Genomic DNA, 230,686 nt, shown 5'->3' with positions numbered 1-230,686 from the left:
GAACCGGACCAAGGGCATCATTGACCGTACCGGTTATTCTTTGTTGGGCCTGTATTTCTTGAAAGCCCAGCAATGTTAAGAAAAGCCCCATAAGAACACTTCCCTTTAAAAGGTTTAAAATTCGGTTTTTCATAATTGATTACATTTTAATTGTGTAGTTCTGAGTTAAATCTTTTAATGACAAAACAATAGGCTTCAAATTATCACCTTAGGAATATCACTATCCTTTTTTTGCTAAATCACAAAAAAACATAGGGTGAATGTATATAATATGCATAAGTTTTTTACACAATCGTTCCTAGACAAAAACTAGACAACATTAATTTTAAATGTTAAAATTCAAACATCAAAAAACTAAAAATCAGCTACTTAAAATATAAAACAAATACATATCAAATAATAGACAACTGACAATTGTGTAGCTCCAGTGCAAGAATATAAGAAAGTGAGTATCGACTTAGGCGAAAGTTATGTTTAGAGCGGTCTCTTGCATTTCAAGATGAAGAAAACCCATTTTATTAGCATATTTCATCTAAAAAATAGGCAAGCGCACATACGATTTGATTCTTATCCAAATGGATCTAAGAAACTCGTCCATGTAAAATTTTCGGGTCTTTATAAAAATGGATTTTTTCACTAAATAAACAAACCCCAATTTTTAATAAAATGCAGTCAGGAAGCAGTCAATTGCCTTTCCTTTTAAAATTAGACCTACCCGAACTACAAATAGGATCGCATGTAGCTATACAGAAAAACACACATGAATTATACTGTAAAATGACCGTTCCAAGCTGTTTCTTTCAAAACGATTAATATAGGTTTGGGCCATAAAAAAGGAGGTGAAATCCACCTCCTTTCCCTAGCTCGCCTATTTACCTACAATTAAACTACAAAGTCTCTTTATTTAATCCTTAGTAAGGTTACTACCCCACCAATTATCCTTAGGGTCAAAATCAGCGGATAAAAAGTCGCGTCTTTGTTTTTCAAGGGCGGGCATTTTTACTTCTTCAATTTTTTTGAGATAGGCCGCTTCTTTTTTAGGATCGTAGTCAGGATCCTTCTCGGGGTATCGGGCGCCTACATCATCTAAGTAAGCAAACAATTGCTCGCTCAACTGCTTTGTTAACTCTGGATTCTCCGAAGCCACATTCGATAATTCTTGAAGGTCGTTTTTGAGATTGTATAGTTCTTCCCGACCATCTTCATAATAATGGATCAATTTCCAATCGCCCTTTCGTATAACCGAGGAGGGCTCCCCTCCTTGGTTTCCGTAATGCGGATAGTGCCAAAACAATGCTCTTTCCTCCAAATGGCCTCCCTTTAAAATAGGTAAGAGACTTTTTCCGTCCAAATGTTGTTCCGGTTTCAGGTCGGCCCCCACCACATCGAGAATGGTCGGATATAAATCGGCACCGGTTACGGGCTCTGAAGTAGATGCCCCTCCCTTTACCAACCAAGGTGCTTTTATAAAATAAGGCTCACGTATACCTCCCTCAAACTGATAGCCCTTTCCTCCTCTCAATGGTAGGTTGGAAGTTGAAAACGAATCTCCCGCAGACACCCCTCCGTTATCGGAAGTAAACACGACCAAGGTGTTTTTGTCCAAACCAAGTGAATCTAAGGTATTCAACACCCTGCCTACGGCATCATCCATTGTCTCTACCAAACCGGCATAGACAGGATTGTCTTGCACCTGACGTATCGGAAGGAATTTCGCCATTTTATAGCCCGAGTCCGCCACCCCGTTCCTTACCGCTTTTTTTCTATATTTCGCCCACTTCTCCTTTGTTGTCTGTATCGGTCCGTGAACGGCGTAAAAGGAAAGATAGGCAAAGACGGGTTTTCCGGTTTTGTTCGGATCGTTCTCCTTTAAAAAGGTGACGGTCTCCTCGGCCAAACGCATGCTCAGGTTTTCGCCATCTTTTCGGTTTTCGAGATTTGGATTATTGTATGGTGAGAAATATCCCCCATTCGGACTCCCGGCATCCCATCCTCCTATGTTGATATCAAAACCGTGATCTTCAGGCCAGGAGCCTTTTTCTCCCAAATGCCATTTTCCCGCAAAAAACGTCTTGTATCCAGCCGCTTTCATGGCCTCTGGCAAAGTGATGGCCTCGGCCGGCAACTTATGCTCATAATCTGCCGGCAGCAATTTATTAAAGCGTCCGGTCTTGCGCCATTCCGTTCCTGCCTTCGCCCCTATCCAATCGGTTATTCCGTGTCGGGCCGTAAAGGTTCCCAGCATAATACTCGCCCTGGAAGGACTGCACACCCTACTTGCCGCGTATCCGTTGGTAAAGGACATACCCTCTTTGGCGATTCTATCAATATTTGGCGTTTCGTAAAATTTACTCCCCGTAATACTCAGGTCATGATAACCGTAATCATCGGCCAAAATAAAGAGTACATTGGGTTTAGCGACCTGCGTTCCTTGCTGTTTTTCAACTTTTTTTTCTTCGTTCTTACAACCGCTAAAAACCAATATACTTAAGGTTATAACGGAATAGAGCATGTGCTTCATACCTTTTGGAATTTTCAATTTGATGTATCCGAAAGGTAGTAAATAATAAGATAGACCGATTCCATCGGCGCGAAAGTCAATAAATGGAAATGGATTCGTTAAAAAACTAACAGAATCTTGAAAAAAACCGAAGACTGTCCTTGACGTGCTCACTCCAGTAAGTCCACTCATGTGCCCCTTTGAACTCTTCGTATAGATGTGGAATACGGTTTTCCTCTAGGTTTTGGTGAAGCTTCCTATTATAAGGGATAAGATCATCTTCGGTGCCACAATCGAACCGTAGGTTGGGCAACTGGGCCTTGTTTTTTTCTATGAGCCCCCAGACTGTATTTTCGGAATGGTCTTCCTGCACATAGCTATCGAGGGGTTCTTCTACAAAGAGTTCCATTTGCGCAATATCGGTAATGGACGAATGTGCCGAAATAGCCCTGAACCTGTCGTGATATTTCACTCCCAACCGCAAGGCCCCGAAGCCGCCCATGGAGAGTCCCGAAATAAACAATTCCGATTTTTTACTTACCGATGGAATATTCTCGATAACGGCATTGGGCACATCGTCAACGATCCAACTTTCAAAATCTTTTTGATGATGCGGCAGATACCCCGAACCATCTCCCCAAAGTCCGTCTGAAGGCATGGCGATTACCATGGGGGGAATCTCGCCCTTTTCCATCATTTGAAGTGCGGAAATGTGCACCCCGGCTTTTTGAGACCAGACCCAAGCACTGCCATAGACCCCATGTAACAAAATAACCAGCGGCAAATCTTCCAAGTCGGCCATTGGAGGTACAAATACACAAATATCCCCTCTCCCCCTTAGTTTTTCCGTTTTTACGGTAATAAAACGAAGATTGGCACTTTCGTAGGCGGCATCTGAAATTTCGGTGGTTCTAAACATGTTTTATTCTAATCAAAAACTACAACTCCTTTTGCATTTTTACCGGCCAACATATCGTCTAATGCCTGTTGCAAATCGTCTAGTTTGTATTCTTTGGTAATCATTTCATCCAATTTAAGGTCGCCCTTTTTGTACAATTGCATGAGTTTTGGAAAATCAATTTGAGGTCTACACTTTCCATAAAGGGGATTAATGTAGATTTTATCCCACTCAAAAAGGCGCATATCTATAGTGATATCTTCTTCAATACCACTTACCTGAACGGCCGTTCCGGCATTCCGCACCATAGCCAAGGGCGCCGCTCCCAAAGCAGGAATAGCGGTGCATTCAAAGGCATAATCAGCTCCTCTACCGCCAAGCACTTCCTTTACCTGTTCGGCAACATTTGCTAAACCTACATCCGTTTTATCGGCCAAAATAACATCTGTAGCCCCAAATTGTTTCGCCAATTCAAGTTTATTGGGATTGATATCCACGGCAATTATCCTACCCGCACCCGAGATCTCACAAGCATTGATTACGTTGAGTCCGACTCCACCACAACCCAATATTACAGCTGAGCTACCCGCTGCCAATTTTGCCGAGTTGACCACAGAACCATAACCTGTCATTACACCACAACTGATAATACTCGCTGCGGAAAAATTCAGGTTTTCCTCCTCTATTTTTACTACGGCAGATTCTTTGACCAGAGCGTACTCGCTTAAGGTGCCTAGGTTGAAAGATCGCTCTATAGGCTTTCCTTCCCATTGGCTTCCTTCTAAATGCGCATGCCCCGGAGTATGACCGTTTCCTCCGGCCACTACAGGTGAATTGTTCTCGCATATATGCTGATTGCCTTCCTGACACTGAAAACAGTGCATACAGGGCGTTGCCCAATTCAAGAGTACTTGGTCTCCTTTTTTTAGATCTTTGATATCGGAACCGACCTTTTCTACAACTCCGGCCCCTTCATGTCCCATAACAATAGGTTTTCCCCAGCTAAGGGAATCATAATCCGTATGACAAAGACCCGCTGCCTTTATTTTTACGAGTAGCTCGTCTGCCTTTGGCTCTGCAACGGTTACATGGGTAATGGTAAAACTACCATCTCCTTTAGCTACTGCACTCTTTGATTGAATAGACATTTCTTATTCTTTTTACGTAGTTCTAAGCTACTTTTATATTTTGTTATTGAGCCACGAGGTTGGCCGGTTTGAACTCGGCCGTCGGGCCGCCCAATTTAGATTTATCAATTTTCTCTCCTCCTTTAATGAACTTTGTTCCGTAGACATAGGCTTTGGCATTGTTTACCGCATCAACGGACAAAAGAGTGTCTCCCTTAAAATACCAGACCGAAAAACAATTGGGCTTATCGGCCTCCTCGCGCACAACTACTTCATCGTAACCATCGGACAGGCCTACCATTTGTAACTTCACATCGTATTGATCAGACCAAAACCAAGGTAGGGTATCGTAACAACATTTTTTACCCGCAATGGCAGCCGCCGCAATTTTCGCTTGATCAACGGCATTTTGTACCGATTCCAGCCTAATATAGCGGTCGTAATGTGGATTATAATGAAATGTACAATCACCTATAGCATAGATAGACGCATCGCTCGTCTGTGCCATTTCATTGACCCGAATACCATTTTCAATAGTCAAACCTGCCTTTTCGGCCAATTCTTTATTTACGTGTATACCTACCCCCACTATAACCATATCCGCTGGGTAACTACTTCCATCGGAGCAAACCACGATATTCCCGTTCGATGCCGGTTCTATGGAAGTTACGTTCTTTTCGGTAAGGACCGAAACGTGGTTATCACGATGTAATTTTTGAAAAAAAGCGGACATTTCCGGAGCCGTAACCCTAGCCAGTATGCGTGATTCGCGCTCCAAAACGGTAACGGATGCACCGAGTTTTTTTAGTGACGCAGCCGTTTCAAGTCCAATATACCCTCCACCGATAACAACAACTTGAAGCGATTCGTTTTCGGCCACCGTCTTTTTGATATTGGCCACGTCCGCGGCGGATCGAAGCGGAAAAAGATTCTTTGCCGTATCCAAACCTGGTATAGGTGGCATAATCGGCCGTGCCCCCGTAGCTAAAACAAGTTTGTCATAGGCTACCGTTGTACCGTCGGCCAGAATAATTGTTTTACTTTCTCGATCTATGGCATCGACCCAAACCCCTAACTTAAGCTCAATACGCTCCTTTACATAGCTTTCCTTTGACTTTAGAAGGTTTTTCTCGATACCGTCATCGCTAGTCAAATAGGCTTTAGACAATGGTGGACGATGGTAAGGCAAAACGGAATCGGCATCTATCAAGCATATCGATCCGTTCCAACCTTCCCGCCGTAAGGCAAAGGCAAAATTCACTCCGGCATGACTAGCACCGATCACTACACAGCTCGGTTCATTATTCGGTATATCTGACATTACCTCTTTATTTGGCAACTTTTAAAACCACACCATCTATGGCGTCACTGATCTCAATTTGACAACACAACCTGCTGTACTCGTCAGCATTGTCGTCTAGCTCAAGCATATCGGTCTCTATCTCACTGGCACTCCCTGTTTTCACCATGTCTTCTGGCGTCACGTGTACATGACAGGTAGCACACGAACAGACCCCGCCACAATCGCCATCTATTCCGGGTACGCCGTTCTCAACGGCCAAGGCCATTACCGAACCCGAAGTTCCTTCTAAAGTTATCGTTTCGTCGTCACTGGTGATAAAAGTGATTTTTGCCATAAATTTATTTTGTTAAAGGGTTGAATTTTATTTGAATGTTATGAAAACCTACTTTACGCTGAAAGTGGTCTAAATCCTCTATATTTTCCTTGTAGTCCAATATTTCGAACGAAGCTACTTTTTGTGCCAAGGTCTGAAGCAAGATTTTCAATATCTGCCTGGCGTGGGTCGCCCCTAAACAATTATGGTGGCTAAAACCGAAGCCTACATGTGGATTGACCTTCCGATCCAGAACGATTTCGTTCGGATTCTCAAAAACTGCGGCATCCCTGTTGGCCGAAGCCCAGCACAGTGAAATTCTACTATCGGCCTTTACCGCATGCTCACATACATGGGTATCTTCGGTTACCACGCGTCCCATTTGCGTAAGGGGCGAAAAATAACGGATCATTTCCTCCACCGCCCTACCGGTAATCTCAGGTTCTTTACGCAATCGCTCCAACGCTTCGGGATGTTCGGCCAAGTAAGCAATAGAATTGGTGACCGCATTGATAACGGTATCCCGTCCTCCTGCAAAAGTCAACACCATTACCCCCTTTACTTCTTCCTTGGTCAATTTCCGACCTTCGAACTCAGAATTTAAAAGTACGGAATACATATCATCTCCAGGATTTTCACTGGCTCGATCGATCTGTTCATCTATATAATGGTAAAGAATATTGGCTTTATCGCCGTCTAGCGCCTCTCCTTCACTTCGAAACACATGGGTTCCCCAAGAAATCCAGGTTTCCGATTCGGAAAACGTTGTATTTAAGAGTAAGGTCAAGGCCCTTGACTGCAAGCGAAGGGCAAAATCGGTTACGACCTCTACACTCCCTTTTAATAAAGTCTCTTCTACGATTTCTGAAATCTGGGCCGTTAACTTCTCTTGGTATTCCGCTTGTAAGGGTCTTTTGAACCAAGGCTCTACAATAGCCCTGTATACTCCATGAACCGGAGGATCTACTTCAAAAGGTATTTGGCGGGTGTCGCGTATGTCCACTTCTGAAGGAATTACGATTCGCCCCGGAACCGCACCAGATTGAAAGGTTTTATAATTATGCGCACTTTTACGAACGTCTTTATGTCGTAAAAGCATGGTCACGGAATCATCTTGATCGTTCATTTCCCCGTAACCTTTTGATTCCCTTGCTTTTTCAAACGGGTCTGGAAGCTCACTTTTTTTCATTCCAACAGTATTAGTTTTATAATGGACTTTCTGGATTGGTACAAAAATCAATATTCAAAACTCATAATCAGTTGCCTTTTTTAGCAAATAAGTACCTTATTTTGCTATTTATATTCAATTTTTACATATTTTAGGATAAAATAAATCACTTCATACGGCATCTTGCCCTTGTAAAAGTTCTTCGGATGCAACCCATATTAGAGCCCATACATTTAGATGAACAACGGACCATAACGAGTTTTTATCATTCTAAAAAGAATTTTGAGACTCCTTGGCATTTTCATCCACAACATGAGTTGACCTATATAGAGGAAAGTGTAGGGACAAAATTCGTGGGTGATTACGTAGGCCCCTATGAACCCGGAGAATTGGTGCTACTTCGTTCAAACCTTCCCCATTGCTGGAAAAACAATACCGAACAAACAGGGCTATCAAAATCGATAGTGGTCCAATGGAACCTTGGCGTTTTCCCTAAAGTCCCTGAATTGGAATCGCTCTTTCAATTATTGAGAACCGCCTCCAAGGGAATTTTATTCGATAAAGAGGCAACCGCCCCGCTTATATCCCAATTAAAAAAATGCCCCAAATTAGGAGGGCACGACCTATATATTCAATTGCTTACATTATTGGTAAAATTGGCCGATTGCGATTACACTCCCTTATCGAGCGCAAGCTTTATAGACGACCTACCTTCGGAATACGGTAACCGAATGGCAGATATCCACGATTTTGTAGGGATGCACTATAACCGAAAAATCTATTTAAAAGAATTGGCCGACCTGGTCAATATGTCGGAACAATCGTTTTCTAGGTTTTTCACCAAAATGATGGGACGGCCTTTCTTTACCTTTTTAAACGAATACCGCATCAATATTTCCGCACGGATGCTTCTTGATACCCATGACTCGGTTTCCCATATTGCTTTTGCCTGTGGTTATGAATCATTACCTTTCTTTCACAGGCAGTTTAAGAAGTTTATGGGCTGCTCTCCCCTTGCCTATCAACGAAAGTATACGAAAGTCTAGTAAAAAAACGTGTTTTTTTCGATCTGACAAAAAGACTACAAATCAACTAAATAACCATTTGTTATACTTATTTGACCAATTCGCACTATCATTTTTCCCATTATGTTGCAACTTAGCCACTCATTTATCGCATCAATTATTTATCGCGTAAACCAACCTTTTAAAGTATTCTAATGTATAGAATTTTTACACTTTTAATGACGGGCATCCTACTCACCTCATGTGGGTCGAAAGCCGAAAAGAAAAAAGAAGGGGACATTCCCCAAGAAACTGCGGTCAAATTTGAACCGAATTGGGAATCTATTAAAAAACATTATAAAGACCCCGAATGGTTCAACGACAGCAAATTTGGTATTTTCATTCACTGGGGGGCCTATTCGGTACCTGCCTATGGATCGGAATGGTACCCACGCCAGATGTATATGGATACCGCCACCTTCAGCGCCCAATTGAAATTGGGGCAAAAAGGGCCTAATGCAACATATTTACACCATAAAAAGACATACGGGGACCAAAAGGAATTTGGTTACAAAGATTTTATACCCATGTTCAAGGCCGAAAAGTTCGATGCCAAGGAATGGATCGATATTTTCAAGAAATCCGGAGCCAAATATGTGATTCCCGTGGCCGATCATCATGATGGTTTTGCCATGTACAAATCGAATACGACCCGATGGAATGCCGTTGATATGGGGCCTAAACGTGATGTTTTGGGCGAGCTTTTTAAGGAAGGCCGTGCCCAGGGTATGATTATGGGGGCTTCATCCCACTATGCCTTCAACTGGTCATTCTATAATAAAAAAGACAAGTTTGACACTACCGACCCGGAATACGCCGACCTCTATTCCCCTAAAGGAAAAGACCTGACCGAGCCCGTATCGGAAGAATTCAAGAAAATGTGGTGGGACAGAACGGTCGACCTTATCGACAACTATCAACCGGACATCCTTTGGTTCGATTTCTACCTTGATATACCCGACTATAAGGAATACCGTCCTAAAATTGCGGCATACTATTATAACAAAGGACTGGAATGGGGCAAAGAAGTGGTAATAAACGATAAGAACTTTGATCATGAAGCCTTTCCTGAAGGTACCGTAATCTACGATTTGGAACGTGGAAAGCTTCCCGGTATTCGAAAGCTCCCTTGGCAGACCGACACTTCTATCGGAAAGAATTCTTGGTGTTACGTAACCAACTGGGAATCACGCACGGCCAATAGCCTCGTCGACGACCTAGTCGATATCGTATCCAAGAACGGAAACCTTTTACTTAATGTAGGTCCGAAAGCAGATGGTACCATCCCGGAAGACCAAAAAGAAATATTGTTCCAAATCGGAGATTGGTTAAACGTAAACGGTGAAGCGATTTACGATACGGAATACTGGAGCACTTTCGGTGAAGGCCCCACAGAAGTCAAAAAAGGCCATCACAGCGAAGGACAAAACAAAGGATTCACAGGTCAGGATATTCGCTTTACAAAGAAGGGCGACAAACTGTATGCGATCATGATGGAATGGCCGGAAGGCAATAAGGTCAACATAGAATCATTGGGAAAATCCAGTGAACACGGTAAGGATTTGAATATCAAAAACGTAAGACTCTTAGGTAGCGACAGCAAAATAGAATTTGAAGTAAATGACGCTGGCCTCAGCATTTCGGACCTAGGGCCGAAGACGGGAGAATTTGCACACGTACTGGAAATATCGTTATAGCACTGTAATAAAGAAGTTAGTTGAGTTAGTTTTTTTAATTTTAGGAGCGCACCAGTCACGGTGCGCTCTTTTTCAGTAATACACCATAGTGAATAGGGTATTTCCCTTATTTAGGGATACTACTAAAAGGAAAGAGATTGTTTTAATATAAATGTGACCAAAAACAGATTAAACACATGAAGTACATTGTATGTGAAAAACCGGGCGAGTTCATTCTTAAAGAAAAAGAAGAACCGACAAGAAAATCCGGCGAAGCCATATTGAAAGTGAAAAAGGTAGGTATTTGTGGTACAGACCTACATGCTTATGCGGGCAACCAGGCATTTTTTACCTACCCGAGAATTCTAGGTCACGAATTGGCTACGCAAGTAGTTGAAATAGATGAGAATCCTCAAGGTATCAAAGCGGGCGACAATGTGGTCGTCATGCCCTATGTAAGTTGCGGCACCTGTATCGCCTGCAGAAACGGAAAGACCAACTGTTGCACGAATATCCAAGTTTTGGGAGTTCACACCGATGGAGGGATGCAAGAGAAAATTACCGTACCTACCAATCTACTTATCCCCGCACAACAGTTGACCGACGACCAAATGGCCGTTGTCGAACCTTTGGCGATCGGGGCACACGCCATTCGACGTGCCGGTATAAAACCTGGCGAAACCATAGTTGTAGTGGGTTGTGGACCTATCGGAATCGGCATCATGAAGCTCGCGCAAATTGCAGGGGCCAAAGTAATAGCCATAGATATGAACCAACAACGCTTAGATTACGCTAAAAACGATATCGGTGTCGATTATGTAGTTTTAGGAGGAAAAGATGCCGTAGACCAAGTTTCGGAAATCACCAAGGGCGATCTAGCCACAGCTGTTTTTGATGCCACGGGCCATAAAGGAGCCCTTGAAGCCGGCCCCGATTACATGTCACACGGAGGAAGGTACATATTGGTGGGACTCTCTAAAGGTGAATTGGTATTCACCCACCCTAAGATACACGCAAAGGAAACGACCATTATGTGCAGTAGAAATGCCACTTTGGAAGACTTCGAACATGTCATCTCCGTTTTGGAAAAAGGTGAGTTTCCCATCGATTCCTTTATTACGCACAATGTTCCTTACACCGAAATGATCGCCAATTTCGATGGCTGGCTAGACCCGGCGAACGGAGTGATCAAGGCTACCGTTGATTTCGAATAAACGAATCGCATTTAAGCACGGACAAAAGCAAAGAACAATGTCAAAGCAATTTTTGCAAATACACCCAGAAGATAACGTTCTGGCTGCACTTACGGACCTTCCCAAAGGTTCTGATATAGAACATAACAACGACCGTTTTCAATTGACCGACAAGGTCAAGGCCAAACATAAATTCACCATTTGCAGCCTCAAGCCCGGCGATAGCATTTTCATGTACGGTTCCTTGGTCGGCAAAGCCACCAAACCTATTGCAAAAGGCGAAACCATAACCACCGAAAATGTGGTCCATGCCTCTTCGGAATACGAAGTAGGCCAAGAGAAACTGAGCTGGAAGGCCCCGGATGTCAGCAAATGGAAAGATGCTACCTTCAACGGATATCACAGAGCCGACGGTAGTGTGGGTACGGCCAATCATTGGCTGGTCATCCCCTTGGTTTTTTGTGAAAACCGAAATGTCGATGTCATGAAATCCGCCCTTTTGAAATCACTCGGCTACCATACGGCTACCGATTTTGTGGTCGATACCGAAATTCTTGTCGACCAATATAAAAACGGGGCTTCCGAAAATGAACTCTTGGCTTCGGATATCATCAAGACTCCGGAGGAAATTAAGCAAAACCGAACCTTCCCGAATGTTGACGGCATCAAGTTTTTAAACCATGACGGTGGATGCGGCGGCATACGCCAAGATTCCGAAACGCTTTGCAACCTTTTGGCCGGTTACATCACCCACCCTAACACGGCGGGCGCGACCATTTTAAGCCTTGGTTGCCAGAATGCCCAATTCAAGTTGCTTGAAGAGGCCATCGCCAAACGCGATCCCAATTTCAAAAAACCGCTGTATGTGCTAGAACAGCAAAAAAGTGCGGGCGAGCGACAGTTTATAGAAGAGGCCGTAAAAAAGACCTTTTTAGGCCTGATCGAAGCCAATAAAACCGAAAGAAAACCAGCTCCCGTAAGCCAACTGGTCTTAGGCCTGGAATGTGGCGGATCCGATGGTTTTTCAGGTATCTCGGCAAACCCCTCTTTGGGCTACGCCTCCGACCTATTGGTCGGCTTAGGCGCGACTACGGTACTTTCTGAATTTCCTGAACTGAACGGGGTCGAACAAGAATTGATCAACCGCTGCCAAACCGAGGAAAATGCCGAAAAGTTCGCAAAATTAATGCGGGCCTATTCAGAAAAGGCCGTATCGGTTGGTTCTGGATTCGAAAACAATCCCTCGCCAGGAAATATTAAGGACGGCCTCATTACCGATGCCATGAAATCTGCCGGTGCCGCAAAAAAAGGAGGCACCAGCCCCGTAACCGATGTACTTGACTATACCGAGCCCGTAAAGAAAAAAGGACTCAACCTGTTATGTACACCGGGGAACGATGTGGAAAGCACCACGGGCCTTGCGGGATCGGGCTGTAATGTTATTTGCTTTACTACAGGCCTAGGCACCCCAACAGGAAACCCGATCGCCCCCGTCATCAAATTGTCGAGCAACAACGCCCTGAGCGAACGAATGAAAGACATTATCGATTTTAATACCGGAACGGTCATTACGGGCGAGGATACCATAGAAACCAAAGGCGAAGAACTGCTCGACTATATCATCAAGGTAGCGAGTGGGGAAATTGTTCCCGCCGCCGTACGATTGGGCCAAGAGGACTTTATTCCTTGGAAAAGAGGTATCTCACTGTGATCATCGCAACTAAAACCAATTTAACAAAAAGCTAATTAATGCACATTTTAAACCATACGACCACACCTAACAGAATTCAACGTCCTATCAAGGTCATGCAATTTGGGGGTGGCAATTTTTTGCGGGCCTTCGTTGATTGGATGGTACACGTACTCAACCAAGAAACCGATTTCAACGGTGACATAGCCATCATAAAACCTACCGCTGGAGGCGATTATTCAGAATTAAAGGATCAGGACGGCCTTTTTACGGTCGTTCTAGACGGCATAAAGAACGGAAAACTGGTGGCCGAAAAAACCCTGGTTACCGAGGTTCAAAGTGTAATCCATTCCTATAACGAATGGGCCGGCTATTTAAAACTAGCGGAAAACGAAGATTTGCGCTTTGTGGTTTCAAACACCACGGAAGCCGGAATCAAGTTCAATGCCGACGATAAGTTCGATGTCAACCCGCCGAGGGAATTTCCCGCCAAGTTGACCGTTTGGCTTTACCATCGGTTTAAACATTTTAAGGGCGAGATCGATAAAGGCTGTATTCTACTACCTTGCGAATTGATCGAAGACAACGGAACCGCACTAAAAAAGACCGTTCTACAATATGCCGACCATTGGAACCTAGATGATGATTTCAAAAATTGGGTCCTTACGGCCAACCATTTCTGCAGTACTTTGGTAGACCGCATCGTTTCGGGCTACCCTACCGACCGCGCCGATGAAATTGAAAAAGAACTAGGCTATAACGATGAACTTTTGGTAGCCGGGGAATATTACCACAGTTGGGTCATTCAGGCCGATGAAGCCGTACAAAAAGAACTTCCCTTTGCCGAAACCGACCTCAATGTAGAATTTGTAGAAGACCTCGCCCCCTATCGCGAGATGAAAGTACGCATCTTGAACGGTGCCCATACCTCGATGGTGCCAGTGGGCTATTTGGCCGGCATCCGTTTTGTAAAAGAGGCCATGGAAGACAAAGATGTAAGCCATTTTGTGGAAAGCCTTCTTTTAGAGGAAGCTGCCCAAACACTTAACTTTCCCAATGCGGTAAAAAACAAGTTTGTTGCCGACGTACTCGATCGTTTTAGAAACCCACTGTTGAAACACCAGCTCATCAGTATTTCCTTAAACAGTACGTCAAAGTTCGTTGCCCGCCTGTTACCCACCTTAAAGGACTATTACAATACCCAAGGCCAATTGCCAAAGCGTATCGTATTCGGACTTTCGGCTTTGCTCCGTTTTTACAAGGGGGAATTCAAGGGAGAAACTATCAAGCTTAACGACGATAAGGCGGTTCTTGCTTTCTTCGATTCGGAATGGAAAAAAGTGGATGACGGCACTTCCAACCTAATTGATTTTGTTGAGACCGTACTTAAAAACGAAACCATTTGGGGGGAAGACCTGACCCAAATAAAAGGTTTGGCAAACCGTATTGCCGGGAACATACAAAATATAGAAGCCGAGGGAATTGTTTCTTGCTTGAGAAAGCTATAACCTAAACCTTGTTTAAAAAAGTGAAAAATGACAATAGATAGTCACCAACATTTTTGGAATTACGAAGCGGTCAAACACTCCTGGATCGATGACGAAATGTCGTCCATTCGCAAAGATTTTCTTCCTGAAGACCTAAAAAAGGTATATCAGGAAAATGGAATTGATGGTTGTGTTGCCGTACAGGCCGACCAAACCCTTGAAGAAACCGATTTTTTACTGGAACTGGCCAAACAGAACGATTTTATCAAAGGGGTTGTCGGATGGGCAGACCTTCGGTCAGGGCATATCGATTCCGTCTTGGAAAAGTACAGTAGCGAGCAATTCTTGAAAGGATGGAGGCATGTGGTACAAGGTGAAGCTGATCATAATTTTTTACTCCGACCTAATTTCCTAAGGGGAATTTCATTGTTGGAAAAATACGGTTACACTTACGATATTCTGGTCTTCCCCCATCAATTAGGGGCTGTATTGGAGTTCGTCAGAAAGTTTCCGAACCAGAGATTTGTTATTGACCATATCGCGAAGCCTTACATCAAAGACGGATTTTACGATGGTTGGGCCTCATTGATGAAGGAAATAGGAAAACAAGAAAACGTATGCTGTAAGCTATCGGGCATGATTACGGAAGCCGATTATAACTCATGGACTCCCGAGCAACTGCACCCCTATATGCATTTGGTACTTGAAGCCTTCGGTAGCGAACGTGTTATGTTCGGGTCTGACTGGCCCGTATGCCTGGTCGCCGGTAATTACGGCCAAGTAAAGGGTGTCGTAACCGATTTTATTTCAACCCTTGGCGAAGAAGACCAACAAATGATCATGGGTGCCAACGCAGAGGCATTCTATAACTTATAAACCCCATTGTCCAAACAATACAAACGGGACACCTACTATTAAAGACCCGAAAAAATGTATTCACGGCAGTAATAAAAATAAAGAACAAATGGATTTAAATTTAAAAGGAAAGGTAGTGGTAATCAGTGGAGCTGCCGGAAAGGAAGGCAGTATAGGTGAGACCATATTACAACGTTTGGCCGAAGAAGGCGCCATCCCTGCGGTAATCGACCGTAATGCCAGAGGCTTTGGTTATATAGAAAAAATTCAGGCCAAAGGTATCGATGCCATTTTCTGCCAGACCGATGTTACCGATCCACAACAAATTGAAAATGCCGTAAATACTATCGCCAAAAAATATGGCCGTATCGATGCGGTCATCAATAATGTGGGAGTAAACGACGGTGTTGGCCTTGATGCCAGCTATGAAGAGTTTATGGATTCGCTTAAACTCAATATGGTAAGTTATTTTCTTATTGTCAAACATGCCTTGCCCCTATTGATAAAGTCGAAAGGGAACATTCTGAACATAGGTTCCAAGGTGGCCCTTACCGGTCAAGGAAGAACCTCTGGTTACGCAGCTTCCAAAGGCGGGGTACTCGGACTCACCCGTGAATGGGCCGTTGACCTGGTCAAACACGGAATTCGCTCAAATGCCATCATTATTGCCGAAAGCTGGACCCCTTCATACGATACTTGGATAAAAACCTTACCCAATGGTGAAGAAAAATTGCAGTCTATCGTCAAGAAAATCCCATTGGAAAACCGAATGACGAGTACCGATGAAATAGCCGATACTTGCTTGTTTACCATTTCCAGCAGGTCATCACATACCACAGGCCAATTTATTTTTGTCGATGGCGGCTATGTGCATTTAGACCGTTCCTTACTTACCGAAGATTAAACAACCCAACTTAAAAATAGAACCATGACAAAAAACACCAAGATACCTGTAGTTCCCAAGAACTTGCTAGTACCCTTTATTGCGGCAACCTCAATTTTTGCGCTTTGGGGTTTTGCCAATGATTTGACGAATCCAATGGTAGCCGCCTTTAAAAAGGTAATGATCTTATCTAACGAAGAGGCCTACAATGTACAATTTGCATTTTATTTTGGCTACGGTGTTATGGCTATTCCCGCCGCATTGTTCATTCGAAGGTTCAGTTATAAATCAGGCCTCCTCCTCGGTTTGGCCCTTTATGCCCTAGGTGCCATTCTATTCTATCCGGCAGCGGAAAACGGATCATATACTTACTTTCTGATCTCTCTATTCGTAATTACTTGTGGATTAGGATTTTTGGAAACCACATCCAACCCCTTGATACTCTCCATGGGCGATAAGGAAACGGCCACCCAAAGATTAAATTTGGCCCAATCGTTCAACCCTATCGGTTCGTTGACAGGAATGCTCATTGCCAAATTCGTGGTGCTCGACCGCATTCTCTCGGCCGATTATGCCGATAGTTCGGAAATCGTTGCCTTAGGGGCGGAAAAAGCCGCGGAAATCAAAGCTTTTGACTTAAATATCATTAGTGGGCCCTATATAGCCGTAGGGGTCTTTGTGGCCTTGGTCTTTTTTGTTATTTGGAAAACCAAAATTCCTGCCATGGTCATGGGCGACCATCTATCCGTTAAAGAATCGGTAAACCGTATTTTTAAAAGTAAGACCTTTTTATTGGGGGTAATAGCGCAAATGTTCTATGTAGGCGCCCAAATTATGTGTTGGACGGCTATTTTCCAATTGGTAGAATACCTGAACGAATCTCAAAATTTAGGTGTAGATGCCACTTGGTGGAATATTACCGCCATGGTTTCCTTTGTAACCACGCGTTTTATCGGAACGGCCTTGATGAAAAAAATAAACCCTGCCAAGATGTTGGCCTATTTTGGGGTTGCGGCTGCCTTGATGTGCGGAGGAATTATTATGACCACAGGCATCCTAAGCTTGGTCTTTTTGGTTTTGGTATCGGTATTCATGTCGATTATGTTCCCTACCATTTACGGTCTCGCACTTAAAGATATGGGAGAAGAAGCCAAATTGGCCTCATCAGGACTTATTATGGCGATTGTAGGAGGGGCTTTTTTACCAAAGCTTCAAGCCAGTATAATGGATTTTGGGGATACCGTAAATGGCCAAGAAGTTTTTGGCGATAAAATAGCCGGAAACATCACCGAAATTCATTTCTCCTTCCTATTGCCAATGATATGCCTACTTTTTGTTGCCTTCTACGGAATGTATGCCTTTAAAGTAACCCAATCAAAAATTGCCTAAAATGAAAACAAAACGTTATTGCTACTCTTGCGATCTTAAAGACGACCCTCAACTCATTGCCGAATACAAAGAATACCATGCCGAGGGCAATGCCCGACCGGCCATAACAAAAAGCATTAAAGATGCCGGTATTGTCGATATGCAGATTTTCTTGACCGGTAACCGTATGTTCATGATCATGGAGGTCGACGAAACCTTCGATGCCCAAAGGAAAGCCGAAATGGACGCCAACAACCCAGACGTACAAGAATGGGAACAATTGATGTGGAAGTACCAACAAAGCCTACCATGGGCCAAAAATGGAGAAAAGTGGATCGAACTAGAGCGTATCTTTAAACTCTAAGCGAAACCTTATAAAAATAAGCTGAGCGTAGTAGAAAACCTAAATAGGATTTTCCGCTACGCTCAGACTTTTTTAATCTAAACCCTAGTCTTAATCAATCGTTCCAGTGGGCATCGATAACTTTTTGAATATGTGGATATTTCTCGTCCGTTTCGTTCAAATCTTCACGAAGCCTCAACAGTTCTTTCTTTAAGTCTGCAATAACCTCTGCATAAGCAGGGTCTTTGTAGGCATTGTTCATCTCCTTGGGGTCTTTCTTCAAGTCGTAAAACTCCCATGCCGCAGGGGTATCCGTATCAAAATCGTTGCCCCAGTTCTCCCTATCCCATTCAGCATTCGGGTCACTCGTATCAACGTAGTATTTTCCATAGAAGAATATCAACTTGTACTCTTTGGTGCGCACCCCAAAGTGGGCCGGGTTCTGATGGCGGTGGGCCATATGCATCCAATACCGGTAATAGGTCGATTTTTGCCAATCTTCAGGCTCTTTCCCTGTTTCCAATATAGTTTTAAAGCTTTTTCCCTGCATATAGTCAGGTGTACTTCCCCCTGCCAATTCAATTAGGGTCGGTGCAAAATCGGTATTGTTGATAATGGCATCCGTTCGGCTTCCCGCTTTAATCTTCTCAGGGTATCTCACAAAGAAAGGCATACGCATAGATTCTTCGTACATCCATCTTTTATCAATAAAATCATGTTCCCCGAGCATAAAACCTTGATCGCCCGTATACACGATAATAGTATTGTCCATAAGTCCTTCGGCCTCCAAATAGTCCATTAAACGCTTTACGTTATCATCAACACCTTTTACACAGCGTAAATACTTCTTCACGTAATCTTGGTAAACCTTACTGGTATATTTTCGCTCTTCATCGTCCATCTCCCACTTTACGTACTCTTCAAGACGAATTTTATCGGCATCACGGTAAGCACGGTGAATAGAACTATCTACATAAATGTTCATCGCCTGATTACGGATCAAGTTCCTATGGGATACTGACGAACCTATTATTCGAGTTAAGGAATCGTTTTTACCACGAGTAGCAATGGAACCATTGTTACCCCTTTCATAAAGACTTTCCGGTTCAGGAATAAAAGTGTCTGCCAAATACGATTCATAGCGAGGGGCGTTCTCAAAATCGTCGTGGGGAGCCTTAAACTGATGCACCAAAAAGAAAGGTTTGTTCGGATCCCTCTTGGTCTTCAACCAATCTAAGGTAATATCGGTTACCATGTCGGAAGAGTGTCCTTTTGTTTTAACCGTGTTGTTGGGCCACGGCTTATCACCTCGAACCCTAAATTCAGGATCAAAATACTTTCCTTGCCCTGGCAACACTTGATAATAGTCAAAAGCTGCAGGCTCTTCCTTTAAATGCCACTTCCCTACGATTGCCGTTTGGTAGCCCAATTTCTTCATTTCAATAGGCAAAAATTGACGCGCAGGCTCAAGACGACCATCTAGATCGAGAACCCCGTTCATTTGGGAATTCTGACCGGTCATAATGGCGGCACGACTAGGGGTACATATCGAGTTGCTAACAAAGCAATTGTCAAAGATCATCCCTTCCTTGGCAATCTTATCCAAGGTGGGCGTAGGATTTAAACTGGCCAGTCGGCTACCGTAAATACCAAAACCTTGGGTAGTATGGTCATCGGCCATAATGTAGATAATATTCGGTTTTTTTTCGGTGATTACCGCCTTCTCCTCTTTACAGGAAGAAAACGCTATCAACAGTAACAGGGCGTACAGCACATTGTTTTTTTTGCAGCGCATTTAATTTTTTGGTTATGTTAATATGAGTTTGATCAAAGCCATAGACTTCAATCCGAAAATTACACATATTTAGCGGTGAAAAATGAAATAAATGATCAATTATCAACCACAAATGTTTTATGGCCTACCGAGAAAACCAAAGTAAAATGTTTGTTTAGACCCTTTCCAGTTTTATAGGTGGGGTCCTGTTGGCGTTCCATTGGCATACATATAAGTTTTTGTCTTCGTCGACAAAGACATCGTGGCCATGGTTGAACACAGCTTTTTCAGATTGGTACATTTGCTGTAGTTTGCCATTTTTATACTGGGGTGCATCACCTCCCGGGTTGGAAACCACTTTGTTTTCACCGTCCATAATGGTCACAAAACCAGAATTACTAAAGCGCTTACCCATCTTATTTTCCGACCAGCAAACCCCCGCATAAATATTATCATCGTCAAGCACTGGTCGACAAACGTAGGCCCCTGGCAATTCTACCGTTTTTATAAACTTGCCATCCAAGGTGAAAAATTTAAAACTTTTATCCGATCGGGAAGTAACCACCAATACGGGATTTTTCTTATTTCGGTAATCGACGGCCACGCCATGTGCGTTGTGAAGGTTATAATTTTTATCCTTATTATCATGGCCTCCCCACTTTCTGATAAATTCACCCTTATGGTTGAATTGAAGAATAAAATCGGAGCCATAACCGTCGGCCACATAGATATCCCCATTGGGTCCGACCGCTGTTTCCGTGGGCAGGTATTCTTGCTCTTGGGTATAGGCTCCTATAGTATGTGGGTCGGGCAAGGTAAACAAGAGCCTTCCATCTACCGTGGTCTTACTCACCGTACCGGCCTGTTTGCTCCATTTTCCAGAACGGTCTACAAACCATCCGCAATCTACAATATACAACATGTCCTCTCCTCCTTCGTCATGAAGGGTAAGACCGTGTCCACCGGGATAACGGGTACCCCAATAATCAAGAAGTTTTCCCGATTTGTCAAAGACCAAAATATTATTATCAGTATGGTCTCCCAACATGATCAACCTCCCCTTACTATCCATCTGCATTTCATGACAGTTCAATATAGGATTATGGGCAACGGACATTTGTGCCCAGTCTTTTACCACTTTATACTTAAAATCACCATGACCTATAATTTGATCTTCCAATACCGTTTTCTTTAAAATATTGAATCCGAAAGATGATGTGGTCGATAAGGCCGTAGCGCCCAAAGCGGTTTTTTTTAAGAAATTCCTTCTGTTGCTCATGTAAAATGCGTGGTTAAATAAGGTTGTTTATATATTGAAACTATAATAAATGTAATAAAATCTATGTCAATAAATCTTTGACGACATGACCGTGTACATCGGTCAAGCGATAGCGTCTACCCTGATGCTTGAAGGTCAGTCTTTCGTGGTCTATACCGAACAAGTGCATCAATGTAGCATGAAAATCGTGAACATGTACCGGATCTGCGGTTACGTTGTAACTAAAATCATCGGTAGCCCCATAAGTAAAACCTGGTTTCACCCCTGCTCCGGCCATCCACATCGTAAATGCCTTCGGGTGATGGTCACGTCCGTAGTTGGTACTTGTAAGCTGGCCTTGCGAGTAAACGGTTCGACCAAATTCACCTCCCCATACCACTAGGGTGTCTTCAAACATACCCCGTTGTTTCAAATCTTTGATTAAGGCAGCCGTGGCCTGGTCCGTTTTTTTAGACTGGCTTTTTACCCCACCTGGGCAGTAATTGTGCTGATCCCAACCTTGGTGGTACAATTGCACGAACCTTACTCCTTTTTCCAATAGTTTTCGCGCCATCAAACAGTTGGCCGCATAGGTACCTGGATCCCTACTGTCTTCACCGTACATATCAAAAATGTACTCGGGTTCTTTCGACAAGTCGGTCACCTCGGGAATGGACGTCTGCATTTTGAAGGCCATTTCATACTGTGTCATTCTCGATTGAATTTCGGGATCCCCATAAGCATCGCCCTGCAATTCGTTTAAATGTTTTAGGTAATCGAGCATATCTCTTCTATCGTTACCATCGTAATTTTCAGGATCGCTCAAATAGAGAACCGGATCTTTACCCGACCTAAACTGAACCCCTTGATGTTCCGTTGGCAAAAATCCATTGCCCCACAGACTGGCCTTCAATGGTTGTCCTTTTCCATTCTTGGAAACCAAGGCGATAAAGGTCGGCAGGTTTTCGTTATCGGAGCCCAAACCATAACTTAGCCAAGAACCAATGGCCGGTCTACCCGGTAATTGATTTCCGGTTTGCATAAAGGTAATGGCAGGTGTATGATTGATCTGATCGGTCTGCATACTTTTTATAAAACACAAATCATCGACCACTTCCGACAAGTACGGCATGGCATCACTGACCCACGCCCTTGACTCTCCGTATTGCTTGAACGTAAACGATGATGGTGCTATGGGCAGGGTACTCTGACTACCGCTCATTCCGGTAAGCCTCTGACCTCCAATAACCGATTTCGGGAGTTCTTTACCGAACATATCCACCAACTTGGGTTTATAATCGAAAAGGTCCATTTGGGAAGGCCCTCCACTTTGAAACAAATAAATTATCCTCTTTGCCTTGGGGGTATGGTGCGGAAGGCCTAATCGGTTCTTGTTGTATGCCTTAAGGACTTCTTCCGGCGAGCTATCCTTACCTAGGTTTCCGAACATTTTTTCAGTCCCCAACAAACTGCCCAAAGCCATTGCCCCGATTCCGAGGGATGTCTTTTTCAAGAAGTGCCGTCGATCTAACTGCCTTTCAATGGTCTTTAAATCTTCATTGGTAGAGGTCAATTTGCTATGTTGATGATTACTACACATACTCTTCTATATTAGGTGTTGTTAAATTATCTTTTGGTTATAGTGGCATCGGAATTCATAATGGTACTGGCTACCACGGCGTTGGCGGCTACCAAAGCTTGATCATCATCTTCCGATATCTTGAACGCCCCGGTTTGCAACCAACCTTTGGTCTTTTTGGGATTTTCACTGAATTTCCGGTATTCCGAACTCTGTAAGGAAGCGAGCAAGCCCAGCTCCTTATCCGTAACACTTCTACCTGTCAATTTTTTGAAGGCCAAGGCTATTCCTGCATTCACATCATCGGCTTCGGCCATTTGCTTCCCGAGAACACGCGATGCCTCTATATAGGTAGGGTCGTTCAGTATTACGAGGGCCTGTAATGGCGTATTCGTTTTCTGCCTTCTACTGGTACACAAATCACGGGTCGGGGCATCAAAGGTGGAGATGGTCGGGTTAGGCACCGTTCGTTTCCATATGGTATACATACTACGTCTGTACAGTCCTTCTTCCCCATCTTGCACATACGTACCGCCACTAACTTTCCAGAGGCCCTCGGGCTGGTAGGGTTTAACACTTTTTCCGCCAATGGTCTTGTTCAACAATCCGGAAGCGAAAAGCGCATTGTCCCTTAACATTTCACCCGACAGGCGTACTGATGGCCCCCTGGCCAACCATTGGTTTTCCATATCTACCTTTGCAAGTTCTTCGCTAATAGCCGAACTCTGTTGATAGGTAGCGGACAGCATTATCGTCTTATGAAGCGCTTTAACATCCCAATCAGACTCCATAAATTGAATGGCCAACCAATCCAATAGTTTAGGGTGACTGGGCAATTCCCCTTGGTTACCAAAATCTTCAGAAGTCTTTACCAAGCCCCTTCCGAACAGGTTTTGCCAGTACCTGTTAACGGCAACCCTTGCCGTCAAGGGATTGTTTTTATCGGTAATCCATTTGGCCAAGCCCAATCTATTTTTGGGCAGGCTATCGTTCATTGGGAATATTTTTTCCGGCATATTCGGAAATACCGAATCTGTAGGCGAATCGTAGTTGCCCCGATCCAAGATATAGGTCTGTCTAGGCGTCTTGCGCTCTTTCATGACCATTATCTGTTTTATCGGCTCAATACTATCTACCAAGGCCCCTCGGTCTTTCTTCAATTCTGCCAACACTTGATTGTAACTCGAGGAATGATTGAACAAATAATACGTTTTGAGCTGCTCTTTTTCCTTATCGCCGAGCTGGTCGTTCGACTTTGCCACCAAGTTTTTAAGCTTATCGCTAGAACTGATCTGCATGACTTCAATATCGCTTATCTCCCTATCAAAGACCATGATATCATCGACAACGGCATTACCTATACCTTTTCCACGCCATATCGCACCGATCCTAAGTCCGGGTTCTACGGTTTCCTTATAGATATAGTTTTTCATATTATTGAAAACGATGTCTTTATACAGGTTGTCAAAAGTGGTCTTGGTCTCCAGTTTTTCGCCATCCATATAAATACCGATTCCATTGGCCTTACTCGATCCATCGTAGGTTAGGGTAAGCTGTACCCATTGCTCTTTTGGAATTTCTTTCAACGATTCTACGACCATTGAATTATCGGGCCAGACATGGGCGAACAATGCTTCTAGCCTATTCTCTTTGATCTTTAGATGGTAGCCTCTAAAACTGTGCAGTTCGGGACCTTGCATCTTATGGAAGATTACACCTTCTTCGAGGTCTTGCGGCACAAAAACCTTAATGGAGACACTAAAAGGCTCATTACGCTTATATATTCCGATCTTATCAAGGTCCAACCAAGTATCGCCATCCATAAACAGCCCTTTGCCCGAAGCACCTTCTTTATACACGGGCTTTTCGTTATCGACGAATTGCTGGCGCATTCGAATTTTATTTTTTCCATTCCCCCCTATTTTGTTGACCAGCCGCTGATCATCAAAATCAAATGCCGCGATCAATCCCTTGGGGCGGTCCTGTACCGGAATCTTCTGAAAGGCATTGCTCGCCAGCCAATCTTTGAACTTATCGCTCTCGGTCTTGACGGTACTATCGACCTTCTCTTCCGATTCTTCTACAATTTTCTCCAAATAGGCCAGCACATCTTCCTGTTCTTTGGTAGGCAATAACATAGCCGGAACCGGAGTCGCCAAATCCCAAGGTATAAGTCCTGTTTCATCAACATTGTTGAAAAAACTGTACATTTCAAAATAGTCCTTTTGGGAAATAGGATCGTATTTGTGGTCATGGCATTTGGCACAGGCATAAGACAGTCCTAACACACCCTGACTGACCGTTGCCGTTCTATCTGCCACATATTCCGACCTAAATTCTTCATCAATGATACCTCCCTCCAGGTTTTGGGGATGCAATCTATTGAAGGTAGTCGCCAACCTTTGTTCTTTTGTTGCATTCGGAAAAAGGTCCCCGGCAATTTGCCAGGTCAAAAATTCATCATAGGGCATATTTGAATTGAAAGCCTTAATGACCCAATCCCTCCATGGGGAAGTATCCCTATATCTATCGTTACTGTACCCATGGGTATCGGCGTAACGGGCAACGTCCATCCAGTCCAAGGTCATTTTCTCACCGTAATGCGGGGAGGCCAACAAGCGGTCTATCTGTTTTTCAAAGGCATCAGGGGAGTTATCTTTTACAAAAGCCTCTATTTCTTCTATGGTAGGTGGCAACCCTGTCAGGTCTAGGGAAGCCCTTCTCAACAAAACCTCTTTATCGGCCCGTTTTGATGGAGAAATATTTTTTTCCTCTAAAGTAGCCAGAACGAAATTATCGATAGGATTACGGACAAAATCGGTTTTGGTCACTTTGGGGATTTCATTTACCTCGGGCTTAAGAAAGGCCCAATGATCTTTGTACTCGGCACCTTCATCTATCCACCTTATCAACATGGCCTTCTCATATGCGGTCAAGGACAAGTGCGATGACAGCTCTGGCATAATCAAATCGGGATCGTCGGTCAAAATACGCCTTACCACCTCACTTTTCCCCGGTTTACCCGGTACAATGGAAAAAAGACCCGGTGTATTCGTAGATTCCGCATAGGCCAACTCGGGATCGTGCAACTGCAAGCCTCCCTTGATCTTTCCCTTATCGGGACCATGACACAAAAAGCATTTATCCGAAAGGATCGGTTTCACATCTTGGTTGAAATCAATATTTTTCGGAAGCTTTTCAAGGGCAACTTCTACATCTTCAGGAAGATCAGGTCCTCCACAAGAAAATAGCATTATTGCTAAAGAAAAAACGATATAATTTGTTAATCTGAACATTATTTAGGACAAAATTTATGTTTTTGCCAAATTTATATCATTTGCTCTGCTGAATTCTTGTATAAATCAGGCTATGAATTGTACATTTCCGACTTTTCGACAGCGACCAAAAAAATAGCGAAAATATTTTATTCTCCCCTAAAACGCCTTAAAACCAGTGATTAAAAGCATTATTACTATCTTTATCACACTATAAATTGTATTTAATATCCGATAAAATGCATTTAGCCTATGAATAAAATCTTGCAGTCTTTAAAACTTACTTTTTTACATGGGGGATACGCCAAACTCGACACCTCATGGGATTACGACAATGTCATCAGTCCGTTTTCCCGACTGTATTACATTACCAAAGGTTCAGGAAAAATGTTCCATAGTTATGAGGAGTTCGACTTGAAGCCGGGCCACCTCTACTTGATTCCCAGCTTTACGTATAGTCGCTATAGATGTTACGACCATTTGGAGATGTACTACATTCATTTTCTAGAAGAGGTCGGCGATCGCCTGTCGATATACGACATAAAGGATTTCAGGTACGAAATTGAAGCCAGCGACCAAGATTTGGGTTATTATAAGACGCTCTTGACCCTACACCCTAAACGGTATTTGATAGAAGACGATCCTAAGATATATGACAACCGCAAATTTGTTTCCGACACGGAAAAACTTAACGACTTGTTGTCGGCAAAATCGTTTATTCAAACCCAGTCGCTTTTACAACTCTTGCTCTCTCCCTTCATACAGAATAGCAAAAGCTCTAAGTTGAATATCAAAAACGATTTTCATGAGGTACTGAACTACATTAAAGAGCATTTGCACGAACCCCTTACCGTTGCCCAAATAGCCAAACACAGCAATTTGAGTTCCGACCATTTTTCTAGGGTCTTTCAACAAAAGTTCGGGATTAGGCCCAGCAAGTATATCCAGACCATTCGTATAGAACGGTCGGAAACCTTGTTATTGACCACCAATAACACCTTGGCCGAGATAGCGGAAAAGACGGGAATGGGTACCGTTTCATATCTGTCCCGAATGTTCAAGGCCAAGAACGGGATTACCCCCGGGGCCTTTCGAAAAAGACGCCCCGGAAGTTAGTCCTTAGTACTTTCTATTCTTTCGACTTTTCATTTTATTCGCCTCCTTATCCCCTATGAATTTTTCCTTAGCAGGATCCCATTCAAGGGTTCGACCTAATTGATAGGCTATATTGCAGATATTGCCCACGGTTGCGGAGCGGTGGCCAATTTCTACATCGGCAATCAGTGGGGTTTCGTTTTTTATGGCATCTATCCAATTTTGATAGTGGTTTCCCCTTGATTTCATATCCTCCTTTTCACTCATTTGCGATTTTAGAATACTTGGTGGATCGGTTTCGAGGTAGCTTCTACTTATATCGAGACTGCCTTTGCTTCCTATAAAGCGTACGCCCCATCCCCTACCGAAGTCTTCATGTACCATTTCTATTCCATTTTCATAGAACATTCGCATTCCTCTTACCGCATTTTTATCGGCTGGGGGTACAAATTTTACCGGACCACTGCGGTCCATTCCCAATCCCCATTGCGCTATATCGAACATATGGGCGCCCCAATCGGTCAAAATTCCACCGCCGGTCTCATTAAACAGGCGCCAATCGGGAAAAAAGGCTTTACTTTCAGGAGGGGATAACCTTTGGTTGTAAGGCAATAAAGGTGCCGGTCCACACCATTGGTTCCAATCTACTTCAGCGGGTACAGGCTCTGATGGCATATTAAAAGGAACCGCAGGATCTCCTACGTTTACGAGTACTTTTTTAATATCGCCCAAGTGACCCTTTTGCACTATTTCGGTCGCTTTTTGAAAAGTGGCCCATGAGCGTTGCATGCTTCCGGTCTGCAAAACCTTTCCGGTCTTCTTTACGGTTTCCACCATATCGATACCCTCTTGGATCTTCAAGGTCAGTGGTTTTTCGCAATACACATGCTTACCGGATTTCATGGCCCCTATAGCTTGAATCGCATGCCAGTGGTCAGGGGTCGCGACAATAACGGCATCGATATCGTCCCTCCCTAAAATTTCAAGGTAATTGCCCGTGGTCGTTATGCCCTTGTAATTGCCTTGATTTCGTTTTTCGGCATATAACTTACTTACATGGGCCTTGAACCAATTGTTCTTGGTTGTCCATACATCAGCACCGGCAACGATCTGGGCTTGGTCGGTATGTACCATAAAGGCATTGGACAGGGTTATACTCTGCTTCCCTAAGCCTATATATCCTAAATTAACCTTATCGCTCGGAGGAACAAAGCCCCTTCCCAATACGTGCCTTGGCACTATGCTGATGGCACTGGCCACCAAGGCCGTCTTTGAAATAAAAGCTCTTCGAGATAATTGTACCTGAGGCTTTAAATTTGATTTACTGTTGGTTCGGTCTGGTTTCATAAAGTACTTTTTTTATTGATCTCAATATAATAAGCTGGCATTTTAGCCCCTTCTTCCGTAAAGAAATTGCTTTGTAGTCTATAGCTGCCCTTCTCTAGTTTTCCTTCCAACAAAACAAAAGGGGCTTCCATATTTACATCTGCCTTAACCTCAAAATCACCAAGCTGTACCGCGGCACTTTCAAAGTTCAAACTTCTCCCTGCAGGCAACTCATCCATCGAATAGGATTCCGATATCCGATCTGCCGCAGCGTTCAATGCCAAGTCCGATTCCGGTGCGTATCGGTAGAGTTTAAACTGGTAAAGTCCGTCTTCGACCACCTTTATACTATAATAACCATCGGGAGCGAACTCCCCTTGGCGAATTTGAACTTGGTTCCAAGGTATATTATCATCGGTATGCATATCGTGGACCGTAATCGTTACCGGATTGGCCTTCGGGTCACCTAAAGGGATCTCCGCATAACGCATTTCCGGTTCTATGCTCGACCACCATTGATCGTAATATGCCTTCATTTTCTTTACCACCTCGGGGTGCTCCTCGGCTATGTCGTTTTTTTGTCCGGGATCCTCAATAATATTATAGAGCTCGGTACCATCTATCAAACGCCATTCCGTGGTCATCACGCAACTATTTTTTCCCTTTATGGGCCACTGGCCCCGTTGGGTGTCTATGACCAACATTCGGTCATCTTCCTTTTTTCCTTCCAATAAAACAGGGGCCACGTTGGCACCATCCAAAGGTTTATCGACTTCAAAGGGAATACCGCTCAAATGTGCCAAAGTAGGCAATAAATCTACATTGGCTACCAACTCGTTGTTCACCGAGCCCTTTTTGATATCGCCGTCAGGCCAACTGATAAAAAACGGCACTTTATGGCCTCCGTCATAATGGCTGCCCTTGGTGCCCTTCAAACCTGCATTGTACCCTGTAACATTTCCGTCTTTATCGGTTTTGATTCCGGCCGCCGTACCATTGTCGGTGGTGTAAATAACAATAGTATTATCGAATAGTTTCCTATCCTTCAAAAACCTTACTAATTTACCAAAGTTCTCATCTATATTGGAAATCATTCCATAAAAACGTTTTTGGTAATCGGCCAAGGGTTCGTTTTCATACATTTTTGCGTAGGACTCGGGTACGTTAAAGGGAGAATGCGCAGCATTCAACGGAAGATAGAGAAAGAAAGGTTCATCTTCAGTCCGCTGTATATGTTTGATGGCTTCGTTAAACCAGACATCCGTACAATACCCTTCTAATTTCACGGGCTCGCCGTTTCTAAAATAGGTATCGTCAAAATAGGTGTTGTTCCAATAATCCGGGGTTTGCTGTACCCCTCCGCCACCATTGTACAAGGCGTGCTCAAACCCTCTATCATGGGGACGGAAAGGGTAATTATCGCCCAAATGCCACTTACCGAACATGGCGGTATTATACCCGCCTTCCTTAAAGACCTCTGCCATGGTTTTCTCGTCTTCCAGTAAAATGGAACACCCCGCTATGGTGTGCCAAGCGTTGTTTCTATTGCCATTTCTACCCGTCATAAGTCCCGCCCTACTTGGTGCACAGGTAGTACCCATGTGAAAATTGGTCAATTCAAGGGACTCTTTGGCAAAAGCATCGAGGTTTGGGGTTTTGATATACGGATTTCCGTGGGAGGCCAAATCGCCATAACCTTGGTCATCGGCAAAAACAATAATGACGTTCGGTTTTTCTTTAGGCCCCTCAATTTCCGGGGCAGAATCGGATTTCTTTTTCTGCCCGCAGGACAGTGTCAAGATCAAACAAACGAAACTCAAGAGCTGTGTAAACGATCTATAGGTCATACTAAAGTTTTTAAGAAGTGGTATTTTTTTTGTTTTTAAGTTGGGCAACATACTCACTAGGTATGACACCGAATTGTTTTTTAAAGCATTTTGAAAAATACGAGGCGGTATTGAAGCCGGTTTTATACATAATCTCCTTTACCGAAAGATCGCTTTGTTCAAATAGTTGAACCGCGCGTTTCAGGCGTATGTTACGAATGAATTCACTTGAAGACAAGCCCGTTATCTCTTTGAATTTCATGTAGAGGTTACTACGGCTGTAGCCCATTTCCTTTACCAGCATCTCTACGTTGAAATCTGTGTTCATCATATGTTTCTCTACAATTTCAATAGCCGTTTGCAAAAAAGATTCATCGACCGAAGTAACCGCAATTTCGGCCGGTTGTAAGGTTATATTACGGGTGAATTGCTTCCGAAGTTGCTCACGATGCTTAAGGATATTCCCCAGGGTAAGCTGAAGGAGCTCCATATCAAAAGGTTTTCTGATATAGCCTTCCACTCCTATCTTCAAGTTTTCTATTTCGCTTTCTTGCGATGCCTTTGCCGTTAACATTACCACGGGAATATGACTCGTTTCCTTATCGCTTTTTAGCGATTTACAAAACTCCGTACCGTCCATTATGGGCATTAAAATATCGGTCAAGATAATATTGGGCATAATATTCTTGGCTACTTTAAGCGCCTGTTTGCCGTTTTCCGCCTCATAGATAACATAGTCGCTCTCGAGCCCCTGTTTTACCAAGGTTCGTATGTCGGCGTTATCGTCTACCACCAATAGAATAGGCTGCTTAGGCCTTGACTTTGATACATCGGCATCTAGAATTTCATCGTTGATACCGATGGCGAAAGATTCGGTCTCGGAAGAGCGCACCAAAAAGTCGCTTTCAGAAACCTCTTTGATACTTACCTCCGGAATATTCATATAGACCGCTTTGTCAACGGGAAGCCTCACAATAAAATCCGTGCCCTTGTTGGGTTTGCTCTTAACGACAATTGAACCCTGGTGCAGTTCGATCAGGTTCTTGGTGAAGGATAAGCCTATACCTGCCCCCTGAAGGTTTCTTCTGTCTTTTTTATCTTGGGTATTAAAGCGTTCGAATATGGTGTTCACCCTATTTTCGGCAATACCATAACCCGAATCGCGTACTTTTATGATCACATTTTCACCTTGGTCATTCTTAACTTCGCCTTCCGTAGCTATTTCCACTGTGATCCGACCACCATCAGGGGTGTATTTAAACGCATTGGAAAGCAAGTTGTTCATTATTTTCTCTAAGGCATCGTGGTCGAACCAAGTCTGAAGCGATTCTTGGTCAGCCTGGATCGTAAACTCAATATTTTGCTTATGGGCGAGAAACTGAAATGGCTGGCCTACCTCTTGTATAAACTCTACAATATTGCTATTACGGACTACCAAATGCATTTTGCCTTGGTCTATCTTTCTAAAGTCTAATAGTTGATTGACCAGTTTTAATAAATAGTTGGTGTTTTTGTACATAATATTGTACTGCTCCTGCACCTTGGTCCGGCTTACCTTGTCCCCATCCTTTCGTAAATACTCCAGTGGGCCCTTGATCAAGGTGAGAGGGGTTCGGAACTCATGGGAAATATTGGTAAAAAACTCGAGTTTTACCCGCTGCATTTCTTCCGATTTCTCCTTTTCCAAATGATCGAGTTCCAATTGGTGCTTTTCACTCGTTCTGATAAAAGTGTACCTCCAAAACAACCATAGCATGCCCAATACCAATGCACCATAAAACAAATAGGCCGCTGAGGTTTGCCAAATGGGCGGGGTAATGGTAATCTGTATTTGCGAAGGTGTTTCATCCCAAAGACCGTCATTATTGGAAGCCTTGACCTTAAAGACGTAGTCACCCGGTTCTAGGTTGGTATATGTAGCGAAACGCTTGTTCGAAGTAGTCTGCACCCAGTTGGGATCAAAGCCCTCTAACATATAGGCAAATTTGTTTTTTGAAGGTGCCGCGTAGTGCAATGCGGCAAATTCAAAGGAAAAATTGTTCTGTCGGTAGCCCAGTTCTATATTCTTGATTTTATTGATGCTTTTATCGAGTATGACCTTACCGTCAAGTTCGGCCCCCACTTTTACGGATTCGTTCGAGACCAGCATATCGGTAATAACGGTTTCGGCCAAGTGTTCGTTATCCCCGATATCTTCGGGATAGAAGGCATTAAAGCCATTGATACCCCCAAATAGCATCTCACCATCGGCCCGTTTTACGCAAGCCAATTCTTGAAATTCATTATCTTGAAGGCCGTCGTTTTCATTATAGTTTTTAAAGGTTTCTTTTTCCGGATTGAATTTAGACAAGCCCATATTGGTTGAAAGCCATAGGTTAGTTTCACTGTCTTCCAGAATTCCCTTGATTACGTCGTTCGGAAGTCCATCTTGAACGGAATAGGAAATAAAACTATCCGTCTCACCATTTTCCCCGGGAACAAATTTATTTAGGCCTCCGCCAAAGGTTCCAATCCACAATTCACCCTCAGTGCTTTCGTACAACGAGAGAATATAGTTATGGCTAAGGGACTTAGGGTCTTCAGAATTGCTTTTATAGGTCTCGAACTTAGGATGTTTTTTATACCGTTCAATAGCCTTAACGACACTTAAGCCATCGCCCGTGGCAAACCAAATATTGCCGAACTTATCCTCTAAAATGTACCTGACAATGTTACTTGGCAACACATGGGCCTGTTTTGGGTAACTTTTGAAGGTAGTCTTGTCATAGCCTTTCCCATCTTCCTTTTTAATCCATCGTTGCACTCCGGAAGTATAGGTGCCTATCCATATATTTTCATCGGAATCGTTCAATAAGCTGAACACCCCGTGCATCAATCCTTGGGGACGTAGATCAGATTCTTTTATTTGGCTTGGGTCATCAATGTTCAGCAAATAGAGTCCGGGAGTACTTTCCGCCCCTATGAACAAGGTTTTCTTATTGTCGAGAACAGTTTCGGTGATAGCAAAGGTTCGTGAAATAGAGCTAAAGCGCCTAAACTTGTCGTAATTCCCATCATCATCCTGTTTTGTCAACATATTCAAGCCGCCGCCTTCCGTCCCGACCCATATGGTACCGTTACTATCTTCATACATGGCCCTGATCTTGTCATAACTCAAACTTTGGGGGTCAGGACTATTCCTGACGTGCAAAAATTGCTTTCTTCCTGGATCAAAAGTGTTTACTCCTCCCCCATTGGTTCCGACCCAAACGATGCCGGTCTTATCAAGGTACAAAGATTTAATGATGTTCTTGCTGATACTCCCCGAATCCCTGGAATCATAGGTAAACCGTTTAATGAATCGGGGCAATTTTTCAGGTGAGGCATTTTCGAAATAAAAAAGTCCTTCATTTGAACCTACCCAGAGGTGATTGTTATTATCGACCAAAATATTATTGACATTATTATCATGTATTTTTGCCAACTTCAGTCCATTTCCTTTGACTTGGCAAAACAAGCCTACGTCCGTCGCTATGATCAGCCGGCCCAGATTATCCTCTTTGATATCCCTCACAATACAATCGGGAAGCCCTAATGATTTATTGATATTTCCGAAGTATTCATTTCCGTTGGGGTCTTTTTTCAGCTTGAACAGACCTGTAGCCCCACCGACCAAAAGTTGCCCGTTCTTATCTTCATAAATTGAATAGATCGAACTACCGTCCCAACCAATAATAAAGGGATCTTGTTCAGAATTATAGTGTTGGAATTTAAGATGATCTATAGGAAGGGAAAGGTCTACCATATTAAGGCCGTCTTTCTCCCCGACCCACAAACGATTTTTGCTATCCCTATACAATGCAGTAACATAATTGCCAATGATACTTGATACATCTTCTTCGTTATAGGTAAAGGTCCTGAAATCGCCTGTAGAAGCATTATAGAAATTAAGTCCGCTTCCGGTCGTTCCCACCCAGAGGTTCCCTTCGTCATCTCCGCTTATTGCCGAAATCAAGTTGCTACTGATACAGTTCGGTTTAATAGGACTGGGATTATAGACCGTGAATTTATAACCGTCGTATTTATTGAGTCCATCATGCGTAGCGAACCACATAAAGCCCTGCTTATCTTGATAAACCGCATTAATATCGCTTTGGGAAAGACCGTCACTAGTAGTTATATGCTTAAAGCTTATGTGGTTTTGGGCGTTACCCAACAAAACCCAAAAAAACATTAAAAAGTAAAATAACTTATCCAAAGGTTTTGTTTTCATAAAATATTGACGCGGTCTTCTAATTCTATTTGAAATATAATATCCCACCTGTTTACCTATTAGTTAGCGTTAGATTTACTTTCCCGGTTTTTGGATTATTATTTCAATCTAGCAATTTAAGCGTAGTTCTAAAAATTAGGAATGTCAAAGTACAATATTTTAAGTCTTTATAAGTAAAACCGCCTACTTCAAAAATTCGAACAATTGAAGAGGACCGTCATTATTGGCCCCTACGAGAAACTCTTGCCCTCCTATATCCATTCTTTTGAGATTTTTCAAATCCCCATTAAGTTTTAAACCGGTCATCGTCAATGGTTTTAGCGAATATTTTCCCGAGTGCAAAACACCTTCCATAAAAAGACCCGATCCGGCATCGTTTCTCGGAGTCTCTACCTCTGCGGAAAATAAATTACCTGCAACGACCACATCTTTAACGCCATCTTCATTAAAATCCTTGACTACAATTGAATTTACCGATGACAGCTGGGCCATATTCGGCATTGGTTGAATCTCAAAAGAACCGTTGCCCTCGTTTATAAAAAATGATGAGGCAAAGGTTTTTGCTTTTTTGTGAAGCACATCTTCGGTATTCTCAATATTATACACTTCAAAAAAGTTTGCCTTTGCAAAAGCATCATACGATTTAAACTTTGCTTTTAAGGCAGGAACTTGTTCTGTGGAACATTGTTTCCCTCGAACAGGATACAATGTATTGTTTTCATAGTAGCCCAGTGCCAAATCATTTGACCCGTTATTGTCAAAATCGGCATAATATACTTCAAAGGGCGATTTTTCCGTTGCCTTATATTTGTAATTGAGCCCTAAATTTCCTGCCATATAATCATCATCGCCATCACCATCCAAATCAGAGGCTATTATACTGTACCACCAACCTTCGGTATTTTTTAAAGACTCTATATTTTTCTTTTCAAAACGTTCTCCAACGCGTTCAAACACGGTTATAGGCATCCATTCCCCTACCAAGATAAAGTCAATTTCCCCATCGCCATTATAATCTGTCCACACCATATCGGTGACAAGACCTACATTCTTTAATTGAGGCGCCACGGTAGCGGTTACATCTGTAAATGTGCCCTTTTCATTGTTTAAAATAAGACTGCCGGCCGATTTAGGATAGTCCCAAGGAGTTAGCCGACCTCCTACAAATAAATCAAGATCGCCATCACCATCATAGTCGTACGGTTCTATTGACATTCCACTTATACCGATTTTAGGAAGCGCATCCTCATTTTTATCAAAAGAGCCATTTCCGTCGTTTATATATAATCGATCCTGATAAAAAAGGGAATTTTCAGCTTGTTCGTTTCCTCCGCTAACCACATAAAGATCTAAGTCTCCGTCATCATCGGCATCAAAAAATACGGCCCCAGTGTCTTCGTGCAGCCTATCGTCTTCAAAAGCTTTGGACACCCTTCGTTCAAATCGTCCGTTTTTTACTTGAAAAAATAATTCTCCTTTTTGGTCCATTGCGCCGCCAACGTAAAGATCGTCCAATCCATCTCCATTTACATCACCTATGGCCAAGGAAGGGCCAAATTTAGATAACTGATGAGGTAAAAGCACCTGTTTATCAAAATCGTTGAATTGGTTTTCCTTATGTTCAAAATCCAGACCTAAACCATGTGTTTCCCTAAACAATATTTTTTTCTTAGGCAAAAATCGAATTTGCGACTGTGTAGCCTGTGCTTCTGAAGCTTCTATAAGTTGGTTTACCTTTAAATCCGTAAGAATCTGTTCTTTTCCACTGGCCCATTTAATTTGCAAGGTGTCGATTTTATCCATTTTTCCAAGGCCAAAATGAACTATAGGCTCAACGGAAGAAAGATAACCTCTACTGGGCATCATCTCTTGGTATTGGTTTTTACCACTGGCCGATAATCTAACCTTAGCGCCAATACCAAATGTATTGCCCTGCTCCCCTTTTAATCTGATACGCAGATAATTGTTGTCTTCGATTTTGTTTTCCACAATCATAGACATTCGATCCAGGTTGTTGATGACCATGTCTAGATCGCCATCTAAATCTAAATCGGCATAGGCCGCCCCATGCGTAAAGCCGTAATAAGACAAACCTTGTGGGTCTATGTCTTCGGAAAAAGTCAAATCACCATTATTGACAAAAACCTTGTTGCTAACCGGTTCTACCGGCATATTTTTAGTTAGAAGGTAACGTTCACTAGGGGCTATCTGACCTGATTCGATAGCTGCGGCTATTTTTAGTTCATAGTCTTTATTGTTGACGCTTCTCCTCATACCATTGGTTATGAAGATATCTTTCCAACCATCATTGTTCAAATCCGCAAAGAGGGCAGACCAGCTCCAGTCGGTATTAGAAACACCAGCCAATTCAGCGATATCACTAAACGAATCGTTGCCATTATTCATTTGAAGGCTGTTTCTCATATATTGATAATGAAGCCCCAATTCTACGGCTTCGTGGAAATACTCGGGTCGCATGGACGACATGTTCCGCTTTTTACCAAAATTTGATGAAGACATCATATCGGCCTGTAAAAGGTCTATCCAACCATCATTATTAAAATCGGCCGCATCTGATCCCATACCAAAATTGGAGGTGTGATTGGTAAATTTCTTAACCTGGTCTTTAAATGTTCCGTCTTTTTGGTTGATGTACAAAAAATCAGGTGAATTGAAATCGTTAGAAACGTAAATATCGAACCAACCATCATTATTAAAATCTGAAACACTAGCATTTAAGCTCAAACCAAAATTATAAATCCCCGACTCTTTAGTGACATTTTTGAATTTACCCCCACCTACATTCTCATATAATTGATCACTTTCTTCCATGGTGGCGGATGTCTGCTTCTCAACATAAAAAGCATTAGAGCTTTGAAATTCAGCGGGGGGGTACGACGCCAAAAACATATCTAGGTCCCCATCTTTGTCATAATCGAAGAAAGTAGCTTGATTGGAAAAACCGGCATCATCAAGCCCAAATTCTTTTGCGCTTTCGGTAAAGGTTGTGTCCCCATTGTTTATAAACAATAAATTTCTCTTATCAGGAGATGGCCCACTTACACATACATAAATATCCAAAAAACCATCGGCATTAACGTCTGCCATTGTTACCCCGCTAGACCATCTAGGCTTCTCTTTCCCCCCGATATGTGCTGCATTTGAAATATCGGAAAATTTAAAATTTCCCGTATTGAGATACAGTTTGTTTTCTACCCCATTTCCAACAAAGAAAACATCTGGCAACCCATCGTTGTTGATATCGCCCACGGCCACCCCAGCACCGGCATACATATAAGGAAAATTAAAATAATTCAGATTTTTAGATTCTTTTAATTCGTTGGCGAAAGTAACCTGTGTTTGCTCCTTTAGCTTCACTTCAAATTTCAATGATTTATCGACCTGAACCCTTTCTTGCTGCTTTTCTTCCTTGGCTTGCTTTTTTTCCGTAGTGCAGTTCCACATTAAAAACAGCGTCATTATTATAAAAACACCCTTGCCCCGAACTAAACTCAAATCTTGTCTCATAAATAATGCCTCTTAAAGATTACAATGTTGTTTTAAAGAGCCTTAAGATGTTATCGTTAGTGGTCACCAGTATTCCTTTTTTACCGTTGGCGATTTTCACTTGCTGTATATCCTTTACGTTATAGGGAATAAAAAAACCGCTTTGCGCAGGTTTAACCGCTTGAAAGCTCTTTGGCGAACTCCCCATAAATACAAAACCAGGTGATGCATCGGCCCGGGTAGTTTCAATCTCTACTTCAAATTTATTGCCGCCCAAAAGAATATCTTGAATACCATCATCATCAAAATCATCGCATACAATACCGTTCACTGTAGAAAACTGTGCTTCTACCGGTAGTTTGTGCATCTTAAAGCCTTGACCCGTATTCTCTAAGATAATAGAAGAAAAAATATGCGCCTCATAGCGAGTGGCGTCCATTATTTTATCGCCTAATATCGTAGGTAAATCAGCTTTTGCAAACCCTTCGTAGGTCTTGAATTTTTTACTCAAACTAGGAATTTGCTGACTTGAACATTCTTTCCCTCTAATAGGAACGAGGTTATTCTTTAACTTTTTCGCTAAAAAAATATCGTTGGTACCATTACTATCAAAATCATTGGCAAATACATAGAAGGGTTTTTCATCTGATGCCGTGAATTTGTAGTTCTCACCTAAATTGCCAAAAATCAAATCTTGATCACCATCTTTATCATAGTCCTTAGCAATGACCTTGTTCCACCAACCACTAGTTTTCCCTAAATTGAATTGCTCGGTAATGTTCTTTAATTTACCCTCAACGATTTTAAATATGGTAATAGGCATCCACTCACCCACTACGATCAATTCTTTAGTGCTATCATTATCTATATTAGCCCAGACCGCACTAGTAACCATACCAACCCCTAAAAGTTCGGGAGCATTCGATTCGGTGATATCGACAAGCACTCCGCCATCGTTTCTCAACCAGTGGCTATTAGCCGATAATGGATATTTACCCGGTGTTTGTCTACCTCCAACAAAAAGATCTAAATCACCATCGGAATCAAAGTCATACGTAACAACGCAAGACCCACTCTCCGTTATTTCAGGAAGATTCTCCGAGCGGACAAATTTTCCTTTTCCATTGTTTACATATAGGCGGTCTTGGTAATTCTTGGAGTTGATTTCATTCTCACTTCCCCCGCTTACCACATACAAGTCTACATCACCATCGTTATCCACATCAAAAAAAGTGGCTCCCATATCTTCATATTGTCTATCGGATACAAAAGTTTGATTTGGCAAAGCCTTGAATTTTCCTTTATTATCTTGAATATATACTGCTCCGGATTGCCCCATAGCTCCCCCTACGTAAAAGTCCTCCAATCCATCGCCATCGATATCCGCAACAGAGACAAATGGTCCGAGTCTAGACATTTGATGTGGTAACAAAATCTGGTTTTCATAATCGTCAAAAGTGTTTTCCTTATGACGAAAATTAGACCGAATATCCGCAGTAGTTTCCACAAAAAGGGTCTGTTCTATTTTCTTAGAAGGCTCTTCTGTCGCTGCCTCCCTGTAACGAACCTCTATTTCCTTATTACTCTCGACATTCGTCAGCGTATTTACTTTTTTATCGGGCCAAACCACCCTAATTTGGTCGATTATTGCAACTTCCCCCAGTCCAAAATGCACTACGGGCTCCACAGATGACAGATAGCCCCTAGTTACCTTGAAGTCATGATATTGTACTTGATCTCCGTACATCAACTCAACCTTTGCCCCTATACCCTGTGGATTTTTTTTCGGTCCGTTCAATTTGATTTTTAGATAGTTCTTATTTGTTTGCTCATCTAGTTTGTTTTCATAAACGAATGCAATATCCTCAAGGTTATTTATGACCAAATCTAAATCACCATCGTTGTCCAAATCTGCAGTAGCCGCCCCATTCGAAAAACTTTTTTGCTCTAGGCCCCAATCGACCATTTTCTTGTCAAAAGTTAGATCGGCGTTATTACTGAAAATATAATTTGAAAGTTTTGTAGTAGGATAAAGATCTAAGATATTCTTTAGGTTCTGCTCATCTGAGTTTTGCCTGACCGCATTACTGTTGATGTAGTTAAAAAACCTTTTGGTGGCATCTTTATCGGTAACATCCCTTCGGTAACCGTTGCTAATAAAAATATCACGATAGCCATCATTATCGAAATCGCTTCCAAGGCAAGACCAGCTCCAATCGGTCTTTGCAATACCTGCCAATTGGCCAATTTCACTATAGAAACCATTACCTTCGTTCAAATGCAACATGTTATGCATATATTGGCTGTGATACCCCCTATCAATAATCTCCCTATATTTTTCTAAATTCATCGACGCCATGGTCGTCTTACTCCGAACATAATTCTCAGAGACCATATCAAGCGCCAAAATATCTTCAAAGCCATCATTATTGAAGTCTACCACATCAATTCCCATTGAATAAAAGGAAGTGTGATTAGTGAATTTCTTGATGCTTTCCTTGAATTTATTATTTCCCTGATTGATGTACAAATAATCGGATTGTTCGTAATCGTTGGTTACGTAAATATCTGTTAGTCCGTCATTATTGGCATCAAGAGTGCTAACTCCCAATCCATAGCCATAGTTATTTACAATTCCTGCCTTTAGGCCTATCTCTCGAAATGTATTGTTTTTATTTAAAAAAAGTTTATCCCGATACAGGTCGTTGTTTTCCCGTTCCCCTTTATTCAACTCTTCAACCGTCTGAAAAAACAATTCTGGTCGGTTGGTAAGATACATATCAAGGTCGTTATCGTTATCCATATCAAAGAATACCGCTTGAACCGAAAATCCCTTATCGGCCAAACCATACTTTTCGGCTTGCTCAGAGAATTTCATATTACCATCATTGATATACAGTAAATTTTTTCTTTCCGTATCGGTATCCTCAAACCCTCCGCGACAGATGTAAATATCTAAAAAACCATCATGGTTTATATCGATCATATTGATTCCTGTATGCCAGCCCTCACCACCACCTACGCCAGCAGATTCGGTTATGTCCTCAAATTTGAAATTGCCCTTGTTGAGATATAATTTATTGGATTCTTCATTAGATGAAAAATAGATATCGGACAGTCCATCATTATTTATATCCCCAATAGCCACACCACCTCCGTTATAGACATAATTAAAATGAACCACATAGTTCTTCAGGTTCTCTTCAACGTGGTTCTTAAACTTGATCCCTGAACTATCAGGGTGAACCAGTTCAAAAAGTGTTTCTTTCTTTTCTATTTTGTTGGAAAGGGTAACCGTATCACCTCTTTTCTCTTTTTTACAACCGAAGAACAGGGCCACAAATAGGATAACTATACTCATCGATACATCAACAGACACTTTATGCTTCATAAACTAAAACTATGTATAAAAAAGAAATATAACCTATATACCCTTTGTATTTAACCTTTAAAAATAGTTAAACGGCCTACCCTTTTTCCTTAGGTAGACCGTTTATCTATTTCACTTTACAAAATTCAATTAAGCCTCCTACTAGTAACCAGGATTCTGCTCTAAAACACCACCATAGTTATCTATTTCTACTTGGGGTATAGGTACCTTTTCGTGTTTTCCGACTTCAAACCCTAAGGGGGTCAACAAATCGGTTCTTCCCCATCTCAAGAGATCTTGTTTACGAAGACCTTCGAGGTTAAGTTCTACACGCCGTTCATGACGGATAGCATCAATCAATGCTGGACCAGTTGTTCCTAGTGGCACATCGGGCAAAACAGATTCATTACCTTCCCTAGCCCTTTTCCTTACTTTATTGACATATTCAACAGCTGTTTCAGGAGCTGATTCTGCCACAGCTTCCGCATACATCAAGTAAATATCGGCCAACCTAAGAACACGCCAGTTTACACCTCCATCACCAGCTTGGGCCGGAATGGGATAATCTGAATACGGAGCATAAGCCACTTTTTTACCGAAATAAGAGTTTACTCCATCTAACGGAGCATAAGGTTGCCCTGGAACATTGTAAAAACTATGTTCGAATCTTGGATCACCATCTTCGAATTCATCCAATAGTTCTTGTTTGGCCATAGTAAAGCCCCATCCACCATAAGCTCCGTTTGATCTCGGACCAAAAGCGTGACCTGTAGCGTTACCTAATTGAACGGCACCACCACCTTCATTGGCCTCTTTGAACTGAACCTCAAAAATAGACCCAGGACCATTCTCTCCCTGGGGTTGAAAAACTTCACGATATGTTGGTGCCAATTCATACTCGTTCAATGCGAACAACTCCTCCGCATATTTTTTAACACCGGCCATATCTTTTTGAACCGCCTTCAACCGAACCAAAAAACCTAAGGCAGCTCCCTTTGTTGCCCTCCCCATGTCTTCATCCGCATATTCCGATTTTTTCGGTAATCGCGATACCGCCTCCAACATGTTCTCTTCTATGAAATCCCAGGTTTCTTGCTCTGTGCTTCTTCCTACAGTAAGGTATTCTTCGGCCAGTTCAAAATTTTCCCTGTAAATTGGAACACCGCCAAAATATCTTACTAAATCAAAATAATAAGCTCCTCTCAAAAAGTAGGCTTCACCTATAATTCTTGTTTTAAGAGCTTCATCCATTTCAATATTAGGCACATTGGCAATTACCTTATTGGCGTTTCTAATACCTTGGTAATCTTGTGGCCACCTATTAGCTATTTCACCTACCGTAGTGAGAATTTCATAATTCTCCAAGGCAGTCAATGGATCTTGATCCGCAGGGCTGGCGCCACCTTTCCAAGCATCGTCCGTACCAATATTTCCCCAGCCATAATCACCCTGAAAGTTATTGTACCATTGCCTTAAACCCCTATACGTAGCATTAATTGCCAATAGTGCATCCGATTCGTTCCTGAAGAATGTTTCGTCGCCCGCTAACCCATAGGGCGTAGGCTCGAGAAATTCATCCGATTTACATGCTGAAAGGCAAAAAACCAATACAGCAGTGATTGTATATATTATTTTTTTCATAGTCTTATAAAGTTAAATTGATTCCGAAAAGAAATGTTCTTGGTTGTGGATATCCACCTCTATCAAGGCCTATAATCAAAGAATTGTTTTCCCCGAATTCATTAGGTGCTTTCCCTATTTCCGGGTCAAAACCAATATCATATTTTGTGAAAGTATGCAAGTTTTGACCCGAGATATAAATTCTTAATTTTTCCAAGCCGATCTTGTCTATCAAATCTGACGAAAAGTTATACCCCAACTGTAAATTCTTAACCCTTAAATAAGATCCATCATAAACGTATCTATCTGAAATTTGAATGTTTCTGGCGTTACCCGCCAAGGTCAACCTAGGCAAAGTATTTGAAGTACCTTCCCCATGCCACCTACCTAAGGCGCTTTCCTGCAATCCTGACCCTAGTTCACTTTCAAAAAAGTATGGTAGTGAACTAAAAATCTCATTTCCTTGGGTTCCTTGCAAAAAGATTCCTAAATCCCAATTCTTGTAATTAAAGTCAAGGTTAAAGCTATAATTAAAATCAGGATGCGGACTCCCTATTTTGGTTCTATCATCCGCGTTGATTACGCCGTCTGCCTGATCTGGCACCCCATCATCATTGGTGTCTATAGTTAACTGATCGACAAACCTTAAATCTCCAGGTACAGCATTCTGTTCGGCTGCAGAGGCTACTTCGCTATCGTTCTGAAAAACACCATCGGTTTCGAATCCGTAGAAATAACTTACTTCATGTCCTGGCTCCGACCTAAGAAAACCATTTTGTCCAAAAGCTCCACCCACGGCTAAAAACGCATTGTTGGTATCCAAGGATGTTAATTCATTATCGATCATATCCATATTGGCCCCTAAGCTGAAACCAAAATCTTCGTATTGTTTGCCATAACTAAGAGCAAATTCCCAACCGGTGTTGCTCATCGTTCCTTTATTGAACAAAGTAGATTCCGTAAGACCCGAAGACTGTGTTTGTGGCGGAATCAACAAAATCATGTCCTTCGTCTTTCTATCAAAGTAATCCACTGAAAATGTCAATTGATTATTGAGAAAACCTAAATCGACCCCAACATTAGTGGTAGTAGTCGATTCCCATTGCAAAAGAGGGTTGGGAACACCTTTTGATGCCGCCCCAGAAGCCCTTTGATCTCCAAATACGACATCAACATTGGCACTTGGACCAACGGACAATTCAGAGAAAAACGCAAAGTCTCCAAACGAACGGTTTCCTATCTCTCCAATACCTGCCCGAATCTTGAATTGATCAAAAAAGCTATTTTCCATAAACTTCTCGTTATGAACATTCCAAGATAAGGCGGCGGCGGGAAAAGTACCGTATCTATTATCAGGACCGAATTTTGAGGAACCGTCACGACGTACGGTTGCCGTTAACAAGTAACGGTTATCATAGTTATATATCAACCTAGAGAACAAAGAAAATAAATTGGACTCCCATCGATTTCCTGCCCCAGTAGTAGAATTACCATCCTCAATCACAACGTTTTCGCCAAACAAATCACTTAAGTTCGTAGCAAACGCCCGTGTATTGATTCCAGTAAATTCTTGTTGCTCATGACCAACCATTGCCGTTACGTTATGCTTACCAAACTCCTTATTATAGGTAAGTACATTTGACCATGTATAGCTTCTTGTCTGGTCAGATCTTGATTCCAATTGATTTTGTGTACGTAAAATACCCCCTGTAACACCATACCCCACATTATCAGGGTCGATTACCGGATCAAAATCATATCTTTCCGATGTGGTAAATTGAGGTGCATAAGTGGTTCTGAAACTAAAGTTTTTAAGAAAGTTTATATTAAAATATGCATTCAAGCTAAACTCCCGATTGGTGTTTTCATCCGTTCTGTAACGAACCTCTGCATCTGGATGTATAGCACTTACGGAAGTAGGCGAAGAATACAAACCATCCGCAGTGTAAAATGGGATATTAGGCTCCCAACCATACCCTTGAATCGCAGTTTGACCCCAGAGCCAGACCCCATTTTCAGATCTTGTATTTTGATTTCTCACAGAATATGACAACCTATGACCTAAAGTTATGTTGTCATTTAATTTATACTCGTTATTAATTCGAATATTATGCCTGTTGAAAGCCGATGATTTTAAGATACCGGCCTGATCGGTATAACCGTATGAAACAAAATACGATGCGAACTCGTTTCCACCTGAAACGGAAAGCTGATTATTCTGGATAAAGCCCGTACGAAATATCAAATTCCCCCAGTCATAGGTATTCATACTAGCAATTTCCTCATCAGAAAACTTGGGTGCCAATCCATCATTAACATAACCTTCGTTAACCAAGCCCGCCCATTGTTGTGAATCAAGCATATTTAAGTCACGTGCTCTTTCTTGAGTTCCTATATAACTATCAAAATTGATGGTTACCTTGCCTGGTCTACCAGTCTTTGTAGTAACCAAAATTACACCATTGGCTCCGTTAGAACCATAAATGGCGGTCGCAGAAGCATCCTTTAAAACCTCAATACTTTTGATATCGGCAGAATTAAGGTTGTTCAAATTACCAGGAACCCCATCTATAATTACATAAGGATCTGAATTGTTAATGGTACCTACACCTCTAATCCTAATTGTGGAATTAGCCCCAGGTTGCCCTGTTGAAGCGGTAACTGTAACCCCCGGCGCCCGGCCTTGTAAGGCTTGACCCACCGTTACAACGGCAATCTCACTGATCTCCTCCGAACTAACAGAACTCACGGCCCCGGTCAAGTCGCTTTTTCTTTGAGTACCATAACCGATTACCACCACTTCGTCTAATTTACTGGCGTCTTCACCAAGGGTAACGTCGACCTCGGTTTGATTATTAACAGCTACTTCTTTTGTCGTAAAACCTATATAACTAAATATAAGTACCGAATTACCTTCTGCCACAATGGTATAATTACCATCAAAGTCCGACTGTGTACCAGTGGTGGTTCCTTTGACCAACACATTGGCACCCGCCAAGGGCAACCCTGCCTCATCGGCAACTGTTCCGCTAACCGTAATTTCCTGGGCATGGCCATAGGCAAAAGCCACTAACCAGAATAGCCCCGCAAGGAACTTTCTAGGGTGCCAATTTTTAAATATCCATCGTGTTACTTTCATAAATTAAGTGGTTTAATTGAGTTATTTAACAAATGTTTAAGTTTTACCAAAAGTGGTGTTTATTAAGCCGTTAGCACGCAACAAATGTTCAGATAACTATCACAAATGGTTCTGAAGACCTAAATAAGTGTAATTTTTACACAAAGTAGTCTCCCCTTCCTTTGTTCCCCTCTTAACTTTCCATTACCACAATGTACACCTTCCCCAAAAAGAAAGGCAAGGGAATTATAGCCCCCTAAGGAGTCTTTAATTCGTACAAATTCCCATCTTAATTAAACAACGAAAGGAGTCTTTCACGACAAATGAATGTTATTCGCAGTATTTTCCTTTAGATTGTTTTATCTTGGGCCTTCAATCATAAAAAATGAGTAAAATGTTCGGTATTGAGAATAAAGTAGCGGTTATTACCGGAGCGAGTGGAGCCTTGGCAGGCAGTATAGCCAATAGCCTAGCAGGGTCTGGTGCAACTTTGGCACTGTTGACGAGAAAAAAATCTTCAGTCCAATCTTTATTAGATGAAATTAAAAACGTGGGCGGACACGCTAAAGCTTACGAGGCAGATATCCTTAGCGAGGACAGTCTAAACAAGGTCAAAAATGAAATTCTATCGGATTTCGGAAAAATAGATATTCTTCTGAACATTGCCGGAGGCAATCTTCCCGGAGCTACCGTTGCCCCGGACCAGACCATCTTTGATATTTCCGTTGAGGATTTTAAAAAAGTGACCGAACTGAACTTAAACGGCACCCTTATTCCCTCTTTAATATTCGGAAAGGTCATGTCTGAACAAAAGCAGGGGGTTATCATAAATTATTCTTCCATGGCGGCAGATAGGGTCATTACCCGCGTTGCCGGTTACTCGGCCTCTAAGGCGGCTATGGAAAACTTTACCAAGTGGATGGCCGTTGAAATGGCTACCAAATTTGGCAACGGCCTCCGTGTCAATGCCATTGCCCCCGGATTTTTTATAGGCAAACAGAACAAGGCACTCCTCACCAATGAAGACGGATCTTTTACCCAACGTGGAAAAACCATAATCAACAACACGCCCATGGGTCGCTTCGGTGAAATAGACGAACTGAATGGCGCCATACACTTTTTATGTAGCGATGCCGCACGGTTCATTACAGGCATAGTTCTTCCCGTTGACGGTGGTTTTAGTGCTTTTAGCGGGGTTTAGGCCCAGCCTTTTGATTTTAATTATATAGTTCGTTACAGTTCAATTACAATAAATCAACTTCACATATATGGAACAAACATGGAGATGGTACGGGCCTAACGACCCTGTTAGCCTTCAAGACATAAAACAAGCCGGAGCTACGGGAATCGTAACCGCGCTTCATCACATTGCGAACGGCGAAATATGGTCGGTGGAAGAAATCCAAGAACGCAAGAACCTTATCGAAAAAAACGGTCTGGTATGGTCGGTAGTTGAATCGCTACCTATTCATGAAAGCATCAAGACCCAACAAGATGGCTTTGAACAACTGATCGAAAATTACAAACAAAGCCTAAAGAACCTCGCCCAGTGCAATATAAAGGTCGTATGCTACAATTTCATGCCTGTACTTGACTGGACCAGAACAAGTCTTGACTACGAAGTAAAAGATGGCTCCAAGGCCTTGTTGTTCGATGCTACGGCCCTTGCCGCTTTCGACCTTTTTATCCTAAAAAGACCTGGGGCGGAAAACAGCTTTTCCGAAACCCAAATCGAAGCCGCCAAAGCCTATTACAACGCAATGTCGGAGGATGACATCTATAAACTGGTAAAAACCATTATTGCGGGCTTACCCGGATCTTCCGAAAACTATCATATACCCAAAACAGGTTTTGACCTCAGTCCATTTCAGGCAACCTTAGACACCTATAAGGGGATGGGTGAAGATGATATGCGCAGCAATCTCGTTTATTTCTTGAACGCCATAATGTCGACCGCTGAAGAAAACGGAATATTAATGTGCATCCATCCCGATGACCCTCCATTTTCTATTTTAGGCTTGCCGCGTATCATGCGAACGGAAGAAGATTACGCCTATATCTTCGATAAGGTGGGTTCTATAAACAACGGCATTACTTTCTGTACGGGTTCACTTGGAGCGAGGGCCGACAACAACCTTCCTCAAATGTTCAAAAGGTTCGCCGACCGTGTCCATTTCCTTCATTTGAGAAGTACACAACGCGACGGCAAAGGTAACTTCTATGAAGCCAACCATTTAGAAGGTAACGTACCTATGTACGACTTGGTAAAGCTTATTCTTTCCGAGGAAAAGAGAAGAAAGGAAGCGGGACGAGAAGATTTTCTTATTCCCATGAGGCCCGATCACGGACACCAAATGCTTGATGACCTCCATAAAAAAACCAATCCCGGTTATTCGGCCATAGGTCGCTTGCGCGGATTGGCCGAATTACGGGGATTGGAATTTGGTATTCGAAAGGCGTTCTTCGAATAATATCTAACTTCTAAGCTTTTTGATCAAAGCCAAAGTTTCCCTTACACGATTTTCTAGGCCAGCAAAATCTTTGTTGGCCAGAATATCTTTACTGATCAATTGCGATCCCATACCCACACAAGTTACACCGGCATCGAACCAACCTTTTAAATTGGCCTCGTCGGTACTAACACCTCCTGTTGGCATAACGCTAGTCCATGGCTGTGGGCCTTTTATCGCTTTCACGTATCCTGGACCATAAGTCGAACCTGGGAAAAGTTTGATTATCTCACAACCCATTTCCTCCGCACGGTTTATCTCGGCCAAGGATCCACAACCCGGAGACCAAAGCACCTTTCTTCGGTTGCAGGCTATAGCTATATCTTCACGAAGTGAAGGGGTAACAATAAAGTTCGCCCCCATCTGCATAAACAGACTGGCCGCCGCCGCATCGGTAATCGATCCAACGCCCATAACCATGCCAGGTAGTTCCTTTATCGCATATTTATTTAGTTCTAAAAAGACTTCATAAGCAAAATCGCCACGAGCGGTGAATTCCATCAAACGTGAACCTCCGTCATAACATGCTTTTAAAACTTTTTTACCCAACTCTACATCGGGGTGATAAAACAAAGGCACCATTCCGTTTTCTTTCATTACGGATGCGACCTCTATTCTTGAATACTGAGCCATATTTATTGTTTGTAGTTAATGTTCTTATCTTGCAACTCGGCCGGAAGCATCTCCGCCCATCAATTTTTCCACCTCATCAACGGTTACCAAGTTGGCATCACCTTTGATCGTATGCTTTAAACAAGAAGCGGCAACGGCAAAATCCAATGCATTTTGGTCATCTTCCGGGTATTTCAACAATCCGTAGATCAATCCGCCCATAAAAGAATCTCCCCCACCTACTCTATCAACAATATCGGTAATTTGGTATTGACGGGTTTCGTACATTTTGGAACCATCCCATAATACACCTGCCCAAGTATTGTGCGATGCAGAAATAGAGCCCCTTAAGGTAGTAATAACCTTTTTGGCTTTTGGAAATTTTTTCATCATTTGCTTACAAACCGACAAGAAAGCCTCTGCCTTAACATCGGCACCATCTTTATGAACATCCAATCCTTCTGGGTGAATACCAAAATGCTTTTCCGCATCTTCTTCGTTCCCTAAGATGATATCACAGTACGATGTTAATTCGGTCATGATGGCCTCTCTATCACCACCATAATTCCAAAGCTTGGCCCTGTAATTTAAATCGGTCGATATAGTAATGCCCCTATCGCTTGCCGCTTTAACAGCTTCTAAGCACACATCGGCAGCGCCTTGTGATATGGCAGGCGTAATACCGGTCCAATGAAACCACTCTACACCTTCAAAAACGGAATTCCAATCGATCATTCCCTTTTCAATCTCGGCGATGGCCGAATGGGCACGGTCATAAACAACTTTACTTCCTCGGCTTACAGCTCCGGTCTCAAGAAAATATATCCCCAATCGGTCACCTCCATAAATTATCTTATCGGTACCAACACCGCGTTTGCGCATTTCCATAAGAGCACATTCACCGATATCGTTTTTTGGCAAACGTGTAACAAAATCTACGGGAACCCCATAATTGGCCAAAGAAACGGCAACATTACTCTCTCCTCCTCCGTAAACAACATCGAAGCTGTTTGCTTGTGAAAATCTTAAAAATCCTGGAGGGGCCAAACGCAACATGATTTCCCCGAAAGTGACTACTTTTTTCATTTTAACTAATTAGGTTATTTGATTCTTATTTTACGAAAATAGTTGTTATTTTTTTGACAGCCACAAAATTAAGGTTTCCTACAAAGTAACCGGCTGTAAATTCAGGTCAAATGTACCAACTACTTCGGGTTTAACAATATTTATCGGTTTTGAGATATAACTCTACATACCTCTATCTAAAAATTTTAGATATTTTAAAAAAATCGAAAAAAATGACCGTTCATCAAAAAAAGAAGCTCCCTTAACTTTTTATTTATTTATTTGCCACCTTGAAAAAACCTTAATAATTATGAAGAATCACCCTACAACCAGCACCCAAATGCTTAGTACGCTTACCGATGTAGAAAGGGCTTCTTTTTACCGAAAAACCTATATGCACCTTGCAGGCGCAGTACTTCTATTCGTTCTGGTCGAAACCGTATTCTTTCAAATACCACCTATATTGAATTTTGCCCTTTCACTAACCGGTGGCTATAGTTGGTTGATCATGTTAGCGGCGTTTATGTTCATAACCAACTATGCGGAACGTTTGGCCTTAAAAAGCGAGAACACCAACACACACTACCTAGGCTTGGTATTGTATGTAATCGCCGAGGCCTTTATATTCATACCATTGATCTTTATCGCCATTATGGTTGCGGAAGACGGCTCCATGGCCATTCTCAACCAGGCTGCGATTATGACGCTTTCATTGTTTACGGGCCTTTCCGCCATTGTGTTCCTGACCAAAAGGGATTTTTCGTTTCTCAGATCGATTTTGGCGGTCGGCTTCGCCATTGCCCTAGGTCTTATCATAGCCGGAACCTTGTTCGGTTTTAACCTTGGCCTTTGGTTTAGCGCGGCCATGGTAGTATTGGCCTCTGGCTCGATCCTGTACCAGACCTCGAACCTCGTTCATAACTATCGTTCAAACCAGCACGTAGCGGCATCACTGGCCCTGTTCGCCAGCCTAATGTTATTGTTCTGGTATATCTTAAGCATTCTTTCTAGGGATTAACCCATAGTGTTTATATTTTTAAGCAAAGGGCTCCGATATTTTGTCGGGGCTTTTTTTGTGCTATCTTTCCAACGAAAAACAATTACCGCTACGACCATGAAAAAACTCAAGCTATTTTTAGCCTTTGCCCTTACCCTTACTTTTAATGGCATTTACTCCCAAAACAAAGATATCGACACCATTAAGGATATCATGAAGCAACAGGAAGAAGCTTGGTCGGCCCATGACCTTGAAGGCTTTATGCAGGGCTATTGGAAATCGGAAGACCTTACCTATTTTAGTAGAGGAAAAATCACAAAAGGATGGCAAACCACCTTGGACAACTATAAAAAAGGCTATCCTACAAAAGCCCATACCGGGGAACTTCGGTTTAGAATCGCGCAGATTACCGAAATAAACGAGGGGGGATACTATGTCATGGGGGAATATTTCCTGACCCGGGAAGCTGGTGATGCCAATGGCACTTTTATGATCATTTTCAAAAAAATAAATGGGGAATGGAAAATAGTGGCGGATTCGTCTTGCTAGCCCCCCCTCTTTATCGATTTACCGAACCTCCATTTACCCTACTCGGGTAGCTTCGGCCGTTCGGCCGATTACTGATAATAAGTGATGCGTCTTGTCGTATAGACATTTTGAGGCGTTACGATTTCTTTGACCCAATTATTGGCCGTCGTACCATCAAACTGATAGATATAATTTTCGGTCGAGTCCCCAAAGCGCTTTTTGGTCTTTACCGTTGATAAAACACCATCTTCACCGTATTGATAATGCTTTTCGTCTTGTACGATCCAGGTTTCGGTAGAAGCGTCGTACAATGCTTCCTTATGCATTGTCAAACGACCATTGCTATTATAGATGTCGGTTGTTTTTGAAGTAGGGAGGCCTTCTATATAGTTTTGCTCTTCCACTTTTTTTAGCTCCTCCCCCTGTTCCAATATTTTAGATATGGTCTTGGTTTTTGAGGGTCTTCCGTTTACGCTTTGATTGACTATAGTCGTTTCGTTTTCTTGCAGATATTCAAAATCGGTCTCATCTATACCAAGGGTATTGGTACGGATGATCTTTACAAGCTGATTTCCCGCATTGTATACATAGACGTTCTTTTCCAGCAATTCCTTATCGTAAGACACGATTTTCTCCGTAAGTCTTCGATTTTCCAAGGTATCCACTTCATAGAAGCTAGCTATGGAGGTGGCCCTGTCAAACTTACCGTCCATATAGCTTTCAACCCTTCTCTCCTTTAGAAAATCGAGAACATACTTGTAGTAGGTCGTTTCATAATCGCTATCGTTATACCGCGTAATGGATTTGGTCAAACGGCCCTCCCTATCAAAATAATATTCCTCCTTGCCATAGTCGGTAATTACTTCGCACGATTTTACATTTCCCTTAAGATTAAAATCGGATACTTTAAAAGTCTCGATATCTTGGGCAAATCCATTCGTATAAATTACCAAGGTAAAAAACAAGGTCGCGATTTTCTGAATCATAATGCAAAACTACTTGATATTATGCCAACTAAAAACAAAACCCATACCAAATCGACAAAAAGTAAACTACCTCGGTACGACCCCTCGAGGCATTAAAAGAAATACACCTTGGTTTCGAGGCAAGTCTCGGAGCATTTAATCACGATTATCAAGCAAAAAGCCCGTTCGGCAGTATACCGAACGGGCTTAAAATTATTGACGCTTAGCGTCTTACTTATTTTACTTCTTCGAAGTCTACATCTTCTACGTTGTCGCCTTCTTTGGCTCCTTCTGCAGAAGCGGCATCACCTTCAGGAGCGGCTCCGTTTTGTTGTCCTTCGGCCTGAGCCTTGTACATTTCTTCGGAAGCTACTTTCCAGGCTTCGTTAATCTTATCCAAAGCAGGGGCAATTACGGCCAAATCTTTAGATTCGTAAGCGGCTTTCAACTCGGTCAAAGCATCTTCAATTGGTTTTTTCTTGTCATCTGACAACTTATCACCAAATTCTTTTAACTGCTTTTCTGTCTGAAAGATCATACCGTCGGCCTCATTGAGCTTATCGGCTATTTCTTTTGCCTTTTTATCGGCTTCGGCATTCGCTTCGGCTTCGGCTTTCATCTTTTTGATTTCTTCTTCGGTCAAACCTGAAGACGCTTCAATTCTGATATCTTGCGTTTTGTTCGTGGCTTTATCCGTTGCAGAAACTTTAATGATTCCGTTCGCATCAATGTCGAAAGTCACTTCAATTTGAGGTGTACCTCTTGGTGCGGGTGGAATACCGTCTAAGTGAAAACGTCCTATGGTCTTGTTATCGGCTGCCATTGGGCGTTCCCCTTGCAATACGTGAATTTCTACCGAAGGCTGGTTGTCCGCTGCGGTGGAAAACACTTGCGATTTCTTGGTCGGAATCGTAGTATTCGCCTCGATCAACTTGGTCATTACACTTCCCATGGTTTCGATACCCAAAGACAAAGGTGTAACGTCTAACAACAATACATCTTTAACGTCTCCGGTAAGTACCCCACCTTGGATGGCGGCACCTATAGCTACAACCTCATCGGGGTTCACACCTTTTGAAGGTTTTTTGCCAAAGAATTTCTCAACAGCTTCCTGTACGGCAGGTATTCTTGTAGAACCACCTACCAAGATAATCTCATCGATATCACTTTTAGAAAGTCCGGCCGATTTCAACGCACTCTCGCAAGGAGCAATGGTACGTTTTACCAAATCTTCTATCAATTGTTCGAACTTGGCCCTGGTCAAAGTACGCACCAAGTGTTTCGGACCTGTAGCGGTAGCCGTTACATATGGCAAGTTGATCTCAGTCTGAGCCGAAGACGACAATTCTATTTTAGCTTTTTCAGCAGCTTCACGCAATCTTTGCAATGCCATGGCATCTTTACGCAAATCGATGCTTTCTTCCTTATTGAATTCATCTGCCAACCAATCGATAATTTTTTGATCGACATCATCACCACCCAAGTGGGTATCACCATCGGTAGATAGTACTTCAAAAACACCATCTCCCAATTCTAGTATAGAAACATCATGTGTACCACCACCAAAGTCAAAAACAACGATTTTTTGGTCGGTATCCTTCTTGTCCATACCATACGCCAAAGAGGCTGCGGTAGGCTCGTTTATAATTCTTTCTACGGTAAGACCTGCAATCTCGCCAGCTTCTTTAGTAGCTTGACGCTGTGCATCGTTAAAATATGCAGGTACTGTAATTACCGCACGGCTAACGTCTTGTCCTAGGTAGTCTTCCGCTGTTTTCTTCATTTTCTGAAGAATCATGGCAGATAGTTCTTGTGGCGTATACATACGGCCATCAATATCGACACGTGGTGTATCGTTATCCCCTTTTACCACTTTATAAGGAACTCTTTCCGCTTCTTTGCTAGATTCGGAAAATTTGTTGCCCATAAAACGCTTAATGGAATATATCGTTTTGTTAGGGTTGGTTACCGCCTGTCGCTTTGCCGGATCCCCTACCTTGATTTCCCCACCATCTACAAACGCAATAACAGAAGGGGTTGTTCTCTTTCCTTCAGCATTGGGAATCACTACCGGTTCGCTACCTTCCATTACGGAAACACAGGAGTTGGTAGTACCCAAGTCAATACCTATAATTTTACTCATGCTATATGTTTTAAATATTAGTGCTAATTTTTATAATCGATTACAGATTGACAAACAATATGCCAAGCCACCGCAACATGACATGATGTCATTTTCGCTATTATGACATTCGCAAAATCCGCCACATAAGGACCATAATCGCCCAAAACAAGACAAATTGAGACATATTCTCTTTGTAAAAGCAAACCAAAGGCCGTCATTTTCCACAAAGCCTATCCCAAAAAAACTTATTCGGCACCAAAACGAAATAGACCGGTTTTTTGACTTCGCCTATAGCGGGCTTTCTCTATCTTTATACCATAAAATATGAATACGCCTTATGGAGTCTATCAGTATTTTCGACATGCTTAAGATCGGTGTTGGACCTTCTAGCTCGCACACCCTCGGTCCGTGGCGCGCGGCCGAACGATGGATCGCAGAACTCAAGGCTTCAAAACTTTTCGATGAGGTTATCGGCATTAAGGTACATATGTACGGCTCGCTCTCTTTGACAGGAAAGGGGCATGCCACCGACTTTGCCGTAATGTTAGGCCTTTCGGGTACCGATCCGGTAAAAATTCCCATAGAGGATATTCATTCGATCGTAGCCAATATACAGCAAACACATATACTGAACTTTGGAAACAGCAAACCGATCCGTTTCAACCCTGAAACCGACATCCTATTCCATAAAAAGTTTTTGCCGTTTCACGCGAACGGGTTGCAATTTGAAGCGCTATTGACATCGAACAAGTCCAAAAAAAACACCTATTACTCCATTGGCGGCGGTTTTGTAGTCGTAAAAGAGCGAAAGAACGCCAAACGCAATATAGCCACTTTCGGCACTTTTCCATTTCCCATCCAAAAAGGAACCGAGCTCCTCGACTATTGCAGAAGGGAGCACAAAAATATTTCTGCCATTGTACTGGAGAACGAACGCTCTATACGCAACGACGCTGAAATAGACAAAGCGCTAAAACATATTTGGGACACCATGCTGGAGTGTATGTATATAGGATGCCATACCCAAGGGAAGTTGCCGGGAGGGCTCAATGTAACCCGTCGGGCCTTTGATCTCAACAAAAACCTTCTCGGCGACACCAAAGACTACAATTCTCCGCAAACTTGGCTGACCACCATACGGAATACCGAAGTGAAATTCCGCCAGATTTTACAATGGGTCAGTTGTTTTGCCCTTGCCGTAAACGAAGTTAACGCCTCCCTTGGCCGTGTAGTGACGGCCCCCACCAATGGTAGTGCCGGGGTTATACCTGCCGTGCTTATGTATTATGTGGTTATCGAAAACCATGAAGCCGATTTTGAACACATTAAAAAATTTCTTTTCGTTGCCGGGGAAATCGGGAGTATCTTTAAAAAAGGAGCTACCATCTCAGCGGCCATGGGCGGATGCCAAGCCGAAATTGGAGTGTCGAGCGCCATGGCGGCAGGCGCACTTACCGAACTATTGGGCGGTACGCCCGAACAGGTGTTGATGGCCGCAGAAATTGCCATGGAACATCATTTGGGGCTCACCTGTGACCCCATAGGCGGACTCGTGCAAATACCATGTATTGAGCGCAATAGCATGGGCGCCATAAAAGCAATCAATGCCGCAGAACTGGCCTTGGGCTCCGACCCGAAAGACGCCAAAGTCCCCCTCGACAAAGTGGTAGAGACCATGTGGGCCACGGCAAAAGACATGAGCTCAAAATATAAAGAGACCTCCGAAGGTGGCCTGGCCATTGGGATCAACATGAGCGATTGTTAGAAGCAAGAAAAAACAATCCATTTTACAACAACTACCTACGAATGATAGAGTTCAACAAATAATTGCAGATGGAGATCGAAAGTATCATTGATAGCATAAGTAAACTTCCGGAAGCCTCGAGAACAAAGATCATTGAAAACACTGTACCCGTAACCTACCCGAAGGGACACATCCTTATTCATGCCGATACGCTTGAAACATCGGTCTACTTTATAAAAAAAGGAATCGTCCGCGCCTATGTCAATCATGAAGGTAACGATATTACCTTTTGGTTCGGAACTGCCGGCGAGACCATTATTTCAATGAAGAGCTACGTCGAAAACAAAAGAGGAATCGAAAGTATAGAACTCTTGGAAAACTGTGAATTGTACCGCCTGCAAACCACAAAACTACAGCAATTATACCTTCATGATATACACATCGCCAACTGGGGCAGAAAGTTTGCCGAACAAAACCTAAAGACCACCGAAGAGCGTTTGATTTCAAGCCAGTTCAAAACTGCCAAACAACGGTACCGCGAACTATTAAAGAACACGCCACATCTCATCCAAAGGGTGCAATTGGGCCATATTGCCTCCTACCTCGGCATAACCCAGGTAAGCCTTAGTAGAATACGTGCCGAAATAAAATGATGTCGTTTTTATCATTTGTAATAAATAAAACCGATTACCTTGCCCATATTTGCAGCGATAAAAACAAAAGAAATGAACTGGTTGATTTTAATTATTGCAGGATTGTTTGAAGTAGCCTTTGCCTTTTGCCTATCTAAGGCAAAAGAAACTACAGGAACCGATATGTACCTCTGGTACGGTGGTTTTCTTATTTGTTCCGCTATTAGCTTTCTCCTTTTAATAAAGGCCGTCCAGACCTTACCTCTTGGCACGGCCTACGCCGTATGGACAGGCATCGGGGCGGTCGGAACCGTGCTACTCGGAATCTTTGTTTTCAAAGACCCCGCCAATTTCTGGAGGATATTCTTCATTGTTACGCTTATTGGATCCATAATCGGCTTAAAATACGTCTCTCACTAGCATAGCCCAACGGTCCTTCCGTAAATATTTAACTACAGAACGACCATCTTTGAAAAAAATGTTATATAATACTACAGTTCGTATAGTATAATACACCTAAAACTGCTTATACTAAAGAACCGGATTATAAGCCTATTGTTAGTGACCCAAAAAAACTATGAAAGAGATTATAAAGATAGAAAACGAAATAGCGGACTTAAGAAATCAACTTCAAAACCACCCGCTTTACAAGAACTTAAACCAAATTGAAGATATTAGGGTTTTTACGGAAAATCACGTTTTTGCGGTTTGGGATTTTATGTCGCTCTTAAAATCCCTCCAGATTTCACTGACCAAGGTCAGCATTCCCTGGACACCCAGTAAAAACCCGGTTCTGGCACGGTTTATCAATGAAATCGTACATGGGGAAGAAAGTGATATCAACGAACTGAACGAAGCTAAAAGCCATTTCGAAATGTATCTCGAAGCCATGCGGCAACTCGAGGCCGACACCACCCGTATTGATAGCTTTATCGCGCTTTTAGAAAAAGGAGCTACCGTAGATTCGGCCTTGACGGCCATAGCTATCCCCCAAAAGGTTGCCGACTTTGTACGTTTTTCGTTCGACACCATAGCCAGCGGAAAGCCACATTTGGTAGCCGCCGCATTTACCTTTGGTCGTGAAGATGTTATCCCCGATATGTTCATGAAAGTCTTAAAAAGCGCCGATGCCGACAACAATCGGTACAACAAATTTGTCTACTATCTTGAAAGACACATTGAACTGGATGGCGACGAACACGGGCCGTTGTCACTTAAAATGGTGGCCGAACTTTGTGGGGACGACCATCAAAAATGGCAAGAAACCCATAGCATCGCAAGGGAAGCCTTAACGAAAAGAATTCAGCTATGGGATGCCATTACCGAAGAGATTACCAACAAAGCCGTTGGTGCAAACCAATAAAAAATAACCCTAACTTAAACCTATTGACAAGGACTTTGTTCTAGAAATTTTACATTTTTGAGACGCTTAACTTTTGTAACCCTATTTTCCTATGGCATTTGATACCAATTTTTTAAGTACAAACATACAAGTTCCGCGATTGAATCGGTTGAGCGATGCCTTTCAACTGAACGGTAGCGAAATCATCGACTACACCCACTTCTCCCTATCGCTAAGTAGTCGCACCCAATTCGCCATTTGGGTCGCATGGAATATCGACGGAAGCAACCTCAAACGTATCGCCCGAAAGGGAGCGGGATTTTTTGAAGATTCGAGAATTCCTTCAGAATCGCAGGCCGGCAACCGCCTGTACAAGAACAACCCTTTAGATCGAGGCCATATTGCCAGAAGGGTCGATTTGGTATGGGGTAACCATGAGGAAGCCAAAAAAGCCAATTCCGATTCGTTTGTCTTTACCAATATTGCTCCCCAGATGGATGACTTTAACCAAAGTGGAAAAGGAGGCGTTTGGGGCGAACTGGAAAACGCTTTATACGACCAAACGGAAATGGACCGATCACGTGTCAGTATTATCGGCGGTTGTATCTTTCATGAAGACGACCGAGAATATAGGGGCTACAAAATTCCAACCGAGTTTTACAAGACCATTCTTTATGAAGAAAACGGCCAACTAAAGACCAAATCGTTTATACTGACCCAAGATTTGACCCGCTTATCCTTTCTCGATCTAGAAGCATTTAAAACCTACGAAGTCGCTCCTTCGGAAATAGAGGCCAAATGCAACTTTACCTTCGACGAAGCCATTCACCAAGCCAGTGTATTCGACGTAAACTCCTTTGCCCAAACCGAGCGCCAACCTTTGTACCGCCCGTCCGATATTAATTGGTAATCCCACAAAAAAACGCCCGCTGTACACAACAGTGGGCGTTTGTAAAAATACATGATCAAGCTTACTTCTCTACCCTTGGAGTAACTTCAAATTTTCGAAACATAATTGGGCCATGATCCCCTTGAATCAAAAACGGACCGGGCTCGCCTTCATTACTATCTAAGGCCCCACCGGTAATACCTGGTATATTTTGATCGTTGATTATGGTTTTTCCATTGGCGACTATGGTTACACGACGCCCGATCAAGGTTATATCGTAGGTTTGCCATTCGCTCGCATCGTTGGCCGCCATTTCGTTCGGTGTTAAAAAGCCATAAATTCCCCCAAACAATACATTTGACGGATCAGAACCTTTATCATCGGTAATCTGAACTTCGTAACGACCTCTTAAATACACCCCACTATTGCTTCCGGGCGGAACCTTAAACTCCACATGCAGTTTAAAGTCCTTGAACTTTTCATTGGACACCAAGTTCGCTCCCGATTTCGGACTTCTCAGCACCCCATTTTCAACTACCCATTGGTTTTCTCCCATGGCCGTCCAACCGCTTAAATCCTTTCCATTGAAAAGGTCTTTTGATTTTCCCCATTTCGCTTTCTCAACATACTCCAATTTTGGGGCCCTGACCGCAGACCAACTATAAGGTTTTCCATCGGTATAAATCATCGTTCCTTTAAGTTCTTCTCCTTGCAGCCTTCCTGTGAACACCATATCGGTTCCTTCCGGCTCCCACTGTTTCGGTATGGTAAAATTGAAAATATCATTTTTGACCTTAACCTCGGCAATAGGCCTTGCACTACCGAAGGCATAGACAAAACTACCGACCAAGGTATTCGTACCCGAATGCCTTATCTCTAACCAAGAAGGCAATTGCTTACCGTCTTTTTCTATAACCATATCCCATTTGCCCTCTAACGATTTTGCCTCTTGGGCATTACCTATTGTAATCGCCGATAACAACAAGCCTAGCGTTGCCCCAAATAATTTCAATCCCATTTTCATATTATTAATTTTTTAAAGCGATAAATATAGAAAATACCTAACATTTAGTTCATGATTTATTTAGCGAATCATAATACTATATCGATACCAACTTTTAATTGCTGTCATTAAAATTTAATTAACTTTAGAGACCATTCACAAATTCAACTAAAAAGTAAAAACCAATGGCTCACAAAAAAAACAACCCACCAACCAACTCAAGAAGGTCTTTTCTAAAAAAGGGAGCCATAGCTTCTTCTATCTTTATTGTACCCAGACACGTTCTGGGCGGCCCGGGCTACCTAGCCCCCAGTGACCGCTTAAACCTAGCTGCCATTGGTGCGGGTGGCAAAGGCTCTAGTGATATCTTTAACGCTTCGGTAAATGGCCGGGAAAAAGTAACGGCCCTATGTGATGTAGATTTCGCGGGCTCTGCCAAAAAATCCGTAGAGAATTTTCCCAAGGCAAAATTGTATGCCGATTACCGTGAAATGCTAGATAAGGAAAAAGGCATCGATGCCGTTACCATTTCCACTCCCGACCACGTTCATGGCCCTGCCGCTGCCTATGCTATGGAAAGGGGCATACACGTCTATGTACAGAAACCCATGACACACAATATTCGTGAGGCACGTGTACTCACACAGATGGCCCGAGACCATAAAATTGTGAGCCAAATGGGAAACCAGGGCGGCTCCAACCCACTTTTGGGGATGGTTCAAAAATGGATCGATGACGACGCCATTGGCGCCGTTTCCAAAGTTCAGGTATGGACCAACCGCCCCGTATGGCCACAAGGAAGCGCCATGCAGGCCCCAGACCCCAATCTAAAGCCTGACAGCTTAGATTGGAACCTTTGGCTCGGACCCGCACCCGAAAGGCCCTATACCCCCAACTTACACCCATTTAGCTGGAGGGGCTGGTGGGATTACGGTACGGGAGCCCTTGGCGATGTAGGGTGTCACCTGATCGATATTCCTTTTCGTACCCTAGGCTTAAAATATCCCACAGATGCCGAATGCAGTGTAGGTTCGGTCTATTCACAAATGTGGGACGCGGATTACCACCCTGAAGGCTGCCCCGCCTCCTCATTTATAACCCTTCACTTTGGCGCCACCGAAAAAACAAAGAAACCGATTGAAATGACATGGAGCGATGGGGGCATTAGACCTTCGCATCCCGATATTATCCCGGCCAACAACGACATTGGAGGCCCCGGAAGCTATAATGGTGTACTCATCATTGGTGAAAAAGGAATTATTTCCACCAACATCAACGATAGTAGTCCCCTCACCCCGAAACTATACCTGAACGACGGCACGACCGAATTCGGTCCTGAAACCGAGCCAAACGAAGAACCTGAATACGGTCACCAACGAAAATGGGTCGATGCGTGTAAAGCAGGCTTCAACAGCGATGAACACAAGGCCCTGACCTCTTCGTTCGATTATGCGGGCCCAATGACGGAAACCGTTCTTATGGGCAATTTGGCCATTCGCAGTTATTTGTTGAGGAAAGAGGACAGTAAGGGTAATATGGATTTCTTCGCCCGAAAGAAGTTGCTATGGGACGGCGAGAACATGCGAATCACCAATTTGGAAGAAGCCAACCAATTTGTTGGTAGAACCTACCGTGACGGCTGGAAGGTTTAATCATAACCAATTCAAAAACGAAAAAAGACGGGTTTTGCAATCCGTCTTTTTTTTTAATTCTAGCTATTCACATCCCTCTTTTCGTCGGGTATCAATAACGTAAACGATTTGCCACCCCTTCTCGGCATCTTTCACCAACTGAAAGGAGTTTACCCCGCAATGGTGAAACACCCCATCTAAATTAAAGGTATAAGGTGTCCAGGCATGGGCCATCGGGCCATCTATCTGAATGGAATACGTGTTGATGACCTCTTCAAATTTTGTAGTTTCCGGAATCGCGACAATAGATTTCAAGAAATCGGAAGAAGCTTGTGTCTTTACTAAGGGATTCCCCATTTCATCCTTGGCAATGGTTTGCATGACCACATTACCGGCTATCGTCTTTTTTATTTGAACCGAATCTTGACGGTGAAACCCTTCAAAAAAAGCGTCAATCGTATTTTTAACGGCCATTTCTTCATTTTCCTGGGCATATCCCCCAAAGGTAAGGAGGCAAAAAAGCAGTATGAGTAGTTTTTTCATTGGTATCAATTTTACCAAATTTAATAAATATTCGCTTTAGCGCGAGTACTTTACCCCCGTTATGGATTGAACGACCGATAAGCAAAGGAGCCTACATATCTCGGAAACCCAACATTTTCCTTACATTTATCCCACCAAAACAAAATACATATGTCAACGGCAAAAAAAGAATACAAAAGAGTAACGGTCAAGTCTCTTGTAGACATGAAAAAACACAACGAAAAAATATCAATGCTTACCGCATATGATTATTCTATGGCCAAGATTGTAGATTCTGCCAATGTTGATGTTATTCTGGTAGGGGATTCCGCCAGTAATGTAATGGCCGGCCATGAAACCACCCTACCCATAACCCTTGACCAAATGATCTATCATGCCACCTCGGTTATACGTGCCGTGGAAAGGGCATTGGTCGTGGTAGACATTCCTTTCGGAAGCTATCAAAGTGACCCGAAGGAAGCCCTTCGTTCGGCCATCCGTATTATGAAGGAAAGCGGGGCACATGCCGTAAAACTCGAAGGAGGTATCGAAATCAAGGAATCGGTAAAAAAAATATTGAAAGCCGGTATCCCGGTAATGGGACACTTAGGACTCACCCCACAATCTATCTATAAATTCGGAACCTATACCGTTCGTGCCAAGGAAGAGGAAGAGGCCGAAAAATTGATGGAAGATGCCAAACTTCTTGAAAAACTTGGGTGTTTTTCCATCGTGCTCGAAAAGATTCCGGCCGCCTTGACCAAAAAAGTTTCGGAGAGTATTTCAATCCCCACTATCGGTATCGGTGGGGGAAAGCACGCTGATGGACAAGTTTTGGTCATTCATGACCTATTGGGAATGACCCATGAATTCAACCCTAGGTTCTTACGTCGATACATGAACCTTTATGAAGAAATGGGCAGTGCCATTTCTCAATACGTACAGGACGTAAAAAATAGGGATTTCCCGAACGACGAAGAGCAGTATTAATAACTATCCGACATCCGTCTCCATACCGGTTTGTCCTAATCTAATTTATAGCTCTAGTGGCCCGTAAACTCCTTTCCGACCCAAACAACCTCTTGGTATTGTTTGAAGACAACCATATCGTTGCCATCAACAAAAGACCGGGCGATATTGTTCAAGGCGATAAAACGGGAGACATGCCCTTAAGCGAGGTCGTTAAACTGTACATCAAGGAAAAATACGACAAACCCGGCAACGTCTATCTAGGCGTAGCCCACAGGCTCGACCGCCCGACATCCGGTATAGTGGTTTTTGCAAAAACTTCAAAGGCCCTGCCCCGCCTCAATAAACTTTTTGCCGAAAAAGCGGCGAAAAAGACCTATTGGGCCATCGTCAAAAATAAACCTAAAAAAAACGAGGACACCCTTACCCATTATCTCAAACGCAACAATAAACAGAATAAGTCGTACGCCCATATCAAAGAAGTTCCGGATAGCAAAAAAGCCATTTTAGACTATAGGGTGATAAAAAAGCTAGACCGCTACTACCTTCTTGAAATCGACTTACACACAGGCCGCCACCATCAAATCAGGGCGCAGTTGGCCGCCATTGGCTGCCCCATAAAAGGAGACCTAAAGTACGGCTTTGACCGAAGCAATCCCGACGCAAGCATACACCTGCACGCACGACGACTCTCCTTTATCCATCCGGTGAGAAAAGAACCTGTAGAAATCGTGGCCAAACCACCTGAAGACCCGATTTGGAACGCTTGTTGTTAGAAACAGTATATTTAACTGTATAAACACAAGACCATGATCAAAAGAACATTATTTATTTGCAGTCTTGTACTGCTCGCATCTTGCAGCACCTACAATTCAATCGACAGTTTTTACAACGCCCATAAAGAAGACGACCATGTTACCGCTGTGCGGGTACCCCGGTTTATGCTTTCGCTTATTGGTGGCATTTCTCCCGAAATGAAATCGCTTATAGGTACTACGAAAGATTTGCGCTATATGTCATTTCCCAGTACGACCGCGGCCAAAACAGAATTCTTGAACAAACAGATGAACGGTATTACCGACAATTCTTTTATCGAAGTCTATCGCAAAAACGATGAACTCAAACGAAACGTGGTGAGCATACGCGAGAAAAGAAATGCCGTAAAGGAAATATTGATTTATAACAACAATAACCAAAACGCATCCTTTCTCTATTTCAATGGGGATTTCGACCCTGTAAAAGTACGTCAAATGGCCCAAAACGAAGAGTTCCAAAAACTGGGGAACGGACTCATCAACCAATATCAAGAAGGTAATTTGCCTCAGGGAATCAACCAACAGGAAGAAAAGAAATAAAGACTCCGCTACCGATCTTTAAAAGAAAAAAGAGACAATGCCTCTAAGTACGTATGGCTTCCCCTCACAGGCAAAGGAAACGGAGAACCCCATACGTACCTAGTGGCAATCGTATAAGCTTAGAGACACATCATATATGCGGTAAGTGCCTTCTTCTCTTCCTTACTCAATTCTAGTTCTAGAACCAGATTAAAAAACTCTACCGTATCGTCCAAGGTCGGAAGACGGTCGTCGTGCAAATATGGGGGCGAATCCTTTATACCCCTTAAGGCAAATGTTTTGATCGGACCTTCAGGTCTTCCCTTGTAAAAACGTTCTACCTTTAAATCGTGTAAATAATCATCCACAAAGGCCGGACCACTATGGCAGCTTACACATTTAGCCTTTCCATGAAACAATTTTTCGCCCAAAAGTTCTTGTTTGGTCGCCTTTTCAGGAATCAACCGGTTCATGGCATCTAATTTTGGCGCAGGCGGAAAATCCAACAAGGCGTTGAAATCTCCCATCCGATTCGCTACCACTTTTTGGTGCGCACGCGGACCAATATGTTGCATCATTCCGGGATCGCCATCAAAATATTCCTCTACTTCCGCAAAATGGTCCATGCTTCGTATGGATCGTTTTGAGGCAAATTGCATCATATTGTAATTTCCACGCATGGAAGGCGTACCTACTCGAAGACGTGACAATTGTGGTCTGCTGTCGGGCGCCAATTCAAAAGCTCCATTGGTATGACCGTTTACATGGCACGAAAAACAGGCTACACCGGCACTCGGCTCGACGGTAACCCTGTGGGTCGTATGATTGAACCAACCTGTAGGAGTAGGCCTTAACAGCTCCTTTAAGCCCTCCATTTGTTCCGGGGTCAAGAGTCCGTTAAATATTTCGTAATAATTGGCAAAGGTAACCTCGCGTCCATTGGTTACATCTCCCAGTTCCTTATGGGTGGTCAAAAACATCGGCGCAGGAAATTCGGGCAAATAAGCATCAGGATAATCGTGATCTAAATCGATACGCACGTGTTCGGGGTGTACCTTGTTCCAAGCGTCTGGAAAAACCATGTGGGCCGTTGAAGCCAATGGGTGTGCCAAAGGTTTAAAGGGGAACAAGTCCCTTTCCTTAATTTCGTCCGGCGATAGTTGGGCGAGTTCTTCGAATGATCCGATGCCTTTTGGCAATCTTGACACGGGACCTTTCATAATGGGTTTTCTTCCCCCAGACATGAATTTCCCTTCGTATGATTCGTTCGTAAAATTATAGCGCGAATTCATATAATCCCTAATATCGGCCATCAATTCCGGCTTTTGCTTTTTATGAAATTCAAGCCATTCTTCCCATTCCATAGGCAAGTCGGGTTGCATAAAGGAAGTTTTGTCCTTCCCTCCGTAACGCCATAGGTCAAAGGGGGTTCTTTCCCCATCTTTCACCACTGGCAAGGGAAGTAAAGAATCGATATGCCCCGAGCCCAACTCGTAATCAGGCTCTACATAATCTTCGATTACCGCACCTGGCGACTGTAATAAATGGAGTTGGTTGTTGAGAACTTGAAAGCTTAATAGGAGTAAACTTCCTATTACAATAAAAAACAGGTATTCGTTTCTTCTTCATTGTTGGTTATATTAAGGTTATTCGATAACGGTTTTAGGTAGAGGGCATGACAAGTAATGCAGTAGAGAAACAAACTTTGTGAAACCGCTCCGTAGCCAGAGCCCTTAACTATATTTCAAATGGCAGTTTTGAATGTGTTGTTTCTTGGCAATTTTCGAAAAGACTGACCTTCAAAATTACCACAAAGGTTGAATTTTGCAATCGATACCCAAAAAAATTGACAATTTTTCAATCATGTAGGCCATTCAATTGTATTCTATACAACGGTTACGAAATATAACCAGACAAACGACCATTTTTAACGGTAAGAACGAACACTTTCAACAATTACCGAAGCCAATATCAAGCATCCGCCGGCAACCGTAGACCATACCGGAATCTCAGAAAGCACCAAGGCACCGATCAGAATACCATAGACCGGTTGAACGCTACTTAAAATACTTATTGTGGTAATGGAGAAATATTTAAAACAATTGATGAACATCGTATGTCCAAAAACGGTCGTAATCACCGCTAGGCCCAGCAATCCTTTCCATTGATCGGGCACCGCTTCCAAATCGTAGTAAAAAAATGCGGGAATCAGCATAAGACAGATAATGACCATCTGGTATACCATCAGCACAGAACCCTGGTACCTATCTACTTTTGTCTTTAGAATAAGATTGCGAACGGCATAGCAAAGTGCGGAAAACACCCCAAAACCGATAGCTATGGTATAACTGTTATCAAAACTGAAATCGGGCACCAAAAAATAAATTCCACAAAGGACCAAAAACCCCAGCACCAAATGCATTTTTTGAAATCGGGTCTTTAAGAACAAAGGCTCTAAAAAAGCCGTAATGACAGGATAAGTAAACAAAGACAACATCCCTATGGCAACGTTGGACATTTGCAAGGCCACAAAGTAAGCCAACCAATGGCCTCCCATAAGAATACCACTTATAATTATGGGGCTTCTGTCCTTACTGCTAAGACCGAATGAAATTCCCTTGAACCGACAGTACAGAAATAATAAAGCAAGCGTTATAAATGCACGAATACCAATGGTCACGGGAACCGGTAAGGCTATAAATTTACCAAAAGGCCCCGAGGTACTCAGAAGCAGCATCGCCAAGTTGATCTCTAAAAAATTCTTTATGCTAAAAGACGAGCTCGCTGCCAAATACTATCTTTTTACGGCCATGGCCTTTTCTCGAATAATATCTGCCACGGGCCTGTTCTCTAGATGACTCTCTAACCAAGAGATGATGTCTAAATACAGAAATGCCCTTTTTTCATAAGGGTGATCTTCGTATTTCTTAAGCTCGGTATGTAATTTTTGAAATTCGTTTCGCAGGTCGCTAGGGAAAATATTACCCAAGTTTCTCAAAAATTTGATCATTTCCTTTTGAACGGCGTGAAGGTCGTTCATCTTTAACAAAAACTTATAGGTACTCTTTAACTGCACCTCAAGGTGATAGTCCATGCCCGCTTCATAATGCGCCACCAGACTTAAAACCCTGGCAAAACACATGAGGTCTTCACGCATTTTCAGGTTTTTGTTATTGATAATTTTCTTGAGGTATTGAATACAGGTCTTATTGTCGCCTATTCCAAAGTACAGACACGCAATTTTGTAGTACAACACCATAATGTGGTGGGCATCTATACGGTCTTTGTGTTTGTTTATGCCGTATTCTATTATTTTCACTAGATACAGGCCCTTGCTAAAGGTACCCTCCAAGAAATGAAGGTTCAATTTGTTCGCATTGATATAAAGAAAGGACAAAGACGCTATATTGTCGTTTTTCGGGAAGCTTTTGCTCTCTACAACCGCTTCCAAACGCTCAAGAACTTCCTTAAAGTGCGAACTGTATTTCACATAAAAAATAGATTCCAACAAATAGTGGTTTCCTTTCAGGAAAAAAACGGGGTTCAACTTTATCTGTTCTTCATGTTCATAGAACAGGTCTACCCATTTACTTGCATACTTATAAGACGAAAGAAAATCTTGAATCAAGAAACTGTGCCATAGATGTGCCTTGTAGAGCCAGAGTTTTTCCCTAAAGCCAAGTTCTTTCAATTTATATTTCGGCAAATGGGTCTCAAAGTACTTGTTCACCTTCACATAATCTTCATCACTACGCACATATCCCACCTTTAGCATAATGCCGTACAATTGTAGCGAAAGGTTCGACAACTTGCTGGTCATTACATTTTGTGCCGATAATTCCTTGGCCTGCACGGCCAGCTCATCGGCGCGGTCGGGAATACTGCGGGTAATGTATTGGGTCTCGATTATTTTTTCAAGCTCCACTATTTCGTAGGCAATATTCTTCTCTTCGTTCTCTATGGCCGTAGATTTGGCCTTATCAAGAATTTTTAAGCTCTGCTTATAAAGTCCTTTTTGATACAAAATCGTAGCGAAGTCCAATTGCTCCCGAATTTGAACACGTATGTTCTGGTTCACCGGGTTAAGCCTTAGACTAACCAAAATCTGCTTATATAGATGCGCCTTTAAGTTTGATAATTGGGCTTTTTTAACGATACCACTCTCCAAAATGGTCTTCTCATCGTACTTCTTCATTTTATCCATGAGATTGAACAGTGCCAAAAATTTGGCATCGGTATTCACTCCCAAGCGACCCACATACAATTTAAACTGTCGCTTTTCTGATTTCGAAAGCGACTTTACCAGAACGAACAAGGCATCTCTGTGCGCATTTGTCATCGTAAAAAATATTATTTAATTTGCTCTATGTTAGCTTCTTACATACACTAAAAACCGACTTAACGTTGTACTATTTCTTATGGGTACTAGGCAGTCTGTACTATTGGTCATATATTCGTATTGCACTGAATAGCACTTTTCGTTTTACGACCTACCCAAAAGATTAAGGCTAAGGTTATCAAAAAATATTGAAATAACGGTACAAAATATGATATTTGTACATTGAACAAAGTTGCAAAAAGTTTCTAAGTTAGCTAAACTACACAAATATAATGAGTAAAGAGAAGGTACAGATTTTTGACACAACACTTCGTGATGGGGAACAAGTGCCCGGCTGCAAACTAGACGCCGAACAAAAGTTGGTCATCGCAGAACGATTGGACGATTTGGGAGTAGATATTATTGAGGCCGGTTTTCCTATATCGAGTCCTGGAGATTTTAAATCTGTTACCCAAATAGCCGAACTGGTAAAAAATGCCACGGTATGTGGATTGACCCGTGCGGTAAGAAAAGATATAGAAGTAGCGGCAGAAGCCTTGAAACCGGCAAAAAGAGCACGTATACATACGGGTATCGGTACGTCCGACTCACACATCAAGTTCAAGTTCAACTCGAACCGAGAGGCGATCATCGAACGGGCCATAGATGCGGTAAGCTATGCCAAGACCTTTGTTGAAGACGTAGAGTTCTATGCGGAAGACGCGGGACGTACCGACAACGAATTTTTGGCCAGGGTGTGCGAAGCCGTAGTAAAAGCTGGAGCCACCGTTCTAAACATACCTGATACAACGGGATATTGTTTGCCCGAAGAATACGGTGCCAAAATAAAATACCTAAAGGAAAACGTAACCGGAATCCACAAGGCCGTACTTTCATGCCATTGCCATAACGACCTCGGTCTGGCCACGGCAAATTCAATTGCCGGTGTCATCAACGGCGCACGTCAAATCGAATGTACCATAAACGGTATTGGAGAAAGAGCCGGGAATACGTCATTAGAAGAGGTTGTCATGATCTTACGACAACACCCTAGCCTAGGTCTTGATACCAATATCAACAGTAAGTTACTTTTCGACACGAGCCAGATGGTCTCCCAAAAAATGGGAATGATGGTACAGCCCAACAAGGCCATTGTTGGTGCCAACGCATTTGCCCATAGTTCTGGAATACACCAAGACGGCGTAATCAAGAACAGGGAAACCTATGAGATTATTGATCCGGCAGATGTTGGGGTAAACGAATCATCCATTGTGCTTACCGCCAGAAGCGGTAGGGCCGCCTTGGCCTATAGGGCCAAATTGGTAGGATTCGAGCTTACGAAGCTTCAACTTGACGAGGTCTACCAAGAATTCTTGAAATTTGCCGACAAAAACAAGGAAATTTCCGACCAAGATATTCCGAAAATTATAGAGTCCAGCAAAATTACCTTAAACAGTATTTCTTAGAGACTATTCGAGATTTTATACCGTTTTCATTTTAATCGTTTTTTTGACCGTAATGTCATTAAAATTTTTAATCTTAGCCCTCTGCTATCGAATCAAATCAATGGCAATGAACTTGGTATACTTAAAATATCTCTAGATGCAGCTAAAAATTGCCCTTCTTGGCGGCGATGGCATTGGCCCCGAAGTATTGGCCCAATCGGTAAAATGCCTAAAAGCAATCGAAGAAACCTTTAATCATAGGTTTGAATTCGTTGAAGCTCCCTTTGGCGCTATCGCCATGACAGGGTCTGGACGACCGTTACCCGACGAAACATTGGCCCTTTGCCAAGAGTCCGATGCTATTTTATTCGGCGCCATCGGTGCCTTGGAGTATGATAATAACCCAGAAGCCAAGGTTAGACCCGAACAAGGACTATTAAGGTTACGCAAAGAACTAGGCCTTTTTGCCAGTATCAGACCCATTAAAATGTTTCCTGCATTTTTAGAGAATTCCCCGCTTAAGCGAAATATCGTAGATCATACCGACCTCGTTATTTTTCGGGAACTTACAGGAGGTATTTATTTTGGAAAAAAAACACTGAGTGAAGATGGAACCACGGCATCGGACCTCTGCACCTATTCGGAAAGCGAGATAAGCCGAATTGCCCATTTAGCCTTTAAAGCGGCAAAAAAAAGACGTAAAAAAGTAACCCTTGTCGACAAGGCCAACGTGCTCGAGTCATCGCGACTTTGGCGTAAAACCGTTACCAATATAGCCCAGAGCTATCCTGACATATCCTTTGAATGTCTGTTTATCGACAATGCCGCGGTGCAAATGATGCTTAACCCGCGCCAATTTGATGTTATACTGACCGATAATATGTTCGGTGATATCCTTTCCGACCAAGGTAGTGTCATCCTAGGCTCGGTAGGCCTTCTTCCTTCCGCTTCGGTGGGCTTGGAAAATGCCATGTTCGAGCCTTTTCACGGATCCTACCCACAGGCCAAAGGAAAGAACATCGCCAATCCGGTTGCCTCAATTCTCAGTTCCGCCATGTTATTACAGCACTTTGGACTTGACGAAGAAGCAAATGCCATCGTAGCCGCCGTGCATAAATCTTTTGTCAAGAAAGTAGTGACAACGGACGTTTTGGGAAGCAGCAAATATGGTACGGACTACGTAGGCGATTTTATTTCGGAAAACATTGTTGAGTCTGACGACAATCCAAGCATTAACGATGAGAACATCGGCCTAGGAAAGTCAACGATTATCTAAACGCCCTTATTCACTTAGCAGTTCATGCAAAAGTGTATCGAACTCTTTGTGAAACTCTATGTATTTTTCACCGGTAGCAGGTCCGTTAAACCCGGTATGTATATGGCGTACTTTTCCTTCCTTATCGATGAATATCGTAGTTGGATATGACAATAACCGATTAAGCATCGGTAGTTTTTTCTGCGCCATATCTTTATCGGAGCTTCCGTACTGTGCCAATAGAATAGGATAATTTACCCCTATACGCTGCTTGAGCCTTTCAATACTTTTTATGGCTCCTTCTTTTGTCTTGGCGTATTCAAAGGCCAAGCCTACTACTTCAAGGTTTTTGAGATTATGGTCCCTTAAGTAATTGACGTAAAATTTGGTCTCGTCCAAACAGTTCGGACACCAAGAGCCTAAAATTTGTACGATTACCACCTTGTTCTTAAATCGTTCATCTTCGGAAGACACCATTGTACCGTCGATATCGGGAAATGAAAATGAAAATTTATCATACCCTTTCTTTAAAAATGTAAGCGAATCGGCAGGCGGCAGCTCAAAGCCCTCGTTACGCTTCCCCACAAAAGTTTCCTTGGAATGATTTCCCGAATAGAACACCCCGTTTAAGCTACTATCGGTTACCTGGGCCGTGAACAGAAAGGCATGGGCCCCATCAAATGCCGACAACTTTAAGGAATCGCCCATTACTACGCCTTCCAAATAACGATAGTCGCCCGTTGTTGTCCTAAATGTCCCCGTTACCTTATTCCCGTCTTGGGCAAATATGCCTTTTCCCATATACGCCTCAAGATCCACAGGAGTGAATTCCGTTTCCCAAATACCGGAAACATTTACGTCTGCGGTTTTTTTGGCGGAAAAACGTTCCGTTTCCCCAAAACTGGCCTCAAAAGGCACTACCCTATCTAAACTTTCAATTCTAAAATCACCATCAATCCGCTCCGGTGTAAACGTTCCCGAAATGTATCCCTCAAAAACAGGCGGATGTATCCGTATCGAATCGCCGTTTAGCTCGATTTCATCAACAACGATGACTTCACTGGCATTATAAATTTGCATCTTATACGCATCGTCTTCCCTTTCAACCAAAAAATTAAAAGGCAGTTTTTCACCCTCCATTACACTGAGTTTCCCTCTCCATACCCCTTCCGACAATTCAGGTTGTGTTTCGTCCTTACAGGAAATAAGGGCACTCAAAAGCGAAACCATACATAGCAACTTCTTCATTCTTTCGTCTTTTCTGTTAGAATCGTTATATACGCCCAAAACTTACAACAAAAAAATAATTAATTCAGTTGCCATGCATATTGAATGTCTTAATGCATTGTTTTATCTTTACCCGCTCTAAAACTAGCCGATGCAGATTTCATATAACTGGTTAAAACAATTTTTAAAACTTGATTGGGATTCCCAAAAAACAGCTGAGCTTCTAACCGACCTAGGCCTTGAAGTTGAAGGAATTACCCCTTTTGAATCCATCAAAGGCGGACTTAAGGGTATTGTAGTAGGCCATGTACTTAGCTGCACCAAACATCCGAATGCCGATAAATTAAAAGTAACCACGGTAGACATAGGTGCCGAATCTCCGGTGCAAATCGTTTGTGGAGCGCCCAATGTAGACAAAGGCCAGAAAGTACCCGTTGCCACGGTCGGCACGAAATTGTACACTCCTGAGGGAAAGGTCTGGAAAATAGGAAAAGGAAAAATAAGGGGCGAAGAAAGCCACGGTATGATATGTGCCGAAGACGAGCTCGGACTAGGCTCTGACCACGAAGGCATTCTTGTACTCGACAGCAAACTAAAACCGGGCACTCCTTGTTCCGAAATCTTTGATGTCGAACAAGACGAAGTCTTTGAAATAGGCCTTACCCCTAACCGTGCCGATGCCATGAGCCATTATGGCGTAGCAAGGGACCTGAAAGCGGGACTCATACAAAAAGAGATCAATAAAGAATTGATTACCCCTTCCATTAGCCAGTTTAATGTAGACAACCGTTCGCTAAAACTGCAAGTTGATGTGGTAGATAGTAAACTAGTACCTCGTTATGCCGGTATTACCTTAAGCAACCTAACGATAAAGCCATCGCCAAAATGGCTACAGAACAGGTTACGGGCCATCGGTATCAACCCCACCAACAATGTGGTCGATGCCACCAATTATGTCTTGCACGAACTCGGTCAACCTTTACATGCCTTCGATGCCGATCGCATCCACGGTAAAAAAGTCATCGTAAAAACTTTACCGGCAGGGACTAAATTTATGACCCTAGACGGGGAAGAGCGTACCTTGCACGAAGACGACCTAATGATCTGCGATTCTGAAAAACCTATGTGTATAGCAGGAGTTTTTGGAGGAATAAACACAGGTGTTACCGAAAAAACAAACTCGATATTTCTTGAAAGCGCCTATTTCAACCCTGTTTCCATTCGCAAGACCGCTAAAAGACACGGCTTGAACACCGATGCGTCTTTTAGATTTGAAAGAGGTATCGATATTGAGAATGTAGAGTACGCCCTAAAACGTGCTGCTTTATTGATAAAGGAAATCGCAGGAGGCGATATTACTTCCGACATTATCGATTTTTACCCTAAACGTTTTGACGAACATCAAGTTTTCTTGACCTTCAGAAAAACCTATTCCTTGGTCGGACAGGAAATCCCACAAGATACGATCAAATCGATATTGACCTCACTGGACATTAAGGTAAAAAGCGTTACCGAAGCCGGACTCGGACTTTCAATACCTTCATACCGCGTAGATGTACAAAGGGAAGTAGATGTTATTGAAGAAATTTTACGTGTTTACGGTTATAATAATATAGATTTTGGCACCAAGCTAAACGCTTCCACCGCACCGGTTTCAAAGTTCGACGATCATAGGTTACAAACCGTTATAGGTGATTTATTGGCCTCAAAGGGTTTCTATGAAATCATGACGAACAGTTTGACCGCTCCAGCCAACGCCCAACTCATTGATGAGTCCGAAACAGATGAGAAAAGTGTTCAAATGCTGAATCCGTTGAGCAACGACCTCTCGATAATGCGTCGTTCTATGTTATATACCGGTCTTGAGACCGTACTCTACAACAACAACAGGAAAAAGCACAACTTAAAACTTTTTGAGTTCGGGAAATCGTACGAACAACAAGACACAAAGTATATAGAAGACAAACACCTTTGTCTTTACCTGACCGGCAACCGCAGCGAGAGCAATTGGTCAAGGGAAGTAAAAGCCATCGATTTCTTTTATTTAAAATCGATAGTCTTAAATATCTTGGCCCGCTTGGGAATTACCGATGCCATCTCTGAGCCAACATCGAACAGTGCATTCTCGGAAGGACTCAGCCTGGCTGTCAACACCAAGGAAGTAGTTTCTTTTGGATTGATTAAAAAATCAATCCTTAAGAAGATGAACCTCAAACAAGAAGTTCTCTATGCCGATTTCAATTGGGACAACGTAATTGCCTTGGCCCAAAAAAACAGCATCACCTATCGCGAAATCCCTAAATACCCAGAGGTAAAACGCGACTTGGCCCTATTGCTAGACGACGCCGTTTCTTTTAAACAAGTATACGATTTAGGTAGAAAGACCGAGAAGAAGTTATTGAAAGACATCAACCTTTTTGATGTATATGTAGGCGACAAACTTCCAAAAGGCAAAAAGTCATATGCGGTAAGCTTTACTTTGCAAGACAGTCAGCGTACATTGACCGACAAGCAAATCGATCGCATTATGGGCAAATTGCAGAAAACGTATCAAACCGAACTGGGAGCGGAACTACGCTAGCAAAAACGATTTATCCGGAAAGATTTAAGAAATATTTTTTTAGTAGAAGGAAGTCTTATATTTTTCCGGGTAATATCACACTATCGATTTCGTGTATCACCCCGTTTTTCTGATTGGAGTCGGCCACAACTATAGTCGCCTTGTTTCCGAAGCTATCGGTCAAGATAATATCTATACCTTTCATCGTTGCCGTAATCGTATCGCCTTGCACCGTAGTAAAGGTAGCCTTGCCCTTACCCCTACACATAGCCTTCAATATCTTAGAAGCCGAAATGTAACCGGCTACAATATGGTAAGTCAATAAATCCTTAAGTTCTTTTTTATTTTTAGGATCCAAAAGGTCTTTGACCGATTTGCCCGATAGATTTTCAAACGCACGATCGGAAGGAGCAAAAACCGTAAAAGGTCCCGATTGATCCAACAACTCCTCTAAATCGGTAGCCCTCATAACCGCCAAAAGGGTTTGATGATTTTTTGAGTTTGCCGTAGAATTGACAATCGATTCACCAGAAGCCCCCACTAAAGGACTGTTAGCGGTTGTGATTTCTTGTGCCGAAAGCGAAAAACAAAGAGTAAAAAACAGACAAACTAGAATCGTAGGATATTTCATAAAAAAAACTTGGGGAGTTGTTAAAATGGTCGATTAACGGTTCAAATTGTTCGACAAGTTACAACTTTATGACAATTATCATGTCTATTTTACCCCCTTTTAAATATATTTTTAACAAAAAATTAACAAATACTTAAGTATTGAAATCGTGTTTTAGACTTCGAATTCTCTAAATTTGAGGGAGTTGCCATAAAATATGCTGAACAAGAGAGTCAATATTGAAAGCGTGCTGATCAAGGAAAAGCGGCAAAACGGCACGACCGATTACGCTTACGCGCTCAACCACATCCTTAAAAAAGACTCTGCTTCCCGAGAAAGGATCAGCAACAATCTTAGCATTGAAAGTACAAGTAAAACGAACAATGCCTTTAATATCGACTTGCTCGACACGGATAAAATTTATCATCTATCCGACATCAAAAAGATATGTATCGATTATAGGCTTCGTTTTTTGAATTCCGATTTTTTTAAAGGGGAGATTCCCGCTGAAGCCATTGCTAAAATCAAAAAACTGGAAGAAGCACACGATATAGAACTCAAGGGCTTTAAAATTATAGCCCCGTCTAAGCTCTTCAAACTTGACGACAAAGACGACCCTTTGCTGTTTGCCCCTATCGGTAACGACTATTACTATCTTTTACATCATTGGGGAAAAGATTTACATCCACTTCGAAAAATAGCCATGTGGCCGTTTAAAAATATAATAAACTTGACCTTGCTCGTGGTCACCTTGAGTTATTTGGTGGCTTTATTGGTGCCGGACGGATTGTTTTCCAAGAATAGTTCGACCGCCCAATTTTTTATTATTTTCTTTTTTATTTTCAAGTGTTCAGCCGCCATTGTAATTTTTTATGGATTTGCCCTTGGAAAAAACTTTAACCATGCCATTTGGAACAGTAAATACTTTAACGCCTGACCATAAACTATAGTATATGGCAAAAAAAAGGGCATTTCGATTAAATGAAATGCCTCTTTTTTATGGATTGACAAAAGCGTCTATTTGATAAAGATTGTAGTAGGTATGCCGTCAACATCAATATTATTGAGCACCTGAGGTTTTGGAGCAGGGTTCAAACGCAACAAGCCCCCCTTGTCGTCACCAGTCTTCTTTTTGTATCCGATAAGTAGTACATTGTTCTCTTCGTCATAGCTAACCATGGTCGTCTTTTCGATTTCATACTCAAACTTCAGCTGGGTCTCTGTTATAAAATTTTCGAAGGCATACATGACCGTAAGGTTTTCCTCAAAATCATAAACCGCAGGAATCACGGGAAATTCACTATAATCGGTAGGTGTCATTTTATAATACATCTTACCGCTACTATCGAAGTGCAAGGAAGAAGATCCTGTAAAATTCGGTTCTTTTCCCGAACCATAATTTGTATATTTTATTTCAAAGGTGGTACTGTTTATGGTACTATGAAGATCATCGTAGCCAATAATAATATTATCATCTGGGCCCGTAAACATTCTCCGCACATCAAAACCTACCAAAGTATCGTATATTTCCGTATTGCTACTTGAATCCACTACCGAAATAGCATGCTCATCCGTTACCTCCTCATCTAGTGTCAGTACAAACAAACGGTTATGGGCAAAAGCCAATTGCAAAGGCCTTTTATCCAAAGTTATATCGACATATGTAGGCGTTGCCACCGAAACATCAAGAGCCCGAACATAAAATTCGTCTTCTTCAGCAGAAGGTGAAACATGCAACTCATAAGCTATATAAATGGTATTCCCCTTGCGGGAAACAGCCTTGGCCGTAAGGCTACAAGCGCCTAAGTCGGTAAAAACTTCATACGCTTCACTGGTATCGTCCTTAAAATCATAAACCGTGATTTCACCACTACAATCACTCTTTTTATGATACATGGTAAGCACCTGGTCGTTTTCATAACTTAAAGTAGGCTGGCTTACCGAACTGAATTTACTTTCTTTACCGCTCAAGGCCAACCCATTGTCTTCAAGATTGAGCAAGGTTGCCTCTAGCATTCCGTTGTTATTGACTAGTAAAGTGTAATCGGATTGGATGTTTTTTTCCTCCTCCTTTTCTTCCTCCCCGAGGGAATCACTATCGGTTTTAGAACAACCGATAACGATGAGCATTGCCATACAGGCATAGATTAAATTGTAGGTTTTCATCTGTTGCAATTTTTAAATACCCTAGACCGATTCTAGTTGACAAGGTGACAACCAAGCGTAGCGAGCATCTTTAGGATCCAAGTTTGGGTCTTGAACCTAAAAACGCTCACTACTACGTTCTAGACTATTAGGTTTAACAAAAATTATACGGTTTCAACGTACATTTTGTTACGTTGCTCCCGCAATGCCTTGTCGGACATATATTCATCAAACGACAAATATCTGTCAATGTTGCCTTTTGGAGTCAACTCGATAATTCTATCGGCAACCGTCTGTGCAAAATGATGGTCATGGGTAGTAAACAGAACGGTACCTTTGAAGTTTTTTAATGAATTGTTAAATGCGGTAATACTCTCTAAGTCCAAGTGATTGGTAGGCTCATCCAACATAAGGACGTTGGCCCTTAACATCATCATTCGGCTAAGCATACAACGCACCTTTTCACCTCCGGAGAGCACGGTACATTGCTTTAAGGCTTCTTCGCCACTGAAAAGCATTTTTCCCAAGAACCCGCGAATATATACCTCTTCGCGTTCTTCTTCGGTCTTGGCCCATTGACGTAACCAATCTACTAGGCTTATATTTTCGTTAAAGAAACTTGAGTTATCGGCAGGTAAATAAGACTGTGTAGTGGTGACCCCCCATTGGAACTCACCTTTTTCCGCCTTCTTGTTGCCATTGATAATTTCGTAGAATGCGGTAGTCGCCCTAGAATCCCTAGAAATTATGGCCACCTTATCCCCCTTTGCCAAATTTAGGTTGACATTCTCAAAAAGCAAATCACCGTCTTCCGACATAGCGGAAAGCCCCTCTACGTTCAATATTTGGTCTCCGGCCTCCCGTTCCCTTTCAAAAATAATGGCCGGGTATCTTCTACTTGAAGGCTTGATATCTTCTACCTTAAGTTTAGATAACATTTTCTTTCTTGAAGTGGCCTGCTTACTTTTTGCAACGTTGGCACTAAAACGCGCAATAAACTCTTGAAGTTCCTTGGCTTTTTCTTCCGCCTTCTTATTTTGTTGTGCCCTTTGGCGCGCTGCCAATTGGCTACTTTCGTACCAGAACGTATAGTTACCCGAATACAGGTTCAACTTCCCGAAGTCGATATCGGCGATATTGGTACAGACCGAGTCCAAAAAGTGTCTATCGTGAGAAACAACGATTACCGTATTCTCATAATCGGCCAAGAAATTCTCGAGCCAGTTTATGGTTTCATAATCAAGGTCGTTGGTAGGCTCATCCATAATCAACACATCGGGGCTTCCGAATAGGGCCTGGGCCAAAAGAACCCTTACCTTAAGCTTGGAGTCGATATCGGCCATAGAGGTATAATGTAATTCTTCAGGGATTCCCAAGTTCGACAGAAGTGCCGCTGCATCGCTATCGGCGTTCCATCCGTTCATTTCTTCAAATTGAACCTGCAACTCCCCTATCTTGTCGGCATTTTCATCGGTATAATCTGCGTACAGGGCATCGATTTCCTGCTTAATGCGAAATAGTGGCTTGTTTCCCATTACCACCGACTCCAAAACCGTAAACTCATCATAGGCATTGTGGTTTTGCTCCAAGATCGACATACGCTTGCCGGGCTCTAAATGCACATGACCCGAGGTAGGGTCTATCTGTCCTGACAAGATTTTAAGGAAGGTAGATTTTCCCGCTCCATTTGCCCCGATCACCCCATAACAGTTGCCTTGGGTAAAGGTTACGTTCACTTCATCGAACAAGACTCTTTTTCCGAATTGCACAGATAAATTTGATACCGACAGCATAGATTTCTTTTTAAAATTCGTGCAAAAATACAGAATTTTAATCGCCTAGACCAATAAACTTAAAAAGCATTGGTTTCATCGTTCACATTAACGCAAGACGCTTATTTTTAACTCGCTATTAACAGCAAACTGCCAAAGTGTTGCTTAATTTTGGGTGTTACTCACCAAGTTCTCTCTTATATGAATAGAAATTTACTCTATCTATTTCTTCTCGTTTTAGTTAGTTGTGGTGCCGAGAAAAATTCCTCCAGTATATTTTTTGCAGGTGAAATCGTTAATCCGACGAGCAATTATATTGTTTTGCTCAAAGGGGATGTCGTCATAGACTCTGCGGAGTTGGACGAGGACAATAGATTTGCATTTACCCTAGACTCTATTAGCGAAGGCCTCTATCACTTCAATCATGACCCCGAACTACAATACGTATATCTCGAAAAGGGAGATAGCCTTTTGGTTCGATTGAACACTACCGATTTTGACGAATCCTTGGTGTTTTCCGGAAGCGGCGAAGCCCTGAACAATTTTCTTCTCGAAGTGTTCCTTGCCCATGAGGAAGAAGCACCGGCCGTACGTTCAATGTACCGCTTGACCCCAACCGATTTCGAAAGGAAAATAGACTCGCTAAAACAACTTAAATTAGATGTATTGGCAGAGTTAAAAAGCGAGAACAAGTTCTCGGAAAAAGAGCTAAAGATCGCCAACGCCAGTGTCAGCTACAATTACAACACTTATAAAGAGGAGTATCCGTTCAAGCACAAGAAATTGACCGGGGAAAATATTTTTAAAGACCTCCCTCCCAACTTCTACGCCTACAGAAAGGAACTTACCTTCAACGATAAAGATTTGACCTACCTAAGGCCCTACTACAACTTTATGATCAACCATGTGGGCAACTTATCTTTTATGTCCTGCTCACACGCCTGTAGCATAAAAAACAATGTAGTTCGCAATCAGCTGCACTTTAACAAGCACAAGCTCCATATTATCGATAGTCTCGTAAAGGAGAAAGAACTCAAGGACAATCTGTTCAGGTACGTGGCCTTTGACTACCTTTTGAAGGTTCATGATTCGGAAGAAAAAAATGACGAGTTCATTTCCAATTTTAGGGAATTGAGCGAGAACAACAGGCATATGGATGAAATTGATGCGCTTTACCAAGGCATCAAGAATATTCAGCCTAAAAAACAAATACCGAACGTAGAAGTAACGAGTACCGACGGAAGAGTTGTAACCCTACAAGAGATTGCGGCCCAAAACAAGAAAACCGTTTTCTATTTTTGGTCGGCGACCGACAGAATGCATTTTGAAAGCATCAAAAGAAGAATAGCCCAACTATCGGCAAAAAAACCGAAATACTCATTTGTAGGTATAAACATAAAAACCGACGAGAGCAATTGGAAAGGCATCTTAGAGACCTCGGGGCTTGACCAATCCAAACAGTACCGCTCGTCAGATTTTGAAGAGCTAACGAAATCGCTGATCGTATATCCGCTCAACAAATGTATCATTACCGACGACAAGGTCATTGTTGATGCCTTCGCGAACGTTTACACTTCATTCTAAACAACATTCACCCCATAAAAAAAGAGGAATACCTGTTCGGTATTCCTCTTTTTATTTCATTCGTTTTAAACGAGAGCTTGATCTTAGTTTCCTTTGTTGTAGTCTGCCAAGAATTTCTCTAGACCGCTATCGGTCAATGGGTGCTTTAAAAGACCTGTGATCGAAGACAAACCACTTGTCATAACATCCGCTCCGACCTTTGCACAATCGATTACATGCATGGTATGACGGATAGAAGCCGCCAAAATTTGCGTTTCAAAAGCGTAGTTATCGTATATATGTCGTATTTCCGCTATAAGGTTAAGCCCATCGGTAGAAATGTCGTCCAATCTTCCGATAAATGGAGAAACGTAAGTTGCTCCCGCTTTAGCGGCCAACAAAGCCTGTCCCGCAGAAAATACCAAAGTACAGTTCGTCTTGATACCTTTATCGGAAAAATATTTTAATGCCTTAACCCCGTCTTTTATCATGGGTATTTTTACAACGATCTGATCGTGTAGTTCGGCCAACTCTTCACCTTCCTTGACCATCTCGTCAAAAGTTGTGGCTATAACCTCGGCAGATACATCCCCATCAACGATATTGCAGATGTCTACATAGTGTTTTAATATATTGTTTCTTCCTGTAATGCCTTCTTTGGCCATTAACGACGGATTGGTAGTTACACCGTCAAGAACACCGAGTTCTTGTGCTTCCCGTATCTGATCCAAATTGGCCGTGTCTATAAAAAATTTCATCTGCTGGAGTTTATTAGGTTAAAAAAATTAGATCCAAATTTTACTTTTCGGAAGCTTTTCTTCCGAGCCACGAAATTACAACTTATAATGGTTTAGCAAGAGTTTCTCGTACACTTTATCTGGCAACAAGCTCTTTAAGACCACCGAAAATTTCTGAAGTGGCGACCCTACTTTATAATGTACCCGAGGTTTGGGGTTTTCTACAATTTCAAAGACCTGCTTGGCCACAGCTATCGGATCGCCCCCATTAGACACATCATCATTCATCATTTTCAGGGTATTACCGTATGGTTTCTTATAAGGGGAGTCTTCTAAAAGTGGGGAATGGTAACGGCCTGCCGCAATATTCGTGGCAAAATCGCCAGGGGCCAAGGTTGTAATCTTAATATCAAAGGCCTTGGTTTCCATCCGTAGGGCTTCCGTAAGCATTGAAAGTGCCGCCTTGGTCGCGGAATACACACCTCTATAAGGTAGGCCCATATAACCGGCTATAGACGTAATATTAATGATCGTTCCCCCTTTTTGCTTGCGCATTTGGGGCAATACGGCCTGCACCATACGAAGAGGACCGTAAACATTGGTATCAAAAGCTTTTTGAACTTCCTCAGTAGGGGTTTCCTCCAGAGGCCCCGTAATTCCTACCCCGGCATTGTTCACCAATACGTCAAGCCTATTTTCCTTTGAGATGACATAGTCTACCGCTGCTACGATACTTCCTTGATCGGAAACATCAAGTTCGAGCAGGTCAAAAACTTCAAAATCTCTATGCTTGGCTAAATTTCTTGTGGTTCCGTAAACTTTGAACCCTTTTGATTTGAGGTATACCCCTATAGACTTTCCTATACCGGAAGAACCTCCTGTTATCAATACTACTTTTTGCTCCATAATCGGTGCAAAATAACAAATAATAATAGTGTGAAGGAAACTAAATCTTTGGAAAGAACCTGAGGGCATAACTGCCAAATGCGCTAATTCTACCTTGAGTTTAGGGCATAAAAAAACGGCAAGCTACCTACATCGCACCGCTACGACCGTATACCCTTGCTGCGTTCCCACCCTGGGGGATTCTACAGGAGCTGGTCGTGTAGGACTTGCCGACTGCAAATATACAACCTTTTGTTTCTTTCGCAATCGTTTTACATTCTAATTTTTATTTCTACATTTTGTTCTGAGTTCGCTATTTTTGTTCCCTGAATTTCATACATATACAGGAACACAATCTAATTAAATACACCATGACGAGTCTAAAGTTTTTCCCCCTTTGCCTGTTTTTAATGCTTTTTATGGCCTGCGGAGGCGAAAAATCCCCTGCTTCACTTTTTGAAATACAGCTTGACGGAAACAGCAAAAGCTTTCAACAAAACCAACGGATAACCGTTGCCATTAATAACAAAAAAAACAAAACAATAGATAAGGTAAGCTATTCCATAGACGGCAAAGAATTGCCCTTAAACGACGGCAAGATCGCCCTGACCATGCCCCATTTGGGCGACAAGACCTTAAAAGCGGTTATCTCCTATGAGGAGACCTCTGTTGAGATTACCAAAAATTTTAAACTTTTGGCCGCCAAGTCGCCCGAAATATACACCTATGAAATTATTGCCGAATACCCCCACGACAACAAGGCATACACCCAAGGACTTGAATTTCACAACGACACCCTTTATGAAAGTACCGGTAAAAAAGGAAGGTCTTCATTACGCAAGGTAGACTTTAAGACAGGCGAAGTCTTGCAACAAGTAGACCTAGACCAAACTTACTTCGGCGAGGGCATTACCATCCTAAACGATAAAATCTACATGCTCACTTGGCGCAGCGGTGTGGGCTTTATTTATGACCTAAAAACTTTTGACAAACTCGACAACTTTCAATTCGGACAAAGCAAGGAAGGTTGGGGATTAACGAACGACGGTAAAAAACTATATAAAAGCGATGGAACCGAAAAAATTTGGTTCTTGAACCCACAGACCCTTGCCGAAGAAGGACATATTGAAACCGTTACCAACAAATCTATAAACGACAGTGCCAATGAACTGGAGTATGTAGATGGTAAAATTTACGCCAATGTATACCAAAAACCCAGTGTAATGATCATCGACGCCACCAGTGGGGCCATCGAGGGAGTTATCAATTTTGGGGGACTAAGCAGCAAGGTAAGCCACCATTCCACTTGGAGCGACACCGACAATGTGCTTAACGGTATCGCCTATCACCCGGAAAGAGAAACATTTTTTGTTACCGGAAAAGAATGGGACAAGATGTTCGAGGTGAAAATCCAAAAGAAATAAATGCAGCGTTATCGAAAAACCATAACCGTACAAAAAGACGACCTTGACGAGCTCAATCACGTCAACAACGTACGCTACGTACAGTGGATGCAAGATATCTCCAAAGAGCACTGGATGACCGTAGCGCCCGAGGAAATGCGAAGGGGAATCATCTGGGTGGTCATGACGCACCATATCACCTATAAGAATGCCGCAGTATTGGGCGATGTCATTGAAATGGAAACCTACATCCAAAAAAGTAGGGGGGCCGTTTCCGTTCGAATCGTAGAAATGCACAATAAGAAAACCGGGGAGCTGTTATTAAAGTCAAGTACCGAATGGTGCCTTTTAAATGCCGACACCCTAAAACCGGCACGGATATCAAAGGAAATAAAAGAAGTCTTTTCGCCTGAATCAAACTAAAATCATCGATTTCGGATTCTGACGGCTTCTTTTTGTACCGCTCCAAATGTATTACCTTATAACCATGGGAAGACATTCGATTATCATAGCATTGCTGATCCTCTTTGTTTCTTTCGCCTCGTGCCGGAAAGATTTTGAGTACGCCAGCAGCACGGGTAATCTTGAGTTTTCAAAGGATACCGTATTTCTCGACACCGTTTTTGCCAATTTGGGAAGCAGTACTTATAGCTTAAAGGTATACAACCGCGGTAAGGAAGATATCTCCATTCCGTTTATCGGACTGGAACAAGGCGAAGCCAGTTTCTACAGGCTCAATGTCGATGGTGTGGCCGGAAAGACCTTTACCAATATCCCCCTTCTGGCCAAAGACAGCCTCTATGTGTTTATCGAAACCACCGCCAAAATCGAGGAAAACAATACCGATCAACTGCTGTATACCGATATACTTCAATTCGGAAAAGACGACCAGACCCAAAAAATTCCCTTGATCACCCTCGTTCAAGATGCCGTTTTCCTATTTCCCCGTAGCCTTTCCGACGGAAGTAGCGAAACCGTTCCCATCGGTTATGATGCGGAAGGGACGGAAATACGTGCCCCTGGTTTTGAACTTCAAAACGACCAATTAAACTTTACCAACGAAAAGCCTTATGTCATCTACGGCTTTGCCGCCGTTCCGAAAGGCCAACAACTTAGTATCGATGCCGGTGCAAGAGTACACTTCCATCAGAATTCAGGCTTACTTATACCCGCAGAAGCTTCATTGGCTATTAATGGCTCCCTTAGTTCCGATCTAGAAAACCTGGAAAATGAAGTAATTTTTGAAGGTGACCGCCTAGAACCTGAATATTCAAATGTAAGTGGACAATGGTCGGGCATACGAATCGCCAGGGGCAGTAGCAACAATACCATAAACCACCTTACCCTTAAAAATGCGAGCGTAGGTATTTTTGTGGAAGGAGAACCATCGCTCCCCTCACCCCCCACCCTAGATATACAGAACACCCAAATCTATAACAGCCTACAGGTGAATCTCTGGGGAAAGTCCGCCACTATAAATGGCAAAAACCTGGTTTTGGGTAGTGCCGGAAACAGTTCCCTCTATTGCAGTTCAGGGGGAAGCTATACATTTACACATACCACCATTGCAAATTATTGGACGAAGGGATTCAGAAACAGCGCCACCTTGACCGTCAGCAATTACCAACTTGATGCGAAAGGGAATACCACGGGAAACGATCTTTTAAAGGCGGATTTTGAAAATTGCATCATAGCGGGCAGCGGGAATTTTGAGCTCTCTCTCGATAAAAATGACTCATATACCTATAATTATTACTTCAACAACTGCCTTATTAATGGTGATGAAGACAAGATTCCTACCCAAAACAAGGAGCTTTACGACTTAAACGATGCAGATACATACCAAAATACGACATGGATCCAAGCTGTACTTTTTGAAAATGCGGGAATCAACGATTTTCAACTAGGCCCTAACGCTCCTGCATTGGATAAAGGCGACAAAACAGCGGCCCTCTCAACACCTACCGATATTTTAGGGGTCGACCGCACGGCCACTCCCGATATTGGCGCTTACGAATACACGGGGCAATAAGCCGAACTATCTATTATTGATAGCGGTTGGCAAGCCTATCATTAAGGCAGAAGGAAAGCAGGTCCCCATATAAGAAAGTCCATATTTCGGCCACAACAAAAGAAACAATGCACTGGTTATCAACAATTAAAAAACACCCCTAAAACAATTAACCAAAAACAACCTACAATATGAAGGTTTTTTCCTTCAAATATATTCAATACCAAGTATTTAGGAATAAAAACCCCAGTTATTATGGGGAATATCTTTAGCCCCATGTCGCCTACCATGAGTAATTTGCACTAAAATTACGTGTCTTGGATTATACTTACGCCATAATAGATTCCGATGCCACTTCAAATTTGCAACTACAGCATTATTTGGAGGACTATGGTGATTTCACCTGTGCGGCCTTGGCGCAAAATAGTGTAGAGGGTACAAACGTAATTTTAAAATACTCTCCCGACATAGTTTTCATCAATTTGAATGATACTGCTTCTGAATCGTTTCATATGGTTATGGAACTTCATCAGTACATGAATCAACTTCCCCTTATTATAGGTATCTCAAAAAGCAAGGAACACGCTTACGACGCCATTAAAAACGGCTTCTTCGATTACTGGATACTTCCCTATAACGAATTTGACATTAGAAAATCCTTATTACGCCTTAAGAAGCTGATGCCGGCCAAGACGGAGCCCCAAACACTCTGTCTTAAGTCTTATCGCGATTTTCAATATATCAATACAGACGACATTCTTTACTTACAGGCCGACAACAACTCCACGGAGTTCGTCATGAAGGATGGAACAATAAACAACGCTTACAAAACGTTAAAGACCTTTGAAAATCAGCTTCCTAAGAACTTTGTCCGTATCCATCAGAGTTTTATAGTTAATACCAATTTTATTTCACGTATCAGCTACGGTAAATCTTATTGTACATTAAAACATAACAAAAAACAGCTGCCGTTCTCAAAATCTTACCGTGAAAACATAGATATCTTGAAGAAATTGTTGTCAAAAAACACCATTTCTGCACTTAATTGATCAAATCCTCTTAAAACAGCTTTGTTTACTCGCAGAACCCCTTCATTGACTACAACAATTCAAAACCCAATCATTTCAACCATAAACCACACTAGTTTAGCTGTATAGAAAAAAGATAACCCCCTAAAACTAGATTTATTATGAAAAAAGTAGCAAGTATTTTCGCCTTATTAGTAATGAGCGTTGGATTATTCACTTCATGTGAATCAGAAACAAAAGTTGATGAAAGCGACGCCCTTTATGACTTGCATATAGATGCATCTACAGATGGTGACGACGTTGAGACTGACGGACGTGGTTCTTAGTATAAAATCAGAATAGATTATATTAGCCTTAAATTAAGTTTTAAGGCTTTTTTTTTAACCTGAATTTACCATTCGCATGCTGTCTATCAAACATAGTCCGCCTAAATACATTAAGTCCATAGCTGTCAGCCTATTGGCCTTCTGGTTCCTTGGTTGTAACGAGAGTGACAGTTCCACCAACAATATGGAAATTTTCGTACAGGCCGATTCAATTGGAGCACTGATCGATAGCGCTACAAATTCAGAATTTTCCCAAACAGAACAAAAAAAATTTCTCGCCAAAGCTGAAAAAAGAGCTTCAAGGATAAAGAACGATTCCCTAAAGGTCAACCTCTATTCAAGAATATCACTTCGCTATTTAAATCTTCTCGATTCAACCAACTTTATCAAAACCAACCGACAGACCCTTGAATTGGCCAAAGCACTGAACGACAGCCTCAAGCTTGCCGAAGCAAATTGGGACCTGGCCCATTTCTATAGAAAAAAATCCAAAGCCGACAATGCATACCACCATTTTCTGGAAGCCCAAAAACTTTACGATGCGCTTCACATGGATTACGAATCGGCACGAATGCTCTACAACATGGCGGTTACCCAAGCCGATATCAAAGATTACACCGGTAGTGAGATCAACACGATAAAAGCCATTGAGATCTTAAAGCCGATGAAAAAATACAAAAGGCTTTACAACTGCTACAACAACTTGGGTTCCGTTACCAAAGAACTTAAAGATTACGACAGGGCCATAGACTACTACAATACGGCCTTTGCCTACCAAAAGCTAATAGAAGGGAGCAACAACTACGATCTTAGCGTCAAAAACAATATCGGCGTAGTCTATCTTGAACAGGGGAATTACAAAAAAGCGATTCCGTTTTTTCAAGAAGTTTTAAAAAGTCCAACCCTCCTTAACGATAGGCCTACCCTATATGCCATAGCCCTCAATAATTTGGCCTATTGCAAATTTAAGACCGACCCCGACAGCAAGGTCTTAAAAGATTTCGAAACGGTCATTCACCTTCAAGACAGTATGGGGGCCATTCAAGATATCTCACGCAGTCATTACTATTTCGCAGAATACTATCTCAAACTTAAAGATACGGTCAAGGCGGTATCACAAGCCAAAAAGGCCCTTGGCTACTCCCAGATTGCCCACAGCAATGATCGATTCTTAAAAAGCCTGCAATTACTGGCCAAATTAGAACCTCAAAAAGCAAGCTACTACAACCAAAAGTACATTTCATTGAACGATAGCCTACAACAGGTAGAGCGCCTTGCCCGAAATAAATTTGCCCGTATACGCTTTGAAACCGACGAATTTATTGCCGAAAATCAATTGCTTGCCCGTCAAAAACAGCTATGGACAGGGGTTGCCGTTTCCATTCTTTTACTAGGACTTATGTCATATATCATTTTGGTCCAAAGGGTAAAAAACCAAAAATTAAGGTTCCAACAAGAACAACAAGCCGCTAACCAAGAAATTTTCAATTTAATGCTTGCCCAAAAACAAAAACTGGAAGAGGGTAAGAAAATTGAACAAAAACGTATTTCCGAAGAACTCCACGATGGCGTTTTAGGTAAAATGCTAGGAGCTCGAATGGTACTCACCGGACTCAACAAAAAGAACGACGAACATGCCGCCAAGGAGCGAAAAAGAGCCATTGACGCCCTCCAAGACGTAGAGAAAGAGATTCGCGCCATATCCCACGAACTTAATCACGCGGCCTACCTGAACATCCCCAATTTCATTCATTCACTACAAGACTTGTTGAAAACCGTTCAAAAGACAGGGGAATTCGAATACAAGTTTATCTACAACGAATCCTTTGACTGGGACAGTCTTGCGGGCAATATAAAAATCAACGTTTACCGAATGATTCAAGAAAGTTTACAAAATTCTGTTAAACATGCCCAATGTAAAAATGTAATTGTAGAACTTAGTAGAACGGATGACGGATTCAAAGTGAGTATCGAGGATGACGGAAAAGGTTTTAAAGCCAACTCGAGAAAAAAGGGAATCGGCCTACGAAATATTGCATCGAGAATAGAAAAGATTAAAGGAAGATATCACATCAAAAGCGCCCCGGGCAAAGGTACTACGGTACTTCTAGAAGTACCTTTACCGAACAGCCCTAAAAGCAAACCACAGGAAAAAACAACAACCCCATCGCTTTAAATTAGAATTGGCCCAGAAAATACCATGAGTGATTTAATTAGAGTACTTGCCGTAGATGACCATGAAATGATTGCCTTAGGTTACAAATACACCATTGAAGGCTGTGAATTTGACGCCTATAATGTTGTTGTGAACATTGCCCCCAGTTACGAAGAGGGCAAAGCCGAAATAGAAAGTTCCGCCTCGCGCATGCCCTACGACATTATCTTATTGGATATTCAAATGTTCCCTGAGAGCGCCAAGGAAGAACGGGGCGGTATCGATTTAGGCCTCCTTGCCAAAAAGATATCCCCGACCTCTAAAGTGGTATTCCTTTCCTCTTTTAGCGATAGTTATCACATCAACAATGTTTTAAAGACAGTCAACCCCGACGGCTATATGGTAAAATCGGAAGTGGACGAAAAAACCTTGCAAGACATGGTCAAAACGGTTATAGAAAAACCGCCTTATTACACCGCTGCCGCCCTGCAAGCCATACGTCGAAAAATGGCCAACGAGGATCAAATTGACGAGCGTGACAAAAAAATATTGTACCAATTGTCGATCGGCACGAAGACCAAGGACATCTCTTCACTGGTTGCCGCGTCAAGTACCACCGTTGAAAACAGAAAAAGACAGTTGAAAATCATCTTCAACGTTGAAAACGGTAATGACTTCGCCCTTATTGAAGAAGCACGAAAACGCGGGTTCATTTAATGACATTTCCCAAAAACATTGACTCCGTTCCGTAGGAATAATCCGATTGCAATATCTAACCATAATGATTTTGAAAAATCCCCCAGTTTTTATGGGGTTTTTCTTTATATGCCAATCTTCGCTGAAAACTATCTTTGTTTTAGAAGTTAGAAGAACCCCGCGCATATGCCACTATATTTAGATAGTTTTAGGAACGACCATTCCAACGGTTACACTCCCAATTCACGAATTGAGGGGATGGAATCTTTTGCAAATAGCTTGGAGAAACTCTTCTTTGCCGAGACTACAATTCTTAACTGTACCGACAGAAGTCTTAGGACCAATTTGGCCATAGAACTCAATTGCAATATCTCCCTAGCCGAAATGTTATTTCATTTCAATAAGGGCACATGGGGGAGTTTCAAACCAAGTAAGACCTCGTTTATCAAATTGATAAATGACCTTATCACCAAAAGCGGCACACAGGTAGACATTGAAGAATTTACTTTTTTCTTGAATGACACGGCCATAGTGATAAACAAAATTTACGACAATAGCATCCCCGAACAATTAAACGATGTTATAGCGGCCATTTGCAAACATTACGTTCACTTCAGCAAAGGGCTAACCGAAATACCATACGAAATCTACGTTCCCGTTTTCGAAGAAAAACACCATGAAGAGAACGATATTCTAATTACGAATATTGAAACGGACAACAATACAAAGAAAGACTATTTCAAGTATTGGGGACTTTATTTTGAATCTGAAGACGATGCGGTCATCTATGACTTAAAAAGCACTACTATAGAAAACGGCGACCTGTTCATGCTGAACCACTAAGTTCGGAAACACGTCTAAACGAAGTAATAATATATATAATCACCCATTCCCCAGAATAATCAATTCCCCCATAACTACTTAATTTAATTAAGTAGATGGGGGATGGGATTATATTGATTTATTTCAAAAACTAAGCGTTGAAGAGCTCCCTACCGTTCATCAAGGCGTTCACCTTTTTCTTAACGGCGGCTATTTTAGCATCATCTTCGGCATTCATCAATACTTCATCGACCAAATCAACGATGGTAGCCATATCGGCTTCTTTCAACCCTCTTGTTGTAATCGCTGCCGTACCAAATCGGATACCCGATGTTACAAACGGTGATTTATCATCGAAAGGAACCATGTTCTTATTGGCGGTAATATCGGCCTTCACCAATACTTTTTCAGCATCCTTACCTGTAATATCCTTATTTCTAAGGTCGATAAGCATCATGTGGTTATCGGTACCTCCCGAAATAATATTGTAACCTTTAGCAACGAAAGCGGCGGCCATGGCAGCAGCGTTTTTCTTTACTTGAATCATATACTGTAAAAACTCATCTGAAAGCGCCTCGCCAAAAGCAATGGCCTTAGCAGCGATAATGTGTTCCAAGGGACCACCTTGATTTCCTGGAAAAACCGCCAAATCCAAAAGAGCTGACATTTTTCTAAGACTACCGTTCTTCAATGTAATACCGAAAGGGTTATCAAAATCCTCTCCCATTAAAATAAGCCCCCCTCTTGGCCCTCTCAAGGTTTTGTGGGTCGTTGTCGTAACGATATGACAGTGCGGAATAGGGTCACTCAATATCCCCTTGGCAATAAGACCCGCAGGATGGGAAATATCGGCCAATAATAAAGCACCTACACTGTCGGCTATTTCCCTAAATCTTTTAAAATCCATATCACGGGAATAGGCGGAAGCCCCTGCAATTATCATTTTTGGTTTTTCCCTTGTTGCTATTTCCTGAATAACATCGTAATCAAGGGTGCCGGTTTCCTTATCGACCCCGTAAAATACAGGATTGTACAATCTTCCTGAAAAATTCACCGGAGAACCATGGGTCAAGTGCCCACCGTGGGATAGATCAAAGCCTAAGATCGTGTCACCTGGCTTCAAGCAAGCATGGTAAACCGATGCGTTGGCCTGTGAACCCGAATGGGGCTGAACATTTGCATACGCGGCCCCAAATAATTCTTTGGCCCTGTCGATAGCAAGTTGCTCTATTTGATCAACTACTTCACACCCACCATAATAGCGCTTTCCGGGGTAGCCCTCGGCGTATTTATTGGTAAGCACAGATCCAGCGGCCTCCATAACTTGAGGGCTGGTAAAATTCTCAGAGGCTATCAACTCAATACCATTTATTTGGCGTTCTTTTTCCTCTGCTATAAGTTCAAAAATCCGATTGTCGCGTTGCATAAGCAAATTTTCTGTTAAATGAGATGCAAAAGTACGAATTGACTCTTGTTAAAACTCATAAAATAATATATTTGATCAAGAATTTATTAAATATAAATTAACAAAATTGCTATGCCTATACATGCTAACGACCCATCAAGACAAACCTGGCTTCCGGTGCCCGAACATTCCGATTTCCCAATTCAGAACATACCGTTCGGGGTCTTTCTAACGCGAGACGATATCATTACCATAGGTACCCGAATAGGTGACCACGCCATAGATTTAGGCGCTTTACACCAACTCGGATATTTTGAGAACATCCCCTTGACCGACGATATTTTTCTACAGGACACCCTTAACGATTTTATATCCGATGGCCAGAAAACATGGCGTTTAGTAAGAAACCGCATCAGCGAAATATTCGATATCAACAATGAAACCCTAAAGAACAATGAAGCCCATAAAAAAATAGTCTTGTTCTCCATGGACGAGATTGAGATGCAATTACCTGTACAAGTAGGGGATTATACCGATTTCTATTCAAGCAAGGAGCACGCCACCAATGTGGGCACCATGTTCCGCGATCCCGACAATGCCCTAATGCCCAATTGGCTACATATACCTGTAGGTTACCACGGAAGAAGCTCGACCATCGTACCGAGCGGGACCCCAATTCGAAGGCCACAGGGCCAAACCCTCCCCAAAGGGGAAGAAACCCCTGTCTTCGGACCTTCACGTCTCGTAGATTTCGAACTGGAAATGGCCTTTATTACCACGGACACCAACGCATTGGGCGAACCCGTTTCCGTAGATGAGGCCGAGGAATATATTTTCGGGATGGTTCTCTTTAACGATTGGAGTGCGCGTGATATCCAAAAATGGGAATACGTACCCCTAGGCCCATTTCTATCGAAAAATTTCGCATCATCAATATCGCCGTGGATCGTTACCTTAGACGCGCTTCAACCCTTTCGCGTAGAAAGTCCAAAACAAAACCCCGAGCCACTCCCCTATTTACAGCAAAAAGAAAGATATAGCTATGACATCAACTTAGAAGTAGGCATCGCCACGGAAGATGGTAGCGAAACCACTATTTCCAACTCGAACTTTAAGTACATGTATTGGACAATGGCCCAACAATTGGCCCACCATACCATAAATGGATGTAAAGTGAACAGTGGCGACATGATGGGCAGCGGAACCATATCTGGGCCGACCCCTGATTCATACGGGTCCATGCTCGAACTATCATGGCAAGGCACCAAACCGATAAAGCTTAACGACGGTTCAGAACGTAAGTTCATTCAAGATAACGACACCGTTATAATGAGGGGGCATTGCTCTAACAACGAGGTCCGTATCGGTTTTGGAGAGGTCAGAACCAAACTTTTACCTCCGTTCGAAACCAAAAAGAAAGGCTAAAAATAGTAGCCTTTATCTAAAAAATACCTTTAAGGCAATTCACGATATGAACTTGGCTTAAAGGTATTTTTCTAAATCGATGTCATTGATCGACCCATGCGAATCATGGGCTACGACAGCTCCGTTCTTTATTACCAAGAGTTGCGGGGATTGATGCATCACCTGAAACTTATAACCCGTTTCATCGGAAACTTGACGGTAACGATGCAGGTCTAAAAAGTAAAAATCCATCTGACCATCTTCCAATGTGTAGCTTTTGGTAAACATATTTAAGACCATGCGACTAATTCCGCACGTGGTAGAATGCTTGAATATCACCTGTGGCCTTGTCAAGGATTTCCGCTCGATTTCACTCAATTGATCCACCGAACTGAGGGGAATCCAAGGAATTTTCCTTTCTTCCTTCTTTTCACCTTCATTTTTACTTCCAAATATCGAATTAAAGAGACCCATTTCGTATTTTTATATGGTAAGTCCGACCATTGACCAAAAACTTACAACTGTCTAAATGTCCTGTGTTTTTGAGTAAAACAAGACATTTTGTCTGCTACTCGGTATTGGTAGGATTGTTGACCTATCAACCTCAAAAATACACAATAACTACAGAAAACAATATAAGATGAACTTTAATAATTACACCACTAAATCACAGGAGGCCATTCAGCAAGCCCAGCAGATTGCACAGGGTTTGGGCCACCAACAAATTGAAAACGAACACTTGTTCAAGGCCATTTGGGAAGTCGATGAAAATGTACTCCCCTTCATTTTAAAGAAACTGAACATCAACATAGCCTTGCTGCAACAGATTTTAGCAAAGGAGCTAGAGAGTTTTCCAAAAGTTTCGGGAGGCGACCTTATGTTGTCTCGCGAAGCAGGTAAAACCCTGAACGAAGCCAGTATCATTGCCAAGAAGATGGATGACGAATTCGTTTCCATTGAACACCTGTTATTGGCCATCTTAAAATCGAGCAGTAAAATTTCGCGTATATTAAAAGACCAAGGAGCCACCGAAAAAGACTTAAAAGCGGCGATCGAGGAGTTGCGTAAAGGTGGAAAGGTAACCTCACAAAGTGCCGAAGACACCTACAACTCACTTGATAAATATGCCCGAAACCTTAACGAATTGGCCGATAGCGGTAAATTAGACCCGGTAATAGGACGTGACGAAGAGATTCGGCGTATACTCCAAATCTTATCGAGAAGAACGAAGAACAACCCTATTTTGGTAGGCGAACCGGGTACCGGTAAAACTGCCATCGCAGAAGGCTTGGCCCATAGGATCGTTCAAGGCGATGTTCCTGAAAATTTAAAGGACAAAATCATCTATTCCCTAGATATGGGAGCCCTTATTGCAGGGGCCAAATACAAAGGTGAGTTTGAGGAACGTTTAAAATCGGTCATCAAAGAAGTAACTTCCTCAGATGGCGATATCGTACTGTTCATTGACGAGATACACACCTTGGTAGGAGCCGGTGGCGGACAGGGGGCCATGGATGCCGCCAACATTTTAAAACCGGCATTGGCCCGTGGGGAACTCCGAGCCATAGGAGCCACAACCCTTGACGAATACCAAAAATATTTCGAGAAAGACAAGGCCCTTGAAAGACGTTTTCAAAAAGTAGTGGTAAACGAGCCCGATACCGAGAGTGCCATTTCCATTCTTCGTGGTATTAAGGAAAAATACGAGGCCCACCATAAGGTCCGTATCAAAGATGAAGCGGTCATTGCCGCGGTCGAGCTTTCGCAACGCTATATTACCAATCGCTTCCTTCCCGATAAAGCGATCGACCTCATGGACGAGGCCGCCTCTAAATTACGGATGGAAATCAACTCCAAACCGGAAGAACTAGATGTCCTTGACCGTAAGATCATGCAACTGGAAATTGAGATCGAAGCCATCAAAAGAGAAAACGACAAGGCAAAACTCAAATTATTGAACGTTGATTTGGCGAATCTCAAGGAAGACCGAAACGAACTCTTTGCCAAGTGGGAAAGTGAAAAATCGGTCGTTGACGAAATCCAAAAAACGAAACAAGACATAGAGGAATTCAAAAATGAGGCCGAGCGCGCCGAGCGAAACGGGGATTACGGCAAAGTAGCCGAACTCAGGTACGGAAAAATCAAAGAAGCCCAAGAAAAACTGGAAGAACTCCAAAAAGCGCTCGATGAGCAACAACTGGGCGACACCATGATCAAAGAAGAGGTGACAAACGAAGACATCGCCGAAGTCGTGGCCAAATGGACCGGTATACCCGTTACCAAAATGCTACAGAGTGAACGCGAAAAACTCTTGAAACTGGAAGATGTACTGCACAAAAGAGTAGTTGGCCAAGAAGAAGCCATTGTGGCCGTATCCGACGCCATAAGAAGAAGTCGCGCCGGATTACAAGACGCCAACAAGCCTATCGGTTCGTTCTTGTTCCTTGGTACAACAGGGGTCGGTAAGACCGAGTTGGCCAAAACCCTGGCTTCCTACCTTTTTGATGATGAAAGTGCCATGACCCGTATCGATATGAGCGAATATCAAGAACGTCACTCGGTAAGTAGATTGGTGGGAGCACCTCCAGGATATGTTGGATACGATGAAGGGGGCCAGCTTACGGAAGCCGTTCGTAGAAGACCGTATTCCGTGGTATTACTCGACGAAATAGAAAAGGCCCATCCCGACACCTTCAATATTTTATTACAAGTGTTGGATGAAGGAAGGCTTACGGACAACAAAGGTCGTGTTGCCGATTTCAAGAATACGATCATCATTATGACCAGTAATATGGGCAGCAGTATTATTCAGGAAAAATACGAGAACAATAAAGACCCCTTCAGTGCAGCGGAAGCCGCGCGTGTGGAGGTACTAGGACTCTTACGTAAAACCATACGCCCAGAGTTCCTTAACCGTATCGATGACATCATCATGTTTTCACCGCTTAGCCGCGAGGATATTTCCAAAATTGTTAGACTACAGTTGAACAGTTTGAAGAAAACCATTGCGAAGCAACACATTACCATCGATGCTACGGAAGAGGCTATCAATTACTTGGCCAATAAGGGCTACGACCCACAGTACGGGGCCCGTCCGATCAAAAGGGTAATACAGCGGGAAGTGCTGAACAACCTTTCCAAAGAACTATTGAGCGGCACCATAAAAGCTGACAGTATCGTGCTTATCGATTCATTTAACGATGCACTGGTTTTTAGAAATCAAGACGAATTGGTGAAATAATTTTACCGATTTTTCAATACATATTACACTAAAGAAAGCATCCTGTAAAAGGGATGCTTTTTTTTTAAGGTATATACCATGCAGTATATAATTTTTTTATCTTCGTATAAAACAGAACTACCATGTCGACCAAAGCAGAAAGAACCACCGCCTTTATCATTAAGACCGTTGCCTCCGTATTTAACAAACATGGTTATATTGGCACAAGCATGAGCGACCTCACGGAAGCTACCGGATTAACCAAGGGCGCCATATATGGTAATTTTGAAAACAAAGAAGCTTTAGCCCTTTCCGCTTTCCAATACAACAGCAACTTGCTACTCTCTAAAATAGACGAAGTATTGGCTTCCGAAAGCAAGGCTTTGGACAAAATATTCAAACTAACGGATTTCTACAGAAATTACGATTCGTTTACCTTGAGCATGGGAGGATGCCCAATACTGAATACTGGTGTAGACGCCCAATACAACAATAGGCTACTGGCCGCAGCGAACAAAGAGGCCATTAAGGAATTGGAAGGTAAAATTGCCTTGGTTTTCGAGAACGGGGTCAAGAATAACGAAATCAAACTTCCGGTACCCCCGCTTCAATTCGCCAAGCAACTTTTCACTATGATACAAGGTGCCGTTGCTATGGCCACTATGACGGGTGACAAAAAATACCTGATCAATACCATCGCCTATCTAGAGGTCTTGATCAAAAAAGAGCTTAAAAACTAGCTAAGTCCACTTCGCTTTCTAAGGCCCATCATTCTACTTTAGCCCATATTACAAACACATCGTTTCATCGATACAGGATGTGATCTTTGGCTACTTACTCCCCTACTACCCTGAAAATCCATGTATTGCCGGCATACTTACCATCAAACTTACCATCCCTAGCCTGTCTGGCTTGCCCCATAGTGTCGTAACGACCGAGGTATACGTAATTATATTTGTTTTTGCTACGCACGAAAGACTTAGGCTGTAATCCTTTGCTTTTCATATCTGCCATAAAGGCCTCGAAGTACTTTTTGGTCCCGAATACATTTGCTATCAAATAATAGCCTGGTGCCAACCCCTCTTCTGTTTGCACTTCTTCGTATTTCTCACCTTTTTGTGGCGTTACCACTTCTTTCCGCTGAGCAAGTTTAGCCTCTTCTTCGGCCTTCGCCGCCTTTGCCGCTTCGGCTTTTCGTTTTTCTTCTTCTAATTTCCGGGCGGCCGCAATTGCTGCTTCCCGCTTTACCCGATTAATAGAGTCCTGTTTTCTAACTTGCTCCGCTTCTTGGGCCTTTGCATCTTGCTTACCACCTTGTGTCTTGGCCTCTTTTTCCACTGCCTTCGCCAAGGCCTCCTCTTTCTCCATCTGCTCCTCTACTTCCTTCTTAAGGCGTTTCTGCTCTTTCTTAAGCGCCAATGCGGCTTCTTTTTCGGCCCTTGCTACGGAATCCTGCGCCATTTTCTCAAGCTTGCGCCGTCTCTTTTCTTCTTGCTTCGCCTCTTTCTCCACTGCCTTCTGTACTTCCGCCAGTTCTTCGGCCTCTTCGATCTCTTCCGCCACGGCATCGTTTTGAGCCTCTTCCTCGGCAGATTCTATTTGTTCCAATTCGTTTTCTTCCGGAGTTACATAGCCCACCATTGTATGCCGTTCTTCGGGCTTACCAAAAAAGTATGCGGCCATAAGTTCAAAGGAAGATTCCGAACTTATAGATGAATCGGCCCCAAATTCGACCAAGGCCCCTAATGACAAATGTTTAAAAAAAGTGGCGCCTAGCCCTACTCCGTATCCATAAAAATTATTGTAGCCCAATTGGCCCCAATATTTATTCGTATTCAAAAGTGTATTAAACCCTATTTGATTAGGTTCTCCCGGAATGGTTCGCAAATACATCGACGGTCTTAAAAAGGCATTCATAGCCGTCCCCAAGGTCAAAGGAAAGTCGTAAGAAACAAGCCCCATAAAGACCTTGTCCTCCTTTTCCGTATTCGCTTCCCTTTCCGTAAAATTATAATCGATCAGGTTTTCCGAAGCAAACCCCAAAGTCAATCGCTCTACACTAAGACTGATGCCCGGCGCCACCTGCAGGATAAAATCATCGGCAGACGAAGAAGATTGTGGTAAGGGAAAATCAGGGTCGATCGTAAATCGATCGTCGGCCAAGGATTGTTGAAAGCCAAAAATATTGACGCCCACTCCCAATTTTACCGATTCGTTCAGGTCAAAGCTCTGCGCATAATTGATTACCCCACCCGTATCAAAATAAATTCCTGTATTTTGCTGAAAGAATGCCGCACCTACGGTGGACCTATTGTTCAATTTTCTCGTATAGTTCAAAAACTGCGTCGTGGGATTTCCATCAATGGCCTGCCACTGCCAACGTACCCAATAAGCCAAGGAATTGGCATTGTTCCTGTCGAGGGAAAAAGCCGGGTTGAACAGACTTGCATTATACGTGGTAAGATTATGCTGCCTTAGGTCGGCAGGTAGCCGTGCATCTTGCCCCTGAAGAACCAAAAAGAACGAAAACAGAAGAATTGAGAGTATAAGTCTGAGCATAGTTACAAAAAAACAAAATCAAGCATTCATACATACTTTTTTTGCATTAATTTAGTTAACAATAATGCAAGAGTTTTCAACCAAAATAGATTACCAACTATGCAATGGATCAAATCATTATACATAATTCTATGTATACCTTTAATCTTTACCAGTTGTAAAGACGAGCAAAAAGTTACGCAAGAAAACAACACCAAAGACGTGGTGTCTACATTTTATTTTATACGGCATGCCGAAAAAGACCGTTCCGACCCAGAAAATGTAGATCCCGAACTCAACCAGCGGGGCCTCGGCAGGGCCATGCACTGGGCCGAAATTCTCGACGACGTGGATTTAGACGTTATATACACCACGGACTACGAGCGAACCTCAATGACGGCTGCGCCCACTGCGGTAAAAAAAGAACTCGATGTCACCTACTACGAACCACAGAATGTTGACATAGAACAATTCAAGACCGATAACCTCGGCAAAAAAGTTTTAGTGGTCGGCCACAGCAATACAACGCCGGAATTTGTAAACAAAATGATCGGGGAAGACCTTTATTACGAAATGGACGACAGTGACAACGGCAGTCTTTTTATCGTGCAACTCATTAACGGACAGGCAACTTCCCAACGGCTCCACATCAATTGCAACTGCCCAAAAGAGCGGTAGGGACTTTTAGAACGGACAATGATCGGGGCGGATGTAAGCTTAAATCCGTATATATCTCGTTTCTATGGCCATGAATTAGGCATTATTTTAGGGAACTTCACTATTTTTGTGCCATGGTTCAAAAGAACATCAACATAAAGAACAAAAAGGCCAAGTTTGAATACGAGTTCATAGACACCTATGTAACCGGAATTGTTTTGGCCGGAACGGAAATAAAATCCATCAGGGAAGGAAAGGCTTCGATCGCCCAGAGTTTTTGTGAGTTTAACGAGCGAGGTGAACTTTTTGTCATCAACATGCAAATTGACGAATATTCCCATGCTTCGCACTTTAACCATAAGCCGAAAGCCGAACGCAAATTATTGATGGGCAAGCGCGAGCTGAGAAAACTACGCAAGGAAGTAACCACTTCGGGTTTTACCATTGTGCCCACCAACCTCTTTATTAACGACAGGGGTTTGGCCAAATTAAAAATTGCATTGGCCAAGGGTAAAAAACTTTACGATAAGCGTGAAACCTTGAAAGACCGAGACAATCAACGGAACCTTTCAAGAATTAAGAAAAGCTTCAACAACTAAAGGCCTATTGCCCTAGTTCTTGTCTTCCAACAACGGTACAAAGCGGAAGGATCCGTATTCCGTCTTTTCAAATTCCTTTTCTGACTTTCGTACAAAAAGGGTCATAATCTGTTCGTCGCTTCCTACGGGAATCACCAACCTACCTCCGATTTTTAACTGGCTCATAAGGGCTTTAGGTACTTCAGGGGCACCGGCGGTTACGATAATCCCATCGTAAGGCGCCTGATCGGGCAAGCCTTTATAACCATCACCGAAAATCATCTTTTTGGGGCGATAGCCCATTTTTCCAAAGAAAATCTTGGTTTTCTTAAATAGCTCCAATTGACGCTCGATAGTGTACACCCTTGCCTTTAAAAGCAACAATACTGCAGTTTGATATCCGCTTCCGGTTCCTATTTCAAGAATCTTCTGTTCTGGTTTTACCTCAAGTAACTGCGACTGAAAAGCCACGGTATACGGTTGCGAAATAGTTTGATCGGCAGCAATGGGAAAAGCCTTGTCTTGGTAGGCATGTCCTTCAAAACTGCTGTCCATAAACAAATGCCTAGGAATGGTACGTATGGCATTCAACACATTATTGTTCGAAATGCCCTTAGCTACCAATGTTTCGGCCAGCTTGTTGCGCATTCCCCTATGTTTTAAAGTATCTTTCAATGGTCTGGTTTTGGAAGGTAAAGTTAACTTGTAAAACTTCAATTCACAAGTCTACCGACTAAATGTCAGTCCTTGTTTTTTTTAAAACATTAAAGCTCAATCTTCACGGGTCAAATCGAAAAAACTCCGAAACTATCCTTATTTTTGAACAAATTGAAATTTATGCTTAGAGTTGGCGTATTAGGCGCAGGTCATTTAGGAAAAATACATTTACGTCTGTTAAACGAATCGACGAAATATGAATTGGTCGGTTTTTACGACGCAGATGCCATAAACGGAAAAAAGGTGGCCGACGAGTTCGGTTACACCTACTTTGACAACATTAACAAGCTTATAGAAGCCGTAGATGTTGTGGATATCGTAACCCCTACCTTATCCCACTTTGATTGTGCAAAAAAGGCTATTGAAAAAGGGAAACACATCTTTATCGAAAAACCCATTACCAACACCTACGAAGAAGCGGCCGAGCTGCTCGAACTGGAGAAAAAGCACCAAATAAAAGGCCAAGTAGGCCATGTAGAGCGTTTTAACCCCGCTTTTTCGGCCGTAAAACATCAAATCAACACCCCTATGTTCATTGAAAGCCACCGTTTGGCGGAGTTCAACCCAAGGGGCACCGACGTACCCGTAGTTCTCGATCTTATGATCCACGATATTGACGCCATACTCAGTGTGGTCAATTCGGAAGTAAAACAGATCAACGCCAGTGGGGTTTCGGTAATCAGCAAGTCTCCCGATATCGCCAATGCGCGAATAGAATTTGAAAACGGATGTGTAGCCAATCTAACGGCAAGTAGAATTTCGTTGAAGAATATGCGCAAATCCCGATTCTTTCAAAAAGATGCCTATATCTCGGTAGATTTTCTAGAGAAAAAGGTAGAGGTCGTTAAAATGAAAGACGCTCCCGAAAAAGTAGGCGACTTTGATATGGTGCTCCAAAATGCCGAAGGCGAAAAGAAACAAATTTATTTTGAAAACCCGGAAGTAGGGACGAACAATGCGATATTGGACGAACTGGAAAGTTTCGCCGATGCCATCGTCAATGACAGCACCCCTGTTGTAAGTCTCAGACAAGGCACACAAGCACTAAAAGTAGCCCTGCAAATTATCGCTTCCTTTTAATTACTTTAAACCCATACGCATGCAAAAGATAGCTGTTATAGGTGCCGGCACCATGGGAAATGGGATTGCCCATGTATTCGCCCAAAAAGGCCACAAAGTAAACCTTATAGATATTTCCCAAGACGCCCTTGACAAAGGACTACAGACCATTACCAAGAACTTGGACCGCATGTTGGCCAAGGAAAAAATAACCCAAGACGACAAGGCGTCTACCCTACAAAACATCGCCACTTTTACCTCCATCAAAGAAGGGGTAACCAAAGTAGACGTAGTAATAGAGGCCGCTTCGGAACATTTAGACATAAAACTCAGCATCTTTAAGGAGCTAGACACCCTTTGTTCCGATGACACCATTTTGGCAACGAACACTTCCTCTATATCGATAACCCAAATCGCGGCTGCTACCGGCAGGCCCGACAAGGTAATCGGTATGCACTTTATGAACCCGGTGCCCATTATGCAATTGGTCGAAATAATTAGAGGCTACAACACCTCAGATAAAACCACGGAACAGATCATGACCTTGTCGACCCAACTGGGCAAGACCCCGACCGAAGTCAACGACTACCCCGGTTTTGTGGCCAATAGAATTTTAATGCCCATGATTAACGAGGCTATAGAAACGCTCTACAACGGTGTTGCAGGCGTTGCGGAAATAGACACGGTCATGAAACTCGGTATGGCCCATCCTATGGGGCCGCTCCAATTGGCCGACTTCATAGGTCTCGACGTATGTCTATCGATTTTAAACGTGATGTACGATGGTTTTAAAAACCCAAAGTACGCCCCCTGCCCCCTTTTGGTGAATATGGTGATGGCCAAAAAACTGGGTGTGAAATCAGGCGAAGGCTTCTATGATTATAGTGAATCGCGGAAGGCCGAAAAGGTTTCCGATCAGTTTTTACGATAAAGACACCTGTACCGGGCATCTTATAAAAATCAGCAAAGTATCAACGAACAGATGATAAAAGATCAACTTTTAACAATTAAGAGTACACTACCCGACCACGTAACCCTCGTTGCCGTTTCCAAGACAAAACCCGATGAGGACCTCTTGGAAGCCTATGAGGCCGGACAGCGCATTTTTGGCGAAAACAAGGTGCAGGAAATGGTCGGCAAGTGGGAGCGCCTGCCCAAGGACATTAAATGGCACATGATCGGACACTTGCAACGCAACAAGGTCAAATACATGGCCGAATTCGTTGATTTGGTACACGGGGTCGACAGCTTTAGGCTACTGGTCGAAATCAACAAAAGGGCCGAACAGTTAAATCGAAGTATCGATTGCCTTTTACAGATCCATATTGCCGAAGAGGATACCAAATTCGGACTTAACGAAGAAGAACTAAATACCTTATTAAAGTCGGACGAATACCAACAATTGAAGCACGTAAACGTTGTAGGCTTAATGGGTATGGCCACCTTCACCGATGACGAAACCCAAATAAGAAGGGAATTCAAACATTTGAAGTCGATATTCGACGCTATACAGACCGAAAACGAACAGATTAAAATCTTATCCATGGGCATGAGCGGCGATTACAAAATTGCCATTGAAGAAGGGAGTACCATGGTACGCATCGGAAGTAGTATCTTTGGTAAGAGAAATTACTGATTTTTCAATTTTCAACCCACATAAGGCCAAAGCCACCGTACAAAAACGCATAGATGTATACCATTTTAGATATTGAGACCACTGGAGGAAAATACAATGAAGAAGGCATCACCGAAATTGCCATTCACAAATTTGACGGACATAAGGTGGTAGATAAGTTTATCAGCTTGGTAAACCCCGAAAAGGACATTCAGCCCTTTGTGGTAAAACTCACGGGCATAAACAACAAAATGTTGCAGACCGCCCCTAAGTTCCATGAGGTGGCCAAACGTATTGTTGAAATAACGGAAGACACCGTTTTGGTGGCACACAACGCCCAGTTCGACTACAGAATACTACGAACGGAATTTAGAAGACTAGGCTACAACTTTGAGCGTAAAACACTCTGTACGGTAGAACTGTCAAAAAGGCTCATCCCCGAAGCCGAATCGCATAGCCTGGGCAAACTGGTAAGATCCCTTGGAATAGCCGTTAGCGATCGCCACAGGGCCAATGGCGATGCCCTTGCCACCCTGAAACTCTTTAAGGTGCTACTCTCAAAAGATCTTGACAAAACCATTTTAAAGAGTGTCATCCGCAAAGAAACGGAGGGCGAACTTTCCGATAGACAATTAGACATCGTCGATGCCCTGCCTTCGGAAACGGGAGTGTATTATATGCACGATAAAGACGGGGAAATTTTGTACTTGGGAAAAAGCTCGAACATGAAAAAAAGGGTCAACCAACACTTTACCAAAAGTGGCGGTCGTTCGCGACAGCTGCAAAAGGCGACAAAAAAAGTGTCGTTCGAAAAAACGGGAAATGAATTGGTCGCCATGCTCAAAGAAAACGAAGAACTTAAACGCAACCGTCCCAAATATAACCAACGCCTCAAACCTATAATTTTCAGCCATGGTGTCTATGTCGAAAAGGACGAGGCCGGTTATCTCACCTTAAAAATTAAAAAAACCACCGAAAGAAACGGTGCGTTCACAACATTCAACAGTCATGCGGGTGCCGCCAATTTTATATATAAGCTTACGCGAGATTATCAACTATGCGATAAGCTAAACGGTATTTCCGAGGCCCAAAAGAATTGCTCGAACTACGATACCGGCGAATGTTTGGGAGCCTGCATCAAAAAAGAAGCGGTAGAAACATACAACCAAAGGGTAAACGATGCCGTACAGAAATACTCGCTAGACCACAAAAATGTGGTGATCATAGATAAAGGCAGGGAGATTGGCGAATACAGTGCGGTATTGATTAAAAATGGTGATTTTAAAGGTTTTGGCTACTATGACCTTAATCACCAAATCAATAATATTCATATCTTAGAATCAATCATAGTCCCTATGCAAGGGAATGAGAACACGGCACATATCATTGAAAACTACATTCGCAAAAAACGCGGATTGAAAATCATAGAACTAAGCGATAAATAAAGTTGAAAGAACAAAAACCCGATAAAGGCTGGAAAAACAAGGTTCATGAAATTATTTATGAAGCCGACACCCCTTTGGGAAAAGGGTTCGACATTTTATTGTTTATACTCATCATCATCAGCGTGCTTTTGGTCATGCTCGAAAGTGTTAAATGGATAGATGCCGAATACCATAAAATACTCTTTATACTCGAATGGATCGTTACCGTACTCTTCACCATCGAGTACATTGCCCGTATCGTCAGTATAAAACAACCCAAGCAGTATATTTTTAGCTTTTACGGTATTATCGACCTATTATCGACCATACCCTTATACCTTTCCTATATTTTTGCCGGTTCGCAGGTACTTCTGGCCATCAGGTCTTTGCGCCTTTTAAGGGTTTTTAGAATCTTGAAACTGGTACGCTTCCTTGGTGAAGCCTCCCAACTTAAAAATGCCTTAAAGGCCAGCAGGGCCAAAATCACGGTTTTCCTTTTTGCCGTACTCATTTTATCGGTCATTCTAGGCACGGTCATGTACCTTATAGAAGGTGACGAGGCCGGTTTTACCAGTATCCCTACCAGTATTTATTGGACTATCGTTACCTTGACCACCGTAGGTTATGGCGACATTGCCCCTATAACGCCCCAGGGCCAGTTTATAGCTACCCTGATCATGCTCGTCGGTTACGGCGTGATTGCCGTTCCTACGGGAATTGTAACCGTTGAATTTGGAAAAAGGTCGAAAAGTCAGCAACCTAGTGGAGAGAACAATTTTGTGCACGTCAATACCCAAGCCTGCAGAAACTGCGCCAAAGAAGGGCATAGGGACGATGCCAGTCATTGTTATAATTGTGGAAGCGAGCTCTAATGAAAAAGATACTTTTATCCGTTGTCGGCCCAACCGCAATTGGCAAGACCAAACTTGCCATTGCCCTCGCCCAATATTTTAAGACCGAGATAATATCCGCCGATTCCAGACAATTTTTTAAGGAAATGAAAATCGGTACGGCCGTGCCTACCACCGAAGAACTGGCCGGAGCCCAACATCACTTTATTCAACATATCAGTATTTTCGATTCCTATTCGGTAGGTGATTTTGAACGCGATGCACTGCAGTTGCTCGACAAACTGTTTAAAACCCATGATATTGTCGCGATGGTCGGTGGAAGCGGGCTATACACCAAGGCCGTAACCGAAGGGCTCGACGACTTTCCAAAAGTCGACCCGAAAATACGCGAGCAGCTGAATCAAGAATTGAGTGAAAAAGGTATCGAATCCCTACAGGCCGAACTACAAAAAAGAGATCAAAATTATTACGAAAAGGTAGACCTTAACAATCCGCATCGGCTCATTCGGGCTTTGGAAATTTGTATCGGAACGGAAACGCCCTACTCTTCCTTCCTTTCCCAGAGCAAGAAAAAACGCCCGTTCGAAACCCTAACCATCGGAATCGAGGCCGACCGAAAACTGATTTACGAACGCATCAACAAGCGTGTCGACCTTATGGTTGCCGATGGCCTTATCGACGAAGCCAGGAAACTTATGGAGCATCGGCACCTTAACGCCTTGCAGACCGTAGGCTATCGCGAACTTTTTACCTATTTTGAAAAGGAAGGCGAAGGGAAGGCTACGGCCGAGGACCTGAATTTTGCCCTCGATGAAATTAAAAAAAATACACGCAGGTTTGCCAAACGCCAACTTACTTGGTTCAAGCGAAACGAAGAAACCCTATGGGTGACACATGACTCTGCGTTCAAAGATGCTATAGCGACCTTAAAAAACAAACTAGATGAACGATAGAAATCCGATCATATTCGTTATGGGCGTTTCAGGCTCGGGCAAAAGCACCATAGGCCTACTATTGGCAGAGAAACTCCATATCAATTTCTTTGATGGGGATGATTTTCACCCCAAGGAAAACGTAAAGAAAATGGCCGAAGGTATTCCCTTAGACGACGATGACCGTCAAGGCTGGTTAGAACGGCTCAATCTATTGGCCCTTGAGAACAGTGAGAAAGGTGCCATCATTGCCTGTTCGGCCCTCAAAACAAAATACCGTTCCATTCTACAGAAGGGCCTGGAAAAGAAACTTCATTTCGTTTATCTGAAAGGCTCTTTTGACGAAATCATGGCACGGCTCAGGCAGCGCCAAAACCATTTTATGCCTCCTGCACTCCTACAGTCGCAATTCGACACCTTAGAGGTTCCCGATGACGCGATTACTGTGTCTATAATGCTCACACCCGATGAAATCACTGACCAAGTCATTGCCCAGCTGAACAATAAAAAAGCCCCGCTATAGTCATAGTAGGGCTTTTCGTATCTATTATTGTATTTCTATTTTATTCACCTTCTTTGACTACCAATCGGAAGCCTTCACCGTGAATGTTCAAAATTTCAACGGTATCGTCTCGTTTAAGGTATTTTCTAAGCTTGGCGATATACACGTCCATACTTCTTGAAGTAAAGTAATTGTCATCTCTCCATATTTTGGTGAGTGCCAATTCACGGGGCATAAGATCATTTTCATGCAAGGCCAAAAGACGAAGCAATTCATTTTCTTTCGGAGAAAGTTTAATCGCTTCCTCATCCTTGTATTTCAAAAAACGCAGTTTTGAGTTCAAATGGAAATTACCAATGGTAAATTCGAACTTCTTACTGTCAGCCAAGGTATTAGAAGCCTTTCTTTGAAGTATGGCCCTAATTTTCATCAAAAGAACTTCCGAATCGAACGGCTTGTTCAGATAATCATCGGCCCCGGCTTTATATCCTTTAAGAACATCTTCCTTCATGGTCTTAGCGGTAAGAAAAACGATAGGAACATTTTCGTTCTTTTCACGAATCTCCTTGGCCAAGGTAAAACCATCCTTATAAGGCATCATCACATCCAAAATACAAATGTCATAATTATCCTTTTTAAACTTCTCAAACCCCTCCATGCCATTTTTGGCCAAAGTGACATCAAAATCGTTCATTGATAAATAGTCCTTCAGCACAATTCCGAAATTGGGATCATCCTCCACTAAGAGTATTTTCTTATTTACTGTTTCCATAACTTGTTGAGTTAGATTAAAGGCAATTTTATATAAAATGTACTTCCCTTTCCTTTTTCACTTTCCGCATAGACTTCACCTTGATGATCGTCAACGATCTTTTTAACATATGCCAAACCGAGGCCGTGCCCCTTGACATTATGTAAATCTCCCGTGTGTTCGCGGTAAAATTTTTCAAACACCTTTTTGACCACTGCCTTGCTCATTCCGGCACCTTGATCTTTTACTTTTATCACAATAAAATTCTTGGCCACCTCGGTATATATATCTATTCGAGGTGCCTCTGTCGAATATTTAATCGCATTGTCAAGAATATTGACAATAACATTGGTAAAATGCATTTCACTGGCCAAAACCTCTGTACGGGTGGCGTCTAGATGGGTTTCGATATACCCCCCACGGTCGGCCACTATAAGCTCGACATGGGCGATAGCATCTTGTATTATGTCGTGAACGTCTACCCTATCCTTACTGATATCCAATTGGTTCTTTTCCAATTTTGAGATACGCAATACATTTTCCACTTGGGCATGCATTCGTTTATTCTCTTCACGGATCATGGTCAGATAGCGATCCACCTTTTCCGGATTCCCGATTATCTTAGGGTTTCGAATAGCCTCTACGGCCAAGTTTATCGTTGCAATGGGTGTTTTAAACTCATGCGTCATATTATTGATAAAATCCGATTTTATTTCGGATATCTGCTTTTGACGTATCAATTGGTAAATAGCCCCCGAATATGCGATTACGATTACCAAAGTAAAAAGTAACGATAAGAGCGCCATTTTTATTATGGACTGTATCAAGAATTTCTTTTTCTTCGGAAAAGCTATCAACAAGGAAAAATTACTAGCTCCCTCACTATCCTTAAAAATAGGTGTTTCATAGAGCATATCCTTTGCGAACTTGAACTTTCGCGACTTTACCTTTGTTGGAAGCCCTCTACTATACACCCCATACTCATAATCGAGATCAAGGTTTCTATTTTTAAGTTCTCGATCAAGCAACAGTTGAATTTCCTGTTTGGAAACCCTTTTATGAATCGGTACCTTTTTGGCATATTCGCTAAAAACGTCTTCAAACTGGGCTTTTTCTATTGATGAAAGCCCTCCGATTTTTTCTAGTTTCTGTTTTGCATTCAGTTTATACCCCTTACCATCAAGCCCAAAATCCTCTTTAAAGATCGTTTGGGTACGTTTACTGGTAAACCCCTTAATCGTGGCCGTATCACTTGCATTACCATTATCAAAGAACGTAGATGCTATATTGTAATTCTCCTCTAAAATACCATGGGAATAAAACCGAATCTCGTTGGAGTTTATATCCCTATCAATAAAAAATATATTTCTCAAATGAGAACTTTTGGGCTCGCCAACACTATCCTTGATGTTGAGATAACGCTCAAAATAATCTTTGGTTTCCCTTTCCGCAATTTTATCGGATACCGTGTTCAGCACTTCTGAAACGGTATTGGAGAATTGTTCCTCCTTATCTTCGACAGACTGTTTTATCCACAAGAACTGAACGGAAATAATTCCAATCAGGGAGAGACTCATCAGCGCCACCAAAAGAATAAATAGCCTCTTATTCATTTAAAAGTAAAATTAAAGATTTAACAACTCACAGATAGTACGTTTAACCAAACCTTAACAAAAATGTTAAAACTGCGTGAGGCCTAGATTTTATTGAGCAAATCGCGATGAATATCCAATACTTGAACCTTGGTTTGCTCGAGGTTTGTGTTTTCGATGACGTAGTCGGAAGCTTCTATTTTTCTATCGTCTTCCCATTGGTTTTTCATTCGGGCCTCTACACTTTTTACGGTAGTGCCCGCATCTCGTTGCACAACCCTTTCTATTCTTGTTTCCTTGGGGGCGACCACTAGAATAATGCAATCATAGAAATCTTGGGTTCCGATTTCGAATATGATGGCCGCTTCTTGAATGACGTAATCTGCAGTTTGTTCATCGGCCCAATGTATGAAATCTTTTCGAACCGCGGGATGGACAATTGCGTTCAGCTCGTTCAACAAGGCTTTGTCGTCAAAAACTTGGCGTGATACAAAGCCCCTATCCAACACCCCATCCTCCCGATAAGCTTCTTCACCCAGAAGTTCCTTTATGGCCAACACCAAGTCTTGGGAGCTTTGCATTAGCTCTTTGGCCCGGGTATCTGAATTATAGACGGGCACCCCCAATTCTTCAAACATTTTGGCGACCGTAGTCTTACCACTGCCGATACCGCCTGTCAAACCTACAATTCTCATTTCTTGTTCAATATATATTCAACCGTGTCCTTTTGTAGTTTTACACTGTGCAATCCACTGGGCTTTTTTCGCAATTGTAGTTTTAGCCCATGGCCTTCGCCTTCTTCGAGTTGGCGATAGTCGGCAATCACCTCAAAATCACCAGCCTCAAGTTTCTTCAAGCGCTCCAATTTGGCCTTGCACAAAACCGAGACCTTATCGGGAAACGTCTTTACCTCTACATTATCGGGAAAATGCACCATTTTAATCGGCACCTCGAAGACCTTTTCAGAGAAACGTGCAATTTGGGCCGTAAGCTCTACTTTCTCATCAGAGTACTCGGTATTCTTGAGTTTTTCGGATTTATAGATTTCCACCGATTCGGAAAAATCTGAATTTACATCGGGCAGGGTCAATTTCTTGGTACGGACGACCCTTATGCTATCTATCTCATCGGAAGGCCCAACAAGGGTTATGGAATCTGGTTTTGTTTCTATTTTTCCGTCCAAGAGGTAATTACGGGCCAAATTCATTTCCACGTTCGGATGTACGGGAACCTTCTTTGAAATTACGGCCAACATTCCCACAAAAAGGGTATCGGTCTCTATATCCACCAAAGACATAGAACCACTTAATTGCTTCTCTACCTGTTTTTTATATACATCTTGGGGCACATAGAACATCGAATCTTTACGCTGGGCCTCGGAAAGGTCAATAGCTATGGTACTCCTCCTGAAATTAAAACCCAAGAACTGAAAACCACCCGCTTTGAGCCTCACCTTTAATTCATTATCCGTCGCACCCTTAAAAAGATAGCCTTCCGGCAGGTTCACATACTCCAAATTAAACTTGGCCGTACTCACATAGCTCCGGGAAAGGTTATTGATAAGCCATATCAAAGTAGAGAAGAATAAAAACATTAAAAACATCTTTACCTTCCTCTTCTTGAGGGCCTTTTTTATCTTATCTGTTATCAGGTCTAACAATTACTTAAAGAATAAATGTGGAAATAATATCTCTGGTTCCTTTTTGCTAAAGTTAAGGAAGATGCTTGATTTTAAAAAACCATAACCATACCCCATAAATTGAATACTCACGGCGACCAAGGAAAGCAAAGCTACCGCTAAGTTTCTGTTTTTCAAGAGCGAATCTATAAAGATGAGCAAAAAATAGACCACATATAAATAGACGGGCAAATGAATCCCTATTGCAAACAAAAGGAGTGAGGCCAAAAAGCCCAAGCAGAAAAACGTAGGAAACCAATAGGTCATTTTCGAGGTCTTCGGATGCCATTGGTTTAAAATAGGGCGAACACTTCCGAATTTTTTTACTTGAACGAAAAACTTGTTCCAGTCGATACGCCGCTTATGATACACAAAAGCTTCAGGAATCAATCGGGTATCAAAGCCCTTGTTCCATACCCGAAAGGTAAAATCAGGATCTTCACCGGGGTGAATCTTTCCGAATCCGCCCACAGTTTCAAAGGCGGTTTTAGAAATTCCCATATTAAAACTACGCGGCTGAAACTTGTTCAGCGCCTTTTTGTTTCCGCGGATTCCCCCGGTAGTAAGTACAGAGGTCATAGCGTAATTAATGGCCTTCTGCAAAAGTCCGAACGATTCATGGGCCGCATCGGGCCCTCCGAAACAATGTACAAAGTCCTTCTTCAGGGCCGTATGCACCGCTTCCAAGTACTGCGGCGGAATCATACAATCAGAATCTACGATAAGAAAATAATTGCCCTTGGCGCGGGCCATTCCGTAGTTTCTTGAATCCCCCGGCCCCGAATTGGGCTTCTTATAATAGGAAATGGACAACTTATCCCTATACTTTCCTATCACCTCTTCCGAAGAAAGGGTCGACCCATCTTCCACGATCAGCACCTCAAAATCATCGGAATAGGTCTGATGCGTCAGGCTTTCCAATAACTCCGCTATTTCATCGGGTCTATTATAAACAGGAACTATAAACGAGAAAGATAAATCCATGAGCTTTTATACGGGATTCCTAAGGCCTTTTCATTACCTGACCGATAATGTAAAATGCCCAAACATATGCCGAAAACAAATATTCTCGTCAGAATTCAATCATATTATGGGACGGGATCGTTGTTTCTACTCTGTAAAACGCTCGATAACCTCTTGGCTTACGCCCGTATTCGAGAAACCGCCATCGTGAAACAAATTTTGCATTGTAACTTTTCTGGTTAGGTCTGAAAAGAGGGTTACGGTATAATCGGCACATTCCAAAGCAGTGGCGTTACCCAAGGGAGACATTTTTTCAGCGTAACTGATAAAACCGTCAAAACCTTTGACGCCCTGACCGGCCGTTGTAGGAGTTGGCGATTGCGATATGGTATTTACACGAACATTTTTTTCCTTTCCGAAGAAATAACCAAAACTACGTGCCACCGATTCTAAGTAAGCCTTGTTGTCGGCCATATCGTTATAATCTGGAAAAACGCGTTGTGCCGCCATATAGGTCAAGGCTACGATGCTTCCCCACTCCTTCATGGCGTCGGCCTTGTACAAGCTTTGCAATACCTTATGGAACGAAAGTGCCGAAACATCCCATCCCTTGGTGGTAAAGTCATATTTTTCATCGGTATAAGAACGGCCCTTTCTAACATTGATGGACATCCCGATAGCGTGCAATACAAAATCGATTTTCCCACCTAGAATCTCCATTGACTTGGCGACCAGGTTATCAAGGTCCTCTTCACTCGTTGCATCGGCAGGAATGATCTCAGAACCTGTCTTTGCGGCCAAATCCTTGATCTGTCCCAAACGCATAGCTACCGGTGCATTGGTCAGAACAAAAGTCCCTCCCTCTTCATGGATTCGCTCTGCAGTTTTCCACGCTATTGAATTTTCATCCAAAGCTCCAAAAATGATTCCTTTCTTACCTTTTAGTAAATTATACGACATTGTGCTAGATTCTGTTGGTTGTTCTTATTAAAGGCCCAAAGATATTTAAAAAGTTGGCAACAAATAGTTGCCGTGTAAAGAAAAAAACATTTAAAGGCACAAAATCGACCTAAGAATCAAAATAGACAGCCTAAGAGACATAGGCCAAATCCGATTCTAGTTCAAAAGTTGCCTTGCATGGGCCATGGCCGAATCGGAAAGCTCTTTGCCCCCTAACATTTCCGCCAGTTCCACTACCCTTTCTTCTTGCTCCAATTCCTTCATATTGGTTTTGGTAACCGCCCCCTCTTCTTGCTTGTACACCTTAAAATGGTGATCGCCCTTAGAGGCCACTTGTGGCAAATGTGTAATGGAGAACACCTGCATGCTTCGACTCATTTCTTGCATTATATCCCCCATTTTTCCTGAGATTTCACCAGAAACCCCGGTATCGATCTCATCGAACATAATGGTGGGCAAGTTTTCGTATTTCGCCAAAATGGACTTAATGGTAAGCATGATACGGGATAGCTCTCCCCCAGAGGCCACTTTTTTCAGCTCCCCATAATCGCCCCCCTTGTTCGCAGAGAACAAAAAGGTAAGTCCGTCCGCTCCATTCGCCTTAAAGTCATTCGACTTAAAAAGTTCTATTTTAAAAGTAGCGCTGGCCATACCTAAGGCTTTGAGCGAATCTTCGAGTTGTTTTTTAAGTTCCGGAATCACCTTTTTCCGTTTAGCCGTCAGTACGTCGGCCGCCTTTTGCAATGCCGTTTTATGGGCCGCAAGCTCTTTTTCCTTCTTTTCAATGTCCGCCTCGAGATTTTCGGTAACACTGACCTTCTCTGAAAGCCCCTCCCTTATTTCCAATAATTCGGAAACCTCTTGAACCCCATGTTTTTTCTGTAAATCGTATAGCTGTTGCAGCTTGGCGTTCGTTTCTTCGAGCAATTGCGGATTGGCCTCGGTATCTTCTTGATAGGTCTGAAGTTCGGAGGCTATATCATCGACCTCTATAAAAACCGATTGCACCCGTTGGTTCAGGTCGGCATATTGACTACCATAGCCCGAAAGGCGATTCATCAGCTGTTTGAGTTCGGTAAGCAAACTAACGATACCCACTTGTTCGTCATTGAGCAGCTGATGGCCCGAAGCAATAAGCTCAAGAATATTCTCTACGTTGTTCAATTGCTCATACTGCTCTTCCAATTCTTCCTGGAGTCCCAGCTTCAAAGGAGCAGCCTGAAGTTCCTGCAAGAGAAAACTATTGTAATCATGTTCTTTATTCGCTTCTTTTTGAAATTCGATCAATTCAGAAAGTTCCTTTGAGGTTGCTTTGAACAAACGGAGCTTCCCTCCATAATCGGCGAGCAAGTCTTTGTTTCCCGCAAGGGCATCTATTACTTTCAACTGAAAATCGTTTTCGGTCAACTGCAAGGTCTGGTGTTGCGAATGCACATCTATCAGATTGCTTCCCAATCGCGTAAGAACATCCAGTGTAACGGGAGAATCGTTGATAAAGGCCCGTGATTTCCCACTAGGCTGGATTTCCCTTCGGATAATGGTCCGTTCCTCGTAATCTAGATCATTCTCCTGAAAAAAGGACTTCAAATTATACTTATCGATTTGAAATTCGGCCTCGATAATACATTTTTTTTCCTTATTCCTCAAAGAGGATAAATCGGCGCGCTTGCCCAATACCAAGGACAAACCACCCAACAAAATAGACTTACCGGCACCGGTTTCACCAGTGATACAAGTGAATCCTTTGGTAAAGGCCACGTTCAGGTCATCTATTAAAGCGTAATTTTTTATAGAAAGGTGTACTAGCACAGTTTTTTATTCGATTTGTGCCGTAAAGATAAATGATAATTTCGTACCGAAAGAACTAGTATTTAATATCGTTCCAAGTACTGGAATATAGAGGGGCAATTCTGTTCAAAGTCTCTTTCAACTGAACGATATCGACTTTAGGACCATCTGAAAAGATGTTTTGGATCTCATCTGACTTGGCGTCAAAGAAGGTCTGTATCAAAAAGGCGTTCGGCCTGCGTTTGATCATGGTCTCAAAAAGCTTCATGGTACCGGCAATCACCTGTTTTCCCGTACTATTGTTATCCCCTAGAATATCAAGTCCTTTACGGTGATAATTATACATGGCGATACGATATTCGCGATAGGTATTGGACAAAAGGTTATCTACCAACTCAAAACGGCTACGGTCACTGCTTTGATCCCAACCTGCATAGCTACTGCCTTGCGCCTGGGTGGTTATCTGCTGCGCCTTTCTAAAATACTCTGTACCGCCTTCCAAAGAAAAGGTATCGGCATCCAAGCCTAAAATAATGTAGATGTAATAGGAAACCACACCTACCAAATTAGATTCGAATACATTTTCATTGAACACCAAAGGCTGAAATTCGATGTATTCAAAATTTAATTGATTGTCCTTATAATTAAAAACAGGAGTTTCATAAGAAGTATTAAAAACAGGCCGGGACGACTGAATCTGAATATTGCCTTCAAAGCGATTCGACTCATACTTATTGATCGTAATGAACATTTGGGCGCTTACACGCTCATTTTCCTTATACTTTCGGTTCGTCCACTTGTTCTTGTTCACAAAGTCGTTCAACGAGCGCTCAAGCGTTTTAAAGACCTGCTGGTTGGTTTGAGAGACCTGATCCGCGTTTATGGTCACCACACAGTTCATCTCTTGTGCCGAAACCGACATCATTACAAATGAACAAGCAAGTATAAATAAGAAATTACGCATGGTATCTTTTCAAGATTTCGTCAAAAATGTCTTTGGCCACCTCTGCCTTTGTCTTTAGTTCAAACGGCTTAATTTCAGAATTCTTATCTATGAAAGTGATTTTGTTCGTAGGTTTTCCAAAACCGGCACCCTTATCGTTCAAAGAGTTAAGAACAATGGCGTCTAAATTTTTCTTTTTAAGCTTGCCTATCGCATTATCCAGTTCATTTTCTGTCTCTAAAGCAAAACCAACCAAAAACTGTTTTTCCTTCTGGTCACCCAATGAGAGCAAGATGTCTTTGGTCTTCACCAATTCAATCGAAAATTCAGTTTCTTTTTTCTTTATTTTTTGATTAGCCACCGTTTTAGGCCTATAATCGGCTACCGCAGCAGCGCAAATGGCAATATCCATTTCTTTGTAATGCAAGTGCACCTCATTGTACATTTCTTCCGCAGAGCTTACTTTTTTTAAATCGACAAGGTCGTGCGAAACGGCAAGATGGGAAGGCCCAGAGACCAAAGTAACGTGTGCCCCTAAATTTGCAGCCACCTTTGCCAACTCATAACCCATTTGGCCAGAAGCATGATTTCCGATAAAACGGACAGGGTCAATGGCTTCATAGGTGGGTCCGGCAGTAATCAAGACCTTTTTTTCGCTAAGCGGAAGCCCTTTTTGCAGATAGGCCTTAATGAAGCCTACAATATCTTCAGGTTCGGCCATACGTCCTTCACCATGAAGACCGCTTGCCAATTCGCCCGAAGTTGCGGGAATCATAATATTACCGAAAGACCGTAATTTTTCAAAAGCGATTTTTGTAGACGGATGCCTGTACATATCCAAATCCATTGCCGGGGCAAAAAATACCGGACATTTAGCCGACAAGTACGAGGCCAACAGCAAATTATCGCACGTACCCGAGGCCATTTTCGACAATGTATTTGCCGTAGCGGGCGCCACTAACATCAAGTCTGCCCACAGCCCGAGTTCCACATGGTTGTTCCAATCGGTCTCCCCTTCATCTTCGTGAACAAAAGAGGAAAGTACCGGATTTTTAGAAAGCGTTGCCAGGGTAAGTGGGGAAACAAAAGAGCTGGCGCTCTCCGTCAAAATAACTTTGACATCGGCGCCAGCTTTAATCAGTAAACGTACAAGAAAGGTAGTTTTATAAGCGGCAATCCCTCCGGTAATGCCTAAAAGGATGTTCTTTCCGCCTAGCATATACTACTGGTCTTTCTCCGTATTTCTGTGATATATTTTGTCGTTCAACCACTCTTCAACGGCCAAGGCATGTGGTTTTGGTAGTTTTTCGTAGAATTTAGAAACTTCTATCTGTTCTTTATTCTCAAAAACCTCTTCCAAACTATCGCTATAGGTAGCGAACTCTTCCAATTTCTCTAGAAGTTCCTTTTTGATTTCGGAATTGATCTGTACCGCCCTCTTTGCCGTGATCGAAATTGCCTCATAGATATTACCCGTCGGCTTATCAAACTCATTTTTATTGATCGTTACCGTAGAAACGGGAGCTTTCGAATTTTTAAGATCGTTCATATTCATAGTCAAACTAATTTATTTTGCTTCTTTCTCTTGGGAAAAACCCTTTAATTCTGAATTTACTTTTTCAAGTATCTTATCGGCCTCTTCGCCGTATTTTGTATCAGGAAAATGCTTCTTCAAGGCATTGTAGTCCGCTACGGCATCCCGTAATCGTTCTTCCTGTAATCTTCTAAAGCTATTTAAGGCAAACCGCGAAGCCGATTCAAATCGGTAAAACAAGGCATCCTCCCTATAAATAGACCCCGGAAAATCGGAGATAAAATTATCGAAGGCCGCTACCGCAGGGGTCAGGAACGAGTAATCGAACTGCCCTAGTTTATTGAACTGCTTGGCTATTTCATAGGCCTTATGCTCCTTTTTCGTGGTCAGCTCCTTGGCCATGGCATTGGCTTCCGCAAAATATTCCGAATCGGGATAGGTGTTAATAAAAAGCTGCAATTTGGCCAAGGCCTTATCGGTATCCGTTTGATCCAAGGAATAGCTTGGTGAAAGCATAAAATAACTCTTTGCCCCTAAAAAGGAAGCTTCGGCCACCTTATCACTTTTAGGATAGGACTTAACAAACCGTTCGAACTGATAGCCCGCCATGTTGTAATCCTTTCTCTGAAAATAGGTATCCGCCAAGAAGAACATGACCCGCTCCCCCTGTGGCTTCCCCACATACTTAGGTGCGATTTGTTCAAAAAGACGATTGGCCCTTTTCATATCACCTTGCTCATAGAACTTCTGAGCCAGATCATATTTGGGCTTTACTTCTTCATTTTTAAGAACCTTTTGGTATTCGCTACAGGATTGAAATACCAAGGCAAGTAATAAGATAGGGGCTAATAACCTCATTTTAAAAAGCATTTTGCAAAATTACGGATTCCCGATGGATATAAAAAACAAAAAATAAAAGTAGCTAAAATAGCATTCTGAAACCCTTGCACCAATGCTTTTGGGGAAGATTTAACACCGCTAGGCAAAAACCTTAAAAGGTTTTACAAAGTTGGCGATGTTCTTTTTAAGACTATCGGAAGCCTCTATCAAAGGTAAGCGAACACTGGCACCAGAAAGCCCCAATACTTCAAAAATAGCTTTGATACCGGCCGGATTTCCCTCCTTAAAAATCAATCCCATCCCTTCTTGAAGTTCGTAATGTTGCCTGTAGGCCTCATCAACGTTTCGGTTCAATCCGGAGCGGATCATGTTCGAAAACTCCCTAGGAAGTCCTTGGCCCAAAACCGAGATAACGCCCGATCCTCCTGCCAAGACTGTCGCCAATGCGGTAAAGTCATCTCCCGAGATTACATGAAAATCCTTAGGACAGGCTTGAATCATTTCTTGCACCTGCACCATATTTCCAGATGCCTCCTTGATCGCAACAATGTTTTCCACATCGGCCAAGCGCGCAACGGTTTCCGGTAGCATATTACTACCCGTCCTACCCGGTACATTATAAAGGATAATAGGCTTAGGAGACACTTGGGCGATTGCCTTGAAGTGTTGATATATACCTTCTTGGGTAGGCCTATTATAATAAGGCGATACCGAAAGTACGGCATCGAAATTGGTAAGGTCGAGTTTCTGTAAATCTTCGATTACGGCAACCGTATTATTTCCCCCGACACCGACCACCAAGGGCAATCTGCCTGCGTTGGCAATGGTTACGGTATCGATTACCAACTGCTTTTCTTCTTTGGTCAGTGTAACCGATTCACCGGTAGTACCCAATACTACCAAATAGTCAACGCCACCGTCCACACAATAGTTCACGATACGATGTAACGCATCTACGTCTACCGAAAAATCTGTTTTGAACGGAGTGATCAACGCCACACCTGTACCAATCAATTGCTTCATTATTCAATTTCGTTTAATACGCCAAGGTATTTTTTAAGCTCCGATTTAAACGTCTTAAAATCTTTCAATGGCGAATCCATTATCAAATCATTGTACATGAGATCCACATCTTTAAAACCTACACGAAATCGGGCCCTTGTTTTTACGCTCATCAACTGTAGCAATAAATTATCACTGGTATAATAGTTTACGAGCAAATCGTACTCCCTACTTAAAAATTCAAGGGCATAACTGTTTTCTATGGCCCCGCCCCACCCAAGATCCTTATCGGAAAACACTGGGGTTGAATATGGCGAATTCTTGTCGTAATAACTTTTATAACCAATAATCTTTACCGCATTCGGCCGTAAATTATAATCTTCAACGAAACCATAAAACTGGTTCGCATCATCAAAGCTGTCTAGGTCCACGATACACCCTACCGAAGTAATACCTCTACTTCTTTCGATTATAGGCGGGTCTTTGGCCAGCTCCTGTTTTAAAAATTTAACGCCCGATTTGTATTTGAACTTATCTTTTATTCCCTTAAACATGTACTTTTACATTTTGTAACCATTCTGGTATGCAAAATCTGGAATGGGTTTTACAAATGTAAAGAATCTCCACGCATAATATGGCGCTAAGATAAAACGAAATATGGTTTTAAAAATAAAACATTTTGTTGTATTTGCAACATTCGCGATTTTCTACTCTTGTGGCGAACAACAACCCACACTTAAAAGTATTGAAGGAAAACAGCTTGCCATAGACAGTTCCCTGACCTCCAAGGCATCTATCGAGTCTTTTGTAAAGCCCTATCGCGAAAGGGTTGACCAAGTACTTGACAGCACCCTTACCTACGCCCCTTACCCCATCTCTAAAACGGACGGGGCACTGAATACCACGGCAGGAAACCTTATGGCCGACATTGTATTATGGGAAGCCGACCCTATATTTAAATCGCGAACGGGACACCATATCGATTTTGTATTATTGAACCATGGAGGCATTCGTTCCCTGATTTCCAAAGGAAATGTCTCTTCCCGAACCGCTTATGAGGTCATGCCTTTTGAAAACGCCATTGTGGTAGCCGAACTCAAGGGCGCTTCCCTCTTAAAAATGGCCTCGTACTTAAGGGACTCAGGTCGCGCCCATCCGATATCAGGACTTCAACTGACCCTCGACCCGCAGAACGAAATACATTCCATCAGCATACAAGGAAAGCCTTTGGACGAGAACAAAACCTACTATGTCGCCACCTCTAATTATTTAGTGAACGGAGGAGACAGCATGTTCTTTTTTAAGGAAGCCTTAAATATTATGAACACTGATTACCTGATCCGCAACGCCATGATCGACTACTTTAAAAAAGTAGACACCCTTAAACCGGTGGTCGACGACAGGTTTATCAAACTAAGCAAGTAACAGAACAAAAAACATACGCAGTACCATCGGATATTGCCTTTGAAAAAATAGTCTTATGAACAGACGAAAATTCATTAAAAACACCACGGCCTCAAGTGCACTCGCAGGCCTAGGCGGTCTTTCTTTAAGCTCTTGCCTTGGCAATGTAAAAAAACACATTACCATTTTACACACGAACGACGTTCACAGCCATATAGACCCTTTTCCTTCCGATCATTCTGAATTCCCCAATCTAGGGGGATTGGCAAGACGGGCTACCTTGGTCGAAAGTATCAGAAAGGAAAATCCGAATACCTTACTTTTCGATGCTGGCGATATTTTTCAGGGTACTCCCTATTTCAATTTTTATGGCGGGGAATTGGAGTTCAAACTTATGAGTATGCTCAAATACGATGCCGCCACCATTGGAAACCACGACTTCGATAACGGCATCGAAGGTTTATTGGCCCAAATGCCAAATGCCGATTTTGAAATGGTGAACGCGAATTACGATTTTAAAAACACCATAATGGACGGTTACGTCAAACCTTACAAAATCTATACGGTCGACGGAATAAAAATCGGGGTGTACGGACTAGGGATAGAATTGAAGGGACTGGTCAACAAATCTCTGTACAAAGAAACCCAATATCTCAACCCCTTTGAAATCGCCCAAGACACGGAACACACCTTAAAGGACGAAGAAAACTGTGACCTTATCGTCTGCCTATCACATTTGGGCTACGAATACAAAAACAAGCAAAAGCCGCACGACCTTGCCCTGGCAAAAGCACTTGAACATACCGATTTAATCATTGGCGGCCACACCCACACCTTTTTGGACAAGCCTAGCGTCGTACAGAACAAATCGGGAAGAAATGTACTGGTCAACCAAGTCGGCTGTTTTGGCATTAACCTAGGCAGGATCGATTTTTATTTTGAGGGCAAGGAAAACAACAAGGCCTCAGGTATATCCATTACCGTTTAACCATGCTAAAAATAGAACGTACCACCCACAAAAACGAACACTTTACAAGCCTAGTCGCCCAATTGGATGCTTATTTGAGCCATACGGATGGCGACGAACATGACTTTTACCATCAATACAATGGCATAGAGCACCTAAACCAAGTCGTTATAGCCTATTCAGACAATGCTGCCGTGGGTTGTGGAGCCATTAAGGAATTCGATACGGATTCGGTGGAAGTCAAACGAATGTACGTTTCGCCCAAAACACGGGGTCAGGGTGTTGCCACATTACTTCTAAAGGAATTGGAAAAATGGGCTACTGAACTGGGGTACAAAAGCTGTATTCTGGAAACGGGCAAACGCCAACCGGAAGCCATCTCCCTTTACACCAAGAACAATTACAAAACCATACCCAATTACGGTCAGTACGAAGGTATGGAAAACAGCGTCTGTTTTAAAAAGGACCTAGTTTAACTAGCGCCCCAACAAATACTCGGTTATTTCTTGATGTTCCTGCTCCAAAGAACTTTGGGGATAAGACCTTCCCGCTTTGCGATACCAATACCCGGCATTGAATTTATCGCCTTCTACCCTATGCAAGTAGGCATGAATCCAACTTCCCGTTTCATTGTACATTTCCTGGGCAATATCATGGGAAGCCTCCCAGTTGTCGTTCGCGGCAAACCACATAGCTTTCAATGCTTCCGACAAATCGGACGGCGGGTTAGAACCGCCCCATGTTTTTTTAAATTCTTCGTAACTCTTAGGTGTCGCCATCAATTTTTGATATCATTTGTTCATTCCTATACAAAAATACCTATTTTCGATTGAAATTAACCAGCGCTTTAATGGTTCAACTATTACGAAGCTTAGTTCTCTGGAGACCAATGCCCTACGTGTTGGCACTACTCTGTACGGTAGTCATTTTTGGCATTCATATGCTACCTAGTGTGGACAGCATGCTCAACGAGAACAACACCCGCATCTCACACGTTTTCTTACGTTCACAGATCAATTACCACAAAGAAATCGCGCCTTTTGCCCGACGACCTTTGACTACTTTGCTAATTGAAACCGCACAGTCCGTATTCAAGTTCAAGGCCGGTCACGCATTTATTTTGGTCAATTTTTTATTACTAGGCCTTAGTGGCGCCTTGACCTATAGGCTCTCCCTTATTCTTAAGGCCACAAAAAAGCAGGGGATAATAAATATGTTGGTGTTTTTTGCATCGTTTTCGGTCTTGTTCGCCTTTTTCCCCCCTGTATTCACTTACGACGAACCTTTGCAGTACTGCTTCCTTTTAACGGCCATTATGGCTTTTGTCGGCCGTAGGTGGTTCGCATTCGTAAGCCTGTTCACCTTAGCCCTTGTCGCCCGAGAAACCAGTATTTTGCTATGGCCCGCATTGGTGTTGTTCTTCCCGGGAACGGAAAATAACCCGCCCCAAACCTTAATCGAACGATTCAAAAAAAAAGGCCTATACCTATTGCTTCCCGTTTTTCTCTACGGTTGTTATATTGTTATTTTCATACACCAACAAAGTCTGCTCCACGCCACCCACATTGAAATGGCGAGCCGGTATTCGTGTTTTCTCGAAAATATAGAGAGTGTACAAAACAGTGTAGAATCGGTCGTATCTATTTTGATTACCCTAGGGCCGTTTCTTTATTTCACCTATTTCTATCTACACAGACAGGATAGGCTTCACTGGGAGAACAAATTTGTTTCCGCCTTTCTTTTGACCCTAGCCTTCAATACGCCTATTGTTTTTTTGACGGCATTTGCAAGGGAATCACGCCTATTTGCCTTACCCCTCCTCTTCATTTGGCCCATGTTCATGCAACTTTTCGGCAAGGACATCAGCCCCCTGTTCACAAAAAACGGTTATATCGGCTTTTTAAAAAATTGGCGAACACTCCTCCTATTCACATGCCTTACGGCCGCCAACTTTGCGTTTTGTTTTATCTACTACCCGTACTTGGGACTGGGAAGCAACACTTATTTTGCGGAATACATATTCGGTACGGTTTTACTTCTAACGCTTCATTTCTGCAGCTATCGAACATTAGGCACAAAGGAACACACTACTGTTTCCTAAGGAATACGGAAGAGCGAGAAAAACCATAAGCTATTGCACCATACTCAAGAACTCCCCTTCGGTAACGATGGGCACGTTCAAAGATTCCGCTTTCGTTCGTTTACTAGGCCCCATTTTATCGCCCGCGACCAAATAAGCGGTCTTTGACGATATGCTCGACCCGACCTTGCCCCCATTAGCTTCGATTATCTTCTTGAGTTCGTCTCGGCTGACCGTCTCGAAGACCCCGGAAACCACAATGGTGAGTCCTTTTAATTTATCCGTCTGGTTTTCCAACTGTTCTTCGGAAAGGGAAAATTGCAATCCATAGGCCTTCAATCGGTCTATAATTTCACGGTTGGCCTCATTACTGAAAAACTCCACCACTGAATTTGCGATACGTTCACCGATCTCGTCTACGGAAACCAAACTTTCTACAGAGGCCTCCATTAAGGCATCTATATTTTTATACGCCCTTGCCAATTTCTTGGCCACGGTCTCCCCTACAAAACGAATCCCCAAGGCAAAAAGAACGCGTTCAAAGGGAATCTTTACCGAATCGGCCACACCTTTGACCAAATTCTCGGCAGATTTCTCGGCCATGCGTTCCAAAGGCAAGACCTGTTCTTTGGTCAAAGTATACAGGTCCGCATAATTTTCGATTAGGCCTTCCTTATATAGCAGTTCTACCGTTTCACTCCCCAGCCCTTCAATATCCATGGCCTTTCGGGAAATAAAATGTTGAATTCGCCCTGTAATTTGGGGAGGGCAACCATAGTAGTTTACACAGTAGTGTTTGGCGTCGCCTTCGGTTCTCACCAGCTCCTCATGACACTCGGGACAATGGGTAATATATTCGGTTGGTTTTGAATCTTTTGGTCTTTTGGTAAAATCCACACCAACGATTTTAGGGATGATCTCCCCTCCTTTTTCCACAAAAACCGTATCCCCTTCACGGATATCGAATTTGGCAATCTGGTCGGCATTGTGCAACGAAGCCCTTTTTACGGTAGTGCCCGCCAAAAGCACGGGCTCTAGATTGGCCACGGGCGTAATGGACCCCGTGCGGCCGACCTGATAGGTGATTTCGTTCAAGAGGGTAGAAACCTGCTCAGCCTTAAATTTATAGGCCATGGCCCAACGAGGGGATTTTGAGGTAAAGCCCAACTCTTCTTGATGCTGGATACTATTGACCTTCACCACTACCCCATCCGTTTCATAGGGCAGGTCGTGGCGCTGGGAATCCCATTGATTCACAAAGGCCATCACTTCATCGGTTGAACGGCAAAGTTTGGCCACTTCAGGGACTTTAAATCCCCACTCCCTTGCTTTTTCGAGCATCTGCCACTGCGAAGCTATTCCGGTGTCTTGCCCTACAATACTGTACAACAAGCAATCTAAAGGCCTTTGGGCGACCGCTGCACTATCTTGCAGCTTCAAACTTCCCGAAGCCGTATTTCTAGGGTTCATATAGGGGTCCTCCCCATTCTCGACACGTTCGGCATTCATTTGTGCGAAACCTTCAAAAGGCAAAACAATTTCTCCGCGAATATCGAACTTGGAAGGGTAATCGCCCTTTAATTGAAGTGGTACGGACTTTATGGTCTTTACGTTGGTAGTTACATCATCACCCTGAAAACCATCGCCGCGTGTTACCGCCCTTACCAATTTACCCTCTTCGTAGGTAATACTGATAGACGCCCCGTCGTACTTCAGTTCACACACAAATTCCACTTGGGTATCGCCCAAGATACGCTGCATGCGTTTTTCCCAGTCCTCTAAGTCTTCCTTTGAATACGAGTTGTCGAGCGAGTACATCCGCTCGTTATGTACTACGGTCTCAAAATTTTTGGTAACCGCACCCCCTACGCGCAAGGTTGGTGAACTTGCATCGTAAAACTCGGGATACTGGGCCTCAAGCGCCTGTAATTCCTTTAATTTGATATCGAACTCATAATCGGATATAGTGGGATTATCAAGCACATAATAATTGTGGTTATGCTCTCGCAATTCTTGCCGAAGGGCCTCTATTTGTTCTTTTATCTGCATTGTATAGCTCAGTGTTTCTGTAATCTTATTTTGGGCTTTCCTAGGATTTTCGGAATGACATTATCCCAAGACTCCCTTTGTCATACGGTCATTTCCGAATATATCTTTTCGGACCTCAATTTCTAAAAAATTATGCTCCCGCAAAAGTGCTGCCGTTTCTTTTGCCAAATATTGGTTGATTTCAAAAAAAAGCTTCCCCTTTTCCACAAGGTTGTGCTGGGCAAACTTGCTTATAGCATCATAAAAAACCAGTGGGTTTTCATCGGAGACAAACAACGCCAAGTCCGGTTCGTACTCCAAAACGTTTTTCTGCATCTCCCGTTTTTCAAGCTCTCTCACATAGGGTGGATTAGAGACTATAATATCATATCCCCCGGGCCGTCCGTCATAATTCAAGATATCGGCATGGATAAATCTGAGCTCTACCGAGTTTGACCTAGCATTTCGTTTAGCCATTTCCAAGGCTTCCCCCGAAACGTCCAAGGCATGAACCTCGGCTTCAGGCAATAGTTTGGCCAAGGAAATAGCAATACACCCACTACCCGTTCCGATGTCTAAAATCCGTAATTTTCGTTTTTCGCTAGTCAAGCCCCCTCTTGCCTCACCTACGACCCAACGCACCAACTCTTCGGTTTCAGGCCTAGGAATAAGTACCTTTTCATCGACCTCGAAATCGAGATCCATAAAACTTGTCTTTCCTATAATATATTGAACGGGACGTTGCAGCCTGAGTTCGGACAAAGCCTCAAAAAGAGGTTGTTCCTCTTCTTTTGTCAAGGTCAAATTCGGCCGTATGGCCAGAACGAAGCGTTGCAATTGAAGATAATGTTCGATCAACAGATAAAAGAAGCTATCTACTTCCTCTTTGGGGTATAGGCCGTCTAACTCTTTGTGGTAAATATGCTTTATTTCTTTTAAGACCATTCCTTTCTTACGTCAACATTACAATTTAGCGAGCATATATACAGGACATGAATAATGCCCCGTATCGCCCATGGGTTCGTCAATGTATTCAAAGCCCATTTTTTCATAAAGCTTTTGGGCCGCCTTCATATAGGGCATGGTTTCAAGGTAGACCATCTCAAAATTAAATTCCCGGGCCTTTTCCAAACATATCTGCAGCATTTTTGAACCGATTCCGCGCCCTCGGGCCTCCTCCAAAAAGTACATTTTCTGAAGTTCACAGATATTATCCTCACAATTATCCAATTGGGCCACCCCGGCGCAGCCTAATATCTTGTCATTTTCCTCTACCACAAAATACGCGGCCCTTGGGCGATCGTAATTCTCGAACATACTATCCAAGGTAACATCGGCATAAGCCGTACCCACCTTAGGAGCCCCTAAATCCACTAAAACCTTGCGAATCAGTGCGGCCACCTGCCCGTTGTCCCCTTTTCTAATGTTCCGGATGTTCACTGCCCCCATTACCAATAAATAAAATTCTATTTTTACAGCGTGAAGATACGTAGAAATGTGCGTATGTTAAGTGTCTAAAATTCCACGAACAAAGCCCATGTCAAACAACAAACCCCTAGCAAAAAATACTTTTTCAACGGATGAAAGCTATATGCTCCGCTGTTTGGAAATAGCGAAGAACGGCTTGGGAACGACCGCCCCGAACCCTATGGTGGGCGCGGTAATTGTTTACAAGGATCAAATTATCGGCGAAGGTTATACCAGTCCCTACGGAGGACCACATGCCGAAGTGAACGCCATAAACTCAGTAAAGGACAAAGCCCTTCTTAAGCGGGCTACCATTTACGTGACCCTTGAACCCTGTTCGCATCACGGAAAAACCCCGCCCTGCGCCGACCTAATCGTGAAACACGGCATACCCAAAGTCGTTATCGGACTAATAGACCCCCATTCGAAAGTGGCCGGAAAGGGTATAGAAAAACTAAAAAAGGCGGGCATCGAGGTCATTAGCGGGTGTTTGGAGATAGAATGCCGTAGACACCACCGTCGCTTTCTGAGCTTCCAAGAAAAAAAACGTCCTTATATTATACTGAAATGGGCCCAGACAGCGGATGGTTTTATCGCCCCAAAAAAAGAAGCGCGTAACACCAAGCCCGAACCCTATTGGATTACCAACCCCTATTCGCGACAATTGGTCCATAAATGGCGAAGCGAAGAGCAAAGCATATTGGTAGGAACAAATACCGCACTGGAAGACAATCCTAAACTAGACGTCCGCTCGTACACGGGCAAAAATCCGATACGTATCGTACTTGACCGTAACCTAAAAATCGACAGGACTTTTCACCTAATGGACGGAAGCACGCCCACCTTGGTTTTAACCGATACGACCAAAACTATTGAATCGAAAAAAAACATAAGGTATCTGCATCTTGATTTTAACGGAAGCATCGTCGAACAGTTATGCCATATCCTCTACCAAGAAAATATCACCAGTGTTCTGATAGAAGGCGGCAGCCAAACCCTACAAAGCTTTATTGATTCCGGTTTATGGAACGAGGCCCGTATCTTTATCGGCAGCACGCATTTTAAAACAGGGCTCCCAGCACCTAAGTTTACGGGTGAAATTATCAACACAAGGCGGATCGGCAGCGACACCTTAAAAGTATACAGCAATGATTAAGAACATTATTTTTGACTTTGGCGATGTATTCATCAATTTAGATAAGGGCATTATATTCCGGGAGATGGAAAGGTTTGGGGGAACTATTGACCTGACCCCTGAAATGGCCGAGCTAAACAATATGTATGAAATCGGAGGCATATCTACGGAAGAATTCATTGCCCGGCTTCAGTCCCAATACCCCAAGGCAAGTGCTTCGGAAATCAAGAACATATGGAATTCGATGTTGCTCGATTTTCCGGAAGAACGTCTAGAATTTATAGAACAACTGGCCAAAGAAGATGAGTACCGTCTTTTCCTATTGAGCAATACCAATGCCCTGCACATTACGCATGTAGAGCAAAAAATGGGTTCGGACAGATACTATCGGTTTAAAAATGCCTTTGAAAAATTTTATCTTTCCCACGAAATCAAGTTGAGAAAACCGAATACCGAGATCTACCAGTTCGTTTTAGACGAAAACGGACTCAAGGCCGAGGAGACCTTTTTTATAGACGACACCAAGGAAAACACCGAAGCCGCCGAAAAAATAGGGATCAACTGCTGGAACATTCAAGTAGGAAAAGAAGATATCGTACAATTGAAACCGAAACTTTAAGATGACCTCACTTGCCCTGAGCATACTGGCCTCGAGCCTCATCTTTATTATCTTCAAGCTATACACCCGCTTCAAGGTCAATACACTATTTGCCATTGTCACCAATTATTTTGTAGCCTGTGGAGTAGGACTTACCCGCTACCAAGGTGAGACCAACCTATCTGAAATACCACAAAAACCTTGGTTTTTGGGCACGTTTATCTTAGGCATCCTATTTATAGCCGTCTTTAACCTAATGGCCGCCGCCTCTCAAAAAGTAGGGGTTTCCGTTACCTCCGTAGCTACTAAAATGTCTTTTGTTCTACCGGTTATTTTCGGCATTCTGGTTTATGGTGAAGAACTGGGACCACTTAAAGTTGCCGGAATAGTACTGGCCCTTGCCGCCGTCTATTTTACCTCTATAAAAGAACCGGTAAGAAAGTTCAAAAAAACAGCCCTACTCCTACCCGCTTTGGTATTCTTGGGTTCGGGCATTATCGACACCAGTTTAAAATACATTCAAGAAGTACACATCAAAGAAGAAGACTACCCCCTTTTTTCGGCGACCGTTTTTGGTTCGGCAGCCTGTATAGGCCTTTTGGTCACCATTTATAAGATGGCGGACCTTCGTTCTCAATTCAACCTGAACACCTTATTGGGCGGCATAAGCCTAGGGGTGGTCAATTATTTTTCAATTTTCTTTTTATTAAAAGCGCTACAGAACGACACACTCAACAGCGCATCGATATTTACAATAAACAATGTGGCCATAGTCATGTTCACCACCATTTTGGGAATTATTTTGTTCAAGGAAAAGATAAGTCCCAAGAACTGGAGCGGTATTGCCCTGGCCATAACCAGCATCATATTAGTAGCTTTTGGCTAATGGAGAACACAAACGATACATACAAGACCCTCGGAAAGCCCTCAGAAGAAGTCCTGTTCAAAGAAAAGAAAAGCAAGTTTTACGGCTATGCCCATCCCATAGAAACCGAAGCAGAGGTAAAGCCCATAATCGAATCCCTAAAGAAAAAGCACCACACGGCCAACCACGTCTGTTATGCCTGGCAAATAGGTATTGAACAATTGAGCTATCGCGCCAACGACGACGGGGAGCCCAATAATTCGGCCGGCATGCCCATATACGGACAAATACAATCTTTTGAGGTAACCAATACCCTGGTAGCCGTTGCCCGTATTTTCGGAGGCACCAAGTTAGGCGTAGGCGGATTGATAAGTGCCTATAAGACCGCGGCAAAAATGGCTTTGGAAAACGCTGATATTATACAAAAAATAGTACAGGAACAGTTCAAGCTCAAATTTGAATACGCCCAAATGGATGTGGTCATGAGAGTCATAAAACAAAAAAACCTGCAGATTGTCTCCCAAAAAATGGAAATGCAATGCGAACTGGTGATTTCGGTCAGAAAGCAAGATGTCGCACAAGTAAAAGAGATTTTTGTAGGAATTTACGGAGTTGAACTAACATAAGACTACAAGCTTATTGTTTAGCAGGGGCAGCTCATGCCGAACCGTTAATTCGATATGCCAAATTTTTACAAAAACGAGGAAAAACAACTTACTTTTTTTCTCTTTTTTCTATGAGTTCCAAGAGGTATTTCGGACACCGAATAGGGCGTTTCGTCTTCATGTCCATGAATGCCAAAACGGTGCTTGCCTCAACAAGAATTTCCTGTTGTTCATTGTAAATTTTATAGTCAAATTCTATCTTGACGGAAGGCGTTTTTTTGAGCCTCGTTTCAACGCTGATCAGCTCATCATAAAAGGCCGATTTTCTGTAGTTGAGCGACAAGGAAACAACTGGCAGCATAATACCGTTTTCTTCCATTTTTTTGTAGGAAATACCAGTATCACGTAACCACTCGACCCTTCCCATCTCCAAGTATTGCGCATAATTCCCGTGATACACCACTCCCATTTGATCCGTCTCCGCATAACGTACTCGGAAAGAAATTTTGTTAAAATACATATATTATCATGTAAAAATTATATCTTTAAACGATTTCGATTTATTGCCTTTGAACATGCGAAAAAAAAAGGGTAAATTCAATAGGGTTAGATTTTTTTTTTAGTTTTTTTGTTCACATATTTGCCTACCGAGAAAGTACGGATTATCCTCTAGACTTTCCGCCGACTTACGAAATCACTAACCAACAAAAATAAGATAAACTTTAAAATGGGTGTTACTGCTATTTCCGTATGGAACAATTGTTTGACCTTTATCAAAGACAACATTCAACCGCAGGCATTCAAAACTTGGTTTGAACCTATCAAACCGGTTAAGTTATCTGACAATGCACTGAGCATTCAGGTACCTAGTAAATTCTTTTACGAATGGTTAGAAGAACACTATGTCAAGTTGTTAAAAGTTGCACTCACCAAAGAATTAGGTGAGACCGCAAAATTGGTGTACATCATTAGAATGGAAAACACCTATGGCAACAAGGAACCTTTTACCGAAAAGATACCCAGTTCCAACAGGGCGAACATGACGCCTCAGGAAATGGACGTTCCGATAAAATCAAAAAACCCAGAGCTAAAGAATCCTTTTGTAATTCCAGGCATTCGAAATATTAAGATCGAATCGCAGCTCAACCCCAACTATAACTTTGATAACTTTTTGGAAGGAGACTCTAACCGTTTGGCCAGATCTGCCGGTATGGCCGTCGCCAACAAACCTGGAGGAACCTCGTTTAACCCCTTATTGGTCTTTGGCGGAGTAGGTTTAGGAAAAACCCACTTGGCCCATGCCATTGGAGTTGAGATCAAGGACAAATACCCTGAGCGTACCGTGCTGTATATTTCAGCCGAAAAGTTCACACAACAATATATTGAATCGGTAAAGAAGAACACCCGAAACGATTTTATCCACTTCTACCAATTGATAGACGTGCTCATCATCGACGACGTTCAGTTCTTGAGCGGAAAATCGGGAACACAAGATGTCTTCTTCCATATTTTCAATCATTTGCACCAAAACGGGAAGCAGGTTATCCTAACCTCTGACAAGGCCCCCGTAGATATGCAGGATATCGAGCAACGCCTATTGTCCCGTTTCAAGTGGGGCCTATCGGCAGAGCTTCAGAATCCCGATTACGAAACACGAATTTCCATACTAAAGAACAAACTGTATAGAGACGGTGTTGAAATGCCCGACGATATTATCGATTATGTAGCCAAGCATATCAAGAGCAATATTCGCGAATTGGAAGGCGCCATTATATCGTTAATAGCCCAATCTTCTTTCAACAAAAAGGAGGTGACCCTAGAATTGGCACAACAGGTAGTCGAAAAGTTCGTAAAGAACACCAAGCGCGAAGTATCCATAGACTACATTCAAAAAGTAGTTTCCGATTATTTTGAAATGGATGTCGCCACACTTCAGTCGAAAACGCGAAAGCGACATATCGTACAAGCAAGACAGCTTGCCATGTTCTTTGCGAAGAAATTCACCAAAGCCTCATTGGCCAGCATTGGCTCGCAAATCGGAAAAAGAGACCACGCCACCGTACTACACGCCTGTAAAACGGTCGATAACTTGGCTGAAACCGACAAGCAGTTCAGAAAATACATCGAAGACCTTACCAAGAAATTCTCTTAATCCCTTATGGAAACCAAAGTTTTAATGGTCTGCCTTGGCAATATTTGCAGGTCGCCATTGGCCGAAGGTATTCTTCAAAGCAAAGTCGACCCTAAAAAGGTCTTTGTCGATTCTGCAGGAACCGGAGGTTACCATATTGGTAACGCCCCCGACCCTAGATCCATAGCGGTTGCCCGAAAATACGGACTGAACATCGAAAATCAGCGCTGTCGCCAATTCCAGAAATCGGACTTTAAAAAATTTGACGTAATTTATGCTATGGACCGTAGCAACCTCAATAACATTTTAAACTTGGCCGATACCCAAGAGGAAGCCGAAAAAGTGAAATTGTTGCTTACGGAAGTGGAATTGCCCGTTATTGAAGTACCCGACCCGTATTGGGACGACAATGGATTTGACAAGGTATTTCACCTTATTGACAAAGCTTGTACGTCTATCGCCAAAAAACTCTAATGCAATCACAATTATGGCCAACAGAATCGAGAACCAGGGAAAGTTATATCTCATACCCACTACGCTTGGCGATAACGAACCCTTAGAGGTCTTACCTATTTCCATAAAACAGGCGATCGAACAAATTGACCATTATATTGTTGAAAACGAAAAAACGGCCAGACGCTTCATTAAAAAGATCAGCCCTCGGAAATCACAGCCGGACCTTCATTTATCGGTATTGAATAAATACACCCAGATTGAAGAAATACCCAGCTTTTTACGGCCCTGCCTAGAAGGCTTTCATACCGGAATCTTATCCGAAGCAGGCTGCCCCGGCATTGCCGACCCAGGAGCGGAAGTCGTAAAGATCGCTCACGAAAAAAACATTCAGGTAGTGCCTTTAGTCGGCCCCTCCTCTATCGTACTAGCCCTTATGGCCAGTGGAATGAACGGGCAGAGTTTTGCCTTTAACGGCTATTTGCCCATAGATGCCCCAGAGCGCAAAAGTGCCATCAAACGATTGGAAAAACTTTCAAAAGACTACGGACAATCACAGCTATTTATAGAAACCCCCTATAGAAACGACAAGCTTTTTGCCGAGTTGCTCAAAACACTACACCCCAACACGAGGGTATGTATCGCTTGCGATGTCACCCTTCCTACGGAATACATCCTCACCAAGACCGTTGCCGACTGGAAACGGACCAAAGTGGAACCCCTTCACAAGCGGCCCGCTATTTTTATTATCCAAGGGTAAACTTTCCTATCTGTATCATTTTTAAGAATATTACGGAAGCCCAAGGCAATACGCCGCAATTTCAATGAAAAGGAATATTCCTTAGATTTGAATAAAAGGCCATACCCTTAAATTGCATTTATTATATAACTGTAGCCCACAAACCAATACCCATTTAATAAATGAATCGTTTTAAAAATATCGAATACCTGAAACTTGGCAACAAAAGGCAAAACCAAGCCTACAAAGAGCTTAAGGAACTGAATATTTTCGAAAAACTTAAAAAGTACAATCCCATCTTAACAGGAACGGTTCCTATTGATATCGACGTGCCCGAAAGTGATTTAGATATTATTTGCGAGTGCAAAAACCACAGAGAATTTTCCGCAGAACTTTTATCCCTATTTGGTAAGAAAACCGATTTTGAATTAAAATCATATAAGGAAAACCAAATTCAATCTACAACCGCAAAGTTCAAGACCGATACTTTTGAAATTGAGATTTTCGGACAACACATACCCACCGAAAAACAGAATGCTTACCGACATATGGTAATTGAAGACAAAATCTTAAACTCGAAAGGCCCTGAATTTAGGGCCGAAATAAGAAGCCTCAAATCGGGGGGATTAAAAACAGAACCCGCATTCGCCAAACTCTTGGGATTAAACGGAAACCCCTATACCGAACTACTAAAGTTTGAAGCAACAATACAAGCAGAAGAAGAATAGGCTTCCCGCAGAGGCTCAACTTCCATCAAACACCAACGTATAGCGAGGCGACTGAAAGACTTCTTTAAAAAAAAAGGCGAATACACACAAATACGTAAAAGGTATAAAAAAAACAAACCCCAATAGTACTATTGGGGCCTGCTCATCTTCATATGTACATTAGATCTTAAAGATAAGATGTTATACTTTAGGGTTACGTTTAGGGGAAACATGGGAAATATCATAGCCCGAAAACTTTTTCATGTATTCCGCTATGGTCGTGCCATAACTGTCCGACACATCAAAAGCCCCCCAAGAACGCAAGTATTTCTTAACGTTTCCTGCTCCGGCCAAATGCGCCGCGGCCAACATTCCCGATTCCGTTATCTCTACCCCACCTATTCGTTTTCCAACGAAACGTGCGATATCTCTTCGCAGAATCCATTTGTTACGGGCTATATTCGTGTGAAAAGCCCGTTCTTGCAACACTGGATCGTTCAAGAAACGTGTTGCGTTATAAACACCCATAAGCTGTAAGGTACCGATACCAAATTGGTATTTTCCCAAATACCCTAGAGTATTCGTTGTAAAATAATTCCCTTGCGATTCTTTGAACGCAAGAGCTTCTTTAAAGCCGATATACGAACTCCCCAAAAAGGGCGGAGCCAATAATATCGAGCTATTAACGGTTTTGTTTTTGGGGAACAAAACCTCAGTAGGTTGAGTTACTTTAAGGGTTTCGGGCACTTTCACCTCTTTAGGTTCAAAACCGAAACTCAATAAAATAAAGGTAATGATCAGGGGGCTTGTAAAACTTAGCCACTTTCTCATACATTAAATTTCCTAAGACTTACGAAAAAAATAACCTGCTTAGATTTCGAAGGGCAAAGATAAGCCTGAATTAAAGTTTGAACCTAGAAGGCTTTGTTAAAAAAACCCATATTTAGTTAACAAGTCATAAACAATGGACAAAATACCTACCTTTTTATCTTTTGTGAATTGATCCACTGGACATATTGTGCCTTATTTCGGTTGTGTTGGGCCAGAGTTTTCGCAAACTTATGGTAACCGAAATTCTCTACGTTAGCCACAAAATACAGATAGTCGTGCTTTTCAGGATTGAGTACGGCATCAATGGCGGAAATGTCGGGCATAGCAATGGGGCCGGGAGGTAGGCCCGCATATTTATAGGTATTGTAAGGCGAATCCAACTCAAGGTCTTTGTACAAAACCCTCTTGATAACCGCCTTAAAATTACCCGTATGCTTTTTTAACGCATATATTACGGTAGGATCGGCCTGTAATAAAATTCCTCTTTGCAATCGGTTCAGGTACACCCCTGCCACACGTGGTCGCTCGTCTACTTTTGCGGTTTCCTTGTGCACTACCGAAGCCAATGTTATCACTTCTTCAGGCGAAAGTCCCAATTTTTTGGCCTTGGCCAAGCGTTCTTCCGTCCAAAAGCGCCTATATTCCTTAAGCATACGATCGCGAAATTCTTCAGCGGAAGAATTCCAAAAGAACTCATAGCTGTTGGGGATATACATGGCCAATCGCGTTTCTTCGCCAAAACCGTTCGCTTTTAAAAATGCCTCATCCGTAAAAGCTTCCAACAAGGTCAAACTATCGGGCTCGATCTGCATGGCTATTCTTCCCGCCAAATCGGCAATGGTTTCCTGATTGTTAAAGGCCACCCTTACCGGAACGTTTTTGCTGCGTAAGGAATTAACGATATCATTGTTGTTCATTCCTTTTACAATAGCATACTTCCCCCCTTTTACATTGGCCGCATACCCTTTGCGGATAGCGATTTGCTCAAATGATTCGGGATTTTTCAAAAGGGGCTCCACAAGCTCCTTTACATCGCCAAAACTGGCATCCGACGGAACGAACACATATGCCTTTTCATTATTAAAGCTTGTATTCGGGCTAAATACGGCGTTATAGACCTTATACGCAAAAACTCCCCCGCCAACAAGACCGGCAAGCACTATGATCAAAAGAATTCGTCTGATATACATTAAGCGTTTATTTTTTGGAACAAAATTTCATTTTTATATCCTCCTTCGGAAAAAATCCAATCTTTTTTCAAGCCCACTTCTTTAAATCCCATTTTTTTGAACAAATGGATACTAGCATCGTTCCCTTCCATCACATTAGCGTACAACTGATGCAAAGCCAACGTCCCGAAGGCATAGTCACAAAGTAGCTGTAAGGCCTCGGAACCTATCCCCTTATTCCTATCCCCTTTATCAAGAACAACGATACCTACGCCGGCCCTGCCATTTTTGGGGTCAAAATCGAAGAGGTCTATAAAACCGATGGCCAGATCGTCTTGGTTGCAGATACAAAGACGCAACTGTTTTACATCGTATATATCGCGATAGGCATTATCTAAATAAAGTTTTAAGACGTGTTTTGAATATGGGGTAACCGTTCCGCTGATTTCCCATATTTCCGGATTGTTCTCCAATTTGTACAGAAAATCAAGGTCTTCTGGCTCGAGGGCCCTTAAACTTACATGTTCCCCTACAAGACTCAACATTCTATCTCTCCTTTGAACACCTGTTCGGCAGGACCGATCAAGTGAATGTTTTGATACACTCCATTCCGCTCTTCGAGCTTCACCTGAAGTTCGCCCCCTTGTGTCTGTATCTTGACGGTATCGGTAGCAACCTTTCCCGCACGATGCATGGCAATGGCCACCGCGGTAACGCCCGTACCACACGACAAGGTCTCGTCTTCAACGCCCCGTTCGTAAGTTCTTACGGCAAAACCGGCATCATTTAGCCCCTCTACAAAATTGATATTGCTACCGATTTGCCCGTAAAGGCCATACCTTAATTTCTTTCCTTCCTTAAAGACTTGAAAATCCTTAATATCATCTACCATCTGCACGTGATGCGGTGAGCCGGTATCCAAAAAGACGTAATCGGGTTTTTCCTTTATTTCTGAAACATCTTGCATTTGCAAGCTAACGATACCGCCTTCAACTGTTGCCCGATGCTTACCATCGGCCGCATTGAACAAGGTCTCTTTATCGATAACCCCCAGAAACTTCGCAAAAGCCACCGTACAACGACCTCCGTTACCACAAAGACTTCCTTCGTTTCCATCGGCATTGTAGTAGACCATCCGAAAATCTGTCAGTTCGTCATTCTCCAATAGGATAAGACCGTCCGCCCCTATGCCAAACTTTCGATCACACAAACGCGCTACGAGTTTGGTATCATTTTTGGGAAACAACAACTGTCGGTTGTCTATCATTACAAAATCATTCCCTGTGCCCTGATATTTGAAAAATTTGAGTGTCATACGTATATTTAAAGGCACAAATATAGGGTTTTATCATCTTTGAAATGAACGGGACAATGCAGTAGTTATAGGCCTGTATTTCTTTGGATTAAGATTTATTTGGCAGTTAAAAAGTAGTTAAAGCAAATTTAATACTCTTTAAAAACGACTAATTTTAACATATCAAAAGATTAAAACACAATAAAATGAAGAAAATTGCCAGTACCTTTTTTATCGCCCTGATTGCTGGAGCAATTACCTTGGGCAGCTACAAACTATTTTTTGAGAATACTAATTACGCCGTTATCTCCCACAACGAAGGGGAGTCGGTTTTCAATACAAGTTTAACCCCTACCTCGCCGAAGGGCTCCGGAATCAACGAAGTCGATTTTACGGTCGCGGCCGAAACCACGGTAAACGCCGTAGTTCACGTCAAGAACGTAACCATAGACAGGACCCCTCATAGTTTTATGGATTTTTTCTACGGAAGCGGAGGAAACCAAAGACCACAAGTAGGCACGGGATCAGGTGTAATCATCTCTCAAGACGGATATATCGTGACCAACAATCACGTTATTAGCAAAGCTACCAAGTTACAGGTGACCCTGAACAACAACAAGACCTACGATGCCGAGCTAGTAGGAACCGACCCTAATTCAGACATTGCCCTGATCAAAATAGATGCCGGAAAGAACCTGCCTTACTTAGCTTTTGGGGATTCCGACCATGTAAAGATCGGAGAATGGGTTTTGGCCGTTGGCAACCCCTTTAACCTTACATCTACGGTTACCGCAGGTATCGTTAGCGCCAAGGCCCGTGACTTAGGAAGAAATCAATCGTTTATTCAAACCGATGCCGCAGTAAACCCTGGTAACAGTGGCGGCGCCCTAGTGAACACCAATGGGGACCTTGTTGGAATCAATACTGCAATCACCTCACAAACCGGAAGTTATGTTGGATATTCATTTGCGGTACCCAGCAATATTGCAAAAAAGGTTGTCGACGATATTCTTGAATACGGTAACGTTCAAAAAGGGATACTAGGTATTTCGGCCTTAAACGTAAATACGCCTTACGCCATTGAAAACGGCCTTAATGAAATAGAAGGGGTTTATGTATCAGGTGTGGAAGAAGGAACCGGCGCCGAGGAAGCCGAACTTCAAGAAGGTGACATCATCAAAAAAATAGATGAAATCAAAGTTCGCAAATTTGCCGACCTTACAGGTTACCTATCCGCAAAACGCCCCGAAGATACCGTAGAACTTACGATTGACAGAGATGGGGAAATATTTACGGTACCGGTGGTACTTAAGAAAAGACAAACGGTAATTGTTCCCGTCATGGGCCTTGAAGTCAAAAACCTCACCAAGGAAGACATGAAAAAATTCAAAACCAAAAAAGGAGTAAAAGTAGTCGGCGTACCTGAAACCTATAGAGGAAACGGTCTTGAAAACAAGGTACTATTATCGGTAAACGACAATGAAATCAACGATATCGAAGAAGCCCGCGCCCTATTTGGAAGTATTTCGAGATACGGAAGAACAAGTATTACCATGGTTAATGAAAAAGGAGAAAGGGAACGCCTCATATTTCAATAATCCATTAGAATATTCAATTTACAAACGCCCTTTTTGAGGGCGTTTTTTTGTTTTAATCTGTTCTAAATGACACAAAATAACTAGTTTTACACCAAAAATATAACTCAACCCAACAGATGAAATCAAACGCCTCTTATGAAAAAGAATTGGCCTTTCAAGCGGACAGAAGAAAGGCTACTACGGAATTCATTAAACTTGTCAGCGACCTTTGGTATGACAAGACCATAGAAATCGTGCTTTTCAAAAACCAGGTCATCGACAAAAATGTGAGCGACATTATCAATTTGCACGAATACGCCGGGGAGTTTGTACAAAAACCGATCTCGATTTTCGACTCGACGGAAATCTTACGGGCCATAAACGACATTAAGCTCCCTCCTGCCAAACTTGATATCGGCAAATTGACCTACGAGTACCATTCCGACAACAATGATTTTGACGACATCAAAGCCTTTGTTTACAACAAGCTCAAAGATGCCGATGAAGCCATTCCCTTTAAACCCAAAGACATCGTGCTATATGGTTTTGGTAGGATAGGCCGAATTTTAGCCCGTGAACTGATGGCCAAAACAGGCCAAGGCAACCAACTACGACTTAGGGCCATTGTCACCCGCGACGCCCAAGACGAGGCTTTATTGGAAAAAAGGGCGAATTTGCTCCGTATCGATTCGATCCATGGTAAATTTTCGGGCACCGTCGAAGTCGACGCCAAAAACAAGGCCCTTATCATCAATGGAACTACGGTATATATGATTAGGGCCAACCGTCCCGAATCAATAGACTATACGAAATACGGCATCAACAACGCCCTAATCATTGACAATACGGGAGCCTTCAGGAACAAGGAAGAACTTTCACGCCATTTAAAGGCCGAAGGGGCTTCCCAAGTATTGTTGACCGCACCGGGCAAGGAAGTCCCCAATATTGTACACGGTGTCAACCATAAAATGTACGACCCCGACGCGATAGATATTTTTTCCGCCGCATCGTGCACAACAAATGCCATCACCCCCATACTCAGCATCATAGAAGACAGCCTGGGCATCGTAAAAGGACACTTAGAGACCATACACGCTTACACCAACGACCAAAACTTGGTCGACAATATGCACAAAAAGCACCGACGGGGCAGGGCCGCCGCATTGAATATGGTCATTACCGAAACAGGCGCCGGCCAAGCCGTGGCAAAGGCCCTACCCCAATTAAAGGGCAAATTAACCTCAAATGCCATACGTGTACCGGTACCCAATGGTTCCTTGGCCATATTGAACCTTGAGATCAAGAACAAGACCTCGGTTGAAGGCATCAACACCATTCTAAAAAAATACGCCCTTGAAGGCGATTTGGTAGAACAAATCAAGTACTCCCTAAGCAAAGAGCTGGTTTCATCGGATGTGGTCGGCACCAACGCCCCTTCGATCTACGACAGCAATGCCACCATCGTCAGTGCAAATGGAAAAAACATCATATTATATGTGTGGTACGATAACGAGTACGGATACTCACATCAAGTGATTCGCTTGGCCAAATATATAGCCAAGGTCAGACGCTACACCTATTATTGATTTTTAAACAGTTACAGGGATATCGTTTTACCCAATTATTGGGGTATTTCTCAATGAATACCAACCTTATCCTTGATTTTTTTTATTAATTGATATTATTGGATTACTTTAGTCGCCTCTAAATCATTAATTCAAAGATTCACTTCAACATGAAAGGTTTTAGAATACTTTTACTTATTACCGCTTTAATGGCGTTCAACCTACAATTCGCCCAAGAAGAAGAAACTGGGGCGCAAGATGAGCTATCGCTTGAAAAAGGGCCCATAGACAGTCAGTTTGAATATATATTCACAAAATCGGGCAATTATAGGGCCGACGGAAAAAAATACGAAGTCGTTCGTACTATTTCCTTAGACAAACTACGTCAAAACGTGTTGGATACCCTTAGTGGCTACAATAAACGGGCCGCTGAATTAAAAGCTACCATTGCAGGGCACGAATCTACTATCGGTTCACTTAACAAGAAATTGGAAGAGACCACCAATAACCTTGCAGCGGTAACCGAAGAAAAAGACAGTATGTCGTTTTTAGGCATTATGGTATCAAAAAGTACTTATAACGGTATTCTTTGGACCGTTATCGCTTCACTTTTGGCCTTGTTGCTTTTCTTTATCTACAAGTTCAGGAACAGCAACTACCTAACCCAAGAAGCCAAGACCAATCTGGCCGAGCTGGAAACGGAATACGAAGATCACAGACGTCGTGCTCTCGAAAGAGAACAAAAGATAAGCAGGCAACTGCAAGACGAAATCAATAAGTACAAAAAACAGAAATAAAAAAAAGCTCCTCACGGAGCTTTTTTTTTTGGGGAATAAGCCAAGTGATTTTCGCCGGCGCACTTCCAACTATCCCATCAAGGAGAAGGCCCTTTTTCCGTGGGAAGCCCTATTGAGCCTCCCCTCCTTTCGCTACAAAAGGCACCAAGCATTAAGCTTGGGGAATCGCCCAAGTCAATCCGTACAAAAATGACATAGGGTGTTTGGATAAAAAAATTCGCCCTCTTTTCACTACTTTTGCCCACTAATTCATTTCAAAAATCAAAATGCGCATAGACATCATAACCGTTTTACCAGAATTGCTCGAAAGTCCCTTTGGCGCATCTATTATGAAACGGGCCGTTGAAAAAGGCCTAGTGGAAGTGCATATGCACAATTTAAGGGACTATACCGACAAGAGTTATAATCAGGTAGATGATTATCAATTTGGAGGTGGAGCAGGTATGGTACTCATGATCGAACCTATAGACAAGTGCATTTCCCAACTGAAATCGGAAAGAGATTATGACGAGGTCATTTATATGACTCCTGATGGGGAGACCTTGAACCAGCGTATGGCCAACGGATTATCGCTATTGAACAACGTAATCATTTTATGTGGCCATTATAAAGGTGTTGATCAAAGGGTGCGCGATGCTTTTATCACTCGGGAAATATCGATAGGAGATTACGTTCTTTCAGGAGGCGAATTGGGGGCCGCCATACTTTGTGATGCGGTCATTCGGTTAATTCCCGGCGTACTCAACAACGAAACCTCTGCCCTAACCGACACCTTTCAAGACGACCTTCTAGCGCCACCGGTTTACACCAGACCATCGGAATACAAAGGAATGAAAGTACCCGATATCCTACTGAGCGGCAACTTTCCCAAAATAGAAAAATGGCGCGAAGACCAGGCCCAGAAAAGAACGGAGAAACTACGCCCCGATTTGCTGAAATAAGGCCATTTTGCCCTATACCACAAAAAATCAGTAAAATATATTGCAAATTCTAATTTATAGACTATTTTTGCACCCTGTTAAATCAACCTCTGACGAAAATCGTGAATGTTGACCATAACATAATCATTAAAACCATATCATGGAAGCATTATTAAAATTCGTAGAAGACGAGTTTGTTCCAAAAAAAGAATTTCCTGAATTTTCAGCTGGTGATACCATTACGGTATACTACGAAATCAAGGAAGGTGAAAAAACACGTACGCAGTTTTTTAGAGGCGTCGTAATCCAAAGAAGAGGTTCTGGTTCTACCGAAACCTTTACCATCCGTAAAATGTCAGGTACTATAGGTGTTGAGCGTATCTTCCCTATCAACATGCCGGCCTTACAAAAAATCGAAGTGAACAAAAGAGGTAAAGTACGTAGAGCTCGTATCTTCTACTTTAGAGGCCTTACCGGTAAAAAAGCACGTATCAAAGAGATCCGTTCTTAAACCGAAAAACATATGTTTTAAGAATCCCGCAATAGCGGGATTCTTTTGTTATAAACAATTGTTAATAGCTTCGGTTCATAACATGTTGATTTTAAATATGTTAAATATTTAGGCCAGAGCAATCTTTTTTACTAAATTTATAGAACAATAACAAAGCAGCTCTGTCGAATGAGAGGTTTTAAAATTGTTATAGAGTTAGCGTTCTTTATATTGTTGTTTAGGTTTTGTGAATATTTGAACATTCGATCGGCGTAGACCGAAAGACGTTCAATAAGCAAAACGAGCATATCTTCAAAGGGCTGTCGCCTTTTGACCACGGATAATGTGATCGTAATAATCCAGAAGGGAAGACACTGATCCAAACTTAGGATGCCATGCGAGTAAATAACAAGAAGGGTGTTTCAATTGTAGCTTGGTCGCAAACCGTAGTACAATTAGACCCCAAACGTTGAAATTGTGAAGCGAACGCAATCAATGGTTGCCGATCTGTCGAAAGAACAGGGAAGAAAGTTTGCAATACCAATTTCTAAAAAGCCATGTCAATGTACACGTACAATGATATGGCTTTTGTTTTGTCCTTTTATTACATAATTCTTAATCTTTTTGTTAAAATACGATTAAGAGAGGCCCATACCACAACAAGCCCCTATCTTTTGCTCGCAAGATTACATAAAATCGTATATTTGCTCCGCTTTAAATTAAACCTTTCCTTACATGTCCAAAATATTTTACACAAAAACAGACGAAGCGCCAGCTTTGGCTACACTATCTTTTCTTCCAATTGTAAAAGCTTTTACCAAAACTGCCGACATTGGCATAGAGACCAAAGACATTTCTTTGGCCGGAAGAATTATAGCGGCATTTCCCGATTTCTTAAAGGAAGAACAACGAATAGCGAACGACTTGGAAGAGTTGGGAGCCCTAGCTAAAAGCCCGGAAGCGAACATTATCAAACTTCCGAACATTAGTGCTTCCGTTCCTCAATTGAACGAGGCTATCAAAGAACTTCAAGACAAAGGATACGCCTTGCCAAATTATCCGGACGAGCCTTCAAATGAAACTGAAAAAGATATAAAGTCGAGATACGACAAAATCAAAGGTAGTGCGGTAAACCCCGTACTCCGCGAAGGAAACTCTGACCGTAGGGCCCCAAGAGCCGTAAAAAACTACGCCAAGCAGAACCCCCACTCCATGGGAGCTTGGAGTCCTGATTCAAAAACCCATGTGGCCACAATGGAACATGGGGACTTTAAGGCCAATGAAAAATCATTGACCCTTCCCAAAGCCACCGATATACGAATCGAATTGGTAAAGAACGATGGCGGTACGGTTGTTCTTAAAGACAAGCTAAGCCTTTTGGAAGGTGAGATCATCGATGCCACCATAATGAGCAAAAAAGCCTTGGTCGCCTTCCTTAAAGAGCAAATCCAAGATGCCAAAGATAAAGGTGTTCTGTTTTCTCTCCACATGAAGGCCACGATGATGAAAGTCTCCGACCCTGTTATTTTCGGCCATGCCGTAGAGGTTTTCTTTGCCGATGTGTTCAAAAAATACGAAGACACCTTTAAAACTTTGGGTATTAGCGCCAATGACGGACTAGAAAACTTGTTCGTTAAGCTCAATGAATTACCTGCAGACCAAAGGGAAGCCATTGAAAAAGACATAGAAAAAACCATAAACGAGGGTCCTGACCTAGCTATGGTAAATTCCGACAAGGGCATTACCAACCTTCACGTTCCCAGCGATATTATCATCGATGCCTCTATGCCGGCCATGATCCGTAATTCAGGAAAAATGTGGAATGCCGAAGGCAAACTTCAAGATACCAAAGCGGTTATACCTGATAGCAGCTATGCCGAAATATACTCTGCAACCATAGATTTTTGCAAGAAACACGGAGCCTTTGACCCGACTACCATGGGTACGGTACCCAACGTTGGCCTAATGGCACAAAAAGCCGAAGAATACGGGTCTCACGACAAAACTTTCGAAATTGGCGCCGCAGGTGTCGTTAATGTTGTAGACATCCATTCTGGTGAAGTTCTAGAACAGCACACCGTAGAAGAAGGTGATATCTGGCGTATGTGCCAAGTGAAAGATGCCCCTATCCAAGATTGGATCAAGTTGGCGGTATCAAGGGCCCGAGCCACTAATGACCCTGCCGTTTTCTGGTTAGATGAAAATCGTGCACATGATGTAGAATTGATCAAAAAAGTAAAGGCTTACCTTCCCGACCACGATACCACTGGTTTGGATATCCGTATCCTTTCACCTAAAGAAGCTACCGAGTTTACCTTGGCACGCATGAAGGAAGGCAAGGATACCATTTCAGTTTCCGGAAACGTTCTTAGGGATTACTTAACCGACCTTTTCCCCATATTGGAAGTAGGTACCAGTGCCAAAATGCTTTCTATTGTACCCCTTATGAACGGTGGCGGACTTTTTGAGACCGGTGCCGGTGGATCTGCCCCAAAACACGTAGAGCAATTTTTGGAAGAAGGCCATTTACGATGGGATTCCCTTGGGGAATTTCTTGCACTAGGGGTTTCCCTAGAGTTTTACGGGGAAAAGAACAAAAACAAAAAAGCCCGAATTTTAGGGGACGCCCTAGATAGCGCCACCGAAAAATTCTTGGTCAACGATAAATCGCCTTCAAGAAAGGTCAAGGAAATCGACACAAGGGGAAGCCACTTCTTTCTAGCCATGTACTGGGCCGAAGCCTTGGCAAACCAATCGGAAGACCCAGAATTGCAAGCAACTTTCAAAAAAGTGTTCGAAAGCATCCAAGCGGAAGAATCCAAGATCGTTGATGAGTTGATGCAGGCACAGGGAAGTCCGCAAAACATCGGGGGCTATTACAAGCCAGATGACATTCTTGTAGAAGAAGCCATGAGGCCTAGTAAAACTTTTAATGCTATATTGGAAACAGTGTAATTTCAATAGCATAACAACTAACAAAGGCCCCTACGTTAATAGGGGCCTTTTCTTTTTAAAATACTGTTAACATTTTCCTTACAGCTATTTTTCTGGTTACATTTATCAAAAATTGTGCTTTAAATGCTCCCATTCAACAAAGTCGTTTTCTCGGTTTTATTACTTTTTTCCTTTTCAACCTTCGCCCAACAGCGATACACCTTAAGCGGAACCATTTCGGAAGCTTCCAGTAACGAAACCCTCATCGGGGTTACCGTAGTTTTTCCCGAGCTCCAGACCGGTGTCACTACCAATGAATATGGTTTTTATTCCATTACATTGCCCGAAGGCAAATACAAGTTACAAGTAAGCTATCTGGGCTTTCAGGATATAGTGGAGACTATTACCCTGGACAGTGACCGCAAAATGAACTTTTCCTTAGAGGAAAGTGCCGAACAACTGCAAGAGGTAATCGTTACCGAAGATGTCGAAAAAATGGATATTCGCAAACCCCAGATGAGCGTAAACTCATTATCGGTTGGTACTATAAAAAAGATTCCCGTCATCTTGGGCGAAGCCGATGTCATTAAATCCATTCTACTGCTTCCGGGCGTCACCAATGCCGGTGAAGGGGCCTCAGGCTTTAATGTCCGTGGCGGTGCCGTTGACCAGAACTTAATTTTGTTGGACGAGGCCACCATCTTTAACTCATCGCATTTATTCGGGTTCTTCTCCGTCTTTAATCCCGATGCCATAAAAGACATCAAGCTTTACAAAGGGGGAATCCCCGCGCGTTACGGAGGAAGGCTTTCTTCCGTTCTTGACATTTTCCAAAAAGAAGGCAACAGTAAAAAAATAAAAGTCAACGGAGGCATAGGCGCCGTGGCAAGCCGCTTATTGGTAGAAGGCCCTATCGTAAAGGACAAGGCCGCCTTTCTCGTAGGAGGTCGGGCTTCATACGCCCACCTTTTCCTCCCGCTTTTTGACGTAGACAATTCGGCCTACTTCTACGACCTGAACACCAAACTGAGTTACAACATCAACGACAACAACAGTATCTTCCTTTCGGGTTATTTTGGTCGCGATGTGTTCGGCATTAGCGATAGCTTTGTAAATACTTATGGAAACGCCGTGGGGAATTTCAGATGGAACCACTTGTTTTCCGACAAACTATTCTCTAACCTTTCATTGATCTATTCTAACTATTACTACGGGCTAAAGCTCGATTTTGTCGGGTTCGATTGGAATTCAGGTATAGAAAATTTCAATATTAAATACGATTTGAAACATTATGTCAACGACAAATTTCAAGTCAATTACGGAATCAACAATATTTATTACCGCTTTAACCCCGGAAAAATACAGCCTAGCAATGCCGATTCGGGTATTGTAGAAGAGCAGCTTACCCAAAAATACGCCAACGAGTTTGCCGCTTACATCGATATTGAGCATGACCTTACCAAAAACCTAAGCCTAAACTACGGTTTACGGTTCAGTAATTTTGTCCGTTTGGGCCAAGATGAAGTCAACGTATACTTTAATGATAATCCCGTCAATTTTGACCCGGTTTTAAACGTGTACCAAGAAGCTCGGCCTATTGATAGTTACAGTGTTGAAAAAAGTGGCAGCCTAGCTACCTTCAATAACTTCGAACCCCGTATTTCACTGGCCTATACCCTTAACAACAACAGCTCTTTCAAGGCGAGTTACACCCGCCTTGCCCAATACCTACACCTTCTTTCAAATACCAGCTCCCCTACTCCCTTGGATGTATGGACACCTAGCGGACCATTTATAAAACCCCAGCTTTTGGATCAATATGCCGTAGGCTATTTTAAAAATTTAAAGGAAGGTGATTATTCCGTAGAAACGGAACTGTTTTATAAGGATATACAAAATCGAATCGATTATATCGACGGGGCCAATTTAATTGCCAACGATGCCATTGAGCAAGTTATTCTTAACGGGGAAGCAAGGGCCTATGGTTTGGAGTTTTTGTTCCGAAAGAACGAAGGCAGGTTTCAGGGCTGGCTCGCCTATACCCTATCGAAATCGGAACAAAGAACCCCTGGAAGGACGGTTCAATTGCCCGACGGCACTTCCTTTACCGAATCGGGCATCAATTCCGGGGCCTGGTACAACACCCCGTATGACAAAACCCACGACATATCGGTCTATGCCAGTTACGACCTGAATGACAAATGGAACTTCAATACCAATTTTGTATTTCAGACCGGGCAACCTACCAACTACCCCATCGGCCAATTTAGCTTTCAAGGGTTGACCATACCTTACTATGGCCCAAGGAACGAAGAACGATTGCCCTCCTACAACCGTATGGACGTTTCCGCTACCCTTACCCCACGAAAAAACAAGAACCGAAAGTGGCAGGGCGAATGGGTGTTCAGCATTTACAACGTGTACAACCGAAGAAATGCAGCCTCCATAAGCTTTAGCCGTAACCAAGATACCGGCGTCAATGAAGCCGTACGTACCTCTATCTTTGGTGTAGTGCCCGCCGTAACCTATAATTTCAAATTTTAGTCCATGAAAAAACTGATCTATATACTTTGTATGCTTCCTTTTTTCACGGCCTGTGAAGATGTGGTCGAAATAGATGTCCCCACCGACAAACCCCGGTTGAGTGTCGACGCCCTAATGCGTATCAATACTACAGAAGCCTCTACCTCCTATACGGCCGAAGTAAGGGTAAGTGCCTCCAGTAACTTTTTTGAATCTATAGAACCCGTAGAACTCGACCTGATCAGCCTTACCAATGTAGAGACCCGAGAAACCATAAATCTTTTTAGTACGTACAACGGTAGTGGTATTTACCAAGGTGATACCACTATTGATTTTATGACCTCGGGCGAACTTATCCTTTATATGGAATACCAAGGCGAACAATATGCAGCACGCACTACCTATGTCCCTACAGTACCCATAGACAAGCTCGTACAAGGTGACGCTACGCTTTTTTCAGGAGACGAGACCGAAATTATCGTAGCTTTTAAAGACCAGCCCGATCGTACCGATTTTTATCTGTTCGACTTTGATTTCAACGAATACCTGGTCACCGAAGACACTTTTTACCCTGGCCGTACCTTTGAATTCTCTTATTTTTATGATGACAATGTAACCGAGGGCATGAATATAGAGGTCAGTATTATGGGTGTGGATCAGTCGTTCTACAATTATATGAACCAATTGATCGTTCAATCGGGCGGTGACCAAGGTCCCTTTCAAACACCATCGGCCACGGTTCGCGGCAATATCGTGAACGTCACGGGAATTGAAGACCTTTCGGAACTAGACGACCTTGCCTCAATTGTTGACCAAGACAATTTTGCACTGGGATACTTCGCCGTATGCCAGACCTTTACCAATACCATTGCAGTTGAATAAAATAGTTTACAGAACCTAAAGAAGCCCCCCTACACATGTCTCAAAAGAGAACGGACAAAGAATTACTCGTAAAGGGTATTAAACACATCGCCTACACCATTGCTTTGATGTTTCTGGCCCCCGGTGTTATTTACCAAGCCTTTAAAAACCAAGGACACCCTTTGTACTGGCCTGTTCTTATATTAGGGTTTATTTTTGCAATTGCCGCTATAGTCATGGCTTTTTACAGCCTCAAACTTATTATGGAATCGCTTTTCGGGAAGAAAACAAAAAAATGAGCATCTAATGCTTATTACCTACTTTGCCCCATTTATTGCTCAACTGGGCGTAGTCATAGTCCAGTACCGATTCTTGGCGTTCAAGCCTAAAATCGGAAAAGGCACGCTGCAGGATATCCTCTATCAAGTAATCTTCATGTACCTTATCGGGCTGAAACCTTTCCTTTAGGCTAATACTGAACATACTAGCGGTAGTGTTGTACCAAAATGCGCGCCAACCGCTTCTCAGCTCCTTGACCAGATCGAATGCCGTTTCCCCGGTTTGGCGGTATATCAATTTTACCAAAATTTGACCTTCGGTTCGGGTGAGTTTTTTTAGTTCTTCAGAAAACTCCTCTTCAATAAACTTCTGCACCTCTTTGGTGTACCTCTTCTGATGTCTCTTTTTTTTGATTTTGGTGATACTATCGGTAAGTTCAACCAAACGTTCGGCGGCCAATTTAGCGTACGGATATACTTTTATGGTTTTTCTCCGCAATATATAATACCGCAGTTTATCTTGATAAGAAGAGAATTTTAGTTTTCCGAACAGATATACTTCATCAAGATCGATGGAATTCCGAAAAATAGAGTCACCTTCCAGTATAATCATCTTTTCGGTAACCGAGTCCAATGGCTGTTCTTCCACTTGGGCATACCCCCAAAAAAAGAGGTTGATCAAAAATAAAGTTAGAATCGTATTTTTCATGGCACGCTATAAACAAAAGCCCTACAAAATTAACGATAATTAAGACCGCTTATTATTAATTAAAAGTGAATATTAGTAAATTCGTATTTAAATATAAACTTAATGGCTACAAAGAAAATACTTACCAAAAAATCAATCGATTTTTTTGAAAAATACCTGAACAACGCGGCCCCTACAGGCTACGAATGGGAAGGTCAGAAAATATGGATGGATTACCTAAAACCCTATGTCGACACTTTTATTACCGACACTTACGGTACGGCGGTCGGCGTCATCAACCCTGATGCCAAATTCAAGGTGGTCATCGAGGGGCATTCCGATGAAATCTCTTGGTATGTAAACTACATTACCGACAATGGTTTGCTCTATGTTATCAGAAACGGTGGAAGCGATCATCAGATAGCCCCATCAAAATGGGTTAACATCCACACCAAGAACGGAATGGTCAAAGGTGTCTTCGGATGGCCTGCCATTCACACACGCGACAAAGGAAAGGAAACCCCTCCGAAACTAGATAATATCTTTATAGACATAGGGGCCAAGGATAAAGAGGAAGTAGAAAAAATGGGCGTTCATGTAGGATGCGTCATTACCTACCCCGACGAGTTCCAGATACTGAACGGTGACAAATTTGTCTGCCGCGCCATCGACAACCGGGCCGGTGGTTTTATGGTTGCCGAAGTGGCCCGCCTACTTCACGAGAACAAGAAAAAACTACCTTTCGGCCTTTACATTACCAATGCCGTTCAGGAAGAAATAGGCCTTCGTGGTGCAGAAATGATCACCCAGACCATAAAACCGAACGTTGCTATCATTACGGATGTCTGCCACGACACCACTACCCCGATGATCGACAAAAAGACCCAAGGTCATACCGAAATCGGTGCAGGCCCCGTAATTTCTTACGCCCCGGCCGTTCAGAACAAATTGCGCGAACGCATCTTGGAAACCGCGGAAGCCAACAAAATTCCGTTTCAACGTATGGCCGCCTCCAGGGCTACCGGAACCGATACCGATGCTTTTGCCTACAGTAACGGCGGCGTAGCTTCGGCCTTGATCTCTTTACCCCTGCGCTATATGCACACCACGGTAGAAATGGTTCACAAAGACGATGTTGAAAACGTAATCAGGTTGATTTATGAAACCCTCTTGAATATTAAGGACGGGGAAACTTTCAGCTATTTCGATTAAACAAACTACAACCCTCCTTGAAAAAGGAGGGTTTATTTTTTTGGTTATGGACGAATTAATAGATATTCTTGATTCCGAAGGAAAGCCTACGGGCAAAACAGCAATGAAATCGGAGGCCCACCGTAAAGGATGGTTTCACCCCACCGTGCATATTTGGCTCTACACCGCCAACGGACGCCTTCTCCTGCAGCAAAGGGCCAGAACCAAGGACATACACCCCTTGCTCTGGGACGTCTCCGTCGCGGGCCATATAGGGGCAGGCGAAGCTATTGAGATTTCGGCAATTCGGGAAATTCAAGAAGAAATCGGACTTACCGTACCACCGGAAGCCCTCGAAAAAATAGGCGTCTTTAAATCCATGCAAAAACCTTCCGACGAGCTCATGGATTATGAGTTTCACCATACGTTTTTATGTGAACTCAAAGAACCCCTCCACCACCTTAAAAAGCAAGAGAGCGAAGTAGAAGACCTCAAGCTGATATCCTTGATCCAATTTTCCCAGGAGACATGGGGACTCGCCAACTTGGGCAAATACGTTCCCCACAGCATTGAATACTACAAAACCGTTATAAAGGAAATCAAAAAACGCTTATAGGTCCGCTACAAAATCACCTACGGCATCAAGGGCATAGGTTTGCTGGTCACCGCTTTCCATGCGCTTGACGACAAAGGAATTTTCCTCCAGCTCTTTTTCACCTATCAAGATCACATAAGGTACGTTGCGGTTATTGGCGTATTTAAATTGTTTCTGGATTTTTGCCTTTGAAGGATACACATCGGCTTTCACTCCTTTTTTTCGCAGGGCGGACACCAGTTTTAATGCGACCAAGGCTTCCTTGTCGCCAAAATTCAAGCAAAGTACCTGTAACGACCTGTCGATGCTCTCGGGAAAAAATCCCAATTCCTCCAACACCAAATAAATACGGTCAAGTCCAAAGGAAATACCGACGCCGCTCACATCCTTTAAACCAAAAATACCGGTAAGGTCGTCGTAGCGGCCACCGCCACCTATAGATCCCATTTTAACACCCTTTGGCGCCGCTACCTCAAAAATAGCACCGGTATAATAGTTTAGTCCGCGCGCCAAGGTTACATCAATAGAAAGATTGGCGGACTGAAGTCCCATTTCTTCAATGGTACTCACAATGAAAGTAAGCTCTTCCACCCCTTTGCTTCCGGTTTCCGAATCTTTCAAGAGTTCTTTTAAGGCCTGAAGTTGATCGAGGTTACTTCCTGAAAGTGAGAAAAGTGGCTCTACCTTGGCTATGGCCTCGGGAGTGAGTCCCCTTTCCGCCATTTCCTTCTTCACGCCTTCTTCCCCTATCTTATCAAGCTTGTCCAAAGCCACGGTAAAGTCGATCAAAAGGTGCTGTGCCCCGATCACCTCGGCGATACCCGAAAGAATTTTTCTGTTGTTCAATTTGATATTGACACCCTCTAACTTCAATTCGGTAAAAACGGCATCGTACAGCTGCACCAGTTCTATTTCCTGCAATAGGGAATCAGACCCGACCACATCGGCATCGCACTGGTAAAACTCGCGAAAACGGCCTTTTTGGGGCCTATCGGCACGCCAAACCGGCTGAATTTGGTACCGCTTGAACGGGAAATCAATTTCATTCTGATGCATGACCACATAGCGGGCAAAGGGTACTGTTAGGTCGTAGCGTAGTGCTTTTTCGGATATTGAAGCGCTAACTAGCTTAGAAGAATTTGCTAAGATTTTTTGCTGAAACTTGGTTAATATTTGATTTCTGCCAATGATAAAGTGATCCGAATTAAGGTTATAATCTGACTCTTTAAGAAGATTATATATTTCACTTTTTAGTTCAGATTTTTGAATATCTATAATAGCATCTTCTTTAAGCATTTTTGGGTCCTCTTCATTTTTCAAGAAATTAATAAACTCACTAATTTCAGACTCTTGACACTGAATCTTCTTCACAAATGATTTATCAATATTCCTTAAAAAAGGACCTGAATTCAAAATCTTAAAAATCAAGCGATCCCCTTCATCGCCGTATTTTCCCATAAGGGTATCTGAATTTTCAAAAGAAGGCGTTTCAATTGGCTGAAAACCAAAGGTCTGAAAATGCTTTTTTACGATGTCAAAAATATAATTCCGTTTGATGACTTCGGAAGGGGTAAAATCCCTTGTTCCCTTAGGTATGCTTGGTTTTTGTGCCATTGGATGTAGTTGTGGTGCAAATATAAAATTTTAGAAAGAGCAGTGCCGTTTTATCTAGACATTCCCTACCCGCCTCTTTCCGGAATTGGAGTGTTCTTAAAATGTTGGTCAGCTTAAACCTCTATAAGCTTATCGAACCATTGGTACAGTTCTCCCTTGGTAATAACGGCCCCTTGCTGAATCAGCTTGAATTTATCTAAGTTCTTATCTTCGGAATAGGCCTTTGATGCTGCAAGGTATTCCACAAAATCGGACTGCCAGTTTTTCTTGAACCAAGAAAAACCGAGACTCGTGGTCAAATCGATTTCAGGGTTCATGACCTTTACCGACAATAGCTTCATTTCCTTTTCCGTCAAATGAAACAGATGCATCTGTTTTTCGGAAATATTCTCTAAATACTCCACTTTGGTCAATACGCCTTCCCAGACCAAATCGCTAAAGACATCAATTTCATCTTCGGCCACTTGGGGACGGTTCGTTTTAATATCTTGCCATTCATCGGCGGTAATCGATTGTGTTGCCAAAAAGTTGATAAACTCTTGATGCAGCTCTTCTAATTGCTGCTTGGTAAGCCTCATGTATTTCATGCTGCAAAAATAAAAAGGCCGTACGAAACGTACGGCCTAAATCTTATAAATCTTAAGTTAATTTAGAAAATATAACGTAAACCAACCTGAGCCTGCCATCTAGATGCCAAACTAGAGTCATAACCAAAAGTTGTACTATTTTGATCTCCATTAAAAGTATAAACTGGAGCTCCAGTATCATCAAAACCAACTCCTAAAAGTTGCTCGCTATTTGGCTGTTGAATAATACCCCAATCAGAGTTTATCATATTCCCGATATTCAAAACATCAAAACTCAACTGTATGGTATTTGTTTTACCATTGCTACATTTTATTCTATAATCCTGTAACAACTTAACATCCCATTTACCTCTCCAAGGAGATATTGCCCCATATCTTTCAGCATAATCCCCTCTTCTCTCTTTTAAATAATCATCTTGGGAAATATAATTTTCTAAATTGGCAGCATCACCAGTCCTTGAAAATTGCATTAAACCTATTTCATCGGATGTAGGAACATAAATTAAATCATTAATACTAGAACCGTCTCCGTTAATATCTCCTCCATAAGTATAGTTAAAACGTGCGCCTTGTGCATACTCAAAGAAGGTAGAGAGTGTAGTGGACCATTTATCGTTGCCGTAGTCCCACTTTTTACTTGCAACTCCAATAAAACGATGTTTGTCACCATACTTGGAATGGGCCAAAACATCATTGTTTACATTACCTAAAGCCGGGTTTCCTGCAAAAGCATCTCCTGTTATCTCTGCTTCAATTGAATTTACATCCCTAGAATCCAAGAAGCTATATGCCAACATGGTATACAATCCATTGGTAAAGGACTTTTCAGCTTTTAAAGAAGCATTCCAGATTCTTCCTGTGTCAGAATTCGTCATTACAAAAGCGTTTCCATTAACAACATCACCCCAAGGTAATGTAGCCTTTGCGTGGTCACCGTCTAAATAAACTGCCCTATTATCAACTCCTTGCAATTGTCCTGAAGGCTCTTTCAAACCCCAATTCTGAACGTGAACACCATTTATATCTTTCGTATAAGACAGATCTGCAGTTAGAACAAGACCATTATCCAAACGTTTATCTACACCAATGTTGGTTCTCCAAACTTGGGGAAATTTAAAATCTGGATCTACGGCCTGATAGAAAAAGGCATCTACACCACTTACTTGGTTACCTACCCAAACAAAAGGAAAACGACCCGTAAACACACCTGTGCCCCCCCTTAGCTTAAATGTATTATCTCCCTTTATATCGTAGTTGAAACCAACTCTTGGAGATATCAACCAATCGTTGTTAGGCATTTCTGTAGAATCAATCAACAAAGCTTCTCCCGTTTCCGGGTCAAAATATTCCGTATCCGGTAGATATATCTCACCATTATCCGTATCAATAAATTCCTGGGCTTTATCCGCTGTATCAAAAAATAGAGGTTTATCCATACGTATGCCATAAGTCAATCTGAATTTTTCAGATATATTCCACTCGTCTTGTACATAAAAAGCTAATTGACCGACATTTGTTTCGGCCAACAACCATCCTCCATCTGCTCCATCACCTAAAGCATTTTTAGTATTAAAAGTAGCTTGCGCCGCAGCAAAGTCATAATTACTTGCATCAAAATCCGCAATATCTACACTACCAAAGACATCAAAGCCATAGCCTTTTAAATTAAATGAATTGTCAAACTGAAATTTCTCAAAAGAAAATCCAACTGTATATGTATGATTACCTTTAAAGAAATTCATGTTATTTGTAACCTGAAAAACTTTTTGATCTAATTTATTATTAATAGAAAAGGGTTCATGACCAGCTATAATATAAGGCGAGCCATCTTTTGTAATATTTATTACTGGAGCAGGTGTAGAGAACGGGTTTCTAAAATCATCAAAATGAGTAAACCCAACTTGCAACTTGTTTGTAGTCGTTGAAGAAAACGTTGAATTTAATTCTAACTGAAAAGAATTTAAGTTGTTGTTAATCTCATATCCCGAATTCTGAAACTGCAATGTATTTGCATTAGGTCCTCTCGTATTAATAGCGGTTGGATGCGCCGGTTTTTCCTTAGATGCCCTTAAAAAATTATATATAACCGCTAAGCGATGATCATCATTAATGTTCCAATCTAACTTAAAAATACCTTTGGTCGATTCCGAAGCATGCGTAAAGCCATCATATGAACCGGTATTATAACCCGCGGCCGCAAGGGCTGATTGAACAGAAATCAAATCACTCTCCAAAACTCTAGATTCATTAATAGCACCTGACCCACTGTTTGGAACCCAACCATTTGTTCCCAAGTCATCGCGATCATCTTTTTCAAAATTTGCAAAAAAGAACAATTTATCCTTAACTATAGGTCCACCTATACTTACTCCATATTGATTCTGATTCAAATCCGGTTTTGTAACATCCTCCCCTTTTATTTTACCTCCGGTTAAACTTTCATTTCTCGTAAAACCATATACGGTTCCATGAAACTCGTTACTACCACTTTTGGTTACGGCGTTAACAGCTGCACCGGTAAAACCGGATTGAGTTACATCATAAGGAGCGGTAGAGACTTGTATTTGCTCTATGGCATCTAAGGAAATTGGTTGCGAATCTGTTTGTCCGCCTGGGGTGGCTGCATCCAAACCAAAAGGGTTATTGAATATTGCGCCATCCAGTGAGAAGTTATTGAATTTTCCGTTACGTCCACCAAAAGAATTACCACTGGCCGTTGGCTCTAACCTAGTAAAATCTTGAGCAGAACGAGAAATGGTAGGCAAGCGCGTTAATTCCCTTCTACCTACGCTTGTTTCCGCACCAGTTCTGTCACCATTAAATGTCCCGGACCTATCAGAAACGACAACTACTTCGTCCAACGCCTGACTTTCACTTGTTAAGTTTATGTTTGCATTAAATGTTTCCCCTAATGACAAATACACATTAGTTAGACTATGTGGCTTAAAACCAACATAAGAAACTGTAACCGTATAAGGCCCACCCACCCTAAGGTTAAGTATTCTAAATAGACCATCTTCGTTGGTGATAGCACCATATTTAGTGCCCGTTGGCGTGTGCACCGCTACAACATTGGCCCCCAGCAAGGGTTGATTTTGATCATCGACCACCGAACCTGACATGTTCGAAGTAGTCACCTGAGATACTGCCGTAAAAAACGAAAAGAGCAGCAAAAAGCTAAAATGGAGTTTGTAAGACATAATCATCTGTTTGTGTTAGTCTTACAAAAATAGGGCAAAAAAAAAGAGCTATGCAGGCATAGCTCTTTGAAGTTATCATGGTGTTATTAACCGTTATTTCTTGTCGGCAACCACCTCAAAAGGGAAATCTACAACCACTTCCCTGTGTAATCTGATCTGTGCATTGTAAGGACCTGTACGTTTTACGGCACCACCTTGAATGCTAATGAACTTTTTATCGATAGCGTGACCTTCTTTCTCAAGGGCTTCAGCAAGATCGATGGTAGTAACAGAACCGAACAATTTGTCGGCTGCACCAGTCTTGGCAGAAATCTTCATCTCAAGAGCTTTAAGTGCTTCAGCAGTTTTAGTAGCTGCATCAACAATTTTCTTCTCTTTGTGAGCTCTCTGTTTCAAGTTCTCTTCCAATACCTTTTTTGCAGAAGGTGTAGCCATAGTAGCCAAACCTCTCGGAATAAGGTAATTTCTTCCGTAGCCATTCTTTACGTCTACGATATCATCTTTAAAGCCTAAATGCTCTACGTCTTGTTTTAGTATAAGTTCCATCTTGCCTTAAATTTATTTTAATAGATCGCCTACGTACGGCATCAAAGCCAAATGACGTGCTCTTTTGACCGCTTGAGCCACTTTGCGTTGGTATTTCAAAGAAGTACCGGTAAGTCTTCTAGGTAACAATTTACCTTGCTCGTTTACCAACTTCATCAAAAAGTCCGCGTCTTTGTAATCGATATATTTAATACCTGATTTCTTGAAACGGCAATACTTCTTTTTAGTATTGGTCTCAATGTTCAATGGGGTCAAATAACGGATTTCACCGTCTTTTTTTCCTTTTGCCTGTTGTTGTAATGTTGCCATAATTCCTTAAGCTTTAGCTTTTAACCTTGTTCTTCTTTTCTCAGCCCACTCAATAGCGTGCTTGTCCAGTTTAACCGTCAAGAAGCGCATGATACGCTCATCCCTTTTGAACTCTTGCTCGTAAGGAGTAATGACTTCACCAGGAGCGGTAAATTCGAACAAGTGGTAAAACCCACTTTTTTTGTGCTGTATGGCATAGGCCAATTTTTTAAGCCCCCAGTTTTCTTTGGAGACCATTTTGGCGCCATTCTTAATTAAGAAATCCTCAAATTTCTTAACTGTTTCCGCTATCTGATCATCAGAAAGCACGGGATTCAAAATGAAAACAGTTTCGTAATGGTTCATAAATGTATATTTTTTAGGATCGCAAAAATAAGAATATTTATCAGACTTTACAAGAAAATGGAAATTTCTTCGTTATAGATTGATAAACCTAACATCTTACATAACCAAATCTTAACCTAATGTCATTGCAAATAACACAAAAAAGGAGGTCAAGTTTACAACAATGTTGTATTTTCGACGGATTTTTTAGTATTTTGTCGATGATTTAACCCCACAAATCGACCCATTTATGAAATTAAGAAGTATTATCGTAGACGATTCGTCCATGCAGCGAATGGCGGTCGCGAAACTGGTAAACAGCCATCCCAACCTTGCTATGGTGGCCGAATACAGTAATGCGATCGAAGCCAAAAATGGTATTAAGAACAACGAGATCGATCTTATTTTTCTTGATGTTGAAATGCCTATTATTAGTGGATTCGACCTACTCGAATCCCTAGAAAATAGTCCGCAAGTAATTTTGATTACCGGTAAACCCGATTATGCCCTAAAGGCATTCGATTACGATGTAACCGATTATTTACACAAACCTATTACACTTGCCCGATTTGATGCCTCCGTTAAAAGAGCTGTTGCCAAATACGAGCAAATGAACCAGGTACAGGAAGACGAAGAACATATTTTTGTCAAAAGCAACCTTAAGAAACGCAAGGTAATCTTAAACGATATCAAATGGATAGAAGCCCTTGGCGACTACATAAAACTGGTAACCGACGAAGCGAACATCGTTATCTTGTCTACCATGAAATCATTTGAGCAACAATTACCGGAAGACAAATTCCTTCGTATTCACAAATCGTATATTGTGAATTTGGAGAAAATAGAAAAATTCAACAGTAAAAACGTTGAAGTTAGTGGAAGGTCCATTCCTCTTAGTAGGAACAAGAAGACCGAATTGGCAGAAGCACTGAGCAATGTCTAGCACTTCTACTTTTTAAAATATCAGTCCCGAACATTCTTCAATGTTCGGGATTTTTTTTGCTTTCCGATTAAATATGGTCCACATTGTATATAACCCGTACACTGCGGTATTGACCAACGGAGTGGAAAGATTTTTCAATTCTTTTGATAGCCGCCTTGGTCTTTACCGCCGATTGGGCATGTGGTATCTTTATCAGCACATTCTTCAAATACAGATTGCGCACTCGTGCCACCGGTGGATATTCAGGACCGAGTACATTACCCCCCAAAGTGGTTCGCAACGCTTTGGCAAACCACTCGGTGGCCTCGTTTAGCTTATTGTATTCCTTATGCTTAAAAGTAATGCGAATGACCCGATTGTTGGGCGGATATTTATATTGCTCACGCTCGTATAGCTGTTCTTTGAACATACTATCGTAGTCATGGGTAGACACTTGCTGTAGTATCTGATGGTAGGGGTTATAACTCTGGATCAAAACCTTGCCCCTTTTCTTGGTCCGGCCCGCGCGACCGGCCACTTGGGTCAACAGTTGAAAACAACGTTCGTGGGCCCGGTAATCCGGGAAGTTCAACAATGAGTCGGCATTCATGATACCCACCAAGCTCACATTTCTAAAATCCAAGCCCTTTGTCAACATTTGGGTCCCTACAAGAATATCCATCTCCTGCTGCTCAAAAGCGGTAATGATTTTTTCATAGCCATGCTTGCCCCGGGTCGTATCTAAGTCCATACGCCAGGTCTTGGCATCAGGGAACAAGGTCTCCAGCTCTTTCTCCACCTGTTCGGTCCCAAAGCCTTTGGTGTCCAAGGTAGGGCTTCCACACGCCTGACAACTCTTTTGCAATGCCATATGATAGCCGCAATAATGACACCTCAATTGTTTTTTATACTGGTGATACGTTAAGCTGACATCACAGTTAGGACATTGTGGGGAATGGCCACAGGTAGTACATTCCACTATAGGCGCATACCCTCTTCTATTCTGGAACAGTATAACCTGCTCCCCGGCCTCAAGGGCTTCTTGTATACCGAGAAACAAGCGTTCCGAAAAATGCCCCTTCATCCGGCGTTTTCGGCTCTGCTCCTTTAAATCTACCAATTCTATATCGGGCATAAGTACATTGCCATAACGCCGACTGATCTCGGCATAGCCGTACTTACCGATTTTCGCATTGTAAAAACTCTCTATACTGGGCGTAGCGGACCCCAATAAAATATTGGCCTTGTGCAGTTTGGCCAAAACTACGGCCGCATCCCTTGCATGGTATCTCGGTGCGGGATCAAACTGCTTGAACGAACTCTCGTGCTCTTCATCTACAATGATCAGGCCCAAATCGGAGAAGGGCAAGAACAAGGCCGAACGCGCCCCAATCACAATCTGGGCCTTGTTTTCCTTTAGCAGGACATTATTATACACTTCCACCCGCTCTTGAACACTATATTTAGAGTGAAAGACCGAAACCAGCTCGCCAAAATATTCTTGCAGACGTGAAATCAATTGGGTCGTCAACGCTATTTCCGGCAAGAGGTACAGGGCCTGTTGCCCCCTTTGCACACATTCCTCTATCAACCGTACATAGACCTCGGTTTTCCCCGAAGACGTAACCCCGTGCAGCAGGGTAACCTTATCCTCTTTAAAACTTTCGGAAATATCATCAAAGGCCTTTTGCTGATATTCGTTCAATGCCTTGAGCTCACCACCCTCATCCCCTTCATAGTTGACACGGTCGGTCCTTATAAAATACTCTTCTAAAATACCTTTGTTGACAAGAGACTTTATAACCGATTTTGAGCCCCCGCTTATGTTTTCGAGTTCAGTGACCTTGATCGGTTTTTTACTGGTAGCCTGCAATTGAAAGAGGGACAACACGACCTGGCTTTGCTTAGGGGCCCGCGACAGATCGTTCAGAAGGGCTTCCAATTTCGCCTCCTCGAGGTATGCTTTCCCCAACTTTACATACCGTATGAGTTTAGGCTTGTACTGTTCGTACATTTCCTCTTTTAGAAGAACGACATTCTTTTCTATAAGTCGATTCAATACGGGCAAGATATTCTTTCGGTCGACAATGGCGCTTACCTCTTGGACCTTTAGCGCCGATTGATGCTGCAAGGCCTCGTATACCAAGAATTCATCATCCTCCAAAGTAGACTCATCTACCTCCTCCTTATCATTACGAAGGATAAGGGTTTCGCTCTCCAATAAAAATGCACCGGGCACCGCACTTCGGAACACCTCCCCAATGGTACACATATAATAATCCGCAATCCACTGCCAGTGTTTAAGTTGAACCGTATTTACGATAGGGTGCTCGTCAAGTATACGGTCGATTTCCTTTGCCTCATAAAGCTTTGGCGCATCGGTATGCACCTGGTACACCAAAGCTGTATAAATTTTAGATTTTCCAAAGGGAACCCCTACCCGCATGCCCGGGCACAAAAATTCCGCCTCTTCTTTGGAAACGGCATAGGTAAAAAGTTTCTCTAAAGGAATCGGTAAGATTACATCGATAAAATACTGCATACTCTATTTGGAATTCTACCCGTCTACACGAATCCAAGTCTGGGTGCGATAAATAAAGGCCAAGTAGCCCCTTACTTTGAGTTCATCAGGATTATCGGGATTGAGCCAAATTTTACATCTAAAGGTCATGGCCTGCTGGGGATCAAAGAGCTTATCTCCCTTATAGACACCATTTCCATGGTGCTCCGCCCCTTCAATGATGGTCATACCCAATACAGGCTTATCTTTTAGCTCACCTTCACATTTGGTACACACGAAATTCTCCTTGCCCTCTTCTACGATTTCGATCACCTTTCCGTGCATCTTCCCATCCTCTTCATAAATCTCTATGATCGCCTTTGGTTTGCCCGTACGGTCATCAATGGTCTTCCATTTACCGAAAACCCCTTGTGAGCGCCCCATTGGGCATAGCATGATAAAAAATATAAAAAAACTTAAAATTGCGTTCGTACTCATTTCTTAGTATATGTTTTTCTTAACGAGTTCAACGAAGCATTAAGCTCGAACCCTAACAGCAATATATTGGAATTTAACCAGATATATACCATAAGAATCAACAAACCTCCCAAAGCTCCGTATAATTCGTTGTATCTGGCGAATTTTTCAACATAAACCCCAAATAAATACGAGGTCAACATGAACAACAACGTGGTCATAAGCGCCCCAACCGAAAAAAATCGGGCGTGCCTACCCTCGGTAGTCCCAAAATAATACAATATAGCCGTGGTAAAATAAGATAAAAGAACAAAAAACAGCACCTTACCTATTTTCGCACCGACAATATCATTCTGAGTGAGGTCGTACCCCCTAGTTTTAGCGGCCCACACACTAAGATAATCAATTATATACAATTCGAAATAGCCATAGACCACAGCCCCAACGATCAACAATATTGACAAAATCAACCCCACCATAAGGGCATAGATATACTGGCGGAAGAAATTTCGTGTCAACTCTACATGGTACGAATTCTCAAAGCCCCCAAAGATGGCATTGACCCCATTAGCCATTAAAAAAATGGAAAAGAAAAAAGCGGAAGACAAGAGCCCTCCCTGTTTTTGGTCTTTGATCTGCTGGTAAATCTCCCCAAAATAGTCACTCGTGGCCGAGGGCAAAAAAGACTCCAAAAAGAGCAGGAACTGGGAATCGAAATTTTCATTGCCCACACTCACATAGGGCAAGATAAAAGGGATTAGGGTAATTAGAAATATCAACAAAGGAAACAATGCCAAAAATAGGCTAAACGCAATAGAACTGGCCCGTGTTGAAATAGCACCTTGAATGATGCCATGAACATACATTTCCAACAAGTCGTACAGAGATAGCCCTTCAAACCCAGGCAGCTTAACCCCTTTAAAAAAGCGCGCCAACCAATTGATTATCGGAATTTTATCGATTTTCTCTTCTATCTCTTGCGACATTTATACCGCTTTTAGGCTTAAATCCTTATTAAACACCGAATGGGTAAGCGCTCCAGAAGAAATATAGTTCACCCCACACTCGGCATACTTACGAAGGGTATCTTCATTGATACCTCCAGAAGACTCGGTCAAACAGCTATCACCTATCATAGCAACGGCCTTACGTGTATCTTCATAATTAAAGTTATCGATAAGAATGCGATATACACCTCCGGCCTCTAGAATTTGCTTTATTTCATCCAAATCGCGTGCCTCCACTATTATTTTTAGATCTCGGCCGGTTTCCCGTAAATAGTCTTTCGTTTTCTGAATGGCCTTAGCAATTCCCCCGGCAAAATCAATATGGTTATCCTTGAGCATAATCATATCGTAGAGTGCAAACCTATGGTTTTCACCCCCGCCAATCTTAACGGCCCATTTCTCCAATGCACGAATACCCGGAGTGGTCTTTCGGGTGTCCAAAATTTTAGTACCCGTTCCTTCCAATAACTTAACGAAGGAATTTGTTTTGGTCGCAATGGCACTCATGCGCTGCATGGCGTTCAAAACCAAGCGCTCCGCTTTCAAAATACTTTGGGACCTTCCGGAAACATAAAAGACAATATCCCCATATTTCACCGGCGACCCATCGTTTATCAGTGTTTCCACCTCCATATCGGCATCTACGTACTTAAAAACCTGCTTAGCAAACTCCACACCCGCAATAATACCTTCATCTTTCACCAACAACTTGGCCTTCCCCATAGCCGTATCGGGAATACAGGCCAAGGAGCTATGGTCGCCATCGCCCACATCTTCTCGAATGGCATTGGCTATAATATTATCTATTTCTTTTTGAAACTGTTCTTCGGAAATCATGCTTGGAATTTTACTTAAAGCTAAATTAGTAAATTGTTCGGGGTTTATTGACCTTGTCCCAAGGCTTATTTATTTGTATTGCCATACGTCCTATTCTTGAAGTTTATTATTTCAAATTATATTTGCCCCATGACCATAAAACTTATAGCAATAGGAAAAACGGATAGTAAGTCCCTATTACAGCTCATATCGGAGTACGAGAACAGGCTAAAGCACTATGTAAAGTTTGAACTTGAGATTATTCCCGACATAAAAAACGCAAAAAACCTCACGGAAGCCCAACAAAAGGAAAAAGAAGGCCAGCTGATCCTAAAAAAGCTCGGCCCGACCGATGCACTAGTGTTGTTGGACGAAAATGGAAGACAGCATTCTTCGGTAGAATTTTCGGCCTATTTACAGAAGAAAATGAATTCGGGCCTAAAACAGCTTGTATTCGTAATCGGTGGTCCTTATGGCTTCAGTCCTGAAGTTTACGCAAAGGCCAAGGGAAAAATAAGCCTATCTAAAATGACTTTTTCACACCAAATGGTACGCTTGTTCGTGGTCGAACAAATCTATCGAGCCTTCACCATTTTACGGAACGAACCCTACCACCACCAATAAAAAATAAAAACGGCCCTCGTAAAAGAGAGCCGTTTTTTATATAACATCTGTATCAGTATCAACGACTAGTACAAAACCCTAAACTTAATAGTGTTCTCTACTTTTTTGAGCGCTTTGATAACATCTTTATTGTATTCCTTATCCAAATCGGTAATCACATAGCCTACCTCGCTATCCGTAGACAAATATTGTCCGGAGATATTCAAGCCGTATTTGGCCAATACCTCATTGATCTTAGCCATAATACCCGGTACATTCTTGTGTATATGCAAGAAACGGTGTGCGTTCCGTTGTTTTGGCAAACGGATATTCGGGAAGTTCACCGCATCAACAGTATTCCCTGAATTGATATAATCCATAATCTTGTTCGGAACGAAATCGGCAATATCGCGTTGCGCTTCTTCGGTACTACCACCAACGTGGGGCGTAAGTATTACATTTTTCAAACCTTGAAGCGGCGTATAAAACTCACCGTTGCTACGCGGCTCTTCCGGATATACATCTATGGCGGCACCGGCAAGTTTACCTGATTTCAAGGCATTGGCCAAGGCATCGATATCGACAACGAAGCCTCTTGACAAGTTAATGAGCATGGCGCCATTTCTCATCTGGCTTATTTCACGCTCACCGATAAAATTCTTATTGGCCTTGTTATCATCGATATGTAAGGTAACTACATCGGAAACATTCAATAAATCTTCTAAGGTATTGCATTTTTTAGCATTACCCATTGACAGTTTATCGTCAACATCATAATAATAAACACGCATACCCACGGCTTCCGCCAAAATGGAAAGTTGCTTCCCTATGTTACCATAGCCGACAATTCCGAGGTTCTTACCACGCACTTCCCTTGACCCTTCGGCCGTTTTTTGCCATTGCCCGTTGTGGATCTCACTACTTCTGGCAAAAACACTTCGCATCAGCATGATGATCTCACCAATGGCCAACTCGACCACGGAACGGGTGTTGCTATACGGCGCATTGAACACTACCACCCCCTTTTTCTTGGCGTACTGCAAATCTATCTGGGTAGTACCGATACAAAACGCACCGACCACCATAAGTTTGTCGGCCGCATCCAATACCTTTTGGGTCACTTGCGTTTTAGAGCGAATACCCAATACGTGTACCCCCTTTATTCTTTCTATCAGTTCGTCTTCCGGTATACTGTGTTTTACAAGTTCTACCGAAAATCCTTCTTCAGACAAATTCTTAAAAGCGGCTGGGTGGACATTTTCAAGAAGCAATATCTTGATTCTGTTCTTTGGGTATGATATATTACGTGGCAAATCGTTCACAAATAAAAATTCATCCATATTAGGAGTTATATAGTCAGCGTTCTGGGCTGCTTTTTCGCGATGTACATTTTCGGTATAAGCAAAGAATTTATCGGCAATTCCGGCTTCGCGCATAACGTAATCGCTATAACCATCACCAATAACCTGAACCTCGCCTTCAAGGTTCATTTGCTTAAGACATTCAATTTTTCCGTTATGCTGTGAAAGTACGTTTTTTGAATCAAACCCGACAATATTTCCTTCTTCATCAAATTCAAAGGTATTGGCATAAACCCTTTCGGATGGAATATTGTACTCCTTGACGATAGGATCGATAAACTCTTTGAATCCACAAGAAATCACATAAATATCATCTGAAAATTTCTCGAAAAAATCTTTATTGGCAGCAATAGACTTCGATATCTTATGACGCAACTCCTCTACTAAGGGGCCTAAATCGTCTTTATGGGCGTTCAACAACTTTATACGTTGCTCCAAGGATTCGGTAAACGATATATCGCCATCAATTCCCAAATTTGTAATCTCCTGAATACGACGAACGATTTCGTCTCGATCCGACTTGCCTTCCAAGGTCATTTCGGCCAGCACATCTAAAGCTTCGACCCTTGTTAAGGTACTATCAAAATCGAATATGTATTTCCTACCTGTCTCTACCATGGCTTTGCTAAAAAATTAAGGGACAAAAATAAAGATTATTTCTGTCCGAAGTCCACTAAAATGCCTAAAAGTTACTCCTATAACTAATCTAGCTTTTTTTGATAGGGAATTTCATGTTTCCAAGGAAGAAAAAACACGGTCGAAAGCAAGCAAGAAAGCCGGTTTAATCTAAAAATGAGACCACGGCTTCGGAAAAGGCCTTTGTTTTGTAGGTGCCGTTATGATCACCTTCAACAATGACAAATTCACTTTTGGGAATTGCCTTATGCAGTTCTTCGGGACTACCATTATCGGTATCCCCATCCCCCGCAATGACCAGTACTTTGGCCTTCACATAGGCCAAATGGCTTTTTCTGGTGTAAGGTTGGTAGCGCTGTTGTAGATAGAGACTTCTAAAGTCGGCACCTACCGATTTCGCATAGGCTACGGCATCTTTCGTTTCTTCGGTGACCCTTCCGGCAAAGGCTTTCATAAATTTAATTTTCCTAGGCCACATATAGTCGGTAAAATCGATGCCCATACCTCCTAAAACCGCCTTTTTCACCCGCTTGTCGCGCAACAAAAGTTTTGCCAGCACAATACTGCCCCGAGAATACCCAATGGCCATATATTTTTTTTGTCGCAAGTGCTGCATAAGAAACATAACATCCATTACCTCGGCATCAAAATCGTAGCCTTCCTCGGTCTGGGGCTTGTCCGACTCCCCATTACCCCGAAGATCAAGGGCGACGACCCTAAACCCTTCTTTCAGCAACTGTTTCTTTAATTCGGTTTTCTGCCAAGATTCCTTGGTATTGATAAACCCATGAATAAGTAAAACTACCTTTCCCTCACCCTCATCGGTATAAGCAATTTTTGTATCGTCGAAAGAAGTAAAGAATTTGGTCTGGCACCGTGCCGTGACCATTGACAACAAAAAAACGAACGGCAGAAGCAGCCGTATCCTTAATTTACGCATTGACATAAATGATTCCTGTAATTATGGCAAGTCCGAAACTCAACAAGGTTCCTATTAAAATATACTCGGTAAGTTTACGGTTATTGCTTTCCTTTAAATCGTTGAACCTAAAAACCGATTTGGCCCCTATCAGAAGACCTATAGCTTCCCACCTTCCCATAATAATAAACATAAGAACGAACAACCGCTCTATTATGCCTATATACTTTCCGGCGTTGGGCAATGATTTATGATCCAATTCAATTTTGTCCGACATGGCTTCCAGCAATTTCCCCATGATAATCGCGGCAGGAGAACTGACGAATACGATCGCAGTGACCAAAGGCCAATCCAACCCTTGAAAAAGAGCCATTGTATGTTCGGTCAGATTTCCGTAATACACACAACAATACAACACCAATATATGAAGCACCTGATCTAAAAAGAACGGAACACTTTTAAGCCTGAACCTAGGCGTAACGTACAATTTGGCCAAGTCGATAACATAATGTGAAGCCGCAATGATCAAGGCTATTTTCCAATATTGCAAATCCCACACCAATAGCATGATCAACGCAAAGTGAAGCAAAACATGCAGGTAAAGGTATCTCGACTTTTCCCTATTTGCTTCCTTATGAATTACCCAACGGCTCGGTTGCAACAAAAAATCGCCAATCAAGTGGGCCAGTAAAAGTTTAGTGAACAGAACCATCTAACTTAATTCTTTTAAAGTTTTTGAATAATACGCAAGTAATTCCTGTACCAAATCCAGACGAGCCCGTTTTTGACGTTGGCTTACCGCCGACTGCTGAATATTGAGCCTTTCGGCAATTTCGCGTTGCGAAGCATCAGGATAATCTAAAGCCAACACAATAATCTCTGCCGATACAGGACTCCAGTCATCCATAAAGTGCAGCGCCAACTTTAACATGAGATTTAAGGTCTCATCAATAAAACCGTTTCCGGTAGCAATGGTCAAATTAAGCTTCTCTTCCTTAAGGGACTCAAAAGTTCTACCCGACCGATGATAAGCCGGACCGTTGGACTCACTCACTCCGACCCCCTTAAAGGTTTCACTGCCCAAACCAATGCCCATACGAACATCCAAGCCCTTTACCGTTTTTATCAAGGCCTTTATATGTATGGCCGCACGCAAGGCATCTTCCTTGGCTATTTTCAACTGAAACTCATCACCCCTATAGACCTCCCAATCGATGGGCGAACTACCAAGCCTAGACAGGTAAGCCTTGAGAATGCCCAACCACTCCGACGAGTTGTGGTTTTCTGAATTAATGATGTCTCCCGTAATTATTGCTACCATAACTATATAAGCTAAAACGCTAATATATTAAAATATAAGTCAAAAAGCTAATATTTTTAATTATAAGTCATATCGCTTATACATCAGAACCACCTCCGAACATTGAGACAATACTGCCTGTACTCCTTACCAAAAAGCTCTAAAAGCGCCGTTTCTTCAGGAATGATCTGAAATCGGTTCATATAGGCCACAAAACCCGCCGCCAACAAAGTATTGAATGCATTCCCCAACCAAATACCCCAAACCAGTAACACCATCAACAAAGCCAAGTACATCGGATTTCTAGAATAGGCAAAAATACCCCCCCGAACCAACCGACTTGCCTTTGAAGGCGCCGTAGGATCAATAGTAGTGCGCAGCCTGAAGAATTGAAAAAGGGCCCAAGCCGCGACTATAGCCGCAAAGAACAACAATACCCCCATCAGGTAATATCGGCCGAAAAAATCAAAATACCCGAAAGGCAAAAATGAAGCCAGTAAATACATCAAACCGGCAAAAACCAAAAAAACAACCGCGGGAGGTATCTTCAACTCCATAATAACATATTTATAGCTTTTCAAAATTACTATTTTTGCCACCACTAAAAGCATCCTACTAAAAACAATCTCAAATTTCAACCTTATATGAAACTGGTTTTCGCAACGCACAACAAGAACAAACTCGACGAGGTAAAGGCACTCGTACCCTCACATATCGAACTGGTTTCATTGACCGATATCGGCTGTTTTGACGAAATACCCGAAACTGGAAGCACCTTAGAGGAAAACGCCCAACTAAAAGCCGATTACGTTACCGAAAATTACGGCTTACCGTGCTTTGCAGACGACACCGGCCTTTTAGTAGACGCATTAAACGGTGAACCCGGGGTCTTCTCCGCAAGATATGCCGGTGAAGGCAAAAATGCCGACGACAACATGAACAAACTTTTGACCAAGTTAAAAGACCACCCTAATCGTTCTGCACACTTTAAAACAGCAATAGCCCTAAACCTAAACGAAAAAAAATACATGTTCGAGGGCATAGTGGAAGGCCATATAACCTCGCAAAAAACAGGGGGTGGCGGTTTTGGCTATGATCCTATTTTTCAACCCAAGGGATACAAAAAGACCTTTGCCGAAATTCCCTTGGAAACCAAAAACCGTATCAGCCACAGGGGCCTAGCCATTCAAAAATTATTAGATTTCCTTCGATAATCGCTATCTCGATAATTAAACGTACCTTTGCACCTTAATTTTAACGCCGCCGGTATGGCAGGTGTTGCTCCGAGTACTAAGGTTATATACGATAATCGCTCTATGCAACACACCTATTAGCGATTTAAGTATACCTTTTTTATGACAAAATTTGAAGCATTAGGGCTAAGTCAGCCCCTATTGGACGCTGTGAAGGACATGGGTTTTGAAAGCCCTTCCGAAGTACAGGAAAAAGCAATCCCAATTTTATTGGAAAGCGAAACGGACCTCGTGGCGCTTGCACAAACAGGAACCGGTAAAACGGCCGCCTTTGGTTTTCCGTTAATTCAGAAACTCGACAGCAACAGCAGAACTACCCAAGGGTTGATACTCTCCCCTACCCGCGAACTTTGTTTGCAGATTACCAACGAGATTCAGGCTTACTCCAAGTTTGTAAAAGGTTTGAACACCGTTGCAATTTATGGTGGGGCCAGCATCACCGATCAGGCCCGACAAATCAAACGTGGCGCACAGATCGTTGTGGCAACGCCCGGTAGAATGAAGGACATGATCAGCCGTGGCCTAGTCGATATTACAAAAATCGACTACTGTGTTCTCGATGAGGCCGATGAAATGCTCAACATGGGCTTTTTTGAAGACATAAAGGATATTCTTTCGAATACCCCTAAAGACAAATCTACTTGGTTGTTTTCAGCTACTATGCCCAGGGAAGTAGCTACAATCGCCAAAAAATTCATGCATAGCCCTATTGAAATTACGGTAGGAGCAAAAAATGCAGGAACCTCTAACGTACAGCACGAATATTACGTAGTTGGCGGAAGAGATAGATACCCCGCCCTTAAGCGACTTGCAGATGCCAACCCCGATATTTTCTCGGTAGTTTTCTGTAGAACGAAAAGAGACACACAACGCGTTGCCGAAAAGTTAATCGAAGACGGATACAACGCAGGAGCATTACATGGCGATTTAAGCCAGAACCAACGAGATTTGGTAATGAACTCCTTCCGTAAAAAACAAATACAAATGTTGGTCGCTACCGATGTAGCGGCTCGTGGTATTGATGTCGATGACATTACCCATGTTATCAACTACCAGCTTCCCGATGAAATCGAGACCTATACCCACCGTAGTGGCCGTACAGGTAGAGCCGGTAAATCCGGTATTTCAATGGTTATCGTAACCCGAAGTGAAATGCGGAAGATCCACGCCATAGAGAAAAAGATCCAACAAGATTTTATCTCTAAGAAAACTCCAACGGGTATAGAGATTTGCGAAATACAACTTTACCACTTGGCCAACAAAATAAAGGAAACCAAGATAAACAAAGACGTAGAGAATTACCTTCCCGCCATTAACGATGTTCTTGAAGGAATAGACCGTGACGAGCTTATCAAAAAAATCGTATCGGTTGAGTTTACGCGTTTCTCTAACTATTACAACAAAACCAAAGACCTCAATTCATCCGGTTCTGACGACCGCGGAAGGGAAAGAAGCGAAAGAGGTGAAAGAAATACGCACGCCCCATCTAATGGTTCGGTACGTTACTTTATCAATGTAGGGGAAAAAGACGGTTACGACTGGATGTCATTAAAAGACTTCCTTCGAGACACCTTGAACCTAGGTAAAGAAGACGTTTACAAAGTTGATACGAAAGACTCGTTTTCTTTCTTCAATACCGAAGCGGAACACACCGAACAGATCCTTCAGTTTTTTACCGACTTCAAATTAGAAGGCAGGTTCATAAACGTTGAAGTATCTAAAAACCCCGGCGGAAGCGGCGGCGGTAGAGGAAGAAATGACCGAGGCAGAAAAAGAGATCGCGATAACGATCGAGGTGGCAGGTCTAGAGGTAGGGACAGAAGTTCCTCTAAAGGAAAACCCAGCCATTCGGGAAAAAGAAGAAGTTCAAAAAGCAGAAGCGACTTCTTTTAAGCCCCTAACAACTTATATTTAAAGTTAATTGTATATTAAAAAATACGCTTCGGCGTATTTTTTTGTTTTGTTTAGTACATTTAAACTATGCTTAAAGTAATGAAACCAATTGTATTCTTTTTCTTCTTGTTTTCAACCCTTTCCATTTTTGCGCAAGACGACGAAGAAACCGAAGTAAGAGATATAACAGCCATCGTTGTTAACGCACAAACCGACGCCCCCATGGAGAGTGTCCACATTGTAAACCTCAACAAGGTGGTGGGTACCATTACCAATGGTGAAGGTCAGTTTACCATTACCGCCTCCGTCAACGACACCCTTTATTTTTCATTTCTCGGATTTAAGTCGCAAAAAATCAGGGTTACCAATGACATGTACAAGTTCAAGAATACAAAAATTGCCCTTACCGAGCTGGCATACGCCCTTGAAGAAGTAATCGTCAAGCCCTATCAGCTTACCGGCTACCTTGAAATCGATGTCAAGAACGCCCCTATAAACAACGCATACCAGTATAGTATTTCAGGACTTTCGGTAGGTTACGAGGGCGGAAATAAGAATCCGAGTGCCGTAACCAAGGTATTGGGCGCCATTTTAAACCCCGCCGATTTACTGCGCAACCTCTTTGGAAAACAGCCCAATCAAATGCGAAAGCTGAGAAAAATGAAGGAAGATGACCAAATCCGCGATCTTTTGGCATCGAAATTCGACCGGGAAATCCTTACCGAACTCCTTCAAATAGAGAAGGTTGACATACAAGACATCCTCAACAACTGCAACTATTCAAAATCGTTTATCACCACGGCCAACGACCTACAGATCCTTGACGCAATAAGCAGCTGCTACGAAGAATTCAAGGTCTTAAATCGTAAAAAATAAATTTTCTATTTCCCATAGCATTTTATAGCTTTAGGGAAAATAGATTTCATATGAAAAGACTGCTCTACGCGGTTGTTGTTTTTTCGATTTTTATCGCTTGTAAGGAAGAGCGAAAAGAAATTATAGAAGAGGTACCCGTTAAGACCGATTCGATAGCCACCCATGTTGAACCGGTAAAAAACCTTCCATTCTCCTGGGAAGCGGCCAATATCTATTTTTTATTGACGGACAGGTTCAATAACGGGACTACCGAAAACGACCTAAACTACGACAGAACGGAACCTACGGGCCCCTTAAGAGGGTTTATGGGAGGTGACATACAGGGCATTACCCAAAAAATAGAGGAAGGTTATTTTTCCGACCTCGGCATCAATGCCATTTGGTTTACGCCCGTAGTAGAACAAGTTCACGGAAGTACCGATGAAGGCACCGGCAACACCTATGCCTATCACGGCTACTGGACCAAGGATTGGACAGCCCTTGACCCCAATTTTGGCACGCGAAAAGACCTGGAAAAAATGGTAAAAGCGGCCCATAAGCACGGTATTCGTGTATTGATGGACGTTGTGCTCAACCATACCGGCCCGGTTACCGACAAAGATGAAGCGTGGCCCGAAGAATGGATACGAACCTCGCCCACATGTGACTTTACCTCTTACGAAACCACGGTCGAGTGTACACTGGTAGAAAATCTACCCGACGTTCGAACCGAATCGAACGAAGCGGTCGAACTCCCCGATGCCCTTTTGGCCAAATGGAAGGAAGAAGGCCGACTTAGCCAAGAACTAGACGAACTTCAACTTTTCTTTGAACGTACGGGATACCCAAGGGCGCCCCGTTACTACATCATCAAATGGCTCACCGATTACGTAAACCACCTCGGTATAGACGGTTTTAGGGTAGACACCGTAAAACACGTAAACGAAAACGCTTGGTCGGAGCTCTATAAAGAAGCTTCCTTTGCCTTTGAGAATTGGAAAAAAATGCACCCCGATAAAGTGCTGGACGACCAGCCCTTCTATATGGTAGGCGAAGTGTATAACTACGGGATTTCCAACGGAAGGGAATTCGACTTCAAAGACAAAAAAGTAGATTACTTTGCCCATGGCTTCAAAAGCCTTATCAACTTTGAACTAAAGGAAGATGCCAAGAAAGATTACGAATCGATTTTCCATAAGTATGACAAAATACTACGCTCACAACTAAACGGAAAAAGTGTGGTCAACTACCTGACCTCCCATGATGACGGACATCCATACGACATTGAACGTAAAGACCCTATCAGGGCCGCGAATATCTTAATGCTTACACCTGGGGCTTCCCAAATTTATTACGGAGACGAAACCGCCCGTAGCCTCACCGTAACGGGCACTGAGGACACCCCCGTACAAGGCGATGCCTCATTGCGTTCGTTCATGAATTGGGAAGAACTCGACAGTCTGCCCAAAACCAAAGAAATCTTTGAACATTGGAAGAAATTGGGTACGTTCAGAAGGAAGCACTTGGCCGTCGGGGCGGGCATTCACAAAAGACTTGGAAAAAGCCCTTATGTCTTTAGCCGCAGTTACTCCGAAGGCGATATAAAGGATAAAGTGGTTATCGGACTCGACCTCCCCAAAGGCAAAAAATCGCTTTGGGTCAAAGGCTTTTTCGGAGATGGGACCAAACTATACGATACCTATTCCGATACCGAAGTCGTGGTACAAAACGGAAAAGTGATTCTTGAAAACGACTACAACATCGCACTTTTAGAACACAAAGAATAAGCCTTACATATAATATATCGGTTGTAAATTATATACAATAAAAAAGGTCGCTTCTACCGAGAAAAAGGAAGAAGCCTCCCCTTAGCTTATATATTTTATTAGCCCTCCACTTCGTACCGCTTTAAAATATCGTCAATACTTTTAATCGATTTTTTCGTCCAGTCAAGACGTTTTTCCAGTTTTTCGGCATCGCTCAGCTGCCATTGCAGGTCGGTAGCCCTAAGTTTTACGGCCAAATGCTGTAAAATAATGGCCGCGGAAACCGATATATTCAAACTTTCGGTAAAGCCCAACATCGGTATCTTTAAAAAACCGTCACTCTGCTCCATAGCCTCTTGACTCAAGCCTGTGCGCTCCGTACCGAACAAAAATGCCGTCTTTCCCTCTATTTCAAAATCTTCCAAAAAACGGGAATCGTTGTGGGGGGTAGTCGCAATGACCTTGTACCCGTCCGATTTCAGCCTTTGGATACACTCGTTCGTACTTTTATATCTATGTACATCTACCCACTGCTGGGCCCCCATAGCGATTTTATCGTCTAATCGCTTACCATACCTAGATTCTATTACGTGCGCCTCTTGAATGCCGAACACCTCACAACTGCGGATGACGGCACTGGTATTGTGTAATTGGTACACATCTTCAATAGCTACCGTTAGTAATTTTGTTCGGTCTTCCAATATTTCCAAAAACCGTTGTTTTCGTTCTTCTGAAATAAAATTTTCCAGATATTCGAGAAGTTCTTCCTTAACCATATATCGAATATAATAAAAACTCTATTTTTATAACGATGAAGAAAAAAATTACGATTTTGACCGGTGCCGGAATGAGTGCGGAAAGCGGCATAAATACCTTTAGGGATGCAGGAGGACTATGGGAAGGGCATGACGTTATGGAAGTCGCTTCACCCGAGGGTTTTGCCAAGAATCCGGAACTCGTTCTCAATTTCTACAACCAAAGGCGACGACAACTTCAACAGGTAAAGCCCAACCTGGCCCATAAGGCCTTGGTCGAACTTGAAAAACTATTCGATGTCACCATCGTTACCCAAAACGTAGATGATCTTCATGAAAGGGCAGGCAGCTCAAACATAATTCACCTTCACGGGGAATTACTCAAAGTACGAAGTACCGGAAATGAAAATCGCGTCCTCGACTGGACCAAGGACCTCAATTTAGGGGACCGCTGTGAACAAGGCCATCAATTGCGTCCGCATATCGTTTGGTTCGGTGAAGCCGTTCCCCTTTTGGAACAAGCGGCCATTGCCACCCAAAATGCCGACATCCTTATCATTATCGGCACATCAATGCAAGTATATCCCGCAGCAAGCCTTATCGACTATGCGCAGGGGCATGTACCTATTTATTTTGTCGACCCAAGACCCAGTGTTTCCGAAAACCACTATAACCATCTCACCGTTATAGCCAAAACCGCGGTAGAAGGGGTTCCCGATTTGGTGCGTGACCTTATCGAATCGATTTAACTACACTAACGCCTACCATCGAAAATGACTGAAAAGGAACTGTACCAATCGTTAGACTACGTAAACCACTCACGCGAGAAACGGGCTGAAATAGCACTCCTGGTCACTACAAATCCTCAATTGGTAAGGCCTTTGCTCAAAATTGCCTTTGAGGTAGACAACCCCATATCCAATAAGGCCTGTTGGGTCTTGGAATTTACGGCTAAGGAAAACCTTCCCTTTCTTTACCCCCATTTAGATGTTTTTACGGCCAATCTCGGCAGGGTACATTTTGACTCCGCCGTACGGCCCCTTGCCAAAATTTGCGAGTTTTTGACCAAGACCTATTTCTCAAAACAAAAAAACGAACTACAGGCGATTATGACCGAAACGCAACTTGAACGCCTAACCGCGGCATGTTTCGATTGGTTGATAGGAGAGCACAAAGTAGCGGCCAAAGCCTATTCCATGACCTCATTATGGCTACTCGGCCAGAGGTATCCATGGATCCACCCCGAACTAAAAATGATCTTAGAACAAAATTATCCAGAGGGAAGTGCCGCTTATCAAGCCAGGGCGAGGGAAATTTTGGCCAAGTTAAAGAAGTTGTCGGCCCAAAAACCGAGTTATTAACTTTTTAACTACAACTTTTTAGTACAAGACACCTAAAAACCTTTTAAAACTAGCCATCATAAGGTATCTTTGCTTTTTTTCGAAAATCAACCTTATACAACATTATGTCGCTAAACGCTTTGAACGCTATTTCGCCTATAGATGGGCGCTACAGAAGTAAAACTGAACCATTGGCACCATTTTTTTCGGAGGAAGCCCTTATCAAGTACAGAGTACGGGTTGAAATCGAATATTTTATAGCCTTGTGCGAAATTCCATTACCCCAACTTTCAGGGTTCGACCACGGCAAATTTGAGGCGCTACGCGAAATCTATATCAATTTTGATACGGCCGACGCACAAGAAATCAAAGAAATAGAGAAAACCACCAATCACGACGTAAAAGCGGTGGAATATTTTATCAAGAGTGCTTTTGATAAATTAGGCCTATCGGCCCATAAAGAGTTCATTCACTTCGGACTAACCTCCCAAGACATCAATAACACGGCCATTCCGCTCTCTATCAAAGAGGCTACCAATGAAGTATACGTACCCGAATACACGGCCTTATTGAACAAAATCGAGGAGTTGGCCAAAGAATGGGCCGACATCCCCATGTTGGCACGAACACACGGACAACCGGCATCGCCAACCCGTCTCGGTAAGGAAATAGAAGTTTTTGCCGTACGTTTAAAAGAGCAGTTCAACCTCTTGAACGATATCCCCAGTGCCGCCAAGTTTGGAGGGGCTACAGGAAACTATAACGCACACAAGGTCGCCTATCCTTCTATTGACTGGAAAGCTTTTGGAACCCGATTTGTACAAGAAAAACTAGGGCTGCATCACTCCTTCCCTACGACACAAATTGAACACTACGACCATATGGCCGCCTTGTTCGATACCTTAAAAAGGATCAATACCATAATTCTTGATTTAGACCGGGATTTTTGGACCTATGTTTCAATGGATTATTTTAAACAACGCATCAAAAAAGGTGAAGTTGGATCATCGGCCATGCCGCACAAGGTAAACCCCATAGATTTTGAAAATTCCGAAGGTAACCTAGGTATAGCAAATGCCCTCTTTGAGCACCTATCGGCCAAATTACCGGTTTCCCGTTTGCAACGCGACCTTACCGACAGTACGGTTCTTAGAAACGCCGGAATGCCCTTTGCCCATACGGTAATCGCATTTCAGTCAACATTAAAAGGATTGAACAAACTCTTGTTGAACAAAGAGAAATTTGAGCAAGACCTTGAAAACAACTGGGCCGTAGTAGCCGAAGCCATTCAGACGATCTTACGAAGGGAAGGCTACCCCAACCCTTACGAAGCATTAAAGGGACTCACCCGTACCAATGCCAAAATAGACCAGAATTCCATTGCCGATTTTATCGATACACTTGAGGTTTCAGAAGAAATCAAACAAGAGCTTAAGGTAATTACCCCGAGCAACTATACCGGAATTTAAAAATTCAATAAATCCCTTAACAAAAAAAGGCCGCAAATTGCGGCCTTTTTGGGGGGATAATGGTTAGTGTTTAAGTAGCGATTATCCTTTTCTTTGTATTTCAACCTGATGTGGGTAAGGAATTTCAATTCCAGCCTTATCAAGAGCAAGCTTACAGTTTTCCAAAGTTCCGAAATATACATCCCAGTAATCTTCTGGCTTGCAGAACGGACGCACTGCAAAGTTTACAGAACTGTCGGCCAGTTCCGAAACGTTCACCGATGGTGCCGGATCTTTTAGAACCTTGGGGTCTGAGGTAAGTACATTGAGTAAAACCTCTTTTGCCGTTTTTATATCTTCCCCATAACCTACTCCTATGGTCGTATCAACCCTCATTTTACCTTCTGCGGTGTAGTTGACGATATTTCCGTTAGCCATTGCCCCGTTGGGTATAATGGCCAATTTATTGTCAGGCGTTATAATTTTGGTCGTGAAAATTTCTATTTCTTTCACTACGCCCAATAAACCTTGCGCCTCGATCAAATCCCCTATACGATAGGGTTTGAATATGATAAGCAAAACCCCTCCTGCAAAATTCGATAATGACCCTTGCAAGGCAAGACCTATGGCCAAACCGGCAGCGGCTATAATGGCTGCAAAACTGGTTGTTTCAACCCCCAATTTGGAAATTACCATGATGATCAAGAAAATAGTCATGGTCCATTTGACCAAGCTCAACAAAAACTGTTGCAACGACTCGTCATAACTTTTACGGGCCATACCTTTTCTCAGTACTCCCATAATCTTCTTAATGACCCATGAGCCGATAAGGTAAATTAATATTGCGCCCAATACCTTTGGCCCGTATTCGACGGCAAAATCAATGCCTTTGTTCATCCATACTTCCGCTTGTTCCATAATAGTTTCTCTTTATCTTAGGTTAGTGCTATATTCTGTAAGACACTCCATTTTTCTAAAAGTCACTTAAAATTTTAAATTTTGACCAAAAAAAAACAAACCATGGGTTTTGGCTTGTTTTTTTTGTTGAATCTGTTTGCTTTTTTTACTTCATAAAGTCGGCTATCTTTGAGAGTTCTCCCCCTTGGTAATCAGACTTTTCCAAGGCCTGTACGAACTGGACCATTCTAGCGGGATTCATATTTTTACCCAAAACGCGAACGACCACAAAACCTTTGTCTTCATTGTCTCCATAAATAACCACCTCATCAATGGCATCGTCATCACCGAGGTATTTTATAGTAGCCTTACCAAATTCAGTGTTCATTTTCATAAGCTCGGTAAAGTCTTCATTTTTCAAAATGGACTTTATCACCGACTTCTCTTTCTGAAAATCGACCGCATTGGCATCGGTTTTTTTAAAGGCCAGTACGTTCAACTTTTTTAAGGAACCTAATCCCTCCTTTTGTTCTTCGGTCAATTGGGCTTTCTGAATGTTCAACAAGCCTACCGGCAGATCCAAGGTCAAAAAATTGGGATTTTCCGAATTTGCAACATAATACTGTTGCAGGCTAGGTGTGGAAGTGCAAGCACTTGTAATACCCAGGAGCAGTACCGCTATAACCCATGTTATTTTTCTCATGTACATATTTTTTAAAATATTGAATTGTATTTAGGTATTCCCTTAGCAGGTGCTACCTTACTACCTCTCCCCTACCTCGTTTAGTTCTTTCGGAAGATCCATCTTTTTGGTCAGGGCCCCGATTTTGTTCAGGTCGATATCGCCTGTCATAGATACCAGTACACTTTCAAATTTTCTATTATCGACACCTAGCTCATCGCTATTGATGTCGGATACGAACAACAAAAGCTCACTTACATGGTCTTCGTCCCTACCTTGTTTAATATAAAATTTGACCGTGGCATCTTGGTCCCTCACCTTCATCAACTCCTCCAATGAAGATGAGTTCAAGTATTTTTTTACGGTTTTGCCCATATCCTCGGAGATCCGGGCATCTTCCGTAATAAATATCTTAATCCCCTCTAAGCCTTGGGCGATATCGGCAAAATCTTGGGCATCTTGGTCGCTTTCGTCAAAGACGGCAATATTGCCAGCCAATCGAATCATACCCTTGTTTATGGTGACAGAGCCTACATCTTTCATATTATCGTACTTATCGAAAATAGATTGAGAGCTGCCGAGAAACGGTAATACTGCCAGTACTAGAAATACACTTAGTTTTTTCATGATTGTTCGTTTTAAGATTAATGATCGTTTTTGATTATTGATTGATGATGATTGATTTATTATCTGTTTTTGCCCGCTTCGTTCAATTCTTCGGGCAGGTTCATTTTTTTCGTCAAAGAACCTATCTTGTTCAAGTCGATATCGCCAGTAAGGGATAACAGTACCGTTTCGAATTTTCTTCCGTTTACATCTATATCGTTCTTCATACCGGTCACGAACATCAAGAGCTCGCTCACGTGGTCGTCATCTTTACCGCTACGGATGTAAAACTTTACGTTGGCATCTTTATCCTTTACCCGCATAAGTTCTTCCAACTTGGCCGATTTAAGGTATTTCTCTACCGATAGCTTCATATCTGCAGAAATCGCCTTGTCTTCGGTAATGAACACTTTTAGGTTGTTAAGGCTTTTGGCGATATCCATAAAGTCTTTTGCCTCGGGATCATCAACCTCAACGTCTATTTTACTCAAGAGGTTGAACATACTGCGGTTCACGACCACGGCACTAACTTTGTCCAAGTCTTCATACTTATCGAACAGGGACTGTGAAAAGCCCATAACCGGCAACACTGCTACTATTAGTACTATTAATATTTTTTTCATCTTTCGGATTTTTATTTTAATTCTTATTGTAAATTTTATCTTTCGCCTCAACAAATTCGTTTAAATAGGCCATCTTCTCCGTGCCCCTCTCCATATTTTGGGCCAATAGGTCTAAGGCTTTTTTGGTTTCGTTATAGGCATATTGGGCCTGTTGCTGTTCCAGTTCCTTTTCATCATAATAGGTTTTTCCAAAATAAACACCGAGCATCAGCACTGCCGCCGCCGCTATCGACAACCATTTATACAGGCTACTTCCTCCTAGTTTCTTTTCAGGGCCCAAATCAAGGGGTTTTGCAAACCTTTCTTTTTTGGCCTTGGCGACAAAACCGAACAAAGGAGCGTATGGCTTTAGGTCGTCAGGTATGTTCTCTTTAGAGAAATAGTCTCTCAACACCTCTTCTTCGGCCACCGTTGTATCGGCTTCAAAGTATCTTTCGAGTAATTTTTTTACGTTATCCAATTCCATAACTGTGTTTTTGCATTAATTTTTCCCTAACGGTCTTTCTCGCCCGAGATAGGGCCACCCTTACTGCCGTTGGCTTCATCTCTAACATATCGGCAATTTCATCGTAATCATATTCTTCAACATCGCGCAACTGCAAGACCATTTTTTGTTGCTCCGGTAAATCTTCCATAATTTTCTGTACCCAAGAGACACTATCTTTGGCCTCTACTTTTTTCTGTAGCGAACTACCGCCCTCCTTATAATTGGTATGAACCAGTTTCAAGTTTCCCGCCTGTTTCGATTTTAGACGATCTAAACAGAAATTCTTTGTCATGGTCATCGCAAAAGCCTCAACGTTCTTGTACTGCCCCATATTCTTTTTCTTCGCCCATAGCTTCAACAGAATCTCTTGGGTGGCATCCTCAGCCTCTTCCCTAGAAACCAGCAAACGTTTTGCCAAACGATAGAGCTTGTCTTGAAAAGGACCGACAATCTTTAAAAAATCTGCCTGTTGCATTGTTTTGGTCGGGTTACTATTGAACACTTTATAATGAGGTCTTCATAATCAAGACGAGACACTTCTGGTTATGTTACAAATATTTTTTAATTTTCGCTTTGTAAGCTATTACTACAACTTTTTACTAACTGTTTACGTATACTAACTTAAACGATTTAAAATAAACTCCCCCATTATATTATCATGCCTTTTTTGGAACGGTAATTGATTCGGTAGTTTTACTTCACAACAAAAAAGCTATGAAAAAGTACCTCTTATTATTGTTGTCCGCAGGGCTATTCTTTACCAGTTGCAAAAACGATGACGATATTTTCCCCGATGACAATGGAGATGAAACCCAAAAAACGGCAAACGATTACCCCGTACAAAATTTCATGTACCAAGTAATGAATTCATTTTACTTCTGGCAAGAAGATGTTCCCAATCTGGCCGATAGCAAATTTAAAAGTCTTGATGACCCGGATTATATTTCTTTTTTGGCTTCCGAATCTGATCCCGAAGCCTTTTTCAATAGCTTATTATTTGAAGATGATCGTTTTAGTTTCTTAAGGGAAGACTATCACGATCTGGTAAATAGCTTTCAAGGGATATCAAAAAGTAATGGCCTTGAATTCGGTCTTTCTTTATTTGGTGACAATAGAGATGTTTTCGGATATGTACAATACGTTGTAAAAGATTCCGATGCGGATAAAAAAGGCATGAAAAGAGGCGATATTTTTCTTACCGTAGATGGAGAGCAACTTTTTTACAACTCTGCAACGGACAACAACTTCCACTTGTTCAACGAAGATAGTTACACCTTGGGAATGGCCGATATTATCGACAAGACCATTACGCCTAACAATAAAAAAGTCACCTTGACCAAAGAAGAGGGCCTAACGGAGAACCCTATTTATTTATCTACCGTTATCGAACATAATGGCGTAAAAGTCGGCTACATTATGTACAATTCCTTTATAGCCAGTTATGACGATGAACTGAACGAGGTCTTCGGAAACCTTAAAGCCGAGAATATAGATGAACTTGTGCTCGATTTCAGGTATAATCCCGGTGGACGAGTTACATCGGCAATACAAATTGCCAGTGCCGTGTACGGTACCAACACCGATGAACTTTTTCTTAAGGCCCGTTACAACGAAAAGATCATGGAAACATTCGACCCTGGCGATGGAGAAGAAAATTTTGTGGACACGACCTTTGACAGCAAGACCCCACTCAACACCTTAAACCTAAAGCGTGTATTTGTCATAGCAACAGGAGCCACGGCTTCGGCCAGTGAATTGGTAATGAACGGACTTGCTCCCTATGTTGACGTGGTCCACATTGGTGAGAATACCGTTGGAAAAAACGAATTCTCGAATACCTTCGTCGATGATCCCGAAAACAACTATTTCTACAATGAAGATTACGAAGATAGAATAAACCCTGACAATCAATGGGGCATACAACCATTATTGGGCCGCAATGAAAATGCCGATGGTTTTTTAGATTACACCAGTGGCCTGGTTCCAGACTATGAACTAGATGAGGACGCTGGCAATCTAGGCGTTTTAGGCGATGCCGATGAACCCCTACTTGCCCTTGCCCTATCGGTGATTTCAGGAGAAACCGCAAAACGAAGTTTCGAACCTCTTATATCGGTCGATTTCGTTTCTAGTTCAAAAATGTTCAAGCCCGGCGCGAACAAAATGCTGATGGATGGCTTGATAAAACCGTTAAAATCAAAATAATACAAATAAAGCACACTAATTTTACGTTGTGATATAAGGGTGGATGCGGTCGTTCACCCGTAAAACACTATTTGTTGTCTTATTATGATGAAAAAATTGAATTTAGGACTGCTCCTATCTGTATTTCTTATCGTTTCCTGTTCTAAAACCGATGACGACTTCACTATACCCGATACCGTGGATCCCGATCCCGATGCAGGGGTACATGTACAAGACTTTATGTGGAAAGCCATGAACTTTTGGTATTTCTGGCAATCGGATGTGGAAAACCTATCCGATACGAAATTTCCAAATACAGAGGAGGGATCCCTAGCCTATACCCAATTTCTGGCATCTGAACCGGACCCCGGAAAATTTTTCGACGATAAGCTATTGTTTTCGGAAGACCGTTTTAGCTTTTTTTCAGATAATTACGTAGAACTTGTACAATCATTGGCCGGTATTTCTAAAAGTAACGGAGTCATATTCGGACTGGTAAGACAAAAGGAGAACAGCAGTGAAATCTATGGCTATGTGCAGTATATTATTCCTAATTCAAACGCGTCAACCAAAAACATCAAACGCGGAGATATCTTTACGGGAGTAAACGGCACCACCTTGACCGACCAAAACTACAAAACCCTTCTCTTTGGGGATAGTGACACCTATTCTTTGGACATGGCCGATATTGAAGGTGAAAATGCGGAACCGAACGGAACGCAAATACAATTGACCAAAGAGGTAGGCCTTCGCGAAAACCCCATACTCCTAGACGAAATCATTGAAATACAGGACAAAAAAATTGGCTACTTGGTCTATACCGGGTTTACCAACGAATATGACGAAGAATTGAACCAAGTCTTCGGTCGGTTTAAATCGAATTGGGTAAACGAACTGATACTTGACCTTCGATATAACCCAGGAGGCTCTGTCAACACCGCCGTTCTCTTGTCAAGTATGATATATGGCACCAATACCGAGGAAGTCTTTCTCAAGGCGCGATATAACGAGAAGTATCAAAAAATACTTGACGACAATGATACCGAGCTAAGACGCTTTTTTGCGGAAAAGACCAGTAAGGGCACTGCCATAAACTCCCTAAACCTCAACAAAGTCTATATATTGACCACCACGGGCACAGCCTCGGCGAGCGAATTAGTAATCAACGGCCTGACTCCTTATATCGACGTGGTTCAAATAGGGGACAAAACCCGAGGAAAAAACGAGTTCTCGGTAACTATGGTAGACGACAGAGGAAACAACTACGTCTATAACCAAGAACGAACGAACAAAATAAACCCCAAAAACAAGTGGGCCATACAACCCTTATTAGGCAGAAATGAAAACTCGAAAGGGTTTTCAGCTTACACCAGTGGCTTGGTTCCCGACATAGTCTTACCCGAAGATTTAGCAAATTTGGGTGTATTAGGCGACCTGAACGAACCACTGCTTGCCAAGGCCATAGAACAAATAACGGGATCCCCGGCCAAAGGCAGCCATACCGTCGAACTTCCTATAGAGACCATGACCAATTCAAAAATGTTCTCGCCTTTAAAAGATAACATGTACGTTAGCGACCCGCCTATAGTTTGGTAGTCTAAAAACATTCAATACGAACAAAAAAGCGGCCCGTTTTAAAAACAGACCGCTTTTTTTTGAATTTATAATTTCTCAGAACTCGTAGAACCTTTGATACTTACGTTTTAATCGCGAAGGAACAGAAATTGCTTCCGGATGAAACAACCCGGCCAACAACTCTATGCCATCGACCAAGGTGGCAGCGGATGATTGCGTAAACAAATCAAAATCGGCTACATATACTTTTTGGTCCTTGACCGCCTTTAAGTTGGGCCAGCCCTCTTTTAAAAGCAATAGATGCATCTCCTTTAAGGTTCTTTTAATACTGAACCCACAAGGCGCTACTATAATTACCTCCGGATCGTACTGCTTTATTTTATCCCATGAAAGCACACCACTATTCCCCGAAGGATTAGAAAGCATGTCTACCCCACCGGCAAAACCGATTTGATGGGGAATCCAATGTCCGCAATTATAAATAGGCTCTATCCATTCCAACAACAGCACTCTCTTTGTAAGAACTCTAGCTGCTCTTAGTTGGTCCACTACATGATCTATTCTTTCATTCAGTTTTCCCAAATACTCATAAGCCACCTCTTCCCTACCCAATGCCTTGGCAATGGTAATGGCATTTTCAAAGACATCATTAAAACTAGAAGGACTAATTGAAATAAGTTCCGGTTGTTTCTCAAGGTTTGCAACAGCAGCGGCCGTACATTCCGTATCGATTTGACAAACATCACACATATCTTGTGTAAAGATGATGTCTGGAGCGATTTCGGCAAGGGCCTTTTCGTCTACATAGTAAAGCTTCTCCCCTTCCTTTTTGCTTTCCGAGAAAAAGGTATCGATTTCTTGGCTTGTATAGTTCTTCCCTTCCAAAATGCAACGCACTATCGGTTTTTTCTCTTGCAATGCCATAGGGGGGCATTCAAACGTAATACCATGCAAGTGTTCTTGCAACCCCATATCATAGAGCATTTGGGTAACGGCAGGCATAAAAGAGCAAACTTTGAGCACGTTTCTGTTTTTTAGAGATTGAGACTAAAACCGATCATAACATTCCTTCCTTTGGTCGTAAAACCAAGGGCTTCGGTATATTCTTGGTTTAAAATATTATTGACATTTAAAAATACCTTTAACCGGTTTTCTATACATTCGTGCGAGAGGTACAAATCTACCAAGGAAAAACTGTCCAAAGGTACAATAGTAGATGGGAAAGTACTAAAATCAGAATCTGTTCTACTTCTTGTAAGGCTATAGTTTAACGAGGCAAAAGCTCTATCTGAAAACGCATAGCCCAAATTCGCATTTATCTTATGTTTGGGAATACGAACGGCATCGTCTCCCTTTCTCTCCGTAAATGTATAATTGGCATCGAAATTTAATTTGTCGGTAGCTTTCCAACTAAGCTCTACCTCCACTCCTTGTGCATCAATTGTATTCAGTGCATTTTTATAACTACTCGTTGCATTATCATAAAACACAAAGTTTTCTTCTTTTCTATTAAAATAAAGGGCACTAGCTCTAAAGTTACCTTTACCGGCAAATTCTAAACCTCCCTCAATAGTTCGGTCATCTTCTGGTTCTAAATCTGGGTTAGCCCCATAATTCCCGAACAACTGAGTTAATGACGGTGTTATATAAGACGTTGCATACGATGTCAAGAACTTAAGATAACTGCCATCCATTTTAAGAGTAAAAGATGGGTTTATATTGTAAACAAAGTTGGTTCCGTACTCCGTATGGTTGTTTAAGCGTGCACCGGCATTCAAGTTCAATCCAAAATCAGATACATAGACTACGTTCGCATATGGATCGGTAATCTCAAATTTTTCCTTGGCTAAAAAATCGGTTTCATCGGCTAAATAATTCAAACCGACAACACTGTGAAATTGATCATTAAAATTGTATTTATGATATACATCTACAACATAGTTGTTACCCTTAAACGTAGACGGAAAATCCGTGATATTTTCAGAATCATAACTACTGTATCCTGCATTTGCCTGTAAAGAACCCCTACCATAATCATAGGTGGCCGCAACCCCTGCTCTTTCTTGCTTACTTATAAACTGATTGGGCGCATCCGTTGGACCGTAAGAGTTATCAAAATTTGTATTTACCTTTGTTTGGTTTCCATAAACCGAAATCTTCAGTTTATCCGAAAAATCATAACCCAAACGCAAATTCGTCGAAATGTTTGAAAACGGATCTTCTTCATTCGCAGGCGTTATATTTGCCGAAATACCTTCCGCATATCGGTTCGAAAAACTACCCGAATAATTGAATTTATTCAACGTACCGCTTATTTGAGCACTGTTAGACGACCTTGATACATTGTAATTTTGGTCATCTTGGGTTTGATTCGTACCTACACTTGACTGTACACTCAGGGAAATAGGTTTTACCGAAGCTTTTTTAGTAGTAATATTTATAACTGCAGTGGCCGCATTGGTACCATAAAGCGTACTAGCGGCACCTTTAATGATCTCTATAGATTCTACACTAGCGGCAGAGAGTAAACGCAAATCGTATACCTCAGAAAAAGACGACGGATCTAGAACTCGAACCCCATCGACTATAACAAGTACTTGACGCCCTCTTCCTCCTCGGGCATAAACACCAAAAACAGAACCTTCTGGGCTACGGCTTCCCGATATTTCAATACCGCTCTGGTTATTAATGATTTCAGTGATGTTCTTACCTTGGTAACGCTCTAATTCTTCTGCGGTAATCTTTATCACCGTTTTACCTGAATTTTCACGTTTCAACTCAAATTTAGAATCACTGACCACAACCTCATCTAGTTGTCTCACTTTTGTAGAATCGCCTTCTACATTTTGCGCAATCATACTGGTGCTTGCCAATAGGGCAGCACAAACTCCATAAAAATTTTTGTTCATTTTGTAATCTCTGTTCGAGCGAATAGTATGTCTGTACCCATACGTAAACCTTTATCCCGAAAGTTTAACATTAGTTGTTTGAATCCGGCAGGTCTCCTGACTTGTCCAATGTTGTTTTACCTTCCCATCTTTATGGCAGACAGTGGTTTTGAAGAAAGCAACACCCTCTTAAGAGGCACCAAGCGTAGCTCGGCATGAACTTACAGTTGCGGGAACAGTTCCGGACTTTCACCGGATTCCCTTTTAATCAACAAGGCCATAACGACCCTGTCGAACCTAAATTCGCGGCGAAGGTACATAATTTGTGAAAAGATTGCACCTGAAAAATGTTTCGGTTTTGAAGCTGTAAAAGAAAAACCTTTTTTTGTGAAATTACTCTACGGCAATAAGCTCTACTTCAAAAACAAGTACAGACCCGCCGGGTATACCCCTTCTATCCGAATTTCCGTAACCCAAGGCTGCAGGTACCAACAGCAAGCCGTTACCGCCTTCCTTGAAATAGGTGATACCTTCCGTCCATCCGGCGATAACCTGTGATAGGTTGAATGTGATGCCTTCCGCTTCACTTTCATCAAAAACTTCTTTATCGGTAAAATAGCCCTTATAAGCCACGGTGACATTTGAGGTTGCCGTAGGCCGAAAGCCTGTACCCTCTTCTTCTACCACATAGTAAAGACCGCTAGCGCTTCTCTTGGCGTCAAGATTGTTCTCTTCAATGTATTCCTTGATTTCCTGTTCATTTTTTGCTACATAATCCACTTTTTCATCATCGCTACAGGAAGCGAATACAGCCAAGACCAAAACCAATAAGATTTTTTTCATATCATTTTTTTGAAAGTCAAATATAGCGAACAATTGACGTTGTCCAGACGAATTTCCCTTATAAACTGTCCCTTCTCCTTTTACTTCCTCAGAATCAATTGATAGACAGAAAATAAATAAAATTCCATTTGTCTTTTTTTCTTGGAAAAGAAAGACTGTACCTTTAGCCCATTGATACATTTCACCCATTCTTGAGACCCATAAGACAAAAAAAATTGAAGAAAATTGTTTTCATTGCCCTATGCGCCTTGGTTCTTTCCTGTAAAAGGGAGAAAAAAGAAAGCACCTCGATTACCACTAGCTTACCTGCCATAACCAAGATTACGCATGCTACTGGTTTTTCCATTGAAAAAGCAGCCGAAGGGTTTACCGTTATTGCCGTATCATCGCCATGGCCAGGCTCGGAAAAAACCTTTAAATACGCCTTGGTCGACAAAGAAAAGATGGCCTCCATCACCTTGAACAGCGAAGCATACGACGCTATCGTGGCCGTTCCGATAGAACGTTTGGTGGTTACCTCCACAACCCATATTCCCTCACTTGAAGCCCTAGGGGTGGCCGACAGGCTGGTGGGCTTTCCGAATACGGATTTGATTTCTTCTGAATATACCCGTAAACGGATATTGGATGGTAGTGTAAAGGAGTTGGGGAATAATGAAAGTATCAATACGGAAATCACCATCAGCCTTAATCCTGAAGTCGTTATAGGCTTTGGCATGAACAATAGGAACAAGGCCTATGAAACCATAGCCCATTCCAACATTCCCGTGGTCCTCAACGGGGATTGGACCGAGGAGTCCCCTCTCGGAAAAGCGGAATGGATCAAATTTTTCGCACCTTTTTTTCAACTTGAGGCCAAGGCCGATAGTATTTTTAATGCGATTGAAAATTCATATCAAAAAACCAAGGCCCTTGTAGCCAAGGTCAAAACAAGGCCTACCGTACTTACCGGGGGACTCTACAAAGATGTTTGGCACGTAGCAGGGGGCAAAAGTTGGATGGCCCAATTTCTAGAAGATGCAAAAGCCGATTACCTCTACAAAGACGACACCGAAACCGGAGGGATTTCACTTAGCCTAGAAGCCGTTCTGGCCAAATCACAACAGGCCGACTACTGGCTCAACCCCTCAATGATCACCTCCTATTCTGAAATGGAAAAAGCCAACGCCCACTATACACAATTCAAGGCCTTTAAGAATAAAAATATATTCTCGAACACCTTGGCAAAGGGCAGTACAGGGGGGCTCCTATATTACGAAATGGCACCGATGAAACCCGATTTGGTCTTAAAAGACCTTATTCACATTTTCCATCCGGAATTGCTTCCCGATTACGAACCCTTCTTTTTTAAACCTCTTGAATAAGTGCAAGTCCAAAAAACATATCGCACTTCCTTTTTACTCCTACTGCTTGTTTTGGTAATTACCTTTATTATCAACATCTGTTTAGGGTCGGTTTCCATTCCCGTTTCCAAAACCTTACATTCCATTTTCGGAGGAAGCTTGGAAAACACGGCCTGGGAGTACATCATTTGGAACTATAGACTGCCCAAGGCCTTTACGGCCCTATTGGTGGGTAGCGGACTCGCCTTGAGCGGATTGCTGATGCAAACCTTGTTCAGAAACCCTTTGGCAGGCCCCTTCGTACTAGGTATCAGTTCCGGCGCCAGTTTGGGCGCGGCCATCTTAATAATGGGATCGGCCACTTTTACTTCGTGGCTCGGTATTACCCTGATCAACGATGTTTCCCTTGCCCTTGCCTCTAGCACGGGAAGTTTTTTAGTGCTGTTCTGTGTTCTTCTTATCGCCCGAAAGGTAAAGGATAGTATGGCCCTTTTGATCATAGGCCTTATGTTCGGTAGCATTACTGCAGCCATTGTAAGTGTTTTGTCTTATTTTACCCAAGCTGAAAAACTGCAACAATTCGTCTATTGGTCCTTTGGTAGCGTAGGGAATCTTTCTTGGCACCAATTGCTCCTATTACTGACCTTGGTCTGTTTGGGCATATTTCTAAGTGTGCTTTCCATTAAACCTTTAAACGCCTTCTTGCTAGGTGAAAATTACGCCCGTAGCCTTGGCATCAATTTGGTGAGTTCTCGGTTCAAGATCATTGTTGCGACCGGACTCTTGGCCGGCGGCATTACCGCTTTTGCCGGGCCCATTGCATTTATCGGCTTGGCAGTTCCCCATTTGACCCGTCAGGTTTTCAATACTACGGAGCATCGCATCTTGGTTCCGGCCGTATTGGCCTATGGTGCCATCTTAATGCTGGTTTGTGATACCATAGCCCAACTGCCAAACAATGCCAATGTTTTGCCTATAAATGCCATTACCAGTATTTTTGGTGCCCCAGTGGTAATCTGGTTATTGTTAAGAAAAAGAAAAATGGTGTTTTGACCCAAAACACAACATAATAAACTTTACATTATACAGATATGATCATATGTTATACCCCAAAGAGGGGCAATTAGATAGTTTTACGTTCAACAATTATTTTAAAACCTATTTTTTACAAACTATTTATAGTAAACCCAACCCTATGCAAACCAAATTGACTTTTCTTTTTCTTCTTTTAAGCAGTGTTGCCATTAACCTAAATGCGCAAAAAAATGACAAAGGTTGGGAGATGCTTCTCGACAAAGACCTATCTAACTGGGACGTTTTTATAGGGGTACCGCACACATCGCTCGACCTTGAAGGCTACGAAAAAGGTGATGGAATGCACGGAACACCGATCGGACTCAACAACGACCCCTTGAATGTCTTTACCACAAGCCAAGAAAACGGGGAGACTATTCTCAATGTAAGCGGCCAGATCTATGGGGGCTTAAGCACCAAACAAGAATACGAAAACTACCACTTGGTCTTTGATATCAAATGGGGCACCAAAAAATACGAACCCCGCCTTAAAGACAAGAGGGACAGTGGGGTTCTTTACCATGCCCAAGAACCACACGGACAATTCTGGAACGTTTGGATGAAGGCCCCGGAAATGCAGGTACAAGAAACCGATTGTGGCGACTTTTTCCCTTTAGCCGGTGTAAGTATGGATATCAAAGCTTCAAAACGCAAGGAAAACGGAAAAGAATTTTGGTTCTACGATCCAAAGGGAGAAGTACATACTTTTAAGACAGGGGCCGACGGACGTTGCAGGAGAATGGCCAATTTTGAAAATCCCCATGGGGAATGGAGCCGCCTAGAACTTATTTGCATAAACGACAAAGCCTACCATATTGTTAATGGAAAGGTGGTAATGGTACTCCAAAATGCAAAGGAATATGACAAAAATGGTGTTGCAAGCGCACTGACCAAAGGAAAGATCCAATTTCAATCGGAGGCCTGCGAGGTGTATTACAAGAACATCAAGATCAGAAGCATCTCTAAATTGCCTAAATACATCAAGAAACAACTTTAACACCTACTGTCGTCGCCTATACAACCAAACATACTACGCTTCTCTCGAAAGACCTTGCCATTGGTTACGGAACCCATGTAATAGCAAAAGGCATCAACTTTGCCTTGGTACCAGGCGAGTTAACCGCCATCGTGGGGATCAACGGTATCGGCAAGTCTACCTTGTTACGGACCCTGGGCAACGCCCAACCCCTTCTTTCAGGGCAATTGATCATCAAAAAAAAACCTTTGGAAGCCTATGCCCCCTTAGAGTTATCGTCTGAAATAAGCATGGTCTTAACGGAGCCCATCGCCTCTAAAAATTTGTCCGTTCTAGAATTGGTAGCATTAGGCAGGCAACCCTACACCAATTGGCTGGGCAAACTGACCGATATCGACAAAAAAAAGATAAGCGAGGCCTTTGAAGCGCTAGAGTTGAGCGACTTAAAAGACAAAAAATGTTTTGAACTGAGCGACGGACAGTTACAACGGGTCATGATCGCCAGGGCCTTGGCCCAAGACACCGATATCATTCTCTTAGATGAGCCTACGACCCATTTAGACCTCTACCATAAGGTGCAAATATTAAAATTACTGCGCACCATAGCGCACACCACAAAAAAAACAGTGGTTTTTACCACTCATGAAATTGAGATGGCGATTCAACTTTGCGACAAAATGCTTCTCTTAGATGGGAAGTCGAACCATTTCGGACAACCTTGCGAACTTATCACACAAAAGGCCTTTGAATCTTTGTTTCCTTCCGACACTGTTGTTTTCGACCCAAAAACGGGATCTTTTAGAATAAAAAAGTAACCCAAGGGCAGTGTTCCGTTTTAATACCAATCTCGTATCTTTACCCTGAACATTTTACCAGGAAGATGAACGTTTACCTTATTTACTTATTAATCGGATTACTATGCCTTGCCATAGGCTATTTTTTAGGAAATTATATTCAGAACCTAAAGACGAAGTCGAGCCAGAGTGCCCTTGAAGAACGGGAGCAACAACTGCATGCCAACCTCAATGTATTGGAGGCGCGATTGAAAGATAGCGAAGCGCACAAAACCCGTTTACAGGATGAAAAGGAACAATTAGGCAACCAAATTGTCCGTTATCAGGCCGATTTGGAAAATCTTCAGCTGAAAAATAGGGAGCAAAAAGAAGAGGTTGAAAAACTACAGGAAAAATTCACCAAAGAATTCGAGAACCTCGCCAATAAAATTTTAGAGGAAAAAAGCCTAAAATTCACCGAACGCAACGAGAAGAACATTAAGGATATTTTGACGCCCCTCAATGAGAAAATACAGCTTTTTGAGAAGAAGGTAGAAGAGAGCCAAAAAGAAAATATCAGCATACATTCCGCATTAAAGGAGCAACTTTTAAATCTTCAGAGCCAAAACCTGAAAATCACCCAAGAGGCCGAAAACCTTACCAAAGCCTTGAAAGGCGACAGTAAAATGCAAGGGAATTGGGGCGAGTTGGTACTGGAACGCGTGCTTGAAAAATCAGGATTGGAAAAAGACCGCGAATATACCGTTCAGCAAAGTTTTACCAGGGAAGATGGTTCGAGGGTGCTTCCCGATGTGATCATACACCTTCCCGATGGCAAGAAAATGGTGGTCGACTCCAAAGTATCGTTAACGGATTACGAGCGGTTTGTAAATGCCGAAGACGATTTACGTGATAAATTCCTAAAAGACCATATCAATTCCCTAAAAAGGCACGTCGACCAGCTTTCCGCCAAAAAATACGAAGACCTTTACGCCATGGAGAGTCCGGATTTCGTACTCATGTTCGTGCCCATAGAACCCGCTTTTGCCATTGCCATCAATAATGACAGTACACTTTACAGCAAGGCCTTCGAACAAAATATCGTCATCGTTACGCCATCGACCTTATTGGCTACATTACGTACCATTGACAGTATGTGGAACAATGAAAAACAACAGCGTAACGCCTTGGAAATAGCTCGACAGGCCGGGGCCCTATATGATAAGTTCGAAGGTTTCGTAAACGACCTGACCAAAGTGGGCAAGAAAATGGACGAGGCCAAATCGGAATACAAAGGCGCCATGAACAAACTGGTCGAAGGCCGTGGAAATATTGTCATCAGTATTGAAAAATTGAAAAAAATGGGAGCAAAAGCAAAAAAATCGATTCCCGAACCCATACTTAAACGCGCTCAAGAAGATGACTTTGAAAGCGACCTAAAACTAGAAACATGAAAAAGTCGCTCTTTATTAGCTTGGGCATTATTTTAGCCCTATTCGCCATAGTGTACGCATTCATTTACTTCGTACCCTATAGCAACGGAATACGTTCGGGCGAGCTTATCAAAATCAGCCACAAAGGTGTTATCGTCAAAACTTGGGAAGGAGAGATCAGTCAAGGCATATCAGGTGCCCAGATCTTTTCATTTTCCATATTGGACAAAGACAAAGAAGTGATTGAACAGCTTCAGCAGTACCAAGGACAATACGTAAAGTTGCATTATGTTGAACGCTTTGCTACTTTTCTTTGGCTCGGAGATAGCAAATATTTTGTAACCAAAGTAGAAAAAGAACAATCACCTCATTTTAGAAACTAATGGAAAAATTCAAGAGTGCTAACGATTCAAGAGTTTCAATAACCGAACTAATGCTTCCCTCCCACTCTAATTTTGGTGGGAAGGTCCACGGTGGACACATTCTAAACCTAATGGACCAGATTGCCTTTGCATGTGCCTCAAAACACTCTCAAAGATATTGTGTGACCGCATCGGTCAATCGGGTCGATTTCCTTCATCCGGTAGAAGTCGGTGAGCTGTTAACCTTGCGCGCTTCCATAAACTACACCGGTAAGACCTCTATGGTCGTAGGGGTTCGGGTAGAATCGCAAAACATCACCTCCGGCACCAAGCGCCATTGCAATTCCTCATACTTTACCATGGTAGCCAAGGACGAAAACGGAAAAAGCGTACCCGTGCCCGGTCTATTGTTAGAGAACGAGCAAGGCGTTAGACGATTCGCCCGAAGCAAACAAAGAAAAGAAGAGGCTTTCTCAAGGGATACCCAATTCGACTCGTCCCAATTTAAAATAGAGGAACACCTCGACCTTCTGGCCAATGAAAACGTAAAGCTCGACCTTAGGTAAGCTTATCGGCCGCCGCTTGATCCAAGAACCACAATAGATTGCCCGAGGTTGGGGCCACCAAGTGGGCCGGATAAGTGACGGAACCACCATCGCTACCGAGAATTTCGCCTACTTTTTCCTTTTTTCCTTCACCGGTCACCAAGAAAGCAACGGTCTTTGCGTGATTGATCAGATTGCCCGTTATAGTGATGCGCCTTTGCCCCGATTCGGGGTGTACGGCCACTTCACATAGATGTTCTGAATTCCAAAGTTCTATTTCATGGGGGAAGATAGAAGCGGTATGGCCGTCATCGCCCATACCTAAAACCACTAGGTCAAATTGAGGGAAACCGTTTTTGGCCGGAAGCCCCGATTTCAATTCCCTTGCATATCGTTCGGCTTCGCCTTGGGGCTCATCTTCCCCATGAACGCGATGGATGTTTCCTTCAGGAATTTCAATTTTAGACAACAGGTGTTCTACCGTCATCTTATAGTTGCTTTCATCATCGGTCGGGGGCACACAACGCTCGTCTCCCCAGTACAAATGCACCTTAGACCAATCGATTTGTCTACCAAACTTATCGGCCAGTTCATCAAAAACTATTTTTGGGGTACTTCCGCCCGAAAGGGCCACATGAAAAGTATCGTTTTGCTTCACTTGCTCGGCAAAATAGGCCGAAAACGCTTCGGCAACCTCGTTTTTATCTTGATATATCTTTAAATCCATAGTCGTTTTTTACAATTTATACGCAAAGCTTTGGACCAATGGCCATAAACCCCTATTAGCATATGACACAAAAGCCCGGATCATCGGTCAAACTCGCTCCCGGGTTTCTCCATTCGCCTATACCGTCTATCAGCTCATTTGAATTTTCGGGTCCCCAGACCCCTGCCGCATACCCGTACATGCGTACGTCTTTACCACTTTCCCAATACTTTAAGATCGGATCCACGAATTCCCAAGCTGCTTCAACCTCATCGGCCCTGGCGTACAAGGTAGCGTCACCCTGCATAGCATCTAGAAGCAGGCGTTCATAGGCCTCCATCACATGGGTTTCCGCCAAACTGGAATAGTAGAAGTCAAGGTTGGCACGTTCGACCTTAAAACCTTGGCCGGGCACTTTTACCCCGAATTTTATCAAAATGCCTTCGTCTGGCTGTATTCTTATGACCAGTTTATTGTCCTTATTGTCCAATCCCGATTCTTGAAACACCTGATGATGTGGTGTTTTAAAATGTATGACCACTTCGGTAACCTTCGTTGGCATTCTCTTGGCGGTACGCACGTAGAAAGGCGTATCTTTCCATCTCCAGTTATCCACAAAAAACTTGATGGCCGCATAGGTTTCGGTAGTTGAATTTTTGTCGACCCCTTCTTCCTCACGGTATCCTTTCACGGGCTCACCGTCTATAACCGAACTGGTATACTGCGCCCTTATGGTGTTATCGAACAATTCTTGCTCATCTTTCATGACCCTAAGCGACTTGAGCGCCTTTACTTTCTCGTTCCTAATATCTTCGGGAGCATCGCTGATCGGCGGCTCCATTACGATCAAGGAAACGATTTGGAGCAAATGGTTCTGGAACATGTCACGCAACGCGCCCGACTTGTCGTAATACCCTCCCCGTTTTTCAACACCGACACTCTCGGCATTGGTAATTTCTACGTGGTGGATATAGTTACGGTTCCAAAGGGGTTCAAAAATGCTATTGGCAAATCGCGTCACCAATAGGTTCTGAACGGTCTCTTTGCCCAAATAATGGTCAATTCGGTAAATCTGGTGCTCTTCAAAGAACTGTTGTAACCCCTGGTTCAGCTGTTTTGCGGTCTCAAGGCTATAACCGAAAGGCTTTTCAACGATCATACGTTTCCAACCGTTGTTCTGCGTGCTCATTCCCGCATCTGCCAATCGCTGCGCTATGGTTTCATATAAGGTCGGAGGCGTAGAAAGGTAATAGATGATATTTCCCGAAGTCTGATATTTGTTCTTAAGGTCTTCTACCCTTTTACGTAGGCGACCATAATCCGTATCATAGCTACCCCCCAAATCTTCATAGAAAAATTTATTGGCGAATGCTTTTATATAGTCGTCGCTATGCTCTTTTATCTTTGTCTTTAGATATGTACTTTCCAAAACCACTTTATTTCTAAACGCGTTATCGGTCATATCACTTCTACTGGCCCCCAATACCACAAAATTTTCGGGAAGTTGACCTGCTAAATAAAGATTAAAAAGTGCAGGTACGAGTTTTCTTGCTGTAAGGTCGCCAGAGGCGCCAAATATCACAAGAATCTGGTTTTCTGTTTTATTCATAATGAGATGGTATCCTTATACGATTTGAAAGGCTAAAAGTATCGAAAAGATGCAGCAATACCAACGAGTTTACCCTAAGATAATCTTACATTTCAATTATTTCGCTTAATTTTGGTCGTATTGCCCGAATATGACAATTTTAGGGCCGATCGTGTAATTTTAAATATAGAAAATGGAAGGAAAATATGATTTTGGATTGATAGGTCTCGGTGTTATGGGACGTAACTTCATTTTAAACGTTGCCGATAACGGATTCTCTGCGTTCGGCTACGACCTGGATCAGGAAAAAGTAGCGGCATTAAAGGAGGAAGGCGGCCACGAAGCCAAGGTGAATGCATCCACCAATATAAAGACCTTCGTTCAAGCCCTGAAACAGCCTAGAAAAATCATGCTTTTGGTTCCGGCCGGAAAAATCGTAGACTCGGTCATCGAAAGTCTCTTGCCGCATATAGACCGAGGTGATATTATTATCGATGGAGGAAATTCTTTCTTTACCGATACCGACCGACGAGAAGCCTACCTTCATGACAAGGCCATCAATTTCTTTGGCGCGGGAGTTTCGGGTGGCGCCAAAGGTGCCCGACTGGGCCCCAGTATTATGCCCGGCGGATCAAAATCGGCCTACCAACACATTAAACCTATTTTTGAAGCGGTATCCGCAAAATATAAAGGGGAGCCTTGTGTAGCCTATTTAGGTCCAAAATCATCTGGCAACTATGTAAAAATGGTTCACAATGGTATAGAATATGGTTTAATGCAGCTCACTTCAGAAGTTTATGATTTGCTTAAAAAAGCAGGCAACTTTTCCAATGAAGAAATGCACGATACCTTTTCGAAATGGAACCAAGGTCGTCTGCAGTCTTTTCTAGTGGAAATCACCTCTAAAATTCTGGAACAAAAAGATGAACTGGGCGCAGACAAAGGTCATCTCGTAGATCAGATTTTAGACAAAGCAAAACAAAAAGGAACAGGGAAATGGACGAGTCAAAATGCCATGGACTTAGGTATACCGGTCCCTTCCATTGACATTGCGGTAAGTATGCGTGAAATATCGGCACTCAAAGCCGAAAGAACCGAAGCCGAAAAACTATATGGTCGCCCAGAAGTGGCAATTTTAGATAAAGAAGAATTGGCCAAGCTGACCGAAGAGGCCCTTTACTTCTCTTTCATCATTACCTATGCCCAAGGCTTGCACCAATTGGCCGATGCCTCAAGAGAATACAAATACGATCTAGATATTGCCACCATTGCCAAAATCTGGCGTGCGGGCTGTATCATTCGGGCCGGTCTTTTGGCCGACATCACCGAGGCATTTGAAGCCGATAAAGACTTACCGAACTTATTGCTTTCCCCGAATTTCGTCGAGAAAATCAAGGGTACGGTAACCTCGGCCAGAACCTTGGTAGCACATGCCGCCAAAAACGGTATCCCGATGCCGGGACTGACAAACTCATTGACCTATTTCGATGCCTATACATCAAGTCGATTGCCTTTGAACCTTATACAGGCGCAACGTGATTTCTTCGGATCTCACACGTATGAACGCCTTGACCAAGAAGGTATTTTCCATACCGAATGGGAGTAGCCTAAAAAGGCTTACCAAAACATGGATACCATAAAACTAGAATGCTGAAATGATAGGGAAATACCGCTACGGCATATATTTTTACGCTATTGAAAATAGTCTGAAATCAATAGCAGTTGTACTTGTTCTTGTTTTGTTGTCCATGTCGTGTAAACGACCCGAGGAGGAAAAGCCGATACCGGTACTCGATGAACATACATTAAACAGAAGGGTCGACGGTAATGCCGTCGACCCTCTTTTAAAACAGGTTTACGTACCTATTTACTCTGATATCTACAATCAGACCAGAGACTCCAGAACCTTATTGACGGCTACGTTAAGCATCAGGAATACCAGCCTTAAAGACAGTCTCTTCATTTCAAAAATAGATTACTACAATACCGGGGGCGACCTTGTAAGGAGCTATATAGACCAAACCATCTACCTCCGCCCTATGGAATCTATCGATTACGTTATAGAACAACAAGACAATTCCGGTGGCAGCGGTGCCAACTTTATTATCGATTGGTATGCCAAGCGCCCGTTAAACCCCTTGTTTCAAGCCGTTATGGTCGGCGGATTGGGTGCACAAGCTTTCTCCTTTACCACGGAAGGTGTAAACATAGAGGGCGAATAACCCGTTTTCAGTCGCACTATTTTTTTTGAATGCCCATGCCATCTATCGATCTATTGGCCGCTTGCCGATAATTTGAGAAGCAAATTCTTATCTTAGCTTGCCGAAAAGGCCGACCGTACAACCCTATACCGGCCCCAATGTGAACATGAGGATATCAAAACCACTAGTATTCATTTTTTTCCTTGCGCTGTATACTAATGGAATAGCCCAAGAGGCCACGGATTGGAAAAGAGATACCTTAGAATTGTACGTCAACCGATCGAATGACGCCTACGACGAATACAACTATAAAGAAGCCATAAAATACGCTTCGGCCCTAGTAGAAAAAGGAAAGGAGTTCAATTACAAATACTACGAGTTTTTAGGCTATGATATACTAGGTGGAATCTATTCCGAGACGGACGATAGTGTGCAGGGAAGGATTTATTCCGAAAAGGCACTGGAACTGGCCCGGGCCACACACGCCGATAGTCTTATAGCATGGGGAACCCTGAATTTAGGCATTTTGTATTCCGACAATAAGGCCACCTATGAAAAAGCGGTCCGCTTCTTTAAGGAAAGCATCGACATAAATGAAAAGAACCAAGACTACGATGAAGTTTACCTCACTTATGTAAACCTCATCTGGACCTACCTCGACAACAAACAAATAGACGAGGCCTATACCTATCTTCAAAAAGCGGAAGATCTGTCTGCAAAGGAAGTCGATTCCCTTGACAAACTTTATATAGACCTTTTATACGGCAAGTATTACCTAATAAAGAAAGAGTACGATGCCGCCGCCCAAAAACTAGAGAACATCGCCTTAACCGCCGATAAGAACAACAATACCGATTTGGCCATTGAAGCCTACGACAATTTAGCCAAACTCTACAGTGAAACGGACGACTACCGAAAAGCCTTTACCAACCTAGACAAACACAACCAGTTCAAGCAAAAGGCATACACCCTTAAAAAAGTGGAAGAGACCGAAAAGGCCAGGGCCAAATTCAATTTGGAACAGGCCCAAAAAGACCTTGAATCGGCCCTAAAGGAAAAAGTATACTCAGAACAATTGATCTCAAAATCAAAAACACTGACCACGGTACTTATTATTGCCGTTGTTATTCTCATTATCACCCTGCTCATCATAATCGTATTCTTCAAGACCCGAAGAAAATACATCAACAACCTCCGAGCAAAGAACAAACAACTGAGTATCGCCCATGCCAAGGCCGAGAAACTTTCGACGATCAAGACCAAGTTTCTTTCTACGGTCAGCCATGAGCTTCGAACCCCCCTATACGGAGTTATAGGTATATCGAGAATTTTAAAAGAAGACGAAAAACTCAAAGATTATGCAGATGATCTCGATTCCCTAAAATTCTCGGCCGATTACCTCCTGGCCTTGATCAATGACGTACTCTTATTAAGCAAGATGGATGCCGAAGCCATTACCTTGTCAAAAATACCCTACGAGCTAGACACGCTCATAAAAAATATTGTACGTTCCTTCGAATCAACCCTGCAACAAAACAATAACACCCTACATTTACACATTGACGACAAACTGCCGAACCACCTTATTGGAGATCCAATAAGATTATCGCAAGTGCTTATAAACTTAGTTGGGAACGCCATAAAATTTACAGAAAACGGTGACATTTGGCTAAAGCTTGTTCTTGTTGAAGCCATAGATGACGACACCTACTACACCCAATTTGTCATAAAGGACAACGGTCTTGGAATTCCATTGGATATGCAAAAAGACATTTTCAATGAATTCACCCAAATCGAAAACAAAAACCTCAATTATACAGGTACGGGGCTCGGCCTTACCATCGTAAAAAAAATATTGAAGCTCTACCAAAGCAAAATTGAACTCGATAGTACCCCGGGCAAAGGGTCGCAATTCAGTTTTCGCCTAAATCTCAAAAGATACAGTGAGAGCCAAAAGGCTAATGAAAGCCCTATCGCCAATTTACCTAAAGGAAGTGCATCAACTGAAAATAGACGGACCAATAAAGTGCTTATTGTCGACGATAATAGAATCAACCAAAAAGTAACGCAAAAAACCTTAGAAAAACACCATATTGAATCGAGTTTGGCAGATGATGGCGCCCAAGCCGTGGCCATGAGCAAAGCCAATGACTACGATTTGATACTCATGGACATACATATGCCGAACATGAACGGGATGGAAGCCACCCAATTGATACGTGAATTCGATAAAGACATTCCGATTATTGCGTTAACTGCCGTAGAGTTGGACGAGAGCAAAAAGGAAATACTCAATTCAGGCATTGACGATATTATTCACAAACCCTACAATCTTCCCGAATTCCTAGAGACAATCTTTAAGCACCTTCCGAAGGAAGAAATCAATCTTTCCCAATAAAACTTCGCTCCAAATGGCCAGAACCCAATATCATATCTACGTAATAGAGCTGTCAAAAAAGGTGTTTACTGAAAATCGGCGTTTTCGCGAAGCCAATCCACAATTCAACGGGGTCTTAGAATGTTTATATGTAGGAATGACCAGCAAAACCCCGAAAGAGCGCTTCCAACAGCACAAAACGGGTTATGTAAATAAAAAGGGACACCGCCTAGCTTCAACCATCGTAAAGAAATACGGATCCTACCTTAGGCCCAGCCTATACAATCATATTAAACCATTGACCACACGGGCCGCGGCCCTAAAAATGGAAGAAACCCTGGCCCTTGAACTGCGTAGGAAACGTTACGCTGTTTGGTACAATTGACCCTCCCCCTCCTACTTTCCCCTACGTAACAAAAAATCAGTAACTTTAGGAAAACTGGCCCAACGATTTAACCCCGATAGCCTATGGAAGGATTAATAATGGATTACCCGCTCACTACGACCACTATTCTTGAATATGGCAACAGCGCTTTTAAGCCCAAAAAAATCATCAGTTATTTGCCCGATGCCTCCAGGCATGAATACACCTTTGGAGACCTTCACAAACGCTGCATGCAATTGGCCAATGCACTTACCAATACCCTCGGGGTAAAAAAAGGCGATATGGTCGGCACCTTTGCCTGGAACCATTACCAACATGTAGAACTATACTACGGCGTACCCGGTATTGGGGCCATTTGCCACACCATCAACATCAGGCTTTCATCACAACAGACCGAATTTATAATCAACCACGCGGAAGACAAGGTTATTTTTGTAGACGCGACGCTTGTACCCTTACTTGAAAAAATTGCCGGGAAACTGGAAACCGTAGAGCATTTTATTATTCTAAACGCACCAGAAAATTTCAACACCACATTGCCCAATGTTTTACATTACGAAGATATACTGGCAGGACAATTGGAAGAATTTCAATGGCCTACCCTAAACGAAAACGACGCAAGCGGCATGTGCTATACCAGTGGTACAACGGGGCTGCCCAAAGGTGTGCTCTACACCCATAGGTCTACCTACCTACATGCCCTGACCATCTCCACGCCCAATGCCGCCAACTACAGCAACTCCGATATCGTACTGCTCATTGTTCCCCAGTTTCACGTTATGGCCTGGGGATATCCGTACCTATGTCTTCTTACGGGGTCTGATATGGTCTTGCCCTCATCAAACCTACAACCCGAGGCATTGATCAAAATTTTACAAAAAGAAAAGGTCACCAAGGCCAATGGTGTGCCTACAATCTGGATGGGAATCTATGAGAGCATGAAAAAAAATCCCCCTAGGCCCAAATTAGATTTGGAAGAGTATCTGGTCGGGGGGTCCGCGCTTCCCGCAAGCCTAATAAAGGCCATGGAGAAGGATTTTGGCATTAGAGGGGTCCACGCTTGGGGAATGACGGAAACGTCGCCCCTAGGCACCGTAAGCCGACTACAGCCCCAACATCAAGACTTAAGTGAAGACAAAAAGGTGGGGATACGGGCAAAACAAGGCATAGAGTTTCCCGGTATTGAAATGCGTATTGTAGACAACAACGGAAACGTCGCCCCAAGGGACGGCAAAACAATGGGCGAACTACAAGTTAAGGGAGCTTGGGTCATCAGTTCTTATTTTAAAACAAAGAACCGCGACAATTTCACCAATGACGGATGGTTTAGAACCGGAGACGTAAGTACTGTCGACCAAGATGGTTATATGCATATTACCGACCGAACAAAAGACCTAATCAAAAGTGGGGGCGAATGGATCTCTAGCGTTGCCTTGGAAACGACCTTAATGGCCCACCCGAAAATAAAAGAAGCGGCCGTGATTGCCATACCCGATGAAAAATGGTCAGAAAGACCCTTGGCCGTTATCGTGCTCCACGATAGAAACGAAAGGGTAACAAATTACGAGTTAAAAGAATTTTTAAGTCGTGACTTCGCCAATTATCAAATCCCGGAAAAATATTTGTTCATAGGCCAAGTGCCAAGGACCAGCGTGGGCAAATTCGACAAAAAGGAAATCAGGAGACGTTACGCCCAAGGTAAATTATAAAAAAAGGTCGCGGCAAACAATTACCACGACCTTTTACACTCTTCCAATAAGCAATTTTACTTGCTTAAGTACATTTTTCTTCGACCGTAAAGATCATAAAACTGATCATCTTTAAGGCTGTCGATAAAGAGAATGCTCTCGCCCGTACTCTTCATTTCAGGCCCTAGGTTTTTGTTTACATTCGGGAACTTATTAAAGGAAAAGACCGGTTGCTTAATGGCAAAACCTTTAAGCTGTGGGTTAAAATCAAAATCCTTGACCTTTTTATCCCCTAACATGACCTTGGTGGCATAATTCACATAAGGCTCCTTATAAGCTTTGGCAATAAAAGGAACGGTTCTAGAAGCACGTGGATTCGCTTCTATGATATACACCATGTCGTCTTTTACGGCAAATTGAATGTTGATCAAACCTACGGTGTTCAAGGCCAAGGCAATTTTCTTGGTATGGTCTTTTATCTGCTGCATTACAAACTCGCCCAAATTGAACGGAGGCAGTGTTGCGTTAGAGTCGCCCGAGTGAATACCACAAGGCTCTATATGTTCCATAATACCAATAATATAAACATCTTCCCCATCACAAATGGCATCGGCTTCCGCCTCTATCGCGCCATCCAAATAATGGTCTAACAACAATTTATTATTCGGTATTTTTCTAAGAAGATCTACAACATGCTCCTCTAGCTCCTCTTTGTTTATGACAATTTTCATTCCTTGCCCACCCAACACGTACGAAGGTCTTACCAACAACGGAAAGTTAAGTTCATCGGCCAAGGCCAAGGCTTCATCGGCAGTTTCTGCAACCCCGAACTGTGGAAACGGAATGTCGTTTGCTTTTAAAAGCTCGGAAAAACTACCACGGTCTTCCGCAAGGTCCAGTGCCTTGAAACTGGTTCCGATAATCTTAATACCGTATTTCTCCAATTTCTCCGCAAGTTTCAATGCGGTCTGCCCGCCTAGCTGTACAATAACGCCTTCAGGCTTCTCATGACGGATAATATCGTAGATATGCTCCCAGAAAACCGGCTCAAAGTAAAGTTTGTCGGCCGTATCAAAATCGGTAGAAACCGTTTCAGGGTTACAATTGATCATGATGGTCTCGTAGCCACATTCGGCAGCGGCAAGCACACCGTGAACACAACAGTAATCGAATTCTATACCCTGCCCTATTCGATTGGGACCAGAACCAAGCACTACAATTTTTTTACGATCGGTAACGATACTGTCGTTCTCAACATATCGGGTTCCGTCGGGCTTTTCTATTTCTTCTTCAAAAGTAGAATAGTAATATGGGGTCATCGCCTTAAATTCGGCGGCACAGGTATCGACCAATTTATACACCCTGTTGATATTCATCTCCTCGGTTCGTTTTTTATGCACCTCGCTCTCGTAGCAATCGAGCATATGGGCAATTTGCCTATCGGCAAAACCTTTTTGCTTGGCTTCCAGCATCAATTCCTTGGTCAAGGTAGCAATGGTATAGGTAGAGATTTCCTTTTCCAAGAGATAAAGTTCTTCGTACTGTTTCAAGAACCACATATCTATTTTGGTAATCTCGTGTATCCTACCCAATGGAATACCCAATTGAATGGCATCGTAAATCACGAAAACCCTGTCCCAACTAGGAATCGTCAGTTTTTGAATGATTTGGTCATAATTGGTGTAGCCTTTACCGTCGGCACCTAGACCGTTTCTTTTTATTTCCAAGGATTGTGTTGCCTTATGCAAGGCTTCCTGAAAGGAACGTCCAATACCCATTACCTCACCTACCGACTTCATTTGAAGTCCTAATGTACGGTCTGAACCTTCAAACTTATCAAAGTTCCATCTCGGTATCTTTACGATAACATAATCGAGGGTGGGTTCGAACAATGCCGATGTAGATTTCGTAATCTGGTTGTCCAACTCGTTCAAATTGTAACCAATGGCCAATTTAGAAGCTATTTTGGCAATAGGATAACCCGTTGCCTTTGAAGCCAATGCCGAAGAGCGCGAAACCCTTGGGTTGATCTCTATGGCAATAATATCTTCTTCTTCATCTGGGCTAACCGCAAACTGAACGTTACACCCCCCTGCAAAGTCACCGATACTGCGCATCATATGAATGGCCATATCCCGCATCTTTTGGAAAGTCCGGTCAGAAAGTGTCATTGCCGGTGCCACGGTTATGGAGTCACCCGTATGTATCCCCATAGGGTCCATATTCTCAATGGTACATATAATGACAACGTTATCGTTTTTATCACGGAGCAACTCAAGCTCGTACTCTTTCCACCCCATAAGGGCCTTATCGATCATTACCTCATGAATGGGCGATATTTCGAGTCCGCGACTTAACAGCTCATCAAAGTCTTCCGGTTTGTAAACTATCGAAGCTCCTGCCCCACCCAAGGTATATGATGCCCTAATCACTAATGGGAAACCAAATTCTTGGGCTATCTCCTTCCCTTTCAGGAATGAGGTAGCCGTAGCTTGGGGTGCCATCCCAACACCGATTTTCAACATCAGTTCACGAAACTTCTCACGGTCTTCCGTAATGTTGATCGCGTTGATATCGACCCCTATGATCTCTACGCCAAAATCTTTCCAAATACCCTTTTCATCAGCTTCAATACACAAATTTAAGGCCGTTTGCCCTCCCATAGTAGGCAATACCGCATCGATTTGGGGATGTTCCTTTAAAATCTCAACTATTGATTTGGTGGTTAAGGGCTTTAGATAAACGTGATCCGCCATGGTGGGGTCCGTCATAATGGTAGCAGGGTTGCTATTTATCAAAACGGTCTCTATACCATCTTCACGAAGACTTCGCAAAGCTTGTGAACCTGAGTAATCAAACTCACAGGCTTGACCTATTACAATGGGACCGGAACCGATCAGTAGTATTGACTTTAAATCTTTTCTTTTGGGCATTAGTTGTATTCTTTAAGGCTTTGGCAAAAAATTGTTACAAATATCAGGACAAACCTGACATAAAAAAAGGTGTTACTTATAAAAAGTAACACCTATATATTTCTTAAAAAAATAATATCATTATTTCTTATGTCTCGGCTCAGAGGATACAGAAAGTTTTTTTCTTCCTTTAGCTCTTCTACGAGCTAAAACTTTTCTTCCGTTTACGGACGCCATACGCTCCCTAAATCCGTGTTTATTTCTTCTTTTTCTTTTCGAAGGCTGATATGTTCTTTTCTGTCCGGGCATTGTATTATCCTTTTCGTTTTGTGATACTAGTTTGCGAAACCGCTCGCTAAAACTGGGCGCAAATATACAAAGAGTTTTCTCTCTAGCAAATACATTTAGAAAAATATTTTTATTGAATGCCTGCCGCCTAGCGATAGGTTTTTATTACTTTTGCCAAAATCGGATTTTAGCACTAAAATCAATCTATGAGAAACTTTTTTGGCATTATTTTTATTGTTCTGTCAAGTACCATCTCCTTAGCCCAGACAAAGCTCGAGTACAAACTGGAGAAAAATGCCGTCTTCACCATAAAACAAAACGCCGAGCAGATCATCACCCAAGAGCTCGACGGGGCCAGTCATGTAATGACCAACAAAATTAACGGTATTCTTGAATTCAAAGTACTGGAGGTAAGGGATTCCACTTATAAAATCGCCTTGAAATTCAAGGACCTCAACCTCAATATGAAATCGAGTATACAAGGGGAATTATTAAACGTACGGGCCAAGGAAGTCGCTCCCGACGATATGCAATCGCAAATATTCAACAGTCTGCTCAACAGACCGGTCAACATTCTTTTGGCCAAAACAGGCAATATCATCGAAGTAAAGGGAGGAGATAGCCTTGTAGTGAAAATGGCCGAGGCTTCAGGACTTACGGACGAATTTTCATTGAAAATGATGAAAAAATCCTTGGAGAAAGAATTTGGTTCGGAAGCACTTTCAAAAAGTTACGAACAGATGACCTATATCTATCCGAAGAAAAAAGTACGTATAGGCGATACCTGGAAAAACAAATACACTGGAAAATTAGAGAGCCAAAACACATGGACCCTAAAAGGGCTCACCGCTGACACGGCCACTATAGACGGTTCTGCCGAGGTACACATGGATGTTACCGAATTGGCCACGACCATGAAGCTCGACGGCTCACAAAAAACACAGATAATTACGGATGTCTCTACTGGTTTTGTAAAAAAAATGACCGTGGAGGGACTCTCAAACGGGTCTTCGACCATGACCCAAATGGGCGACCAAGAAATCCCCACGACCATACAATCTTCCATTACCTACGAACTCATAGATAATTTAAACGAACCGATCAATAATTAATACACATGTTTAACAAAAATCTTAAACTGGTCATAGCAGGACTTATAATCGCATACGCCGTATATCAATTCATCGAGGGCAACATTGGCAACGGAATCTTTCTCATTCTTTTATCCCTCATTTTTATATTCCTCTATTTTAGAAACGAAATCATTCTCTTGGCCTTTTTAAGAATGAGGAAGCAAGACCTTGAGGGCACGGAAAAATGGTTGAGCAAAATCAAAAATCCAGAGGCGGCCCTAATCACCAAACAACAAGGCTATTTCAATTACCTTCATGGTATCATACACTCACAAAAAAACTTGACACAGGCCGAAAAGTACTTTAAAAAGGCCTTGAAATTAGGACTCACAATGGACTACGATATCGCCATGGCCAAATTAAGCCTTGCAGGTATTGCCATGCAAAAGCGTAGAAAACGTGAGGCCACTACCCTGCTCCAAGAAGCCAAAAAACTCGATAAGAGCAATATGCTTACCGAGCAAATCAAGATGATGCAACAGCAGATGAAGAAAATTTAGCCGAAGGAAACACTAAAGGTCTAGGCCTTTTTTTAAACTTGCGATTAAAGTAAAGGTGCCCAAAGCCTACTGAACGACTCTTTCAGTTTACGCACCAGTCCGCGATTGTTCCAGCGCACCAGGTCAACCTCTTCACACGCTTTCAAATCGTCAAAGAAAACCTCTGTCAGCCGACGGTTGATTTCTTTACTGTAAAGCATGGCGTTTATCTCAAAATTGATCGAGAAGCTGCGATAATCAAGGTTAGCGGTACCCACTGTAGAGAAGATATCGTCTATGACCATAGTCTTTGCGTGTATAAAGCCCTTGTGATAGCGGTAGATTTTTATTCCCGATTCAAGACAGTATGCGATATACGAATCCGAAGCATATTGTGCCGCCCACGAATCCGACTCGTACGGAATGATGACACGCACATCGAGGCCACTCCTTGCCCCTGTAGCCAAGGCCGTTAATATGGCATCGTTAGGCATAAAATAGGGCGAGGTGATATAGATGCGTTCCTTTGCGGAACTAATAGCCGAAAAAATAGCTTCCATAATATTGGCCCAATCGGTGTCGGGTCCGCTTGCCGCAATCTGCACGGCGACCGGTCTTTCCGTTTGTGGTTTTTCCTTCGGAAAGAAGGCTTTTTCAATTTCGATCTCATTGTTCGAGGCAAAATTCCAATTCAACAAAAAAGACGATTGTAGCGAGCCTACCGCCCCGCCCCTCAGCCTTAAATGGGTATCACGCCAGTACCTTGGGTTGTCATACGAATTGTCATATCGCTGCGCCATATTGATTCCCCCTACATAACCTATTATTCCATCTATGACAACTATTTTCCGATGGTCCCTATAATTTAGCTTTCCCGTGGAGTTCGAAAACAGAACCGGCATAAAAGCGTAGTGCTCCACCCCCGCCTTGGTCATTTTCCGTTTCATACTATTGGCAATATTGCTTCCCACATCGTCGTACACCAGCCTTACCTTTACGCCTTCACGGGCCTTATCCATAAGGATATTCATGATTTCATTTCCCAAAGCATCGGAAAACAACACAAAATATTCCATATGAATACACACGCTTGCATTCCGCAAATCGTCTCGCAACCGCTTGAACTTTTCTTCCCCATTGATCAACAGCTCTACATCATTGTCAAAGGTCAGAACCGCTTTTTGATTGTTTTTAAGAAGCTTATAGACCTTAAAGATTCCCTCGCCATAGGTTTCCTCAAAATCGTCACGCTCCTCTTGGTCCAATTTAAAATTGGCCCGCCAATCTTTGATCCGCTCATTGTCGAGAAAGTATTTTTTTTCGAAAATTTTAGATTTCCTATAGTCTTGCCCGAATAAGTAATAAACCACCAAACCCAAAAAAGGGAGTACGGCAAGGGCGAACAAGAATGAAAGGGTCTTAACGGGATTCTTGTTCTTTAAAAGAATAAAAAAAGAAAGGGCAATGACGAGGATGTAGTTGACTGCTAAAAGCACCAACCATAAGTTCTTATGAATAAAAGTAAGGATAGAATCCATCAATTTGAATACGGCCCGAATCATCAAGACGATCCGGGCCCGTTATTCCATAAAGATGGCTCAAATTATGCAATAAAACGGTCTCTAATCCAATTTAAGATAACCGCATCGAAGATGTTTGGCTACTTACCTACCCTATAATACCCTTTGTTCGGTATTTCTATAGTGTATTTTTTGCGCGAACTATTGTTCAAATGCGCTTCTCTAAGCCAAGGATTGTGTCTCTTTAAAATTTTGTAGTTGATTTCGTATTGCTGCGCAAAATCGGCAAAACTCAATACAGGCTCATCGATTTCAACTTTGAAGGTCGGAACGGGCTTGTACATATCTTCCTCGTCTATATCGAAGCCGTATTTCTCAGGATGGCTCAATATTTCCTTTATGGCCATAATACGGAACACGTATCTTCCCGTCTCCTGCCCCAGTAACAAATCGTAATAATCGCTTACCTGCTGAATACCCAAGTATTTGTTTATAGCACCGGCACCAGCGTTATACGAAGCCGCAGTCAAGGTCCAACTGCCGTACTTGTTGTAATGTCTTTTTAAGTAGGCACAAGCCACTTCTGTAGCTTTTTCGAGGTTATAACGTTCGTCTACGTTACTGTTCACCTCTAGGCCGTATTCCCTTCCTGTAGCCTTCATAATCTGCCAAAAACCGGCCGCACCGGCATGTGACACCACATTTTGCAATCCGCTTTCGGCAACCGCCAAATATTTAAAATCGTCGGGGATTCCGTTTTTTGCCAAAATAGGCTCGATTATCGGAAAATATTTGTTCGCCCTTTTGATCAACAGTACGGCATTCGACTGCCAATAGGTGTTTACCAAAAACTCACGGTCGACACGCTCCATGATCTCAGGGTCTTCCTGAGGCACCATTTCACCTGCAAAGTTCAAGTCTTCAGGAATATCTATGGCCGAAATTCGATACGATTCCGCAACGTTCTTATCGTTTACTTCAATCTCGTTTTCGCTTACATCGGCATCTCCCTTACTCGGTTCTACATTATTTTGTACGGCAAATATCAAAGTACTCACGACAAAAAAGACGCCCAAGAGCATCAATACATTCTTTAAAATCTTCATTTTTTGGTATTGTTCGGTTTATTCAAAGTTAGTAAACTCTTTTTGAATTTTTCTACCTCGGCCCCTTACTTATTGAGGTTTAACTTTTACTTTGCCATAATCCCACTAAAAGGCAGAGATCACAACAAGGCTTACGATTAAATTCACATGGGGGGTCTTCAGATAGAGATGAATCTAATACTACAACTCGTTTATTCCAAAATAATTGTGGGCAGATGCTCATTAAACCACCGAGCCCTGTGAATGATCATCGTATGCGTGCCACTTTTTACGGTAATACAATGCTTTATTTTTTCAATAGGAAAAACAGCATCTTTATCACCATGAATATGAACGAGGTTAGGTATGGGCTCGACCGGTTTCCAATTGACGATTTGATCAATAGACCAGTCGATATAATATTTGTCACGAATGGAAAGGTATTCTTCATAGAGCGCCAACCGCTTGGTTACCGTCTCCCCGAAAGCGTACTTCGCCAGAAGCTCAATATTGTTGACAAGTCCTGTGGGCAAAAGTTTATGCACCTTTGTATACTTAGCGAATATCATGCGCTTCGGCAGCTCTGAGGCCTCTTTTACACTTGATACCAACACAACCTTCCTAAAGGATTTGAATCGTGCCATTTCTTGTGCGAGCATCCCCCCAAAAGATACACCGACCAAAACCGCATTATCATGAAGCACATATTCGTTCATTTTTTTGGCATAGTCGGAAAGTGACATATCCCGTTCGGGTACGAACCATTCAAGCAGATGTTGCTCAAAGATATCTTCAGGTAAGCGGATATGCTTAAAAATGGAAGGGTTAGCCGCCATTCCCGGCATAAAATAGACATGAACCTTAGTACTGCGCATTTTGAATAAGCATAGGAATTGTTAGGAAATTAACATTTTTTTCACTACTTTTGCTGTCGACTTTGGGGTTAATCCATAGTTTATACAAATCTGAGCAAAAGTATACAAAATTGCGATTTGAGAACACCGTAATTTTCTTACCTCTTGCCGTCATCTAAAATCAAACTATATGAATGAAGTAGAAATTATTGACAACAGTTTCTTGCGCCAATTCGAAACCAAGGTTGAAGGTCATTTAGCCAAGATCGAATATTCTTCGCAAGAACGCAAAGTATTTCTAACAAAATTAGTAGTGCCTGAAGAAATCACTAAAGAAGGTTTCAAAGAAGATTTTATCAAATCCGTTCTTCACCACATTCAAGAGCAAAATCAGAGAGTGGTTCCTACAAGTCCTCAAATTGCCGGTTTCTTACGTAAAAACAGACAATATAAAGAGATGTTACCTGTAGGTATTAGAATCTAATCGAATTTCAGAGTTTTTTTGAAGATGAATCCCGCACGAAGCGGGATTTTTTTTTGCCCTTATACTTCCGCTGTACTTTTAGCGAACTCAAAACGCACCAGGCCATCGGTATCTATATCGGTCAAGACTACCTCGTGAAGGGTATTTACCAATTCTGGGTTCCACGGCGATTTTACCTTGACGTAGTTGGCCGTAAAACCATGAATGTATCCTTCTTTGTTCTCTCCTTCGAACAATACCTGATGCGTGCGCCCCAACTGACTTTCATAAAAAGCCCTTCGTTTCTTAACCGAAAGTCCACGTAACATCTTACTACGCTTGTTCCTTACCTGTTTCGGTACAACGCCGGCCATATCGGCCGCAGCCGTATTATCGCGTTCGGAATAGGTAAAAACGTGCAAATACGATATATCCAGCTCGTTCAGAAAATGGTAAGTTTCAAGAAAGTGTTCGTCGGTTTCCCCCGGAAACCCGACAATAACATCGACACCGATACACGCATGCGGCATAACCTCCTTGATCTTTCTGACCCTATCTACATATAGGTCGCTCATATACCTGCGGCGCATCAGCTTTAAAATAGCATCGCTCCCACTTTGTAAGGGAATATGAAAATGAGGCACGAAGGAGTCGCTCTGCGATACAAAGTCTATAGTTTCGTTCTTTAGCAGGTTCGGCTCAATAGAAGATATCCGTAGACGGTGTATGCCCTCTACCCTATCCAAGGCCTTTACCAAGTCTAAAAACGTATGCTCATGCTTCTTGTTCCCAAACTCACCTTTACCGTAGTCTCCGATATTCACGCCGGTCAGTACAATTTCCTTAATACCTTTTGCCGATATTTCAGCCGCATTGTCCAAGACGTTCTGCAAGGTATCGCTTCTAGAGATGCCCCTAGCCAAGGGAATCGTGCAATAGGTACACTTATAGTCACATCCGTCCTGTACCTTTAAAAAAGCACGTGTACGGTCTCCGATAGCATAGCTACCCACATAAAAATCGGCTTCGTGGATCTCACAGGAGTGCACTTCGCCAAAATCGTTTTTGGTAAGGTCGTTGATATAGTCGGTAATCTTAAATTTTTCGGTAGCCCCCAACACCAAGTCCACACCATCTACAGCGGCCAATTCTTCCGGTTTCAACTGCGCATAGCAGCCGATAGCCGCCACAAAGGCATCAGGGTTTACTTTCTGGGCCTGTTTTACAATGGTCTTGAACCTTTTGTCCGCGTTTTCAGTCACCGAACACGTATTAATCACATACATATCGGCCGATTCGGCAAAATCTACACGTTCGAAACCCTCATCCTGAAATCCTCTGGCAATGGTTGAAGTTTCGGAAAAATTGAGTTTACAGCCCAATGTATAAAAAGCAACTTTCTTTTTCATACCCTTTTCCCTTTCTGCATTCGTATTCAATTGACGCTTTTTTTAAGGTCACAAATATACAAACTTGAAGCGACCCTGTAACATTCGCTAAAGAGGTCGCTTCCTTCCCCTTTTAAAAGACACTTATCTTGAAGATTCAAATTAATAGTTACGCCATTTTTTAGTCAACTCAAAGACGTGCTCCAAAATACGGGCCTCCTTATCATCGAACTCCACATTTCTTCTCGCCATCATCACTTTGGCCGCATCGAAAGCTTTGGTCGTACTATAGGTAGAAAAGCCCGAAGCCCCGCCCCAACTGAAACTTGGCACGAAATTACGAGGAAATCCTGGTACGTAAATATTACAGTTCACCCCGATTACCGTACCGGTATTGAACATTGTGTTTATGGCCGTTTTACTATGATCCCCCATCATCAGGCCGCAAAATTGCAATCCGGTCTGTTCAAAACTTTCAGAGGCGTAATTCCATAAACGGACCTTAGCGTAATTGTTCTTAAGGTTCGAGTTGTTCGAATCGGCTCCAATATTACACCACTCCCCCAATACCGCATTACCCAAATAACCCTCATGGCCCTTACTTGAGTAGCCAAAAATTACCGAGTTGCTGATTTCGCCGCACACCTTTCCGTACGGGCCTATTGTTGTTGCACCATAAATCTTGGCCCCCATTTTCACCACGGCATTATTGCACAGTGCAAAAGCACCCCGAATCAAATTACCTTCCCACACCTGTGAATCTTTACCCAAATAAATGGGGCCGTCCGTGGCATTTAAAATACTGTGCTCTACCTGTGCCCCTTCCTCCATAAAGATACGCTCTGGGTGAATCAGGGTATTGCTCTTCGGTATAGGTGCACTTTTTCTTCCTGCGGTAATCAAATCAAAATCGGCCTGTAGGGCTTCCCCGTTTTTCGAGAAGATATCCCAGGTATTTACCACCTGTATGACATCATCTTCAAAATCGATATGCCGGTACGACGCAAAATCTACCTCTTCCTGTGTTTCCTTGGTAAAAAAAGCTATGACTTCCTCCCCTTTAAAAATAGCCTCGTTCTCCTTTAGGTCTTGAATCAGGCCGACCAACTTTTCATTGGGAAGAAAAGAGGCATTGATCAATACGTTCTCTTCCATCTCGACCATCGGATACTTTTCCGATAGATACTCTTCGGTAATCGTGGTAGTGGTATTGCCAAGATACTTTTCCCATTTTTCACGTATGGTCAATATTCCTATCCGTATATCGGCAACCGGCCTTGTAAAAGTAAACGGCAGCAGGTTTTCCCTTACCCTACCATCAAAAAGTATATAGTTCATTGCTGGTTATTTTTCTGCAAAAATAGACATTCTGTTTCTCTCGTCAGATAGACCACAATTGTAATTGGTCTATGCTATAAACAAAAAAAGCCTCCGACAATTGTGGAGGCTCTTCTAAAAATATCGTGTACAAGAAATTACTTTTCTTCTTTATCAGCTTTTTCTTCTTTGGCTGCAGCAGGTTTCTTCTTGAACTTCTCGTATTTACTTTTGAACTTATCAATACGTCCGGCAGTATCCAAGAATTTAGCCTTACCAGTATAGAAAGGGTGAGATGTTCTAGAGATTTCCAATTTTACCAAAGGGTATTCAACACCGTCAACTTCTAATGTTTCTTTGGTGTTTGCGGTAGATTTAGTCAAAAAAACCTCGTCATTTGACATGTCTTTAAAAGCGACTAATCTATAATTTTCTGGGTGTATTCCTTTTTTCATTCTAATTAAAATTTTACGCACCCATTCCAACAGGCACTCATTTTAAGGCTGCAAATTTAATTAATTTTCCTTAATCTACAATCTTATTACTAAAAAAAGAACCAATTAGTACCCGAAAAAAAATTAAGCCCTCCAAATAAAGGCGTGCCGGCCTTTGCGACAACAAAAAGAGCGGCGTGTACGGGTTTATGCCCAACCGTTTTGCAACCGTTCCGTTTCCGAACCCCAAAACACCAATAAACCTTGGCCGAAGATGCCTCCACCCCAGACAAACAACCGATAGGGCTTTAAACCTCCGCTTTAGTCACAATCATAGGTGAGAACCACATCCGTTTCCATTTCCAATATCAGCCTCTCAAAAATATTGTTGATATCAAATTTTTCCTTATCTGAACATTGGGAAAAATACGGACCATTAAACTCTTCTTCCTTTTCCTCGTAGGTAACCAAGTACTCCTGGGCAATTTCCCTCTGTTCCTGGCATTGTTCCAATGTATAAAAAGTACCATCGGGGTTTCTTACTTCCGCAATTTCCGCATAATAAGCCTCTTCCGTTTCTTCAAGATATCTCATCATGGCCGCCGCACAATTCGACACTTCGTCTTCTTTTTCATCATCTTCGATACACCCCATATTTAGAATTATCAATAGTAATGGGAACAACAATCTCGTTTTCATTTTTTAGAATTTATAACATTAGTACTTATTTGAACTCTTACTCATTTTTCTTCTACCCATGCCATATAAAAACAGACCGTTACCTCTTTTCAAACTCCCTTTGGCCTTATCAGGTCGGTTCGGCGACATCCCAAACCTTGGCACGCCTATCGCCGGCCCTATGGCGCCTCGTTAAAGCATCCGTCCGCATAGGTATTACCTGCCGTCCCGACCTCATCCAAAAGAGACGGTTCGAGCAGCATGGCCGACAGAACGATTATGGTGAAGTGACGCCCATAAAAGAGCCCTTCACGAAATTCGGCACCATTTTACCCTATCTAGGGCTATAGAATAACACATTGAAGATTTACGGTCGGGGGAACCGTTGAAGAAAATCCCCATTTTGTTTACGGAATAGAAGGAACATTTTCTTTTTCTATCCTATCTTTGTCGAGCAAAACACATAAACAATTGTTTTTAAGACGGTTACGGCTTACGATAAAAATACATAAAAACCTAGATTTCAATCCAAATTAAGATTTTAATCACCCACAATGTAACAAAAAGATGGTTTAAATCACATATATAACCGTACAACAACCTAAATACACTAAAATGGAAGAAATCCAAGCAAAAACAGGAAAGTTTGCCCTTAATCATGGTCTAATAGTAGGTGTTATTGGTATAGCCTTCGCTATTATGCTTTACACTATGGATATGCACTATGAGCGTGGCATCGCCGTTCAAGGTACCCAAACATTGATTTTGATAGCAGGTATCGTATTGGGCGTCTATCAGTTCAGGAAAGCCAATTCAGGCTTTTTAACCATCTCGGAAGCTTTAAAGGTAGGGGCCGGCGTTGCCCTTATAGCCGCAATTATGGGACTACTCTATTTTTATGTTTTTTCAAATTTTGTAGAGCCCGATTTTATGGACCATATGTACGAGATCGGAAAACAACAGGCTTTGGAAAACAACCCGAAGCTGACCGAGGAACAGCTTAACCAAGGTATCGAGATGCAAAAACAGTTCGCTTGGATGAACTACCCTATCATTCTGATCATGAACATTCTCATTGGTTTGGTCGTAGGCCTTGTGGTGGGTCTTATTTTAAAGAAAGACAAACCCACGTATTAGATACCCTTTTTAAAAATTATGTGTCCACCCCCCTAAAAAATCATACAATTCACTAAAGACCAATTAGTTAATTCATTTATCTTTTTAAATATTCTATATGTGGCCCCATTAAGGGACGATAAAGAAGGCTTATACCTGAAAAGTTTGAATGACTTCTAGATCAAAATTGTATTTTTGGTCTGATTTATAGAAACTGTGAATGGATCTATCCATAATAATACCCTTACTTAACGAAGAAGAATCTTTAAAAGAACTCCATGATTGGATCGTAAAAGTCATGCGCTCCAATCAATTCACCTATGAGATTCTTTTTATCGACGATGGCAGTACCGATGGCTCTTGGAAGACCATTACGGAGCTCTCCCATTCGAACCCTAACGTAAAGGGCATACGGTTCAATACGAATTTCGGAAAATCACAGGCGCTTCACGCCGGTTTTAAAGCGGCCAAAGGCAATGTGGTCATAACTATGGATGCCGACCTGCAAGACAATCCTGAAGAAATTCCCGAACTGTACCGATTGATAAAAGAAGACAAGTTCGATTTGGTATCGGGCTGGAAGAAGAAACGATATGATTCGGTACTCTTCAAGAATATGCCTTCCAAACTGTTCAACTGGGCAGCTAGACAAACCTCGGGCGTAAAGTTGCACGATTTCAATTGCGGTTTAAAGGCTTTTGACCAAAAAGTCATCAAAAGCATTGAGGTTTCGGGCGAAATGCACCGCTATATTCCGGTTTTGGCAAAAAATGCAGGCTATGGCAACATAGGCGAAAAAATAGTTAAGCATCAGGCCCGAAAATACGGCAAGACCAAATTTGGCATGGAACGCTTTATAAACGGTTTTTTAGACCTCTTGACCATATGGTTCGTCTCTAAATTCGGACGCCAGCCCATGCATTTGTTCGGGGCCTTGGGCGTTCTTATGTTCATTATAGGTTTCGGCTTCGCCATTTACCTCGGTATCGATAAACTTTTTATCAACCCGTACGGTCGGCTCATTACCGATCGCCCCCAATTTTTTATTGCACTTACCGCAATGATAATTGGCACCCAGTTATTTTTGGCTGGATTTTTAGGCGAAATTTTAATAAGATCACGAAAAAACGAGACGCGTTATACCATTTCCGAAGAAATATACCCAGAGCAAAAAGCAAATGAATATTCTTCGTAATTTTATGCGCTAATTAACATACTTAATATAGACACTACTATGGACGCCATTCTAAATACCGCCAAATCTTGGTTGACCGATTTTTTTGACCCAGAAGTAAAAAAAGAGGTCCAAAACCTAATCGACAACGATACCGATGAACTGAAAGACCGTTTTTACAAGCATATGGAATTCGGAACCGGTGGTATGCGCGGAGTTATGGGAGTCGGCACCAACAGAATAAACAAATACACCTTGGGGAAAAGCACCCAGGGCCTAAGCAACTACTTAAAAAAGACCTATACCGACGAAGATATCAAAGTGGTTATTGCCTTCGATTGCCGTCACAATAGCGACACCTTGGCAAGAACCGTGGCAGAAGTACTTTCGGCAAACGGTATCAAGGTCTTCCTTTTTTCGGAACTTCGCACAACCCCCGAACTTTCGTTTGCCGTTAGGCATTTAGGCTGCCATGCAGGTATCGTTTTGACCGCATCGCACAACCCGCCCGAATACAACGGTTACAAGGTATATTGGACCGATGGGGGGCAAATTGTGCCGCCACAGGACGGCGAGATAATTGCCGAAATCAATTCCCTTTCTTTTGAGGACATCAATTTTGAGGCAAACAATGCGCTCATTGAGCTTATAGATAAAGACGTAGACGAGGCTTTCATTAAGGAATCCGTTGCCAACGGAAATTTTAACGCTGCCGGTAAAGACGATTTTAAAATTGTTTTTACTTCGCTTCACGGTACATCTATCACCGCTATTCCCGAAGTCTTAAAAAGGGCCGGTTATAAGAACGTGACCATAATAGAGGAACAGGCCAAGCCCGACGGAAACTTCCCTACCGTAAAATCACCGAACCCTGAAGAGCCGGAAGCACTGTCTATGGCCGTTGCCAAAGCGGAAGAAATCGGTGCGGACATGGTAGTAGGTACGGACCCCGATAGCGACCGTTTAGGTATAGCGGTTCGAAACCTTGACGGAAAAATGGAAATCGTCAACGGCAACCAAGCCATGATCTTGATGACCAAGTTCCTCTTGGAACAACAAAGACGAAAAGGCTTTAAGGGCAATGAATTTATAGCCACCACCATTGTTTCCACCCCTATGATGGAAGCCATGGCCAAAGCATATGGCGTAGAGTTCAAGACTGCCCTGACCGGTTTTAAATGGATCGGAAAAATGATAAAAGATTTCCCCGAGTCGAATTTTATCGGTGGCGGTGAAGAAAGCTTTGGTTATATGGTAGGCGATTTTGTACGTGACAAAGATGCCGTTACCTCTACCCTATTGGCATGTGAGATTGCTGCTCAAGCCAAAGCGGATGGAAGCTCTTTTTACAAAAAATTGATCGACTGTTATGTTGATTACGGTTTCTACAAAGAGAAGCTGATCTCCATTACCAAAAAAGGGATGAGCGGTGCCGAGGAAATCAAACAAATGCTGAAGGATTTCAAGGAAAACCCTGTTTCTTCCGTGGCCGGTTCAAAGGTAAAATGGATCGAAGATTACAACACTTCCATCGCCAAGAACGTACTTACAGGTGAAGAAAAGACAATCGACATTCCAAAATCGAACGTACTGATCTACGAAACCGAAGATGGCACACGTATTGCCGCAAGACCAAGTGGAACTGAACCTAAGGTAAAGTTTTATATCAGCACGAATACGAAATTGGAAAAAGCGGAAGATTTCAAAAAAGTCTCAAAAGAATTGGATGATAAAATCCAAAACATTCTTACAGAGCTTAATCTCGGTTAATGGAATATTTCAAAAAAATCCTTCGTTTTGCAAAGCCTTATAGCAAATACGGATATCTAAATATTTTTTTTAACATCCTCTACGCATTGTTCAGTGCCCTTTCGTTTGCGGCACTGATTCCAATGCTCGATGTCTTGTTCAAGCCTGAAAACAGGGTTTTGCAAGAACCTGTGTACACAGGTATGGGCAGTTTAAAGGATTATCTTCAGGCCTACATCAATTTCAGGGTTAATGAATATTCCGGTGATGACGAGATGAAAGGACTGATATTGGTCATTGGCCTGGTACTCGTGCTTTTCCTTCTAAAGAATTTTTTCAATTATTTGGCCATGTACTTCATTACCTTTCTAAGGAACGGCGTACTGAAAGACATTCGCAACAAGATGTACAAAAAAATTGTTGAGCTGCCCATCTCTTTTTATTCCGAAAAAAGAAAGGGTGATGTTATTGCCCGTATCACCTCAGACGTTCTTGAGATTCAACATTCCTTTCTTTCGGTCTTGGAACTGATCGTACGAGAACCCTTGACCATATTGTTTACCATCATTATCATGTTTGGTATCAGCACCAAGCTGACCATTTTTGTTTTTGTATTCATACCTATTGCGGGCACCATCATCTCAAAGATCGGTAAATCGTTAAAGAAAAAATCGGACCGCGTACAAAAAGAACAAGGCGAATTCCTTTCCATTGTTGAGGAAACTTTGGGCGGACTCCGTGTGATAAAGGCTTTTAACTCGGAATCTTATTTTTCACGTGTTTTCGAAAAATCGACCAACAGGTTCTTTCGCTTTTCAAACTCTCTTTTAAACCGACAAAACCTAGCCTCGCCCACCGGTGAATTTTTGGGTATTTTGGTCATAGGCGTACTCCTATGGTTCGGTGGAAAGATGGTCTTGGTCGACAAAACCTTAGACCCCTCTTCATTCATTGCCTATATGGGACTGGCTTATAACATCTTGACGCCCGCAAAAGCCATCAGTAAAGCTTCCTATGGCGTAAAGAAAGGGAATGCCGCCGCTGAAAGGGTCTTAGAGATATTAGAGACCGAAAACCCAATTGTAGACAAAATCGATGCCGTAAACAAACCTAGTTTTGACAGCGGTATAACCCTTGAGGATATTTCCTTTAAATATGAAGATGAATACGTACTCAAAAACTTCAACCTTTCCGTTCCCAAAGGCGACACGGTAGCCTTGGTAGGGCAGTCAGGAAGTGGCAAAAGTACCATCGCCAATCTCATTACCCGGTTCTACGATGTGAACGAAGGTTCCATTTTAATCGATGGGCACAACATCAAGGACATCTCTAAAAAATCATTACGTGGCCTTATGGGCCTCGTTACCCAAGATTCCATTTTATTCAATGATACGGTAGCCCACAATATTGCCTTAGGGAAGGAAAACGCTACCCAAGAAGAGATCATTGAAGCGGCAAAAATCGCCAACGCCCACGAATTTATTGTCGAGCTTCCCAATGGCTACGACACCAATATAGGCGATAGCGGAAACAAGTTGAGTGGCGGGCAAAAGCAACGCCTATCCATTGCCAGGGCCGTACTGAAGAATCCGCCCATCATGATACTCGACGAGGCCACCTCGGCCCTCGATACCGAGAGCGAACGCTTGGTACAAGATGCGCTCGAAAAAATGATGCGCAACAGAACATCCATAGTGATTGCCCATAGGTTATCGACCATTCAAAATGCCAATACCATCGTCGTACTTCAAAAAGGCGTAATCGTAGAACAAGGCTCACACGACGAGCTTCTTGCAAAGAATGGCACCTATAAAAAACTGGTGCAAATGCAATCTTTGGGCTAGGCCATTAAACCTTTTCTTAAATTTATAGTCTTAACTATACATTTTAAGCCCGAAACATTTGATTGCAGAGGAAACCTTAGTAAATCAGTTACAGCGAGCAGAAACCCAGGCCAGCGCCTTTGGGGTGCTTGTAGATACCTACAAAGAAAGGTTGTACTGGCATATACGTAGAATTGTGTTGAACCACGACGATACCGATGATATTCTGCAGAATACCTTTATCAAGGTTTACAAAAACATTTCAAATTTTAAGGGCGACAGTAAGTTATATTCTTGGATGTACAGGATAGCGACCAACGAAGCCCTCTCCTTTCTCAAGAATAAATCAAGAATGATGGGTGTCGGTGACAGCGAATTACAAGACCGCCTAGTCGAAAACCTGAAAGCGGACGTATATTTTGAAGGAGAAGAAATTCAATTGAAATTACAACGGGCCATTGCAACACTGCCCGAAAAACAAAAACTAGTGTTCAATATGAAATACTTTCAAGAACTGAAATACGAAGAGATCTCAGAGATACTTGAAACATCGGTCGGGGGACTAAAAGCTTCTTACCACCTGGCCACCAAGAAGATAGAAGCTTACCTAAAAGAACAAAAAGAATATCTTTAGAAGCATTGCATATGAAGCCATTCGATAAAAAAAATCCGTTTAAGACCCCAGAAGGTTATTTTGAAAAGTTCGATGAAAGACTTTTTGAAAAGCTTTCCGAAAAGCGCTCGGCCATACCCAAAACGGAAGGCTTTAAGCTTCCTGAGGGCTACTTTGATACTTTGGGCGATAAGCTTCAACAAAAATTAAACGAAGAAGGATCGAGTAAGGTCATCCCCTTAAAATCCTACAAAAAATACTATTACGCCATAGCGGCCGCGGCCGCAGTTTTGGTCGTAGCATTGGTACTGAACCTGAACAAAACAAACGAGGTAGGTTTTGACGACCTGGCCCAAGCAGATATTGAATACTATTTCGACCAAAATGAACTAGACCTTAGCAGCTATGAAATAGCAGAGGTCGTACCCATAAGCGAACTTGAAATCACCGATATGTTCGAGAGTAGTTTCAGCGAAGATTACGTGATAGACTACCTTGATGAAAACACAGATTATATTGATGAATTAAATCTTGTATACGATGAATAGATTAAAATACATAATAATCGTACTCCTCCTATTTGTATCTGCGCAATTTTACGCCCAGAAACCACATGATTACGACAAAATCAAATCGTTAAAAATAGCCTTCCTGACCGAACGATTGAATTTGAGCAGCAAGGAAGCACAAGCCTTTTGGCCCATTTATAACGAGTACGAGAACAATCGTGGAAAACTCAGGGAGAAAGAGCACACCCAGGTCTACCCAAAAGTAAAAGAACCGGAAAAACTTTCGGAGAAAGAGGCGAGTGCTGTTGTTGAACTGTTTCTTGAATTCGAACAAAAAGAGGAAGACATTAGAAAGGACTTCATCAAAAAAGCGGCAGGGGTCATTACGGCCAAAAAAACCCTTTTACTCTTGCGTTCCGAAGAAGAGTTTAAAAGACAGCTGATCAGAAAGTACCACCAAAAGCGTGGTGAAAGCAACAAAAACAGGCCCTAAATTTCCTAAAACCTATTTAAAAACGAGTTTGGCGATTCTGTGCTTACCTGCAGCGTAGGCCGTGTTGGAATCGAAAAAACGGAGGGTATAAAAGGGTTCGTCCGATAACGACTTCCAAGTTAGCCCCCTATCGTTCGAGTAGGATATTCCGGTAAAACCGATAGCCACAAGGCCATAGCCTTCTGAGCCGGGCACAAATTGTACACAACTTTTATATTGTGGATTTTGACCGTCGGCAATCAACTGCCAGGTTTTACCACCGTCTTCGGTAATGGCCTTGTTCGCTTTGTTGATTTCCGGCCGGGTGAAATCGCCCCCAATGGCCATCCCTAGCTTTTCATTGTAAAAATCAACGGAAAAAATACCTTGGGTTGGGGCTTCGCTACTAATCGGGGTCTTTTGTATTTGCCATGTCTTGCCCTTATCAGCCGAAAAATAAATGCGGCTTTTGGTGGTGGCTACCCACGCCTTATCCCCCAAAACCTTAATATTCGTATTGCTGGCCGCAAAGGCCCCTTCACCTTCCACTCCTTCCGGTAATTCCGAACAGGGTATTTTTTCCCATGTATTCCCCCCGTCCCTTGTGATCAGAATGCTCAGACATCCGTTCATACTATCCCCTATGGCAATTCCCTCCTTATCGTTCCAAAAACTCATGGCGTCGTAAAACACGTTTTCGTCCTCTTCTTTGTATACCAATTGCATACGCCCCTTATCGCCCGTTTTGTACAGCAAGGCCGGATTCGCTATCGAAAGCATAAAAAAATCGGAGGAAGTATGCGCAATAGAGCGAAACTCGGGTAGGCTATCTCGATATTCCTGAACGCTTTCCATCACCTTGCCCGTAGCCAAATCTATACTACCAAAGACGCCGTTATTCCCCGCATAGCCCAAGCTATTGCCCATAAGCTCTATGGCTCGGATACTTACGGAATCTTCATATACCGTTTGAACGGCCACCGATGTAAATGATGGGGCCTTCCGTTTTTCGGAACACGAAACCAAGAGAACAACAAGTAAAAAAGGAAATAGAGTGCGCATACGTACAAAGTTTCTCAAAAATACAGGTAATCCAATGGCAAAACAATACCTTTGCAGCCTTAATTTTTTGTAATGAAGCTACATAGAAACTTGGTTTTCGCAGTAATCGATGCCTTGAACTTGATTTTTAACGAAGGAGAGTATGCCGATAAGGTGGTACAGAAAGTACTAAAGTTCGATAAACGTTGGGGTGCCCGAGATCGCGGCTTTATTGCCGAGACCACTTATGAAATGGTCCGCTACAAACGTTTGTATACCGAAATTGCCGAGGTAAAGGCTCCCTTCAGTAGACCCGACCTTTTTAGAATGTGGGCCGTATGGGCCGTTTTAAAAGGAATAAAACTTCCAGATTGGAAGCAACTTGAACCTACACCGGAACGTCGTATCAAAGGGCGTTTTGACGAACTTTCGAAAATAAGGAAATACCGCGAGTCACTACCCGACTGGATCGATGAGATCTGTCTTAAGGCTTTAGGGGAAAAGCTATGGAACGAAGAAAGTGCAGCACTCAACCAACAGGCCGAAGTAATTTTAAGGACCAATACCTTAAAGACCAAAAAGGAAACCCTTCGCAAGGCCTTATTGGATGAAGGTATCGTTGCCGAACCTATCAAAGGATACGCCGATGCCCTCCGATTACCCGAACGCGCCAATGTTTTCGTTACCGAGTCTTTCAAAAAAGGATATTTTGAGGTACAAGATGCCTCTTCACAGTTGGTGGCCGCATATTTAGATGTAAAGCCAGGACAACGTGTGGTCGATACCTGCGCCGGTGCCGGTGGAAAATCACTTCACTTGGCGGCCCTTATGGAAAACAAGGGACAACTTATCGCTATGGATATCTATGGCAGTAAGCTTAAGGAACTGAAACGACGTGCCAGAAGAAACAATGCCCATAACATCGAAACCCGCGAAATCGATTCTACCAAGGTCTATAAAAAATTATACGGCAGTGCCGATCGCGTTTTGATAGATGCCCCATGTACGGGTCTTGGCGTGCTTCGCAGAAATCCGGATAGCAAATGGAAAATGCAGCCCGAGTTTCTTGAGAAGATTACGAAAACGCAGCACGAGATCATTCGCAACTATAGCAAAATCGTTAAACCGGGCGGAAAAATGGTGTATGCCACCTGCTCTATCCTTCCTCAAGAAAACAACGACCAGGTACAATCTTTTCTAGCTTCAGAGGAAGGAAAAGACTTCAGTTTGGTCAAGGAGAAAAAGATATATGCCTCCAAAAGTGGGTTTGACGGTTTCTATATGGCATTGCTAGAAAAGAAGTAATCAACAATTCCCGGAAATACTGTTAACTTTTCTTGTGTGATCATTGCGCGAAAAGCTGTAAATTTGCCTTTTCTCAAAACCTATCAATTCACAAGCTCAATGATTCACTTCTTCGGGGATGCAGCCACTAAAGTCTTTGCCGTTCAAACGGTAAACGAACTTTCGCAGGAAAACACAAATAAATTGACATGGTTGTTCGGCAACCTACCTAAAATAAACACGGCGTCTATCGACGCCTTTTTTGTTGGCCCTAGGGCGGCCATGATTACGCCCTGGAGCACCAATGCTACCGAAATCACCCAAAACATGGGTATCGAGGGCATTATAAGGATAGAAGAGTTCAAAGCGGTAAGCGAAGATTTTACCGATTTCGACCCAATGCTTTCGGAAAAATATAAAGGACTCTCACAAAGTATCTTTCAAATCGATGTGGTTCCCGAAGCGATTCTAGAGATAGATAATATTGCCGAGTACAACCAAAAGGAAGGCTTGGCCCTTAGTGATGAAGAAGTGGTCTACCTCGAGACCCTATCGAAAAAAATCGGTAGAAAATTGACCGATTCCGAGGTTTTCGGCTTCAGTCAGGTAAATTCAGAACACTGTAGACACAAAATATTTAACGGAAGCTTCGTTATCGACGGTGAGGAAAAACCCGTTTCGCTCTTTAAGCTGATCAAAAAAACATCACAAGAGCATCCGAACGATATCGTTTCGGCCTATAAAGACAACGTGGCTTTTGTAAAAGGGCCCAAAGTGACCCAATTTGCCCCTAAAAGTGCCGATAAACCCGATTTTTACCAAGAAAAGGAGTTCGATTCGGTAATTTCCCTAAAAGCGGAAACGCACAACTTCCCGACTACCGTAGAGCCCTTTAACGGGGCCGCCACAGGTTCTGGAGGTGAAATTCGAGACCGCTTGGCCGGTGGTAAAGGTTCATTGCCCTTGGCCGGTACGGCCGTCTACATGACCGCCTATTCGCGTTTGGAAAAAGACCGCCCATGGGAAAAAGCGTTTCCGGAAAGGGAATGGCTCTACCAAACCCCAATGGATATCCTTATCAAGGCCTCCAACGGTGCTTCCGATTTCGGAAATAAGTTCGGCCAACCCCTTATTACGGGTTCGGTATTGACTTTTGAACATGACGAATCGAAAGACAGCAACGAAAAGAATACAAGAAAACTAGGCTTCGACAAAGTCATCATGCAAGCCGGCGGTATTGGTTACGGAAAAGCGGAACAAGCTTTAAAAGATACCCCGAGGGAGGGGGACAAGATCGTCATCTTAGGAGGCGACAACTACCGTATCGGTATGGGCGGTGCAGCCGTTTCGAGTGCCGATACCGGTGCATTTAGCTCCGCTATCGAGTTGAACGCCATACAACGCTCCAATCCCGAAATGCAAAAAAGGGCCTCAAACGCCATCAGGGGAATGGTAGAGAACGACGTTAACCCGATTGTTTCCATTCATGACCACGGTGCGGGCGGACACCTCAACTGCCTTTCCGAATTAATAGAAGATACGGGCGGAAAAATCGATTTAGACAAACTTCCCGTAGGAGACCCTACCCTATCGGCCAAGGAGATCATCGGTAACGAATCCCAAGAACGTATGGGTTTGGTCATCGGTCAAAAGGATGTCGATTTATTACATCGTATCGCCGAACGCGAGCGCTCACCAATGTACGAGGTTGGCGATGTAACCGGCGACCATAAATTTACTTTCGAATCGGCTACCACAGGTGAAAAACCTATGGATATGAATTTAGAGGATATGTTCGGAAGTTCCCCAAAGACCGTATTGACCGACACTACCGTTCAAAGAAACTATACCAATCCCGAGTACTCTTTAGAGTTCTTCCACGATTATTTGGAACAACTATTACAACTGGAAGCCGTTGCCTGTAAAGACTGGCTAACGAACAAAGTTGACCGTTGTGTTGGCGGACGTGTTGCCAAGCAACAATGTGCCGGCCCCTTGCAACTGCCTTTGAACAATTGCGGTGTTATGGCCCTCGACTTCAAAGGAAAAGAGGGAATTGCCACCAGTATCGGCCACTCCCCTATTTCCGGACTTATCGATCCGGCCGCAGGGAGCCTAAACAGTATTGCGGAAGCCTTGACCAATATC

At 42.6% G+C, this 230,686-nt stretch carries 204 protein-coding genes, 1 other RNA gene and 1 riboswitch (2 of these 206 cut by a window edge); of the genes, 107 read left to right on the top strand and 98 right to left on the bottom strand.

From position 1 onward, the window contains the following. From B4Q04_RS14050 to B4Q04_RS14020, 7 genes are all read right to left on the bottom strand, one after another. On the bottom strand, positions 1-133 hold the 5' portion of the coding sequence (locus B4Q04_RS14050; RefSeq protein WP_088697149.1) for a SusC/RagA family TonB-linked outer membrane protein. 2,882 nt of this gene lie to the left of the window's left edge; only the first 133 of its 3,015 coding nucleotides appear in the window; the start codon lies at positions 131-133; the stop codon falls past the left edge of the window. Between the two features lie 771 nt (positions 134-904). After that, positions 905-2,521 (bottom strand): sulfatase, encoded by a 1,617-nt coding sequence (locus B4Q04_RS14045; RefSeq protein WP_201723397.1) that lies wholly within the window; start codon positions 2,519-2,521, stop codon positions 905-907. A gap of 106 nt (positions 2,522-2,627) precedes the next feature. Beyond that, complete coding sequence (locus B4Q04_RS14040) at positions 2,628-3,419, bottom strand: alpha/beta hydrolase (protein ID WP_088697147.1); 792 nt, start codon at positions 3,417-3,419, stop codon at positions 2,628-2,630. 8 nt (positions 3,420-3,427) lie between these two features. Further along, on the bottom strand, positions 3,428-4,546 hold the full coding sequence (locus B4Q04_RS14035; protein ID WP_013995996.1) for a Zn-dependent alcohol dehydrogenase: 1,119 nt from the start codon (positions 4,544-4,546) through the stop codon (positions 3,428-3,430). 43 nt (positions 4,547-4,589) lie between these two features. Further along, entirely contained in the window at positions 4,590-5,846 is a 1,257-nt protein-coding gene (locus tag B4Q04_RS14030; RefSeq protein ID WP_088697146.1) for an NAD(P)/FAD-dependent oxidoreductase, read from the bottom strand. Between the two features lie 7 nt (positions 5,847-5,853). Beyond that, on the bottom strand, positions 5,854-6,162 hold the full coding sequence (locus B4Q04_RS14025) for a 2Fe-2S iron-sulfur cluster-binding protein (RefSeq protein ID WP_013995998.1): 309 nt from the start codon (positions 6,160-6,162) through the stop codon (positions 5,854-5,856). A 4-nt stretch (positions 6,163-6,166) separates the two neighbouring features. Beyond that, a complete protein-coding gene (locus tag B4Q04_RS14020; RefSeq protein WP_088697145.1) occupies positions 6,167-7,330 on the bottom strand; it encodes a cytochrome P450 in 1,164 nt (387 codons plus the stop codon). Positions 7,331-7,515: 185 nt separating this feature from the next. Between B4Q04_RS14020 and B4Q04_RS14015 the strand changes: the two genes are divergently transcribed. The 9 genes from B4Q04_RS14015 to B4Q04_RS13975 all read left to right on the top strand — a co-directional run bounded on the left by B4Q04_RS14015 (position 7,516) and on the right by B4Q04_RS13975 (position 17,889). After that, positions 7,516-8,355, top strand: coding sequence for an AraC family transcriptional regulator (locus B4Q04_RS14015; protein ID WP_088697144.1), 840 nt, complete (start codon positions 7,516-7,518; stop codon positions 8,353-8,355). 173 nt (positions 8,356-8,528) lie between these two features. Next, on the top strand, positions 8,529-10,070 hold the full coding sequence (locus tag B4Q04_RS14010) for an alpha-L-fucosidase (RefSeq protein ID WP_013996001.1): 1,542 nt from the start codon (positions 8,529-8,531) through the stop codon (positions 10,068-10,070). A gap of 176 nt (positions 10,071-10,246) precedes the next feature. Next, positions 10,247-11,263, top strand: a complete 1,017-nt coding sequence (locus tag B4Q04_RS14005) for a zinc-binding alcohol dehydrogenase family protein (protein ID WP_013996002.1) — start codon at positions 10,247-10,249, stop codon at positions 11,261-11,263. Between the two features lie 37 nt (positions 11,264-11,300). After that, positions 11,301-12,953: a UxaA family hydrolase gene (locus tag B4Q04_RS14000; RefSeq protein WP_013996003.1), complete on the top strand. Its 1,653-nt coding sequence runs from the start codon at positions 11,301-11,303 to the stop codon at positions 12,951-12,953. Between the two features lie 38 nt (positions 12,954-12,991). Then, complete coding sequence (locus tag B4Q04_RS13995; protein WP_013996004.1) at positions 12,992-14,440, top strand: tagaturonate reductase; 1,449 nt, start codon at positions 12,992-12,994, stop codon at positions 14,438-14,440. A 27-nt stretch (positions 14,441-14,467) separates the two neighbouring features. After that, positions 14,468-15,295 carry an amidohydrolase family protein gene (locus B4Q04_RS13990; protein ID WP_013996005.1) on the top strand — a complete coding sequence of 276 codons (828 nt, stop codon included), beginning with the start codon at positions 14,468-14,470 and terminating at the stop codon, positions 15,293-15,295. Between the two features lie 88 nt (positions 15,296-15,383). Further along, positions 15,384-16,178, top strand: coding sequence for an SDR family oxidoreductase (locus B4Q04_RS13985; protein ID WP_013996006.1), 795 nt, complete (start codon positions 15,384-15,386; stop codon positions 16,176-16,178). Between the two features lie 24 nt (positions 16,179-16,202). Beyond that, the gene (fucP, locus tag B4Q04_RS13980) at positions 16,203-17,546 is read left to right on the top strand and encodes an L-fucose:H+ symporter permease (protein ID WP_013996007.1); all 1,344 of its coding nucleotides are present in this window, start codon (positions 16,203-16,205) and stop codon (positions 17,544-17,546) included. A gap of 1 nt (position 17,547) precedes the next feature. Beyond that, the gene (locus B4Q04_RS13975) at positions 17,548-17,889 is read left to right on the top strand and encodes an L-rhamnose mutarotase (RefSeq protein WP_013996008.1); all 342 of its coding nucleotides are present in this window, start codon (positions 17,548-17,550) and stop codon (positions 17,887-17,889) included. 94 nt (positions 17,890-17,983) lie between these two features. Here B4Q04_RS13975 and B4Q04_RS13970 read toward each other — a convergent pair whose 3' ends face one another. From B4Q04_RS13970 to B4Q04_RS13955, 4 genes are all read right to left on the bottom strand, one after another. After that, positions 17,984-19,663 (bottom strand): sulfatase, encoded by a 1,680-nt coding sequence (locus B4Q04_RS13970; RefSeq protein WP_088697143.1) that lies wholly within the window; start codon positions 19,661-19,663, stop codon positions 17,984-17,986. 154 nt (positions 19,664-19,817) lie between these two features. Beyond that, the gene (locus B4Q04_RS13965) at positions 19,818-20,921 is read right to left on the bottom strand and encodes a 6-bladed beta-propeller (RefSeq protein WP_088697142.1); all 1,104 of its coding nucleotides are present in this window, start codon (positions 20,919-20,921) and stop codon (positions 19,818-19,820) included. Positions 20,922-20,982: 61 nt separating this feature from the next. Beyond that, positions 20,983-22,500 carry a DUF1501 domain-containing protein gene (locus B4Q04_RS13960; RefSeq protein WP_088697141.1) on the bottom strand — a complete coding sequence of 506 codons (1,518 nt, stop codon included), beginning with the start codon at positions 22,498-22,500 and terminating at the stop codon, positions 20,983-20,985. Between the two features lie 26 nt (positions 22,501-22,526). After that, positions 22,527-25,775 (bottom strand): DUF1553 domain-containing protein, encoded by a 3,249-nt coding sequence (locus B4Q04_RS13955; RefSeq protein WP_013996012.1) that lies wholly within the window; start codon positions 25,773-25,775, stop codon positions 22,527-22,529. A 231-nt stretch (positions 25,776-26,006) separates the two neighbouring features. On the opposite strand from B4Q04_RS13955, the gene B4Q04_RS13950 reads away from it, so the two are divergent. Then, positions 26,007-26,870, top strand: coding sequence for a helix-turn-helix domain-containing protein (locus tag B4Q04_RS13950; RefSeq protein ID WP_013996014.1), 864 nt, complete (start codon positions 26,007-26,009; stop codon positions 26,868-26,870). 3 nt (positions 26,871-26,873) lie between these two features. On the opposite strand, the gene B4Q04_RS13945 is transcribed toward B4Q04_RS13950, so the two are convergent. The 7 genes from B4Q04_RS13945 to B4Q04_RS13915 all read right to left on the bottom strand — a co-directional run bounded on the left by B4Q04_RS13945 (position 26,874) and on the right by B4Q04_RS13915 (position 45,889). Further along, a complete protein-coding gene (locus B4Q04_RS13945) occupies positions 26,874-28,196 on the bottom strand; it encodes a Gfo/Idh/MocA family protein (protein ID WP_013996015.1) in 1,323 nt (440 codons plus the stop codon). Next, a complete protein-coding gene (locus B4Q04_RS13940) occupies positions 28,193-30,022 on the bottom strand; it encodes an arylsulfatase (RefSeq protein ID WP_088697177.1) in 1,830 nt (609 codons plus the stop codon). The genes B4Q04_RS13945 and B4Q04_RS13940 overlap by 4 nt, the downstream gene beginning before the upstream one ends. A 10-nt stretch (positions 30,023-30,032) precedes the next feature. Next, complete coding sequence (locus B4Q04_RS13935) at positions 30,033-34,238, bottom strand: two-component regulator propeller domain-containing protein (protein WP_161496069.1); 4,206 nt, start codon at positions 34,236-34,238, stop codon at positions 30,033-30,035. A gap of 198 nt (positions 34,239-34,436) precedes the next feature. Beyond that, entirely contained in the window at positions 34,437-37,781 is a 3,345-nt protein-coding gene (locus B4Q04_RS13930; protein ID WP_088697139.1) for an FG-GAP-like repeat-containing protein, read from the bottom strand. A 19-nt stretch (positions 37,782-37,800) separates the two neighbouring features. Next, positions 37,801-41,151: a VCBS repeat-containing protein gene (locus tag B4Q04_RS13925; protein WP_088697138.1), complete on the bottom strand. Its 3,351-nt coding sequence runs from the start codon at positions 41,149-41,151 to the stop codon at positions 37,801-37,803. 141 nt (positions 41,152-41,292) lie between these two features. Next, positions 41,293-42,771, bottom strand: coding sequence for a RagB/SusD family nutrient uptake outer membrane protein (locus B4Q04_RS13920; protein WP_013996020.1), 1,479 nt, complete (start codon positions 42,769-42,771; stop codon positions 41,293-41,295). A gap of 4 nt (positions 42,772-42,775) precedes the next feature. Then, positions 42,776-45,889 (bottom strand): SusC/RagA family TonB-linked outer membrane protein, encoded by a 3,114-nt coding sequence (locus B4Q04_RS13915; protein ID WP_088697137.1) that lies wholly within the window; start codon positions 45,887-45,889, stop codon positions 42,776-42,778. 364 nt (positions 45,890-46,253) lie between these two features. Here B4Q04_RS13915 and B4Q04_RS13910 point away from each other — a divergent pair, with 364 nt between their 5' ends. Both B4Q04_RS13910 and uxuA read left to right on the top strand, forming a co-directional pair. Next, on the top strand, positions 46,254-47,069 hold the full coding sequence (locus B4Q04_RS13910; protein ID WP_088697136.1) for an SDR family oxidoreductase: 816 nt from the start codon (positions 46,254-46,256) through the stop codon (positions 47,067-47,069). A gap of 67 nt (positions 47,070-47,136) precedes the next feature. Then, positions 47,137-48,339 (top strand): mannonate dehydratase, encoded by a 1,203-nt coding sequence (gene uxuA, locus B4Q04_RS13905; protein WP_088697135.1) that lies wholly within the window; start codon positions 47,137-47,139, stop codon positions 48,337-48,339. Between the two features lie 3 nt (positions 48,340-48,342). Here the strand turns inward: uxuA and B4Q04_RS13900 are convergent, their stop codons facing one another. Together B4Q04_RS13900 and B4Q04_RS13895 are read right to left on the bottom strand one after the other, a co-directional pair. Then, positions 48,343-49,011, bottom strand: coding sequence for a bifunctional 4-hydroxy-2-oxoglutarate aldolase/2-dehydro-3-deoxy-phosphogluconate aldolase (locus tag B4Q04_RS13900; protein ID WP_088697134.1), 669 nt, complete (start codon positions 49,009-49,011; stop codon positions 48,343-48,345). A gap of 24 nt (positions 49,012-49,035) precedes the next feature. Next, positions 49,036-50,076 (bottom strand): sugar kinase, encoded by a 1,041-nt coding sequence (locus B4Q04_RS13895; RefSeq protein WP_013996025.1) that lies wholly within the window; start codon positions 50,074-50,076, stop codon positions 49,036-49,038. A gap of 289 nt (positions 50,077-50,365) precedes the next feature. On the opposite strand from B4Q04_RS13895, the gene B4Q04_RS13890 reads away from it, so the two are divergent. Further along, positions 50,366-51,073 carry a Bax inhibitor-1 family protein gene (locus B4Q04_RS13890; protein WP_088697133.1) on the top strand — a complete coding sequence of 236 codons (708 nt, stop codon included), beginning with the start codon at positions 50,366-50,368 and terminating at the stop codon, positions 51,071-51,073. A 96-nt stretch (positions 51,074-51,169) separates the two neighbouring features. After that, positions 51,170-51,601, top strand: coding sequence for a YybH family protein (locus B4Q04_RS13885; protein ID WP_088697132.1), 432 nt, complete (start codon positions 51,170-51,172; stop codon positions 51,599-51,601). 68 nt (positions 51,602-51,669) lie between these two features. Here the strand turns inward: B4Q04_RS13885 and B4Q04_RS13880 are convergent, their stop codons facing one another. Together B4Q04_RS13880 and dnaK are read right to left on the bottom strand one after the other, a co-directional pair. Then, the gene (locus tag B4Q04_RS13880; RefSeq protein WP_088697131.1) at positions 51,670-52,566 is read right to left on the bottom strand and encodes a hypothetical protein; all 897 of its coding nucleotides are present in this window, start codon (positions 52,564-52,566) and stop codon (positions 51,670-51,672) included. A gap of 214 nt (positions 52,567-52,780) precedes the next feature. After that, a complete protein-coding gene (dnaK, locus tag B4Q04_RS13875) occupies positions 52,781-54,688 on the bottom strand; it encodes a molecular chaperone DnaK (protein ID WP_013996030.1) in 1,908 nt (635 codons plus the stop codon). 319 nt (positions 54,689-55,007) lie between these two features. Here dnaK and B4Q04_RS13870 point away from each other — a divergent pair, with 319 nt between their 5' ends. From B4Q04_RS13870 to B4Q04_RS13850, 5 genes are all read left to right on the top strand, one after another. Next, positions 55,008-56,435, top strand: a complete 1,428-nt coding sequence (locus tag B4Q04_RS13870) for an L-serine ammonia-lyase (protein ID WP_088697130.1) — start codon at positions 55,008-55,010, stop codon at positions 56,433-56,435. Between the two features lie 68 nt (positions 56,436-56,503). Then, positions 56,504-57,067, top strand: coding sequence for a Crp/Fnr family transcriptional regulator (locus B4Q04_RS13865; RefSeq protein ID WP_088697129.1), 564 nt, complete (start codon positions 56,504-56,506; stop codon positions 57,065-57,067). Between the two features lie 72 nt (positions 57,068-57,139). Then, positions 57,140-57,466: a DMT family transporter gene (locus tag B4Q04_RS13860; protein WP_088697128.1), complete on the top strand. Its 327-nt coding sequence runs from the start codon at positions 57,140-57,142 to the stop codon at positions 57,464-57,466. 157 nt (positions 57,467-57,623) lie between these two features. Then, a complete protein-coding gene (locus tag B4Q04_RS13855) occupies positions 57,624-58,409 on the top strand; it encodes a DUF3050 domain-containing protein (protein ID WP_013996034.1) in 786 nt (261 codons plus the stop codon). A gap of 91 nt (positions 58,410-58,500) precedes the next feature. After that, positions 58,501-59,298 carry a DNA/RNA non-specific endonuclease gene (locus B4Q04_RS13850; protein ID WP_013996035.1) on the top strand — a complete coding sequence of 266 codons (798 nt, stop codon included), beginning with the start codon at positions 58,501-58,503 and terminating at the stop codon, positions 59,296-59,298. A 61-nt stretch (positions 59,299-59,359) separates the two neighbouring features. Here B4Q04_RS13850 and B4Q04_RS13845 read toward each other — a convergent pair whose 3' ends face one another. Beyond that, positions 59,360-60,295 carry a DUF1080 domain-containing protein gene (locus B4Q04_RS13845; RefSeq protein ID WP_046288149.1) on the bottom strand — a complete coding sequence of 312 codons (936 nt, stop codon included), beginning with the start codon at positions 60,293-60,295 and terminating at the stop codon, positions 59,360-59,362. Between the two features lie 170 nt (positions 60,296-60,465). Here B4Q04_RS13845 and B4Q04_RS13840 point away from each other — a divergent pair, with 170 nt between their 5' ends. Continuing rightward, a complete protein-coding gene (locus tag B4Q04_RS13840) occupies positions 60,466-61,932 on the top strand; it encodes a Gfo/Idh/MocA family protein (RefSeq protein ID WP_088697127.1) in 1,467 nt (488 codons plus the stop codon). A gap of 63 nt (positions 61,933-61,995) precedes the next feature. Here B4Q04_RS13840 and B4Q04_RS13835 read toward each other — a convergent pair whose 3' ends face one another. After that, positions 61,996-62,454 carry a hypothetical protein gene (locus tag B4Q04_RS13835; RefSeq protein WP_013996038.1) on the bottom strand — a complete coding sequence of 153 codons (459 nt, stop codon included), beginning with the start codon at positions 62,452-62,454 and terminating at the stop codon, positions 61,996-61,998. Positions 62,455-62,604: 150 nt separating this feature from the next. On the opposite strand from B4Q04_RS13835, the gene panB reads away from it, so the two are divergent. The 3 genes from panB to B4Q04_RS13820 are packed head-to-tail and all read left to right on the top strand — an operon-like array spanning position 62,605 to position 64,757. Further along, positions 62,605-63,423 carry a 3-methyl-2-oxobutanoate hydroxymethyltransferase gene (panB, locus tag B4Q04_RS13830; RefSeq protein ID WP_013996039.1) on the top strand — a complete coding sequence of 273 codons (819 nt, stop codon included), beginning with the start codon at positions 62,605-62,607 and terminating at the stop codon, positions 63,421-63,423. Positions 63,424-63,479: 56 nt separating this feature from the next. After that, positions 63,480-64,178 (top strand): RluA family pseudouridine synthase, encoded by a 699-nt coding sequence (locus tag B4Q04_RS13825; protein ID WP_013996040.1) that lies wholly within the window; start codon positions 63,480-63,482, stop codon positions 64,176-64,178. Between the two features lie 33 nt (positions 64,179-64,211). Next, positions 64,212-64,757 carry a DUF4252 domain-containing protein gene (locus tag B4Q04_RS13820; RefSeq protein ID WP_013996041.1) on the top strand — a complete coding sequence of 182 codons (546 nt, stop codon included), beginning with the start codon at positions 64,212-64,214 and terminating at the stop codon, positions 64,755-64,757. A 119-nt stretch (positions 64,758-64,876) separates the two neighbouring features. Here the strand turns inward: B4Q04_RS13820 and B4Q04_RS13815 are convergent, their stop codons facing one another. From B4Q04_RS13815 to B4Q04_RS13805, 3 genes are all read right to left on the bottom strand, one after another. After that, positions 64,877-66,118 (bottom strand): cytochrome C, encoded by a 1,242-nt coding sequence (locus B4Q04_RS13815; RefSeq protein ID WP_236631023.1) that lies wholly within the window; start codon positions 66,116-66,118, stop codon positions 64,877-64,879. 545 nt (positions 66,119-66,663) lie between these two features. Beyond that, complete coding sequence (locus B4Q04_RS13810; RefSeq protein WP_236631022.1) at positions 66,664-67,527, bottom strand: DMT family transporter; 864 nt, start codon at positions 67,525-67,527, stop codon at positions 66,664-66,666. 3 nt (positions 67,528-67,530) lie between these two features. Further along, positions 67,531-69,075, bottom strand: coding sequence for a hypothetical protein (locus B4Q04_RS13805; protein WP_013996044.1), 1,545 nt, complete (start codon positions 69,073-69,075; stop codon positions 67,531-67,533). Between the two features lie 272 nt (positions 69,076-69,347). Here B4Q04_RS13805 and B4Q04_RS13800 point away from each other — a divergent pair, with 272 nt between their 5' ends. Next, positions 69,348-70,520 carry a 2-isopropylmalate synthase gene (locus tag B4Q04_RS13800; RefSeq protein WP_013996045.1) on the top strand — a complete coding sequence of 391 codons (1,173 nt, stop codon included), beginning with the start codon at positions 69,348-69,350 and terminating at the stop codon, positions 70,518-70,520. A 136-nt stretch (positions 70,521-70,656) separates the two neighbouring features. Continuing rightward, a complete protein-coding gene (gene leuB / locus B4Q04_RS13795; RefSeq protein WP_013996046.1) occupies positions 70,657-71,775 on the top strand; it encodes a 3-isopropylmalate dehydrogenase in 1,119 nt (372 codons plus the stop codon). 6 nt (positions 71,776-71,781) lie between these two features. On the opposite strand, the gene B4Q04_RS13790 is transcribed toward leuB, so the two are convergent. Then, positions 71,782-73,002, bottom strand: a complete 1,221-nt coding sequence (locus tag B4Q04_RS13790) for a peroxiredoxin family protein (protein ID WP_088697176.1) — start codon at positions 73,000-73,002, stop codon at positions 71,782-71,784. A gap of 130 nt (positions 73,003-73,132) precedes the next feature. Between B4Q04_RS13790 and pheT the strand changes: the two genes are divergently transcribed. After that, complete coding sequence (gene pheT, locus B4Q04_RS13785) at positions 73,133-75,562, top strand: phenylalanine--tRNA ligase subunit beta (RefSeq protein ID WP_013996048.1); 2,430 nt, start codon at positions 73,133-73,135, stop codon at positions 75,560-75,562. A gap of 55 nt (positions 75,563-75,617) precedes the next feature. On the opposite strand, the gene B4Q04_RS13780 is transcribed toward pheT, so the two are convergent. After that, the gene (locus B4Q04_RS13780) at positions 75,618-76,172 is read right to left on the bottom strand and encodes a fasciclin domain-containing protein (RefSeq protein ID WP_013996049.1); all 555 of its coding nucleotides are present in this window, start codon (positions 76,170-76,172) and stop codon (positions 75,618-75,620) included. A 196-nt stretch (positions 76,173-76,368) separates the two neighbouring features. Here B4Q04_RS13780 and B4Q04_RS13775 point away from each other — a divergent pair, with 196 nt between their 5' ends. After that, positions 76,369-77,088, top strand: coding sequence for a hypothetical protein (locus B4Q04_RS13775; protein ID WP_088697124.1), 720 nt, complete (start codon positions 76,369-76,371; stop codon positions 77,086-77,088). A gap of 80 nt (positions 77,089-77,168) precedes the next feature. Here the strand turns inward: B4Q04_RS13775 and B4Q04_RS13770 are convergent, their stop codons facing one another. Together B4Q04_RS13770 and B4Q04_RS13765 are read right to left on the bottom strand one after the other, a co-directional pair. Next, a complete protein-coding gene (locus B4Q04_RS13770; protein WP_088697123.1) occupies positions 77,169-78,317 on the bottom strand; it encodes a hypothetical protein in 1,149 nt (382 codons plus the stop codon). 143 nt (positions 78,318-78,460) lie between these two features. Then, positions 78,461-80,089: an ABC-F family ATP-binding cassette domain-containing protein gene (locus B4Q04_RS13765; RefSeq protein WP_013996052.1), complete on the bottom strand. Its 1,629-nt coding sequence runs from the start codon at positions 80,087-80,089 to the stop codon at positions 78,461-78,463. A 180-nt stretch (positions 80,090-80,269) separates the two neighbouring features. On the opposite strand from B4Q04_RS13765, the gene B4Q04_RS13760 reads away from it, so the two are divergent. Then, positions 80,270-81,652, top strand: coding sequence for a TlpA family protein disulfide reductase (locus B4Q04_RS13760; RefSeq protein ID WP_013996053.1), 1,383 nt, complete (start codon positions 80,270-80,272; stop codon positions 81,650-81,652). 83 nt (positions 81,653-81,735) lie between these two features. Here B4Q04_RS13760 and fsa read toward each other — a convergent pair whose 3' ends face one another. The 3 genes from fsa to ffs form a co-directional block, all read right to left on the bottom strand. Next, entirely contained in the window at positions 81,736-82,389 is a 654-nt protein-coding gene (fsa, locus tag B4Q04_RS13755; RefSeq protein WP_013996054.1) for a fructose-6-phosphate aldolase, read from the bottom strand. A gap of 75 nt (positions 82,390-82,464) precedes the next feature. Further along, positions 82,465-83,274, bottom strand: coding sequence for an SDR family oxidoreductase (locus tag B4Q04_RS13750; RefSeq protein ID WP_013996055.1), 810 nt, complete (start codon positions 83,272-83,274; stop codon positions 82,465-82,467). Between the two features lie 113 nt (positions 83,275-83,387). After that, positions 83,388-83,486, bottom strand: an RNA gene (gene ffs, locus B4Q04_RS13745) — signal recognition particle sRNA small type. A 138-nt stretch (positions 83,487-83,624) separates the two neighbouring features. Here ffs and B4Q04_RS13740 point away from each other — a divergent pair. The 8 genes from B4Q04_RS13740 (at position 83,625) to B4Q04_RS13710 (ending at position 91,715) form a co-directional block, all read left to right on the top strand. After that, entirely contained in the window at positions 83,625-84,677 is a 1,053-nt protein-coding gene (locus B4Q04_RS13740) for a glutaminyl-peptide cyclotransferase (protein ID WP_088697122.1), read from the top strand. Next, positions 84,678-85,079 (top strand): acyl-CoA thioesterase, encoded by a 402-nt coding sequence (locus tag B4Q04_RS13735; RefSeq protein ID WP_088697121.1) that lies wholly within the window; start codon positions 84,678-84,680, stop codon positions 85,077-85,079. A gap of 64 nt (positions 85,080-85,143) precedes the next feature. Continuing rightward, entirely contained in the window at positions 85,144-86,688 is a 1,545-nt protein-coding gene (locus B4Q04_RS13730; protein WP_088697175.1) for a choice-of-anchor Q domain-containing protein, read from the top strand. 296 nt (positions 86,689-86,984) lie between these two features. After that, positions 86,985-87,716, top strand: a complete 732-nt coding sequence (locus tag B4Q04_RS13725; RefSeq protein WP_088697120.1) for a LytR/AlgR family response regulator transcription factor — start codon at positions 86,985-86,987, stop codon at positions 87,714-87,716. A 140-nt stretch (positions 87,717-87,856) separates the two neighbouring features. Further along, positions 87,857-88,021: a hypothetical protein gene (locus B4Q04_RS22720; protein ID WP_158499763.1), complete on the top strand. Its 165-nt coding sequence runs from the start codon at positions 87,857-87,859 to the stop codon at positions 88,019-88,021. Positions 88,022-88,097: 76 nt separating this feature from the next. Next, on the top strand, positions 88,098-90,197 hold the full coding sequence (locus B4Q04_RS13720; protein WP_013996061.1) for a sensor histidine kinase: 2,100 nt from the start codon (positions 88,098-88,100) through the stop codon (positions 90,195-90,197). Between the two features lie 24 nt (positions 90,198-90,221). Beyond that, the gene (locus tag B4Q04_RS13715; RefSeq protein ID WP_013996062.1) at positions 90,222-90,893 is read left to right on the top strand and encodes a response regulator; all 672 of its coding nucleotides are present in this window, start codon (positions 90,222-90,224) and stop codon (positions 90,891-90,893) included. Between the two features lie 165 nt (positions 90,894-91,058). Further along, positions 91,059-91,715 (top strand): hypothetical protein, encoded by a 657-nt coding sequence (locus tag B4Q04_RS13710; protein ID WP_088697119.1) that lies wholly within the window; start codon positions 91,059-91,061, stop codon positions 91,713-91,715. Between the two features lie 130 nt (positions 91,716-91,845). On the opposite strand, the gene glyA is transcribed toward B4Q04_RS13710, so the two are convergent. After that, positions 91,846-93,120 (bottom strand): serine hydroxymethyltransferase, encoded by a 1,275-nt coding sequence (glyA, locus tag B4Q04_RS13705; RefSeq protein ID WP_088697118.1) that lies wholly within the window; start codon positions 93,118-93,120, stop codon positions 91,846-91,848. A gap of 111 nt (positions 93,121-93,231) precedes the next feature. Between glyA and fahA the strand changes: the two genes are divergently transcribed. Then, positions 93,232-94,524 carry a fumarylacetoacetase gene (gene fahA, locus B4Q04_RS13700; RefSeq protein ID WP_013996065.1) on the top strand — a complete coding sequence of 431 codons (1,293 nt, stop codon included), beginning with the start codon at positions 93,232-93,234 and terminating at the stop codon, positions 94,522-94,524. A 57-nt stretch (positions 94,525-94,581) separates the two neighbouring features. Here the strand turns inward: fahA and ytxJ are convergent, their stop codons facing one another. Next, a complete protein-coding gene (gene ytxJ, locus B4Q04_RS13695) occupies positions 94,582-94,977 on the bottom strand; it encodes a bacillithiol system redox-active protein YtxJ (protein WP_046287654.1) in 396 nt (131 codons plus the stop codon). A 166-nt stretch (positions 94,978-95,143) separates the two neighbouring features. Between ytxJ and clpB the strand changes: the two genes are divergently transcribed. Continuing rightward, the gene (gene clpB, locus B4Q04_RS13690) at positions 95,144-97,744 is read left to right on the top strand and encodes an ATP-dependent chaperone ClpB (RefSeq protein WP_013996067.1); all 2,601 of its coding nucleotides are present in this window, start codon (positions 95,144-95,146) and stop codon (positions 97,742-97,744) included. A 122-nt stretch (positions 97,745-97,866) separates the two neighbouring features. Beyond that, positions 97,867-98,463 carry a TetR/AcrR family transcriptional regulator gene (locus tag B4Q04_RS13685; RefSeq protein ID WP_013996068.1) on the top strand — a complete coding sequence of 199 codons (597 nt, stop codon included), beginning with the start codon at positions 97,867-97,869 and terminating at the stop codon, positions 98,461-98,463. 94 nt (positions 98,464-98,557) lie between these two features. On the opposite strand, the gene B4Q04_RS13680 is transcribed toward B4Q04_RS13685, so the two are convergent. Next, entirely contained in the window at positions 98,558-100,282 is a 1,725-nt protein-coding gene (locus tag B4Q04_RS13680) for a PorP/SprF family type IX secretion system membrane protein (RefSeq protein ID WP_088697117.1), read from the bottom strand. Positions 100,283-100,381: 99 nt separating this feature from the next. Here B4Q04_RS13680 and B4Q04_RS13675 point away from each other — a divergent pair, with 99 nt between their 5' ends. Both B4Q04_RS13675 and smpB read left to right on the top strand, forming a co-directional pair. Continuing rightward, complete coding sequence (locus tag B4Q04_RS13675) at positions 100,382-100,939, top strand: SixA phosphatase family protein (RefSeq protein WP_013996070.1); 558 nt, start codon at positions 100,382-100,384, stop codon at positions 100,937-100,939. A 113-nt stretch (positions 100,940-101,052) separates the two neighbouring features. Then, positions 101,053-101,517 (top strand): SsrA-binding protein SmpB, encoded by a 465-nt coding sequence (gene smpB, locus B4Q04_RS13670; RefSeq protein ID WP_013996071.1) that lies wholly within the window; start codon positions 101,053-101,055, stop codon positions 101,515-101,517. A 12-nt stretch (positions 101,518-101,529) separates the two neighbouring features. On the opposite strand, the gene B4Q04_RS13665 is transcribed toward smpB, so the two are convergent. Beyond that, the gene (locus tag B4Q04_RS13665) at positions 101,530-102,171 is read right to left on the bottom strand and encodes a protein-L-isoaspartate(D-aspartate) O-methyltransferase (protein WP_046288153.1); all 642 of its coding nucleotides are present in this window, start codon (positions 102,169-102,171) and stop codon (positions 101,530-101,532) included. A gap of 162 nt (positions 102,172-102,333) precedes the next feature. Between B4Q04_RS13665 and B4Q04_RS13660 the strand changes: the two genes are divergently transcribed. Genes B4Q04_RS13660 through B4Q04_RS13630 form a run of 7 tightly spaced genes read left to right on the top strand, consistent with a single transcriptional unit; the run spans position 102,334 to position 108,617 of the window. Next, positions 102,334-103,293 (top strand): Gfo/Idh/MocA family protein, encoded by a 960-nt coding sequence (locus tag B4Q04_RS13660; protein ID WP_013996073.1) that lies wholly within the window; start codon positions 102,334-102,336, stop codon positions 103,291-103,293. A 19-nt stretch (positions 103,294-103,312) separates the two neighbouring features. Next, on the top strand, positions 103,313-104,203 hold the full coding sequence (locus B4Q04_RS13655) for a 3-hydroxyacyl-CoA dehydrogenase family protein (RefSeq protein WP_013996074.1): 891 nt from the start codon (positions 103,313-103,315) through the stop codon (positions 104,201-104,203). A gap of 51 nt (positions 104,204-104,254) precedes the next feature. Further along, the gene (locus B4Q04_RS13650) at positions 104,255-104,908 is read left to right on the top strand and encodes a YggS family pyridoxal phosphate-dependent enzyme (RefSeq protein ID WP_013996075.1); all 654 of its coding nucleotides are present in this window, start codon (positions 104,255-104,257) and stop codon (positions 104,906-104,908) included. Between the two features lie 53 nt (positions 104,909-104,961). Then, positions 104,962-106,332 carry an exonuclease domain-containing protein gene (locus B4Q04_RS13645; RefSeq protein WP_013996076.1) on the top strand — a complete coding sequence of 457 codons (1,371 nt, stop codon included), beginning with the start codon at positions 104,962-104,964 and terminating at the stop codon, positions 106,330-106,332. Positions 106,333-106,334: 2 nt separating this feature from the next. After that, positions 106,335-107,183, top strand: a complete 849-nt coding sequence (locus B4Q04_RS13640) for an ion transporter (protein WP_013996077.1) — start codon at positions 106,335-106,337, stop codon at positions 107,181-107,183. Then, the gene (gene miaA, locus B4Q04_RS13635; RefSeq protein ID WP_088697116.1) at positions 107,183-108,115 is read left to right on the top strand and encodes a tRNA (adenosine(37)-N6)-dimethylallyltransferase MiaA; all 933 of its coding nucleotides are present in this window, start codon (positions 107,183-107,185) and stop codon (positions 108,113-108,115) included. The genes B4Q04_RS13640 and miaA overlap by 1 nt, the downstream gene beginning before the upstream one ends. Beyond that, a complete protein-coding gene (locus tag B4Q04_RS13630; protein ID WP_088697115.1) occupies positions 108,105-108,617 on the top strand; it encodes a gluconokinase in 513 nt (170 codons plus the stop codon). The genes miaA and B4Q04_RS13630 overlap by 11 nt, the downstream gene beginning before the upstream one ends. A 40-nt stretch (positions 108,618-108,657) precedes the next feature. On the opposite strand, the gene B4Q04_RS13625 is transcribed toward B4Q04_RS13630, so the two are convergent. The 13 genes from B4Q04_RS13625 to B4Q04_RS13565 all read right to left on the bottom strand — a co-directional run bounded on the left by B4Q04_RS13625 (position 108,658) and on the right by B4Q04_RS13565 (position 121,201). After that, entirely contained in the window at positions 108,658-109,368 is a 711-nt protein-coding gene (locus tag B4Q04_RS13625) for a response regulator transcription factor (RefSeq protein WP_013996080.1), read from the bottom strand. 11 nt (positions 109,369-109,379) lie between these two features. Further along, positions 109,380-110,960 carry a sensor histidine kinase gene (locus B4Q04_RS13620; protein ID WP_013996081.1) on the bottom strand — a complete coding sequence of 527 codons (1,581 nt, stop codon included), beginning with the start codon at positions 110,958-110,960 and terminating at the stop codon, positions 109,380-109,382. A gap of 83 nt (positions 110,961-111,043) precedes the next feature. Further along, entirely contained in the window at positions 111,044-111,634 is a 591-nt protein-coding gene (gene coaE, locus B4Q04_RS13615; RefSeq protein ID WP_088697114.1) for a dephospho-CoA kinase, read from the bottom strand. After that, complete coding sequence (locus tag B4Q04_RS13610) at positions 111,631-112,533, bottom strand: YbbR-like domain-containing protein (RefSeq protein ID WP_158499764.1); 903 nt, start codon at positions 112,531-112,533, stop codon at positions 111,631-111,633. The genes coaE and B4Q04_RS13610 overlap by 4 nt, the downstream gene beginning before the upstream one ends. Before the next feature lie 66 nt (positions 112,534-112,599). Further along, positions 112,600-113,601, bottom strand: coding sequence for a glycosyltransferase (locus B4Q04_RS13605; RefSeq protein ID WP_088697113.1), 1,002 nt, complete (start codon positions 113,599-113,601; stop codon positions 112,600-112,602). A 126-nt stretch (positions 113,602-113,727) separates the two neighbouring features. After that, positions 113,728-114,540: an enoyl-ACP reductase gene (locus B4Q04_RS13600; protein WP_088697112.1), complete on the bottom strand. Its 813-nt coding sequence runs from the start codon at positions 114,538-114,540 to the stop codon at positions 113,728-113,730. A 156-nt stretch (positions 114,541-114,696) separates the two neighbouring features. After that, positions 114,697-116,349, bottom strand: a complete 1,653-nt coding sequence (gene recN, locus B4Q04_RS13595) for a DNA repair protein RecN (RefSeq protein WP_088697111.1) — start codon at positions 116,347-116,349, stop codon at positions 114,697-114,699. A 55-nt stretch (positions 116,350-116,404) separates the two neighbouring features. Next, positions 116,405-117,292, bottom strand: a complete 888-nt coding sequence (locus tag B4Q04_RS13590) for a DUF4835 family protein (RefSeq protein ID WP_088697110.1) — start codon at positions 117,290-117,292, stop codon at positions 116,405-116,407. After that, the gene (gene coaBC, locus B4Q04_RS13585; protein WP_088697109.1) at positions 117,285-118,490 is read right to left on the bottom strand and encodes a bifunctional phosphopantothenoylcysteine decarboxylase/phosphopantothenate--cysteine ligase CoaBC; all 1,206 of its coding nucleotides are present in this window, start codon (positions 118,488-118,490) and stop codon (positions 117,285-117,287) included. Before coaBC ends, B4Q04_RS13590 begins: the two co-directional genes overlap by 8 nt. Positions 118,491-118,493: 3 nt before the next feature. Further along, positions 118,494-118,826, bottom strand: a complete 333-nt coding sequence (locus tag B4Q04_RS13580; protein ID WP_013996089.1) for a DNA-directed RNA polymerase subunit omega — start codon at positions 118,824-118,826, stop codon at positions 118,494-118,496. Positions 118,827-118,838: 12 nt separating this feature from the next. Beyond that, entirely contained in the window at positions 118,839-119,663 is an 825-nt protein-coding gene (locus tag B4Q04_RS13575) for an outer membrane protein assembly factor BamD (protein WP_231854782.1), read from the bottom strand. 120 nt (positions 119,664-119,783) lie between these two features. After that, entirely contained in the window at positions 119,784-120,668 is an 885-nt protein-coding gene (gene dapA, locus B4Q04_RS13570; protein WP_013996091.1) for a 4-hydroxy-tetrahydrodipicolinate synthase, read from the bottom strand. Further along, complete coding sequence (locus B4Q04_RS13565) at positions 120,668-121,201, bottom strand: DUF6913 domain-containing protein (RefSeq protein ID WP_013996092.1); 534 nt, start codon at positions 121,199-121,201, stop codon at positions 120,668-120,670. The genes dapA and B4Q04_RS13565 overlap by 1 nt, the downstream gene beginning before the upstream one ends. A 103-nt stretch (positions 121,202-121,304) precedes the next feature. On the opposite strand from B4Q04_RS13565, the gene B4Q04_RS13560 reads away from it, so the two are divergent. Genes B4Q04_RS13560 through B4Q04_RS13550 form a run of 3 tightly spaced genes read left to right on the top strand, consistent with a single transcriptional unit; the run spans position 121,305 to position 123,494 of the window. Further along, positions 121,305-122,072 carry a 5'-nucleotidase C-terminal domain-containing protein gene (locus B4Q04_RS13560; protein WP_088697108.1) on the top strand — a complete coding sequence of 256 codons (768 nt, stop codon included), beginning with the start codon at positions 121,305-121,307 and terminating at the stop codon, positions 122,070-122,072. A gap of 55 nt (positions 122,073-122,127) precedes the next feature. Next, complete coding sequence (locus B4Q04_RS13555; RefSeq protein WP_088697107.1) at positions 122,128-123,039, top strand: bifunctional metallophosphatase/5'-nucleotidase; 912 nt, start codon at positions 122,128-122,130, stop codon at positions 123,037-123,039. Positions 123,040-123,041: 2 nt separating this feature from the next. After that, complete coding sequence (locus B4Q04_RS13550; protein WP_088697106.1) at positions 123,042-123,494, top strand: GNAT family N-acetyltransferase; 453 nt, start codon at positions 123,042-123,044, stop codon at positions 123,492-123,494. Here B4Q04_RS13550 and B4Q04_RS13545 read toward each other — a convergent pair whose 3' ends face one another. Beyond that, positions 123,495-123,797, bottom strand: a complete 303-nt coding sequence (locus B4Q04_RS13545) for a hypothetical protein (protein ID WP_088697105.1) — start codon at positions 123,795-123,797, stop codon at positions 123,495-123,497. Positions 123,798-123,868: 71 nt separating this feature from the next. Between B4Q04_RS13545 and B4Q04_RS13540 the strand changes: the two genes are divergently transcribed. Continuing rightward, the gene (locus B4Q04_RS13540; protein ID WP_013996097.1) at positions 123,869-125,119 is read left to right on the top strand and encodes a hypothetical protein; all 1,251 of its coding nucleotides are present in this window, start codon (positions 123,869-123,871) and stop codon (positions 125,117-125,119) included. A 30-nt stretch (positions 125,120-125,149) separates the two neighbouring features. On the opposite strand, the gene ligA is transcribed toward B4Q04_RS13540, so the two are convergent. From ligA to B4Q04_RS13525, 3 genes are read right to left on the bottom strand one after another with little or no spacing between them, the layout of a single operon-like run. Continuing rightward, positions 125,150-127,147 (bottom strand): NAD-dependent DNA ligase LigA, encoded by a 1,998-nt coding sequence (ligA, locus tag B4Q04_RS13535; protein ID WP_088697104.1) that lies wholly within the window; start codon positions 127,145-127,147, stop codon positions 125,150-125,152. A 60-nt stretch (positions 127,148-127,207) separates the two neighbouring features. Continuing rightward, positions 127,208-128,071: a peptide chain release factor N(5)-glutamine methyltransferase gene (gene prmC / locus B4Q04_RS13530; RefSeq protein WP_088697103.1), complete on the bottom strand. Its 864-nt coding sequence runs from the start codon at positions 128,069-128,071 to the stop codon at positions 127,208-127,210. An 18-nt stretch (positions 128,072-128,089) separates the two neighbouring features. After that, positions 128,090-128,575, bottom strand: coding sequence for a GNAT family N-acetyltransferase (locus B4Q04_RS13525; RefSeq protein WP_046287657.1), 486 nt, complete (start codon positions 128,573-128,575; stop codon positions 128,090-128,092). 88 nt (positions 128,576-128,663) lie between these two features. On the opposite strand from B4Q04_RS13525, the gene ribD reads away from it, so the two are divergent. Genes ribD through B4Q04_RS13505 form a run of 4 tightly spaced genes read left to right on the top strand, consistent with a single transcriptional unit; the run spans position 128,664 to position 131,817 of the window. Beyond that, entirely contained in the window at positions 128,664-129,749 is a 1,086-nt protein-coding gene (gene ribD, locus B4Q04_RS13520; protein ID WP_013996101.1) for a bifunctional diaminohydroxyphosphoribosylaminopyrimidine deaminase/5-amino-6-(5-phosphoribosylamino)uracil reductase RibD, read from the top strand. After that, positions 129,742-130,347, top strand: coding sequence for an HAD family hydrolase (locus B4Q04_RS13515; RefSeq protein WP_013996102.1), 606 nt, complete (start codon positions 129,742-129,744; stop codon positions 130,345-130,347). The genes ribD and B4Q04_RS13515 overlap by 8 nt, the downstream gene beginning before the upstream one ends. Before the next feature lies 1 nt (position 130,348). Beyond that, positions 130,349-131,212 carry an EamA family transporter gene (locus B4Q04_RS13510; RefSeq protein WP_013996103.1) on the top strand — a complete coding sequence of 288 codons (864 nt, stop codon included), beginning with the start codon at positions 130,349-130,351 and terminating at the stop codon, positions 131,210-131,212. Beyond that, positions 131,212-131,817 (top strand): IMPACT family protein, encoded by a 606-nt coding sequence (locus tag B4Q04_RS13505; RefSeq protein WP_088697102.1) that lies wholly within the window; start codon positions 131,212-131,214, stop codon positions 131,815-131,817. Before B4Q04_RS13510 ends, B4Q04_RS13505 begins: the two co-directional genes overlap by 1 nt. A gap of 88 nt (positions 131,818-131,905) precedes the next feature. Here B4Q04_RS13505 and B4Q04_RS13500 read toward each other — a convergent pair whose 3' ends face one another. After that, entirely contained in the window at positions 131,906-132,316 is a 411-nt protein-coding gene (locus B4Q04_RS13500) for an acyl-CoA thioesterase (protein WP_046287659.1), read from the bottom strand. A gap of 207 nt (positions 132,317-132,523) precedes the next feature. Here B4Q04_RS13500 and dnaA point away from each other — a divergent pair, with 207 nt between their 5' ends. The 4 genes from dnaA (at position 132,524) to B4Q04_RS13480 (ending at position 135,847) form a co-directional block, all read left to right on the top strand. Continuing rightward, the gene (dnaA, locus tag B4Q04_RS13495) at positions 132,524-133,948 is read left to right on the top strand and encodes a chromosomal replication initiator protein DnaA (RefSeq protein WP_013991386.1); all 1,425 of its coding nucleotides are present in this window, start codon (positions 132,524-132,526) and stop codon (positions 133,946-133,948) included. A 6-nt stretch (positions 133,949-133,954) separates the two neighbouring features. After that, positions 133,955-134,401 carry a low molecular weight protein-tyrosine-phosphatase gene (locus tag B4Q04_RS13490; protein ID WP_013991387.1) on the top strand — a complete coding sequence of 149 codons (447 nt, stop codon included), beginning with the start codon at positions 133,955-133,957 and terminating at the stop codon, positions 134,399-134,401. A 13-nt stretch (positions 134,402-134,414) separates the two neighbouring features. Further along, positions 134,415-135,140: an SAM-dependent methyltransferase gene (locus B4Q04_RS13485; RefSeq protein ID WP_088697101.1), complete on the top strand. Its 726-nt coding sequence runs from the start codon at positions 134,415-134,417 to the stop codon at positions 135,138-135,140. Positions 135,141-135,301: 161 nt separating this feature from the next. After that, entirely contained in the window at positions 135,302-135,847 is a 546-nt protein-coding gene (locus B4Q04_RS13480) for a DUF4269 domain-containing protein (RefSeq protein ID WP_013991389.1), read from the top strand. Between the two features lie 180 nt (positions 135,848-136,027). Here the strand turns inward: B4Q04_RS13480 and B4Q04_RS13475 are convergent, their stop codons facing one another. The 4 genes from B4Q04_RS13475 to dapF form a co-directional block, all read right to left on the bottom strand. Then, complete coding sequence (locus B4Q04_RS13475; RefSeq protein WP_013991390.1) at positions 136,028-136,657, bottom strand: hypothetical protein; 630 nt, start codon at positions 136,655-136,657, stop codon at positions 136,028-136,030. A 146-nt stretch (positions 136,658-136,803) separates the two neighbouring features. Then, complete coding sequence (gene mltG / locus B4Q04_RS13470) at positions 136,804-137,847, bottom strand: endolytic transglycosylase MltG (protein WP_013991391.1); 1,044 nt, start codon at positions 137,845-137,847, stop codon at positions 136,804-136,806. Further along, positions 137,847-138,371: a GNAT family N-acetyltransferase gene (locus B4Q04_RS13465; protein WP_088697100.1), complete on the bottom strand. Its 525-nt coding sequence runs from the start codon at positions 138,369-138,371 to the stop codon at positions 137,847-137,849. Before B4Q04_RS13465 ends, mltG begins: the two co-directional genes overlap by 1 nt. Next, positions 138,365-139,141 (bottom strand): diaminopimelate epimerase, encoded by a 777-nt coding sequence (gene dapF / locus B4Q04_RS13460; RefSeq protein ID WP_088697099.1) that lies wholly within the window; start codon positions 139,139-139,141, stop codon positions 138,365-138,367. The genes B4Q04_RS13465 and dapF overlap by 7 nt, the downstream gene beginning before the upstream one ends. 185 nt (positions 139,142-139,326) lie before the next feature. Between dapF and B4Q04_RS13455 the strand changes: the two genes are divergently transcribed. The 9 genes from B4Q04_RS13455 (at position 139,327) to B4Q04_RS13415 (ending at position 151,086) form a co-directional block, all read left to right on the top strand. After that, entirely contained in the window at positions 139,327-140,718 is a 1,392-nt protein-coding gene (locus B4Q04_RS13455) for a S1C family serine protease (RefSeq protein WP_013991394.1), read from the top strand. 116 nt (positions 140,719-140,834) lie between these two features. Next, positions 140,835-142,283 carry a glyceraldehyde-3-phosphate dehydrogenase gene (locus tag B4Q04_RS13450; RefSeq protein WP_088697098.1) on the top strand — a complete coding sequence of 483 codons (1,449 nt, stop codon included), beginning with the start codon at positions 140,835-140,837 and terminating at the stop codon, positions 142,281-142,283. A 149-nt stretch (positions 142,284-142,432) separates the two neighbouring features. Then, on the top strand, positions 142,433-143,059 hold the full coding sequence (locus B4Q04_RS13445) for a hypothetical protein (protein ID WP_013991397.1): 627 nt from the start codon (positions 142,433-142,435) through the stop codon (positions 143,057-143,059). 266 nt (positions 143,060-143,325) lie between these two features. Beyond that, positions 143,326-144,000: a tRNA (guanosine(37)-N1)-methyltransferase TrmD gene (trmD, locus tag B4Q04_RS13440; protein WP_013991398.1), complete on the top strand. Its 675-nt coding sequence runs from the start codon at positions 143,326-143,328 to the stop codon at positions 143,998-144,000. A 139-nt stretch (positions 144,001-144,139) separates the two neighbouring features. Further along, positions 144,140-144,490, top strand: coding sequence for a 50S ribosomal protein L19 (rplS, locus tag B4Q04_RS13435; RefSeq protein WP_013991399.1), 351 nt, complete (start codon positions 144,140-144,142; stop codon positions 144,488-144,490). A gap of 714 nt (positions 144,491-145,204) precedes the next feature. Beyond that, entirely contained in the window at positions 145,205-147,424 is a 2,220-nt protein-coding gene (locus B4Q04_RS13430) for an NADP-dependent isocitrate dehydrogenase (protein ID WP_088697097.1), read from the top strand. A 123-nt stretch (positions 147,425-147,547) separates the two neighbouring features. Continuing rightward, entirely contained in the window at positions 147,548-149,947 is a 2,400-nt protein-coding gene (locus B4Q04_RS13425; RefSeq protein ID WP_013991402.1) for a TonB-dependent receptor, read from the top strand. Between the two features lie 3 nt (positions 149,948-149,950). Next, entirely contained in the window at positions 149,951-150,808 is an 858-nt protein-coding gene (locus B4Q04_RS13420) for a DUF4249 family protein (protein WP_088697096.1), read from the top strand. A 35-nt stretch (positions 150,809-150,843) separates the two neighbouring features. After that, positions 150,844-151,086, top strand: a complete 243-nt coding sequence (locus tag B4Q04_RS13415) for a DUF6095 family protein (RefSeq protein ID WP_013991404.1) — start codon at positions 150,844-150,846, stop codon at positions 151,084-151,086. 4 nt (positions 151,087-151,090) lie between these two features. On the opposite strand, the gene B4Q04_RS13410 is transcribed toward B4Q04_RS13415, so the two are convergent. Beyond that, the gene (locus B4Q04_RS13410) at positions 151,091-151,774 is read right to left on the bottom strand and encodes a DUF4294 domain-containing protein (protein ID WP_088697095.1); all 684 of its coding nucleotides are present in this window, start codon (positions 151,772-151,774) and stop codon (positions 151,091-151,093) included. Between the two features lie 102 nt (positions 151,775-151,876). Here B4Q04_RS13410 and B4Q04_RS13405 point away from each other — a divergent pair, with 102 nt between their 5' ends. Beyond that, positions 151,877-152,965, top strand: coding sequence for a M42 family metallopeptidase (locus tag B4Q04_RS13405; protein ID WP_088697094.1), 1,089 nt, complete (start codon positions 151,877-151,879; stop codon positions 152,963-152,965). Positions 152,966-153,011: 46 nt separating this feature from the next. Beyond that, positions 153,012-153,560, top strand: a complete 549-nt coding sequence (locus tag B4Q04_RS13400; RefSeq protein WP_013991407.1) for an NUDIX hydrolase — start codon at positions 153,012-153,014, stop codon at positions 153,558-153,560. Here B4Q04_RS13400 and hisS read toward each other — a convergent pair. The 6 genes from hisS to rpsF form a co-directional block, all read right to left on the bottom strand. Beyond that, positions 153,555-155,153, bottom strand: coding sequence for a histidine--tRNA ligase (gene hisS / locus B4Q04_RS13395; RefSeq protein WP_088697093.1), 1,599 nt, complete (start codon positions 155,151-155,153; stop codon positions 153,555-153,557). The genes B4Q04_RS13400 and hisS overlap by 6 nt on opposite strands. A 113-nt stretch (positions 155,154-155,266) precedes the next feature. Then, complete coding sequence (locus tag B4Q04_RS13390) at positions 155,267-155,740, bottom strand: DUF6495 family protein (RefSeq protein ID WP_013991409.1); 474 nt, start codon at positions 155,738-155,740, stop codon at positions 155,267-155,269. Positions 155,741-155,802: 62 nt separating this feature from the next. Continuing rightward, positions 155,803-158,940, bottom strand: a complete 3,138-nt coding sequence (locus tag B4Q04_RS13385; protein WP_088697092.1) for a TonB-dependent receptor — start codon at positions 158,938-158,940, stop codon at positions 155,803-155,805. 93 nt (positions 158,941-159,033) lie between these two features. Next, entirely contained in the window at positions 159,034-159,486 is a 453-nt protein-coding gene (rplI, locus tag B4Q04_RS13380; protein ID WP_013991411.1) for a 50S ribosomal protein L9, read from the bottom strand. A 12-nt stretch (positions 159,487-159,498) separates the two neighbouring features. Beyond that, positions 159,499-159,795: a 30S ribosomal protein S18 gene (gene rpsR, locus B4Q04_RS13375; protein ID WP_013991412.1), complete on the bottom strand. Its 297-nt coding sequence runs from the start codon at positions 159,793-159,795 to the stop codon at positions 159,499-159,501. A 6-nt stretch (positions 159,796-159,801) separates the two neighbouring features. After that, positions 159,802-160,140 carry a 30S ribosomal protein S6 gene (gene rpsF / locus B4Q04_RS13370; protein WP_013991413.1) on the bottom strand — a complete coding sequence of 113 codons (339 nt, stop codon included), beginning with the start codon at positions 160,138-160,140 and terminating at the stop codon, positions 159,802-159,804. 229 nt (positions 160,141-160,369) lie between these two features. Here rpsF and B4Q04_RS13365 point away from each other — a divergent pair, with 229 nt between their 5' ends. After that, positions 160,370-161,062 (top strand): LytR/AlgR family response regulator transcription factor, encoded by a 693-nt coding sequence (locus B4Q04_RS13365; RefSeq protein WP_013991414.1) that lies wholly within the window; start codon positions 160,370-160,372, stop codon positions 161,060-161,062. A 67-nt stretch (positions 161,063-161,129) separates the two neighbouring features. On the opposite strand, the gene priA is transcribed toward B4Q04_RS13365, so the two are convergent. Genes priA through nadC form a run of 4 tightly spaced genes read right to left on the bottom strand, consistent with a single transcriptional unit; the run spans position 161,130 to position 165,862 of the window. Next, complete coding sequence (priA, locus tag B4Q04_RS13360; protein WP_088697091.1) at positions 161,130-163,583, bottom strand: primosomal protein N'; 2,454 nt, start codon at positions 163,581-163,583, stop codon at positions 161,130-161,132. Positions 163,584-163,598: 15 nt separating this feature from the next. After that, positions 163,599-164,039 carry a DUF2147 domain-containing protein gene (locus B4Q04_RS13355; protein WP_013991416.1) on the bottom strand — a complete coding sequence of 147 codons (441 nt, stop codon included), beginning with the start codon at positions 164,037-164,039 and terminating at the stop codon, positions 163,599-163,601. Then, a complete protein-coding gene (locus B4Q04_RS13350; RefSeq protein ID WP_013991417.1) occupies positions 164,036-165,004 on the bottom strand; it encodes a YihY/virulence factor BrkB family protein in 969 nt (322 codons plus the stop codon). The genes B4Q04_RS13355 and B4Q04_RS13350 overlap by 4 nt, the downstream gene beginning before the upstream one ends. Further along, positions 165,005-165,862 carry a carboxylating nicotinate-nucleotide diphosphorylase gene (nadC, locus tag B4Q04_RS13345; RefSeq protein WP_088697090.1) on the bottom strand — a complete coding sequence of 286 codons (858 nt, stop codon included), beginning with the start codon at positions 165,860-165,862 and terminating at the stop codon, positions 165,005-165,007. It lies immediately after the preceding gene. A 129-nt stretch (positions 165,863-165,991) separates the two neighbouring features. On the opposite strand from nadC, the gene rlmH reads away from it, so the two are divergent. Next, a complete protein-coding gene (gene rlmH, locus B4Q04_RS13340; protein WP_013991419.1) occupies positions 165,992-166,465 on the top strand; it encodes a 23S rRNA (pseudouridine(1915)-N(3))-methyltransferase RlmH in 474 nt (157 codons plus the stop codon). A gap of 65 nt (positions 166,466-166,530) precedes the next feature. On the opposite strand, the gene serA is transcribed toward rlmH, so the two are convergent. The 5 genes from serA to B4Q04_RS13315 all read right to left on the bottom strand — a co-directional run bounded on the left by serA (position 166,531) and on the right by B4Q04_RS13315 (position 171,217). After that, positions 166,531-168,423: a phosphoglycerate dehydrogenase gene (gene serA / locus B4Q04_RS13335; RefSeq protein ID WP_013991420.1), complete on the bottom strand. Its 1,893-nt coding sequence runs from the start codon at positions 168,421-168,423 to the stop codon at positions 166,531-166,533. Positions 168,424-168,586: 163 nt separating this feature from the next. After that, positions 168,587-169,387: an alpha/beta fold hydrolase gene (locus B4Q04_RS13330; RefSeq protein ID WP_236631021.1), complete on the bottom strand. Its 801-nt coding sequence runs from the start codon at positions 169,385-169,387 to the stop codon at positions 168,587-168,589. Then, entirely contained in the window at positions 169,374-170,072 is a 699-nt protein-coding gene (locus B4Q04_RS13325) for a DUF3307 domain-containing protein (RefSeq protein ID WP_013991422.1), read from the bottom strand. The genes B4Q04_RS13330 and B4Q04_RS13325 overlap by 14 nt, the downstream gene beginning before the upstream one ends. Next, positions 170,073-170,681, bottom strand: a complete 609-nt coding sequence (locus B4Q04_RS13320; RefSeq protein WP_013991423.1) for a SatD family protein — start codon at positions 170,679-170,681, stop codon at positions 170,073-170,075. Between the two features lie 83 nt (positions 170,682-170,764). Continuing rightward, positions 170,765-171,217: a methyltransferase family protein gene (locus B4Q04_RS13315; RefSeq protein WP_046287660.1), complete on the bottom strand. Its 453-nt coding sequence runs from the start codon at positions 171,215-171,217 to the stop codon at positions 170,765-170,767. Positions 171,218-171,304: 87 nt separating this feature from the next. Here B4Q04_RS13315 and B4Q04_RS13310 point away from each other — a divergent pair, with 87 nt between their 5' ends. The 4 genes from B4Q04_RS13310 (at position 171,305) to B4Q04_RS13295 (ending at position 176,448) form a co-directional block, all read left to right on the top strand. Beyond that, the gene (locus B4Q04_RS13310; protein ID WP_013991425.1) at positions 171,305-171,874 is read left to right on the top strand and encodes a non-canonical purine NTP diphosphatase; all 570 of its coding nucleotides are present in this window, start codon (positions 171,305-171,307) and stop codon (positions 171,872-171,874) included. A gap of 141 nt (positions 171,875-172,015) precedes the next feature. Next, positions 172,016-173,806: a DEAD/DEAH box helicase gene (locus B4Q04_RS13305; RefSeq protein ID WP_088697088.1), complete on the top strand. Its 1,791-nt coding sequence runs from the start codon at positions 172,016-172,018 to the stop codon at positions 173,804-173,806. A 99-nt stretch (positions 173,807-173,905) separates the two neighbouring features. Next, entirely contained in the window at positions 173,906-174,682 is a 777-nt protein-coding gene (locus tag B4Q04_RS13300; protein ID WP_046287661.1) for a carboxypeptidase-like regulatory domain-containing protein, read from the top strand. A 50-nt stretch (positions 174,683-174,732) separates the two neighbouring features. Further along, the gene (locus B4Q04_RS13295; RefSeq protein ID WP_088697087.1) at positions 174,733-176,448 is read left to right on the top strand and encodes an alpha-amylase family glycosyl hydrolase; all 1,716 of its coding nucleotides are present in this window, start codon (positions 174,733-174,735) and stop codon (positions 176,446-176,448) included. A 98-nt stretch (positions 176,449-176,546) separates the two neighbouring features. Here B4Q04_RS13295 and B4Q04_RS13290 read toward each other — a convergent pair whose 3' ends face one another. Further along, the gene (locus tag B4Q04_RS13290) at positions 176,547-177,203 is read right to left on the bottom strand and encodes a TrmH family RNA methyltransferase (RefSeq protein WP_013991429.1); all 657 of its coding nucleotides are present in this window, start codon (positions 177,201-177,203) and stop codon (positions 176,547-176,549) included. Between the two features lie 35 nt (positions 177,204-177,238). Here B4Q04_RS13290 and B4Q04_RS13285 point away from each other — a divergent pair, with 35 nt between their 5' ends. From B4Q04_RS13285 to purB, 3 genes are all read left to right on the top strand, one after another. Further along, on the top strand, positions 177,239-177,931 hold the full coding sequence (locus tag B4Q04_RS13285) for an SIR2 family NAD-dependent protein deacylase (RefSeq protein WP_088697086.1): 693 nt from the start codon (positions 177,239-177,241) through the stop codon (positions 177,929-177,931). A 24-nt stretch (positions 177,932-177,955) separates the two neighbouring features. Beyond that, the gene (locus tag B4Q04_RS13280; protein ID WP_088697085.1) at positions 177,956-178,543 is read left to right on the top strand and encodes an adenylosuccinate lyase; all 588 of its coding nucleotides are present in this window, start codon (positions 177,956-177,958) and stop codon (positions 178,541-178,543) included. Positions 178,544-178,647: 104 nt separating this feature from the next. Continuing rightward, entirely contained in the window at positions 178,648-179,991 is a 1,344-nt protein-coding gene (gene purB, locus B4Q04_RS13275; RefSeq protein ID WP_013991432.1) for an adenylosuccinate lyase, read from the top strand. A gap of 81 nt (positions 179,992-180,072) precedes the next feature. On the opposite strand, the gene B4Q04_RS13270 is transcribed toward purB, so the two are convergent. The 6 genes from B4Q04_RS13270 to B4Q04_RS13245 all read right to left on the bottom strand — a co-directional run bounded on the left by B4Q04_RS13270 (position 180,073) and on the right by B4Q04_RS13245 (position 183,740). After that, positions 180,073-180,888 carry a mechanosensitive ion channel family protein gene (locus B4Q04_RS13270; protein ID WP_088697084.1) on the bottom strand — a complete coding sequence of 272 codons (816 nt, stop codon included), beginning with the start codon at positions 180,886-180,888 and terminating at the stop codon, positions 180,073-180,075. A gap of 145 nt (positions 180,889-181,033) precedes the next feature. Next, complete coding sequence (locus B4Q04_RS13265) at positions 181,034-181,570, bottom strand: DUF4252 domain-containing protein (RefSeq protein ID WP_088697083.1); 537 nt, start codon at positions 181,568-181,570, stop codon at positions 181,034-181,036. 60 nt (positions 181,571-181,630) lie between these two features. Beyond that, positions 181,631-182,176: a DUF4252 domain-containing protein gene (locus tag B4Q04_RS13260; RefSeq protein ID WP_088697082.1), complete on the bottom strand. Its 546-nt coding sequence runs from the start codon at positions 182,174-182,176 to the stop codon at positions 181,631-181,633. A gap of 59 nt (positions 182,177-182,235) precedes the next feature. After that, positions 182,236-182,778 (bottom strand): DUF4252 domain-containing protein, encoded by a 543-nt coding sequence (locus tag B4Q04_RS13255; protein ID WP_088697081.1) that lies wholly within the window; start codon positions 182,776-182,778, stop codon positions 182,236-182,238. Positions 182,779-182,794: 16 nt separating this feature from the next. Continuing rightward, positions 182,795-183,244, bottom strand: a complete 450-nt coding sequence (locus B4Q04_RS13250) for a hypothetical protein (RefSeq protein ID WP_013991437.1) — start codon at positions 183,242-183,244, stop codon at positions 182,795-182,797. After that, positions 183,231-183,740 (bottom strand): RNA polymerase sigma factor, encoded by a 510-nt coding sequence (locus tag B4Q04_RS13245; RefSeq protein ID WP_013991438.1) that lies wholly within the window; start codon positions 183,738-183,740, stop codon positions 183,231-183,233. Before B4Q04_RS13245 ends, B4Q04_RS13250 begins: the two co-directional genes overlap by 14 nt. 239 nt (positions 183,741-183,979) lie before the next feature. Between B4Q04_RS13245 and B4Q04_RS13240 the strand changes: the two genes are divergently transcribed. Beyond that, on the top strand, positions 183,980-185,470 hold the full coding sequence (locus B4Q04_RS13240; protein ID WP_013991439.1) for a S41 family peptidase: 1,491 nt from the start codon (positions 183,980-183,982) through the stop codon (positions 185,468-185,470). An 84-nt stretch (positions 185,471-185,554) separates the two neighbouring features. Further along, complete coding sequence (locus B4Q04_RS13235) at positions 185,555-187,045, top strand: S41 family peptidase (protein WP_088697080.1); 1,491 nt, start codon at positions 185,555-185,557, stop codon at positions 187,043-187,045. Positions 187,046-187,120: 75 nt separating this feature from the next. On the opposite strand, the gene B4Q04_RS13230 is transcribed toward B4Q04_RS13235, so the two are convergent. The 3 genes from B4Q04_RS13230 to B4Q04_RS13220 all read right to left on the bottom strand — a co-directional run bounded on the left by B4Q04_RS13230 (position 187,121) and on the right by B4Q04_RS13220 (position 190,755). Next, positions 187,121-188,047, bottom strand: coding sequence for an ABC transporter substrate-binding protein (locus tag B4Q04_RS13230; protein ID WP_236631020.1), 927 nt, complete (start codon positions 188,045-188,047; stop codon positions 187,121-187,123). Between the two features lie 11 nt (positions 188,048-188,058). Continuing rightward, positions 188,059-189,933 (bottom strand): TonB-dependent receptor plug domain-containing protein, encoded by a 1,875-nt coding sequence (locus tag B4Q04_RS13225; protein WP_088697078.1) that lies wholly within the window; start codon positions 189,931-189,933, stop codon positions 188,059-188,061. A gap of 68 nt (positions 189,934-190,001) precedes the next feature. After that, positions 190,002-190,228, bottom strand: a riboswitch (cobalamin riboswitch). A gap of 77 nt (positions 190,229-190,305) precedes the next feature. Beyond that, positions 190,306-190,755 (bottom strand): FKBP-type peptidyl-prolyl cis-trans isomerase, encoded by a 450-nt coding sequence (locus B4Q04_RS13220; protein ID WP_046287662.1) that lies wholly within the window; start codon positions 190,753-190,755, stop codon positions 190,306-190,308. A 215-nt stretch (positions 190,756-190,970) separates the two neighbouring features. Between B4Q04_RS13220 and B4Q04_RS13215 the strand changes: the two genes are divergently transcribed. From B4Q04_RS13215 to B4Q04_RS13185, 7 genes are all read left to right on the top strand, one after another. After that, the gene (locus B4Q04_RS13215) at positions 190,971-192,119 is read left to right on the top strand and encodes an ABC transporter substrate-binding protein (RefSeq protein ID WP_088697174.1); all 1,149 of its coding nucleotides are present in this window, start codon (positions 190,971-190,973) and stop codon (positions 192,117-192,119) included. Continuing rightward, positions 192,120-193,151, top strand: coding sequence for a FecCD family ABC transporter permease (locus B4Q04_RS13210; RefSeq protein ID WP_013991445.1), 1,032 nt, complete (start codon positions 192,120-192,122; stop codon positions 193,149-193,151). 142 nt (positions 193,152-193,293) lie between these two features. Then, positions 193,294-194,169, top strand: a complete 876-nt coding sequence (locus B4Q04_RS13205) for a DUF1080 domain-containing protein (protein WP_161496068.1) — start codon at positions 193,294-193,296, stop codon at positions 194,167-194,169. A 59-nt stretch (positions 194,170-194,228) separates the two neighbouring features. Next, a complete protein-coding gene (locus B4Q04_RS13200) occupies positions 194,229-194,963 on the top strand; it encodes an ABC transporter ATP-binding protein (RefSeq protein WP_046287255.1) in 735 nt (244 codons plus the stop codon). A 65-nt stretch (positions 194,964-195,028) separates the two neighbouring features. Further along, positions 195,029-196,375 (top strand): DNA recombination protein RmuC, encoded by a 1,347-nt coding sequence (rmuC, locus tag B4Q04_RS13195; protein ID WP_013991448.1) that lies wholly within the window; start codon positions 195,029-195,031, stop codon positions 196,373-196,375. Further along, a complete protein-coding gene (locus B4Q04_RS13190) occupies positions 196,372-196,737 on the top strand; it encodes a hypothetical protein (RefSeq protein WP_013991449.1) in 366 nt (121 codons plus the stop codon). The genes rmuC and B4Q04_RS13190 overlap by 4 nt, the downstream gene beginning before the upstream one ends. Then, positions 196,737-197,282 (top strand): acyl-CoA thioesterase, encoded by a 546-nt coding sequence (locus B4Q04_RS13185; RefSeq protein WP_013991450.1) that lies wholly within the window; start codon positions 196,737-196,739, stop codon positions 197,280-197,282. Before B4Q04_RS13190 ends, B4Q04_RS13185 begins: the two co-directional genes overlap by 1 nt. Here the strand turns inward: B4Q04_RS13185 and pgl are convergent. Beyond that, a complete protein-coding gene (pgl, locus tag B4Q04_RS13180) occupies positions 197,275-197,988 on the bottom strand; it encodes a 6-phosphogluconolactonase (protein ID WP_088697076.1) in 714 nt (237 codons plus the stop codon). The genes B4Q04_RS13185 and pgl overlap by 8 nt on opposite strands. 55 nt (positions 197,989-198,043) lie before the next feature. Further along, entirely contained in the window at positions 198,044-199,576 is a 1,533-nt protein-coding gene (gene zwf / locus B4Q04_RS13175) for a glucose-6-phosphate dehydrogenase (protein WP_013991452.1), read from the bottom strand. 172 nt (positions 199,577-199,748) lie between these two features. Between zwf and gndA the strand changes: the two genes are divergently transcribed. From gndA to B4Q04_RS13150, 5 genes are all read left to right on the top strand, one after another. Then, positions 199,749-201,161, top strand: coding sequence for an NADP-dependent phosphogluconate dehydrogenase (gene gndA / locus B4Q04_RS13170; protein ID WP_013991453.1), 1,413 nt, complete (start codon positions 199,749-199,751; stop codon positions 201,159-201,161). A 49-nt stretch (positions 201,162-201,210) separates the two neighbouring features. Continuing rightward, positions 201,211-201,777 carry a DUF3124 domain-containing protein gene (locus B4Q04_RS13165; RefSeq protein ID WP_088697075.1) on the top strand — a complete coding sequence of 189 codons (567 nt, stop codon included), beginning with the start codon at positions 201,211-201,213 and terminating at the stop codon, positions 201,775-201,777. Between the two features lie 97 nt (positions 201,778-201,874). Continuing rightward, entirely contained in the window at positions 201,875-204,154 is a 2,280-nt protein-coding gene (locus tag B4Q04_RS13160) for a response regulator (RefSeq protein WP_088697074.1), read from the top strand. Positions 204,155-204,167: 13 nt separating this feature from the next. Continuing rightward, positions 204,168-204,518 carry a ribose-5-phosphate isomerase gene (locus B4Q04_RS13155; RefSeq protein WP_088697073.1) on the top strand — a complete coding sequence of 117 codons (351 nt, stop codon included), beginning with the start codon at positions 204,168-204,170 and terminating at the stop codon, positions 204,516-204,518. Positions 204,519-204,601: 83 nt separating this feature from the next. Continuing rightward, positions 204,602-206,227: a long-chain fatty acid--CoA ligase gene (locus B4Q04_RS13150; RefSeq protein WP_088697072.1), complete on the top strand. Its 1,626-nt coding sequence runs from the start codon at positions 204,602-204,604 to the stop codon at positions 206,225-206,227. 56 nt (positions 206,228-206,283) lie between these two features. On the opposite strand, the gene carB is transcribed toward B4Q04_RS13150, so the two are convergent. Together carB and rpmH are read right to left on the bottom strand one after the other, a co-directional pair. Continuing rightward, positions 206,284-209,139, bottom strand: coding sequence for a carbamoyl-phosphate synthase large subunit (gene carB, locus B4Q04_RS13145; RefSeq protein ID WP_013991458.1), 2,856 nt, complete (start codon positions 209,137-209,139; stop codon positions 206,284-206,286). Between the two features lie 120 nt (positions 209,140-209,259). Beyond that, a complete protein-coding gene (gene rpmH / locus B4Q04_RS13140; RefSeq protein ID WP_072991142.1) occupies positions 209,260-209,427 on the bottom strand; it encodes a 50S ribosomal protein L34 in 168 nt (55 codons plus the stop codon). A gap of 185 nt (positions 209,428-209,612) precedes the next feature. On the opposite strand from rpmH, the gene B4Q04_RS13135 reads away from it, so the two are divergent. Next, positions 209,613-210,518, top strand: a complete 906-nt coding sequence (locus B4Q04_RS13135; RefSeq protein WP_013991459.1) for a DUF6263 family protein — start codon at positions 209,613-209,615, stop codon at positions 210,516-210,518. Between the two features lie 5 nt (positions 210,519-210,523). Further along, positions 210,524-211,039, top strand: coding sequence for a hypothetical protein (locus B4Q04_RS13130; protein WP_013991460.1), 516 nt, complete (start codon positions 210,524-210,526; stop codon positions 211,037-211,039). Positions 211,040-211,083: 44 nt separating this feature from the next. On the opposite strand, the gene cls is transcribed toward B4Q04_RS13130, so the two are convergent. From cls to B4Q04_RS13115, 3 genes are all read right to left on the bottom strand, one after another. After that, on the bottom strand, positions 211,084-212,556 hold the full coding sequence (gene cls, locus B4Q04_RS13125; protein WP_046287664.1) for a cardiolipin synthase: 1,473 nt from the start codon (positions 212,554-212,556) through the stop codon (positions 211,084-211,086). Positions 212,557-212,678: 122 nt separating this feature from the next. Beyond that, the gene (locus B4Q04_RS13120; protein ID WP_013991462.1) at positions 212,679-213,644 is read right to left on the bottom strand and encodes a lytic transglycosylase domain-containing protein; all 966 of its coding nucleotides are present in this window, start codon (positions 213,642-213,644) and stop codon (positions 212,679-212,681) included. A gap of 191 nt (positions 213,645-213,835) precedes the next feature. Continuing rightward, positions 213,836-214,498 (bottom strand): alpha/beta fold hydrolase, encoded by a 663-nt coding sequence (locus tag B4Q04_RS13115; protein WP_013991463.1) that lies wholly within the window; start codon positions 214,496-214,498, stop codon positions 213,836-213,838. Between the two features lie 169 nt (positions 214,499-214,667). Between B4Q04_RS13115 and B4Q04_RS13110 the strand changes: the two genes are divergently transcribed. After that, entirely contained in the window at positions 214,668-214,961 is a 294-nt protein-coding gene (locus B4Q04_RS13110) for a GNAT family N-acetyltransferase (RefSeq protein ID WP_013991464.1), read from the top strand. A 59-nt stretch (positions 214,962-215,020) separates the two neighbouring features. Here B4Q04_RS13110 and mtaB read toward each other — a convergent pair whose 3' ends face one another. The 4 genes from mtaB to B4Q04_RS13090 all read right to left on the bottom strand — a co-directional run bounded on the left by mtaB (position 215,021) and on the right by B4Q04_RS13090 (position 218,778). Continuing rightward, the gene (gene mtaB, locus B4Q04_RS13105) at positions 215,021-216,349 is read right to left on the bottom strand and encodes a tRNA (N(6)-L-threonylcarbamoyladenosine(37)-C(2))-methylthiotransferase MtaB (RefSeq protein WP_046287665.1); all 1,329 of its coding nucleotides are present in this window, start codon (positions 216,347-216,349) and stop codon (positions 215,021-215,023) included. Between the two features lie 141 nt (positions 216,350-216,490). Then, on the bottom strand, positions 216,491-217,666 hold the full coding sequence (locus B4Q04_RS13100) for a GlmU family protein (RefSeq protein ID WP_013991466.1): 1,176 nt from the start codon (positions 217,664-217,666) through the stop codon (positions 216,491-216,493). Positions 217,667-217,803: 137 nt separating this feature from the next. Beyond that, complete coding sequence (locus B4Q04_RS13095; protein ID WP_013991467.1) at positions 217,804-218,100, bottom strand: type B 50S ribosomal protein L31; 297 nt, start codon at positions 218,098-218,100, stop codon at positions 217,804-217,806. Positions 218,101-218,400: 300 nt separating this feature from the next. After that, positions 218,401-218,778 (bottom strand): hypothetical protein, encoded by a 378-nt coding sequence (locus tag B4Q04_RS13090; protein ID WP_013991468.1) that lies wholly within the window; start codon positions 218,776-218,778, stop codon positions 218,401-218,403. Between the two features lie 29 nt (positions 218,779-218,807). Here B4Q04_RS13090 and B4Q04_RS22470 point away from each other — a divergent pair, with 29 nt between their 5' ends. The 8 genes from B4Q04_RS22470 (at position 218,808) to B4Q04_RS13055 (ending at position 226,234) form a co-directional block, all read left to right on the top strand. Continuing rightward, a complete protein-coding gene (locus tag B4Q04_RS22470) occupies positions 218,808-219,107 on the top strand; it encodes a hypothetical protein (protein ID WP_123772373.1) in 300 nt (99 codons plus the stop codon). 265 nt (positions 219,108-219,372) lie between these two features. After that, entirely contained in the window at positions 219,373-219,894 is a 522-nt protein-coding gene (locus B4Q04_RS13085; RefSeq protein WP_013991469.1) for a DUF4199 domain-containing protein, read from the top strand. A 199-nt stretch (positions 219,895-220,093) separates the two neighbouring features. Continuing rightward, positions 220,094-221,068, top strand: coding sequence for a glycosyltransferase family 2 protein (locus B4Q04_RS13080; protein WP_013991470.1), 975 nt, complete (start codon positions 220,094-220,096; stop codon positions 221,066-221,068). 39 nt (positions 221,069-221,107) lie between these two features. Next, positions 221,108-222,817: a phospho-sugar mutase gene (locus B4Q04_RS13075; RefSeq protein WP_013991471.1), complete on the top strand. Its 1,710-nt coding sequence runs from the start codon at positions 221,108-221,110 to the stop codon at positions 222,815-222,817. Beyond that, complete coding sequence (locus tag B4Q04_RS13070) at positions 222,817-224,640, top strand: ABC transporter ATP-binding protein (RefSeq protein WP_088697071.1); 1,824 nt, start codon at positions 222,817-222,819, stop codon at positions 224,638-224,640. The genes B4Q04_RS13075 and B4Q04_RS13070 overlap by 1 nt, the downstream gene beginning before the upstream one ends. Before the next feature lie 58 nt (positions 224,641-224,698). After that, positions 224,699-225,253, top strand: a complete 555-nt coding sequence (locus tag B4Q04_RS13065) for an RNA polymerase sigma factor (protein WP_013991473.1) — start codon at positions 224,699-224,701, stop codon at positions 225,251-225,253. Between the two features lie 11 nt (positions 225,254-225,264). After that, a complete protein-coding gene (locus B4Q04_RS13060) occupies positions 225,265-225,780 on the top strand; it encodes a hypothetical protein (protein ID WP_088697070.1) in 516 nt (171 codons plus the stop codon). Further along, entirely contained in the window at positions 225,773-226,234 is a 462-nt protein-coding gene (locus tag B4Q04_RS13055; protein ID WP_013991475.1) for a hypothetical protein, read from the top strand. The genes B4Q04_RS13060 and B4Q04_RS13055 overlap by 8 nt, the downstream gene beginning before the upstream one ends. A gap of 12 nt (positions 226,235-226,246) precedes the next feature. Here B4Q04_RS13055 and B4Q04_RS13050 read toward each other — a convergent pair whose 3' ends face one another. Then, positions 226,247-227,275, bottom strand: coding sequence for a WD40/YVTN/BNR-like repeat-containing protein (locus B4Q04_RS13050; protein ID WP_088697069.1), 1,029 nt, complete (start codon positions 227,273-227,275; stop codon positions 226,247-226,249). Positions 227,276-227,347: 72 nt separating this feature from the next. On the opposite strand from B4Q04_RS13050, the gene B4Q04_RS13045 reads away from it, so the two are divergent. Further along, the gene (locus B4Q04_RS13045) at positions 227,348-228,559 is read left to right on the top strand and encodes an RsmB/NOP family class I SAM-dependent RNA methyltransferase (RefSeq protein WP_013991477.1); all 1,212 of its coding nucleotides are present in this window, start codon (positions 227,348-227,350) and stop codon (positions 228,557-228,559) included. 99 nt (positions 228,560-228,658) lie between these two features. Beyond that, positions 228,659-230,686: the 5' portion of a phosphoribosylformylglycinamidine synthase gene (gene purL, locus B4Q04_RS13040; RefSeq protein WP_013991478.1), read on the top strand. 1,656 nt of this gene lie beyond the right edge of the window; only the first 2,028 of its 3,684 coding nucleotides appear in the window; it begins with the start codon at positions 228,659-228,661; the stop codon falls past the right edge of the window.

Source organism: Zobellia sp. OII3, from assembly GCF_002211465.1.
Taxonomy (GTDB): Bacteria; Bacteroidota; Bacteroidia; order Flavobacteriales; family Flavobacteriaceae; genus Zobellia; species Zobellia galactanivorans.
Note: the sequence above shows the minus strand (reverse complement) of the source record. Positions and strands in the feature narration are given on the sequence as shown.

What these genes read in the sequence shown, in the direction of transcription:
- fsa (WP_013996054.1), bottom strand. Translation starts at nt 82,389, where the DNA reads ATGAAATTTTTTATAGACACGGCCAATTTGGATCAGATACGGGAAGCA.
- ribD (WP_013996101.1), top strand. Translation starts at nt 128,664, where the DNA reads ATGTCAAACAACAAACCCCTAGCAAAAAATACTTTTTCAACGGATGAA.
- coaBC (WP_088697109.1), bottom strand. Translation starts at nt 118,490, where the DNA reads ATGCTAGGCGGAAAGAACATCCTTTTAGGCATTACCGGAGGGATTGCC.
- B4Q04_RS13120 (WP_013991462.1), bottom strand. Translation starts at nt 213,644, where the DNA reads ATGAAGATTTTAAAGAATGTATTGATGCTCTTGGGCGTCTTTTTTGTC.
- B4Q04_RS13095 (WP_013991467.1), bottom strand. Translation starts at nt 218,100, where the DNA reads ATGAAAAAAGGAATACACCCAGAAAATTATAGATTAGTCGCTTTTAAA.
- fahA (WP_013996065.1), top strand. Translation starts at nt 93,232, where the DNA reads ATGCCTATACATGCTAACGACCCATCAAGACAAACCTGGCTTCCGGTG.
- B4Q04_RS13775 (WP_088697124.1), top strand. Translation starts at nt 76,369, where the DNA reads ATGCTGAACAAGAGAGTCAATATTGAAAGCGTGCTGATCAAGGAAAAG.
- B4Q04_RS13205 (WP_161496068.1), top strand. Translation starts at nt 193,294, where the DNA reads ATGCAAACCAAATTGACTTTTCTTTTTCTTCTTTTAAGCAGTGTTGCC.
- dnaK (WP_013996030.1), bottom strand. Translation starts at nt 54,688, where the DNA reads ATGAGTAAAATTATAGGTATTGACTTGGGTACTACCAACTCCTGTGTT.
- B4Q04_RS13815 (WP_236631023.1), bottom strand. Translation starts at nt 66,118, where the DNA reads ATGCAACCCGACTTGCCTATGGAATGGGAAGAATGGCTTGAATTTCAT.
- B4Q04_RS13950 (WP_013996014.1), top strand. Translation starts at nt 26,007, where the DNA reads ATGAATAAAATCTTGCAGTCTTTAAAACTTACTTTTTTACATGGGGGA.
- B4Q04_RS13655 (WP_013996074.1), top strand. Translation starts at nt 103,313, where the DNA reads ATGCAAAAGATAGCTGTTATAGGTGCCGGCACCATGGGAAATGGGATT.
- B4Q04_RS13150 (WP_088697072.1), top strand. Translation starts at nt 204,602, where the DNA reads ATGGAAGGATTAATAATGGATTACCCGCTCACTACGACCACTATTCTT.
- dapA (WP_013996091.1), bottom strand. Translation starts at nt 120,668, where the DNA reads ATGAAGCAATTGATTGGTACAGGTGTGGCGTTGATCACTCCGTTCAAA.
- mltG (WP_013991391.1), bottom strand. Translation starts at nt 137,847, where the DNA reads ATGTATATCAGACGAATTCTTTTGATCATAGTGCTTGCCGGTCTTGTT.
- ligA (WP_088697104.1), bottom strand. Translation starts at nt 127,147, where the DNA reads ATGCAGATAAAAGAACAAATAGAGGCCCTTCGGCAAGAATTGCGAGAG.
- B4Q04_RS13990 (WP_013996005.1), top strand. Translation starts at nt 14,468, where the DNA reads ATGACAATAGATAGTCACCAACATTTTTGGAATTACGAAGCGGTCAAA.
- B4Q04_RS13445 (WP_013991397.1), top strand. Translation starts at nt 142,433, where the DNA reads ATGAAAGGTTTTAGAATACTTTTACTTATTACCGCTTTAATGGCGTTC.
- B4Q04_RS13715 (WP_013996062.1), top strand. Translation starts at nt 90,222, where the DNA reads ATGAGTGATTTAATTAGAGTACTTGCCGTAGATGACCATGAAATGATT.
- cls (WP_046287664.1), bottom strand. Translation starts at nt 212,556, where the DNA reads ATGGATTCTATCCTTACTTTTATTCATAAGAACTTATGGTTGGTGCTT.
- B4Q04_RS13430 (WP_088697097.1), top strand. Translation starts at nt 145,205, where the DNA reads ATGTCCAAAATATTTTACACAAAAACAGACGAAGCGCCAGCTTTGGCT.
- B4Q04_RS13515 (WP_013996102.1), top strand. Translation starts at nt 129,742, where the DNA reads ATGATTAAGAACATTATTTTTGACTTTGGCGATGTATTCATCAATTTA.
- hisS (WP_088697093.1), bottom strand. Translation starts at nt 155,153, where the DNA reads ATGGCACAAAAACCAAGCATACCTAAGGGAACAAGGGATTTTACCCCT.
- B4Q04_RS13240 (WP_013991439.1), top strand. Translation starts at nt 183,980, where the DNA reads ATGAAAAAGTACCTCTTATTATTGTTGTCCGCAGGGCTATTCTTTACC.
- B4Q04_RS13730 (WP_088697175.1), top strand. Translation starts at nt 85,144, where the DNA reads ATGGGAAGACATTCGATTATCATAGCATTGCTGATCCTCTTTGTTTCT.
- B4Q04_RS13355 (WP_013991416.1), bottom strand. Translation starts at nt 164,039, where the DNA reads ATGAGTACGAACGCAATTTTAAGTTTTTTTATATTTTTTATCATGCTA.
- B4Q04_RS13485 (WP_088697101.1), top strand. Translation starts at nt 134,415, where the DNA reads ATGGCCAACAGAATCGAGAACCAGGGAAAGTTATATCTCATACCCACT.
- zwf (WP_013991452.1), bottom strand. Translation starts at nt 199,576, where the DNA reads ATGAATAAAACAGAAAACCAGATTCTTGTGATATTTGGCGCCTCTGGC.
- B4Q04_RS13945 (WP_013996015.1), bottom strand. Translation starts at nt 28,196, where the DNA reads ATGAAACCAGACCGAACCAACAGTAAATCAAATTTAAAGCCTCAGGTA.
- B4Q04_RS13100 (WP_013991466.1), bottom strand. Translation starts at nt 217,666, where the DNA reads ATGAACTATATACTTTTTGATGGTAGGGTAAGGGAAAACCTGCTGCCG.
- B4Q04_RS13960 (WP_088697141.1), bottom strand. Translation starts at nt 22,500, where the DNA reads ATGTGTAGTAATCATCAACATAGCAAATTGACCTCTACCAATGAAGAT.
- B4Q04_RS13045 (WP_013991477.1), top strand. Translation starts at nt 227,348, where the DNA reads ATGAAGCTACATAGAAACTTGGTTTTCGCAGTAATCGATGCCTTGAAC.
- rpmH (WP_072991142.1), bottom strand. Translation starts at nt 209,427, where the DNA reads ATGCCCGGACAGAAAAGAACATATCAGCCTTCGAAAAGAAAAAGAAGA.
- B4Q04_RS22720 (WP_158499763.1), top strand. Translation starts at nt 87,857, where the DNA reads ATGAAAAAAGTAGCAAGTATTTTCGCCTTATTAGTAATGAGCGTTGGA.
- gndA (WP_013991453.1), top strand. Translation starts at nt 199,749, where the DNA reads ATGGAAGGAAAATATGATTTTGGATTGATAGGTCTCGGTGTTATGGGA.
- B4Q04_RS13300 (WP_046287661.1), top strand. Translation starts at nt 173,906, where the DNA reads ATGAAACCAATTGTATTCTTTTTCTTCTTGTTTTCAACCCTTTCCATT.
- B4Q04_RS13805 (WP_013996044.1), bottom strand. Translation starts at nt 69,075, where the DNA reads ATGACAAATGCGCACAGAGATGCCTTGTTCGTTCTGGTAAAGTCGCTT.
- serA (WP_013991420.1), bottom strand. Translation starts at nt 168,423, where the DNA reads ATGGTAGAGACAGGTAGGAAATACATATTCGATTTTGATAGTACCTTA.
- B4Q04_RS13320 (WP_013991423.1), bottom strand. Translation starts at nt 170,681, where the DNA reads ATGGTAGCAATAATTACGGGAGACATCATTAATTCAGAAAACCACAAC.
- B4Q04_RS13790 (WP_088697176.1), bottom strand. Translation starts at nt 73,002, where the DNA reads ATGAAGAAGTTGCTATGTATGGTTTCGCTTTTGAGTGCCCTTATTTCC.
- B4Q04_RS13540 (WP_013996097.1), top strand. Translation starts at nt 123,869, where the DNA reads ATGGTTCAACTATTACGAAGCTTAGTTCTCTGGAGACCAATGCCCTAC.
- B4Q04_RS13555 (WP_088697107.1), top strand. Translation starts at nt 122,128, where the DNA reads ATGAACAGACGAAAATTCATTAAAAACACCACGGCCTCAAGTGCACTC.
- prmC (WP_088697103.1), bottom strand. Translation starts at nt 128,071, where the DNA reads ATGGTCTTAAAAGAAATAAAGCATATTTACCACAAAGAGTTAGACGGC.
- ytxJ (WP_046287654.1), bottom strand. Translation starts at nt 94,977, where the DNA reads ATGGGTCTCTTTAATTCGATATTTGGAAGTAAAAATGAAGGTGAAAAG.
- rlmH (WP_013991419.1), top strand. Translation starts at nt 165,992, where the DNA reads ATGACCATAAAACTTATAGCAATAGGAAAAACGGATAGTAAGTCCCTA.
- B4Q04_RS13285 (WP_088697086.1), top strand. Translation starts at nt 177,239, where the DNA reads ATGAAGAAAAAAATTACGATTTTGACCGGTGCCGGAATGAGTGCGGAA.
- B4Q04_RS13420 (WP_088697096.1), top strand. Translation starts at nt 149,951, where the DNA reads ATGAAAAAACTGATCTATATACTTTGTATGCTTCCTTTTTTCACGGCC.
- B4Q04_RS13650 (WP_013996075.1), top strand. Translation starts at nt 104,255, where the DNA reads ATGATAAAAGATCAACTTTTAACAATTAAGAGTACACTACCCGACCAC.
- B4Q04_RS13130 (WP_013991460.1), top strand. Translation starts at nt 210,524, where the DNA reads ATGTTTAACAAAAATCTTAAACTGGTCATAGCAGGACTTATAATCGCA.
- B4Q04_RS13235 (WP_088697080.1), top strand. Translation starts at nt 185,555, where the DNA reads ATGATGAAAAAATTGAATTTAGGACTGCTCCTATCTGTATTTCTTATC.
- B4Q04_RS13800 (WP_013996045.1), top strand. Translation starts at nt 69,348, where the DNA reads ATGAGTAAAGAGAAGGTACAGATTTTTGACACAACACTTCGTGATGGG.
- miaA (WP_088697116.1), top strand. Translation starts at nt 107,183, where the DNA reads ATGAAAAAGATACTTTTATCCGTTGTCGGCCCAACCGCAATTGGCAAG.
- B4Q04_RS13675 (WP_013996070.1), top strand. Translation starts at nt 100,382, where the DNA reads ATGCAATGGATCAAATCATTATACATAATTCTATGTATACCTTTAATC.
- B4Q04_RS13165 (WP_088697075.1), top strand. Translation starts at nt 201,211, where the DNA reads ATGATAGGGAAATACCGCTACGGCATATATTTTTACGCTATTGAAAAT.
- B4Q04_RS13525 (WP_046287657.1), bottom strand. Translation starts at nt 128,575, where the DNA reads ATGGGGGCAGTGAACATCCGGAACATTAGAAAAGGGGACAACGGGCAG.
- B4Q04_RS13225 (WP_088697078.1), bottom strand. Translation starts at nt 189,933, where the DNA reads ATGAACAAAAATTTTTATGGAGTTTGTGCTGCCCTATTGGCAAGCACC.
- B4Q04_RS13880 (WP_088697131.1), bottom strand. Translation starts at nt 52,566, where the DNA reads ATGATTCAGAAAATCGCGACCTTGTTTTTTACCTTGGTAATTTATACG.
- B4Q04_RS13500 (WP_046287659.1), bottom strand. Translation starts at nt 132,316, where the DNA reads ATGTATTTTAACAAAATTTCTTTCCGAGTACGTTATGCGGAGACGGAT.
- smpB (WP_013996071.1), top strand. Translation starts at nt 101,053, where the DNA reads ATGGTTCAAAAGAACATCAACATAAAGAACAAAAAGGCCAAGTTTGAA.
- B4Q04_RS13565 (WP_013996092.1), bottom strand. Translation starts at nt 121,201, where the DNA reads ATGTTTAAGGGAATAAAAGATAAGTTCAAATACAAATCGGGCGTTAAA.
- B4Q04_RS14035 (WP_013995996.1), bottom strand. Translation starts at nt 4,546, where the DNA reads ATGTCTATTCAATCAAAGAGTGCAGTAGCTAAAGGAGATGGTAGTTTT.
- B4Q04_RS13630 (WP_088697115.1), top strand. Translation starts at nt 108,105, where the DNA reads ATGAACGATAGAAATCCGATCATATTCGTTATGGGCGTTTCAGGCTCG.
- B4Q04_RS13835 (WP_013996038.1), bottom strand. Translation starts at nt 62,454, where the DNA reads ATGAAAAAACTACTCATACTGCTTTTTTGCCTCCTTACCTTTGGGGGA.
- B4Q04_RS13415 (WP_013991404.1), top strand. Translation starts at nt 150,844, where the DNA reads ATGTCTCAAAAGAGAACGGACAAAGAATTACTCGTAAAGGGTATTAAA.
- B4Q04_RS13255 (WP_088697081.1), bottom strand. Translation starts at nt 182,778, where the DNA reads ATGAAAAAAATATTAATAGTACTAATAGTAGCAGTGTTGCCGGTTATG.
- rpsR (WP_013991412.1), bottom strand. Translation starts at nt 159,795, where the DNA reads ATGGCAACATTACAACAACAGGCAAAAGGAAAAAAAGACGGTGAAATC.
- B4Q04_RS13660 (WP_013996073.1), top strand. Translation starts at nt 102,334, where the DNA reads ATGCTTAGAGTTGGCGTATTAGGCGCAGGTCATTTAGGAAAAATACAT.
- B4Q04_RS13965 (WP_088697142.1), bottom strand. Translation starts at nt 20,921, where the DNA reads ATGAGCAACAGAAGGAATTTCTTAAAAAAAACCGCTTTGGGCGCTACG.
- B4Q04_RS13580 (WP_013996089.1), bottom strand. Translation starts at nt 118,826, where the DNA reads ATGAATATGAACGATCTTAAAAATTCGAAAGCTCCCGTTTCTACGGTA.
- dnaA (WP_013991386.1), top strand. Translation starts at nt 132,524, where the DNA reads ATGGGTGTTACTGCTATTTCCGTATGGAACAATTGTTTGACCTTTATC.
- B4Q04_RS13560 (WP_088697108.1), top strand. Translation starts at nt 121,305, where the DNA reads ATGGTTTTAAAAATAAAACATTTTGTTGTATTTGCAACATTCGCGATT.
- B4Q04_RS13895 (WP_013996025.1), bottom strand. Translation starts at nt 50,076, where the DNA reads ATGAAAAAAGTAGTCACTTTCGGGGAAATCATGTTGCGTTTGGCCCCT.
- B4Q04_RS13115 (WP_013991463.1), bottom strand. Translation starts at nt 214,498, where the DNA reads ATGCGCAGTACTAAGGTTCATGTCTATTTTATGCCGGGAATGGCGGCT.
- B4Q04_RS13680 (WP_088697117.1), bottom strand. Translation starts at nt 100,282, where the DNA reads ATGCTCAGACTTATACTCTCAATTCTTCTGTTTTCGTTCTTTTTGGTT.
- fucP (WP_013996007.1), top strand. Translation starts at nt 16,203, where the DNA reads ATGACAAAAAACACCAAGATACCTGTAGTTCCCAAGAACTTGCTAGTA.
- B4Q04_RS13985 (WP_013996006.1), top strand. Translation starts at nt 15,384, where the DNA reads ATGGATTTAAATTTAAAAGGAAAGGTAGTGGTAATCAGTGGAGCTGCC.
- B4Q04_RS13075 (WP_013991471.1), top strand. Translation starts at nt 221,108, where the DNA reads ATGGACGCCATTCTAAATACCGCCAAATCTTGGTTGACCGATTTTTTT.
- B4Q04_RS13315 (WP_046287660.1), bottom strand. Translation starts at nt 171,217, where the DNA reads ATGGAGTTGAAGATACCTCCCGCGGTTGTTTTTTTGGTTTTTGCCGGT.
- B4Q04_RS14015 (WP_088697144.1), top strand. Translation starts at nt 7,516, where the DNA reads ATGCAACCCATATTAGAGCCCATACATTTAGATGAACAACGGACCATA.
- B4Q04_RS13545 (WP_088697105.1), bottom strand. Translation starts at nt 123,797, where the DNA reads ATGGCGACACCTAAGAGTTACGAAGAATTTAAAAAAACATGGGGCGGT.
- B4Q04_RS13820 (WP_013996041.1), top strand. Translation starts at nt 64,212, where the DNA reads ATGATCAAAAGAACATTATTTATTTGCAGTCTTGTACTGCTCGCATCT.
- B4Q04_RS13385 (WP_088697092.1), bottom strand. Translation starts at nt 158,940, where the DNA reads ATGTCTTACAAACTCCATTTTAGCTTTTTGCTGCTCTTTTCGTTTTTT.
- B4Q04_RS13295 (WP_088697087.1), top strand. Translation starts at nt 174,733, where the DNA reads ATGAAAAGACTGCTCTACGCGGTTGTTGTTTTTTCGATTTTTATCGCT.
- clpB (WP_013996067.1), top strand. Translation starts at nt 95,144, where the DNA reads ATGAACTTTAATAATTACACCACTAAATCACAGGAGGCCATTCAGCAA.
- trmD (WP_013991398.1), top strand. Translation starts at nt 143,326, where the DNA reads ATGCGCATAGACATCATAACCGTTTTACCAGAATTGCTCGAAAGTCCC.
- B4Q04_RS13710 (WP_088697119.1), top strand. Translation starts at nt 91,059, where the DNA reads ATGCCACTATATTTAGATAGTTTTAGGAACGACCATTCCAACGGTTAC.
- B4Q04_RS13620 (WP_013996081.1), bottom strand. Translation starts at nt 110,960, where the DNA reads ATGAATAAGAGGCTATTTATTCTTTTGGTGGCGCTGATGAGTCTCTCC.
- B4Q04_RS13135 (WP_013991459.1), top strand. Translation starts at nt 209,613, where the DNA reads ATGAGAAACTTTTTTGGCATTATTTTTATTGTTCTGTCAAGTACCATC.
- leuB (WP_013996046.1), top strand. Translation starts at nt 70,657, where the DNA reads ATGCAGCTAAAAATTGCCCTTCTTGGCGGCGATGGCATTGGCCCCGAA.
- B4Q04_RS13090 (WP_013991468.1), bottom strand. Translation starts at nt 218,778, where the DNA reads ATGAAAACGAGATTGTTGTTCCCATTACTATTGATAATTCTAAATATG.
- B4Q04_RS13055 (WP_013991475.1), top strand. Translation starts at nt 225,773, where the DNA reads ATGAATAGATTAAAATACATAATAATCGTACTCCTCCTATTTGTATCT.
- B4Q04_RS13610 (WP_158499764.1), bottom strand. Translation starts at nt 112,533, where the DNA reads ATGTTTTTATTCTTCTCTACTTTGATATGGCTTATCAATAACCTTTCC.
- B4Q04_RS13995 (WP_013996004.1), top strand. Translation starts at nt 12,992, where the DNA reads ATGCACATTTTAAACCATACGACCACACCTAACAGAATTCAACGTCCT.
- B4Q04_RS13925 (WP_088697138.1), bottom strand. Translation starts at nt 41,151, where the DNA reads ATGAAGCATAAAGTGTCTGTTGATGTATCGATGAGTATAGTTATCCTA.
- B4Q04_RS13425 (WP_013991402.1), top strand. Translation starts at nt 147,548, where the DNA reads ATGCTCCCATTCAACAAAGTCGTTTTCTCGGTTTTATTACTTTTTTCC.
- uxuA (WP_088697135.1), top strand. Translation starts at nt 47,137, where the DNA reads ATGGAACAAACATGGAGATGGTACGGGCCTAACGACCCTGTTAGCCTT.
- glyA (WP_088697118.1), bottom strand. Translation starts at nt 93,120, where the DNA reads ATGCAACGCGACAATCGGATTTTTGAACTTATAGCAGAGGAAAAAGAA.
- B4Q04_RS13770 (WP_088697123.1), bottom strand. Translation starts at nt 78,317, where the DNA reads ATGAAAACCTACAATTTAATCTATGCCTGTATGGCAATGCTCATCGTT.
- B4Q04_RS13685 (WP_013996068.1), top strand. Translation starts at nt 97,867, where the DNA reads ATGTCGACCAAAGCAGAAAGAACCACCGCCTTTATCATTAAGACCGTT.
- B4Q04_RS13970 (WP_088697143.1), bottom strand. Translation starts at nt 19,663, where the DNA reads ATGCGCTGCAAAAAAAACAATGTGCTGTACGCCCTGTTACTGTTGATA.
- B4Q04_RS13465 (WP_088697100.1), bottom strand. Translation starts at nt 138,371, where the DNA reads ATGTTGAGTCTTGTAGGGGAACATGTAAGTTTAAGGGCCCTCGAGCCA.
- B4Q04_RS14020 (WP_088697145.1), bottom strand. Translation starts at nt 7,330, where the DNA reads ATGAAAAAAAGTGAGCTTCCAGACCCGTTTGAAAAAGCAAGGGAATCA.
- B4Q04_RS14005 (WP_013996002.1), top strand. Translation starts at nt 10,247, where the DNA reads ATGAAGTACATTGTATGTGAAAAACCGGGCGAGTTCATTCTTAAAGAA.
- B4Q04_RS13920 (WP_013996020.1), bottom strand. Translation starts at nt 42,771, where the DNA reads ATGAAAAAAATAATATATACAATCACTGCTGTATTGGTTTTTTGCCTT.
- rmuC (WP_013991448.1), top strand. Translation starts at nt 195,029, where the DNA reads ATGAACGTTTACCTTATTTACTTATTAATCGGATTACTATGCCTTGCC.
- B4Q04_RS14000 (WP_013996003.1), top strand. Translation starts at nt 11,301, where the DNA reads ATGTCAAAGCAATTTTTGCAAATACACCCAGAAGATAACGTTCTGGCT.
- B4Q04_RS13280 (WP_088697085.1), top strand. Translation starts at nt 177,956, where the DNA reads ATGACTGAAAAGGAACTGTACCAATCGTTAGACTACGTAAACCACTCA.
- priA (WP_088697091.1), bottom strand. Translation starts at nt 163,583, where the DNA reads ATGCAGTATTTTATCGATGTAATCTTACCGATTCCTTTAGAGAAACTT.
- B4Q04_RS13940 (WP_088697177.1), bottom strand. Translation starts at nt 30,022, where the DNA reads ATGACCTATAGATCGTTTACACAGCTCTTGAGTTTCGTTTGTTTGATC.
- B4Q04_RS13310 (WP_013991425.1), top strand. Translation starts at nt 171,305, where the DNA reads ATGAAACTGGTTTTCGCAACGCACAACAAGAACAAACTCGACGAGGTA.
- B4Q04_RS13505 (WP_088697102.1), top strand. Translation starts at nt 131,212, where the DNA reads ATGGAGAACACAAACGATACATACAAGACCCTCGGAAAGCCCTCAGAA.
- B4Q04_RS13290 (WP_013991429.1), bottom strand. Translation starts at nt 177,203, where the DNA reads ATGGTTAAGGAAGAACTTCTCGAATATCTGGAAAATTTTATTTCAGAA.
- B4Q04_RS13325 (WP_013991422.1), bottom strand. Translation starts at nt 170,072, where the DNA reads ATGGTTCTGTTCACTAAACTTTTACTGGCCCACTTGATTGGCGATTTT.
- B4Q04_RS13405 (WP_088697094.1), top strand. Translation starts at nt 151,877, where the DNA reads ATGGCTACAAAGAAAATACTTACCAAAAAATCAATCGATTTTTTTGAA.
- B4Q04_RS13720 (WP_013996061.1), top strand. Translation starts at nt 88,098, where the DNA reads ATGCTGTCTATCAAACATAGTCCGCCTAAATACATTAAGTCCATAGCT.
- B4Q04_RS13870 (WP_088697130.1), top strand. Translation starts at nt 55,008, where the DNA reads ATGGAGTCTATCAGTATTTTCGACATGCTTAAGATCGGTGTTGGACCT.
- B4Q04_RS13185 (WP_013991450.1), top strand. Translation starts at nt 196,737, where the DNA reads ATGGAAAAATTCAAGAGTGCTAACGATTCAAGAGTTTCAATAACCGAA.
- B4Q04_RS13625 (WP_013996080.1), bottom strand. Translation starts at nt 109,368, where the DNA reads ATGGAAACAGTAAATAAGAAAATACTCTTAGTGGAGGATGATCCCAAT.
- B4Q04_RS13190 (WP_013991449.1), top strand. Translation starts at nt 196,372, where the DNA reads ATGAAAAAGTCGCTCTTTATTAGCTTGGGCATTATTTTAGCCCTATTC.
- B4Q04_RS13840 (WP_088697127.1), top strand. Translation starts at nt 60,466, where the DNA reads ATGGCTCACAAAAAAAACAACCCACCAACCAACTCAAGAAGGTCTTTT.
- B4Q04_RS13645 (WP_013996076.1), top strand. Translation starts at nt 104,962, where the DNA reads ATGTATACCATTTTAGATATTGAGACCACTGGAGGAAAATACAATGAA.
- B4Q04_RS13575 (WP_231854782.1), bottom strand. Translation starts at nt 119,663, where the DNA reads ATGAGGTTATTAGCCCCTATCTTATTACTTGCCTTGGTATTTCAATCC.
- B4Q04_RS13780 (WP_013996049.1), bottom strand. Translation starts at nt 76,172, where the DNA reads ATGAAATATCCTACGATTCTAGTTTGTCTGTTTTTTACTCTTTGTTTT.
- rplI (WP_013991411.1), bottom strand. Translation starts at nt 159,486, where the DNA reads ATGGAACTTATACTAAAACAAGACGTAGAGCATTTAGGCTTTAAAGAT.
- B4Q04_RS13740 (WP_088697122.1), top strand. Translation starts at nt 83,625, where the DNA reads ATGACGAGTCTAAAGTTTTTCCCCCTTTGCCTGTTTTTAATGCTTTTT.
- B4Q04_RS13270 (WP_088697084.1), bottom strand. Translation starts at nt 180,888, where the DNA reads ATGGAACAAGCGGAAGTATGGATGAACAAAGGCATTGATTTTGCCGTC.
- B4Q04_RS13845 (WP_046288149.1), bottom strand. Translation starts at nt 60,295, where the DNA reads ATGGGATTGAAATTATTTGGGGCAACGCTAGGCTTGTTGTTATCGGCG.
- B4Q04_RS14010 (WP_013996001.1), top strand. Translation starts at nt 8,529, where the DNA reads ATGTATAGAATTTTTACACTTTTAATGACGGGCATCCTACTCACCTCA.
- B4Q04_RS13930 (WP_088697139.1), bottom strand. Translation starts at nt 37,781, where the DNA reads ATGAGACAAGATTTGAGTTTAGTTCGGGGCAAGGGTGTTTTTATAATA.
- B4Q04_RS13070 (WP_088697071.1), top strand. Translation starts at nt 222,817, where the DNA reads ATGGAATATTTCAAAAAAATCCTTCGTTTTGCAAAGCCTTATAGCAAA.
- B4Q04_RS13400 (WP_013991407.1), top strand. Translation starts at nt 153,012, where the DNA reads ATGGACGAATTAATAGATATTCTTGATTCCGAAGGAAAGCCTACGGGC.
- B4Q04_RS13480 (WP_013991389.1), top strand. Translation starts at nt 135,302, where the DNA reads ATGAATCGTTTTAAAAATATCGAATACCTGAAACTTGGCAACAAAAGG.
- B4Q04_RS13605 (WP_088697113.1), bottom strand. Translation starts at nt 113,601, where the DNA reads ATGGATTTATCTTTCTCGTTTATAGTTCCTGTTTATAATAGACCCGAT.
- B4Q04_RS13975 (WP_013996008.1), top strand. Translation starts at nt 17,548, where the DNA reads ATGAAAACAAAACGTTATTGCTACTCTTGCGATCTTAAAGACGACCCT.
- purB (WP_013991432.1), top strand. Translation starts at nt 178,648, where the DNA reads ATGTCGCTAAACGCTTTGAACGCTATTTCGCCTATAGATGGGCGCTAC.
- B4Q04_RS13955 (WP_013996012.1), bottom strand. Translation starts at nt 25,775, where the DNA reads ATGTTCAGATTAACAAATTATATCGTTTTTTCTTTAGCAATAATGCTA.
- B4Q04_RS13050 (WP_088697069.1), bottom strand. Translation starts at nt 227,275, where the DNA reads ATGCGCACTCTATTTCCTTTTTTACTTGTTGTTCTCTTGGTTTCGTGT.
- B4Q04_RS13260 (WP_088697082.1), bottom strand. Translation starts at nt 182,176, where the DNA reads ATGAAAAAACTAAGTGTATTTCTAGTACTGGCAGTATTACCGTTTCTC.
- B4Q04_RS13245 (WP_013991438.1), bottom strand. Translation starts at nt 183,740, where the DNA reads ATGCAACAGGCAGATTTTTTAAAGATTGTCGGTCCTTTTCAAGACAAG.
- B4Q04_RS13850 (WP_013996035.1), top strand. Translation starts at nt 58,501, where the DNA reads ATGGCATTTGATACCAATTTTTTAAGTACAAACATACAAGTTCCGCGA.
- B4Q04_RS13590 (WP_088697110.1), bottom strand. Translation starts at nt 117,292, where the DNA reads ATGCGTAATTTCTTATTTATACTTGCTTGTTCATTTGTAATGATGTCG.
- B4Q04_RS13760 (WP_013996053.1), top strand. Translation starts at nt 80,270, where the DNA reads ATGAATAGAAATTTACTCTATCTATTTCTTCTCGTTTTAGTTAGTTGT.
- B4Q04_RS13365 (WP_013991414.1), top strand. Translation starts at nt 160,370, where the DNA reads ATGAAATTAAGAAGTATTATCGTAGACGATTCGTCCATGCAGCGAATG.
- B4Q04_RS13765 (WP_013996052.1), bottom strand. Translation starts at nt 80,089, where the DNA reads ATGCTGTCGGTATCAAATTTATCTGTGCAATTCGGAAAAAGAGTCTTG.
- B4Q04_RS13855 (WP_013996034.1), top strand. Translation starts at nt 57,624, where the DNA reads ATGAAAGAGATTATAAAGATAGAAAACGAAATAGCGGACTTAAGAAAT.
- B4Q04_RS13885 (WP_088697132.1), top strand. Translation starts at nt 51,170, where the DNA reads ATGAAAAAACTCAAGCTATTTTTAGCCTTTGCCCTTACCCTTACTTTT.
- B4Q04_RS13060 (WP_088697070.1), top strand. Translation starts at nt 225,265, where the DNA reads ATGAAGCCATTCGATAAAAAAAATCCGTTTAAGACCCCAGAAGGTTAT.
- B4Q04_RS13910 (WP_088697136.1), top strand. Translation starts at nt 46,254, where the DNA reads ATGAGTAAAATGTTCGGTATTGAGAATAAAGTAGCGGTTATTACCGGA.
- B4Q04_RS13080 (WP_013991470.1), top strand. Translation starts at nt 220,094, where the DNA reads ATGGATCTATCCATAATAATACCCTTACTTAACGAAGAAGAATCTTTA.
- rplS (WP_013991399.1), top strand. Translation starts at nt 144,140, where the DNA reads ATGGAAGCATTATTAAAATTCGTAGAAGACGAGTTTGTTCCAAAAAAA.
- B4Q04_RS13890 (WP_088697133.1), top strand. Translation starts at nt 50,366, where the DNA reads ATGAAGAATCACCCTACAACCAGCACCCAAATGCTTAGTACGCTTACC.
- mtaB (WP_046287665.1), bottom strand. Translation starts at nt 216,349, where the DNA reads ATGAAAAAGAAAGTTGCTTTTTATACATTGGGCTGTAAACTCAATTTT.
- B4Q04_RS13600 (WP_088697112.1), bottom strand. Translation starts at nt 114,540, where the DNA reads ATGTCGTATAATTTACTAAAAGGTAAGAAAGGAATCATTTTTGGAGCT.
- nadC (WP_088697090.1), bottom strand. Translation starts at nt 165,862, where the DNA reads ATGATTTCCGAAGAACAGTTTCAAAAAGAAATAGATAATATTATAGCC.
- B4Q04_RS13305 (WP_088697088.1), top strand. Translation starts at nt 172,016, where the DNA reads ATGACAAAATTTGAAGCATTAGGGCTAAGTCAGCCCCTATTGGACGCT.
- pheT (WP_013996048.1), top strand. Translation starts at nt 73,133, where the DNA reads ATGCAGATTTCATATAACTGGTTAAAACAATTTTTAAAACTTGATTGG.
- rpsF (WP_013991413.1), bottom strand. Translation starts at nt 160,140, where the DNA reads ATGAACCATTACGAAACTGTTTTCATTTTGAATCCCGTGCTTTCTGAT.
- B4Q04_RS13390 (WP_013991409.1), bottom strand. Translation starts at nt 155,740, where the DNA reads ATGAAATACATGAGGCTTACCAAGCAGCAATTAGAAGAGCTGCATCAA.
- B4Q04_RS13350 (WP_013991417.1), bottom strand. Translation starts at nt 165,004, where the DNA reads ATGTCGCAAGAGATAGAAGAGAAAATCGATAAAATTCCGATAATCAAT.
- B4Q04_RS13915 (WP_088697137.1), bottom strand. Translation starts at nt 45,889, where the DNA reads ATGAAAGTAACACGATGGATATTTAAAAATTGGCACCCTAGAAAGTTC.
- B4Q04_RS14040 (WP_088697147.1), bottom strand. Translation starts at nt 3,419, where the DNA reads ATGTTTAGAACCACCGAAATTTCAGATGCCGCCTACGAAAGTGCCAAT.
- pgl (WP_088697076.1), bottom strand. Translation starts at nt 197,988, where the DNA reads ATGGATTTAAAGATATATCAAGATAAAAACGAGGTTGCCGAAGCGTTT.
- B4Q04_RS13250 (WP_013991437.1), bottom strand. Translation starts at nt 183,244, where the DNA reads ATGGAATTGGATAACGTAAAAAAATTACTCGAAAGATACTTTGAAGCC.
- coaE (WP_088697114.1), bottom strand. Translation starts at nt 111,634, where the DNA reads ATGAGAATTGTAGGTTTGACAGGCGGTATCGGCAGTGGTAAGACTACG.
- panB (WP_013996039.1), top strand. Translation starts at nt 62,605, where the DNA reads ATGTCAACGGCAAAAAAAGAATACAAAAGAGTAACGGTCAAGTCTCTT.
- carB (WP_013991458.1), bottom strand. Translation starts at nt 209,139, where the DNA reads ATGCCCAAAAGAAAAGATTTAAAGTCAATACTACTGATCGGTTCCGGT.
- B4Q04_RS13550 (WP_088697106.1), top strand. Translation starts at nt 123,042, where the DNA reads ATGCTAAAAATAGAACGTACCACCCACAAAAACGAACACTTTACAAGC.
- dapF (WP_088697099.1), bottom strand. Translation starts at nt 139,141, where the DNA reads ATGACACTCAAATTTTTCAAATATCAGGGCACAGGGAATGATTTTGTA.
- B4Q04_RS14045 (WP_201723397.1), bottom strand. Translation starts at nt 2,521, where the DNA reads ATGAAGCACATGCTCTATTCCGTTATAACCTTAAGTATATTGGTTTTT.
- B4Q04_RS13490 (WP_013991387.1), top strand. Translation starts at nt 133,955, where the DNA reads ATGGAAACCAAAGTTTTAATGGTCTGCCTTGGCAATATTTGCAGGTCG.
- B4Q04_RS13900 (WP_088697134.1), bottom strand. Translation starts at nt 49,011, where the DNA reads ATGGCTCAGTATTCAAGAATAGAGGTCGCATCCGTAATGAAAGAAAAC.
- B4Q04_RS13865 (WP_088697129.1), top strand. Translation starts at nt 56,504, where the DNA reads ATGGAGATCGAAAGTATCATTGATAGCATAAGTAAACTTCCGGAAGCC.
- B4Q04_RS13110 (WP_013991464.1), top strand. Translation starts at nt 214,668, where the DNA reads ATGAATGAAGTAGAAATTATTGACAACAGTTTCTTGCGCCAATTCGAA.
- B4Q04_RS14025 (WP_013995998.1), bottom strand. Translation starts at nt 6,162, where the DNA reads ATGGCAAAAATCACTTTTATCACCAGTGACGACGAAACGATAACTTTA.
- B4Q04_RS13330 (WP_236631021.1), bottom strand. Translation starts at nt 169,387, where the DNA reads ATGTCAATGCGTAAATTAAGGATACGGCTGCTTCTGCCGTTCGTTTTT.
- B4Q04_RS13510 (WP_013996103.1), top strand. Translation starts at nt 130,349, where the DNA reads ATGACCTCACTTGCCCTGAGCATACTGGCCTCGAGCCTCATCTTTATT.
- B4Q04_RS13475 (WP_013991390.1), bottom strand. Translation starts at nt 136,657, where the DNA reads ATGAGAAAGTGGCTAAGTTTTACAAGCCCCCTGATCATTACCTTTATT.
- B4Q04_RS13085 (WP_013991469.1), top strand. Translation starts at nt 219,373, where the DNA reads ATGGAAGAAATCCAAGCAAAAACAGGAAAGTTTGCCCTTAATCATGGT.
- B4Q04_RS13860 (WP_088697128.1), top strand. Translation starts at nt 57,140, where the DNA reads ATGAACTGGTTGATTTTAATTATTGCAGGATTGTTTGAAGTAGCCTTT.
- B4Q04_RS13265 (WP_088697083.1), bottom strand. Translation starts at nt 181,570, where the DNA reads ATGAGAAAAATAACATGGGTTATAGCGGTACTGCTCCTGGGTATTACA.
- B4Q04_RS13155 (WP_088697073.1), top strand. Translation starts at nt 204,168, where the DNA reads ATGGCCAGAACCCAATATCATATCTACGTAATAGAGCTGTCAAAAAAG.
- B4Q04_RS14030 (WP_088697146.1), bottom strand. Translation starts at nt 5,846, where the DNA reads ATGTCAGATATACCGAATAATGAACCGAGCTGTGTAGTGATCGGTGCT.
- B4Q04_RS13750 (WP_013996055.1), bottom strand. Translation starts at nt 83,274, where the DNA reads ATGGAGCAAAAAGTAGTATTGATAACAGGAGGTTCTTCCGGTATAGGA.
- B4Q04_RS13220 (WP_046287662.1), bottom strand. Translation starts at nt 190,755, where the DNA reads ATGAAAAAAATCTTATTGGTTTTGGTCTTGGCTGTATTCGCTTCCTGT.
- B4Q04_RS13410 (WP_088697095.1), bottom strand. Translation starts at nt 151,774, where the DNA reads ATGAAAAATACGATTCTAACTTTATTTTTGATCAACCTCTTTTTTTGG.
- B4Q04_RS13455 (WP_013991394.1), top strand. Translation starts at nt 139,327, where the DNA reads ATGAAGAAAATTGCCAGTACCTTTTTTATCGCCCTGATTGCTGGAGCA.
- B4Q04_RS13735 (WP_088697121.1), top strand. Translation starts at nt 84,678, where the DNA reads ATGCAGCGTTATCGAAAAACCATAACCGTACAAAAAGACGACCTTGAC.
- B4Q04_RS13450 (WP_088697098.1), top strand. Translation starts at nt 140,835, where the DNA reads ATGAAATCAAACGCCTCTTATGAAAAAGAATTGGCCTTTCAAGCGGAC.